Annotated in this window: 213 protein-coding genes, 3 tRNA genes and 2 pseudogenes (2 of these 218 only partly in view); 114 read left to right on the plus strand and 104 right to left on the minus strand. The window is 67.3% G+C overall.

The features are described 5' to 3' along the window. From gatB to TS85_RS11825, 7 genes are all read right to left on the minus strand, one after another. A protein-coding gene (gene gatB, locus TS85_RS11800) for an Asp-tRNA(Asn)/Glu-tRNA(Gln) amidotransferase subunit GatB (protein ID WP_044332349.1) crosses the window boundary here: on the minus strand, positions 1-927 show its 5' portion. 579 nt of this gene lie to the left of the window's left edge; 927 of the gene's 1,506 nt are visible here — the first part of the coding sequence; it begins with the start codon at positions 925-927; its stop codon lies off the left edge, out of view. Further along, positions 920-1,324 carry a PIN domain-containing protein gene (locus tag TS85_RS11805; protein ID WP_162184718.1) on the minus strand — a complete coding sequence of 135 codons (405 nt, stop codon included), beginning with the start codon at positions 1,322-1,324 and terminating at the stop codon, positions 920-922. The genes gatB and TS85_RS11805 overlap by 8 nt, the downstream gene beginning before the upstream one ends. 5 nt (positions 1,325-1,329) lie before the next feature. Beyond that, positions 1,330-1,608 carry an AbrB/MazE/SpoVT family DNA-binding domain-containing protein gene (locus TS85_RS11810; protein WP_044332351.1) on the minus strand — a complete coding sequence of 93 codons (279 nt, stop codon included), beginning with the start codon at positions 1,606-1,608 and terminating at the stop codon, positions 1,330-1,332. 221 nt (positions 1,609-1,829) lie between these two features. Beyond that, positions 1,830-2,027: a hypothetical protein gene (locus tag TS85_RS25420; RefSeq protein ID WP_155006391.1), complete on the minus strand. Its 198-nt coding sequence runs from the start codon at positions 2,025-2,027 to the stop codon at positions 1,830-1,832. A gap of 55 nt (positions 2,028-2,082) precedes the next feature. Beyond that, complete coding sequence (gene gatA / locus TS85_RS11815) at positions 2,083-3,579, minus strand: Asp-tRNA(Asn)/Glu-tRNA(Gln) amidotransferase subunit GatA (RefSeq protein ID WP_044332353.1); 1,497 nt, start codon at positions 3,577-3,579, stop codon at positions 2,083-2,085. 159 nt (positions 3,580-3,738) lie between these two features. Next, entirely contained in the window at positions 3,739-4,026 is a 288-nt protein-coding gene (gene gatC / locus TS85_RS11820) for an Asp-tRNA(Asn)/Glu-tRNA(Gln) amidotransferase subunit GatC (protein WP_044332354.1), read from the minus strand. Positions 4,027-4,067: 41 nt separating this feature from the next. Further along, complete coding sequence (locus TS85_RS11825) at positions 4,068-5,837, minus strand: DUF2339 domain-containing protein (RefSeq protein WP_044332356.1); 1,770 nt, start codon at positions 5,835-5,837, stop codon at positions 4,068-4,070. A 144-nt stretch (positions 5,838-5,981) separates the two neighbouring features. Between TS85_RS11825 and TS85_RS11830 the strand changes: the two genes are divergently transcribed. The 6 genes from TS85_RS11830 (at position 5,982) to TS85_RS11855 (ending at position 10,664) form a co-directional block, all read left to right on the plus strand. Next, entirely contained in the window at positions 5,982-7,085 is a 1,104-nt protein-coding gene (locus TS85_RS11830; RefSeq protein ID WP_044336201.1) for a DUF3089 domain-containing protein, read from the plus strand. Then, the gene (gene ruvX / locus TS85_RS11835) at positions 7,082-7,543 is read left to right on the plus strand and encodes a Holliday junction resolvase RuvX (protein WP_044332359.1); all 462 of its coding nucleotides are present in this window, start codon (positions 7,082-7,084) and stop codon (positions 7,541-7,543) included. Before TS85_RS11830 ends, ruvX begins: the two co-directional genes overlap by 4 nt. Positions 7,544-7,648: 105 nt before the next feature. Further along, positions 7,649-8,098 (plus strand): hypothetical protein, encoded by a 450-nt coding sequence (locus TS85_RS24125; RefSeq protein ID WP_052507873.1) that lies wholly within the window; start codon positions 7,649-7,651, stop codon positions 8,096-8,098. Continuing rightward, positions 8,095-8,400: a winged helix-turn-helix domain-containing protein gene (locus tag TS85_RS11845; protein ID WP_044332362.1), complete on the plus strand. Its 306-nt coding sequence runs from the start codon at positions 8,095-8,097 to the stop codon at positions 8,398-8,400. The genes TS85_RS24125 and TS85_RS11845 overlap by 4 nt, the downstream gene beginning before the upstream one ends. A gap of 57 nt (positions 8,401-8,457) precedes the next feature. Next, on the plus strand, positions 8,458-9,447 hold the full coding sequence (locus TS85_RS11850) for an aspartate carbamoyltransferase catalytic subunit (protein ID WP_044332365.1): 990 nt from the start codon (positions 8,458-8,460) through the stop codon (positions 9,445-9,447). Next, positions 9,444-10,664 (plus strand): dihydroorotase, encoded by a 1,221-nt coding sequence (locus TS85_RS11855; protein ID WP_044332368.1) that lies wholly within the window; start codon positions 9,444-9,446, stop codon positions 10,662-10,664. Before TS85_RS11850 ends, TS85_RS11855 begins: the two co-directional genes overlap by 4 nt. Positions 10,665-10,717: 53 nt before the next feature. Here the strand turns inward: TS85_RS11855 and TS85_RS25425 are convergent, their stop codons facing one another. The 5 genes from TS85_RS25425 to TS85_RS11875 form a co-directional block, all read right to left on the minus strand. Then, positions 10,718-11,104 (minus strand): hypothetical protein, encoded by a 387-nt coding sequence (locus TS85_RS25425; RefSeq protein ID WP_155006392.1) that lies wholly within the window; start codon positions 11,102-11,104, stop codon positions 10,718-10,720. A gap of 133 nt (positions 11,105-11,237) precedes the next feature. Next, the gene (locus TS85_RS11860; RefSeq protein WP_044332371.1) at positions 11,238-12,167 is read right to left on the minus strand and encodes an IS110 family RNA-guided transposase; all 930 of its coding nucleotides are present in this window, start codon (positions 12,165-12,167) and stop codon (positions 11,238-11,240) included. 341 nt (positions 12,168-12,508) lie between these two features. Then, on the minus strand, positions 12,509-13,846 hold the full coding sequence (locus tag TS85_RS11865) for an SPOR domain-containing protein (protein WP_044332374.1): 1,338 nt from the start codon (positions 13,844-13,846) through the stop codon (positions 12,509-12,511). 10 nt (positions 13,847-13,856) lie between these two features. Continuing rightward, a complete protein-coding gene (locus TS85_RS11870) occupies positions 13,857-14,312 on the minus strand; it encodes a hypothetical protein (RefSeq protein WP_044332376.1) in 456 nt (151 codons plus the stop codon). 10 nt (positions 14,313-14,322) lie between these two features. Beyond that, the gene (locus TS85_RS11875) at positions 14,323-15,036 is read right to left on the minus strand and encodes a ParA family protein (RefSeq protein ID WP_044332379.1); all 714 of its coding nucleotides are present in this window, start codon (positions 15,034-15,036) and stop codon (positions 14,323-14,325) included. 214 nt (positions 15,037-15,250) lie between these two features. Between TS85_RS11875 and TS85_RS11880 the strand changes: the two genes are divergently transcribed. Then, positions 15,251-16,147 (plus strand): SPOR domain-containing protein, encoded by an 897-nt coding sequence (locus tag TS85_RS11880; protein WP_320407119.1) that lies wholly within the window; start codon positions 15,251-15,253, stop codon positions 16,145-16,147. Positions 16,148-16,228: 81 nt separating this feature from the next. Next, positions 16,229-17,032, plus strand: a complete 804-nt coding sequence (locus TS85_RS11885; RefSeq protein WP_052507875.1) for a MipA/OmpV family protein — start codon at positions 16,229-16,231, stop codon at positions 17,030-17,032. Between the two features lies 1 nt (position 17,033). Here the strand turns inward: TS85_RS11885 and TS85_RS11890 are convergent, their stop codons facing one another. Both TS85_RS11890 and serB read right to left on the minus strand, forming a co-directional pair. Continuing rightward, a complete protein-coding gene (locus tag TS85_RS11890; RefSeq protein ID WP_044332382.1) occupies positions 17,034-17,423 on the minus strand; it encodes a hypothetical protein in 390 nt (129 codons plus the stop codon). Continuing rightward, positions 17,420-18,295: a phosphoserine phosphatase SerB gene (gene serB / locus TS85_RS11895; protein WP_044332384.1), complete on the minus strand. Its 876-nt coding sequence runs from the start codon at positions 18,293-18,295 to the stop codon at positions 17,420-17,422. Before serB ends, TS85_RS11890 begins: the two co-directional genes overlap by 4 nt. On the opposite strand from serB, the gene miaA reads away from it, so the two are divergent. From miaA to TS85_RS11925, 6 genes are all read left to right on the plus strand, one after another. Continuing rightward, positions 18,294-19,220, plus strand: a complete 927-nt coding sequence (miaA, locus tag TS85_RS11900; protein WP_044332386.1) for a tRNA (adenosine(37)-N6)-dimethylallyltransferase MiaA — start codon at positions 18,294-18,296, stop codon at positions 19,218-19,220. The two genes, serB and miaA, sit on opposite strands and share 2 nt — an antisense overlap. A gap of 81 nt (positions 19,221-19,301) precedes the next feature. Next, complete coding sequence (locus TS85_RS11905; RefSeq protein WP_044336204.1) at positions 19,302-21,047, plus strand: acetolactate synthase 3 large subunit; 1,746 nt, start codon at positions 19,302-19,304, stop codon at positions 21,045-21,047. A 154-nt stretch (positions 21,048-21,201) separates the two neighbouring features. Then, a complete protein-coding gene (gene ilvN, locus TS85_RS11910; protein WP_044332388.1) occupies positions 21,202-21,717 on the plus strand; it encodes an acetolactate synthase small subunit in 516 nt (171 codons plus the stop codon). A 141-nt stretch (positions 21,718-21,858) separates the two neighbouring features. After that, positions 21,859-22,878 (plus strand): ketol-acid reductoisomerase, encoded by a 1,020-nt coding sequence (ilvC, locus tag TS85_RS11915; RefSeq protein ID WP_044332389.1) that lies wholly within the window; start codon positions 21,859-21,861, stop codon positions 22,876-22,878. Positions 22,879-22,972: 94 nt separating this feature from the next. Then, positions 22,973-23,578 carry a YceI family protein gene (locus TS85_RS11920; protein WP_044332391.1) on the plus strand — a complete coding sequence of 202 codons (606 nt, stop codon included), beginning with the start codon at positions 22,973-22,975 and terminating at the stop codon, positions 23,576-23,578. Positions 23,579-23,647: 69 nt separating this feature from the next. After that, complete coding sequence (locus tag TS85_RS11925) at positions 23,648-24,250, plus strand: TMEM175 family protein (RefSeq protein ID WP_044336205.1); 603 nt, start codon at positions 23,648-23,650, stop codon at positions 24,248-24,250. Between the two features lie 33 nt (positions 24,251-24,283). Here TS85_RS11925 and TS85_RS11930 read toward each other — a convergent pair whose 3' ends face one another. Beyond that, positions 24,284-26,914, minus strand: coding sequence for a TonB-dependent receptor (locus TS85_RS11930; protein WP_044332393.1), 2,631 nt, complete (start codon positions 26,912-26,914; stop codon positions 24,284-24,286). A gap of 228 nt (positions 26,915-27,142) precedes the next feature. Between TS85_RS11930 and folE the strand changes: the two genes are divergently transcribed. The 5 genes from folE (at position 27,143) to TS85_RS11955 (ending at position 31,956) form a co-directional block, all read left to right on the plus strand. Further along, positions 27,143-27,763, plus strand: coding sequence for a GTP cyclohydrolase I FolE (gene folE, locus TS85_RS11935; RefSeq protein ID WP_044332395.1), 621 nt, complete (start codon positions 27,143-27,145; stop codon positions 27,761-27,763). A gap of 5 nt (positions 27,764-27,768) precedes the next feature. Then, positions 27,769-28,548: an SDR family oxidoreductase gene (locus TS85_RS11940; RefSeq protein WP_044332397.1), complete on the plus strand. Its 780-nt coding sequence runs from the start codon at positions 27,769-27,771 to the stop codon at positions 28,546-28,548. Next, positions 28,541-28,891 (plus strand): dihydroneopterin aldolase, encoded by a 351-nt coding sequence (locus tag TS85_RS11945; protein ID WP_044332398.1) that lies wholly within the window; start codon positions 28,541-28,543, stop codon positions 28,889-28,891. Before TS85_RS11940 ends, TS85_RS11945 begins: the two co-directional genes overlap by 8 nt. A 38-nt stretch (positions 28,892-28,929) precedes the next feature. Then, complete coding sequence (locus TS85_RS11950; RefSeq protein ID WP_044332399.1) at positions 28,930-30,054, plus strand: zinc-binding dehydrogenase; 1,125 nt, start codon at positions 28,930-28,932, stop codon at positions 30,052-30,054. Positions 30,055-30,192: 138 nt separating this feature from the next. Continuing rightward, complete coding sequence (locus TS85_RS11955) at positions 30,193-31,956, plus strand: methyl-accepting chemotaxis protein (RefSeq protein ID WP_044336206.1); 1,764 nt, start codon at positions 30,193-30,195, stop codon at positions 31,954-31,956. A gap of 16 nt (positions 31,957-31,972) precedes the next feature. Here the strand turns inward: TS85_RS11955 and leuA are convergent, their stop codons facing one another. Next, the gene (gene leuA, locus TS85_RS11960) at positions 31,973-33,634 is read right to left on the minus strand and encodes a 2-isopropylmalate synthase (RefSeq protein ID WP_044332400.1); all 1,662 of its coding nucleotides are present in this window, start codon (positions 33,632-33,634) and stop codon (positions 31,973-31,975) included. Positions 33,635-33,868: 234 nt separating this feature from the next. Between leuA and TS85_RS11965 the strand changes: the two genes are divergently transcribed. Next, complete coding sequence (locus tag TS85_RS11965; protein ID WP_044332402.1) at positions 33,869-34,297, plus strand: BLUF domain-containing protein; 429 nt, start codon at positions 33,869-33,871, stop codon at positions 34,295-34,297. A 16-nt stretch (positions 34,298-34,313) separates the two neighbouring features. Here the strand turns inward: TS85_RS11965 and TS85_RS11970 are convergent, their stop codons facing one another. After that, the gene (locus tag TS85_RS11970; RefSeq protein WP_044332404.1) at positions 34,314-34,535 is read right to left on the minus strand and encodes a hypothetical protein; all 222 of its coding nucleotides are present in this window, start codon (positions 34,533-34,535) and stop codon (positions 34,314-34,316) included. Positions 34,536-34,703: 168 nt separating this feature from the next. On the opposite strand from TS85_RS11970, the gene TS85_RS24695 reads away from it, so the two are divergent. The 3 genes from TS85_RS24695 to TS85_RS11980 all read left to right on the plus strand — a co-directional run bounded on the left by TS85_RS24695 (position 34,704) and on the right by TS85_RS11980 (position 35,714). Continuing rightward, positions 34,704-34,910, plus strand: coding sequence for a hypervirulence associated TUDOR domain-containing protein (locus TS85_RS24695; RefSeq protein ID WP_077228836.1), 207 nt, complete (start codon positions 34,704-34,706; stop codon positions 34,908-34,910). Positions 34,911-34,942: 32 nt separating this feature from the next. Further along, the gene (locus TS85_RS11975; RefSeq protein ID WP_044332406.1) at positions 34,943-35,200 is read left to right on the plus strand and encodes an SWIB/MDM2 domain-containing protein; all 258 of its coding nucleotides are present in this window, start codon (positions 34,943-34,945) and stop codon (positions 35,198-35,200) included. A 334-nt stretch (positions 35,201-35,534) separates the two neighbouring features. Then, positions 35,535-35,714, plus strand: coding sequence for a hypothetical protein (locus TS85_RS11980; protein WP_044336207.1), 180 nt, complete (start codon positions 35,535-35,537; stop codon positions 35,712-35,714). Between the two features lie 134 nt (positions 35,715-35,848). Here TS85_RS11980 and TS85_RS25430 read toward each other — a convergent pair whose 3' ends face one another. Continuing rightward, entirely contained in the window at positions 35,849-36,376 is a 528-nt protein-coding gene (locus tag TS85_RS25430; RefSeq protein WP_155006394.1) for a hypothetical protein, read from the minus strand. A gap of 381 nt (positions 36,377-36,757) precedes the next feature. Between TS85_RS25430 and TS85_RS11985 the strand changes: the two genes are divergently transcribed. The 4 genes from TS85_RS11985 to TS85_RS12000 all read left to right on the plus strand — a co-directional run bounded on the left by TS85_RS11985 (position 36,758) and on the right by TS85_RS12000 (position 41,556). Further along, a complete protein-coding gene (locus tag TS85_RS11985; RefSeq protein ID WP_044332409.1) occupies positions 36,758-37,921 on the plus strand; it encodes a BaiN/RdsA family NAD(P)/FAD-dependent oxidoreductase in 1,164 nt (387 codons plus the stop codon). Between the two features lie 73 nt (positions 37,922-37,994). Continuing rightward, positions 37,995-39,152: an Acg family FMN-binding oxidoreductase gene (locus tag TS85_RS11990; RefSeq protein ID WP_227698460.1), complete on the plus strand. Its 1,158-nt coding sequence runs from the start codon at positions 37,995-37,997 to the stop codon at positions 39,150-39,152. A gap of 131 nt (positions 39,153-39,283) precedes the next feature. Beyond that, positions 39,284-41,098 carry a DEAD/DEAH box helicase gene (locus TS85_RS11995; protein WP_044332413.1) on the plus strand — a complete coding sequence of 605 codons (1,815 nt, stop codon included), beginning with the start codon at positions 39,284-39,286 and terminating at the stop codon, positions 41,096-41,098. Beyond that, positions 41,095-41,556 carry a YaiI/YqxD family protein gene (locus TS85_RS12000; RefSeq protein ID WP_044332414.1) on the plus strand — a complete coding sequence of 154 codons (462 nt, stop codon included), beginning with the start codon at positions 41,095-41,097 and terminating at the stop codon, positions 41,554-41,556. Before TS85_RS11995 ends, TS85_RS12000 begins: the two co-directional genes overlap by 4 nt. Before the next feature lie 131 nt (positions 41,557-41,687). Here TS85_RS12000 and TS85_RS12005 read toward each other — a convergent pair whose 3' ends face one another. After that, positions 41,688-42,419, minus strand: coding sequence for a DUF3800 domain-containing protein (locus TS85_RS12005; RefSeq protein ID WP_044332416.1), 732 nt, complete (start codon positions 42,417-42,419; stop codon positions 41,688-41,690). A 108-nt stretch (positions 42,420-42,527) separates the two neighbouring features. Here TS85_RS12005 and TS85_RS12010 point away from each other — a divergent pair, with 108 nt between their 5' ends. Continuing rightward, a complete protein-coding gene (locus tag TS85_RS12010; protein WP_044332418.1) occupies positions 42,528-43,874 on the plus strand; it encodes a M28 family metallopeptidase in 1,347 nt (448 codons plus the stop codon). 234 nt (positions 43,875-44,108) lie between these two features. Here the strand turns inward: TS85_RS12010 and TS85_RS12015 are convergent, their stop codons facing one another. The 3 genes from TS85_RS12015 to TS85_RS12025 form a co-directional block, all read right to left on the minus strand. Further along, positions 44,109-45,452: an NCS2 family permease gene (locus TS85_RS12015; RefSeq protein WP_173426274.1), complete on the minus strand. Its 1,344-nt coding sequence runs from the start codon at positions 45,450-45,452 to the stop codon at positions 44,109-44,111. 61 nt (positions 45,453-45,513) lie between these two features. Beyond that, complete coding sequence (locus tag TS85_RS12020; RefSeq protein ID WP_044332424.1) at positions 45,514-46,839, minus strand: AtzE family amidohydrolase; 1,326 nt, start codon at positions 46,837-46,839, stop codon at positions 45,514-45,516. Further along, positions 46,836-47,015, minus strand: a complete 180-nt coding sequence (locus TS85_RS12025) for a hypothetical protein (protein WP_044332426.1) — start codon at positions 47,013-47,015, stop codon at positions 46,836-46,838. Before TS85_RS12025 ends, TS85_RS12020 begins: the two co-directional genes overlap by 4 nt. 254 nt (positions 47,016-47,269) lie before the next feature. On the opposite strand from TS85_RS12025, the gene TS85_RS12030 reads away from it, so the two are divergent. Both TS85_RS12030 and TS85_RS24130 read left to right on the plus strand, forming a co-directional pair. Continuing rightward, positions 47,270-48,460: an alpha/beta hydrolase-fold protein gene (locus TS85_RS12030; RefSeq protein ID WP_044332429.1), complete on the plus strand. Its 1,191-nt coding sequence runs from the start codon at positions 47,270-47,272 to the stop codon at positions 48,458-48,460. A gap of 47 nt (positions 48,461-48,507) precedes the next feature. After that, positions 48,508-51,600, plus strand: a complete 3,093-nt coding sequence (locus tag TS85_RS24130; protein WP_227698462.1) for an arabinofuranosidase catalytic domain-containing protein — start codon at positions 48,508-48,510, stop codon at positions 51,598-51,600. A 3-nt stretch (positions 51,601-51,603) separates the two neighbouring features. On the opposite strand, the gene TS85_RS12040 is transcribed toward TS85_RS24130, so the two are convergent. Next, complete coding sequence (locus TS85_RS12040; RefSeq protein WP_077228581.1) at positions 51,604-54,552, minus strand: TIM-barrel domain-containing protein; 2,949 nt, start codon at positions 54,550-54,552, stop codon at positions 51,604-51,606. Between the two features lie 86 nt (positions 54,553-54,638). Continuing rightward, positions 54,639-57,860, minus strand: a complete 3,222-nt coding sequence (locus TS85_RS12045) for a glycoside hydrolase family 2 TIM barrel-domain containing protein (protein WP_052507877.1) — start codon at positions 57,858-57,860, stop codon at positions 54,639-54,641. A gap of 239 nt (positions 57,861-58,099) precedes the next feature. Between TS85_RS12045 and TS85_RS12050 the strand changes: the two genes are divergently transcribed. Next, positions 58,100-60,190, plus strand: coding sequence for a phosphocholine-specific phospholipase C (locus tag TS85_RS12050; protein WP_044332431.1), 2,091 nt, complete (start codon positions 58,100-58,102; stop codon positions 60,188-60,190). A gap of 4 nt (positions 60,191-60,194) precedes the next feature. Here the strand turns inward: TS85_RS12050 and TS85_RS12055 are convergent, their stop codons facing one another. The 3 genes from TS85_RS12055 to TS85_RS12060 are packed head-to-tail and all read right to left on the minus strand — an operon-like array spanning position 60,195 to position 61,509. Then, the gene (locus TS85_RS12055) at positions 60,195-60,365 is read right to left on the minus strand and encodes a hypothetical protein (protein ID WP_155006395.1); all 171 of its coding nucleotides are present in this window, start codon (positions 60,363-60,365) and stop codon (positions 60,195-60,197) included. Further along, the gene (locus TS85_RS25860) at positions 60,362-60,538 is read right to left on the minus strand and encodes a hypothetical protein (RefSeq protein ID WP_173426227.1); all 177 of its coding nucleotides are present in this window, start codon (positions 60,536-60,538) and stop codon (positions 60,362-60,364) included. The genes TS85_RS12055 and TS85_RS25860 overlap by 4 nt, the downstream gene beginning before the upstream one ends. Positions 60,539-60,540: 2 nt before the next feature. Then, the gene (locus TS85_RS12060; RefSeq protein WP_044332433.1) at positions 60,541-61,509 is read right to left on the minus strand and encodes a threonine ammonia-lyase; all 969 of its coding nucleotides are present in this window, start codon (positions 61,507-61,509) and stop codon (positions 60,541-60,543) included. 152 nt (positions 61,510-61,661) lie between these two features. On the opposite strand from TS85_RS12060, the gene TS85_RS12065 reads away from it, so the two are divergent. Continuing rightward, a complete protein-coding gene (locus TS85_RS12065; protein ID WP_077228582.1) occupies positions 61,662-62,888 on the plus strand; it encodes a type III PLP-dependent enzyme in 1,227 nt (408 codons plus the stop codon). A 151-nt stretch (positions 62,889-63,039) separates the two neighbouring features. After that, positions 63,040-64,095 carry a 1,9-bis(guanidino)-5-aza-nonane synthase gene (locus tag TS85_RS12070; protein WP_044332437.1) on the plus strand — a complete coding sequence of 352 codons (1,056 nt, stop codon included), beginning with the start codon at positions 63,040-63,042 and terminating at the stop codon, positions 64,093-64,095. A 162-nt stretch (positions 64,096-64,257) separates the two neighbouring features. Here TS85_RS12070 and TS85_RS12075 read toward each other — a convergent pair whose 3' ends face one another. The 3 genes from TS85_RS12075 to TS85_RS12085 form a co-directional block, all read right to left on the minus strand. After that, positions 64,258-65,232, minus strand: a complete 975-nt coding sequence (locus tag TS85_RS12075; protein WP_044332439.1) for a radical SAM protein — start codon at positions 65,230-65,232, stop codon at positions 64,258-64,260. A gap of 11 nt (positions 65,233-65,243) precedes the next feature. Beyond that, positions 65,244-66,350, minus strand: coding sequence for a hypothetical protein (locus tag TS85_RS12080; protein ID WP_044332442.1), 1,107 nt, complete (start codon positions 66,348-66,350; stop codon positions 65,244-65,246). 147 nt (positions 66,351-66,497) lie between these two features. After that, positions 66,498-67,262, minus strand: a complete 765-nt coding sequence (locus TS85_RS12085; protein WP_044332444.1) for an SDR family oxidoreductase — start codon at positions 67,260-67,262, stop codon at positions 66,498-66,500. A gap of 98 nt (positions 67,263-67,360) precedes the next feature. Here TS85_RS12085 and TS85_RS12090 point away from each other — a divergent pair, with 98 nt between their 5' ends. The 5 genes from TS85_RS12090 to TS85_RS12110 all read left to right on the plus strand — a co-directional run bounded on the left by TS85_RS12090 (position 67,361) and on the right by TS85_RS12110 (position 71,015). Further along, positions 67,361-67,768: a winged helix-turn-helix transcriptional regulator gene (locus TS85_RS12090; protein ID WP_044332447.1), complete on the plus strand. Its 408-nt coding sequence runs from the start codon at positions 67,361-67,363 to the stop codon at positions 67,766-67,768. Continuing rightward, positions 67,765-68,676, plus strand: coding sequence for an alpha/beta hydrolase (locus TS85_RS12095; RefSeq protein WP_044332449.1), 912 nt, complete (start codon positions 67,765-67,767; stop codon positions 68,674-68,676). Before TS85_RS12090 ends, TS85_RS12095 begins: the two co-directional genes overlap by 4 nt. Positions 68,677-68,689: 13 nt before the next feature. Next, positions 68,690-69,562 (plus strand): alpha/beta hydrolase family protein, encoded by an 873-nt coding sequence (locus TS85_RS12100; protein WP_052507878.1) that lies wholly within the window; start codon positions 68,690-68,692, stop codon positions 69,560-69,562. 71 nt (positions 69,563-69,633) lie between these two features. Beyond that, positions 69,634-70,068 carry an MAPEG family protein gene (locus tag TS85_RS12105; protein ID WP_044332450.1) on the plus strand — a complete coding sequence of 145 codons (435 nt, stop codon included), beginning with the start codon at positions 69,634-69,636 and terminating at the stop codon, positions 70,066-70,068. Between the two features lie 53 nt (positions 70,069-70,121). Beyond that, positions 70,122-71,015 (plus strand): tyrosine recombinase XerC, encoded by an 894-nt coding sequence (locus tag TS85_RS12110; RefSeq protein WP_044332451.1) that lies wholly within the window; start codon positions 70,122-70,124, stop codon positions 71,013-71,015. On the opposite strand, the gene TS85_RS12115 is transcribed toward TS85_RS12110, so the two are convergent. The 3 genes from TS85_RS12115 to TS85_RS12125 are packed head-to-tail and all read right to left on the minus strand — an operon-like array spanning position 71,016 to position 72,979. Further along, on the minus strand, positions 71,016-71,606 hold the full coding sequence (locus TS85_RS12115; RefSeq protein ID WP_044332452.1) for a DedA family protein: 591 nt from the start codon (positions 71,604-71,606) through the stop codon (positions 71,016-71,018). Between the two features lie 10 nt (positions 71,607-71,616). Beyond that, positions 71,617-72,573 carry a glutathione synthase gene (gshB, locus tag TS85_RS12120; protein ID WP_044332453.1) on the minus strand — a complete coding sequence of 319 codons (957 nt, stop codon included), beginning with the start codon at positions 72,571-72,573 and terminating at the stop codon, positions 71,617-71,619. Between the two features lie 43 nt (positions 72,574-72,616). Next, entirely contained in the window at positions 72,617-72,979 is a 363-nt protein-coding gene (locus tag TS85_RS12125; protein ID WP_044332455.1) for a YraN family protein, read from the minus strand. A 100-nt stretch (positions 72,980-73,079) separates the two neighbouring features. Between TS85_RS12125 and TS85_RS12130 the strand changes: the two genes are divergently transcribed. Beyond that, on the plus strand, positions 73,080-73,271 hold the full coding sequence (locus TS85_RS12130; protein ID WP_044332457.1) for a hypothetical protein: 192 nt from the start codon (positions 73,080-73,082) through the stop codon (positions 73,269-73,271). A 286-nt stretch (positions 73,272-73,557) separates the two neighbouring features. Here TS85_RS12130 and rsmI read toward each other — a convergent pair whose 3' ends face one another. Beyond that, positions 73,558-74,394 (minus strand): 16S rRNA (cytidine(1402)-2'-O)-methyltransferase, encoded by an 837-nt coding sequence (gene rsmI, locus TS85_RS12135; RefSeq protein ID WP_044332459.1) that lies wholly within the window; start codon positions 74,392-74,394, stop codon positions 73,558-73,560. Between the two features lie 11 nt (positions 74,395-74,405). Here rsmI and TS85_RS12140 point away from each other — a divergent pair, with 11 nt between their 5' ends. Next, complete coding sequence (locus TS85_RS12140) at positions 74,406-75,620, plus strand: penicillin-binding protein activator (protein ID WP_052507879.1); 1,215 nt, start codon at positions 74,406-74,408, stop codon at positions 75,618-75,620. Between the two features lie 170 nt (positions 75,621-75,790). Here TS85_RS12140 and TS85_RS12145 read toward each other — a convergent pair whose 3' ends face one another. The 12 genes from TS85_RS12145 to TS85_RS12200 form a co-directional block, all read right to left on the minus strand. Continuing rightward, positions 75,791-77,683 carry an XrtA/PEP-CTERM system amidotransferase gene (locus tag TS85_RS12145; RefSeq protein WP_044332462.1) on the minus strand — a complete coding sequence of 631 codons (1,893 nt, stop codon included), beginning with the start codon at positions 77,681-77,683 and terminating at the stop codon, positions 75,791-75,793. Further along, positions 77,684-79,228, minus strand: coding sequence for an exosortase A (xrtA, locus tag TS85_RS12150; RefSeq protein WP_077228583.1), 1,545 nt, complete (start codon positions 79,226-79,228; stop codon positions 77,684-77,686). It abuts the gene before it with no gap. After that, positions 79,225-80,478 carry a TIGR03087 family PEP-CTERM/XrtA system glycosyltransferase gene (locus TS85_RS12155; RefSeq protein WP_044332464.1) on the minus strand — a complete coding sequence of 418 codons (1,254 nt, stop codon included), beginning with the start codon at positions 80,476-80,478 and terminating at the stop codon, positions 79,225-79,227. Before TS85_RS12155 ends, xrtA begins: the two co-directional genes overlap by 4 nt. Next, complete coding sequence (locus TS85_RS12160) at positions 80,478-81,551, minus strand: FemAB family XrtA/PEP-CTERM system-associated protein (protein ID WP_044332466.1); 1,074 nt, start codon at positions 81,549-81,551, stop codon at positions 80,478-80,480. Before TS85_RS12160 ends, TS85_RS12155 begins: the two co-directional genes overlap by 1 nt. Next, entirely contained in the window at positions 81,548-82,390 is an 843-nt protein-coding gene (locus TS85_RS12165) for an XrtA system polysaccharide deacetylase (protein ID WP_044332467.1), read from the minus strand. Before TS85_RS12165 ends, TS85_RS12160 begins: the two co-directional genes overlap by 4 nt. A gap of 4 nt (positions 82,391-82,394) precedes the next feature. Further along, complete coding sequence (locus TS85_RS12170) at positions 82,395-83,549, minus strand: AAA family ATPase (RefSeq protein WP_044332468.1); 1,155 nt, start codon at positions 83,547-83,549, stop codon at positions 82,395-82,397. A 16-nt stretch (positions 83,550-83,565) separates the two neighbouring features. Beyond that, positions 83,566-85,158, minus strand: coding sequence for a hypothetical protein (locus TS85_RS12175; protein WP_052507881.1), 1,593 nt, complete (start codon positions 85,156-85,158; stop codon positions 83,566-83,568). Continuing rightward, entirely contained in the window at positions 85,155-86,213 is a 1,059-nt protein-coding gene (locus TS85_RS12180) for an AAA family ATPase (protein ID WP_044332469.1), read from the minus strand. Before TS85_RS12180 ends, TS85_RS12175 begins: the two co-directional genes overlap by 4 nt. A gap of 4 nt (positions 86,214-86,217) precedes the next feature. Beyond that, complete coding sequence (locus TS85_RS12185) at positions 86,218-87,732, minus strand: XrtA system polysaccharide chain length determinant (RefSeq protein WP_044332471.1); 1,515 nt, start codon at positions 87,730-87,732, stop codon at positions 86,218-86,220. A gap of 7 nt (positions 87,733-87,739) precedes the next feature. Continuing rightward, positions 87,740-88,384, minus strand: a complete 645-nt coding sequence (locus TS85_RS12190) for an XrtA/PEP-CTERM system exopolysaccharide export protein (protein WP_044336214.1) — start codon at positions 88,382-88,384, stop codon at positions 87,740-87,742. Between the two features lie 100 nt (positions 88,385-88,484). After that, complete coding sequence (locus TS85_RS12195; RefSeq protein WP_044332472.1) at positions 88,485-89,708, minus strand: pyridoxal-dependent decarboxylase, exosortase A system-associated; 1,224 nt, start codon at positions 89,706-89,708, stop codon at positions 88,485-88,487. Then, entirely contained in the window at positions 89,705-91,192 is a 1,488-nt protein-coding gene (locus TS85_RS12200; protein ID WP_173426228.1) for an acyl-CoA ligase (AMP-forming), exosortase A system-associated, read from the minus strand. Before TS85_RS12200 ends, TS85_RS12195 begins: the two co-directional genes overlap by 4 nt. Before the next feature lie 74 nt (positions 91,193-91,266). Here TS85_RS12200 and TS85_RS12205 point away from each other — a divergent pair, with 74 nt between their 5' ends. Further along, the gene (locus TS85_RS12205) at positions 91,267-91,539 is read left to right on the plus strand and encodes an acyl carrier protein (RefSeq protein ID WP_227698463.1); all 273 of its coding nucleotides are present in this window, start codon (positions 91,267-91,269) and stop codon (positions 91,537-91,539) included. Between the two features lie 188 nt (positions 91,540-91,727). Here TS85_RS12205 and TS85_RS12210 read toward each other — a convergent pair whose 3' ends face one another. Then, positions 91,728-92,660, minus strand: a complete 933-nt coding sequence (locus TS85_RS12210) for an IS110 family RNA-guided transposase (protein WP_044329758.1) — start codon at positions 92,658-92,660, stop codon at positions 91,728-91,730. A gap of 256 nt (positions 92,661-92,916) precedes the next feature. On the opposite strand from TS85_RS12210, the gene TS85_RS12215 reads away from it, so the two are divergent. The 3 genes from TS85_RS12215 to TS85_RS12225 all read left to right on the plus strand — a co-directional run bounded on the left by TS85_RS12215 (position 92,917) and on the right by TS85_RS12225 (position 95,135). Beyond that, a complete protein-coding gene (locus TS85_RS12215; protein WP_044332475.1) occupies positions 92,917-93,555 on the plus strand; it encodes a hypothetical protein in 639 nt (212 codons plus the stop codon). Next, positions 93,543-94,358 carry a hydrolase 1, exosortase A system-associated gene (locus TS85_RS12220; protein ID WP_044332476.1) on the plus strand — a complete coding sequence of 272 codons (816 nt, stop codon included), beginning with the start codon at positions 93,543-93,545 and terminating at the stop codon, positions 94,356-94,358. Before TS85_RS12215 ends, TS85_RS12220 begins: the two co-directional genes overlap by 13 nt. Before the next feature lie 78 nt (positions 94,359-94,436). After that, entirely contained in the window at positions 94,437-95,135 is a 699-nt protein-coding gene (locus TS85_RS12225) for an alpha/beta fold hydrolase (RefSeq protein WP_044332478.1), read from the plus strand. A gap of 89 nt (positions 95,136-95,224) precedes the next feature. On the opposite strand, the gene TS85_RS12230 is transcribed toward TS85_RS12225, so the two are convergent. From TS85_RS12230 to TS85_RS12275, 10 genes are all read right to left on the minus strand, one after another. Next, positions 95,225-95,674: an acyl-CoA thioesterase gene (locus TS85_RS12230; RefSeq protein ID WP_227698464.1), complete on the minus strand. Its 450-nt coding sequence runs from the start codon at positions 95,672-95,674 to the stop codon at positions 95,225-95,227. Further along, entirely contained in the window at positions 95,671-96,417 is a 747-nt protein-coding gene (locus tag TS85_RS12235; protein ID WP_044332482.1) for an SDR family oxidoreductase, read from the minus strand. Before TS85_RS12235 ends, TS85_RS12230 begins: the two co-directional genes overlap by 4 nt. Next, the gene (locus tag TS85_RS12240; protein ID WP_044332484.1) at positions 96,414-98,171 is read right to left on the minus strand and encodes a hydantoinase B/oxoprolinase family protein; all 1,758 of its coding nucleotides are present in this window, start codon (positions 98,169-98,171) and stop codon (positions 96,414-96,416) included. Before TS85_RS12240 ends, TS85_RS12235 begins: the two co-directional genes overlap by 4 nt. Positions 98,172-98,175: 4 nt before the next feature. Next, positions 98,176-100,230 (minus strand): hydantoinase/oxoprolinase family protein, encoded by a 2,055-nt coding sequence (locus tag TS85_RS12245; protein WP_044332486.1) that lies wholly within the window; start codon positions 100,228-100,230, stop codon positions 98,176-98,178. Between the two features lie 4 nt (positions 100,231-100,234). Continuing rightward, positions 100,235-101,167, minus strand: a complete 933-nt coding sequence (locus TS85_RS12250; RefSeq protein WP_044332488.1) for a BKACE family enzyme — start codon at positions 101,165-101,167, stop codon at positions 100,235-100,237. A 19-nt stretch (positions 101,168-101,186) separates the two neighbouring features. Further along, positions 101,187-102,503 carry an MFS transporter gene (locus tag TS85_RS12255; protein ID WP_044332490.1) on the minus strand — a complete coding sequence of 439 codons (1,317 nt, stop codon included), beginning with the start codon at positions 102,501-102,503 and terminating at the stop codon, positions 101,187-101,189. After that, positions 102,503-103,270, minus strand: a complete 768-nt coding sequence (locus tag TS85_RS12260) for an SDR family NAD(P)-dependent oxidoreductase (protein ID WP_044332492.1) — start codon at positions 103,268-103,270, stop codon at positions 102,503-102,505. Before TS85_RS12260 ends, TS85_RS12255 begins: the two co-directional genes overlap by 1 nt. After that, on the minus strand, positions 103,267-104,391 hold the full coding sequence (locus TS85_RS12265; RefSeq protein WP_044332495.1) for an EstA family serine hydrolase: 1,125 nt from the start codon (positions 104,389-104,391) through the stop codon (positions 103,267-103,269). Before TS85_RS12265 ends, TS85_RS12260 begins: the two co-directional genes overlap by 4 nt. 23 nt (positions 104,392-104,414) lie before the next feature. Continuing rightward, positions 104,415-106,529 (minus strand): TonB-dependent receptor, encoded by a 2,115-nt coding sequence (locus TS85_RS12270; protein WP_227698465.1) that lies wholly within the window; start codon positions 106,527-106,529, stop codon positions 104,415-104,417. Positions 106,530-106,683: 154 nt separating this feature from the next. Beyond that, positions 106,684-107,403, minus strand: a complete 720-nt coding sequence (locus TS85_RS12275) for a GntR family transcriptional regulator (protein WP_227698466.1) — start codon at positions 107,401-107,403, stop codon at positions 106,684-106,686. Positions 107,404-107,715: 312 nt separating this feature from the next. Here TS85_RS12275 and TS85_RS24135 point away from each other — a divergent pair, with 312 nt between their 5' ends. The 14 genes from TS85_RS24135 to TS85_RS12345 all read left to right on the plus strand — a co-directional run bounded on the left by TS85_RS24135 (position 107,716) and on the right by TS85_RS12345 (position 127,424). Continuing rightward, positions 107,716-111,264, plus strand: a complete 3,549-nt coding sequence (locus TS85_RS24135; protein ID WP_155006396.1) for a contractile injection system tape measure protein — start codon at positions 107,716-107,718, stop codon at positions 111,262-111,264. Beyond that, complete coding sequence (locus TS85_RS26270; RefSeq protein ID WP_044332498.1) at positions 111,251-112,597, plus strand: ATP-binding protein; 1,347 nt, start codon at positions 111,251-111,253, stop codon at positions 112,595-112,597. Before TS85_RS24135 ends, TS85_RS26270 begins: the two co-directional genes overlap by 14 nt. A 128-nt stretch (positions 112,598-112,725) precedes the next feature. Then, positions 112,726-113,322 carry a DUF4255 domain-containing protein gene (locus TS85_RS12290; RefSeq protein ID WP_044332500.1) on the plus strand — a complete coding sequence of 199 codons (597 nt, stop codon included), beginning with the start codon at positions 112,726-112,728 and terminating at the stop codon, positions 113,320-113,322. Next, positions 113,319-114,608, plus strand: coding sequence for a hypothetical protein (locus TS85_RS12295; RefSeq protein WP_044332502.1), 1,290 nt, complete (start codon positions 113,319-113,321; stop codon positions 114,606-114,608). The genes TS85_RS12290 and TS85_RS12295 overlap by 4 nt, the downstream gene beginning before the upstream one ends. Positions 114,609-114,662: 54 nt before the next feature. Continuing rightward, entirely contained in the window at positions 114,663-116,507 is a 1,845-nt protein-coding gene (locus TS85_RS24140) for a phage tail sheath family protein (RefSeq protein WP_052507883.1), read from the plus strand. 46 nt (positions 116,508-116,553) lie between these two features. Then, a complete protein-coding gene (locus tag TS85_RS12305; protein ID WP_044332504.1) occupies positions 116,554-117,006 on the plus strand; it encodes a phage tail protein in 453 nt (150 codons plus the stop codon). Beyond that, complete coding sequence (locus tag TS85_RS12310) at positions 117,006-117,530, plus strand: phage tail protein (RefSeq protein WP_044332506.1); 525 nt, start codon at positions 117,006-117,008, stop codon at positions 117,528-117,530. Before TS85_RS12305 ends, TS85_RS12310 begins: the two co-directional genes overlap by 1 nt. A gap of 15 nt (positions 117,531-117,545) precedes the next feature. Beyond that, positions 117,546-117,734 carry a DUF5908 family protein gene (locus TS85_RS12315; RefSeq protein WP_044332509.1) on the plus strand — a complete coding sequence of 63 codons (189 nt, stop codon included), beginning with the start codon at positions 117,546-117,548 and terminating at the stop codon, positions 117,732-117,734. 1 nt (position 117,735) lies between these two features. Next, on the plus strand, positions 117,736-118,434 hold the full coding sequence (locus tag TS85_RS12320) for a CIS tube protein (RefSeq protein ID WP_044332512.1): 699 nt from the start codon (positions 117,736-117,738) through the stop codon (positions 118,432-118,434). Then, positions 118,431-120,230 (plus strand): type VI secretion system tip protein VgrG, encoded by a 1,800-nt coding sequence (gene vgrG, locus TS85_RS12325; RefSeq protein WP_044332515.1) that lies wholly within the window; start codon positions 118,431-118,433, stop codon positions 120,228-120,230. The genes TS85_RS12320 and vgrG overlap by 4 nt, the downstream gene beginning before the upstream one ends. 34 nt (positions 120,231-120,264) lie before the next feature. Continuing rightward, a complete protein-coding gene (locus tag TS85_RS12330; protein WP_044332516.1) occupies positions 120,265-120,564 on the plus strand; it encodes a PAAR domain-containing protein in 300 nt (99 codons plus the stop codon). 1 nt (position 120,565) lies between these two features. After that, the gene (locus TS85_RS12335; RefSeq protein WP_044332519.1) at positions 120,566-121,000 is read left to right on the plus strand and encodes a GPW/gp25 family protein; all 435 of its coding nucleotides are present in this window, start codon (positions 120,566-120,568) and stop codon (positions 120,998-121,000) included. A gap of 11 nt (positions 121,001-121,011) precedes the next feature. Then, positions 121,012-125,025, plus strand: coding sequence for a baseplate J/gp47 family protein (locus TS85_RS12340; RefSeq protein ID WP_155006397.1), 4,014 nt, complete (start codon positions 121,012-121,014; stop codon positions 125,023-125,025). Beyond that, positions 125,022-127,424, plus strand: a complete 2,403-nt coding sequence (locus TS85_RS12345; protein ID WP_044332525.1) for a hypothetical protein — start codon at positions 125,022-125,024, stop codon at positions 127,422-127,424. The genes TS85_RS12340 and TS85_RS12345 overlap by 4 nt, the downstream gene beginning before the upstream one ends. Here the strand turns inward: TS85_RS12345 and pelA are convergent. Beyond that, positions 127,418-128,716 (minus strand): pectate lyase, encoded by a 1,299-nt coding sequence (pelA, locus tag TS85_RS12350; protein WP_173426229.1) that lies wholly within the window; start codon positions 128,714-128,716, stop codon positions 127,418-127,420. The two genes, TS85_RS12345 and pelA, sit on opposite strands and share 7 nt — an antisense overlap. A gap of 287 nt (positions 128,717-129,003) precedes the next feature. Between pelA and TS85_RS12355 the strand changes: the two genes are divergently transcribed. Next, positions 129,004-130,602: a family 43 glycosylhydrolase gene (locus TS85_RS12355; protein ID WP_044336220.1), complete on the plus strand. Its 1,599-nt coding sequence runs from the start codon at positions 129,004-129,006 to the stop codon at positions 130,600-130,602. Between the two features lie 42 nt (positions 130,603-130,644). Here the strand turns inward: TS85_RS12355 and phhA are convergent, their stop codons facing one another. After that, positions 130,645-131,514, minus strand: a complete 870-nt coding sequence (gene phhA / locus TS85_RS12360; protein WP_044332527.1) for a phenylalanine 4-monooxygenase — start codon at positions 131,512-131,514, stop codon at positions 130,645-130,647. A gap of 112 nt (positions 131,515-131,626) precedes the next feature. Here phhA and TS85_RS12365 point away from each other — a divergent pair, with 112 nt between their 5' ends. Continuing rightward, positions 131,627-132,082, plus strand: coding sequence for an Lrp/AsnC family transcriptional regulator (locus tag TS85_RS12365; RefSeq protein WP_077228837.1), 456 nt, complete (start codon positions 131,627-131,629; stop codon positions 132,080-132,082). 199 nt (positions 132,083-132,281) lie between these two features. Here the strand turns inward: TS85_RS12365 and TS85_RS12370 are convergent, their stop codons facing one another. From TS85_RS12370 to TS85_RS12380, 3 genes are all read right to left on the minus strand, one after another. Then, entirely contained in the window at positions 132,282-133,112 is an 831-nt protein-coding gene (locus TS85_RS12370; RefSeq protein ID WP_044336221.1) for an alpha/beta fold hydrolase, read from the minus strand. Positions 133,113-133,424: 312 nt separating this feature from the next. Continuing rightward, entirely contained in the window at positions 133,425-135,119 is a 1,695-nt protein-coding gene (locus TS85_RS12375; RefSeq protein ID WP_052507884.1) for an FAD-dependent oxidoreductase, read from the minus strand. 37 nt (positions 135,120-135,156) lie between these two features. Beyond that, positions 135,157-137,145 (minus strand): carbon starvation CstA family protein, encoded by a 1,989-nt coding sequence (locus TS85_RS12380; protein ID WP_227698467.1) that lies wholly within the window; start codon positions 137,143-137,145, stop codon positions 135,157-135,159. Between the two features lie 204 nt (positions 137,146-137,349). Between TS85_RS12380 and TS85_RS12385 the strand changes: the two genes are divergently transcribed. Both TS85_RS12385 and TS85_RS12390 read left to right on the plus strand, forming a co-directional pair. Continuing rightward, positions 137,350-140,736 (plus strand): hybrid sensor histidine kinase/response regulator, encoded by a 3,387-nt coding sequence (locus tag TS85_RS12385; protein WP_044332534.1) that lies wholly within the window; start codon positions 137,350-137,352, stop codon positions 140,734-140,736. Further along, positions 140,733-141,374 carry a response regulator transcription factor gene (locus TS85_RS12390; protein WP_044332536.1) on the plus strand — a complete coding sequence of 214 codons (642 nt, stop codon included), beginning with the start codon at positions 140,733-140,735 and terminating at the stop codon, positions 141,372-141,374. Before TS85_RS12385 ends, TS85_RS12390 begins: the two co-directional genes overlap by 4 nt. 10 nt (positions 141,375-141,384) lie before the next feature. Here the strand turns inward: TS85_RS12390 and TS85_RS12395 are convergent, their stop codons facing one another. After that, positions 141,385-141,597 (minus strand): CstA-like transporter-associated (seleno)protein, encoded by a 213-nt coding sequence (locus TS85_RS12395; protein ID WP_044332537.1) that lies wholly within the window; start codon positions 141,595-141,597, stop codon positions 141,385-141,387. Between the two features lie 145 nt (positions 141,598-141,742). On the opposite strand from TS85_RS12395, the gene TS85_RS12400 reads away from it, so the two are divergent. Continuing rightward, a complete protein-coding gene (locus TS85_RS12400) occupies positions 141,743-144,010 on the plus strand; it encodes a glycoside hydrolase family 3 protein (protein ID WP_044332538.1) in 2,268 nt (755 codons plus the stop codon). Between the two features lie 6 nt (positions 144,011-144,016). Here the strand turns inward: TS85_RS12400 and galA are convergent, their stop codons facing one another. Beyond that, complete coding sequence (gene galA, locus TS85_RS12405) at positions 144,017-146,479, minus strand: beta-galactosidase GalA (RefSeq protein WP_052507885.1); 2,463 nt, start codon at positions 146,477-146,479, stop codon at positions 144,017-144,019. A 363-nt stretch (positions 146,480-146,842) separates the two neighbouring features. On the opposite strand from galA, the gene TS85_RS12410 reads away from it, so the two are divergent. The 3 genes from TS85_RS12410 (at position 146,843) to TS85_RS25435 (ending at position 151,142) form a co-directional block, all read left to right on the plus strand. Then, positions 146,843-149,515 (plus strand): TonB-dependent receptor, encoded by a 2,673-nt coding sequence (locus TS85_RS12410; protein WP_052507886.1) that lies wholly within the window; start codon positions 146,843-146,845, stop codon positions 149,513-149,515. A gap of 224 nt (positions 149,516-149,739) precedes the next feature. Next, positions 149,740-150,582 (plus strand): ParA family protein, encoded by an 843-nt coding sequence (locus TS85_RS12415; protein WP_077228586.1) that lies wholly within the window; start codon positions 149,740-149,742, stop codon positions 150,580-150,582. A gap of 17 nt (positions 150,583-150,599) precedes the next feature. Continuing rightward, positions 150,600-151,142: a hypothetical protein gene (locus TS85_RS25435; protein ID WP_155006398.1), complete on the plus strand. Its 543-nt coding sequence runs from the start codon at positions 150,600-150,602 to the stop codon at positions 151,140-151,142. 37 nt (positions 151,143-151,179) lie between these two features. Here TS85_RS25435 and TS85_RS12420 read toward each other — a convergent pair. Then, positions 151,180-151,254 (minus strand) — tRNA-Gln (locus tag TS85_RS12420). A 23-nt stretch (positions 151,255-151,277) separates the two neighbouring features. Next, positions 151,278-152,375, minus strand: coding sequence for a branched-chain amino acid aminotransferase (locus TS85_RS12425; protein WP_044332540.1), 1,098 nt, complete (start codon positions 152,373-152,375; stop codon positions 151,278-151,280). Between the two features lie 79 nt (positions 152,376-152,454). Here TS85_RS12425 and TS85_RS12430 point away from each other — a divergent pair, with 79 nt between their 5' ends. Both TS85_RS12430 and TS85_RS24700 read left to right on the plus strand, forming a co-directional pair. After that, on the plus strand, positions 152,455-152,940 hold the full coding sequence (locus TS85_RS12430) for a MarR family transcriptional regulator (RefSeq protein WP_044336226.1): 486 nt from the start codon (positions 152,455-152,457) through the stop codon (positions 152,938-152,940). 189 nt (positions 152,941-153,129) lie between these two features. After that, positions 153,130-154,131, plus strand: coding sequence for an IS30 family transposase (locus tag TS85_RS24700; RefSeq protein ID WP_077228505.1), 1,002 nt, complete (start codon positions 153,130-153,132; stop codon positions 154,129-154,131). 53 nt (positions 154,132-154,184) lie between these two features. Here the strand turns inward: TS85_RS24700 and TS85_RS12440 are convergent, their stop codons facing one another. From TS85_RS12440 to TS85_RS12465, 6 genes are all read right to left on the minus strand, one after another. Further along, positions 154,185-154,799 carry a hemerythrin domain-containing protein gene (locus TS85_RS12440; protein WP_044332542.1) on the minus strand — a complete coding sequence of 205 codons (615 nt, stop codon included), beginning with the start codon at positions 154,797-154,799 and terminating at the stop codon, positions 154,185-154,187. Positions 154,800-154,868: 69 nt separating this feature from the next. Continuing rightward, positions 154,869-155,678: a pyrroline-5-carboxylate reductase family protein gene (locus TS85_RS12445; RefSeq protein ID WP_044332544.1), complete on the minus strand. Its 810-nt coding sequence runs from the start codon at positions 155,676-155,678 to the stop codon at positions 154,869-154,871. Then, positions 155,675-156,175, minus strand: coding sequence for a type III secretion system chaperone family protein (locus TS85_RS12450; RefSeq protein ID WP_173426230.1), 501 nt, complete (start codon positions 156,173-156,175; stop codon positions 155,675-155,677). Before TS85_RS12450 ends, TS85_RS12445 begins: the two co-directional genes overlap by 4 nt. A 118-nt stretch (positions 156,176-156,293) precedes the next feature. Further along, positions 156,294-156,569: an accessory factor UbiK family protein gene (locus TS85_RS12455; RefSeq protein ID WP_044332550.1), complete on the minus strand. Its 276-nt coding sequence runs from the start codon at positions 156,567-156,569 to the stop codon at positions 156,294-156,296. Between the two features lie 19 nt (positions 156,570-156,588). Next, complete coding sequence (locus TS85_RS12460; RefSeq protein ID WP_044332551.1) at positions 156,589-157,146, minus strand: TspO/MBR family protein; 558 nt, start codon at positions 157,144-157,146, stop codon at positions 156,589-156,591. A gap of 95 nt (positions 157,147-157,241) precedes the next feature. Further along, complete coding sequence (locus TS85_RS12465; protein ID WP_044332554.1) at positions 157,242-157,994, minus strand: TlyA family RNA methyltransferase; 753 nt, start codon at positions 157,992-157,994, stop codon at positions 157,242-157,244. Positions 157,995-158,136: 142 nt separating this feature from the next. Between TS85_RS12465 and TS85_RS12470 the strand changes: the two genes are divergently transcribed. The 16 genes from TS85_RS12470 (at position 158,137) to TS85_RS12540 (ending at position 174,103) form a co-directional block, all read left to right on the plus strand. Beyond that, positions 158,137-158,814: an RBBP9/YdeN family alpha/beta hydrolase gene (locus TS85_RS12470; RefSeq protein WP_044332556.1), complete on the plus strand. Its 678-nt coding sequence runs from the start codon at positions 158,137-158,139 to the stop codon at positions 158,812-158,814. 250 nt (positions 158,815-159,064) lie between these two features. After that, positions 159,065-159,466, plus strand: coding sequence for a MerC domain-containing protein (locus TS85_RS12475; protein ID WP_077228587.1), 402 nt, complete (start codon positions 159,065-159,067; stop codon positions 159,464-159,466). 44 nt (positions 159,467-159,510) lie between these two features. Further along, positions 159,511-159,987, plus strand: a complete 477-nt coding sequence (locus TS85_RS12480; protein ID WP_044332558.1) for a Fur family transcriptional regulator — start codon at positions 159,511-159,513, stop codon at positions 159,985-159,987. 57 nt (positions 159,988-160,044) lie between these two features. Next, the gene (dxs, locus tag TS85_RS12485) at positions 160,045-161,970 is read left to right on the plus strand and encodes a 1-deoxy-D-xylulose-5-phosphate synthase (protein ID WP_044332559.1); all 1,926 of its coding nucleotides are present in this window, start codon (positions 160,045-160,047) and stop codon (positions 161,968-161,970) included. Between the two features lie 47 nt (positions 161,971-162,017). Next, positions 162,018-162,800, plus strand: a complete 783-nt coding sequence (locus TS85_RS12490) for a hypothetical protein (protein ID WP_155006399.1) — start codon at positions 162,018-162,020, stop codon at positions 162,798-162,800. Continuing rightward, positions 162,769-162,936, plus strand: a complete 168-nt coding sequence (locus tag TS85_RS25440) for a hypothetical protein (RefSeq protein WP_155006400.1) — start codon at positions 162,769-162,771, stop codon at positions 162,934-162,936. Before TS85_RS12490 ends, TS85_RS25440 begins: the two co-directional genes overlap by 32 nt. A 50-nt stretch (positions 162,937-162,986) precedes the next feature. Beyond that, entirely contained in the window at positions 162,987-164,018 is a 1,032-nt protein-coding gene (locus TS85_RS12495; RefSeq protein ID WP_044332561.1) for a COX15/CtaA family protein, read from the plus strand. A 157-nt stretch (positions 164,019-164,175) separates the two neighbouring features. Next, positions 164,176-164,655 carry a 50S ribosomal protein L13 gene (gene rplM, locus TS85_RS12500; protein ID WP_044336228.1) on the plus strand — a complete coding sequence of 160 codons (480 nt, stop codon included), beginning with the start codon at positions 164,176-164,178 and terminating at the stop codon, positions 164,653-164,655. Further along, the gene (rpsI, locus tag TS85_RS12505) at positions 164,655-165,194 is read left to right on the plus strand and encodes a 30S ribosomal protein S9 (RefSeq protein ID WP_044332562.1); all 540 of its coding nucleotides are present in this window, start codon (positions 164,655-164,657) and stop codon (positions 165,192-165,194) included. The genes rplM and rpsI overlap by 1 nt, the downstream gene beginning before the upstream one ends. A gap of 212 nt (positions 165,195-165,406) precedes the next feature. After that, entirely contained in the window at positions 165,407-167,101 is a 1,695-nt protein-coding gene (locus TS85_RS12510; RefSeq protein ID WP_052507888.1) for a DUF1800 domain-containing protein, read from the plus strand. Between the two features lie 11 nt (positions 167,102-167,112). After that, the gene (locus tag TS85_RS24145) at positions 167,113-168,492 is read left to right on the plus strand and encodes a DUF1501 domain-containing protein (RefSeq protein WP_052507889.1); all 1,380 of its coding nucleotides are present in this window, start codon (positions 167,113-167,115) and stop codon (positions 168,490-168,492) included. Between the two features lie 63 nt (positions 168,493-168,555). Beyond that, the gene (locus TS85_RS12520) at positions 168,556-168,942 is read left to right on the plus strand and encodes a bleomycin resistance protein (protein WP_044332563.1); all 387 of its coding nucleotides are present in this window, start codon (positions 168,556-168,558) and stop codon (positions 168,940-168,942) included. A 66-nt stretch (positions 168,943-169,008) separates the two neighbouring features. Further along, on the plus strand, positions 169,009-169,902 hold the full coding sequence (locus TS85_RS12525; protein ID WP_044332565.1) for a hydrogen peroxide-inducible genes activator: 894 nt from the start codon (positions 169,009-169,011) through the stop codon (positions 169,900-169,902). Between the two features lie 85 nt (positions 169,903-169,987). Continuing rightward, positions 169,988-171,670, plus strand: a complete 1,683-nt coding sequence (locus tag TS85_RS12530; RefSeq protein ID WP_044332568.1) for an ABC transporter transmembrane domain-containing protein — start codon at positions 169,988-169,990, stop codon at positions 171,668-171,670. Further along, complete coding sequence (locus TS85_RS12535; protein WP_044332571.1) at positions 171,654-172,715, plus strand: efflux RND transporter periplasmic adaptor subunit; 1,062 nt, start codon at positions 171,654-171,656, stop codon at positions 172,713-172,715. Before TS85_RS12530 ends, TS85_RS12535 begins: the two co-directional genes overlap by 17 nt. Beyond that, a complete protein-coding gene (locus TS85_RS12540) occupies positions 172,712-174,103 on the plus strand; it encodes a TolC family protein (RefSeq protein ID WP_044332573.1) in 1,392 nt (463 codons plus the stop codon). The genes TS85_RS12535 and TS85_RS12540 overlap by 4 nt, the downstream gene beginning before the upstream one ends. 7 nt (positions 174,104-174,110) lie before the next feature. On the opposite strand, the gene TS85_RS12545 is transcribed toward TS85_RS12540, so the two are convergent. From TS85_RS12545 to TS85_RS12555, 3 genes are read right to left on the minus strand one after another with little or no spacing between them, the layout of a single operon-like run. Further along, complete coding sequence (locus TS85_RS12545; protein WP_044332575.1) at positions 174,111-174,857, minus strand: metallophosphoesterase family protein; 747 nt, start codon at positions 174,855-174,857, stop codon at positions 174,111-174,113. Beyond that, positions 174,854-175,693, minus strand: a complete 840-nt coding sequence (locus tag TS85_RS12550; RefSeq protein ID WP_044332577.1) for a diacylglycerol/lipid kinase family protein — start codon at positions 175,691-175,693, stop codon at positions 174,854-174,856. Before TS85_RS12550 ends, TS85_RS12545 begins: the two co-directional genes overlap by 4 nt. A gap of 46 nt (positions 175,694-175,739) precedes the next feature. Then, on the minus strand, positions 175,740-176,615 hold the full coding sequence (locus TS85_RS12555; protein ID WP_044332579.1) for an N-acetylmuramic acid 6-phosphate etherase: 876 nt from the start codon (positions 176,613-176,615) through the stop codon (positions 175,740-175,742). Between the two features lie 90 nt (positions 176,616-176,705). Between TS85_RS12555 and TS85_RS12560 the strand changes: the two genes are divergently transcribed. The 4 genes from TS85_RS12560 to TS85_RS12575 all read left to right on the plus strand — a co-directional run bounded on the left by TS85_RS12560 (position 176,706) and on the right by TS85_RS12575 (position 179,816). Further along, entirely contained in the window at positions 176,706-177,749 is a 1,044-nt protein-coding gene (locus TS85_RS12560) for an SIS domain-containing protein (protein WP_044332580.1), read from the plus strand. Then, positions 177,746-178,897, plus strand: a complete 1,152-nt coding sequence (nagA, locus tag TS85_RS12565) for an N-acetylglucosamine-6-phosphate deacetylase (RefSeq protein ID WP_044332581.1) — start codon at positions 177,746-177,748, stop codon at positions 178,895-178,897. The genes TS85_RS12560 and nagA overlap by 4 nt, the downstream gene beginning before the upstream one ends. Positions 178,898-178,985: 88 nt before the next feature. Further along, positions 178,986-179,381, plus strand: a complete 396-nt coding sequence (locus TS85_RS12570; RefSeq protein ID WP_044332583.1) for a hypothetical protein — start codon at positions 178,986-178,988, stop codon at positions 179,379-179,381. Further along, entirely contained in the window at positions 179,382-179,816 is a 435-nt protein-coding gene (locus TS85_RS12575; RefSeq protein WP_044332587.1) for a hypothetical protein, read from the plus strand. 494 nt (positions 179,817-180,310) lie between these two features. Here TS85_RS12575 and TS85_RS12580 read toward each other — a convergent pair whose 3' ends face one another. Continuing rightward, on the minus strand, positions 180,311-180,577 hold the full coding sequence (locus TS85_RS12580) for a hypothetical protein (RefSeq protein ID WP_044332588.1): 267 nt from the start codon (positions 180,575-180,577) through the stop codon (positions 180,311-180,313). Between the two features lie 120 nt (positions 180,578-180,697). Then, positions 180,698-181,561 carry a BadF/BadG/BcrA/BcrD ATPase family protein gene (locus TS85_RS12585; protein WP_044332591.1) on the minus strand — a complete coding sequence of 288 codons (864 nt, stop codon included), beginning with the start codon at positions 181,559-181,561 and terminating at the stop codon, positions 180,698-180,700. A gap of 154 nt (positions 181,562-181,715) precedes the next feature. Between TS85_RS12585 and trhO the strand changes: the two genes are divergently transcribed. Next, positions 181,716-182,669: an oxygen-dependent tRNA uridine(34) hydroxylase TrhO gene (gene trhO, locus TS85_RS12590; RefSeq protein ID WP_044332593.1), complete on the plus strand. Its 954-nt coding sequence runs from the start codon at positions 181,716-181,718 to the stop codon at positions 182,667-182,669. 8 nt (positions 182,670-182,677) lie between these two features. Here the strand turns inward: trhO and TS85_RS24710 are convergent, their stop codons facing one another. Further along, on the minus strand, positions 182,678-183,643 hold the full coding sequence (locus tag TS85_RS24710) for an asparaginase (protein WP_162184719.1): 966 nt from the start codon (positions 183,641-183,643) through the stop codon (positions 182,678-182,680). 151 nt (positions 183,644-183,794) lie between these two features. Here TS85_RS24710 and TS85_RS12600 point away from each other — a divergent pair, with 151 nt between their 5' ends. The 3 genes from TS85_RS12600 (at position 183,795) to TS85_RS12610 (ending at position 186,350) form a co-directional block, all read left to right on the plus strand. Then, positions 183,795-184,784, plus strand: a complete 990-nt coding sequence (locus TS85_RS12600; protein ID WP_044332594.1) for a bile acid:sodium symporter family protein — start codon at positions 183,795-183,797, stop codon at positions 184,782-184,784. Between the two features lie 64 nt (positions 184,785-184,848). Next, positions 184,849-184,922 (plus strand) — tRNA-Gly (locus TS85_RS12605). A 195-nt stretch (positions 184,923-185,117) separates the two neighbouring features. Further along, positions 185,118-186,350, plus strand: coding sequence for a tyrosine-type recombinase/integrase (locus TS85_RS12610; RefSeq protein WP_044332595.1), 1,233 nt, complete (start codon positions 185,118-185,120; stop codon positions 186,348-186,350). 63 nt (positions 186,351-186,413) lie between these two features. Here the strand turns inward: TS85_RS12610 and TS85_RS12615 are convergent, their stop codons facing one another. The 5 genes from TS85_RS12615 to TS85_RS12635 all read right to left on the minus strand — a co-directional run bounded on the left by TS85_RS12615 (position 186,414) and on the right by TS85_RS12635 (position 190,796). Continuing rightward, complete coding sequence (locus TS85_RS12615; protein ID WP_044332596.1) at positions 186,414-186,836, minus strand: type II toxin-antitoxin system VapC family toxin; 423 nt, start codon at positions 186,834-186,836, stop codon at positions 186,414-186,416. Continuing rightward, positions 186,836-187,099, minus strand: a complete 264-nt coding sequence (locus tag TS85_RS12620) for a type II toxin-antitoxin system Phd/YefM family antitoxin (RefSeq protein WP_044332597.1) — start codon at positions 187,097-187,099, stop codon at positions 186,836-186,838. Before TS85_RS12620 ends, TS85_RS12615 begins: the two co-directional genes overlap by 1 nt. 401 nt (positions 187,100-187,500) lie before the next feature. Then, positions 187,501-188,424 carry a TIR domain-containing protein gene (locus TS85_RS12625; protein ID WP_044332598.1) on the minus strand — a complete coding sequence of 308 codons (924 nt, stop codon included), beginning with the start codon at positions 188,422-188,424 and terminating at the stop codon, positions 187,501-187,503. Between the two features lie 42 nt (positions 188,425-188,466). Continuing rightward, positions 188,467-189,258 (minus strand): E2 domain-associated cysteine-rich protein, encoded by a 792-nt coding sequence (locus TS85_RS12630; protein ID WP_052507893.1) that lies wholly within the window; start codon positions 189,256-189,258, stop codon positions 188,467-188,469. 5 nt (positions 189,259-189,263) lie between these two features. Continuing rightward, a complete protein-coding gene (locus tag TS85_RS12635; RefSeq protein ID WP_044332599.1) occupies positions 189,264-190,796 on the minus strand; it encodes an adenylate/guanylate cyclase domain-containing protein in 1,533 nt (510 codons plus the stop codon). Positions 190,797-191,027: 231 nt separating this feature from the next. On the opposite strand from TS85_RS12635, the gene TS85_RS12640 reads away from it, so the two are divergent. The 3 genes from TS85_RS12640 to TS85_RS24715 are packed head-to-tail and all read left to right on the plus strand — an operon-like array spanning position 191,028 to position 192,702. Then, on the plus strand, positions 191,028-191,546 hold the full coding sequence (locus TS85_RS12640; protein ID WP_044332600.1) for an RNA polymerase sigma factor: 519 nt from the start codon (positions 191,028-191,030) through the stop codon (positions 191,544-191,546). Continuing rightward, positions 191,543-191,920 carry a hypothetical protein gene (locus tag TS85_RS24150; RefSeq protein ID WP_052507894.1) on the plus strand — a complete coding sequence of 126 codons (378 nt, stop codon included), beginning with the start codon at positions 191,543-191,545 and terminating at the stop codon, positions 191,918-191,920. The genes TS85_RS12640 and TS85_RS24150 overlap by 4 nt, the downstream gene beginning before the upstream one ends. Next, entirely contained in the window at positions 191,917-192,702 is a 786-nt protein-coding gene (locus TS85_RS24715) for an ImmA/IrrE family metallo-endopeptidase (protein WP_044332603.1), read from the plus strand. The genes TS85_RS24150 and TS85_RS24715 overlap by 4 nt, the downstream gene beginning before the upstream one ends. Before the next feature lie 219 nt (positions 192,703-192,921). Here the strand turns inward: TS85_RS24715 and TS85_RS12655 are convergent, their stop codons facing one another. Together TS85_RS12655 and TS85_RS12660 are read right to left on the minus strand one after the other, a co-directional pair. Further along, positions 192,922-193,998, minus strand: coding sequence for an IS5 family transposase (locus TS85_RS12655; RefSeq protein ID WP_044332606.1), 1,077 nt, complete (start codon positions 193,996-193,998; stop codon positions 192,922-192,924). 187 nt (positions 193,999-194,185) lie between these two features. After that, positions 194,186-194,395, minus strand: a complete 210-nt coding sequence (locus tag TS85_RS12660; RefSeq protein ID WP_044332608.1) for a helix-turn-helix transcriptional regulator — start codon at positions 194,393-194,395, stop codon at positions 194,186-194,188. Between the two features lie 579 nt (positions 194,396-194,974). Between TS85_RS12660 and TS85_RS12665 the strand changes: the two genes are divergently transcribed. The 4 genes from TS85_RS12665 (at position 194,975) to TS85_RS12680 (ending at position 197,669) form a co-directional block, all read left to right on the plus strand. Further along, on the plus strand, positions 194,975-195,862 hold the full coding sequence (locus TS85_RS12665; protein WP_044332610.1) for an ArdC family protein: 888 nt from the start codon (positions 194,975-194,977) through the stop codon (positions 195,860-195,862). After that, positions 195,859-196,104, plus strand: a complete 246-nt coding sequence (locus TS85_RS12670) for a hypothetical protein (protein WP_044332612.1) — start codon at positions 195,859-195,861, stop codon at positions 196,102-196,104. The genes TS85_RS12665 and TS85_RS12670 overlap by 4 nt, the downstream gene beginning before the upstream one ends. Before the next feature lie 77 nt (positions 196,105-196,181). Then, on the plus strand, positions 196,182-197,111 hold the full coding sequence (locus tag TS85_RS12675; RefSeq protein ID WP_044332613.1) for a HEPN domain-containing protein: 930 nt from the start codon (positions 196,182-196,184) through the stop codon (positions 197,109-197,111). Between the two features lie 3 nt (positions 197,112-197,114). After that, complete coding sequence (locus tag TS85_RS12680) at positions 197,115-197,669, plus strand: AAA family ATPase (RefSeq protein WP_044332615.1); 555 nt, start codon at positions 197,115-197,117, stop codon at positions 197,667-197,669. Positions 197,670-197,682: 13 nt separating this feature from the next. Here the strand turns inward: TS85_RS12680 and TS85_RS26275 are convergent, their stop codons facing one another. Both TS85_RS26275 and TS85_RS24720 read right to left on the minus strand, forming a co-directional pair. Beyond that, the gene (locus TS85_RS26275) at positions 197,683-197,904 is read right to left on the minus strand and encodes a conjugal transfer protein TraD (RefSeq protein ID WP_044336234.1); all 222 of its coding nucleotides are present in this window, start codon (positions 197,902-197,904) and stop codon (positions 197,683-197,685) included. A gap of 16 nt (positions 197,905-197,920) precedes the next feature. Then, positions 197,921-198,244 carry a conjugal transfer protein TraD gene (locus TS85_RS24720; RefSeq protein WP_077228591.1) on the minus strand — a complete coding sequence of 108 codons (324 nt, stop codon included), beginning with the start codon at positions 198,242-198,244 and terminating at the stop codon, positions 197,921-197,923. 171 nt (positions 198,245-198,415) lie between these two features. On the opposite strand from TS85_RS24720, the gene traA reads away from it, so the two are divergent. From traA to TS85_RS12705, 4 genes are all read left to right on the plus strand, one after another. Next, positions 198,416-201,250, plus strand: a complete 2,835-nt coding sequence (gene traA, locus TS85_RS12690) for a Ti-type conjugative transfer relaxase TraA (protein WP_044332616.1) — start codon at positions 198,416-198,418, stop codon at positions 201,248-201,250. Positions 201,251-201,260: 10 nt separating this feature from the next. Further along, positions 201,261-201,836, plus strand: a complete 576-nt coding sequence (locus tag TS85_RS12695) for a DUF6118 family protein (RefSeq protein WP_052507896.1) — start codon at positions 201,261-201,263, stop codon at positions 201,834-201,836. 188 nt (positions 201,837-202,024) lie between these two features. Continuing rightward, positions 202,025-203,077 carry a hypothetical protein gene (locus TS85_RS12700; RefSeq protein WP_044332618.1) on the plus strand — a complete coding sequence of 351 codons (1,053 nt, stop codon included), beginning with the start codon at positions 202,025-202,027 and terminating at the stop codon, positions 203,075-203,077. A 36-nt stretch (positions 203,078-203,113) separates the two neighbouring features. Then, positions 203,114-204,313: an IS256 family transposase gene (locus tag TS85_RS12705; RefSeq protein WP_044332620.1), complete on the plus strand. Its 1,200-nt coding sequence runs from the start codon at positions 203,114-203,116 to the stop codon at positions 204,311-204,313. 305 nt (positions 204,314-204,618) lie between these two features. Here TS85_RS12705 and TS85_RS12710 read toward each other — a convergent pair whose 3' ends face one another. Then, positions 204,619-206,901: a hypothetical protein gene (locus tag TS85_RS12710; protein ID WP_227698469.1), complete on the minus strand. Its 2,283-nt coding sequence runs from the start codon at positions 206,899-206,901 to the stop codon at positions 204,619-204,621. A gap of 107 nt (positions 206,902-207,008) precedes the next feature. On the opposite strand from TS85_RS12710, the gene TS85_RS12715 reads away from it, so the two are divergent. Then, a complete protein-coding gene (locus tag TS85_RS12715; RefSeq protein WP_044329672.1) occupies positions 207,009-208,232 on the plus strand; it encodes an IS256 family transposase in 1,224 nt (407 codons plus the stop codon). Here the strand turns inward: TS85_RS12715 and TS85_RS12720 are convergent. After that, the gene (locus TS85_RS12720) at positions 208,213-209,199 is read right to left on the minus strand and encodes a hypothetical protein (protein WP_044332623.1); all 987 of its coding nucleotides are present in this window, start codon (positions 209,197-209,199) and stop codon (positions 208,213-208,215) included. The two genes, TS85_RS12715 and TS85_RS12720, sit on opposite strands and share 20 nt — an antisense overlap. Next, positions 209,192-209,905 carry a TauD/TfdA family dioxygenase gene (locus TS85_RS26435; RefSeq protein ID WP_077228592.1) on the minus strand — a complete coding sequence of 238 codons (714 nt, stop codon included), beginning with the start codon at positions 209,903-209,905 and terminating at the stop codon, positions 209,192-209,194. Before TS85_RS26435 ends, TS85_RS12720 begins: the two co-directional genes overlap by 8 nt. Before the next feature lie 594 nt (positions 209,906-210,499). On the opposite strand from TS85_RS26435, the gene TS85_RS24730 reads away from it, so the two are divergent. Together TS85_RS24730 and TS85_RS26440 are read left to right on the plus strand one after the other, a co-directional pair. After that, the gene (locus tag TS85_RS24730; RefSeq protein ID WP_227698470.1) at positions 210,500-211,114 is read left to right on the plus strand and encodes a tyrosine-type recombinase/integrase; all 615 of its coding nucleotides are present in this window, start codon (positions 210,500-210,502) and stop codon (positions 211,112-211,114) included. Positions 211,115-211,182: 68 nt separating this feature from the next. Then, positions 211,183-211,287: pseudogene (locus tag TS85_RS26440) on the plus strand (RidA family protein); the annotation flags it as partial. Between the two features lie 212 nt (positions 211,288-211,499). On the opposite strand, the gene TS85_RS12730 reads toward TS85_RS26440, so the two are convergent. The 5 genes from TS85_RS12730 to TS85_RS12750 form a co-directional block, all read right to left on the minus strand. Further along, positions 211,500-211,576 (minus strand) — tRNA-Arg (locus tag TS85_RS12730). A gap of 34 nt (positions 211,577-211,610) precedes the next feature. Next, the gene (locus TS85_RS12735) at positions 211,611-212,072 is read right to left on the minus strand and encodes a DUF1178 family protein (protein ID WP_044332625.1); all 462 of its coding nucleotides are present in this window, start codon (positions 212,070-212,072) and stop codon (positions 211,611-211,613) included. Next, positions 212,069-212,896: a carbon-nitrogen hydrolase family protein gene (locus tag TS85_RS12740; protein WP_044332626.1), complete on the minus strand. Its 828-nt coding sequence runs from the start codon at positions 212,894-212,896 to the stop codon at positions 212,069-212,071. Before TS85_RS12740 ends, TS85_RS12735 begins: the two co-directional genes overlap by 4 nt. After that, positions 212,893-213,150: a glutaredoxin 3 gene (gene grxC, locus TS85_RS12745; RefSeq protein WP_044332627.1), complete on the minus strand. Its 258-nt coding sequence runs from the start codon at positions 213,148-213,150 to the stop codon at positions 212,893-212,895. The genes TS85_RS12740 and grxC overlap by 4 nt, the downstream gene beginning before the upstream one ends. A gap of 35 nt (positions 213,151-213,185) precedes the next feature. Then, positions 213,186-213,917, minus strand: coding sequence for a ComF family protein (locus TS85_RS12750; RefSeq protein WP_044332628.1), 732 nt, complete (start codon positions 213,915-213,917; stop codon positions 213,186-213,188). Positions 213,918-213,958: 41 nt separating this feature from the next. Between TS85_RS12750 and TS85_RS12755 the strand changes: the two genes are divergently transcribed. After that, positions 213,959-214,798 carry a class I SAM-dependent methyltransferase gene (locus tag TS85_RS12755; RefSeq protein WP_077228593.1) on the plus strand — a complete coding sequence of 280 codons (840 nt, stop codon included), beginning with the start codon at positions 213,959-213,961 and terminating at the stop codon, positions 214,796-214,798. Here TS85_RS12755 and TS85_RS12760 read toward each other — a convergent pair. Then, a complete protein-coding gene (locus TS85_RS12760) occupies positions 214,795-215,202 on the minus strand; it encodes a (deoxy)nucleoside triphosphate pyrophosphohydrolase (RefSeq protein ID WP_044336237.1) in 408 nt (135 codons plus the stop codon). The two genes, TS85_RS12755 and TS85_RS12760, sit on opposite strands and share 4 nt — an antisense overlap. A gap of 56 nt (positions 215,203-215,258) precedes the next feature. Between TS85_RS12760 and TS85_RS12765 the strand changes: the two genes are divergently transcribed. Both TS85_RS12765 and TS85_RS12770 read left to right on the plus strand, forming a co-directional pair. Beyond that, on the plus strand, positions 215,259-215,441 hold the full coding sequence (locus TS85_RS12765) for a Flp family type IVb pilin (protein WP_044332631.1): 183 nt from the start codon (positions 215,259-215,261) through the stop codon (positions 215,439-215,441). A gap of 164 nt (positions 215,442-215,605) precedes the next feature. Then, positions 215,606-215,773: a Flp family type IVb pilin gene (locus tag TS85_RS12770; protein ID WP_044332633.1), complete on the plus strand. Its 168-nt coding sequence runs from the start codon at positions 215,606-215,608 to the stop codon at positions 215,771-215,773. Between the two features lie 82 nt (positions 215,774-215,855). Here TS85_RS12770 and TS85_RS12775 read toward each other — a convergent pair whose 3' ends face one another. The 4 genes from TS85_RS12775 to TS85_RS25865 are packed head-to-tail and all read right to left on the minus strand — an operon-like array spanning position 215,856 to position 219,709. Further along, positions 215,856-216,803 carry an acetyl-CoA carboxylase carboxyltransferase subunit alpha gene (locus TS85_RS12775; protein WP_044332637.1) on the minus strand — a complete coding sequence of 316 codons (948 nt, stop codon included), beginning with the start codon at positions 216,801-216,803 and terminating at the stop codon, positions 215,856-215,858. Between the two features lie 11 nt (positions 216,804-216,814). After that, positions 216,815-217,777 carry a tyrosine-type recombinase/integrase gene (locus TS85_RS12780; RefSeq protein WP_077228595.1) on the minus strand — a complete coding sequence of 321 codons (963 nt, stop codon included), beginning with the start codon at positions 217,775-217,777 and terminating at the stop codon, positions 216,815-216,817. Further along, positions 217,774-219,570, minus strand: coding sequence for a hypothetical protein (locus TS85_RS12785; RefSeq protein ID WP_044332640.1), 1,797 nt, complete (start codon positions 219,568-219,570; stop codon positions 217,774-217,776). The genes TS85_RS12780 and TS85_RS12785 overlap by 4 nt, the downstream gene beginning before the upstream one ends. A 1-nt stretch (position 219,571) precedes the next feature. Continuing rightward, complete coding sequence (locus TS85_RS25865; RefSeq protein ID WP_173426231.1) at positions 219,572-219,709, minus strand: hypothetical protein; 138 nt, start codon at positions 219,707-219,709, stop codon at positions 219,572-219,574. Positions 219,710-219,782: 73 nt separating this feature from the next. Here TS85_RS25865 and TS85_RS12790 point away from each other — a divergent pair, with 73 nt between their 5' ends. After that, on the plus strand, positions 219,783-220,322 hold the full coding sequence (locus tag TS85_RS12790) for a shikimate kinase (protein ID WP_044332643.1): 540 nt from the start codon (positions 219,783-219,785) through the stop codon (positions 220,320-220,322). Continuing rightward, positions 220,319-221,410 carry a 3-dehydroquinate synthase gene (aroB, locus tag TS85_RS12795; protein WP_044332645.1) on the plus strand — a complete coding sequence of 364 codons (1,092 nt, stop codon included), beginning with the start codon at positions 220,319-220,321 and terminating at the stop codon, positions 221,408-221,410. The genes TS85_RS12790 and aroB overlap by 4 nt, the downstream gene beginning before the upstream one ends. Before the next feature lie 166 nt (positions 221,411-221,576). On the opposite strand, the gene TS85_RS12800 is transcribed toward aroB, so the two are convergent. The 3 genes from TS85_RS12800 to TS85_RS12810 all read right to left on the minus strand — a co-directional run bounded on the left by TS85_RS12800 (position 221,577) and on the right by TS85_RS12810 (position 225,923). Further along, positions 221,577-223,103, minus strand: a complete 1,527-nt coding sequence (locus TS85_RS12800; RefSeq protein WP_155006403.1) for a DHA2 family efflux MFS transporter permease subunit — start codon at positions 223,101-223,103, stop codon at positions 221,577-221,579. A gap of 197 nt (positions 223,104-223,300) precedes the next feature. Further along, complete coding sequence (locus TS85_RS12805; protein WP_044332649.1) at positions 223,301-224,464, minus strand: HlyD family efflux transporter periplasmic adaptor subunit; 1,164 nt, start codon at positions 224,462-224,464, stop codon at positions 223,301-223,303. Next, complete coding sequence (locus TS85_RS12810) at positions 224,457-225,923, minus strand: efflux transporter outer membrane subunit (RefSeq protein ID WP_052507898.1); 1,467 nt, start codon at positions 225,921-225,923, stop codon at positions 224,457-224,459. Before TS85_RS12810 ends, TS85_RS12805 begins: the two co-directional genes overlap by 8 nt. 96 nt (positions 225,924-226,019) lie before the next feature. On the opposite strand from TS85_RS12810, the pseudogene TS85_RS26445 reads away from it, so the two are divergent. The 3 genes and pseudogenes from TS85_RS26445 to TS85_RS12820 all read left to right on the plus strand — a co-directional run. Next, positions 226,020-226,217: pseudogene (locus TS85_RS26445) on the plus strand (TetR/AcrR family transcriptional regulator); the annotation flags it as partial. Positions 226,218-226,226: 9 nt separating this feature from the next. Next, the gene (locus TS85_RS12815) at positions 226,227-226,679 is read left to right on the plus strand and encodes a TetR/AcrR family transcriptional regulator C-terminal domain-containing protein (protein WP_265102093.1); all 453 of its coding nucleotides are present in this window, start codon (positions 226,227-226,229) and stop codon (positions 226,677-226,679) included. Positions 226,680-226,734: 55 nt separating this feature from the next. Beyond that, the gene (locus TS85_RS12820; RefSeq protein WP_044332654.1) at positions 226,735-228,606 is read left to right on the plus strand and encodes a M1 family metallopeptidase; all 1,872 of its coding nucleotides are present in this window, start codon (positions 226,735-226,737) and stop codon (positions 228,604-228,606) included. A gap of 21 nt (positions 228,607-228,627) precedes the next feature. On the opposite strand, the gene TS85_RS24160 is transcribed toward TS85_RS12820, so the two are convergent. Continuing rightward, positions 228,628-229,136, minus strand: the 3' end of a protein-coding gene (locus tag TS85_RS24160; protein WP_155006404.1) for a GGDEF domain-containing protein. The gene runs 1,378 nt beyond the window's last position; 509 of the gene's 1,887 nt are visible here — the last part of the coding sequence; its start codon lies off the right edge, out of view; it ends in the stop codon at positions 228,628-228,630.

Consider the following 229,136-nt stretch of genomic DNA (forward strand, 5'->3'; position numbering starts at 1 on the left):
CGCCTGGCACGCGTCGAGAAACGCGTCGTCCAGCTCCAGCGGCAACAGGTCGGGATCGGGGAAGTAGCGATAATCATGCGCGTCTTCCTTCGACCGCATAGACCGCGTCTCGCCCTTGTCGGGATCGAACAGCCGCGTTTCCTGAACGATCCGGCCACCGCTTTCCAGCACCTCGACCTGGCGACGCGCCTCATATTCGATCGCGGCCATGACGAAGCGCACCGAATTGACGTTCTTGGTCTCGGTCCGCGTGCCCAGCGGGTCGCCGGGCTTGCGCACGCTGACATTGACGTCGGCGCGCATCGAGCCTTCTTCCATGTTGCCGTCGCACGATCCGACATAGCGCAGGATTGAGCGCAGCTTCTTGACATACGCCCCGGCTTCCGCAGGCGATGCCATGTCGGGGCGGCTGACGATTTCCATCAGCGCCACGCCGGCGCGGTTGAGATCGACATAGGAGCGGCTGGGATGCTGGTCGTGCATCAGCTTGCCGGCATCCTGCTCGACATGGATGCGCTCGACGCCGATCGTCTTGGTAAAGGCCTCGGGGTCCTTCTCGTCCAGGCTGATCTCGATCCGCCCCTCGCCCACGATCGGGTGGTAGAGCTGGCTGATCTGATAGCCCTGCGGCAGATCGGCGTAGAAATAGTTCTTGCGATCGAACCGCGACCATTTGTTGATGACCGCGCCGATCGCCATGCCGGTGCGCACCGCCTGGCGGATGCATTCCTTGTTCGGCGTCGGGAGCATCCCCGGCATCGCCGCGTCGATCAGCGACACCTGGCTGTTCGGCTCTGCGCCGAATTCGGTCGCGGCGCCCGAAAAGAGCTTGGCGTTGGACGTGACCTGGGCATGGACTTCGAGGCCGATCACGACCTCCCAGTCGCCGGTGTCGCCTTTGATGCGGTAGGTGGGTGCTTCAGCCATTTTCGGTCTCTGGTGTAATAAGAGTCAATTCGGGGAAATAGGTGCGATAGGGGTGTGGATCGCGCGTCAACAGCGCCGCACCCGCGACTTCCGCAGCGGCGCCGATCAGGAAATCGGCGAGCAGCTTCTCGCGCTTTCCGCCTGCGACGCGGTACGCCCGTTGCGCGGCGCCAGCGCGATGTGCCGCCTCGGCGCTCAGCGGCGTGGTGCCCATCCCAAGTGCGGCAGTGAACGCCAGCAGTTCCTCCAGCGAGCCCTGGCGCGACCCAAGCTCGCCGATCGTCACCACGCTGGCTGCCACCGGGCCGGCCAGACGGGCATCGGCGACCGCACCCAGCGACCAATCCTGCCAGAGCGGATCGCGCTCGCGAATATCGACCAGAATGTTCGTATCCACCAGGATCACGCGGGCAGCGAGTCGCCGCCGCGAATCTCGCGCATGATCTCATCCGTCGCGCGCCCCTCGCGCAGATGCGCGAAGCGATCGGAAACGGCGCGCATCTCGACGATAAGCCGCTCCCGCTCCGCTGCGGCATCGCGCCGAGGCTTACGGATCACCGCAGCGTCGTCGCCGAGCATCGCGATCTCCACGAGTTCGTTCGGCTTTAGCCCAAGCGAGTCGCGTACGTCCTTGGGGATCGTCACCTGCCCTTTTACGGTCATGCGGCTCTGCTTGCTCATGGTCACAGTATTACCATTTCGAGGTAATACCGTCCACTGCCAAAACTCCGGGGACCCAAAACTCCGGGGACCCCAAGCCCATCAGACACACATCGGCATCGTGCTCGGCGCCGAGTTTGCTTGAGGCGTCCGGGAGAAAGCTTGGCGTGACCCTACGCATTGACTTCCGGGCCAATCGTAACATCCCACTCGCCGGTTTTGGACGGGATGCATCCTGAGCCTCACAGGCTATCGTAGCTCAGCGTGTAAGGTGTATCAACATAAGCAATCTGCCCTAGGCGGCCATCTTTTATGGTGTATTCGACCTTCGAAACCTTCACTAATTTATCTGGAGAAAGTCGGACATTTTCGCCTTCTTTAAGCACCACGTCAGATTCGATAACGATTTCTGCGCCGTCGACGAGGATCGAAATCAGCATTGCGGTATCCTTAAATTGCACGGACCTGTAGTTACTTCCAAAATTGCGATAGCTACTACCACCACACCTCTGGCCGCGCCGTGAACCCGGCCCGCTGCTCGATCGCGAGTCCGGCGTTCAGCACGCCCTGCTCGTCCAGCGGCTTGCCGATGATCTGGAGGCCGAGCGGCAGCCCGGCCTTGTCGATGCCGCCCGGCACGCTCATCGCGGGCAGGCCGGCCAGGCTGGCGGGCACCGTGAAGACGTCGTTCATGTACATCGCCAGCGGGTCCGCATTCTCGCCCAGCGCGAACGCAGCGCTCGGCGCTGTGGGGGTCAGCAGCAGGTCGCAGATCGAGAACGCATTCTCGAAATCCTGCGCGATCAGCGTCCGGACCTTTTGCGCCTGGGTGTAATAGGCGTCGTAGAACCCTGCCGACAGGACATAGGTGCCGATCAGGATGCGGCGCTTCACTTCCTCGCCAAAGCCTGCCGCGCGGGTGGCGGCGTACATGTCCTGAAGGTTCGCACCCTCGGGCAGATCGCGCAGGCCATAGCGGACGCCATCATAGCGCGCGAGGTTCGACGAGGCCTCTGCCGGCGCGATGATGTAATAGGCCGGCAGCGCGTATTTGGTGTGGGGCAGCGACACGTCGATGATCTCGGCGCCCGCGTCCTTCAGCCAGTCGATCCCCTGCTGCCACAGCGCCGCGATTTCGTTCGACATGCCGTCGAGGCGATATTCAGCGGGGATGCCCACTTTCTTGCCGCGCAGATCGCCGCTCAGCGCCGTTTCCCAATCGGGCACGGGCAGTTGGAGCGACGTCGAATCCTTGGGGTCGAAACCCGCCATATTCTCCAGCAGGATCGCGCAATCCTGCACGCTGCGCGCCATCGGCCCGGCCTGGTCGAGCGACGAGGCGAAGGCGACCACGCCCCAGCGCGAGCAGCGGCCATAGGTCGGCTTGATGCCCGAAATGCCAGTGAAGGCCGCGGGCTGGCGGATCGATCCGCCGGTGTCGGTGCCGGTGGCGCCGGGCACGATCCGCGCCGCGATCGCCGCCGAGCTGCCGCCCGACGATCCGCCGGGCGCGAGCGGCGCGTTGTCGCGCGCGCCGATGCCATTGGCGCCCCGCCGCCAGGGCGACACGACATTGCCGAAATAGCTGGTTTCGTTCGACGAACCCATCGCGAACTGATCGAGGTTCAGCTTGCCCAGCATCCCGGCGCCGGCATCCCAGAGCTTGGCCGAGACGGTCGATTCATAGACCGGCTTGAAGCCCTCCAGGATATGGCTGGCGGCGGTGGTCTGGACGCCCTTGGTCGCGAACAGGTCCTTCATGCCGATCGGCACGCCGGCCAGCGGCTTGAGCGTTTCGCCCGCCGCGACCGCTTCGTCGGCGGCCTTGGCGGCTTCCAGCGCGTGCTCGGGGGTTTCGACGATGAAGGCGTTCAGCGCTTTGGCCGCGCTCACCTTGACGATGAACGCATCGGCGACTTCGCGCGCGGAGAAGGTCTTGGCGCGGATGCCGTCGCGCAGGGCGGCAATGCCCAGGTCGGTTAGTTCAGTCACAGGAAATTCCGTTTGTACAGGAGCCAGCCGAACAGAATGCCGGGAAGTGCCCTTCGACAAGCTCAGGGCGAACGGTAGCGGAGGAAGGCGCCAACAAAAGCCCCTTCGTGCTGAGCCTGTCGAAGCACTGCGCACGGCGGAGGATGGCGGGAGCCCGGCTCATTCGACCACCTTCGGGACGGTGAAAAAGCCATGCTCGCCCTGCGGCGCATTGGCGAGGATCGCGTCGCGCTGCTGGCCCTCGGTCACCACATCCTCGCGCAGGCGCAGGATGTTGGGGATCACGGCGGTCATCGGCTCGACCGACGATGTGTCGACCTCCCCCAACTGCTCGATCCAGCCGAGGATGTTGTTCAGCTCCGGCGCCAGTTTCTCGGCGTCGGCGTCGGTGATCGCGATGCGGGCTAGGCTCGCGACCTTTTTCACGGTGGCGGTATCTACGGACATGGGCCGCGACTATCAGCCGCGACCCGCGCCTTCAAGCGTCGTTACTCGAACGCATCGCCGACCGGCTGCCCGCCGACGAACACCTGGCGACGCTCCACCTTGCGGACCTCGATCTGCCCAGCAGCATAAGCCTGCTTCTGCGCAGCGACGCGCGCCTTGGCGGCGTCGTCGGGCGCAACGGATATCCGAAGCTCGCGCGACGCCTCCAAGTTCCACTTTCCATCAGCCTGCCGCAGCGAATCCGTGTCATCGCACAGGCGGCCGAAGCGGCTGCCGAAGCAGGAATCGCGCAACAGCAGCGCAGAGTCGGCGCCCAGCAGGACGACGGTGCATCCCCACTCCTGCGCGACGCCGCATCGCGCCTGCGCGAGATAGTCGAGCAGTGCGTCGGGAATTGGAGGCGACCCGGCGGGCAGCACCCGGATACGCTTCGCCAGATCGGCGCGGGGTGGCATGGACTCGGCAACGCCCCAGCGGTTCGGCGCCTCGGTCGCCTGCATGGCGCGACGGCGGATTTCGGCATTGGCTGAACCGCGGAGCTTTGCGAGCGCTGCCCTGCCCGGCTCCCCAAAATCATAGGCCAGCGCGCGCCAGTCGAATGTCTCGGGCGTCAGCTTGCCCGCCTCCAGCCGCGCGACCTGATCGCGCGTCGAAATCGCATTGAAGCTCACCAGCGGCGTCGCCAGCACCAGCGCGACGCCACAAACCAGAAACGCCAGCGCGAGGTTCAGCGGGCGCACCCGCGCACCCCAGTTCAGCCGCCCCCAGGCCAGCGCGACCCAGTACGCCGCGCCGTACAGGCACGCGATCGCGACGAACACGATCGCCCATAGCCGCTGCGGCGTGAAGCCATATTGCCCAGTCCGCAGCGCAATCGCGATCGTCGCGAGCACCGCCAGCGGCAGGATCGTCGCCGCGAGCGCCATCGCGCCGAAGCGCAGCAGCGGAAAGCGCTTCTCCTGTTCGGGGGCATTGCCGATCACGGCATTCGCCAGGATCAGCGCGCCGATCGCGCAGCTCAGCAGGATCGGCGTGGTCGCGCTCGTCGCGTCCCACAGCGCGTTCAGCCCGGTGAAGGGCAGCGCAAGCAGGAACAGCACCAGCCCCACCGCCAGCACTGGCGCCAAAACGCCCAGCACCGTCGCCACCACGCGCTGGAGCAGCCGTACGACGCCATCATTCTCGCGCAGCACCCCCAGCCCTGCCCCGAACGCCGCGCCGATCAGGGCGCGCCAGAACCAGTTCTTCTCCAGAAGCTCGCGCAGGAACTCGATCTTGATGAGCAGGAACAGCGATGCGAGCAGCCACGTCATCGCGAACACGATTGCGACGAACAGCCAGCACGCGCACCACAGCACGATGTTGGTCCAGGCATGGTCGTGGACCACTGGATAGGGCGTGCGCACCGTGCCTTCGTCGCGCGCCGCCTGGAACAGCGGCGCCGCGATCGCCACTGCCAGCGCCAGGCTGACCATCCGCCACCCCTCGCCCGCGCTCCAGCCGCCGGGCGACCCGTTCCAATAGAGAACCAGCGCGCCGACCACCGCCATGACGAGCGCAAAGACGATCGACGCCCACCAGAGCCGCCGTTCGAGGGTAAAGCCGGTCAGGACCGCGCCCAGAAGCACGCCGGTCAACAGGCTGGCGTCGCGAGCGGACAGCGTGGCGTAGGCCTTGCCCAGGATAAGATGCGCCAAAAGCCCGGCGCCAAGCCCGATCACGGCCAGCAGCACGGGGCGCAGCGGCCAGGGTTTCGCCGGCTCTTCGATCGGCGCAGGCTCCGTGGTTTCGTACCAGACGCTGTCGGTCATGATGGCTTCCCCCCGCTATCTCCGCCGAAGCATCCGCGCATGACATGCCCGCGTCAACGCGGTTGCGCATCCGGCAATCGTGCGCCACGGGAATGCGATTGCCACTCACGCGGTTTATGCTGCATTGCACAATGGAGAATGGGCTTGGCCCGGAAGTTCCTATATGTCGTCGCAGTCCTGATCGTGCTCGCGCTCGCAGCCAGCTTTGCCTATCGCCTGTACGGCGTACAGCTCATGCGCCAGTTCATGGTGCCCGCGGGCGAGGTGGTAGCGCTGCCCCCCGCAGCAGCGGCGGACTATGCCCGCGCCGAACTGTGGATCGCGCGACCGGACAAGCCCGGCAACCCGGCATTGTGGACGCCCCAAGGCTATAGCCCCGCTGCGGACCCCAAGGCGGCGGTGTTCTTCGTCCACCCCACCTCTTTTCTCGATACCAAGATGTGGAACGCGCCGCTCGACAATGCCGATGCAAACGCCCGCGCCGCGCTGTTCCTGCGCGGGCAGGCGAGCGCGTTCAATTCGGTCGGCGCGATCTGGGCCCCGCGCTATCGTCAGGCGACCTTCGGCGCATTCCTGACCAGCAAGAAGCAGGCGCAACAGGCGCTCGACTTCGCGTATCGCGACGTCCTGGCCGCGTTCGACGCGTTTTTGGTCGAGGCCGGCGACCGCCCGATCCTCCTTGCCGGACACAGCCAGGGGGCGCTGCATCTGTCGCGGCTGCTCGTCGACCGAGTCGCGGGCAAGCCGCTCGCGAAGCGGATCGTCGCGGCCTATGTCGTGGGCTGGCCGGTATCGATCACTGCCGATCTGCCGCGCATGGGCCTGTCCGCGTGCGAGCGCCCCGACCAGACCGGCTGCATCCTGTCGTGGCAGAGCTTTGCCGAGCCCGCCGACACCGCGCTCATCATGGATACGTTCGACGCCACCACCGGCTTTACCGGCGCGTCGCGGGCGGGCACCGCGATGATATGCACCAATCCGCTGACCGGCGCGGCGGGCGGCGCTGCTCCCGCAGAGGCCAATCTCGGCGCGCTGATCCCCGACCGCGATTTCCAGGGCGCGTCGCTGGCCGTGGGTCGCGTGCCCGCGCGCTGCGACGGGCGCGGCTTCCTGATGATCGGCAGCAACCCGCCCGAGCTGGGCCAATATGTCCTGCCGGGCAACAATTATCATGTGTTTGACTACAGCCTGTTCTGGGCGAACATCCGCCAGGATGCCGAGCGGCGCATGGCGGCGTTCGGCAAGTGATAACCTCCGCCGCCGCCGATTTCCGCGCCGCCCTGCCCACCGGCGGGCGGTTGATCGGGCTTGATGTCGGGACCAAGACGATCGGCACCGCGCTGTGCGACGCGGGGTGGAGCTTCGCCAGCCCCGCGCTGCTGATCCGCCGGACCAAGTTCACCAAGGACAAGGCCGCGCTGGCCGAGCTGATCGCCGCGCAGCAGGTGGCGGGCATCGTCGTCGGCCTGCCGCTCAACCTCGACGGCACCGACAGCCCCCGCACCCAATCCACCCGCGCCTTTGCCCGCAACCTCGACGATATGGGCTTCCCGATATTGATGTGGGACGAGCGCTGGTCGACCGTCGCGGTCGAGCGCGTGCTGATCGAGCAGGACATGAGCCGCGCCAAACGCGCCGAGGCGATCGACAAGATGGCCGCCGCGCACATCCTGCAAGCCGCGATCGACGCGCTGGTGAATGCGTGAGGCGAGCCCGCCGCGTTTAATTTTCCATATTGGAAAGTTATCACTTGCCGAATCGGAAAATGACCGGCATTCCTTTCCATACTGGAAAGTGAAAGGGACATACCGATGACATTGAACCCCAACGAAGCCGAGGCGGCGCTCAACGCCGTTCGGGATGCGCGGCGCAAGATGGGCCGTAGCGGCAAGCTGGGCTGGATACACCATCTGCTGTACGGCGCCGTCATGGCCGGAATTATCCTGCAACTGGGCTTTGGCGGCTGGCGGCGCGTGTTCATCGTTGGCGCCACGATCGCTCTGGGCGTGCTGCTGTATCGGTGGCAACGCAACGCCACGGGGCGGTGGAATAATGGCTACCGGGCCGGACGCACGCGCTGGGTCGCGGTAGGACTTCTGGCCGCGCTGGTCGCCATCCTGTTCGTAACCGCGCCCGTCGCCGAACCGGCACGACAGTTTCTGACCGTGTGGCAGGCCGCGCTCCTCGCTTTTGTCGTCGCGACGCTGGGCGGCTGGCTGTGGGACAAGGCGTATCGGGCCGATCTGGAGCGCGCGGCATGAGCGCCCCTGCCCTCGATCCTGTGATCCACGCCCCCGCCCGGCTACAGGCGTGCGCCGTCCTGTCCTCCGCCGACGAAGTCGAGTTCGCGCTGCTGCGCGACACGCTCGAGGTCAGCGACTCGGTGCTGTCCAAGCATGTGAAACAGCTTGAGGAGGCGGGCTATGTGAAGGTCCGCAAGGCCGCGATCGGCGGGCGTCAGCGGACCTGGCTCGCGCTCACCCGCGCGGGGAGCAAGGCGTTCGCCGGCCATGTGAAGGCGCTGCAGCAACTCGCGGCCGCCACGGTGCCGAGCGGCGAATGAGATCGGGCGACGGCGCGGGTTGCGCCGTCGCCGATCGGGGATTAGGCCGCGCTTTTAATGCACGCATCCGATCACAGCCCCGCGGCGCAGCTTCCCGGCCGCGCCGCCTTCCCGCACCGGCATCTCACCGGCATTGCGGGCCTCCAGCCGCACGAGATCATTTTCCTCCTCGACGAGGCGGAGCAATGGGTCGAGGTCAACCGCACCCGCGCCAAGAGCGACAAGAGGCTGGAGGGCATCACCCAGATCAATGCCTTTTTCGAGAACAGCACGCGGACTTTGCTGTCGTTCGAAATCGCGGGCAAGCGGCTGGGCGCCGATGTGGTCAACATGCAGGTCGGCCAGTCGAGCGTGAAGAAGGGCGAGACCCTGCTCGATACCGCCGCGACGCTCAATGCGATGCGATCGGACGTGATCGTGATCCGCCATGGCAGCTCGGGCGCCGTCGCGCTGATCGCCGACAAGGTCGATTGCCCGGTCCTCAACGCCGGCGATGGCTGGCACGAACACCCCACCCAGGCGCTGCTCGACGCGCTCACCATCCGCAGGCGCCGGGGCAGCGTGGCGGGGCAGCGCGTGGTGATCTGCGGCGACATCCTGCATAGCCGCGTCGCCCGCTCGAACATGCTCGCGCTCACCGCGCTGGCCGCCGAAGTGCGCGTCGTCGCCCCCTCCACGCTGATGCCCGCCGCGATCGAGCGGATGTACGTCACGCCGTTCACCGATTTCGATGCCGCGCTGGAGGGGGCAGACGTCGTGATGATGCTGCGCGTCCAGAATGAGCGGATGTCGGGCGGGTATATCCCCTCCACTCGCGAGTTTCACATGCGCTACGGCCTCACCCCCGAGCGGTTGTCCCGCGCCGCGCCCGATGCGCTGGTGATGCACCCCGGCCCGATGAATCGCGGCGTGGAGATCGATTCGAGCGTAGCGGACGACCCCGAACGCAGCGCGATCACCGAACAGGTGGAGATGGGCGTCGCCGTCCGCATGGCGTGCCTCGACGTGCTGACCCGCGCCAGCCGCGGCGTGGAGGGCTGGGCATGAAGACCGCGTTCCTCAATGCCGAGCTGGTCTGCCCCAAAAGCGGCGTGTCGCGCGGCGACCTGTTGGTCGAGGGCGACACGATCGCCGCGATCGGCAGCTTCGAAATCCCCAGCGATGCGCAGCGGATCGAACTGGGCGGCAAGACGCTGGCGCCTGCCCTTGTCGATCTGGGCGTGTTCGCAGTCGACAAGGCGGCGTGCCAGGCGGGCGGGATCGCGCGTGTCGGGCTGATGCCCGATCAGTCGCCGGTGCTCGACGATCCCGGTATCGTCCGCCGCGCCGCGCTGAGCGGCAAGCCGGTGCTGTGGGTCCACCCGATCGCAGCGGCGACGCGCGCGCTGGAGGGGCAGGACCTCGCCGAAATGGCGATCAACGCGAGCGCCGGCGCCCGCGCAGTCGCCACCGGGCGCGGCTGGATCGCGTCGTCAGGGATGATGCGCAAGGTGCTGGTCTATGCCCGCGACTGCGACCTGACCGTCGTCGCCCATGCCGAGGATGGCGGGCTGACCGACGGCACCGTCGCGACCGAGGGCGAGACCGCGACTCGCCTCGGCCTGCCCGCCGCCCCCGCCATCGCCGAGGCGCTGGCGATCGCGCGCGACCTGATGCTCGCCGAGGAAACCGGCGCACGGCTCCATTTCCGGCAGGTGACGACGGCAGCAGGCTTCGACCTCATCCGCGCCGCCAAGCGCCGGGGCGTGGCCGTGACCTGTGGCATCACCCCCGCGCACCTGCTGCTCTCCGACATCGCGACCAGCGATTTCCGCACCTATGCCCATCTCTCGCCCCCCTTGCGCGACGAGAGCGACCGGCAGGCGGCGCTGGCGGCGGTGCGCGACGGTACGATCGACGTGATCGCATCGGGCCATGACCCGCGCGGGCCGGAGGCAAAGCGCCTGCCCTTCACCGACTCGCAGCCCGGCATGTCGGGCGCGGGCACGCTGCTCGCGCTGTCGCTGGGGCTGGTGCGCGACGGGCTGATCCCGATCGAGCGTCTGTTCGCGCTGCTCGCGGCGAACCCGGCGCGCATCCTGGGGCTGGAGACCGGGACGCTGGGCGTGGGAATGCCCGCCGACCTGGTGGTGCTCGATCCCGGCGCGCCGTGGCAGATCGATGCGGTGCGGATGGCGGGGCGTGCCGGCAACACCCCGTTCGACCGGCTGCCGGTGCAGGGGAAGGTGCTGGGGCTGTATAAGGGCGGCGCGCCGATCGGGTAGCAGGGCGTGGGGACGGGAAAAGTGGAAGCGGGCGTTTGAGATCGTCAGTAATTCTAAAACTGTAGACAGGTACTAAAATCATGGACGGCCCTGTCATTAGGGCGGCGACCATCGTTGATCACCTCAAGCTCCAATCCAGACAGCACGAACTCCACCGACTTGTGCAGGCGCTCTTTGTCCCAATCTGGATGGCGAGCCTGAATGAGCTTGAGTAGTTGGGAAATCGCTCGTGATCGTCGCGGGCCGCAATAGCGGGTTAATTGCCCGTAATAGACAATCGTAGGCGCAGTCCGATCTGGCATTTGATCAGGGTCAGCGTCCGCGCCACCCTCTGCGCGGATGCAAGAAATATATGCTCCTACATCCCCTCGGCGAAAGCTATCGGGAAAATCAGTCTCAGATATTTGTATGACGGCGATCATCAGCGGCAGAGCAATCATACCCTCTCCTCAAACAACGAGAAGACTGCGCCAGCAAAGTACATGATGTCCAGTATGGTGGAGTTGTCGTTATTTGATCCTCACCCGCCAGGGGGAGGTGGCGCCGAAGGCGACGGAGCGACTATCTGGTTTGTCAAAGGGCATGGGCTATTTGCGCGCGTGCATCGCGGGCTTTTGCGTTGAGCCTGACGAGTAATTTTCGTGCGAGAGCGATGCGGACGACCATCTTCGCCTTGCCCTGTGCGAGCAGCCGGTCGCGGAAGCTGGCGAGATCGTCGTCGTATTTTCTGGCGACGTCGGCGACGAGGTAGAGGATCGATCGGACGGAAGGCCTTCCACCCCGAACGCGGCGCCGGCCATTGCGCTGTCCGCTGTCGTTGGCGAGGGGAGCAAGGCCCGCGAGCTTGGCGATTGCCTTGTTCGAGAGGGTGCCGAGTTCCGGCAGGTCGGCGAGCAGAACGGCAACGGTTCTGTCGGCAAGGCCCTTGATCGAACGAATGGTCTTGTCGAGTTCGGCCCAGAGCGGATCGGCGGTGATCAGCGCCGCGATCTGGGCTGCAAGCGCCTTGGTCTGGCGGTTGAAAAAGGCAATCGCCTCCTTCAGGCTCGCCAATGCGGTGGGCTCACTGGTGCTGTGCAGCCGCTGCTTCTGGACCGAGAGATCGGCGGTAACCTGGCGTAATCTGGCCGTAAGTGCCGTCAGCCGGCGCTGATCCTCAGACGGCGGAGGCGTGGCGACCAGCTGTCTGGCATCGGCATAACCGGCGATCATCTCGGCATCGATGCGATCTGTCTTCTCCAGATTGCCCATCGCGTCGGCGAAGCTGCGGACGGCCCTGGGGTTGGCGATGGCGCAGGGCTGACCCTGCTTCCACAGCGCCAGGAAGGCAGCTTGCTCAACACCTCCCGACGCCTCCATCACGACCAGTTCGACACTGTGTTCGCGGCAGAAGGCGAGCAGTTGCGCGACGCCTTCTGCCGTGTTGGCGAAACGCTGATATCGTCCGGCGGACCAGCTATCGAGCCAGGCTTTGGAAACATCCACTCCACAAAGGTTGCGCATCACGGTAACCTGCCTTGTCTGTGCGATTGAGAATCAACCGACTGTTCGGTCGTGCGTGACAACGGCGATGATCCCAGGCTCCGTCGCGGTGAGCACCTGAGGGGGAACGGGCGACATCGCCGCCACGCCGGTGTGGGTGGCCACCCACACCGGCGCTCAGTCGCTTCCAGCAGAAACGAGCCGTGCTCGTCCAGATACAAGGGGGCGGACGCACGAACGACGCGATGTGCTTCCTCCCCCACCGTCAGGCTGCGCCTGCCACCTCCCCCTGGCGGGGAAGGATCCTAAGACAGGCGCCACTACCGGCGTGATCGCGCAACGTTATCTAGCCCAGCCCCGCCTCAGCGCGAAGCCACCTGCATCCCGCCCTTCGCCCATGCCGCCACCGCGTCCCCTGCCTGGCCGCGCACGAAGCACGCGCCGCCGCGTGCCTTGACCTGACGGCACAGCGCGTCGGCGTCGGCGCGGGCATAGCCGCCCACCGACAGGCGATAGAAATTGCCTGCGCGCGTCGCGATCCGCGCGCCCTGCGGGGTCGAGCCAGACAGCGCGGGTACGCTGCGCAAGTGACGGCTCCAGGCATCGCGTGCAACACCCGCATTGGGATAGGCGCCGAGTTGGACATAATAGCTGCCCTTCGCCGCGACGGGCACCGGCGCCGCTTTCGCCCTGGTGGCGGGCTGTGCCGCAGCGCTGCGCACCGGCGCGGCGCGGATGCCGGGGAGCGGCTGGACGATTTCCTCGCGCGGGCCGAACACGACCTGCGCGCCGGTGCCGGCAACCTGCTGCGGCTCGGGCTGCGGCTCTGCCGACAGCGGCTCGGCAGCGGCGCCCGCATCGGCGGACACCGCCGCGGCGTTTGCGGGCACGCCCGGCATATAGGCATCGACGGCGTCGGCGGCAGGAGCGACCGCGGCCACCGCGACCCCCGGCTGCTGCGTCAGCGCCAGTGCGATCGGCTGGCCCGCATCCTGCACCGGGCGCACGCCGAGCAGCGATGCGATTTGGTCATAGGCGTTGGTCGGGCGCGCGAACGCGGCCCATTCGAGCATCCGCGCCTGGAGCTGGTCCGGCGCCACGTCCATCGCCGCGATCTGGCTCGCCTCGCGCCAGCGTCCGGCGAGCGCGAAGCTCAGCGCGAGGTTCTGGCGCGTCTTCGCGGTCGCGCTCGGGTCGCGCACCGCCGGCGTCAATATCTCGATCGCCGTCACCGGATCGCCGGCGAGCGCGAAGCCGAGCCCGCGGTCGCTCGCGGGGATATGGTCGGCATGCGTCTGCAACGTCTGGCGCGCCCCCGCCCAATCGCCCTGCGCGATCCGGGCCAGCGCGAGGTTGAGCGCCACGCGCCCGTCCTCGGGGTTGAGCGCCAGCGCATCGCTCAGCGCCTGCCCCGCCGAGGCGAACCGGCCCGCGAGGAGATAGGCCTGCCCCAGCAGCGCGCGATAGCCGGCGTTGGTCGGATCGTTCGCCACTGCCGCCTCGGCGTGCTGCACGGCCTGCGCCGCCTTGCGCTTGGCCAGCGCCTTGCGCGCATCCGCGGCCTCCGACGCCGCCTTCTTGGCGCTCGGGCCAGAAGCGGCGACCGCCGAGAGCCCGAAGCCGTTCGTTGAGGCGCCGAGGGTTACCACCCCAAGGGCCAGCGCGGAGAGGGCGATCTTCAATTTGGTACGACTATACATGGTCATTCCTTCAGTCTCGATCCGCCACCGAAGTCGTCTGGCGGGCGAGCGCATCGACTTCGGGGAGCGTATCGAGCAGGGCGTCCAGCGCCCGGATCATGAGGTTTTGCGCCGATTGATTGGTCACTGCCGACGCCAGGCGAAGGCGAAAGTGGCGATCATCGTCCAGCCGCAGCGTGAACGCCGACAGCGGCTTCCTGGCGGCACGGTCCCGCGGAGCCCGTGCGCGGACGGGCGCAGCGACCTCCGCCTCGCCAGAGACCCGGGCGTCGAGCGCCGCGCGCTGGCGCAGGACAACAGGCTTGGGCACCGATGCCTCGGCGCCGGTTTCGTCAAAGCCGATTTCGTCACGCGACTCTGCGGACAGATCGACCAAGCCCTGCGGGCGCATCGCCGGCCTGGCGTGCCCCTTGCGCGCGAGCAGCGCGGAGGAGAGCGAGGCAAAATTCCTGGGGGTTGCGGTCATCGGTGGGTCCTCAGCGCATCACGCGACGGCCAAAGCCCGCCGCCGGGCGCACGCCGCCAAACCCGCCCACAGCGGCCGGTGCCGCGAAAACGGTGCGGCGGAAATTCTTCTCGAGCCGATCGCAGAGATAGGTCCACAGCGCCGCGATCTCGCCCGCCGAACGACCGCCCGGATCGACTTCCATCACGGTGCGTCCGTCGATCATCGACGCCGCGAAGTCGGTGCGATGGTGGATGGTGATCGGCGCGACCGTTCCGTGCTGCGACAGCGCGATCGCCGCCTCGGTCGTGATCCGCGCGCCCGGCGTCGCCGCATTCAATATGAAAATCAATGGTTTACCTGCACGCTCGCACAGGTCAGCCGTCGCGCCGACCGCGCGCAGATCGTGCGGGCTGGGGCGCGTCGGGATCACGACCAGCTCCGCGACCTGGATCACGCTGTGGATCGCCATCGTGATCGTGGGTGGCGTGTCGATCACCGCGAGGCGGAAGCCCTGCTGCCGCAGGATTTCGAGGTCCGCGGCCAACCGTGCAACCGTGGTCTGGGCGAAGGCGGGGAACTCGGTCGAGCGGTCGTTCCACCAATCGGACAGCGAGCCCTGCGGATCGATGTCGATCAGCACCACCGGGCCCTGGCCAGCCAGCTGAGCCTGCACCGCCAGGTGCCCGCTCAGCGTGGTCTTGCCCGACCCGCCTTTCTGCGATGCCAACGCCAGAACCCGCATGAATGCCCTCAAATCCCCCGATTGGTTACGGTGCCGATATGGCATTTCCGTTCATAAGATTGCGTTAATGCGTTCCGCGGCGGGACGCGGAAGCCGGTGGCGGGACTTAAGGGTATCTTTGCCAATCGATGGTTAACTGGCATTTATCCGCATGTGCGGGGCGCAGGAGTTGGATCGGATGAAGTCTGCCGGGTTGGCCATGATTGCGGGGGCCGTGTTGCTTGCCCTCCCTGCCGCCGCGCAGGACGATTCGGTGAAGGCCGGCGTCGATGCCTATGAGCGCGGCGACTATAAGACCGCAGTCGATCGCTGGCGCGCCGCCGCCACCGGGGGCAATGCCGATGCCCAGTTCAATTTGGGCCAGGCCTATAAGCTGGGGCGCGGCGTGCCGATGGACATCCGCCTCGCCGAGGACTGGTATCGCAAGGCGGCGCTGCAGGGGCATGAGCAGGCCGAGGCCAATTACGGGCTCGCGCTGTTCGAGAACGGCAAGCGCGGCGACGCGGTGCAATGGCTCCAGCGGGCAGTGGCGCGCGGCGATGCCCGCGCGCAATATGTGCTGGGCGTCATGCTGTTCAACGGTGACGCGATCGAAAAGGATTGGGTGCGCGCCTATGCGCTGATGGTCCGATCGTCGCAGACCGGGCTCGACGCCGCGGTGAAGGCCCGCGCGCAGATGGACGAGTTCATGCCGCTGGGCGACCGCCAGCAGGGGCTCGCTTTGGCGCGCAAATATGAAGAGGAATATAATCGCGGCGGGCTTCCCGTACCCCCGCTGCGCGTGGCCGACACGCCGGCCGTGAAGCCGCCGGTGCGGGCAGTGGCACAATCCGTGCCGCGCCCGACGCCGCCCCGCCCCGCTGCGGCACCGCCAGCGGTCGCCACCGCAGCGCCGCGCGACGGCGGCTGGCGCGTCCAGCTCGGCGCGTTCGGCGATCCCGGCAATGCGCGCAGGCTGTGGGGTCAGGTCGGCGGGCGCTTCCCGGGCCGCCAGCCCTATTATGTCAAGGCGGGCACCCTCACCAAATTGCTGGTCGGCCCCTTCGCCTCGCGCGCGGAGGCGGCAGGCGCATGCGGCGCGGTGCGCCCGTGCGTGCCCGTCAGCAAATAGGTCGTGATCCCTGCGCGCTTACCGCACCGCAAAATTCTTTTCGCACGCGCAACGAAAATTGCAGTATGGCGTTAGCCGCACATGACTCGATCGTTCCCGCGCCTCGCGCTGCTCGCCCTTCTCGCCTCGAGTGGCGCCGCACACGCCCAGTCCGCCGCGGAGGCGGACCGCGATGCCCCGCGCCGCGTGCGCGTCGCGCTGGGGCCGCAGCTCATCCCCAATTATCCGGGGTCGGACAAGGTCAGCCTGAGCCCGCTGGTCGACGTCGTCGTCGCGCGGGGCAGCGATCCGTTCGAATATGAGGCCGCCGACGAGAGCTTCGGCATCCCGGTGCTCCGCACCGCGCGCTTCGCGGTCGGGCCTGCGTTCAACCTGCAGACCAGTCGCCGGCGCAGCGAAACCGGGCCGGGGATCGATGAAGTCGGCACCACCGTCGAACTCGGCGGGTTCGCCAATATCTGGTTCGCGCGCCCGGTCCGCCTCCATGCCGAACTGCGCCAAGGGGTTAATGGCCATGGCGGGCTGATCGGCGAAGTCGGGCTCGATTACGTCGCGCGCGACCGCGATCGCTGGCTGTTCGCGATCGGGCCGCGCATCGCGCTCTCCGACGGGCGTTATCAGGATGCCTATTTCGGCGTCTCCGCGCGCGAAGCGCTGGCGACCGGGCTCCCCGTCTATGATCCGGGCAGCGGGGTCCATGCGATCGGCGCCAATGCGACCGCGACCTATCAGTTCACGCCGCGATGGGGCGTGTACGGCTTTGCCAAATATGACCGGCTGGTCGGCGATGCCGGCGACTCGCCGATCGTCCGCAGCCTGGGCTCGCGCAACCAGCTCTCGGGCGGCCTTGCCCTGAGCTACACCTTCGGGCGCGGGATCCGCTGAGCTAGCGCCCCGCGCACAGGGTTACGCGGCTGCGGACATAGGGCGACAGCCCGCTCTGCGGTCGGATATGGACCGTAACGACCGCGCCCAGCGGCACGTCGCGGATGCGCACGAGCGCGTGGGTTACCTGGCTCAGCAATACGCGATCATAGGTCACGCCCGCGCCCTCGTCGCGCACCGGGCGTTCCAGGTCGATCAGGTTGACGCGCCGGGTGGGATCGGCGGCGAGGCAATCGCCGATTGCCTTTGCAGGCCGATAGGAATCGACCGTCATCGCGGAGCGAGTCGATTGCTCCGCCTCGCGCGCATACATCCTTGCCGCCTTGGAGCCGCCCTCGCATCCTCCGAGCAGCGTCAGCAACAGCAGCGCCCCGCCGCGCAGGGCGCTCATGCCGCCCAGTCGGCGCGGGCTATTCCCTGCGCGTAGAGCAAGGCGGTCAGGTCGCCATGATCGATCCGCGCCCCTGCCGACGCCGCGACGATCGGCTTGGCGCGATAGGCGACGCCCAGCCCCGCCTTGCGGATCATCGCCAGATCGTTGGCACCGTCGCCCACCGCCAGCGTCTCGCGCAGGTCGAGCCCGCGCTCGCCCGCAGCGCCCAGCAGCGTGGTTTCCTTGGTCGCGCTGTCGACGATGGGCTTGGTCACGGTGCCGGTGAGCTGGCCTTTGCCGACTTCCAGAACATTGGCGATCACGCGTTCGAACCCCAATCGCGCGCCCACCGGCACGGCAAAGCGCGTGAACCCGCCCGACACCAGCACGGTCAGGGCGCCGCGTGCGCGCATCGTCTTGACCAGAGCCTCCGCCCCCGGCGAATTGCGCACCCGCTCCGCCAAACAAAGGTCGATCGCCCCTTCATCAAGCCCGGCAAGCAGCGCCACCCGCGCATCCAGCGCCGATGCGAAGTCCAGTTCGCCGCGCATCGCGCGTTCGGTAACTTCGGCGATCTGCGGCTTGATCCCGGCATAATCGGCCAGTTCGTCGATGCACTCGACGGTGATCATCGTCGAATCCATGTCGGCGATCAGCAGCTTTTTCTCGCGGTTCGCGGCAGGCTGGACGATCACGTCGGTAAAGGAAAATGCGCCTTCCAGCGCGGCGCGTGCTGCGTCCGGATGCGACACGAACAGCAGGTCCGCCGCACGTCCCTCGTCGAGCCAATGCCGCGCGCCGGGGGCGCAATCGACGCCCGCCAGCCGATCCTGCGCATCGGAAAGCTGCCCGGCCGACAGGCCTTCTGCTACAAGCGTCGCGATGAACATGGTTTCTCCTGATCGGCCAACGGTGGCGCTCATCGCAGGGCCGACCGCGAGCGGCAAGTCCGCACTCGCGCTCGCGCTCGCCGAACGGCATCGCGGCACGATCATCAATGCCGATTCGATGCAGGTCTATGCCGATCTGCGCGTCCTCACTGCGCGCCCGAGCATCGAGGAAGAGACGCGCGCGCCGCACCGGCTGTTCGGCCATGTCGACGGCGCCGACGCCTATTCGGCAGCACGCTGGGCGGCGGAGGCGCGCGCGGAGATCGCGCAGGCGCATGCGCAGGAGCGGTTGCCGATCCTGGTCGGGGGCACGGGGCTGTACCTGCGCACCTTGCTCGACGGGATCGCGCCGGTGCCGGAGATCGCGCCCGACATCCGCCGCGCGGTGCGCGCGATGCCCGTGGCGCTGGCGCATGCCGCGCTCGCGCTGGCCGATCCCCCGGCGGCGGCGCGGCTGGCGCCTGCCGACACGCTGCGCGTCGCCCGCGCGCTCGAAGTCGTGCGTTCGACCGGGCGCCCGCTCGCCGAATGGCAGGCGCAGCGGGTGGGCGGGATCGCGGATGCGGTGCGGCTGGTGCCGCTGATCCTGTTGCCCGACCGCGACTGGCTGGGCGCGCGGATCGACCGGCGCTTTGCCGATATGGTCGATTCCGGCCGCGACGAAGCCGCCGCTTTGCTCGCGCGGACCGATATTCCCGCCGACGCCCCGCTGCTCCGCGCGATCGGCGTGCCCGAGCTGCGCGCGCTGATGGCCGGGGAAATCGATACGGGTCAGGCAGTTGCGGCGGGCGCGCTGGCAAGCCGCCAATATGCGAAGCGGCAATATACGTGGTTCCGCCGCCAGCCGCCTCCGGAGTGGGAGCGCACGAGCGAGACAGAAAAACACTCTTTGATCTCTCTCTTTGAAACTAAGTTGCCTCAATAACGCTTGACACGAATTTTTCGTGCGGCTAGCAGCGCGCCTCCAGCGGTGCTATGCGCGCACCGCAGCAAGGGAGTGCGTATCGTGACCGAGAAGAGCGGAGCAGACATTCTGATCGAGGCGCTGAGCGATCTCGGTGTGGAAGTCATCTTCGGTTATCCGGGCGGCGCCGTGCTCCCGATCTATGATGCGATCTTCAAGCAAGACCGGATCAAGCACATCCTCGTCCGCCACGAGCAGGCGGCGACGCACGCCGCGGAGGGCTATGCCCGCTCGACCGGCAAGCCGGGTGTCGTCCTCGTCACCTCGGGCCCCGGCGCGACCAATGCCGTTACCGGGATCACCGATGCGCTGATGGATTCGATCCCGATGGTCGTCATCACGGGGCAGGTCCCCACCGCGCTGATCGGCACCGATGCGTTTCAGGAGGCCGACACGGTCGGCATCACGCGGCACTGCACCAAGCATAATTACCTGGTGAAGGACCCGGCCAAGCTCGGCGCGACGGTGCATGAGGCGTTCCATATCGCGACCTCGGGCCGCCCCGGCCCGGTCGTGATCGACATCCCCAAGGACGTCCAGGTCGCCACCGCACGCTATCAGGCACCCGGCCCGATCCAGCACAAGACCTATCGTCCGCAGACCCAGCCCGACGCGGCGAAGATCCAGGAAGCGGTCGACATGCTCGCCGCCGCCGAACGCCCGGTCTTCTACACCGGCGGCGGGATCATCAATTCGGGGCCGGAGGCATCGCGGCTGCTGCGCGAGCTGGCGGCGATCACCGGCGCGCCGGTCACGTCGACGCTGATGGGGCTCGGCGCCCTGCCCGCCTCGTCCGACCAGTGGCTCGGCATGCTGGGGATGCACGGCACCTACGAAGCCAATTGGGCGATGAACAAGGCCGATCTGATCATCGCATTCGGCGCGCGGTTCGACGATCGCGTGACCGGGCGGCTCGATGCCTTCGCGCCCAACAGCCGCAAGGTGCATATCGACATCGACCGGTCGAGCGTGAACAAGAATGTCCGCGTCGACCTGCCCATCATCGCCGATGTCGGCATCGCGCTGCGCGAGATGATCGATTGCTGGCATGCGCGCAATCATCCCAAGCCCGACCTCACCGAATGGTGGAGCCGGATCAACGGCTGGCGCCAGGCGGGCTGCCTCGATTTCGAGGACCGGCAGGACGTGATCATGCCGCAGCGTGCGATCCGCGCGCTGTGGGAGGCGACGCACGCCCGCTCGCCGATCATCACCACCGAAGTCGGCCAGCACCAGATGTGGGCCGCGCAGCATTTCGGGTTCGAAGAGCCGAACAAATGGCTGACCAGCGGCGGTCTCGGCACGATGGGCTATGGCCTGCCCGCCGCGATCGGCGCGCAGATGGGCAATCCGGACGCGCTGGTGATCGACATCGCCGGCGAGGCGAGCATCCAGATGAACATCCAGGAGCTGGCAACCGCGACGCAATATCGCCTGCCGGTCAAGATATTCATCCTGAACAACGAATATATGGGCATGGTCCGCCAATGGCAGGAATTGACCTATCAGAGCCGCTATTCGGAAAGCTATTCCGACGCGCTGCCCGACTTCGTCAAGCTGGGCGAGGCCTATGGCTGGAAGGGCATCCGCATCGATGCGCGCGGCGATCTGGAGGACGGCATCCAGGCGATGCTCGACCATGACGGCCCGGTGATCGTCGATTGCCGCGTGGCGAAGCTGACCAACTGCTTCCCGATGATCCCGTCGGGCGCGGCGCACACCGAAATGCTCCTCCAGGCGGCCGAAGTCTCGGGCGAGATGGACGACGAAGCCAAGGCGCTGGTGTGATGGGAACGCAATTCGCTCCCCTCCCTTGCAGGGAGGGGCCGGGGGTGGGTCGAGGCCTGGCAGTGCGGCGTCCGCTTGCCAAGACCCGCCCGTATCGCCCCGCCTCCACCCACCCCTCGATCCCCTCCCTTGCAGGGAGGGGAAGGCAGTAGAGATGCACATCAAACCACAATCCGCAGAGCGGCACACGCTCGCCGTCATCGTCGATAACGAGCCGGGCATCCTCGCCCGGATCGCGGGCCTGTTCACGGCGCGCGGCTACAATATCGAATCGCTGACCGTGTCGGAGATCACCGACGACAACCTGATCAGCCGGATCACGATCGTCACCTCAGCCTCGGCGGAGGTGATGGAACAGATCATCGCCCAGCTCGAACGGCTGGTGCCGGTGCACAAGGTCGTCGACCTCACCACGCATGGCGAGCATGTCGAGCGCGAGCTGGCGCTGGTCAAGGTCGCGGGCACCGGCGATCACCGGATCGAGGCGCTGCGGCTGGCCGAAGTGTATCGCGGCCGCGTGGTCGATGCGACGATCGCCAGCTTCGTGTTCGAAGTCACCGGCACGACGGAGAAAATCGACAAGTTCGTCGAGCTGATGCGCGAAGTCGGGCTGGTCGAAGTCGCCCGCACCGGCATCGTCGCGATTTCGCGGGGCGCGCAGGCGGCCTGAGTTTCAACAGGGTAACCACAACCAACCGTCACCCTGAACTTGTTTCAGGGTCCATCTCTCCACCGGCGATGCCGCCGCCTGTTGCACGTTGGATGCTGAAACAAGTTCAGCATGACGCTCTGATAAAAGGGAAATGCTAGAATGCGTGTCTATTATGATCGCGACGCCGATCTGAACCTGATCACCGACAAGAAGATCGCGATCCTCGGCTATGGCTCGCAGGGCCATGCCCATGCGCAGAACCTGCGCGACAGCGGCGTCAAGGACGTGGCGATCGCGCTGCGCGAAGGCTCGGCGACGGCGAAGAAGGCGATCGACGCGGGCTTCGCGGTCAAGTCGAACAAGGAAGCGGCTGCCTGGGCCGATATCCTGATGATCCTGGCGCCCGACGAGCATCAGGCCGCGATCTGGGAAAACGACATCAAGGGCAATATGAAGCCCGGCGCGGCGCTCGCCTTCGCGCACGGCCTGAACGTCCATTTCGGCCTGATCGAGCCGCCCGCGGACATCGACGTCATCATGATCGCGCCCAAGGGCCCCGGCCATACCGTGCGCAGCGAATATGTGCGCGGCGGCGGCGTGCCCTGCCTGATCGCGATCCACCAGGACGCGACCGGCAACGCGCATGACGTGGCGCTCGCCTATGCCAGCGGCGTCGGCGGCGGGCGTTCGGGCGTGATCGAGACCAACTTCAAGGAAGAGTGCGAAACCGACCTGTTCGGCGAGCAGGCCGTGCTGTGCGGCGGCATCACCCACCTGATCCAGGCCGGTTTCGAAACGCTGGTCGAGGCGGGCTATGCCCCCGAAATGGCCTATTTCGAGTGCCTGCACGAGACCAAGCTGATCGTCGACCTGCTCTATGAGGGCGGCATCGCCAACATGCGCTATTCGATCTCGAACACCGCCGAATATGGCGACATCAAAACCGGCCCGCGGATCATTACCGACGAGACCAAGGCCGAGATGAAGCGCGTCCTGGCGGACATCCAGTCGGGCCGCTTCGTCAAGGATTTCGTCCTCGACAACCGCGCCGGTCAGCCCGAGCTGAAGGCATCGCGCAAGGCTGCGGCTGCGCATCCGATCGAGCAGGTCGGCAGCGAGTTGCGCGCCATGATGCCGTGGATCGGCGCGAACAAGCTGGTGGACAAGGCGAAGAACTGACCCTCACGGGAAACACTATGTTGCCGGCTTCGGGGGTAGCTTCCCGAAGCCGGTCGGCGCAAAAGGGGCGGCAATTTACCGCAAGGAGCCCCTGATGCGCGCTTTTCTCACTCTCGCTTTACTCGTCGCCACTCCGGCCTTTGCCCAGACGGCGCCCCAGCTTCCCGGCCAGCCCGAGGCGAGCCGCGTCGTTGCCGGCACCTATCCCGTCGACACCGGCCACACCCAGGTGACCTTCACCGTCAACCATTTCGGCTTCAGCGCCTTCACCGGCCAGGCCGGCGGCGCCACCGGATCGCTGACGATCGACCCTAAGAACCCCGCGGCTGCGAAGCTCGACATCACGATCCCGACCAGCGGCATCGTCACTACGGTCAAGGCGCTCGACACGCACCTCGCGACGCCCGACTTCTTCGATGCGGCAACCTATCCCACGATCCGCTTCGTCTCGACCGGCGTCGTCGCCAGCGGCAACACCGCCAAGATCACCGGCAATCTGACGCTGCACGGCGTCACCAAGCCGGTGGTGCTCGACGCGAAGTTCGTCGGTGCGGGCGATAACCCGATGAGCAAGAAGCTGAACTTCGGCTTCTCCGCCACGACGACGATCCAGCGCTCGGCGTTCGGCATGGACAAGTACGTCCCGTTCGTCTCGGACGAGGTCAAGATCGAGATCAACGCCGCCTTCGCCGCGCAGTAATCTCGCCGCCCTCTTGTGTCGTCGCGCCAAACCACGAAGGATGGGCGCGGCGACCAGCGGGGGATGGACATGGAAGATCAAATCGAAGGCCGGGCGGGCGTGCAGCGCGTCGAGGCCTTTTCGGACGGCGTGATCGCGATCATCATCACGATCATGGTGCTGGAACTCCACGCGCCGGAGGAACCGGGGCTGATTCACCTGCTCCCGCTATGGCCGGTGTTTCTCGCCTATGTACTCAGCTTCGCCTATGTCGCGGTCTATTGGGTGAACCACCACCGCTTGTTCCATCATGCGGCTCGGATCACGAACGCGCTGCTCTGGTCAAATATCGCGCTGCTGTTCGCACTTTCGCTGGTGCCGTTCGCCACGGCCCATCTGGGGGAGCAGGAATTCACGCGCGAGGCGACTTTGCTCTACATGAGCATCATGTTGCTGCCGTCCTTCGCGTACACCTGGCTGCAGCGCGTGATCCGCGCGACCGGGAGCCAGGAGCGCGCGGCGCGCGAATATCACCGCCGCACCATCAGAAAGGGCGTGGCGGCGACGATCGTCTATGTCGCGGGACTCCCGCTGACGCTGGTCTCGCCATGGCTTGGATTGGGCTGCGCGGCAGTGGTCGCCGTGTTCTGGTTCCTGCCGCGCAGCCGGCTCGACGATCTGTTCGCGCGGTGAGGCGGGCGGGCGAGCCGCCCGCCCCGCCTTCCCTCAGAACCCGAAGCGCGCCCGCACGCCGTAGAAGCGCGGATAGCCGGGATAGCCGGCATAATTGCCGGTCTGCTCGGGGACTGCGAATCCGGTGATGTTGTAATATTGGTTGGTCAGGTTTTCGACGAAGAACTCGCCCTTGATGCTGCCGTCGGTGTTCTGGAGCCCGAGCCGGGCGTTGATCAGCGGATAGTCCGAATTGCGCACGATACCGCGCCCCGCGACGCTGCTCAGCCCGACGATCTCGACGGCGCTGTTATACCGCATGTCGACATGCGCCAGCCCCTTGAGCCCGCTCGTCAATTGCGGTTCCCAGGTCACTGCCGAGTTGATCACATGCTTGGGCTGGTTCTGGATCTGCTCGCCCTCCAGCCCGGCCAGCGGCGTGCCGGTGAAGTTGTTCGACTCGTCGTATTTGGCGTCGAGATAGGTATAGCCCAGCCGCACCGTGAACGCCGCGGTCGGGCGGATCACCGCTTCCGCCTCGATCCCGCGCGAGGTCGATTTGTCGATATTCTGCACGACGAAATTGGTGCCGCTGAACACCAGGTTCTGCAGGTCCTTATACTTCGCGTAAAAGCCCGCGAGGTTGAAGGTGAAGGTGCGGTTCGGGCTGTACTTGATGCCCGTCTCGAACGAATCGACGCTTTCCGGCCCAAAGGCGAGGTCGGCGGCCTGCGGCCCGTTTCCGCCCAGCAGCACCGAATCGAACGTCGCCTGGTCGAGATTATACCCGCCGGACTTATAGCCGCGATCGAAGCTGCCATAGACCAGCAGCTTGTCCGAAGCCTTGAACGCCAGCTTGACTGTGCCGGTGACCTTGTTCTCGCTGCGGTCGTGCGCGTAATTGCCGTTGAACTCGGTATTCACCGCCGGGTTGCAGCTCAGCAGGTACAGATTGTTGAACAGCCCCGGAATGTTTTTGAGGATATTGGCATAGGCCACCGCCGCCGCATTCCCGGCGCGCACCTGGTTGAAGAAACCGCAACTTCCAAGATTATTATTGATCGAGGCGTTCAACTTCTTCGTCTCATGATTGTAACGCGCGCCGAGCGTCAGCGACAATCTGTCAGTCACATTGACGATGTTGTGGGTAAACAGCGCCAGGGCGTCGGTCTTGACCTTGAAGAAGTCCGGGCTGTTGCCCTGCCCCGCCACCGCACCCGGCAGCGGCGACAGCGCAAGCGCGGCAAGCCCCGGCACCACCGGAATGCCCGGAATCGGCGCGGTCCCCGCCTGGGCGCGGAGCAGCGTTACCAGCGGCGCCAGCGCGCCATAGGCGGCGGGGGGTGCTGCGGGATTGATCAGCACCTGCCCCAGCGTCGGCACCCCGCTGCCCAGCGATCCGAAGAATTGCACCGGCGTCCCGAACGCGGCGCCGAGCTGGCCCGCGAAGATCGTGTCGACATAGCGATTGCCGTCATTGCCGATCTTCACCGTGTCGCGCAGGCTCAGTTCCTCGTTGAGGTAGAAGCCGCCGATCAGCCAGTCGAGCTTGCCCCCGAATGCCGATCCCTGGAAGCGCACTTCCTGGGTGATGTCGCGCAGCCGGGTTGCATAGTCGCTGCGATACGCACGATCGATGCCGGAGAAATCGACGTCCTGGTTGCGCGTCGCCCGCCAGTTGCGAACCGCGGTGATCGAGGTCATCTGGACGTCGCCCAGATCCCAGTTGATCTCGCTCGACACGCCGTAATCGGTGACTTTTTCGTTGAGGTCGCGATTGCGCGAAATGCCCATGGTGCGGTCGGACGCCGCGCCGGTATACAGCCCGACAATCCCCTGCGCGGCCGCGATCGACTGGATCACCGGCGCCAGCGAACCGCGCGCGACGCTGACGGCGCCGCAACACGCCTCGTCGGTCTTGGAATAATCCGCAATCAGCCGGAACGTGACGTCGCCGGTGTCGACCAGCATCTGCCCGCGCAGATTGTAGCGATCGATATTGTTGACTCGCCGATCGCTGTTGGCGTCGTGGATATAGCCGTCGCGCTTGCGATAGCCGCCGTCGAAGCGCAGCGCGATCTGTTCGCTTACCGGCCCGGTGATGGCGCCTTCGATTTCATAGGCGTTGTAGTTGCCATAGCTGCCCTCGATATAGCCACTCAGCTTGTCGAAGCGCGGCAGCGCGGTGAAGATCGACAGCGCGCCCGCCGAGGTATTGCGCCCGAACAACGTCCCCTGCGGCCCGCGCAGGATTTCGACGCGCTCCAGTTCGGGAAGCTCGGCGAGCGCCACGCCCGCGCGGGGGCGGAATACGCCGTCGATGAAGACGCCCACTGCGGGCTCGAAGCCCGGATTGTCGCCCGCGGTGCCGATGCCGCGGATCGACAGCGATGCGCCCGTCGCGGCGGACTGGCCGGTGGTGGTCTGGAGGCTGGGGGCAAGTTGCTCGAGCCCGCGAATATCCTGCACACCGGCATTTTCGAGCAGCTCGGCGCTCACTGCAGTAATCGCGATCGGCACGTCCTGCACCGTCTCGTTGCGGCGCGTTGCCGTCACTACGATATCATTGGCGTTGTCGTAATCCTGTGGCGCGGAGTCAGTCGGCACCGGCGCGTTCTGCGCATAAGCGGGTATCGACAGAAACAACGCAAGCGCCGTCGCTGCCAGCAAGTCGGGCTTTTTCATGGGATCAGTCCCCTCTCCATCCGCGCGATTTGATCATCGCCGCGGCGTTGCTTTTATTGTGGAGGCAACTAACGCTCCATTTTTCTGGCCGTCAACGGGTAAGAACCGCAGGATTTCGCGGGTTGCGTCCGTATTTTACTCGAGGGTACAGAAAGGCAACACCGGACCACGGGCGCAAAGGCCGGTTGCCGTAACGTCATTGCCGAACGAGAAAGGTTAGTCGCCAAAATGGTGGAAAATGCCCTTGGACCCGAGGATGGCGACATCATCGCGCGCCCCGCCAAGATTCCCGTTCCCGACAATGTCGCCGAGGCGATCCGCACGCTGATCCGCTGGACCGGCGACGATCCCACGCGCGAAGGGCTGCTCGACACGCCGCAGCGCGTGGCGCGCGCGTGGAAGGAATATTGCCAGGGCTATGGCGAGGACCCCGGCGCCCATCTCAGCCGCGTGTTTGAGGAAGTCGGCGGCTATGACGAGATCGTGCTGCTCAACGACATCCCGTTCCAGTCGCATTGCGAGCATCACATGGCGCCGATCATCGGGACCGCATCGATCGCCTATTTGCCGCGCAACCATGTCGTCGGCATATCGAAGATCGCGCGCGTCCTGCACGGCTATGCCCGGCGCCTCCAGGTCCAGGAGCGGCTGACCGCCGAAGTCGCCGACTGTATCTGGACCAAGCTCAAGCCGCTCGGCGTCGCCGTGGTGATCAAGGCGACGCATAGCTGCATGACCGCGCGCGGCGTCCGCACGCCGGGGGTGGGCATGGTCACCAGCCGGATGATGGGCGTGTTCCGCGAAGACGAGCGCAGCCGCAAGGAAGTGCTCGCACTGATGGGCTTTTGACGTCGATGCGCGTCCTCGTCACCGGCGGCGCGCGCCGGATCGGTGCGGCGATCGCGCGCGAGATGGCGGCGCGCGGCCATGCAATCGCGCTGCATCATCACCATTCGCCCGAGGAAGCCGAGGCGCTGGCGACCGAACTGCGCGGATCGGGCGCCGCGTCGGTGTGCGTGCTGTCGGGGGAACTTGCCGATCCGGCGACTCCGGCGGCGCTGATCGCCGCGGCGCGCGCGCAACTGGGCGGTCCGATCGCAGCCGTGGTCAACAACGCGTCGCTCTTCGCCTTCGATCGCCCGCCGATCGCCGACTATGCGCTGCTCGACCGGCATATGCACATCAACCTCGCCGCCCCCGTCGCGCTGGCGATGGCGATGGCGGCGCAGGACGATCTGGACGACGGAGCGGTGGTCAATCTGCTCGACCAGAAGCTTGCCAACCTGAACCCCGATTTCTTCAGCTATACCTGCTCGAAGCTGGCGCTGGAGGGGGCCACGACGATGCTGGCGCAGGCGTTGGCGCCGCGCATCCGCGTCAACGCGGTGTCGCCCGGGCTGACGCTGCCGAGCCTCGACCAGACCGCCGACGAATTTGCCCAGACCGCGCGCCAGAATTTGCTCGAGCGGGCGGTGGACGCAGGCGACATTGCCCGCACCGTCGCGCATCTGATCGAGACGCGGAGCATCACCGGGCAGAATGTCTTCGTCGATTGCGGCCAGCGCTTCGTGCGGCGCGACGGCGACGTGATGTTTTCCACCCGCGCGCGACCGGAGGCCGGCGCCGATGCCTGACTATGACATCTGCCTCGACGGGCTGGAGGTCAGCATCGGCCTTGGCATCCATCCCGCCGAACGCGCAGCGCCGCAGCGGGTGACGCTGGATGTGGCGATGACGTGTCGGTATCCCGCGCGCCCGGAGGACCGGATCGACGCCGTGGTCGATTATGATTTCCTGCGCACCCGCATCCTGACGCTGGCGGCGGCGGGACACATCGAGCTGCAAGAGACGTTGTGCGAGGAAGTCGCGACGCTTGCGCTCGCCGATCCGCGCGTGGTGCACGTGCGGGTTCGCTCGACCAAGCTCGACATCTATCCCGACGCGCGGATCGGCTGCGAGATCACCCGCACCCGCTGACGGCGTCGGACAAACCGAAACGCAGAAGGACTACCCCCATGACCGATCGCTTCTCCGGCCTCGAACTCCGCTCGACGGTGTCCGCCGCAGGCCAGCTCACGCTCAGCCTCGAGACCGTCGACCGCGACGCCCCCGGCCCCGACGAGGTTATCGTCCGGGTCGAGGCCGCACCGATCAACCCGTCGGACCTCGGCCTGCTGCTCGGCCCGGCCGATCTCTCGACGCTTCGCCCCGGCACGGGGGACGACCCCGTGCTGACCGCAGACATTCCCCCTGCCCGGATGGCCGCGATGAAGCCGCGGCTCGATCAGTCGCTGCCGGTCGGCAATGAAGGCGCGGGCACCGTCGTCGCCGCGGGTGCGAACGCGCAGGCTCTACTCGGCAAGCGCGTCGGGATGATGGGCGGCGCGATGTACGCGCAGTATCGCAAGCTTCCGGCACGCGATTGCATCGTACTGCCGGAGGGCGCGAGCGCCGCCGATGGCGCGTCGATGTTCGTCAATCCGCTGACCGCGTTGTCGATGGTCGAGACATTGCGGCGCGAGGGGCACAAGGCGCTGGTCCACACCGCCGCCGCGTCGAACCTGGGCCAGATGCTCAACCGCGTCTGCATCGCCGATGGCGTGCCGCTGGTGAACATCGTCCGCAGCGAGGCGCAGGCCGAGATCCTGCGCGCGATCGGCGCGACGCATATCGTCGACAGCAGCGCCGCCGATTTCCGCGAAAAGCTCACCGATGCGATCGCCGAGACCGGCGCGACGCTCGCCTTCGACGCGATCGGCGGCGGCAAGCTGGCCAACACGATCCTCCATGCGATGGAAGCCGCCGCAAACCGCACCGCGACCGAATATAGCCGCTATGGATCATCGACCTTCAAACAGGTCTATATCTATGGCGCGCTCGACCTGGGGCCGACCGAGCTGGATCGCGGCTATGGCTTTGCCTGGGCGGTCAGCGGCTTCCTGCTCACGCCGTTCCTGATGAAGCTGGGCATGGAGGGCGTGATGCGGTTGCGCGCGCGGGTGGCGGCGGAACTCACCACGACCTTTGCCAGCCGGTACAGCGCGACCATCTCGCTTGCCGACGTCCTCGATCCGGAAATCGTCGCCGCCTATGCCCGCAAGGCGACAGGCGAGAAATATCTGATCGATCCGTCGCGCTAAGCATAACGGGCGCGCCGTGCAGGCGCGCCTACGTATTTTCCCATGCCCGGGCCGCTCCGGATCGCCTCTATAATTGACGGGGCGGTCCAGCACGCAGTGGCGTCGACCGACGCCGTGTGTGTGCTTCAGGAGTATCGAATGTCGATTGGCAGCTTCGTGCGCAACAGCGCGCTCGCGATGATGGCGATATTGCTGGTCGGCGGGCTGTTTGCGATTTCGCGGCTCGACAATATTCGGATGGGGGGCAAGGTTCAGGTCGCGCAGCAGATGAACGCCGATCTGATCGCGGACATCCTGCCCCCGCCCGAATATGTCATCGAGCCCTATCTGGAAGCGACGCTGCTGGCGCGCGATCCCGACACGGTGGCGCAGCGCGCGGCCCGGCTTGCCGAATTGCGCAAACTCTATGACGAGCGGCACGCCTTTTGGATCACCGCGAACGTCGATGCCGATCTGAAGGCGCAGTTGCTGGAGCATTCGCATCCGGCGGCGATGCGCTTCTGGACGATCGCACAGGGTGCGTTCCTGGACGCGGTGTGCCGTCAGGATCGCCCCGCGATCGATGCCGCCTATGGCCAGCTCAGCGCCGCCTATGCCGACCACCGGCGCGAAGTCGACAAGCTCGTTTCGCTTACGCTCGATCGGCAAAAGGCCGTCGCCGCCGAAGGCGCGCGCGAATTCATGGTCGCGATTGGCATCGTGCTGGCGCTGGGCGTCGTCGTCGGGGCACAGGCGCTGCACTTCTACATCACCATGTACCGCCGCGTGCTGGAGCCGATCGGCACGCTGTCGGGGCTTACTGCCCGGCTTGCGAGCGGCGGGGATGCCGACATTCCCTATCGGGAGCGCACCGACGAGATCGGCTCGATCGCCGTCGGGCTCGAACATTATCGCGCCTCCGCCGCCGCCCGGATCGAGGCCGATGCCCGCAACCTGGCCGAACAGCGGCGGATGACCGACCTGCTCGGCGGCGGGCTGCTCGCGCTGCGCGAAGGCGATCTCAGCCACACGATCGACCAGCCCTTCCCCGCCGAATATGAAGTGCTGCGCCAGAACATCAACGAAGCGATCGCGGCGCTGCGCGACAAGGTCCAACTGCTGCGCGACAGCGCGGGCAATATCGGCGTCACCTCGCGCGAACTGGCGCAGGGTTCGGAGGATCTCGCCCGCCGCACCGAAGGCGGCGCGCACAATGTCGCCAAGGCGACGATGGCGCTCGTCCAGATCGAGGAGCGGCTGAAGGACAGCATGCAGGCCGCCGACACCACCGTGAAGCGCGCCGACGGCGCCATCGCGATGGTGGAGGACAGCCGCTCGACCACCGGGCGCGCAGTGCAGGCGATGGAGCGCGCGCGCGGCAGTGCGCTCAACATCGACGGCGTGATCGAGGGGCTCGACAAGATCGCGTTCCAGACGCGGGTGCTCGCGATGAACGCGGCGGTCGAGGCGGGGCGCGCGGGCGAATCGGGGCGCGGCTTCGCGGTGGTTGCCGACCTCGTCTCCGCGCTCGCGATGCGTGCCGAGGATCAGGCCAAGCAGGCGCGCGAAATGCTCACCGAGACCCAGGCCGATATCCTCCAGGCGGCCGATGCCGTGGCCCAGACCCAAAGCGCGCTCGACGCCGTGACCGGCGATTTCGAGGCGGTGCATGCGCTGATCTCGGCGATCGATCGCGACAACCACGCCCAGTCCACTGCCGTGTCCGAAGTGGCGCATGCGATGAAGGGGCTCGACACGATCACCCAGCAGAATGCGGCGATGGTCGAACAGACGTCCGCGGCCCTGGGCAACCTGTCGGGCGAAGTCGGCGCGCTCGCGACCCGCGCCGGGGCGTTCCGGTTCGAGCGCGACGGCGGAGCGCCGCTGGCGGTCCCCGCCGCACCACGCCCGACCGTGCACTGACCGAAAATATCAGCGGCTACCCCGCGCGATTGGCCGCGCTGAGCACTGCGCGCACCGAGGCCGTGGCGATGTCGGCATCGATCCCGACACCGAACACCGTCCGCCCGTCATCGGTGCGGCATTCGACATAGGCCGCCGCCTGCGCATCGGCGCCGTTGCCGATCGCGTGCTCGCTGTAATCGACCACATCGAGCCGCGGCCCGGTCGACCCGCCCAGCGCATCGATCACGCCGGAGATCAGCCCGTTGCCGCGCCCGGAGATCGAGCGCGGTTCGCCGTCGATCGCGATGCGGCCCACGAACACGCGCTTGCCAGTGCCGCCGGTCTCCTCATAATCGACCAGCGCGATCCGGTCGGCATCGCCCGGCAGATAGGTCCGATCGAACAGCGCGCCGATGTCCGCCGCGTTCAGCTCGCGGCTGGTCTCGTCGGCCAGCGCCTGGACGTGGCGGCTGAAATCGGCCTGCATCCGCTTGGGCAGCTTGAGCCCGCGATCCTGCTCGAGCACCCAGGCGACGCCGCCCTTGCCCGATTGTGAATTGACGCGGATCACCGCCTCGTAATCGCGGCCCAGGTCCTTGGGGTCGATCGGCAGATAGGGCACGTCCCACATCTGGTCGTTGCGCGCTTCCTGCGCGGCGAAGCCCTTCTTGATCGCGTCCTGATGGCTGCCCGAAAAGGCCGTGAACACCAGCTCACCCGCATAAGGGTGGCGCGGATGCACGGGCAGCCGGTTGCAATATTCGACCGTCTGGATGACCTCGTCGATGTCCGAGAAATCGAGGCCGGGGTCGACCCCCTGGGTGTACATGTTGAGCGCCAGCGTCACCAGATCGACATTGCCGGTCCGCTCGCCATTGCCGAACAGGCAGCCTTCGACCCGGTCGGCGCCCGCCAGCAGCCCCAGCTCCGACGCCGCGACGCCGGTGCCGCGATCGTTATGCGTGTGCAGGCTGATCACCACCGCCTCGCGGTTGCGGATGTTGCGCCCGAACCATTCGATCTGGTCGGCATAGATATTGGGCGTCGCCGCTTCCACCGTCGCGGGCAGGTTGAGGATGATCGGCTTGTCCGCCGTTGGCTGGAGGATGTCCATCACCGCCTCGCAAACCTCGACCGAGAAATCGAGTTCGGCGGTGGAGAAGGTCTCGGGGCTGTATTCGAAGCGCCAGTCGGTGTCGGGCTGGGCGGCGGCGCAGTCGCGCATTACCTTCGCGCCCTCGATCGCGATCCCGCGGATTTCGTCGCGGCTCATCCCGAACACGATCCGGCGCCATGCCGGCGAAACCGCGTTATAGAGGTGGACGATCGCGGTCTTCGCGCCGCGCAGGCTTTCGAAGCTGGTCTCGATCAGGTCGCGGCGCGACTGGGTCAGCACCTGGATCGTCACGTCGTCGGGCACCTTGCCGTCGCGCACCAGCCCGGAGATGAAATCGAATTCGGTCGCGCCTGCGCTGGGGAAGCCGACTTCGATTTCCTTGATGCCGACGCGGCACAGCAGGTCGAAGAAGCGCTGCTTCTTCTCGCCGTCCATCGGATCGATCAGCGCCTGGTTGCCGTCGCGCATGTCGGTCGACAGCCAGCGCGGCGGCTGGGTTATGGTGCGGCTGGGCCATTGCCGGTCGGGCAAATCGACCTGGGGGAAGGCACGGTATTTGACGCTGGGATCGCGCAGCATGATCAGTCTCTCGGGCTAGGCCCGCAGGCATGCGGGCGCTGAAGATGGTTCGAGTCGAGTTGGCCCTTAGAGGCGCGCGCAGGCAAACGGCACCCCTAAGGGCGCGTAAGTCGGTGTCCGAGGAGCGGGCGCGCAATCTGCATGGGCGCGATGATAGCCGCTCCGGCGCGAATGTCCAGTTCCGGAATCCTCCCGGATTGAGCGGCCACAGGCACCCCAATAGACATATTCCGGATGTTGCAGATACTCTATGTCAGCACCGCCAACCCGGCGTTAGGCCCCGTCGATCCCGGCCCGATCCTCGAGGTGTCGCGCCTGTGGAACGAGGGGGACGGGATTACCGGGCTGCTCTATTCCGATGGCATGCGCTTCCTCCAGGTCCTCGAAGGACCCCAGGCCGAGACCGCCGCATGCATGGCCCGCATCCGCCGCGACCGGCGGCACAAGGCGGTGGTGGAGCTTTCGCGGCGCGCCATCGAGGAACGCCAGTTCGGCGACTGGGCGATGGCGCATCGCGGCCCGGGCGACGAGGCGGAAACGTTCATCGCGCGGGTCGATGCGATGGTCGCCGGCGCGTCGCTGGGCGTGCGCGCGACGTTCGAGGGGTTTGTCCGAGAGCGGATGCGCTCCGGACGGGTGCGCAGACAGGCTGCGCGCGCCTGAACCCGCGAGACGCGCGTCAGTCGGCGGCGTTGTCCAGCATCTCGGCATCTTCGTTGGTGATCGCATAGGCCGGAGTTTCGTCGGGCGGCGCATCTGGGGTGGCGCTGGCGCGCGGCGACGGCGTCGCGACGATCTCGGCCATGGGCGGGGCGTCGGAATAGTTCGTCCCCGTCGTGCCGCCCCCGCCGCATCCGCCCAGCGCCACCAGCACGCCCACCATCAGCAATCGCACGCGCATCGCTCTCTCCCAGCCTGTGCGACCGCGATAGCATGCGCCCGCGGCGCAAACCACGCCCCCCTGGGCGCCGTTTTCGGCCAGAGCGTCGCATCGGTGCGACGAGCCGCGTCGCGGGTGCATCCCTTTGCCGACCCGCTGCGCTTAGGCTGGAGTGGCAGGAGAGGGTTCATGACCGAACGGCTCAAGCAGGGGGACCGGGTATCTTGGAAATCGCACGGCGGCACCGCACACGGCAACGTCGTGGCTAGACAGACGCGTGATACCAAGATCAAAGGGCACCAGGTACGTGCATCCGCGCACGCACCGCAATACATCGTCGAAAGCGGCAAAGGCGGAAGGGCCTCCCACAAGCCCGCCGCGCTGACGAAGGAATAGCCCGGGCACGGGCATAACAGGAGACGAACAACATGGCCGAAACCAAAGCACGCGGCGGCATCGCCAAGCCGGTCACCCCCTCGCCCGAGCTTGCGAAGATCGTCGGCACCGCCGATCTGCCGCGGAGCGAAATCGTGAGCAAGATGTGGGAGTACATCAAGAAGCATGACCTCCAGAACCCTGAAAACAAGCGGGAAATTCTGGCGGACGCCACGCTGGAGCCGATCTTCGGCGCCAAGAAGGTGACGATGTTCGAAATGAACAAGCACATCTCCAAGCACGTCAAGTAAGGCCGCCGCCGGCGGGTCGCCGGCGCGCCCGAGGACGGGTTTGCAAACAGGCGGGGCGGGCTTCGAACGAAGCCCGCCCCGCTTGCGTTTTGGCGGCGGATCGGGGCGCGCGACTCTGCAGGATGCCGCAGCGTCAAACCGCCTGGCGGCGGGGCGATGCGGCGGCTTTCACGCCGCGATGGAAGGCCTTTGCGGGCTCAGAATGCCCCTTTTCGTAACCCGCCCTTGGTTTTCCACAGAAATTTTCACACGCGATGGCGAGGCGCTTCGCGGCATCACGGGGTGGCCATCCCGGCGCGGCGCTGGCATGGCCGCGGACGAACGGAGACCGAACATGGCTGAGAAATTCGAACGGCATCGCCAGCCCTGGCGACAGGACGAAATCCAGAAGCTGCACACGCTGGCCAAAAAGGGAATGCCGCTGCGCGCAATCGCCAAGGCGCTGACCCGCAGCGAGGAATCGGTCAAGGACCGCGCCAAGGCGGACGGGCTGTCGATCGCGAAATTGCATTGAGTGCAATTCCCTCTCCCGGCGGGAGAGGGAGGGAGCGCCGGAGGTACGGAAGCGTGGCGCGGGCGGACTGAAAGCCGCCGAACCGCGCTTTACTACTGAAAGGCGCCTGTCGGCTGCCGCCCCAAAGTCAGACGTTAAGCGCGGTGATAGCGAAGCCCGTTAGCTGCCAAAAACCCCTTGGTATCAAAGCTGCTCCAAACTTCGCCCCACGGAAACAAGCCAGCGCTTATTCCCATCTCGTCAGTAAGCGTGCGGCGAACGAAAGCGATCTCTGCGTCGATCGCGTCTCTTGTCGGCCAATCACCGTCCGTTTCGGCATTCGGCAGCCGCACGCTCCAAGATGCTCGGTCAAGCAAATTATGATGAAAACACAGGGAGAGGTGCGCTGGCTGGCCACCGAACGTCAGTCCGCGCAGGTGTAGCCAATTGAAACCATTACCATGATCTCGCGAGCTATCTGCCAGTGTCGCAACCTGTGGCTCAACGGCGGTTCGCTGCTCGCCAGACTTGAGGACAACAGTGTCGCCAATGCGAATTTCGCCGGTCCGCTGGTCTATCGAAAAAGAGGGTGCCATCGGAAGATGGATGCACGATCCCGGCGTGATTACAACGGCTGCTTTTTCAGTATCGGACTCGTAAGCTGCTGGTCCGCTTTCCACCAATTCCGGGCACTCGCGGCGAGCTTCGCCCGTACCGTCCGACGCAGCAGCCGCCCCCTTGCAATCGCGCCAATGTTCCCCATATGTACCATCGTTGCCGCCTTTCGGCGACCGCTCTTTGATTCCGTAAGATGCCCCCTCACGTGCGCAAGGCGCGCGCTTCGCGGGCTCGACCCATGTTCCGGCTGGCGGTTCCCGCCAACGCTCCACGCGCCTAAACTTCCTAAACTTCGCATCCCCTCGCCTGCCCGTGGCGAGGCCTGCCGAAAAACGCGCGTGCGCCTAAACTTCCTAAACTTCGCGCGGTGGCAGCTAACCACCACTCCACGCCATCCCCAAGCCCCCACCCTTGCCCCCGCCCCCACACCTGCTACCCGCCCAGCCATGTACGACGTGATCATCCTCGGAGCCGGTGCCGCCGGGCTGATGTGTGCGCTCACCGCCGGGCAGCGGGGGCGGCGCGTCCTGCTGGTCGATCATGCCGATCGCGCGGGGAAGAAGATCCTGATTTCGGGCGGCGGGCGGTGCAATTTCACCAATATCGCCACCGCGCCCGATCGCTATCTCTCCGCCAACCCGCATTTCGCCAAGTCGGCACTGGGGCGGTACACGCCGCGCGATTTCCTCGATCTGGTCGAGCGGCACGGCATTAAGTGGCATGAGAAGACGCTGGGCCAGCTTTTCTGCGACGGGTCGGCGGCGCAGATCGTCGAGATGCTGCTGGGCGAATGCGCGATCGGCGGGGTCGAGATCTGGCTGGGCCACGCGGCGACCGTCGAGCATGGCGATGGCCGCTATCGCATCGAGTGCGGCGGGCGCAGCGCCAGCGCTCCGGCGCTCGTGATCGCGACCGGCGGGCCGTCGATCCCCAAGATGGGCGCGACCGGCTTTGCCTATGACCTTGCCCGCCGCTTCGGGCTCAAAGTGGTCGAGCCGCGCCCGGCGCTGGTCCCGCTGACGCTCGCCGCCGACCAGGCGCTGTTCCGCGAGTTGTCGGGCGTGTCGACCGACGTGGTCGCGCGCGCGGGCAAGGCCGCGTTTCGCGAGGCGGCTTTGTTCACGCATCGCGGGCTGTCCGGCCCCGCAATCCTCCAAGCGTCGAGCTATTGGCGGCACGGCGAGCCGGTGGAGATCGACTTGCTCCCCGACGCCCCGCGCGGCTGGCTCCCCGCCGCCAAGCGCGCCCGCCCGCGCGCCACGCTGCGCCGCGTGCTGGCCGAGCGCCTGCCCGATCGGCTGGCGGAGACGCTGGCCGAACAACTCGCGCTGCCGGGCGAACTGGTGGGCGCCACCGACCGCACGCTGGAGGAAGCCGAACGCCGCCTCGCCGCCTGGCGCTTCCTCCCCAACGGGACCGAGGGCTTCGCCAAGGCCGAAGTGACGGTCGGCGGCATCGCCACCGCCGACCTGTCCTCGCAGACGATGGAAGCGCGCAGGGTGCCGGGGCTGTACGCGATCGGCGAGGCGGTGGACGTCACCGGCTGGCTGGGCGGCTATAATTTCCAATGGGCCTGGGCCAGCGGATGGGCGGCGGGGATGGCGGTTTAGGGGGCATCAGGGCGGTGCGCGTGGCGACCCGACGCAATGCGTAGATTCCGATGCTCGTCCATGGCGGCCCCAAATGTCATGGCATTCCCGGCAAGGACGCCGAACAAAATCCCGTGCGGGAAAGGGGTTGCTCTTGAACCGAAGACAAATGCTCGTCGGTGCCGGCGCGACCGTCGCCGTCGCCGGCGCGACGGCATATGCCACGCTGTCGGCAATGGGTTCGCCTTCCGACTATGCGGAGGGCATCGCCTCCCTGCGCGCGCCGCTCGCGCACACGCCATCGGGGCTGGATCTCGTCCGCTATGCGACGCTTGCGCCTAACGGGCACAATACGCAGCCTTGGCGGTTTCGCCTTGGCGCAAAGCGGATCGAAATTCTGCCCGATTTTTCAAGGCGAACGCCCGTCGTCGATCCCGACGACCATCATCTTTTCGTCAGCCTCGGCTGCGCTGCCGAGAATCTGTCGCTGGCCTCTGCCGCGCGCGGTGCACCCGGGGTGGTTGGGTTCGATCCTCGCGGCGGCGTGGTCCGCTTCGACTTCGAACGGGCAGCCGCCATCCCATCCGCGATGTTCGACGCCATTGGACGACGGCAATCGACACGCGGCGTCTATGATGGCCGGGGCGTGGACACCGCCACCCTGACCATGCTCGCAAAGGCCGTCGCGACGGTGCCCGGCGTCGGTCTGGTCCTTATGACCGACCGGACGCAAATCGACCGGTTGAGAGACCTTGTCCTGGCCGGCAACGACGCGCAAATGGCAGATGACGCCTTTGTCCGGGAGTTGAAGTCCTGGCTGCGGTTCAACCCACAACAAGCGCTGCGGACGCGCGACGGCCTCTACAGCGTTGCAAGCGGCAACCCCGCATTGCCCGACTGGCTCGGCCCGCCTGCGTTCGACTGGTTCTCGACGGCGCAGTCTCAAAATGAGCAATATGCACGCCAGATCCGTTCGTCCGCCGGAATAGCCGTTTTCGTCGGGGCGGGAGCGCACCCCGAACATTGGGTGCGGGTCGGGCAGGCCTGTCAGCGTTTCGCGCTCCAGGCAACGGCGCTGGGGATGAAGCACGCCTTCCTCAACCAGCCGGTCGAAGTCCCTCGCCTCCGCCCCGAACTCGCCTCGCTTGTCGGCCTGCCCGGCAGGAGGCCGGATATCGTGATCCGGTTCGGCTATGGCCCGGCAACGCCCTGGTCGGCACGACGACGCGCGGAAAGCGTCATCATCACCTGACACTTGCCGCCCGCATGGCAGCGAACGCCGTCGGGCGTCGCGCCCAGCGCCAACCCACTTTCGCCCACGACACTCGTCTTAACCGCGAATTCACTTGCTCTATTGCCCGCGCGGCCCCATCTGCGCCTTTCATGCCATTTTCATCCCTCCCCGCGCTTCTCGCCGAAGCGCTCGCCGCGCGTGGTTATGCCGCGCCCACGCCTGTCCAGGCCGCTGTCCTTGAACCCGAGGCGCTTGGACGCGATCTCGTCGTCTCCGCCCAGACTGGGTCGGGGAAGACGGTTGCGTTCGGGCTTGCCATGGCCGGGGATTTGCTGGGCGAGGATGGCCGCGTCATCCCCACCCGTGAGCCCCATGCGCTGATCATCGCCCCGACGCGCGAACTCGCGCTTCAGGTCAGCCGCGAGCTGATCTGGCTCTATGGCCCCACCGGCGCGCGCATCGCGACCTGCGTGGGCGGGATGGATGCGTCAAAGGAGCGCCGCCAGCTCAACATGGGCGCGCACATCGTCGTCGGCACGCCAGGCCGCCTGCGCGACCATCTGGAGCGCGGCGCGCTCGACCTGTCGGCGCTCAAGGCCGCGGTGCTCGACGAAGCCGATGAGATGCTCGACATGGGCTTCCGCGAGGATCTGGAGGAGATCCTCGACGCGACGCCCAATACGCGGCGCACCCTGCTGTTCTCGGCAACGATGCCCAAGCCGATCGTGATGCTCGCCAAGCGCTACCAGAAGGATGCGCTGCGCATCACGACGGTAGGCGAGGATCGCGGCCATGGCGACATCAGCTACCAGGCCGTCACCGTCAGCCCGTCCGACATCGAGCATTCGGTGATCAACCTGCTGCGCTTCCACGAGGCGGAGACGGCGATGCTGTTCTGCGCCACGCGCGACAATGTCCGCCACCTCCACGCCACGTTGGTCGAGCGCGGGTTCGCCGCGGTCGCGCTGTCGGGCGAGCATAGCCAGAACGAGCGCAACCAGGCGCTCCAGGCGCTGCGCGATCGCCGCGCGCGCGTCTGCGTCGCCACCGACGTCGCCTCGCGCGGGATCGACTTGCCCAGCCTCAGTCTCGTCGTCCATGTCGAGCTGCCCCGCGATGCCGAGACGCTGCAGCACCGTTCGGGCCGAACCGGCCGCGCGGGCAAGAAGGGCACCGCCGTCCTGATCGTCCCCTATCCGCGCCGCCGCCGGGTCGAGGCGATGCTGCGCGGGGCGCGGATCAACGCCGACTGGATCGACGCGCCGACCGCCGACCAGATTCGCGCGAACGACCGCGAGCGCCTGCTCGCCGCGCTGCTGGCGCCGATCGAAGTCGACGAAGAGGATGCCGCGCTGGCCGAGCGCCTGCTCGCCGAAAAGACGCCGCAGGAAATCGCCGCCGCGCTCGTCCACGCCCACCGCGCCGCGATGCCCCAGCCCGAGGAAATGGCCGAGCAGACCCCCGAGGCGCGCCGCGCCGCACAGGCCGAGCGGCACCGTCCGGGGTTCGAGGATGTGGTGTGGTTCCGCATGGACATTGGTCGTCGCCAGAACGCCGATCCGCGCTGGGTCCTCCCGCTGATCTGCCGTCGCGGGGCGCTAACCAAGAACGATATCGGTGCGATCCGCATCGGCCCGAACGAGACGATGTTCCAGGTGCCGCGCGCGATCGCGTCCAAATTCGCCGCCGCGGTCGCCAAGACTGCGGAAGCGGACGAGGATGTCCGGATCGAAGCAGCGCCCGATGGCCCGCCCCAGCATGACGGCCCGCGCGGCCATGACGGCCCGCGCCCGCAGCGCAACGGCCCCAACCGCTCCGGGCCGCCGCGCTCCGGCCCCGGCGGCCCGCCGCGTGGCCGCCCCGGCGCTGACGGTCCCGGCGGCGGCGGCGGCGCGCCCTATCGCTCCAACGTCGGCGCCCCGCACAAGGCTCGCCCCTTCCGCAAGGGGCCGCCGCGCGGGTGAGCGGGCCGGTTCGCATCCTCGTCGATGCCGATGCCTGCCCGGTCAAGGAAGAGATCTACAAGGTCGCTTTCCGCCACGAAGTGCCGGTGGTGATCGTCAGCAACGCCTGGCTGCGCATCCCCCAGCACCCGCTGCTCAGCCGGCAGGTGGTAAGCGACGCCTTCGACGCCGCCGACGACTGGATCGCGGCGGCGGCGGACGCGGGGTGCGTGGTGATAACCGCCGACATCTTGCTGGCCGACCGCGCGCTGAAGGCCGGCGCGCAGGTCCTGTCCCCCACCGGCAAGCCCTTCACCCCCAGTTCGATCGGCGCCGCCATCGCGACCCGCGCGATCATGGCCGATTTGCGCGCCGGGGGCGAACAGATCGGCGGACCCGCGCCGTTCGCGAAGACCGATCGCTCGCGGTTTCTGGGGGCGCTGGATCAGGTGGTGGTGGGGTTGAAGCGGGGCCGGTGAACAAGAGCCTCGCCCGAGGCTTGCACCCAGACCGAGACGTTACTACATTAATGGCAAGGATTGGGCTTTCCCGGTCGACGTCAGGGCTTCGGACAACCGGAGCCCTTTCGTTTGCAGGCCGCTTCGACATCTCAGGGAAAGACCTTGAAATGGTGGATGCGCTTGGCAACGATGTCGAACGCACGGTTTGGCTGGTCGGGCCTTAATGCCCGCAGCGCAAGAGGGCGGGCAATCAGGTCGCTGAGTTGGTGTCCCGCCATGTTCGCCGCTTTGGGTACAAAAAGCGGTTCCAACGGAGTTCGCATGAAGTCGACGGCGCGCCAACCCCATCGCTTGTCGTTGGACGCGACCCTTCGAAATTCCAGTTCGAGCTGCCGATCTTCCTCGCGTCCCCGCGCCTCAAACAATACATGGGTACGCCGGCCACGCTGTCCATCGGCTACCAACCTATTGCTGAGTTTCTCCATGCAGAACTGCATCGCAATCTCATACGGATTCCAAGGATCGCTATAGCGGGCTTTGTGCTTCAGCTTATCTATAACGGCGCAATAAGCGTGAAAGCGCGCCCCCACCATGATCTTGGTGAGATCCGTCATAAAGCCGTCCCGCAGCGCGACGTCTTGCCTCAAGAATGCGAAGGGCGGCTCCTGTTTACGGATTTCCCGCTCGTGAAGTACGGCGGCATCATGCCCAAAATACTTGAACTTGAGACGGCGAAATGACGGCTCTATTTCATTGATATAATCGGTCTTCTCAAACACACAGAATACAAGCGCGAACACTGGAAATTGCGGGTCAATCGAAATCAACCCATGGTCGCCGCTCTCATCGGCAAAGACAATGTAGTCACTGAACTCCGACATGCACAATTTGTGGATTCAACCGCTTGGAAAGGCAATGGCCCGTTTCGCCCCCCTATCCCGCCCCCACCCGCACCGCTAAACCCGCCCCAACACAGGGGAACACACCACATGCGCCGCACCACCACCGCCGCCTTCGCCGCCCTCCTCGCGGCCACCACCTTCGCCACCCCCGCCACGGCCCAGACGGTCAGCGAGTCCTCGGTGCGCGGCCATGTCTCCTATCTCGCGGGCGATGCCCTGCGCGGTCGGGGTAGCGCCACCCCCGACGAGGCCGCCGCCGCCGCCTATGTCGCCGCAGTGTTTCGCGGCTACGGCCTCCAGACTGCGCCGGGGATGACCGGCTATACCCAGACTGCCGAGATCATCGGCTATCGGCTCGACAGCCCGGCGGTGCTCACCGTCAACGGCACCGCGATCGCCTCGCCGTTGCTCTTCGCGGCGTCGGGCCAGCCGGTGCGGGGGACGCTCAGCCTCTTTGCGGGGACCGATCCGAAGGTAGCGCCCGCCAGCGACGTCGTGATCCTCACTGCGCCGGGCAATCCGCTGCGGCTGGCGGGCGCGCTCGATCCCGCCAAGGTCAGGCTGGTCATCGTGCGCGCCACCGCTGATGTGCGCAGCGCCTATGACCGGGTCGGCGGCAAGCCCCGGATGCCGACCACGCTCAAGGGCCAGCCGCCCCGCCCGCGCCCCAATGTCGTCGCCCTCCCCGATGCCGCGTTCGACGCGCTCGTCGCCCAGCCGGGGGCACAGGTCGCGCTCGACCTGCCGGGGCTGGTGGAGGAAGTGCGGACCACCACCAACGCGATCGGCTATCTCCCCGGCACCGATCCCAAGGCGGGGGTGCTGCTGCTCAGCGCGCATCTCGACCATCTCGGGCCGCGCCCCGATGGCAAGGTGATGCATGGCGCCAATGACGACGCATCGGGCACGACCGCGGTGCTCGAATTGGCGCAGGCGCTGGCGGGGAAGAAGCATCGCCGGGGGCTGCTCTTCGTCGCTTATGGCAGCGAGGAGATTGGCGGCTTCGGATCGCGCTATTTCGCCGCCAATCCGCCGGTGCCGCTGGACAGGATCGTCGCGAATATCGAATTCGAGATGATCGGCGCGCAGGACCCCAAGCTGCCCGCGGGCGACATGATGATGACGGGGTATGAACGCTCGAACCTCGGCGCCGCGCTCAAGGACCATGGCGGGCGCGTCGCCGCGGACCCATATCCGGAGCAGAACTTCTTCCAGCGATCGGACAATTACAGCCTCGCGCTGAAGGGCATCGTCGCGCACACGATTTCGGGATGGGCGGTGGTGCCGACCTATCACACGCCCGAGGACACGCTCGCGAACCTCGACATCCCGTTCATGGCGCGCGCGATCCAGTCGCTGATCGCGCCGGTGCGCTGGATGGCGGACAGCCGCTTCACGCCGCAATGGGCACCGGGCGGGCGGCCCCGCGAGTAAGCGACGGGCGTTCTGGCGGGCGCCCGGACCAGGGTGAATTTCACGCGAAGGCGCCAAGATTTGCGCGCTTCTTCTTCGCGGCGGAACAGAAACATTGCACCGCGCCGGTTTGCCGGAGGCTCCAACGCCTGAATTGGTGGAGCCTGTATGTGCAAGACAATGAACAAGTTTTCGCTGGAAGTGCGCGATGAGCGAGTGCTCCGCCCCCTCCCCGGCGCATTTCCAAACGCCCTCTTAACCGCCGGCCATCCATGCGAAGCGCGCGACGAACAGCGCGGCCAGCACCAGCAACAGCCAGTCGCTCTTCGATATTCTCCCGCGGACCAGCTTGAGCAGCGCATGCGCGGTGATCCCGAACGCCAGCCCGTTGGCGATCGAGAAGGTCAGCGGGATCATCACCAGCGTCAGGAAGGCGGGGAGTGCCACCTCGGGTTCGTCCCACGGCACCTCGGCGAGCGGCGCCATCATCAGCGCTCCGACCAGCACAAGCGCGGGCGCCGTCGCGGCGAGCGGGATCAGTTGTGCATAGGGTGCGGCGAGCATCGCGACGAGGAACAGGGCGCCGGTGACGATCGCCGTCAATCCGGTGCGACCGCCCGCCTGCACCCCCGCCGCGCTCTCGACATAGGACGTGACGGTGCTCGTCCCCATCAGCGCGCCGAACATCGTAGCGAACGAATCGGCGACGAGGATGCGATTGAGCCGCGGGATGCGGCCATCGGCGCCGATCAGCCCGGCGCGGCGGGTGACGCCCACCAGGGTTCCGATATTGTCGAACAAGTCGACGAACAGGAACACGAACAATATCTCGAACAGCGCCAGCCCATGCCCCGAAAAGCCGAACACCCCGCCCAGGTCGAGCTGGAACGCCGTCTGCGCGATGGCGCCCAGGTCATAAGGCTGGGGCGTGAACGCGACGAGACCCGTTGCCCAGCCGAGCGCCGTGGTGGCGAGGATCGCGATCAGTATCGCCCCGCGTACCTGCCATGCCGAAAGCGCCGCGACGAGCACCAGCCCGACCAGCGCCAGCACCGCGCCGGGCGCGCGCAAGTCGCCCAGCGCAACCGCGGTTGCCGGGTTCGACACGACGATCCCCGCGTTCCGCAGCCCGATAAACGCTATGAACAGCCCGATGCCGCCGGCCACCGCCGCGAACAGATGCTGCGGGATCGACGCAATGATCATCTGCCGGATGCCCGCAACCGTCAGCACCAGGAACGCCACGCCGGAGACGAACACGCACCCCAGCGCCACTTGCCACGGCACGCCCATCGCCTGGACGACGGTGAAGCTGAAATAGGCGTTGAGCCCCATGCCCGGCGCCAGCGCGAGCGGCATGTTGGCAAGGCTGCCCATCAGGATGCTGGCCACGCCCGCGGCAAGGCACGTCGCCGCCGCCACTGCCGCAACCGGCATTCCCGCCTGGCCGAGGATCGCCGGGTTGACCAGGATGATATAAGCCATGGTGAGGAACGTGGTGGCCCCCGCCAGCACTTCGGTGCGGACATTGGTGCCCGCGGCGGCGAGCCCGAACCGCCGCTCCAGCACCCCTGCCCGTTCTTCGACCGGCTCGCCCATCATCTGCGCCCCCGCATCACACTGCACCGCAGCATAGCCCGTGCTTCGCGCAACGGAAGCGTCATGTCGCGGGCGACGTGACTCCGATCAGCCCATCGGCCTCCAGCCGCGCGGCAAAGGCGAAAAGCGTCGCTTCCGCGCCGGGCTTGCCGACCAGCTGAAACCCCAAGGGCAGCTTGCCCGGACGCAGCAGGGGCGCGGCGATGACGGGCAGCCCGATGAAGCTCAGCGGCTGGGTATAGATGCCCAGATGCGCGCGCGCCGGCACGCGCATCCCGTCGACTACGACCATGGGGTCCTCGACCAGGGGCGCCTCGACACCGGCTGCGGGCGCGATCAGCACGTCCTGTGCCTCGAACAGCCGTGCAGCCTCGGCGCGGAACCATTCGCGAAAACGCTCGGCGGCCCGATAGGCGGAGCCGGGCATCAGCGCACCCGCGATCAGCCGGTCGCGCGTCTGCGGATCGAATTCCGCGGCGCGGCGGCGCAGTTCGGGCAGGTGCAGCGATCCTCCCTCCACCGCAGTCATCAGGAAGGCCGCCGATCGCGCCGCCTCGACCTCGGGCAGTTCCACCATGGGGATGCCGCCAAGATGGGCGCCGATCGCGTCGATTCCCTGCAAAAGTTCGGGTGCGACGTTGCGTTCGAACCAGCCGCCGAGCCGCGCCACCCGCGGCGCGGCCACGCCCTGCTCCGCCGCTCCGCCGAGCACGCCCCACACCAGTTGCAGATCGGCGACCGACGTGGCGAAGGGCCCGATATCGTCGAAGCTGTCGACGAACGGGAACACGCCCGCCATCGGCAACCCGCCATGCGTCGGCTTGAGCCCATAGACGCCGCACAGCGCCGCGGGCACGCGGATCGATCCATTGGTGTCCGAACCCAGCGTCAGCGGCAGCATCCCCGCCGCCACCGCCGCCGCCGAACCGCCGGACGATCCGCCCGCCAGCCGGGCGCGATCATGGGGATTACGGGTGGTGCCGAAAGCCGCGTTGATCGTCGCGAAGCCATAGGCAAACTCGTCCATGTTGAGCGTCGCGACAAGCACCGCGCCAGCGTCCTTGAGCCGCCGCACGGCTTCGGCGTCGCAAGGCGCCGGCGAAGCATCGCGCCGCATCCCGGCGCCCGCCGTGGTCGCCAGCCCGGCGACGTCGAACAGGTCCTTCACGCCGAAGGGGACCCCGGCCAGAGGACCGGGGTCCTCGCCCCGGGCCACCGCAGCATCGATCGCCGCGGCTGCATCGAGCGCCTCGGCGGCAAGAATGCGCGTGGCTGCGACCAGTTCGCCATTATCCCGGTCGAGCGCGGCCAGTGCCGAACAGGCAATCGCAACCGCGCTTCTCCGCCCAGAACGGACATCCGCCGCAATCCCGGCGAGCATGCTCATGCCATGGCGTCCCCGGGCGACCGCCCGCAATTGCTGGCCTCGACTTTCTCGGCATGGCCCTTGAGCGTACGAAGAATGTCCGCAACACCCGCCAGACTATCCCCCTCGAGGATTATTCCGCGATACTCGGCAAGCGAGCGGGCGAGAGCGACATAGTTTACGGACGTGTCGGGCATATCCCCGGTAGAGGACGCAGCCGCCGGATTGTCAAAGCCGATCTGTCCGACCTATGCGGCGAGGTGGATGGCGCGACCTGTCTTGTGCGCGTTGCGTAACCATTCGAGACCGACGCCCGGGTGCAAAGATCGAGCGGCTCGCGACTGCGACGATTCATAGCCTCGCGACCGCTTGCAGCGCGCCCGGACTCCTGCAATAGTCCGAGTAATCATTGCGATCCACAACGGACGCAACTTAAGGGAGGGGACGTCGGATGAAACCATTCGTTGCTGCACTTTTCGCGACTATGTGCCTGGCAAGCATCGGCTCAGCATCGGCGCAGACCGCCGCGCCGGCGCCGGCTCCAGCTAGCGTTACCGAGGATTTCAAACCCTCCTCGGTCAACCAGCCGGGCCAGCAATATCCGCAAGTCAATTCGCAGGGCATTGCCCGGTTCAAGGTCGTCGCCCCCGATGCGCAGAGCGTGAAGGTCAGCCTCGGGCTGGGCGGGCGCGGCGGGACGGTGCTGACCAAGGGCGCCGATGGCACCTGGACCGGCACGACCGAGGGGCCGCTCGACGAGGGGTTTCATTATTACCACCTGACCGTCGACGGCGGCACGTTCAACGATCCGGGCGCGATGAACTTCTATGGCTCGACCCGCTGGGAAAGCGGCATCGAGATCCCCGCGCATGACGCCGATTTCTATGCGCTCAAGAACGTGCCCCATGGCCGGGTGGAACAGGTGCTGTTCCATTCCCCAAGCACCAACACCGAGCGCCGGGCCTTCGTCTACACCCCGCCCGGCTATGACAAGAATGCCCGCGAACGCTATCCGGTGCTCTATCTCCAGCATGGCTGGGGCGAGGATGAGACTGCCTGGTCGAACCAGGGGCACGCCAATCTGATCCTCGACAATCTGATCGCATCGGGCAAGGCGCGGCCGTTCCTGATCGTGATGACCTATGGCATGACCAACGACGTCCGGCCCGGCGGGATGGCGAGTTTCGACATCAAGCCGTTCAAGACCGTTCTGGTCGACGAACTGATCCCCTATGTCGACGCCAATTTCCGCACGCTCGCGGATGCCAATCACCGCGCCATGGCGGGGCTGTCGATGGGCGGGTTCGAGACCAAGCTGATCGCACCGGCCAACCTCGACAAGTTCGCCTATATCGCGCTGCTGAGCGGCGGGACCTTCACGGTCGACGACGTCAACAAGACCCCGGGATTCAAGGAAAAGGTCAAGCTCGCCTTTGTCAGCTTCGGCAGCCGCGAGCTGGAAGGCCGCGGCATGGGCGGCCCTCCGGGCGGCGGCCCGCGTGTCGATCCGCGGGTGAGTGCGGAGGCTGTCAAACAGGCCGGGGTGAACAGCGTGTTCTATGTCTCGCCCAACACCGGGCATGAGTTCCTGACCTGGCGGCGGAGCCTGCGCGAGCTTGCGCCTTTGCTGTTCAAGGACTGAGCCGGGGACGGACGCCAAATCACGACGGACGGATGGGAGACGCGGTGTTGTTAGGTCAAAGTGCAGTCATCGCGTTTCTCACCAGTCTCGCCGGCGCCGCACCTGGCCCGCAGGCGGCACCGGAGGGGCCGTGCGACCTCTACGCTGCCAAAGGGACGCCCTGCGTCACCGCGCACAGCACGACGCGCGTGCTGTTCTCCCGCTATGACGGCCCGCTCTATCAGGTCCAGCGCCACTCCGACGATCGCGTGCTCGACATCGGCATCGTCCGCGCGGGCTATGCCGATGCCGGGGCGCAGGACCGCTTCTGCGCCGACACACTCTGTGTCATCACGCGGATCTATGACCAGTCGGGCAAGGGCAATCATCTCTATCAGGCGCCGCCCGGCCCGCTCTATCCGGGCCCGGCCAAGGGCGCGTTCGATGCCCAGCCGATCGCCGACATGGCGCCGATCACGCTGGGCGGGCACAAGGTCTATGGCGTGTACATCATGCCGGGCATGGGCTTTCGCAACAACAATGCCCGCGACCTGCCGATCAACGACGAGGCGGCGGGAATCCACACGGTCGTCGACGGCACGCATTACAGCAATGGCTGCTGCTTCAACTATGGCAATGCGTCGACCAACGGGCTGGCAGTGGGCACCGGCACGATGGAGAGCGTCTATTTCGGCACGTCGAGCGGATGGGGCAGCGGCTCCGGCAAGGGGCCGTGGATCATGTCCGACATGGAGGCGGGGCTGTTCTCGGGCTATGATGCCGGAGTAAATGCGGCGGACCCGTCGATCGACTGGCGCTTCGTCACCGGCGTGTTCGGCGGCGGCGGGCGCAATTTCTGGAGCCTGCGAGGCGGCGATGCCCAGAGCGGCCCGCTCCAGACCTTCTACGCCGGCGCGCGGCCCGGCTCGCGCGAGAACAATGCCTATTTCCCGATGCGCAAGAAGGGCGCGATCCAGATGGGCAATGGCGGCGACAACGGCAACGGATCGGCGGGCACCTTCTACGAAGGCGTGATGACCGCCGGCCAGCCCGCCGATGCCGTCACCGACGCGGTCCAGGCCAATATCGTCGCGGCACGCTATGGCCTGCCGCTGCTCACCCAATCGCGGCTGGTCAGCTTCCGCCCCGCCAATACTGCCGAGATGACGGCGACTTTCACCAACAGCAGCCGCGAACCCGCAACCGACGTGGCGCTGGCCGTGGCACTGCCCGCAGGCTGGACCGCAAGCGCTGCTACCCCCGCGCGCTTCGCCGAAGTCGCACCGGGGGCCAGCGTGCACGTGCGGTTCGAAGTCACCTCGCCCGGTGCCGATGCCAGCGCCGGTTTCCTCACCACCCGCGCGGACTGGCGCACGGGGACCGAGCGGCGCTCCGACACCAGCGTCCAGCGCGTGCGCAGCGCACGGCCCGTCAAGATCAACGAAGTCCGCTTCGCGAGCGGCGGCAACGCGACCAACCAGTTCGTCGAACTGTACAACGCCGCGCCGACTCCGGTCGATATTTCAGGCTGGAAGCTCGTCAACACCCGGACCTTCTTCGCGCCCGTGCCGCTGGCGACGCTCCCGGCGGGGACGCGGCTGGCGCCCGGGAGCCATTATCTGCTCGGCCTCGCCACCTCGGGGCTGGTCGCTCCGGCAGCGGCAGGGGCCACCACGCTCGTTCTGCGCAGCGTCGAGGGCTTCGCCACCGGCCAGCGTATCGCGCTCGACGGCGAGCATGCGACGGTCAAGACGCTCGGCACCGCGGCGAGCGCGCCCACGACGATCTTCATCCCGGTCTCCACCGGCCCCTGGCTCACCGTCCCCGCCGGATCGACCACCCTCCCCGTCGCGCAGGCAACGGGCTTCGCGGTCGGCGAGAAAATGGCGATCGACACGGGCGCGGCGCAGGAGATCGTCACCGTCACTGCGGTCGGCAAGGCCGGGACACAGACCACGCTCGCCACCGCCGTGACCGCGGGGACGCGCGTCATCAAGGTCGCTGACGTCGCCAACCTCCTGCCCGGCGACCGGCTCACGCTAGGGACCGGCCAGCGGATGGATCATATCCAGGTCGCTGCGATCGGCACCCCCGGCGCGACCGGGACCGGCGTTACCCTCACGGCGCCGCTGAAGTTCGACAATATCGAGGGCGTCGACGTCGCGGGCCCCGGCACCGGCATCACCTTCACCCCCGCGACGCGCCTTGCGCACAAGAGCGGCGACGCGGTGCAGGCGCTGGGCAGCGGCATCACGCTCGCCCAGCCGCTCAAGCGCCGCCATGCCGATGGCGCGCCCGTGGTCAATGCCCAAGTGCGCAGCGCCGGCTATCAGGGCCCCACCCCGCATCACTGGTTCGGCGGCCCGCTCTCGATCCGCGGCGGCGCGATCAGCTTGACCGACCCCAGCGGCACGGTGCTGGTCGACGCGATCGTCTATGGATCGCAGCAGAGCAATTCCAGCGCCAGCGGCGCGGTCACCGCGCCGGAGATCGCGACGCTGGAGGGCGTGCAGCGTCAGGGCGGCTGCATCGCGGTCATCCCCGGCGCAGGCTCGGGGCCCAGCGCCCCCGCGACTGCGCTCGCCGCATCGGCGCCCGGCGCACCCGACCGCAGCATCGGGCGCTTTCCCGACGGCGCCGACAGCGACAGCCTGTGCCGGGATTTCGTGGTCCAGCCCGCCACGCTCCTGCCCCAGGGCGCAAAGGCGGGCGCCGCCGCAGTGATGGTCGCCAACGTCACCGATTTCATGCCCGGCCAGTCGATCACGATCGGCGCGGCAGACGCGCAGGAACGCGCCGTCGTCGCCAGCGTCGGCAGCGCGGGCGCGACGACGGTCCGCACCGGCAGCGAGCAGGGCGGCACCGTCCTCCAGGTCGCCAGCACGATGGGCTTCACCCCCGGTCAGGCAATCACGATCGGCGAGGGTGCCGGCGCAGAGACCGCCACCGTCAAGGCGGCGCAGGGCGGGCGCGGCGGTGGCCGGATCACCGTCACCGCACCGCTGGGCCGGGCCTATGCTGCGGGGACGCAGGTGGCGGGCAGCGGCATCGCGCTCACCGCGCCGCTGACGCGCAGCCATGCTGCCGGAGCGCCGGTCACTGCGGAGCTACCCACGCCGGGCGCCGCGAACGCCTATGCGCGGCCAGCGCGACGCGAATAGGCGTCAGAACCGGAGGGTGACGGCCTTGCCGGTGTAGGAAACGCGCCGGGTGGCGGGCAACGCCGCCATCCCGCCCTTCGTCCCCGCGCCGACCAGCACGAGGTCCAGCGCGCGCTGGCGCGTCATGCCGGGAAAGCTGCCCCGGCGCGCGCCGATGGTCAGCGTCCGGGCGGCGTCGTTCCACACCAGGTCATAGGTCGCCCGCGCGCCCTTTTCATAGGCGTAGGTTTCGTTGTCGTCCTCATACAGCGTGAACCGCGCATCGGCGCCGGGATAGATGCGGACTTCATAGGCGGCACCGGGGTCCTGCGTCGCATATTGGACGTTCGGCCCCATCGGCACGATCGATCCGGCGCGGACATAGAGCGGAACGAGGTCCAGCGGCACCTGCCGCGTAACCCGGCGACCACCCTCGAACCGGTCGTTGCTCCAGAAATCATACCAGCCCGCGCCCTGCGGCAGATAGGTCTCGACGCTCTCGTCGAGCGCCGCCTTCGGTCCGCCCAGCGCCCGCCGCTCGCTCGGCCGGCGCCACGCGAGGCGCAGCACGCGATTGCCGTCGATCTGGTAATACTCGATCTCGACGCCGACAGCCTGTCCCTTGCGCAGCGAGACCGTCGCGCCCTTGTACCGCGCGGCACCCGCCGCCCAATCCTCGGCCACGGTCTTGCCGTCCAGCTTGAGCCGGAACCCGTCATTGCCCTCGACGCCGATCTCATACTCGCCGTCCTCGGGCGCGGTGATCGTCCCCTGCCAGCGCGCCGAGAAATGCGACAGGCTGGACAGCCCGGCGGGCAGTTCGGCCAGCGGCGGATCGGGCCAGTTGTGATCGACCTTCGCATCGACGAAGCGGCTGACGGGCTTCTCGAAATTCTCGCCCTCGAAATATTGCCCCGCCAGCCCGGGCTGGCCATCGGGCGTGCGCAGATACTCGCCGGGGATCGTCGCGGCGGGCGGCGGCAGGATATGGTACATCGCCCGCGTCACCGGATGGACCAGCAGCGACGGCCCGAACATAAAGCTGTCGTCGATCGTGTCGGTCGCCCGATCGTCGGGAAAGTCCATCATCAACGGCCGCATCAGCGTGTAGCCGTTCGCCGTAACCTGCCAGCCAAGTGAATAGATATAGGGCAGCATCCGGTAGCGAAGCTGCGTCGTCTTGAGCAAAGAGGCATAGACCGCCGGATCGAGCGACTTGAACAGATACGGCTCACGCTCGACATTGGTGCCGTGGATGCGCATGATCGGATTGAACGCCGAGAATTGCAGCCAGCGCGCGTACAGCTCGCGCCACGCCGGATTCTTCTCGCCGCCGGGGAAGTCCGCGACGAAAAAGCCGCCGGTATCCTGCGTCCAATAGGGGTTGCCGGTCACCGTGACGTTGACCCCGTCCGCCACCTGTTGCTTCAGCGTCTTCCAGCTCGCGAAGATGTCGCCGCTCCACGATGCCGCGCCCGTCCGCTGCGCTCCTGCCCAGCCCGACCGGGTGAGCGTAAAGACGCGCTTGTCGCTGGTCGCGCGCTGCCCGTCATAGGTGCCCTGCGTCGTCAGCAGCGAATAGGGGTTCAGATAGCGGGTGAAGTCGCCCAGCGCGTTGTTGCCCAGCGCCTTGGTATCGCGGATATTATCCTGCGCGTTCCACATCGCGCTGCTGACTTCGATCTCGGTGCCGTCCATCCACAGCGCGTCGACGCCCTTGTCGAGCAGCCCGGACTTGATGTGCTTGAAATAGATCTGGCGGCCCAGCGGACTATAGGCGTCATAGATGCGCGCGTGCTTCGAGATCCAGTGCAGCGGCGCGAACCGCAGGCCGTGCGAGTCCAGTTCGCGGGCGAGCGCGGTGTCGTTGCCGATCGACGGCCAGATCGACACCATCAGCTTCAGGTTCAGGTCGTGGACCTGCCGCACCATCCCCGCGGGATCAGGATAGCGGGTCGGGTCCCACGTCATCCCGCTCCAGCTGCCGTCCTTGTCCGAACCCCAATATTGCCAGTCCTGGACGATATAATCGAGCGGGAAGCCATCGGCGCGGAACGCGCGCGCGACGTCGACGAGCTGCTGCTGGGTCTTGTACCGCTCCTTGCTCATGAACAGCCCGAACGCCTGTTTGGGGACCATCGGCGCCTGCCCGGTCAGCGCGCGATATTCACCCACCACCGCGTCCGGCGTGTCCCCGGCCATGAAATAGTAATCGACACCGCCGGGCGCGCTCTCCGCCCACATCGATGCGCCCTCGGCATCGTCCTTGAACCGCATCTGCGAGTACGTATCCCACAGCACGCCGTATCGCCGCGAGGACATCAGCACCGGGATGATGATTCCGACATTGGTCTGGACGAGCAACAGGTCGCTGCCCCGGCGGTTGCTCGTGTCGGTGCCGTTGAAGCCCAGCCCATAGATCGCCTCGTCGGGGCGCAGCGTGAAGCGGTTGCTCGCCTCCAGCGTCGGCGCGCCCGAAATGGTGAGGGGTTTCAACGTCTGCGGCGCGGCGGCATTCTCTTCGGTATAGAGCTTCCCCGCCGCATCGAAGAAGCGCAGCGCGCCCGTCGCCTTGCGCACTTCGATGCGCAGCCGGGCGCTAGCGATCGTCAGGGTGTCGGCGGTCTCGGCGACCGTGAACTTCACCGCCACGGGCTTGCCGATCACCGCCAGGCTGGGCGCGGTCCAGTAATTCTCGCCCAGAGTGGCGTTCACCCGCACAATGCCGGCGCCATAGAAGATCAGGTTCTTGGTCACTCCGGCGACCTGAAGCTGGACGCCGTTTTCCAGTCGGACAAATGCGAACCCCGCATCGCCCGGCTGCCCCACCCGGATCAGGTGGCCGCGGTTATCGAGCCCGGTCTGTGCGGCGAGCGGGACCGTGCCCGAAGGCGGCGCGACCGGCACCGCGTGCACCGCAGTAGAGACCATCAGCGCCACCAGCACCGCGCCCATTTTCCGACCGACCGCCATCCGCTCCACTCCTGCGTTCTCGCATGTTTCGTGAAACGTCTAACCTATTACTCCGACATGAAAAGCCCGGAACCGGTCGCGGCGGGTCAGAATCCGATCGGCGTGCCCGTCGCGCTGGCGGGCATCGCGCCGCGCGCGGGCCGGTCGGGCGGCGTGATCGCCAGCGTGAAGCCATAGTCGAGCGGCGCGACGGGCACGCGATAGCGTTCGAGCGGACGCCCGAGCGGGCTCCAGCTATCGGTGCCTCCCACTCCGCTCTGCACGGCGTCGATCATCACGCTGACCTGGCCGTGCGGCACGATATCGCTGCTGCGTCGCGTGCCCGGCGGGCGCCGCGACAGGTCCTCATAGGGAAAGGCGAGGACGTTGGCGGAGAGCGGCTGGTCGCCGCGCACCGTCACCGTCGGCAGGTTGGCGCCGCGCACTGCGAACCAGCGCACGCCGACTTTGTTGCCCGTCTCCTGCGGGCGCATATAGTCATGGTTCTGGTCGGCGATCGCCCCCGCCCAGCGCCCGAGCGCGGCACCCGCCTGGCGATCCCAATAGCTTTCGTGCGGCCCCTTGCCGTACCATTCCAGATCGGTGAAGCCGCTGGGCATGGTGAACGCCATCCCGACCCGGAGCGGATCGGACAGCCCCGTCGCGACCGGCGCGAATTTGGCGTCGACCGAAACGGTGCCGTCGCCGCGCATCCGGTAGCGGCTCTCGAACCGCGCCGTCCCGTCGCCAACCGTGAACCGCACCCGCACCAAGGCGGCAGCGTCGCCTGCCCGCTCGACGTCGATCCCGTCGACGCGACGCGTGGTCGACGCCGCCTTCCACACCGCATGGGTACGCTCCACGCGCGTGCCGAGGTCATTGTCGGTGAGCGCGCGGTAGAAATTGGGGGTGCCGCCCGACAGCAACGTGCGGCTGCCCTGGCGATATTCCACCAGCCCGGTGGCGCGATCGACCTGCAGCGCATTCCCCGCCGCCGACAGCGTGACCGCATCCCCACGTTCACGCACCTCCAACGATGCGGCGGGTTCAGCGCTTGTCCCGGCCTCGCCGGAAAGCACGAACTGGTCCCATGCGAGCAGATGCCCCGCCGGGATCAATGCGGATGCACCGCGCGCCCGCGCCGTGAGCGTCACCACATATTCATGCCCGGCCCGCCGCTGCGCCGGGAGCGCGACCGAAAGCGCCGCCTCGCCACGCGCCGCGACGTCCAGCGCGGGCAGGTCGCCCCGTGCGACGGCCACCCCGTCCTCGAGCAATATCCAGCCCAGGTCGAACTCGGCAAGGTTGCGGAAATCGTGATGGTTGATCACCGAAAACCGCCCGGCGCCTGCATCCACCGCGCGGAATGCGATCGGCTGATAGACTTTGTGCATTTCGAACAGATGCGGGTTGGGGGTGCGGTCGGGCTGGATCAGCCCGTCGCCGAACTCGATATCCCCGCCCGGATTGGGGCCATAGATCCCGCCGGTGCCCCAATAGGGTTCGCCCTTCTCGTCGCGCGCATACATCGACTGGTCGACCCAGTCCCAGATGAAGCCGCCCTGCAGCTTGGGATTGGCATAGATCGCCTCCCAATAATCGGCCATGTTTCCCCCGCTATTGCCCTGCATATGCGCATATTCGCATTGGATCAGCGGCTGGGTGAAGCGCGGGTCGCGGGCATATTCGATCGTCTGGGCGACGCTGTAATACATCGGCGCGAAGATATCGGCATAGGCATTGGGCTTCGGCTCAGACAGCGTCCCCCAGCCGAGATAGTTGATCAGCCGCGTCGGATCGCGGCGCCGCGCCTCTGCGGCGGCCTTTTCGAACGCAGGCCCGATCCCGGCTTCGTTGCCCAGCGACCAGAAAATGATCGAGGGATGGTTCTTGTCGCGCTCGACCATGTTCGCGACGCGCGAGATATGCGCGTCGTCCCACGCCTTGTCATAGCCGAGCTGGTATAGTTCGCGCTCGGCATCGCCCTTCCAGCCCATTTCCATATAGGCGTGCGATTCGATGTTGGCCTCGTCCATGACATAGAGGCCATATTCGTCCGCCAGATCATACCAGCGCGGGTCGTTGGGATAATGCGAGGTGCGCACCGCGTTGACATTGTTGCGCTTCATCATCTCGATGTCGCGGCGCATCGACTCCATCGAGATGAGGTGGAAGGTGTCGGGGTCATGCTCGTGGCGATTGACGCCGCGGATATAGACCGGGCGCCCGTTGACCTGGAGCTGGCCGTCGCGGATCGCCACGTCGCGAAAGCCCACGCGCTGCCGGGTCGCCTGGACGACCGCGCCCTTCTCGTCGAGCAGCTCGATCAGCAGCGTGTAGAGGTTGGGCACTTCCGCTGACCAGCTCCGCACCCCGGCCAGCCGGCCACCAAGCTGCACCGTCTGCTCGGTCGTGCCGGCGCGCACCGTCGCGACTCGCTCCGACACCGTCTGCGCGCCGTCCAGCAGCGTCGCCCGCACGCGCATCGCCTTGGCGCCGGGCAGCACCTTAGCGGTCACGTCCAGCGTCCCGTCGCGCCAGTTGTTGGTCAGCCCCGCGCGCACCGCAAAGTCGCGAATCCGCGTCTTGGGCGCCGCCATCAGGAACACTTCGCGCTCGATGCCGGAGACGCGCCAGAAGTCCTGGTCCTCCAGATACGAGCCGTCGGACCAGCGATAGATACGCATCGCAACCGTGTTGCGCCCGGGCCGCAGGAAGCGCGTCACGTCGAACTCGGACGGCAGCTTGCTGTCCTCGCTATACCCGACCTGCTGGCCGTTTACCCAGACATAATAAGCCGATCCCGCCGCGCCGATATGCAGGATCACGTCCTGTCCGGCCCAGCCCGCCGGCACGTCGACATCGCGGCGGTACGAACCGACAGGGTTGCGATCGTGCGGGATCAGCGGGCGGTTGGCCGGGAACGGATGGGTGATGTTGTTGTAGCGCGCCTGGTCATAGCCCTCCGCCTGCCAGTCGGCGGGAACGCGGATCTGCTTCCAGCCCGAGACGTCGAAATCGTCGCGGAAGAAATTGGCGGGCGCCCCGTCGACATTGGGCGAGAAGAAGAATTGCCACTGGCCGTTCAGCGACAGGAAGCGCGTCGACGCGCTGCGATCGTCCTCGAGCGCGAGTTCGCGGCTCTCGAACGGAAATCCGGTCGCGCGCGCGGGCTCCTTGCCGCGATCGAACACGGCGGGATTCTCCCAGTCGGGGCGGCTCGAATCGATCTGGGGGGAGAGCGGGACGACCGGGCGGTTCTGCCCCTGCGTTCCGGGAACGAGGACCAGCAGCGACAACATCGCCAATGCAGCAGCAGCCAGTTTCATGATGCCCCTCTCGCCCGGATTCGCGCGTTTTCTTTGTCTGGCGCGTGTTTGCACGATTGTCGCGCCGCGCGCGAGGTGGATTGGCGCGCTTCGCAAGCGCTGGCCGATGACATTTCGCAGCCAAAACCGGCACGCGCGAAATTTTCGTTGCAACACCCCCTTGATCCAGTCGAGTGTCATCGCGACGCCGCATCACGGGTCCACGCGCCTTCGAGTCAAAGGATTTTCTGGAGCAGGGCATGACGACACAGGATCGTCGCAGTTTCATTCGCACGATGATGGCGACCGCGGGTGCCGCGGCCAGTCTCACGCCCTCGATCGCGCGCGCGCTGGAGATTCCCGCCGATCGCCGCACCGGCACGCTGAAGGACGTCGACCATGTCGTGATCCTCACCCAGGAGAATCGCGCCTTCGACCATTATTTCGGCACGATGCGCGGCGTCCACGGCTTTGGCGACCGCTTCGCCCTCCCCGCGCCGCCGCTGCCCGGCGCGCCCGACCGCACCGTCCTGCTCCAGCCGAACGAGCATAGCGGCGTCGAGCCGGCGTTCGTCGCGCCCTTCCGGCTCGATACCGCCACCGATTTCCGGCTCTACCGCCCGCTGGGGACCCCGCATGGCTTCACCGACAGCCAGGCGGCATGGGACAATGGCCGGATGGGCGCGTGGACTCGTGCCAAGCACAACCACGCGATGGCGCATTTCACCCGCGAGGACCTGCCCTTCCAATATGCCCTCGCCGAGGCGTTCACGCTGTGCGACGCCTATCATTGCGCGCTGCACCTGAGCACCAATCCCAACCGGCTCTATATCTGGACGGGCACGCATGATCCCATGGCGCGCGCTAATGGTCCGGCGATCGACAATGGCTATGACAGCCTTAAGGCCGATCCGCGCGGGCATGGCGGCTATCTGTGGACGACCTATCCCGAACGGCTGATGGCCGCGGGCATCGGCTTCCAGATCTATCAGGACATGGCCGATAATTTCGACGACAACCCGCTCGTCGGCTTCCGCCGCTATCGCGAGGCGCAGCGCAGTCGCACGGGCGCCGCAGCGCTGCTCGCGCAGCGGACGATGGCGACGCGCTCGCTCGACGACCTGCGGCAGGATGTCCGCGACCGGAAGCTGCCAGCGGTGTCGTGGATCGTCGCGCCCGCCGCGCTGTCCGAACACCCCAGCGTCTCCACCCCGCTCCAGGGCGGCGACTATACCGCACGGGTGCTCGACGCGCTCACCGCCAATCCCGAAGTCTGGGCGCGGACCGTGCTGCTGATCAATTTCGACGAGAATGACGGGCTGTTCGACCATGTCCCCCCGCCGGCACCCCCGGCGATCGTCTCCGGGCGCAGCATCGGCGCGACCAGCATCGCGGCGGACGACGAATATCATCGCCATTCGCAGGCGCCCACCGACGCGGTGTACCTCAACCGCCCCTATGGGCTCGGCCCCCGTGTCCCGCTCTATGTGATCTCGCCGTGGAGCAAGGGCGGGCATGTCGCGTCGGAGGTGTTCGACCACACCAGCGTGCTGCGCTTCCTCGAGGCCCGGTTCGGCGTCCGCGAGCCCAATATCAGCGCCTGGCGCCGCGCAGTGTGCGGCGACCTCACCTCCTGCTTCGATTTCCGCGCGCCCGACACCGTCGATTTCATGGCGACGCTCCCCGCCACCGCCGCGCTGTCCGCGCGCGCGGCGAGCCTGAAGGGCATCCAGCCGCCGCTTCCCGATGCACTGAAGGCTCCCGTGCAGGAAACCGGGCTGCGCAGGCGACGCGCGACGCCCTACGCCCTCGACGCCCGGCTGCGCGGTGCGGCGCTGGCGTTCGCGAACCACTCGGCCGAGCGGGCAGCGGTGTTCCACGTCTATGACGTCGCACGCCTGGAAGCGGAGCCCGCGCGCTACACCGTGGGCGCCGGCAAGGAACTGGCCCACCCGCTTGCCCCGTCGGACACGCCGATCGATTTGTTCGTGCTCGGCCCCAATGGCTTCCACCGCCGCCTGACCGGGCGGAGCGACCGCTTCTCGGTGGGGATTACGAGCGGGAAAGCTGTCGCCGCCACGCTCCACGTCGCGAACCGCACCTCGGCTCCGCTGACGCTGGCGATGACCGACTGCGCCTATGGCGGATCGCCCGAGACGATCACCCTGGCCGCCGGGGCGACGCGCCGCATCACGCTGGACCTGACGAAGAGCCATGGCTGGTACGACCGGCAATTCGCGGGCGCCGGGCAGGTCTGGCGGATGGCGGGGCATGTCGAGGACGGCAAGCCCTCCTATTCGGACCCCGCCGCGGGCGGCAGCGGCCCCCTGCGGCTGGGCGCGCCCGCCTGACGTCTCACACCGTCCAGATCAGCAGATTCCCCAGGATCACCAGCGCACAGGCGAACATCAGCCCACCCTTCTGCCGGTCTCCCCCGCGCCAGGTGCGGACCGCGCCCCAGACCAGCACGGCGATCGCCGCGACGACGAGGCTCAGCATCAGCGGGTTGAGCGATGCATCGATCATCGCACCGCGACCCAAACGAGCGCGACGATCGCCACGCCCACGCCCGCGAAGCCCGCCACCACCTTGGGCTCGCCGCGATAGATCAGCCGCAGGAAATACCAGAGGAACAGCCCCACCCCGCGCGTCGCGACGCTCAATATGTTGGCCAGCACGGCGCCTGCGCGGTTCGCCATTTTCAGTCCTTCGATCCCAGGACGCGGGCATAGGCGTCCGGGTCCGCATTGCCCCCCGACAGGATCACGAGCAACCCCGGCTCGACCGCAACCTTGCCCGCGAGCAACGCCGCCAGCGCGACGGCGCCCCCCGGTTCGACCACCAGCCGCAGCTTCGCCGCGGCCCAGCGCTGCGCCTCGCGCACCTCGGCCTCGCTCACTGCCACGCCCAATGCGCCCCGCCGCGACAGCACGTCGAAGGTGAGCGGCGAGACCAATTTGGTCTGGAGCGCGTCGCACGCGGTCGGCGGCGGGTTGTCGCCCACCGGCTCGATCCATCCGGCCTCCAGGCTGCGGCGCATATCGTCCCAGCCCTCGGGCTCGACCACGACCATCTCCGCCTCGGGCAGCGCGATCGCGAGCCCGGCGGCCAGCCCGCCGCCGCCGCACGGCACGATCACCCGCGCCGGATCGGGCAGCTTCGCCTCGATCATCTGCGACATCGCCTCGATCCCGGCAGTGCCCTGCCCCTCGATCACCCAGGGATCGTCGAAGCTGGGGACCAGCACGGCGCCGCGCGCATGCGCCAGATGCGCGGCGATCTTCTCCCGGCTCTCGGTCGCGCGGTCGTATCGGACGACCTCGGCGCCCATCGCCAGCGTCGCCTCCAGCTTCGTGCGCGGCGCGTCGGACGGCATCACGATCACCGCGGGAATGCCCAGCCGCCGCGCCGCCCATGCGACTCCCTGCGCATGATTGCCCGACGAGAAGGCGACCACCCCCCGTTCGCGCGCGGCATCGTCGAGCGCGGTCAGCCGGTGCCATGCGCCGCGAATCTTGAACGCGCCGACGGGCTGCAGCGATTCCGCCTTGAACACCACCGGAATCCCGCGAAATTCTGTAATGAAAATAGGAGTTTGCGGCAGGATCGCTGCAATCTTCGCGGCCGCGTCGCGAACTCCGGCCCGCGTAGGTTGTCGCACAATCGTCACATATCGCCCCTGCTGTAGTTTTCCGGGTCTCGAATCGCTTTACACAGGGGAACCTCGCCCTTATGTGCCGCCTTCCGCTGCCCCATGGGACTTCCAACCGCAAGGCAGCTTTTGTCAACGACTCGCCGTCAGGCACTTGGAGGTCCCTTGAGTTGCACAAGCATCATCGCGCGCTGGGGTTAGCTGGTCCCCTTTCGAACGCCGTTCGCGGCATCGACATCGCCAATCAGCGTCCGGTTCAGCCGGTTACGTTGACGCGTCCGCATGCGGCATCCCGCGCCGCCCGGTTCTTCGCAGAGAAGTTCCCGGGTCGCTCGATGTATGCTGTTAAAGCCAATCCCTCGCCGGATCTGCTTCAGATCCTGTGGGAGAGCGGAATCACGCATTACGACGTTGCATCGATCGCCGAGGTTCGGCTGGTCGCGACGACGCTTCCCGACGCGACCCTGTGCTTCATGCACCCGGTCAAGGCCGAGGAAGCGATCGCCGAGGCTTATTTCGATCACGGCGTCCGCGTGTTCAGCCTGGATTCGCTGGAAGAGCTGGAAAAGATCGTCGCCGCCACCAACGGCGCGACCGATCTGACGCTGTGCGTCCGGCTGCGGGTCTCGTCCGATCATTCGAAGCTCAGCCTCGCGTCGAAATTCGGCGTCGGCCCCGGCGAATCGAAGGAATTGCTGATCGCAGCGCGACAGGTCGCCGATGCCCTCGGCATCTGCTTCCATGTCGGCAGCCAGGCGATGTCGCCCGAAGCCTATGCGAACGCGATGGAGCGCGTGCGTGCGGCGATCGTCGACGCGGGCGTTACCGTGGACGTGATCGACGTCGGCGGCGGCTTCCCGTCGAGCTATCCCGGCATGGAGCCCCCGCCGCTCGAGCGCTATTTCGCGACGATCCACCGCGCGTTCGAAAGCCTGCCGGTCAGCTATTCGTCCGAACTCTGGTGCGAGCCCGGTCGCGCGCTGTGCGCCGAGTACAGCTCGATCGTAGTGCGCGTCGAGCGTCGCCGCGGGTCCGAACTGTACATCAACGACGGCGCCTATGGCGCGCTTTTCGATGCGGCGCATATCGGCTGGCGTTTCCCGGTCGAGCTGCTGCGCGAGCCCGATTCGAACGCGAAGGACATGGAGTTCAGCTTCTATGGCCCGACCTGCGACGATATGGACCATATGGCAGGCCCGTTCCTGCTCCCGGCGGACATCCGCGCGGGGGACTATATCGAAATCGGGATGCTCGGCGCCTATGGCTCGGCGATGCGCACTGCGTTCAACGGCTTCGGGTCGGACCGGACGGTGATCGTCGGCGACGAACCGATGGTCTCGCTCTATGTCGCGGACGATACGGAACAGGCCCGGCCCTCGAACGTCGTCAAGCTGTAACGCTAACCCGTCATCCCGGCGGAAGCCGGGACCTCAGGCCGCAGAGACCTTCTCGCGGCACGAGGTCCCGGCCTTCGCCGGGATGACGGCGTTATACGGGTTTCCGCGTCCCCAATCGAATGACGGCGGCTAAGTGAAGATGGGGAACCCCATGACCGACACTCTCGTACCCAATGACACCCGCAAGGCGGAGCTGCTCTCGAAGCAGGTCAAGCATATCGACATCACCAGCTTCGACGCGCGCCCGATCGTCGATGCGATGAGCGACATGAGCTTCACCAGCCGCGACCTCGGCCGCGCGACCAAGATCTATAACGACATGCTGGCCGACAAGGACTGCACGGTCGTGCTGGTCATCGCCGGCTCGACCTCGGCGGGCGGCTGCATGGACCTGTATGCGGAGCTGATCCGCAACAACATGGTCGACGTCGTCGTCGCCACCGGCGCGACCATCGTCGACATGGATTTCTTCGAAGGGCTCGGCCACAAACATTATCAGGCGCTCGAAGTGCCCGATGACGACACGCTGCGCTCGCTGCTGATCGACCGCATCTATGACACGTACATCGACGAGGAAGAGCTTCAGCACGTCGACCACACGATCTTCGAGATCGCCGAGACGCTGGAGCCCAAGGCTTATTCGAGCCGCGCATTCATCCGCGAAATGGGCAAATATCTGGTCGAGCACGGCAAGAAGGACAACAGCCTGGTCAAGCTCGCCTATGAGCATGACGTGCCGATCTTCTGCCCGGCATTCGTCGACAGCTCGGCGGGTTTCGGGCTCGTCAAGCACCAGGTCGATTCGGTGAAGGCCGGCAAGCCGTACATGGTGCTCGACGCGATCGCCGACTTCCGCGAACTGACCGACATCAAGATCAAGGCGGGCACCACCGGCCTGCTGATGATCGGCGGCGGCGTACCGAAGAACTTCATCCAGGACACCGTCGTCTGCGCCGAAATCCTCGGCCATGACGATGTCGAAGTGCACAAGTACGCGGTCCAGATCACCGTCGCCGACGTCCGCGACGGCGCCTGCTCGTCCTCGACGCTCCAGGAAGCGGCGAGCTGGGGCAAGGTCAACACCGGCATCGAGCAGATGGTGTTCGCCGAAGCCGGCTCGGTGATGCCGCTGCTGGCATCCGACGCCTATCATCGCGGCCACTGGAAGGACCGTGCCAAGCGCGGCTGGGCGAAGCTCTTCGCCTGAGCCGCACAGGGCGAGCCACGCTCGCCCTGAGACGGCGAAGGCCGGCCGGCGCGGCAACGCCGCGTCCGACGTCGCGGGATTAACTCCCGCGACGGCCTATCCGGAAAAACGAAACGGCCGAGGAGCAATCCCCGGCCGTTTTGTTGTGTCGAAGGGCGCGCGTCAGATCCCGTCGCGGAAATGCCCTGCCGGGCGCGTCGGCCCCGGCAATGCCTTGCTCGCGCAGAGTCGCTCAGATCCGCCCAGACAGATCTGGCAGCCACGGCTGGTGGCGATCCCGTTGGAAAGCTGGGCGAACATTTGCAGCGCCTGCGGACTGGTCAGTGCATCGTGCAGGTTGCCGCCGAAATCGGCCAGCGAACCAAAGGTCGCCGTGCCGTTGAGGTCGAGGCAGCATATGCCTAGCCGCCCGGTCGCGAAGACCGCGAGCGAAGGTGCGGCGGTGAACCCACAGCTCTGGCTCGTCACCAGCTTGCGCTCGACCGCCCAGCGCGGATCATATTCGAGCAGAAGATTGGCATAGGTGCCGACCGGACGCGCCGACATGAATGCCATCTGGGTAACGCCCATGGTGTCGCGCCAGGTGAGAATGGGCATGGGCGTGCTGTCCCCCTGCACCGATTCGGCAAAGGCGGCGAATATGGCTGCATCGCTGTTGCGGTGCGATTGCGCGCAGGCCTCGGGCGGGGCGCTTGCCGCGATGGTCGCGGCAATGGCCTCCCATTTGCGGATATGGGCGAGCATCCGTTCGGGCCGGTCGGGAAAGGCCCGGCGGGTGACGGCATCGACCCGCTGGTCCTCGGCGCCGTTCGAGACCATCTGATACAGCCGAAGATGCGAGGGCGCACGCTCGTTTACCATCTGGTGTAACAGCGCCGACACCCGCGTCACCAGCGTTTCGTAATCACCGATCTTGTGGCTGCGGGTGGCCTCATAGGATTCCTGGCTGTCATTGTGCAGCGATATGGCGATACCCGAAGGATAGTTGTTCGAAAGCTGTTTCAGCTTCTTGTCGACCAGCGTCATGCCATGCGTCGTGAAGAAGGTGGGGAATGGCAGCTTGCGCTCGCGGATATAGGCAAGGATTTCGGCGATGTTCGGGTGCAGCAGCGGCTCGCCATAGGCATTGAGCTGCATTGATCCGACATTCAGCGTGTCCGCAGTTGGTCGATCAGGTCCTTGATCTGCGGGAGCGGCAGCCAGGTGCGCGCGTCCTCGCGGAACATGTCGGGGCAGAAGGTGCATTTCTGGTTGCAGTGATTGGTGATCTCCAGCCACACGATGTCGACATGCGGCTTGCCGCCGCGCATCGGATATCCGGTGACGGCGCGCGCGGCGGCAGGGGCGCCAAGGCTCCGCAAATACGCCACCGCAGCATCGGCCTCCGCCGGGTCCAGAAACGGCAGACTGCCCTCGATCGTCCGCGCCGCGAGGGCATCGGCCGCCGCCGCAGTAACGCCGGGTGCAGCCGCAAATGCCCACCGCATCCGATCGGTGCGCAGGGCTCCCAATGTGCCCCGCGCCGCATGAACGGCGACCAGCAGCGCCAGATCGGGTGCCAGATCGCTCTTGTCGCCATCGGACGATGGCAGGGACAATGCAGCGCCCGCCGCTCTGCCCGCCGCCGCGATGTCGCCGGCGTCGAGCGCGAAACGGAGCCGGGCGCGGTGGGCGGAGATGTCGAGCGGAGCGGCGTCGATGCCGGCGACCGCCGCATCGGCATCCGCAAATCCCAGCACGGCAGGCGCAAGATGCGCGCCCATTGCCGGCACACAGCCCGCCCAGCGGCACCGCGCCACCCAGGCGGCATGATCCAGCGCCGGGCTGGTCCCGATCGTGCGCGCCTGGCTGAGCAGCAACGCTGCCTGTTCATGGCTGCCCGCCGCAGAAAGCAGCCCGAGCAGCGACAACAGCCCGATTTCGTTGATCACGCTCACGTCGCGGGGTCCGTCGCCAAAGGCGCCCTCCAGCGTCAGATCGAACATCACTGCGGCGAGTTCGCGAGGCAGAGTGGCGAGGGCCGCATAGGCCGCAGTCGATCGCGCATCGGCACGAAACGCAGACAGCAACGTGCCGACACAGCGCGCGAGAAGCGGCGTGATCTGCGCAATCTGCTCGGGCGTGCAGGACTCGAACGGGGCAAGCACGGTGCCCACCGCCCCGATACCTTCCGCCTGAAGCACCTCCTGCGCCAACGCGATCGCTTCGGCCAGATCGACAGGACCCGCTAGCGGGAATAAGGTGTTCTCGCGCATAGGTTTTTCTCGCTGGACCATGGCGCAGCAAGCGCCAGGGTTTTGCCAGCGCACCGTGCCCTGGCTCTGACCATTATGGCGCCGACCCGGCAAAGCGCGGGGCCTTGCCGGGTTTTGGCGATCCAAGGATCCGCAGCGAACCTGTGCTCAGCCCTCCCGCGTTGCCTTCGCAAACGCATTCAACTGCCCCAATGTCTCGTCGAACCGCCCCTCGCGCTCGGCATTGCGCAGGAACTTGACCCCCTCGACCAGAACCTCGCCCGGCGTCGGCGACTGGCCAAACAGCCCCAGCACCTCATCCGCGAAGGAATCGAGCGGCTGGTATCCCTCGCGCTGGCTCTGCCCCGGCGTGAGTTCGGTCTGCACCGCAGGCGGCGCAAGCTCGATCACTTCGACGCGCCCTTCCAGCGCGGTCCGCAGCGCGATGGTGTAGCTGTGCATCGCCGCCTTGGTCGCGTTATAGGTCGGCGTCACCACCAGCGGCACGAACGCCAGCCCCGAGGTGACATTGACGATCGCCGCATCGGCGGTCGCCACCAGATGATCGACCAGCGCGTCGGTCAGCCGGATCGGCCCGAGCAAATTGGTGGTGATGATCGCCTCGGCATCGCCCAGGTCGCGCTTCGTATCCAGCGGCTCGAAGCGCATGATCCCCGCGTTGTTGACCAGCACATTCAGCCCCGGATGCGCGTCCAGCAGCCGCGCGGCAAAATCCGCCACGCCGCTCGCGCTTTCCACGTCGAGCGTCATCGCATGCATATTCTGCCGCCCCGCGCACGCCGCCTCCAGCGCCTCGATCCGCCGCCCCGCGACGATCACGCTGTTCCCCGCATCGTGCCAGCGCTGCGCGAGCGCCGCGCCGATCCCCGATCCGCCGCCGGTGATCAGGATGGTGTTGCCCTTGGTCTTCATACGCGTCTCCGTCGGTTTGATGATGGCGACGATTTAATCCGACGGTCTCCTGGCGTAAGAAGGCACCGGAAAGATTTATACGCACCCGAAAGAGAGTGATGGCGACCCAGACCCCCCACCCGCCCTGGCCGACCGAACCCGATCCGCGCGTCGACGCGCTGGTGACCGAAGTCATCGGGCGCATCGCCGACAAGTGGACGATGCTGATCCTCGACCTGCTCGCCGAACAGGGCGAGATGCGCTTCACCCGGATCGGCCGCGAAGTCGAAGGGATCAGCCAGAAAATGCTGACCCAGACGCTGCGCCAGATGGAGCGCGACGGGCTGGTCATCCGCACCATTCATCCGGTGATTCCGCCCCGCGTCGAATATCGGCTGACCGATCTGGGGTTCACGCTGGGCGAGGCGTTTTGCGGCGTGTGGCATTGGGCGAAGGACAATCTGGAGCGGATCGACACCGCGCGCGTTGCGTTCGACGCCCGCACCACCAGGAACACGCCCGAATGACTCCCGAAACGCTCCCGCTCGATCGCCGAACATTGCTGGGCGGCGCGATCGGGGCCGCGATGATACCCCTCGCCGCCCGCGCTGCGGCATGGCCCCCCGCCGAGCAGTTCGCGCTCTGGCCGGGCACGCCCCCCGGCGGCGCGACGGCCCCTGCCACTGCGCGCGCGCCGATCGTCGGCGTATACCGCGCCACCCGCCCCGATGGTCGCGCGGTTCTGTCGATCCCCGGCGGCGGCTATGGCTTTGTCTCGGTCGGCAATGAGGGGAGCGATGTCGCGGCGGCGCTCAACCCGCTCGGGATTACGGTGTTCGTGCTCAACTACCGGTTGCCGGGCGAAGGCTGGGCGCGGCGCTGGGACGTGCCGTTGCAGGATGCCCAGCGCGCGATGCGGCTGATCCGCGCCCGCGCGGCGACCTGGGCGATCGATCCGGCGCGGCTCGGCATCCTTGGCTTCTCGTCGGGCGGGCACCTCGGGGCGGATCTTGCAGTGGCGCATGACGATCGCGTCTACGATCCCGTCGATGCTGCCGACGCGCTCCCCGCCCGCCCCTTTTATGCCGGGCTGGTGTATCCCGTCGTCGATTTCGCCACGGCAGGCCCCAACAGCCGCTCGGCAAGCGGGCTGCTGGGCGAGCATCGCGATCCCGCGATCATCGCCCGCCACACCCCGCTGGCGCGCGTGACCGCGGCCACGCCGCCCGTGTTCCTGCTCCATGCGATGGACGACGGCACGGTGCCGGTGACGCAGAGCCTCGCGATGATCGATGCCTGCCGCCGGGCGCAGGTGCCGGTCGAGGCGCATCTGATCGAGCGCGGCGGGCACGGCTTCGGCGCGGCGCAGCTTCCCGTCGACGCGCCCGGACGGAACTGGCTCGATGTCTTCGCGCGCTGGACCGCAACTCGCTGAAGGAACGCCCGCGATGCTCAAGCCCCTGCTCTGCCTGCTCGCGCTCTCAGTCGCCGCGCCCGCGCTGGCGCAGGGCGCATCCGATCGCGCACCGGGCGAGGCGCGAAAGACCGTCTCCGCCCCCGCGCTGGTCGCGCGCTATGGCCCCGACTCGCTCCAGCATGGCGAGTTGCGCCTCCCCGCGGGCAAGGGCCCCTTCCCCGTCGCGGTGGTGATCCATGGCCGCTGCTGGCTGTCGACGATGGGGAATGCCAGCGGCACCGCAGCGCTCGCCGATGCGCTCACCGCCCGCGGGATCGCGACGTGGAACCTCGAATATCGCCGGCTGGGCGATGCCGGGGGCGGCTATCCGGGCAGCTTCGACGACATCGCCGCCGGGATCGACCATCTCCGCACGCTCGCCGACACCCAGCCGCTCGACCTCAAGCGCATGGTCCTCGTCGGCCACGCATCGGGCGCGCACCTTGCGCTCTGGGCGGCGTCGCGGCCCCGGCTGGGGGGTGCGGTGGGCGCCGATCCGCTGATCCCGCGCTCGGTCGTCGCGATCGACGGACCGGGCGCGCTCGCCCCGCTGATCGGCCCCGATGCCGAGCGTTGCGGACAGCCGGTGATCGTCCGCTTCATGGGCGGCACCCCCGCCGAGCGACCCGAGGCCTATGCCTTTGCGACGCCGCAGGACCATCTGCCGCTGGGCGTACCGCAGTTTATGATAGTCGGTGACCGCGGCGCCCTGATCGAACGCTATGTAGCGGCGGCGCGCGCGGCGGGGGACGCCGTGACGGTGCTCACGCCCGGCGGCGGCGACCATTTCAACGTCATCGCCCCCGCTACGCCACAGGGCCGCGACGTGATCGACTTCATCGTGCGCCAGGCCCTGCCCCGCTAAGCGCAGCCGCGAAACCCGTTGCGTTTGCGCACCGATCGCCGCAGGCTCTCCGAAACTGGGGAGGAACGACGATGCACAGCGCAATACTGGCTCCGGTAGTGGCGCTCGTCGCCTGGTCGCTGGTCATGCTGCTCTGGATGATGGCGATCCGCTTGCCCGCGCTCAAAAAGGCCGGGATCGACATGTCCAAGGCCCGCGGCGGTCGCCCCGGCATCCTCGACACGATGCTCGACGAACGCGCCCAATGGCCCGCGCATAATTACATCCACCTGATGGAGCAGCCGACGCTGTTCTACGCCATTGCCCTGACGCTGGCGCTGCTCGGCGCCGGAAACGGCATCAATGCGTGGATCGCCTGGGCCTATGTCGCGCTGCGGATCGCGCACAGCCTCTGCCAGGCGACCTTCAACCGGGTTGCAGTGCGCTTCCCACTGTTCGTGCTCTCCACCTTCGCGCTGATGGCGCTGACGCTGCACGCGGGGCTCACCTTGCTGCACCACGCCTAGCAGGGTCGGACACGCGGCGCTGTCCCCCGACCCCGCGGGTGCTACAAGGCCGCATGACCGAACCCGCGCTGCCGCTGCTCTATGCCCAACATCTCGCGCGCGACCGGCGGCGTTCGGCGCATACCGTGCGCGCCTATGAAGCGACCGCGGTGCGGCTGGTCGCCTTCCTCCAGGCGCATTGGGGCGCGCCCGCCACCCCCGCGACGCTGGCGGCGATCTCCACCGCGGATCTGCGCGCCTTCCTTGCGCATCGCCGGAACGAAGGGCTGGGGAATGCTTCGGCGGCGCGCGAGCTGTCGGCGGTGCGCGGCTTCCTGAAGTTCGCCGCGGGCGATGCCGCGGAACTGCCCCGGCTGCGCGGCCCCCGCGTCAAACGGGGCGTGCCGCGCCCAATCTCCCCCGCCGAGGCCGTCGCGCTGGCGGAGACCGTGGCGGAGGAGGCCAGCGAGCCCTGGATCGCCGCGCGCGACTGGGCGGTTCTGCTGCTGCTCTACGGTGCCGGGCTCCGCATCGGAGAGGCTGCGGGGCTGACCGGCGCGGTGCTGCCGCTCGGCGACACGCTGCGCGTCACCGGGAAGCGCGACAAGACCCGCAACGTGCCGCTGCTGCCGCAGGTCCGCGCCGCGATCGAAGCCTATGTCTCCGCCAGCCCCTGGGGCGTGGCGCGCGATGCGCCGCTGTTCCGCGGGGCGAAGGGTGGGCCGATGCCACCGGGCGCGATCCGCAAGGCAGTGCGCGCGGCCCGCACTGCGCTGGGGCTGTCCGACCGGACGACGCCGCACGCGCTCCGCCACAGTTTCGCGACGCATCTGCTCGGGCGCGGCGCCGATCTGCGCGCGCTCCAGGAGTTACTCGGCCATGCCAGCCTCAGCTCGACGCAGATCTATACCGCGGTCGATGCCGCGCATCTGCTCGACGTCTATCGCAACGCGCACCCGCGCGCCTGATCACCGCTGGTTGCGCGGTTTCCAGGTCAGGATGCGCCAGATATAGCCCGCCACTGCCAGCACCACGAACCCGATCACCAGCGGCGCGATCCAATGCTCGATCGTCTCGAACGTCGTGCCCAGATAATATCCGACCGCCACGAGGATGAAGTTCCACAGCGCGCTGCCCAGCGCGGTATAGGTGATGAAACGCCACAGCGGCATGTGCATCAGCCCGGCCGGAATCGAGATGACCGTGCGCCCGATCGGCATGAAGCGGAACACCAGCACCGTCACCCCGCCCCAGCGATCGAAATAGCGCCGCAGCCGCTCGATATCCTCCCACTCGATCGTCAGCCACCGGCCCCAGCGATCAACAGCGGGCTTGAGCCGGTGATAGCCCATCCGCCGCCCGACTTCCCACCAGAACAAATTGCCGACCACGCACCCCAGCGTGCCGACCAGCACGAGCAACGCAAAGTCCATCTTGCCCTGTGCGACGGCGATCCCGGCGATCCCCATGATCGCCTCGGACGGCACCGGGGGAATGACGTTTTCGAGCACCATCAGGAGGAAAATCCCCCAATAGCCCCAGTCGAGCCAATCGATCATGCCGCGACGATCAGGCGCGCGCGGCGATACGGGCCTCGATCGCGTCCCAGATGCGGGCGGCGGTGTCGGTGCCATTGAATGCATCGATTGCGACGATGCCGGTGGGGGAAGTCACATTGATCTCCGTCAGCCATTCACCGCCGATAACGTCGATCCCCACGAAAAGGAGCCCGCGCCGCTTCAATTCCGGTCCGAGCACCGCGCAAATCTCTGCCTCGCGCGCGGTCAGCTCGGTCTTGGCCGCCGATCCGCCCACCGCGAGGTTCGACCGGATCTCGCCTTCGCCGGGAATGCGGTTGATCGCGCCGCCGACTTCGCCGTCGATCAGCACGATCCGCTTGTCGCCCTGCGCGACCGAGGGGAGGAACGCCTGCACCATATGCGGCTCGCGATAGGCGGTGTTGAACACCTCGATCAGCGACGACAGGTTGGCGCCGTCGCTGCCGACCTTGAAGATCGCCTTGCCGCCATTGCCGTGGAGCGGCTTGACCACGATCTCGCCATGCTGCGCCAGGAACGCGCGCGCCTCGTCGATGCTGCGGGTGACGAGCGTCGGGGGCATGAACTGCGGATAATCGAGGACGAAGATTTTCTCCGGCGCGTTGCGGACGCTGGCGGGGTCGTTGACGACCAAAGTACGGTCGGCGATCCGCTCCAGCAGATGCGTCGCGGTGATATAGCCGAGGTCGAAGGGCGGGTCCTGCCGCATCAGCACGACATCGGCCTCTTCACCCAGATCGAGGCTGACCGGCGCCGCAAAGTCGAAATGATTGCCCGCCTCACGCCGCACCGTGACCGGATGCGCGCGCGCCCAGACACGGCCCGCGCTATAGTTCAGGTCCTCGGGCGCATAATGGAACAGCCGGTGCCCGCGCGCCTGTGCGGCGAGCATCAGCGCAAAGCTCGAATCGCCCGCTATGTTGATCTGGTCGAGCGGGTCCATCTGCACGGCGACGTTGAGCGACATTCGGCCTCCTGAGAAATGCCCTTAGGTGACTTATTCGAGTAAGTCACCCCATCCAGGCGTTCTCGATATGGCGAGGCGGCGTGCCCGGGGCAATGAGGATCACGTCGACCCGGATATCGTCGCCCGGCCCGGCATAGGTCGGCATCAAAACTTCGGCGGCAGCAGCCACCCGCGCGAGCCGCCGCTCATCGATCGCAAAGTCGAGCGCGCGCGCCGACGCCCGTGTCTTGACCTCGACAAACGCGACGATCGTGCCGCGCCGCACCACCAGATCGACTTCGCCCGCAGGGGTGCGGACCCGCCGGTCGAGGATTTTCCAGCCATTCAGCCACAACCACCACGCTGCCCGCCGCTCCCCATCGCGGCCACGCGTTTCCGCAGCGCGGCGGTCTGCTGATTTACGCATAAAGCCCTACTCGCGCCTGTGGATAACTATGGTTAGCATGGCGGTGCCGAGCTTTACGAGTCGGCTGTTTTGTTGCTGCCAGGGGGCTGGGGCATTTTCGATGGAATCGAACGAACGTTATTATCGGCGGCGAGCCGCACAGGAACTGGCAGCAGCGCGGCGCGCCGTGACCGCGCCGGCGATGCAGCGCCGTACCGCCATGGCCGAAAGCTTCCTGCGGCGGCTGTCCGAGCTGACGGGTGCGGATGAAACCCACCGCCTGGATAGCGAGACGGTTCAGGAATTCGCCTAGCCAGGCCAACATTCAGCGGTAGGGGCAGCGCCACCGCATTTGGACGAAAGCGCTCAATATTACTTCGTCATGCTGAACTTGTTTCAGCATCCACCGCGCCCCACGCACTGCACTCGCTTGTGGCGCGTTGGACCCTGAAACGAGTTCAGGGTGACGGGAAGTAAAGGAAGCAACGTCCAATTCATATTCAACACCCCTTCCCTCAGGGTGAGATTTTCAGCCCCACCCCTAAATGTCGATCCGCGCCAGGCCTGGTCTGGGCAACGTTCGCCACGTTCGCCCGCCGCTACTCCGCCTTCATCGCCATCGCGCGCGCATAAAGCGCCTTGCGGTCCAGCCCCAGCTTCTTCGCGACCTCTCCCGCCGCCTTGGCCGGGGGCAATCGGGTCAGCGCCTCGGCCAGCGCGGTATCGCCGTCCTCCGCCGTCGCGGGCGCGGCCTCGCCCGGCGGGGCTACGATGATAACGATCTCGCCCCTGGGCGGCGCATCGGCATAGCGCGCGGCAAGCTCGGTCAGCGTGCCGGTCACGCATTCCTCGAACTTCTTGGTGATCTCGCGCGCCACCGCCGCCTCACGGTCGCCCAGCCCCTCGGCCAGCGCCGCCAGCGCCGCGCCCAGCCGGGGGCCGGACTCATACAGGATCAGCGTCGCGCGGATCGCCGCGACCTCCGCAATCGCCTCGGCGCGGGCGTGGAGCTTCGACGGCAGGAAGCCGAGGAAAAAGAACCGATCGGTCGGCAACCCCGCCAGCGTCAGCGCGGCGACGGCGGCGCACGGGCCGGGGATCGTCGTCACGGTGTGCCCCGCCGCCCGCGCATCGCGCACCAGCTTGAACCCCGGATCGGAAATCAGCGGCGTCCCCGCATCGGACACCAAAGCCACCGCCTCGCTCGCCATCCGCGCGATCAGCCCGGGGCGCACGGCATCGGCATTATGGTCATGATAGGGCGTCATCCGCCCCTTCGCCCCCAGGTGGCGGAACAGCCCGGCTGTCACACGCGAGTCCTCAACCGCAACAATATCGGCGCTCAGCAGTATTTGCGAAGCGCGCGGGCTCAGATCACCGAGATTGCCGATCGGGGTGGCGACGATATAGAGGCCGGGCGCGAGAATATTGGTCATCGGGGAGAGTCATGGCAGACGGTGCAGTGCAACGGCAACGGGGACTGAAAAACATAGTCCGTTCCGCCGTCCTCGGAGCGACGCTTTTCCTGGCGGCGTGCGCCAGCGGCCCGCGCGTAATCCCCGAATCGCAACGCCCCGCGCCGGACACGCGTCCCGCGGCGCGTCCGCCGGTGCGCCCGATCTCGCCGGGCCTGCCCCAGGATGTCCAGCGCCACCGCATCGCGCTGCTGGTGCCGCTCACCGGCCCCAACGCCGGGGTCGGCCGCTCGCTCCAGAACGCCACGCAGCTCGCGATCCTCGATACCAAGAGCGATGCGATCCGCATCACCACCTATGACACCGGCGCCCCCGGTGGCGCGGCGGCGGCGGCGCAGCAGGCGATTGCCGAGGGCAACCGGCTGATCCTCGGGCCGCTGCTCGCCGAGGAAGCACGCGACGTCGCCCCGATCGCGAAGCGCTCGCGGGTGCCGGTCCTCAGCTTCTCGAACGACGTGACCGCGGCGGGCGGCGGCACCTTCGTCCTCGGCTATTCGCCTGCCCAGTCGATCGAGCGCGTAGTCAATTACGCCGCGCGCAGCGGGATCACCGATTTCGTCGGGCTGATGCCCGCGGGCGTCTATGGCGAGCGCGCCTCGACTCCGTTCCTGCGCGCGGTCGAGGAAGCGGGCGGCAAGGTGCTGACGCTCGAGACGTTCGACGGGCGCCCCGGCTCGCTGACCGCCGCAATCGCCAAGCTGGGGCGCTCGCCCTATCAGGCGATCCTGATCGCGGGCAGCGCCGAAAGCGCCGTGACCGCAGTCCCGCTCGTCCGCCGCTCGGCCAGCGGCAAGGGCGCGCGGCTGCTCGGCACCGAATTGTGGAACACCGATTCGGGGCTGGGCGCGAAAGCGGTGCTCAACGGCGCCTGGTTCGCCAGCGTGCCCGACAATTACTACCGCCAATATGCCGTAAAATACCGCGCCCGCTTCGGCGCCGCGCCCTATCGCCTGTCGACCCTGGGCTATGACGCCGTTCTGCTGACGGTGCGGATCGCCCGCGACTGGCGCCCCGGCGAAGAATTCCCCGCCGCCCGCCTGACCGACCGCGACGGTTTCGCCGGGCTCGACGGCGCCTTCCGCTTCGGCCGCGACGGCATCGCCGAACGCGCGCTGGAGGTGCAGGAGGTCAAGGGCGGCACCGTCGTGACGGTCTCCCCCGCCCCGGCGAATTTCGCGGGGAACTGAGGCAGGATGCCGATACCTAACCCCGTTCGTGCTGAGCCTGTCGAAGCACAGTGAGTCTCACTCCCCCCATCGACGCCGCCTGCGGCGTCGCTCTGGACAGGCTTCGACAAGCTCAGGGCGAACGGTAATGGTGGTTCGGCGGAATGACTGGAAAAGGCTAGACCTGCGGCCTATCCGAACAGCCGCGCCAGGCTCCGCTCCAGCATCAGCATCTGCCACAAGGTCCGGCCATGCTCGGCCTTCCCCGCCTTGTGGTCCGCCGCCAGCCGCTCGACAACGCCCAGGTCGAACCACCCCGTCGACGCCAGCAGCTTAGACCGCCCCAGCGCCGCCGCTTCCCCGGCCAGCGCGGCGCGGAACCACGCGCTCACCGGCGTCACGAACCCCATTTTCGGGCGATAGAGGATCTCCTTGGGCAGCCAGGGCTCCAGCGCCTTTTTCACCAGCCACTTGCCCTCGCCGCCATGGATGCGCAGCGCGGGCGGCAGCGTCGCGGCGAACTCGACCAGCCGATGGTCGAGCAATGGCTCGCGCGCCTCCAGCCCCACCGCCATGCTGGTGCGATCGACCTTGGTCAGGATGTCGCCGGGCAGCCAATGCTGGATGTCGGCATATTGCGCGCGATCCAGCGCGTCACGCGCCGGGGCGGTGCGCATCGCATCGACATAGCGCTGCTCGGCGCGGTGCCCGCCCAGCACGCGCCGCGCCTCGCTGCTGTACAGCCGCTGGCGCAGGTCCGGGCCGGTGACCCCGACTGCCTTGGGATAGGCGAACTCGCCATTCTCGGCGAGCGCGAGCAAAGTCGTCTTCGCGCGGAACGGGCGCGGCGCCCAATCGGCCTTGGGGTAATAGCGCCCCAGCGTGCCGAACACCGAGCGGCGAAATCCCTCCGGCAACAGCCCGCGCACCCGCTCCTCGGCAGCGAAGAACTTGTATCGGCGATACCCCGCAAACGCCTCGTCCGCGCCATCGCCCGACAGCGCCACGGTCACGCTCTCGCGCGCCAGCTCGCACACGCGATAGGTCGGCAGCGCCGAGGCATCGGCAAAGGGTTCGTCGAACGCCGCGACCAGCGTGTCGATCAGCGCGAAGTCCTCCGCCGCAACCCGCCGGACGCTGTGCGCAGTGGCGAAGCGCGTCGCCACCACCTGCGCGTGCGCGGTCTCGTCATGGCCAGCGTCGTCGAACCCGATCGTGCAGGTCTTGACCGCCGCCTTGCTCGCCTCGGCCATCAGCGCGACGACGGCGCTGCTATCCACCCCGCCCGACAGGAACGCTCCCAGCGGCACGTCCGCCACCATCCGCGACCGCACTGCGACGCGCAGATGCTCGACCAGCTCGGCCTGCAAATCCTTCGGCTTGCCCGCCGCGCGCTTCGAAAAGTCGATGTCCCACCACCGCGCCGGCTCGGGCACCGGATGGCCGCGCCGCAGCAGCAGGAAATGCCCGGCGGGCAGCTTCTTCACCCCCGCCAGCAGCGAGGCGTCGTCGGGGACATAGCCCAGCCCCAGATAATCCTCGACCGCGCGGAAATCGGGGGTGCGGCGGAACAGCGGGTGCGCCATCAGCCCCTTCAGCTCGGACGCGAACGCCACTGCGCCGTCCGACAGCTCGGCATAATGGAGCGGCTTCACCCCGAACCGGTCGCGCGCCAGGAACAGGCTGCGCGCAGTCTCGTCGTACAGCGCAAAGGCGAACATCCCGTTGAGCCGCGACAGCATCCCCGGCCCCCAGGCGCGCCAGCCATGGAGCAGCACTTCGGTATCGCTGTCGGTCGCGAACCGCGCGCCCAGCGCCTCCAGCTCGGCGCGGACCTCGCGGAAATTATAGATTTCGCCGTTGAACACCACGACGACGCCCTGATCGGGAGTCGCCATCGGCTGCACCCCGCCCTCCAGGTCGATGATCGCCAGCCGCCTATGGCCGAGCCCGACCCCGGGCGCGGTCCACACCCCCGCGCCGTCCGGCCCGCGATGCGCGATCGCGTCGGTCATCTGGACGATGCGGTGCGGCTCGACCGGCTTGGGCGTGGCGGGGTAATAGAGCCCCGCGATGCCGCACACCTAGCGGGTGCCCGCCATGCGGTCGGCCAGCGCGTCGACCGGGCCGATCGCCGCCAGGAAATCGCGGATCGCGCCCCCGGCATCGCCGTCCTGCTCCGCCGACAGCAGCACCGCGACGGCAGCCTGGTTGCCGCCCAGCAGCTTGGTCTTGAGGGTCGCCAGTTTCACGCGTTTGTCGCTCCCGGTCAGCGTTTCGCCGACCCGGTACCAGCTCACCGTCTGCCGTTCCACCCGCGCGGGACCAACCATGCGCAGCGCATGCCCGCCCGCGACCGGCGGCAGGTCCTCGATCCGCACCCATCGATCATTCTCGCGGATCGCCCCGATACCGAAGCCGACCAGCTCCTTGCCCTCGTGCTGGCTGCCATAGACTGCGATCGCCAGGTCGACTGCCCGCCCCTGCGCATCGGCATAGCGTCCGATCAGGAAATGGTCGGCGCCGGGGAAATTGGGCGACCAGGGCGCGACGCTGCTCATCGCCACGCGCTGCCACCCCGCCACCTGCGGCAGATCGATCCGGGGCGGCAGCGGCGCTGCCCGCGCGGCGATCAGGCTGCTCCAGCCGAGGAACAGGCTGGCGATCAGCGGCACCAGCAGCGCGGCGAGCGGTGCGTCGATCTGGCGCAGGGGCGGCGATTGCAGCGTGGCGGGATCGAACCAGCGCGCATCGGGATCGCGGTCAAACCCTTTCCACCCGATCGCCAGCACCGCCGCCATCACCAGCGCGAAGAACACCCAGCCATAGACGATATGGTCCATCCCCGTCGCCCGCTCGACCGAGGTCCACCACGCGGCATAGATCGTCCCGAACGCGCGCAGCCCGTTGGCGATCACCGGCACCACCAGCGCCGCGACCAGAAACGCCGCGCGCCGCCGCCAGGAGACATAACATACATTGGCGACGAGCACCCCGAACGCGATCATCGCGATCACGAACTTCGCGCCCGAACACGCCTCGGCAATCTCGAAAAAGCCATTGGGGGTCGTGATCAGCACCCCGTCCATCTCGGCGGGGACCCCGAACAGATGGAGCAGGGGCATCACCATGTGGCTTGTGATCGTCTGGAGCGGCGCCTCGAGGAAATCGCCGAACGGCACGAGGAACGCCATATAGGCCAGCGGGAACAGCAGCGCCCGCGCCACGTTCGGCCCAAGCACGGCCACCGCCGCACCCTGCAGCATCAGCACCAGCCCGGCATGGCGGAACAGCGCCACCCCCGCCGCGTCGCCCAGCACCCAGCCAAAGCCGCCCGCCGCGACCAACGCGAGTCCCGGCCACCATCCCTGCGGCGCGACCTGCGCCAGCTCGCGCCGCCGCTGCCACACCAGCCACCCGATCACCGGCGCGATGAACAGGCAATGCCCGAAGGTGGTGTTGGTCCAATAGATTGTCGCCAGATCGGCGGTGTCGCCGCGAAACAGCAGCAGCAGCGCTGCCCAGGCGGCGGCGAGCAACGCGGCATGGCGCTTCCACGCTGCGTCGAAGCGCGTACGCACGGGCTCCAGCCCGTCCGCCGGCACCGAACCCGACAATGCAGCGGTCATGCCGCAGTCTTGCGCGGCGGCTTCGCCACATCGGCGGCGCGCGCGACCAGCGACTCCTTGGCGGGGCGCAACGGCAGCCCGAGCACCTCGTCGAGCGGGGCCAGCCGCGCCGCCCAGCTATACCGCTCGATCACCTGCCGTCGCGCGCTCTCGCCCAGTTCGGCGGCGTGGCGTGGGCTGGCGAGCAAATCGGTTATCGCCTCGGCAATCTCGCCCACGGTCGATCCGACGCGGATCGTGCCGCCATGGTCGATCCCCTCCGCCGCCGCGGCGGACGCGACCACGGGCCGCGCCATCGCCATCCCCTCCAGCACCTTGTTCTGGATGCCGCGCGCCAGCTTGAGCGGCGCCACGACCACCGCCGCCGCCGCCAGCCAGCCGCGCACATCGGCGACTTCGCCGGTCACCATCACTCCGGGCAGCCTGGCCAGCGCGCGCACCGCCTCGATAGGGTTGCGCCCGACGATCATGAACCGCGCGTCGGGATGGACCAGCCGGATATGCGGCAGGATCGTCTCGGCGAACCAGGTCACGCCTTCGACATTGGGGCGATAGTCCATCTGCCCGGTGAACACGATCAGCGATCCCATCGCGTCGATCCGCTTGAAGGTCGCGGCGGGATCGAAGAACTCGGTGTCGATGCCGTTCTCGATCACATGCAGCCGGTCGGCGCCAGTGCGCGCGCGGAACAGGTCGACTTCGGCCTGGCTGACGAACAGATTGGCATCGGCGCGCGCCGCGATGGCCTTTTCATGCTGCATCAGCAACCGCGCCTCGCGCGCGAACATCCACGCCATCGGCCCCTTGCTGCTCTTGGCATAGGCGGCGAACTTCGCCGAATCCATGTCGACGAAATCCATGATCACGCGCTGGCGCGGGCGCGGCGGCAGATATTGCGCCATCTGGCTGGAAAAGACGAAGATCGTGTCGATCCGGTGCCGCGCGAGGATGTTCTCGACCGCCTCGCGCAGCGCCTCGTTGTCGAACGCCGTCAGCGACACCGGGCGGTGCGAGGACAGCGCATGCACCGCCGCCATCAGCCGCGACTTGGACCGCCACACGATCGAACGATTGCCGGTATAGCGCGCCAGCCCGCCCTTGTGCTTCATGTCCTTGGGATCGTCGGCGAACGCGATCAGGTGGACGCGCTTCTTCGTCGACAGATATTTGAGGATGTGGAACCCGCGGATCTTGTCGCCGCGATCGGGGGGATAGGGCACGCGGTGCGCAAGGAACAATATGTCCCCCATCAGCCCAGCCCCCGCGAAATCCACGGCCCCACGCGGCTGGCGAGCCATAGCGGCATCCGCTTCCACGCGCGCACCTGGAGGCTGAACTTCGGGTCGAGCGGGTTGATCGATCGCGGCGCCGAACCGTCGGTGGTGCGCGTGAAATAGGTCAGCGGCTGCGCCTCGAACCCCCAATTCTTCTTGAACGCCGCGGCGCCGGTCCCGGCCTTGGACCGCCCGAAATCGAACCGGTTGCACCCGCGTTCGCGGGCGTGGCGCATCAGTGCGAAATACATCGCGTCGTTCGCGCGCAGCGCGCGCGCGGCGGCGGTGCCTCCCCCCCAATAGGGATAGACCATGCCCTTCCAATAGAGACTTAGGACGCTTGCCACCGCCACCCCGCTGCACCGCACTATAAGTACGTCCGCCGAATTGCCAAACTCCGAACACACCTCGGCGAACAGCGCCGGCGGGAAGACCGGTGTGCCCAGGTTCCGGACCGATTCGGCATAGACCGCATAGTGCGCGCGCAGGTCGTCGGCGTGACAGCCGGTGTGGATGGCCAGCCCGTTGCCCAGCGCGCGGCGGACCTCGGCGCGCTGCTTGCGCGGGATCGCGAGCAGCTCGGCCTCGTCATCGGCGGCAAGCGGGCGGACGAACCCCAGATAACGGCTGGCGTCGGCGTCCCACCCCGCGCCCGGCGCCGCACCGCCGCGCAGCTCGATCGTGCCGCAGCTCAGCCGCGCAGCAAGCGCCAGCGCCGCCTCTGCCAGCTGCTCCGCGATCGCCGGGCTATCCGCCAATATCCCGCCGCCGACGCCGAACCCGGCGGAGACGAGCGCCCGCCCGAACAGCGGCGAATGCATCTCGGTCAGCGGCAACGCCCCCGCAATCTCGCCATTGCCACGCTCGACCAGCAGATAATGGCTCCGCTGGCGGCACCCGCGCGCAACCGCGACGCTCCAGTTTGCCAGATGGAACGGCGTGCCCAGCGGATGCTCGTGGACATAGCCGCCGATCCGCCCACGCTCGATCGAATCGCCCAGATCGGCGACGCGCAGCGTCAGCGCGCGGCTGCGCATCGGTGCGGTCATGGCAGCCGCGCCGCCGCCTGCGCGACGACGGCGTCCATCCGCCCCCAGTCGTGCGCGGCGATCAGCCGCTCGACCTTGCCCGCCATCGCCCCCAGCCGGGCATAATGCCGCAGCCGCGATTTGAGCGGCGCCGCAGTCACCCGCGGCTGCTCGGGATCGATCTCCCAGGGGTGGAAATAGAAGATCGCCGGCGCGCCTTCACGGTTAGCGGCGCGCACCGCCCGCGCGGTCACTGCGCCGGGCAACAGCCGGAAAAACCCGCCGCCGGTCGTCACCTGCCGCCCGAATATCTCGGCCAGCGTGATCGGCATCTCGATCAGCGCGGCGCCCTCGACCGGGCGATAGGCGCGGCGCGGCGCATCGGGCCAGCCATAATGGTCATGCCGCACCGGCGCGACGCTGGAGGAATAGGAATACCCCGCCTCGGCCAGGATCGCGTGCGCCCAGGGCGTGCGGCGATCGATCGAGAAGCTCGGCGCGCGATAGCCGATGACGCGCGTGCCGCTGGCGTCCTCCAGCGCGGTGCGCGCCGCCGCCAGATCGGCGCGAAACTGCTCGGGCCCCATCGTGAACACCCGCTGATGGTCCCAGCCATGGCTGGCGACTTCGTGCCCGGCCTCGGCGATCCGCCGGATCAGCGCGGGGTAACGCTCGGCGACCCAGCCCAGCGTGAAGAACGTCGCCTTCACCCCCGCCCGGTCGAACAGCGCCAGCACCTTGTCGGTATTGGCCTCGACGCGATGCTCCAGCCCGTCCCAGTCGGTGCGCCGGATACTATGCTCGAACGCACCGACCTGGAACCAGTCCTCGACATCGACCGAGAGCGCGTTGAGCACCATCGGGTCAGGCCGCGGTTCCGCGCACTGCCGAGATGTCCGGGCGGCGCTGCTCGCCGCTCTCGACCCAGTCGACCAGCAGCGTCAGCACGCGGCGCAACGCCTCGTCCTGCTGCTGCATCTGCCGCTCCAGATTGGCGATGCGTTCGTCGATCGCGGCATCGGGCACCGCCGCCGGGGCGGGCGCGGGCGGAACTGCGGGCGTCGGCGTCCCCATCGGCAACGGCGCGCGATCGCTCAGTTCATAGGGATCGACCGTGCGCATCGCGTCGGGCCAGGGCGCCCGCGCCGGTGCCGGCGTCGCCGCGCGCGCCGCTGCAGAGGGCCCCGCGGCGCTCGCCGCCGACGGCATCGTGTCATTGTCGAGGTCGGCGATCACCACCGCCAGCTCGGCATGCCCAAACGTCTCGATCTGCTCGATCGCACCGAACAGCAGCACCCGGCTCGCGAGCTGGTTGAGCCGCCGCGGCGACCCGCCCGACCAGCGATACATCGCCGCCACCGCATCGTTGGTGAAGCGCGGCTTGCCCCGCCACCCGACACAGCTCAGCCGGTGGATCAGGTACGGCTCGGCCTCGTCGGCATTCATCGGCTCCAGATGGTGCGTCGCGATCACCCGCTGGCGCAACTGCTCGAGCTTGGCGTCACCCAGCGTCGCGCGGAACTCGGGCTGGCCGAGCAGGAATATCTGGAGCAGCGCATAGCCGCTCGCCTGGAAATTGGAGAGCATCCGCAGCTCCTCCAGGCTCTCCAGCGCCAATGCCTGCGCCTCGTCGACGATCAGCAGCGTCCGCCGCCCGCTGCGCGCGACTTCGTGCAGCGCGCGCTCGATCGACGCGAGCATCGTCGCCTTGGTCGCGCCCGTCGCATCGAGGTTCAGCCCCGCGCACACCAGCCGCAACAGGTCGTCGGGGCCGAGCTGGCTCGACACGATCTTGAGGACGTTCAGCCGCTCGCTGTCGATCTCGCCCAGCAAATGGCCCATCAGCGTGGTCTTGCCCGCGCCGGGATCGCCGGTGATGACGACAAAGCCCTCGCCCTGGCTCAGCCCATAGCCGAGATACGCCATCGCCTTGCGGTGCGACGCGGTTTCGAACCAGAAACGCGGATCGGGGGTCAGCTGGAACGGCCGCCCGCTCAATCCATAATGGTCGTCGTACATCGTCTTCTCTCGACTCTCAGAACCCATAACGCAGGCCCAGCAATGCCTGCGCCGCCGCGCTGGTATCGCCATCCTTTTCGAACCCGAAAATGCCCAGCGACGCCGTCGCCCCCAGCGGGCCGAAGCGATGCGTATAGGCGGTATTGGCGCCCCAGCCGAGCACCGCGTCGCTCGCCAGGTCGGTGGTATAATAGCTGGCATAGACGCTGCTGCTCAACGCGCCGTTACGCCCGATATCGGTCGAGCCGAAGCCCTGGAGGTAATAGCTCTCGTCCGACGTGCCATTGATCGCCGCACCCGCGCTGTTCGACGGCGCGATGAACGTCCGCCGCGCATAACCGCCGCCGATCCCCAGCCGCGTGCTGCCGCGGTTGAGCACTGCGACGCCGGTAATCCCGCGCGAGCGATAGGCCGAGGTCGCAGCCGATGCGAAGACATTGTTCAGGCACCCGCCCGCCGCCGCGCCGGTGGTGCCATAGATGCAGCCGCCGAATTCATTGCCGAACGGGTCGGTGGTCGTCACGAAGCTGGTCGGCAGCGTCGACAGCGCACTGCCCACCTGCTGGCCGAACGTCTGGACATTGTCGTACACCCCGATCTGCACCCCGCTGCCGCGCCCGATCTGGTAGCTGGCCGATCCGGTATAGCTCATCGATCCATAGCGCCGTCCAACCCGCGCCTCCAGGAAGGTACGCCGACCGGGGCGCCAGATCACGCCCCCGTCCCAGAACGCCGCGTCGAGGTCGTAGGCCAGCCGCCGCGGCGAGGCGGGGTCGGTGACATAGCGGCCATTGGCGTCGGTCACTGCGTTGCCCGCGGTATCGCGCAGCGCGTCGCGCTGGCTGACCTGGATCTTGTCATAGCCAACCCCCGCGGTCAGCGCGAGCGTGGGCAGCACCGGCACGACCAGGTCGCCGCGGACATATTTGCCCTCGAACCTTTGGTCGAGCTGCCCGGCGTCCTCGCGCGTGTACGACCCGCTCACGGTGACGCCCACCGGCAGCACGACGCCCGATTTCACGCCGACGCTGGCGGTGGCGACATGCACCTTCGAATCGTCGAACCGGTCGAGCTGCGCCGCGCTTGCGTCAACCCCCGTCGCGCCCGGCGCCTCGACCTTGGTATAGCCGAAACGATAGGCGGCATTGGCAAAGACCGGGCCGACATGCGTCTGAAGATTGGGGCCGACATAGCCCGAATAGAGCTGGCTGCTGTTGCGGATATTGCCCTGCGTCGTCCCCGCTGCATCGCCGCGGATATCCGCCCGCGTGCGCGTCGCGATCGCGCCGCCCTCGATCGTCAGCCCCGGCGCCACCCGCGCCCGCGCGCGCGCCAGCCCGCTATGCGTCTGGTCGTTGGCCAGACTGCCGTCATAGGCGAAGCGCCGCTCATATTTGTAACTCACCTGCACTTCGACGCGGCGCGTCTGCACGCTCGCATCGACCCCCGCGGCGACCGTCGAATAGGTCAGCACGTCGCCCCCGCCCGACAGATCCGCGCTCAGCACCTGGCTCGCCTCGATATAGGGCGATACGCGCGTCCGCTGCGCCAGCGCGGGCTGCACCCCGCACGCCGCGATCACGGCGGCGGCGCAGATCAGGCGGGTCACTTGCCCGTCTCCCCATAATAGGTCCCGAAACGACGCCCGCCCGGCTGAAACGACACCGAATTGAGCACGAGCTGGATATGCTCGCACCCGTCGAGCGTGCTCACCGCCTCGCGCAGGTCGCTCTCGCTGGTCCGGTCGGCGCGCACCACCAGCAGCACCTGCCCGACATGCAGCGCGAGCACCGCTGCCGGCGATGCCGCGAGCGCAGGCGGCGAATCGAAGATCACGATGCGGCGCGGATTGGCCTGCGCCAGCCCGTCCAGAATCGCCCGCGCGCGGTCGCTGGCCAGCAATTCGGTGTCGCTGGTCGTCTTGGTCCCCGCGGGCAGCACCGAAAGCTGGGGCACATCGGTATCGACGATGCATGCCTCGACATCGTCCACGGCCCCCGCCAGCGCATCGAGCAGCCCCGGCCCCTGCGGCAGCCCCAGCCGTTCGAGCACATCGGGCTTGGCGAAATCGGCGTCGACCAGCAGGATTTCGACATCCTTCTCCGCCGCCATCGACAGCGCCAGGTTGATCGCGCAGAAGGTCTTTCCCTCGTTCGGCTGTGCCGAGCAGACCAGGATCATCCGCGCGCGATCGGCGGCCTTCACCGTGTCCGCGGCGGCGACCGCCCGCGCAGTGAGCAGCAATTGCCGCTTCACCATCCGGAATTCCTCGGCAAGCGAGGTGATCGTGCCGCCGGGCACCAGCATCCCGCCCTCGACCAGCGCCTGCCGATCGATCGGCGCGAAGCGACGGCCGCTGCCGGGCTCGGGCGCATAATCGGGATGCGGCGGCGCGGGCGGCACCGGGTCGGCGGCGGTCCCGCGGCGAAGCACCGGGGCGTCGGGCTCGACGAGCGGCGGCGTGCGCTCCGGCTCGACCTGAAGCGGCGGCAGCGGCTCGCGCTGGTCCTGCACCAGCGGCGGCGCCAGGGGCTCGGCCCGCGACACAGGCAATGGCGGAACTGGTTGATCCGTCGGCGGCGTCGGCGCCGGGGCAAACTGGTTCGCGGCGGCGGCGCGCTCGATCAGCGAACCGCGATAGCGCCGGGGAGTCTGGTCGTTCATCGCTTCAGGCCCCCATGCCGCGCTGGACGAATTCGACGCCGACCAGCCCCAGCCAGGCCAGCCCCAGCGCCGCGACGCCCCCCGCGAACAGCGTCAACATCTTGCGCCGCATCGCGGTCTGCGCGGCGGTCACGACTTCGCCGATCGATCCGATCACCGGCATCCCGCTCGCCTTTTCCAGCCGCGACGCCGTCGAGAAGGTCGTCCGCAGCTGCGCCAGCACGAACGCCGCCGCCACCCCGGCGCCCAGCCCCGCGACCAATACCCCGGTCAGCAGCAGCGGACGGTTGGGCGCGGTCGGGGTGCGCGGCTGGGTCGGCGGGTCGATCACGCTGAACTTGACGGCGTCGGTCGCGCTCTGCGCCTGCCCTTGCAGCTTCACTTGCTCGCGATCGGTCAGCAGCTTGTCATATTGATCCTTCAGCACCTGATATTCGCGGTCGATCTGCCCCTGTTCGGCGGCGACGCCGGGCTCCTCGGCGATCTTCGACTGGAGCTGCGCCAGGTCGCCCTGGATCTGGCTGCGGCGCTGGTTGAGCGCGGCGACGGTTGCGGCCTTGTCGGCCTGCATCGATTTCAGGCTGAGGAACAGCGGGTTGGTGGCACCGCCGCCCCCGCCGCCGCCCACCGGCTCGCTGCGCGCGGCGGCCTGGGCGGCGCTCAGCTGGCTGCGCAGCGCGATCATGTCGGGATGGCTGTCGGTCCATCCGCGCGAGCGCCCTTCGGCGATCTGGCCCTGGATCGCCTGGAGCCGCGCCCGCGCCGGCCCGGCGACGGCACCGCCGCCTGCCCCGGCCACCGTCGCGGGCGTTCCCGCCATCTGCGCGTTGACCGCGCCCAGGCTGCTCTGCGCCGCGGCGAGATCGGACTGGATCTGTGCAAGCTGGGTGCGCGCGGCGGCGATGCGGTCGTTGAGCGATCCGGTGCCCGGCATCGATCCCAGATAGCGTGCCTGGAAATCGGCCTTCTTGGCCTCGGCCTCCTGCAACGCCTTTTGCCTTGTATCGAGCTGTTCGTCGAGGAACGACAGCGACTGGCTCGTCTCGGTGCGATTGTCGGCCAGATTGCCCTCGACGAAGATGTCGATCATCTTCTGGGCGATCTGCCTGGCCAGCTTGCCGTTCGACGCCGTCACGGTGATCTCGAACAGATTGTCCTGCTGCGCGGTCAGCTTGATCATCTGCTGGAGCGAGGCGATCCGGTCGGCGACGTCGCGGTCACTGGCGACGGTCCGCGCCAGATCGGTGCCGCGCACCACTTTCTCCAGGTTGATCGCCGACGTCAGCGTCTGGCGCAGCCGGTCGATATCCTTTTGCTGGTCCGCCGCCGTCGTGCCGTCGGTCGGCAGGATCTGGCGAAGCTGGACGAACACGCGCGCATGCGATTCATATTTGTTCGGCATCTGCGACACGATCATCCAGCCCGCGAGGCACACGCCCCACGCCACCGCCAGCGCGATCCAGCGGCGCATCCAGACCGCGTGCAATGCCGCGCGAAGATCTTCGTACAGGCTGCCCATCAGCGGATCAGAACATGCTCTCGGGAATGATGATGACGTCGCCCGGCTCGAGCCGGACATTGGCGGAAATGTCGCCGTTCTTGAGCAGGTCGCCCAGCCGGATACGATATTCGCGCTGGCGCCCGGTCGCCTTGTCGGCGCGGACCAGCCGGGCGCGGTTGCCCGCGGCATATTCGGACAGCCCGCCGACCGAGATCATCGCGTCGAGCACGGTCATGTTGGCGCGGTACGGGATCGACGCCGGCTTCTCGGTCGCGCCGACGACGCGGACCTGCTGGCTGAACGTGCCCGAGAAATTCTCGACGATCACCGATACGATCGGGTCCTTGATATACTCGCCCAGCGCGTATTTCAGGTCGTCGGCGAGCATCGCGGGGGTCTTGCCCACTGCGGGCATGTCGCTGATCAGCGGGGTGGTGATCCGGCCATCGGGGCGCACCTGCACCTTCGCCGACAATTCGGGGTTGCGCCATACGAAGACGTTGAGTTGGTCGAGCGGGCCGATGATATATTCGTCGCTGGGGACTTCGCGCGCCGATGCGGCGCCTGCGGGCGGCAATTCGGGCCGTCCGCCGCCGCCGGCGCATCCCGATAGCAGGAGCGCGCCCGCCAATGGCGCTGCAAAAACCCTGCCGAACAACGTGGTACGCATCATCAAGCTCCCTCCCGCGCGGGCACAGGCACGGCCGACGTCTCGACCGCATCCCCGCTTGGATCGGGCTCCGCTATGCGCGGTAAAGGTAAAGATAGACTTAGGCGTTAGGCGCCGGGACAAGCACTTCCCGAACCGGGACATGTCCCAGGAACGCCGCCGGGCTCGCGCTCGGGCCATAGGCGCCCGATGCGAAGATCGCGACGAGGTCGCCGACCTCGGCGCGCGGCAACGCCACCCGGTCGGCCAGCCGGTCGAGCGGCGTGCAGAGCGGCCCGACGATCGTCACGGTCTCCTCTGGGGCTGCCCCGATCCGCTCGGCCAGCGCGACCGGATAATTGCGCCGCACCACGGTCCCGAAATTGCCCGTCGCGGCCAGATGATGGTTGAGCCCGCCATCGACCACCAGGAAAATCTCCCCCTGGCTGACCTTGCGGTCGACGATCCGCGTCACGTAAACCCCTGCCTCACCGACCAGCCAGCGGCCCAGCTCGACGGCGAAGTCCACGCCCGAAACCTGCCCCAGCACCTCGCCCAGCGCCGCGCCGACCGCCTCGACCTCCAGCGGCCTGTCGCCGGGGAAATAGGGGATGCCGAACCCGCCGCCCAGATTGACCAGCGGCGGCACCGCCCCCGCTTCCTCCGCCAGCCGCGCCGCCAGCGCCACCGTCGCCGCCTGCGTCTCGATCACCGCGTCGGTATCCAGCGACTGCGACCCCGCAAAGATGTGGAACCCGCGCCAGTCCGCCCCTTCCGCGATCAGCCGCCGCACCAGCGCGGGCACCCGCGCCGCATCGACCCCGAACGGCGACGCGCGCCCGCCCATCTTCATCCCCGATCCGCGCAACTCGAAATCGGGGTTCACCCGCACCGCCAGCCGGGGCGCCACCCCCAGCCCCGCGCCGATCGCCAGCGCCCGCGCAGCCTCGCCCTCGGACTCCAGATTGATCGTCGCCCCTGCCCGGATCGCCGCCTCGAGCTCGAAATCGCGCTTCCCCGGCCCGGCAAAGCTGATCGCCGACGCAGGCTTATGCACCATCGCCTTGTCCAGCTCGCCCGCCGACGCGACGTCGAGCCCGTCGACCAATGGCGCAATCGCCGCGAGCAGCGGCGCGAACGGATTGGCCTTGATCGCATAATGCACGCCGACCTGCGCCGGCAGCGCCGCGCGCAACCGCGCCACCCGCGCCGCAATCGCCGCGCCGTCGTACAGATAGACCGGCGTCCCCGCCTCGGCGAGCGCCGCCACGCCTTGCCCGCCCAAGGTCAAAGCCGCCTGTCCGGCATAGTCGGCGGGAATCGGCCCGACCGGTTTTGGAGTCATCGCAATTCCGCCCTCAACGCCGTCCGGTCCAGCTTGCCGTTCGCATTGCGCGGCAACTCGGTGCGCCAGTCATAGCGCGACGGCTGCATGAAGCTGGGCAATTCGCGGCGCAACCTGTCCCGCAACGCGCCCTCAAGCGCCGGATCGCCGCGCACCACCACCAAAATCGCCTGGCCCAGCCGTTCGTCGGGCACCCCGAACGCCGCCGCCTCCGCCGCTTCGCCGCCGCTGAGCACGGCGTCCTCGATCTCGGTCGGACTGATCCGGTTGCCCGCCGACTTGATCATCTCGTCATCGCGCCCGACGAAGCGCAACAGCCCGTCCGCCCCCTCCGCCACGGTGTCGCCCGACCACACCGCGAGTCCATCGCTCACCGCGAAGTCCGGCGCCGGGCGGAAGCGTTCGGCGGTCCGCTCGGGATCGCGCCAATAGCCTTGCGCGACCAGCGGCCCGGCATGGACCAGCTCGCCCTGCGCCGCCCGCGCCCCGTCCGGCCCGACCACCAGCACCTCGGCAAAGGGAATCGCCCGCCCGATCGACTCGGGATGGCTGTCGACCAGCGCCGGATCGAGATAGGTCGACCGAAACGCCTCGGTCAGCCCATACATCGGATAGAGGTCCGCCTGCGGAAACCGCGCGCGCAGCCCCCGCACCAGCCGGGGCGTAAGCGCGCCCCCCGAATTGGTCAGCCGCGTCAGGCTGGCCACCACCTCGGCGGGCCACTCGGCCTCCAGCAATTGCACCCACAACGGCGGCACCCCCGCCAGCGTCGTCGCGCCATAGCGCGCAACGGCCTTCACCACGTCGCGCGCGGTGAGGTAATCCAGCGGCACCACCCGCGCCCCCGCCGCCCAGCTCGAGAATAACTGGTTCTGCCCATAGTCGAAGCTGAGCGGCAGCACCGCGAGCACCCGATCCTCGGGCACGATCTTCAGATACTGCGCGACGCTGATCGCCCCCAGCCACAGGTTCGCGTGGCTCAGCATCACTCCCTTGGGCCGCCCGGTCGACCCCGAAGTGTAGAGGATCGCCGCCAGCGCCCCCGGATCGGCGCGCGACGGCGGCAGCGCGTCGGCGGAGGCGAGGTCCTCCTCGATCAGCACCCGGCACTCGCCCGGCACGTCCCCCGCCGCCAGCGCCGCCAGCCGCGCGCCCTGCGTCACCAGCAACCGCGCGCCGCTACCGCTCAGGATATGCGCCACCTGCGCGCGCTTGAGCACCGGGTTGACCGGCACATGGACCAGCCCGGCACGCACCGCCGCCAGCGGCATCAGGCACGCCGCCCGCGTCTTGGGCAGCCACGTCGCCACGCGTTCGCCCGGCGCCAGCCCGTGCCGCGCCAGCGCCTGCGCCATCGCCCCCACCGCCGCCTCCAGCTCGGCAAAGCTCAGCGTGCCGCCCTTGTCCTCCAATGCCACGGCATCGCCGCGCCCGCGCAGCGGCAGCGTGTCGATCGGGTATGGCGTGGGATCGAGCGCGATCATCGCGCCACCCTTACCCTTGGCAGCGCCCCCGCCAACCCTTAGGGCAGCGAAAAATGGGTCGCAGGGGACAATCGTTGCAGCGTGAAGGGTTCGCCGAAGTCGAGGATAGCGTCCGCGCCGTGCTGCGCGACATACTCGGGCTGAGCGAGGAACGCGCCGCCGCGTTCGCTGAGGATACGCCGCTGTTCGGCGCGCTCCCCGAACTCGATTCGCTCGCGGTGGCGGGCGTGCTGACCGAACTCGAGGACCGGCTCGGCATCCTGATCGAGGATGACGAGGTGGACGGCGAGATGCTGGAAAGCTTCGGCGCGCTCACCCGCTTCGCCGCCGACAAGGCGCTGGGGTGACGCCGGGGGCGGCCCCAAGCACGCCCCTCCCTGAAAGCGAGGGGCCGGGCCCGGGTGCGCGTGCCCACGCGCCCTTCACCTTTGCCAACCGTCATGCTGAACTTGTTTCAGCATCCATCGTGCAACAAGCTGCGGTTCCGCAAGTTGAGGGTTGGATGCTGAAACAAGTTCAGCGACTGTCTTTGGCGTCAAGCGGCGAGCCATGGGGATTTGCTCCTCAGGATGGCGTTTGCGAAGGTGAGCAGGCGGCGGGCGAGGGCGATCAGGGCGACCTTTTTGGGTTTTCCGCTGGCGATGAGGCGCTGATAGAGCGCCTGGAGCACGGGATTGTAGCGACTGGCGACGAGTGCGGCCATGAAGAGGGCCGAGCGGACGGTGGGGCGTCCTCCGCCGATCATGGCCTTTCCGCGCCATTGGCCGGACTGGCGGGTCCAGGGCGCGACGCCGGCGAGCGCGCTGATCTGGCGGCGTCCGAGCTGGCCGAGTTCGGGCAGTTCGGCAAGCAGCGTGCGGGCGGTGGTCGGGCCGACGCCTGGGATCGAGGTCAGCAGCGCCTCCTGATCGCGCCACAAGGGCGAGCCCCGCACGGCCTCGTCGATCGTCCGTTCAAGGTCGGACAGTTCCTTTTGCAGCGCAGCCAGCAGGCGCTCGATGCTTTTGCGCAGCGGCAGAAGCGTTGCGCGCCGCAGCCGCTGGCGCTCGCTCACCATCATCGCGATGATCTGCCGGCGCCGCGCCACCAGGTCGGCCAGCGCGCGCGTCTCGGTATCCGCCAGTGCGCGCGGCGGCGGGCGCGTTGCCTCGACAAAGCGCGCAATCACCGCGGCATCGATCGGGTCGGTCTTGGCGCGCTTGCCCAATGCGCGCGCAAAATGGCGGATCTGCGCGGGATTGATCACCGCCACCGGCAAGCCTGCTGCCCCCAGCGCGGCAGCCACCACCGTCTCATAGCCCCCGGTCGCCTCCAGCCCGATGCACAACGGGGCCGATACGCCCAGTCGCGCGACCAGCGCCTCCAGACCCTCGGCATCGCGCCCGACCGTCCAGGCCTCGCCCGCGGGCGAGACATGGACGTCCAGGCGATCCTTCGAAACATCGATACCCACATACGTCATGGTCATCGTCTCCCGGGCTTGCGCAATCGGGCTTGCCTTGCAGAGGCCCAAGCGACTGTTCGGGTTCAATGACCTTACAGCGGGCTGTTCACGCTGAACTACGGGCTCTGCAACCCTTGCATGATTCGAACTTCCCGCCGAAGCCGCACCGCATTCTTCATGCAATGCTGCAGTTGGCAAGTTACAAGCATGACGGCGTAGAGACAGGGCGCACGCCCCGCTTTCCACGCCCCCCCGCCCCCTCCCACCCGCGACCCCGCTTATGATCGCCCATTACGACTGGCCCGGCGGCCGCGAGGCGATGCTCCGCTTCGGCCCTGCCACCGGCCCGGTCGTAATCGCCGCGCTCCCGCTGTTCGAGGAAGCCAGTCGCACCCGCGCCTTCGTCGTCACGATCCTGCGCGCGCTGGCCGAGCGCGGCATCGCCGGCGCGCTCCCCGATCTGCCGGGACAAGGCGAGAGCCCGCTCCCGACCGAGGCGATCCGCCTCGCCAATCTCCGTGTCGCCTATGCCCATGCCACCGCGCGCACCGGCGCACGCGCCTATGCGCTGGCGATCCGCAGCGGCGCGCTGCTCGACGGCGCCGCCCAGCTTGCGGGCCGCTGGCATTTCGCGCCGCAATCGGGGCCGGAACTGCTCCGCGAACTGCACCGGCTGCGCAGCGCGAGCGAGGGCGACGATTTCGGCGGCAACCGCCTCTCCCCCGCCTTCCTCGCCGAGCTCGACAATGCCCATCCCGATCCCGCGCGCGTGATCCGGCTCGACGGCAATCCACGCGATGCCGCTGCCCGCGTCCCCGGCGCCCCGCTCTGGCGCCGGGCCGAGCCCCACAACGACCCCGCGCTCGCCGCGCGCCTCGCCGACGACATCGCCGACTGGGTCCGATCATGCGAAGGTTGATCGCCTTCCCGCTCGCCGGCGAAACGCTGCTCGGCACGTTCGACGAGGCGCCCGGCGGCACCGGGCTGCTCCTCGTCTCGGGCGGCAACGAGATCCGCATCGGCGCGCATCGCGGCATGGCGCTGCTGGCCCAGCGCGTCGCGGCGGCGGGGCATCCGGTGTTCCGCTTCGACCGGCGCGGGATCGGCGATTCGACCGGCGAGAATCGCGGCTATGCAAGCAGCGCGGACGACATCGCCGCCGCCGCCGCCGCCTTCCGCGCGGAGAGCGGCGTTTCGCGCATCATCGCCTATGGCAATTGCGATGCCGCGACTGCGCTCGCCTTCTACCACCGAGAGGCGGGCATCGACGGGCTGATCCTCGCCAATCCCTGGGCGGTCGAGCCGACCGACGCGCTTCCCCCCGCCGCCGCGATCCGTGCGCGCTATGCGGAAAAGCTCCGCGACCCGAACACCTGGCTCCGCGCGCTGCGCGGCGGTCTCGATTTCGGACAATTTGCCAAAGGCTTACGGAAAGCAGCGCGAAGGCCGTCGCAGGCCCCGGAGGACCTCGCGATCCGCCTCGCCGCCGCGCTCGCCGCGACCGAAGCCCCGGTAACGGTCCTCCTCGCCGCCCGCGACAACACCGCGCTCGCCTTTGCCGATGCCTGGAAGCGCCCCGCCTTCGACACTGCCCGCACCCGCGCCACGCTCCACACGCTCGACAGCGCCAGCCACAGCTTCGCCTCGGCGGCGGACAAGGACTGGCTGTTCGCCCGCGTCACCGAAGCGCTCGCCGCCGATCCGGCTATCCCTTTGGATTAAAACCGACCCCGGTCGCATGATTGCCGGCCACCGGCCCTCGCCCGACACTCGCTCCACACCCGCACAGGAGCATAGAAGATGGATAGCGCCACCACCCCCATTGTCGTCCTCGTCCACGGCGCCTGGGCCGACGGATCGAGCTGGCGCCGCGTCATCCCGCTGTTGCTGGCGCGCGGCATCGCCGTCGTCGCGGTCCAGAACCCCACCACTTCGCTCGCCGACGACGTCGCCGCCACCCGCCGCGCGCTCGCCGCGATCGACGGCCCGGTCGTGCTGGTCGGGCATAGCTGGGGCGGCGCAGTGATTACCGAGGCGGGCAATGACCCGAAGGTCAAGGCTTTGGTCTATGTCGCCGCCTTCGCGCCGGATGCGGGCGAAACCCTCGGCGCGCTGGTCGGCGCCTATCCCCCGCCCCCCGCGCTCGCGCACATCGTCGACGACGGCACCGGCTTCCTCAAGCTCGCCGAACAGGGCTGGATCGAGGATGTCGCCCCCGACCTGCCCGAAATCGAAGCCCGCACCCTGGCCGCCCTCCAGCCCCCGCTCGCCGCCAGCACCTTCGGCGACACCGTCACCCGCCCCGCCTGGGCGTCGCGCCCCAACTGGTACATCGTCTCGGCACAGGACCGGGTGGTGAGCGTGGAGTTGGAGCGCGCATTCGCCGCGAACATGAAGGCAAAGGTGACGGAGCTGCCCGCCGGCCACTTGTCGCTGCTGTCGATGCCCGACGACGTGGCGGGGGTGATTGCTGAGGCGGTGGAGGCGGTAGCGGGCTGATCCTGTCCCTTTTGGAGGAGAGACCGCCAAAGGCGCGGAAGGGTGACGGCGACTACGGTGCAAACGCGATAGCCCTGCCCGAACGAGCGTCACGCGCTGCGGGGCATGACCCCGAATTGCTTGGCTGCTTGCGCGATGATTTCGGGCGGCAACGGTCGCGCACCCCGCGCGGCAAGGTCGAAGCACACCGTCTTCGCCACCAGCATAGCGGCTGGGGTCGGCGCCGCGCGGTCGAACAGCCGGTACGCGCACTGGATCGACGACCGCCCGAGCGCCGTCACCCGGCCATCCACACGCACCACCGCCCCGGCGCGCAGTTCAGCGCGATAGTCGATCTCGTGCCGGACATCGGCCCAGCCCCAATGCTCGGCCTCTGCCGCAGCGGCGTCATAGCCGAGCAGCGCGAAGAGCTGGTACGCCGCGTCGTCGAACATCCCCAGATAGTTGCGCGTCGTCAGATGCCCCATCGCGTCGCACAGCCAGGGATGGACCACCGCGAGCCCGCATTCGATCGCCCGGGCCTCGGCTGCCATGGTCATCCTTCCCACTCCGCATTGCCGTCGACGCCGACGATCTGGCCGGTGACGCTCCGCGCTGCGTCGGAAGCGAGGAAATGCGCCATCTCGCCGATCTCGCGCGGCTGCACCTTGGCGCGCAGCGAGATATAGCCGAGGGCCTCGGCCTCCACCTGCTCCACCGGAAGCCCGCGCTCGCCCGCGATCCGCGCCATGATCCCGCGCATTCGGTCGGTGTCCATGAAGCCGGGGCGGATCGCATTGACGCGGATTCCCGCCGGGCCAAGCTCGCGCGCGCAATTCTTCGTCATTCCCTCCAGTGCATATTTGGAGGCGATATAGGCGGTGCGGTTGGGGAGCCCGGTGACCACCGACGCCGTCGAGATGTTGACGATCACGCCCCGCCCCGCTGCGCGCATCGCGGGGGTCACGGCGCGGATGGTATGGAATGCGCCATGGACATTGACTGCGAAGCAGCGCGCCCACGCCTCGGGATCGTTGCTCTCGATCCCGCCGACCGGCCCTGCGAGCCCGGCATTGTTCACCAGTATCTCGACCGGCGGGAGCCCCGCGACCAGCGCATCGACCGCTCCAGCATCGGAAACATCGGCGTGATGCGCATCCAGCCCCGCCGCAGCCGCGCGCGCCAGCGCTTCGGGATCGACATCGCACACCGCCACCCGGTCGCCGCGTTCGTGAAACAGCAATGCAATCGCCAGCCCGATATTGGCAGCACCTGCGGTCACCAGCACGCTGCGCCCGCTCATGCCGCCACGCCCCGCAGCGCGGTCGTCGCCGCAGCGTCGTCCGCTCCGTCCATGATCGCCACGCCATAGACCGCGCGCGCCCGCTCGACGCTGAGCAGCCCTGCCGCGACATCGGCGACCACCGCTGCCACAGGCCTATCGCCCGGCGCGCCATAGCCGCCGCCGCCGCAGGAGATGGCGACGATCCGCTGCCCCTCGGCCACGCTGATCTGCGCCGCCGCCGGGAGCGGCGATCGGGTGCCGTCGGGCTCGATCATATACTGGTCTGCCGCGCCCCCGGCGGTCCCCCCGCGCACCCCGGTCGCCGCGTTGACGTGGCCATCGGACAGATAGCCGATGTCGAAGCCGCCACCGACCGGGCCGAACTCGACAATGGTCGAGGGCGCGCCGGTATGCCGCCCCGCCCCTTCGGTATCGGGCAGGAAGCCACGGCCATGGACGACGATCGGCTGCGACAATTCGGTCAACTCGATGCCGTCGATGCAGCAGAGCCCGGCATTGCCGACATGCCCGATCGTCCACCATGCATCGCTATGCGGGCTCGCCGCGCCGCCGCTCATCGCCAGGAATATCTGGTTGACGAAGGGCTTGCCGGTGCGCGGGTCGGTGCCCGACACCACGCCTGCCGAGGGCGCGATCACCGATCCGACCTCCGCCATCCCGATCCCCTCGCCCAGTTGGGCCAGCCCGGTCTGGACGCTGTTCGCGACGCGATCGGCGATGTTGGTCGTCGCCGCCGAGCAGCTGAACGGATGGACCGGGATGCCCGCGATGCAGCCGACGCGCAGCTTCACGTCGATCCGGCGAAACGATCCCGCATTCTTGGGTACGCTATGGTCGATGCTGTTGAACACCCCGATCATCGCGGCGGTGCGTGCGCAAGCCTCGGACAGGTTCATTCCCGATGCGATGCAATCGGGATTGTCGGTCAGGTCGACAGTCACCCGCCCCGCGTCGGGCATCACCGCGATCTTCGCGCTGATCCGGACACCCTCTGCGGGCAGGCCGGGGAAGCCGTCATGCGTGCTCGTGCCCGTCACAATGCCTGCGGGCAGCCTCGCCAGCGCATCGGCCATGCGGCTTTCCGAATAGTCGAACCACTGCTCGGCAAAGGCATCGAGCCGGTCCCAGCCGACATCCTCGGCGAGCGCGACCAGCGCCTTCTCCCCGATCCGCGCCGCGCCGATCGTCGAGAGGTAGTCGCCCTTCCACTGGTGCGGCACGCGGATGCGGACCTCGCACATGCGGATGATGTCGGCGATGTCCTGCCAATCGCGCTGCACCTGCACCGCGGGAAAGATCAGCGCGCCTTCCTCATATACGTCGCGCGCGGTCGCCATGTACGTCGTCGGCTGCGAGTTGCCGATATCGGCCTGGTGCGCCTTGGCCAGCACCGTGAAGCGATGCCGCCCCGTGCTGTCCATGACCGGCGCGATCACCGACAGATCGGCGGGGTGCGAACAGCCATGATAGGGCGAATTGTGCAGGAACGCATCGCCCGCGCGCAGCTCCGGGTGGAACGCCAGCATCGATCGTGCCATCAAATCGGGGCCGGACAGGACATGGATCGGCAGGCTGTCCGCGGCGGTGAGCAACTCGCCCTCTGCCGTGAGCAGGCAACACGAGAAATCGCGCGCACGATTGAGCACGCCCGATCGCCCGGTGCGCAGCAGCGTGTTCGCCATCTTGCGCGCCACGCCGTCCAGCCGGCTGCGCAATACCGCCATCTCGGCGCCGTTCAGGGGAGTGGCCATGCGATCAAGCCTCGATAAGGAGCGCGCCGTCACCCGAGCGGCGGAACCGCGCCGGAGGGTCGACGACGACAGTGGTGAAGCTCGATTCGATCAGCGCGGGACCGGGAATGTCCCGGTCCGCCGGGATCGAGTCCCAGCGCAGGACCGGCGTATCGGTCCAGCCGCGGCCCGCGAAATAGACCGGGCGATGGCGCGATTGCGCAGCCGCCTCCGGATCGGTTCGCAGGCGGAAGTCGCTTTCGGGGCGCGCGGTGCAACTCACCCGCGCGCGGAGCCCGACCAGCTCGACCGCCGAGGCGGCGTCGCGGATCGTAAAGATCTGCTCGTGCATCGCGTCGAATGCGTCGCGGAATGCCGCGACATCGGCCTCGCTCGCAAAGGCCGCATCGGGCAGCGGGACGTCGATGTCCCACACCTGCCCGGCATAGCGCGCCTCCGCGACGAACGCGATCCGACCCGGCAACCCGGCGCGGTCTGCAAAACCCTGCGCCTGCGCCCGCAGCCGGTCGAGCACTGCATTGACGCGCGCGGTGTCGAACGCCTCGGTGCTGCTGTGGACGGTGGCGGCATATTCGGTCGACAGGTCGGACATCATCGCCCCCGCCGCGCTCATCGCCGCGCCCGTCTCCGGGATCAGCAGCCGCCGGCACCCCAGCCGCCGCGCGATGAAGGTCGAGTTCAGCCCCGCCGCCCCGCCGCCGCCGATCAGCACTGCCTCGGCGGGGTCGATCCCCTGGTTGACCGTCAGTTCCTGGATCGCCTGGACCATGTTCTCTGTGGCAAGGTCTAGGATGCTCCATGCCGCCGCCTCGATTCCGCAGCCCAGCCGATCGGCGACGTCGGCGGCGACCACCGCGCGCGCTGCGGCGGCATCGAGCTTCATCTTGCCGCCCAGGAAGAAGTCGGGATCGACATAGCCGAGCACGACGCACGCATCGGTCACCGTCGCGCGCGTGCCACCGCGTCCGTAACAGGCGGGGCCGGGAGTCGATCCGGCGCTGTCCGGGCCGACATGGAGCAGTCCGGCATCGTCGACGCGCGCGATGCTGCCCCCGCCCGCACCGACGCTTTTGACGTCGACCGAGGGATAGCCCGCCAGATGCCCGCGATAGGGCTGGCCGATCCAAAGGTCGCGGGTCATCGGGATGCGCCCGTCGCTGACCAGGCTGATGTCATAGGTCGTGCCGCCGGTATCGGCGACGATCGCGGTGCGCCACGCCCCCTCCCGCGCGGCATAATAGCGCCCCGCCACCGGCGCCATCGACGGGCCGGAATTGATGACACGGATCGGCGCCGCAGCCACTTCGGCGGCATCGACCATCCCGCCCGCGCTGGTCAGCACCATCACATTGCCGCCGAACCCCGCCTCGGCCAGCCGGCTGGTGAGTCCGCCCAGATAGCGCGTCATCAGCGGCTTGAGCGAGGCGTCGATCGCCGCCGACGATGCCCGGCGAAACTCGCGCAGCGTCGCGTTGACCGCGTGCGACAGGCTGTACGGCACGCCGGGCAGATGCTGCTCGATCAGTTGCCCGACGCGAAGCTCGTGCGCCGGGTATAGCGTGGACCACAACAGCGCGACCGCCACCGCCTCGACGCCCGCCTCGCGCAGATCGCCCAGCACCGCGACCACTGCATCCTCATCGAGCGCCAGCGTGACGCTGCCGTCGGCCAGCACGCGCTCGGGCACCTCGAAGGTCAGCCCGCGCGGGATATAGGGCTGGGGATAGGCGATGGTGTGGTTGAACGGCTCGGTACGCCCGCCTTCGCGGAACAACAGCATGTCGCGATGCCCCTGCGTCACCAGCAGCGCGGTCTTTGCCGCACGGCCCGTGATGATCGCGTTGATCGCGTGCGTCGTGCCGTGGATGAAGCTATCGGCCTTCGCCAGCAACCCCGCCAGCGTCAGCCCGCGCGCCTCCGCCGCGACGGTCAGCGCGTCGAGCACCCCCGCCACCGGATCGGACGGCACGGTGGGTGCCTTGTGCAGCGTGATCGACCCGTCATCGTCCTCGACGACGAGATCGGTGAAGGTGCCGCCGGTATCGGTTGCGAAGCGCATGACCCTAGAACGCCACCTGGTCGCCGCCCTTGAGGCCGAGCATCGCGCGCGCCTCCGCGGGCGTGGCGACGTCGATGTCGAGTGCTTCCAGGATCGTGCGGATCTTGCGCACCTGCTGGGCATTGCTGGTCGCCAGTTCGCCCTTGCCGATGAACAGGCTGTCCTCCAGCCCGACGCGGACGCTGCCGCCGACCAGCGCGCTCTGCGCCAGGAACTTCATCTGCGGGCGCCCGACGGCGAAGCAGGAGAGCAGATAGTCCTCGCCGAACAGCCGGTCGGCGGTCTGTTTGAAGACCATGAAATTCTCGAGATCGGCGCCGATCCCGCCCAAAATCCCGAAAATGCCCTGGATCAGGAACGGCGGCTTGATCAGGCCCGCATCGGCGAAATGCTTGACGGTGTAGAGATGGCCGATGTCGTAGCATTCATATTCGAAGCGGGTGCCATGCCCCTGCCCCAGCTCGATCATGATGCGTTCGATCAGCGCGAAATTATGGTTGGCGGGGAAGCGCTTGCTCCCCTCCATCAGCGCGCGTTCCCAGTCATGCTGCCAGTCGAAGCGGTCGGCGAGCCCGAAAAAGCCGAAGTTCATCGACCCCATGTTGAGCGAGGTCATCTCGGGGCTGGCAGCCAGCGGCCCGGCCAGCCGGTCCTCCTCGCTGAACCCCGGCGCGCCGCCGGTGGTGATGTTGATCACGGCATCGACCGACTGTTTGATGCGCGGCAAGAACTCCAGGTACAGCGCCGGATCGGGCGAGGGGCGTCCGTCCTTGGGATCGCGGGCGTGGAGGTGCAGGATCGCCGCACCCGCTTCCGCCGCCTCGATCGATTGCTGCGCGATCTGCTCCGGCGTCACGGGCAGATAGGGCGACATGCTGGGGGTATGGATCGACCCCGTCACGGCGCAGGTGATGATCGCCTTGCCAGTCTTTCTCACGCAATCCACTCCTGAAAAATCATCGCGCCGCTGCTGCGGTCGCGGGAAAATATTTGCGGCTCATCAGCGCCAGCGCCGCGCCCGCCAGCGCGAACAAGGGCACCGCGAGCAGCAGCGAATGGCCGAGCCCGAGCGGCCCGCCAAAGACATGGTCGCTCAGCAACCCGATCAGCGGCGGGCCGAAGCCGATGCCGGTGAGCGTGGTGGTGGCCAGGAACATCGACGTCACGACCCCGCGCAGCCGATCGGGGGTGAGCATCTGCACCCCCGCCAGCGTCGCGGGCGACGCCAGCGTCAGGCAGAAGGTCATCGCGCCATAGGCCGCCAGCGACAGCGGCAGGCTGCGCGCCGTGGCGAAGACGATGGCGCCCGGAATCGCCGCGAGCAGCCCGAGCGCGATCACGGGCGCGGCGGGCGAACGCGCCCCCCGCGCCTGAAACCAGTCGGTCAGCGCCCCGCCGCTCAGATGCCCCAGCGGCGCTGCGATCAGCGTCACGGTGCCGACGGCATAGCCCGCCTGCGACGGCGTCAGATGGAGGAAGCGGACATAGAAGGAGGGCGCCCAGGCCGCGATCGACTGGATCAGCAGCACGACGATCGACCCCGCCGCGACATGCGTGGCGAACACCGCGCGATGTTCACGGACATAGGCGAAGGCGCGGGCGATGCTCGGCTGGGCGATGCCCGGCGCGCGCGGGGGCTCGCGCACCGTAAGCAACAGCGCGGCGAGCGCGAGGCCCGGCAGGCCCATCATGACGAACGTTGCCTGCCACGGCTCGAGCATACCGACCCCCGGCAATGCCATCCCCCCGGCCAGCGTCACCGCCGCCAGGATCGCGCCGCCGCCGATCAGCGCCGCGCTCTTGCCCAGCGACGCGCCGGTGGTGAACCAAGATACCGCCCGGCCAAGCTGGCGGCGGGGGAAATAGGCGGCGAGGATCGACATCGCGGCGGGGACCAGCGCCGCCTCGCCGAACCCCACGCCGATCCGCGCGAGGAACAGCGACCCGAACGAATTGGCGAGCCCGCACAGCATCGTCGCGATGCTCCACAGCACCATGCCGGCGATGATCAGGTTGCGCCGGTTGAGGCTATCCGCCATCCGCCCCAGCGGCACGGCGGCGACGGTGTAGAGGATCACGAAGCCCGTGCCCTGGAGCAGGCCCAGTTGCGTGTCGCTCACCCCCAGATCGGCCTTGAGCGGCTCCATCACCAGGCTCATCACGAAGCGGTCGACGAACGACAGCAAATGCGCGGTCGCCATCAGCAGCGCGACATACCAGGCATAGCCGGTCGCGCTGGGCGCCGCGCTGTCTGTCGAGGCCGCGCGTGGCATCAGCCAATCGCCGCCGAAATGCCTTCGTCCGCCAGCCAGGTCGCACCATGGACCGGGGCGGCGGCGTCGGAGAGCAGGAACAGGACGATCCCGGCAATGTCGGCGGCGTCGCTGAACGCCTTGCCGCTCGGGGTGATGCTGCGCATCCCCTCCGATGCGGCGGCGTCGGCGCGGACGCTGGCGTTCATCGGGGTGGCAGTGTTGCCCGGCGCGACGGCGTTGATCGCGATCCCCTGCGGCGCGAGGTCGGCGGCGAGCGAGCGTGTCAGCATCGCCACCGCTGCCTTGCTCGCGCAATAGAGCGCGAAGCCGCGCACTCCTACGAACGCCGTCACCGAGGCGAGGCTGACGATCCGCCCGCCGCCGCGCCGCCGCAGCGCGGGCACCACGGCGTTGACGGCGTTCCAAACGCCGGTGACGTTGATGTCGATCAGCCGCGCGCTGTCCTCCGGCGGGGTTTCGCCGGGGACGGTGGGGTAGAATACCCCCGCCGCGTTCACCAACAGGTCCACGCCGCCAAACGCCGCCTCGACGTCGGCCACCAGCCGCGCAAACGCATCGGCGTCGCGCACGTCGACGGCATAGGGCCGGGCGACCCCGCCGCTTGCTACGATCCCGTCCGCGACCGCCGCGGCCTTCTCGACGCTGCTGCTCGCGACCACCGCGACGCTGGCCCCCGCGCGCGCCAGCGCCTCGGCCACGGTCTGGCCGATGCCCGAGCTGCCGCCGGTGACGATCGCCACCTTGTTCGTGAAATCATGCGTCATGCGTACACCGATGCGGTTAGCGCCGCGCACCGTTCGCCCAGGCCGCCGCCCGAACACATCAGCGCCGGGCTGTAGGAAAAGGAGATGCGGTTCTCAGGGTCGGCAAAGCCGATCGCCCCGCCCGCGCCGGGATGGCCGAAGGTGCGCGGATTGGCGCCCATCGGCGACATTGCGGGATCGTTGAGGAAGAAGCCCCGCGCATAGCGGAAGATGCGGTCGGTCATCTCGCAATGCCCGAACCAGCTCTCCGTGCGCATCCGGTCGATCGTCTCGGGCGACACCAGCCGGACCCCGTCAAGCGTCCCGCCACAGGCCAGCGCGGCATAGATGTGCGCCACCGCACGGGCATTGCCATGCCCATTGGTGCTGGGCATCACCCCCTCGCGCAGCCTTATGTCATTGTAATTATCCGGAGATTCCGGGCGCATCCGCCACGCCCGGCCCATCTTGGTGGTCGGGTCGCGCGACTGGACGAAGGTGTGGCTTTCGGGGTTGGGCAGGATGTCCGCGACCAGCGCCGGATCGGTGCCGCGGGTGCCATAGCCATAGTTCACCCCCAGCGGCGCCGAGACTTCCTGCTCGAGGAAATCCTCCAGCCGCCGACCGTCCACGCGCCGCACCAGCTCGCCGATCAGATAGCCATAGCTCGCCGAGTGATAGGCGTGGAGCGTCCCCGGCTCCCATTCGGGCGCCTGCATCGCATAGGCGCGGACCATCGTCTCCCAATCGAACCCGGCGCCATCGGGCGCGTGATCGGCATAGAGCAGCCCGGCCCGCCCGGTGACGAGCGTGTCGACGCTGATCGCTCCCTTCCCCGCCTGCGCGAATTCGGGCCAGTAGCGTGCGACGGGCGCGTCCATGTCGATCAGCCCGCGATCGACGAGCATCCATAGGCACAGCGCCGCCATGCCCTTGCCCACCGACATCATGCAGATGATCGTGTCCTCGACCCAGGGGCGCGTCTGCGCGGCATCCGCCCATCCGCCCCACAGGTCGACGCGCTTCACCCCGCCCTTGTACAGGCAGATCGCCGCGCCGGTTTCCCCCCGCTCGCGGAAATTGGCCGCGAAGGTGTCACCCAAAGCCGCGAATTCGGGGTCGCATTGGCCATCGATCCGCATGTCCCGCACCCCCGCGCCCACCGTCAGAACTTGCCGACCAGCCGCACGCCATACACGCGCGGCTCGCCGACCCGGCCGACGATCCCCGACGCGAAGCTCGCGGTGCTCGTCACATATTGCCGGTTGGTCAGGTTGCGCCCGAAGACCATCACGTCATAGCGCCCGCCCGGCAGCGTATAGCCGAGCGTCGCGCCGAGCAGGCCATAGGGCGCCTGCTGGTCGAGCCCGGTATTCGCTGCGGTGAAATATTGCCGACTGCGATAGCTCCACTCGGTCCGCGCGATCACCGATCCGCCCGCCAGCGGCACGTCGCCCTGCGCATAGACGGTGTACGACCAGCGCGGCGAGAGGTTGAGCCGGTTGCCCGACGCATCGAAGGTGACGTTGCCCGCCCCCAGCGCGCCGGGGTAATTCTTGTACCGCGCATCGAGATAGGCGAGGTTCGCGCCCAGTTGCGCCCAGCGTGCGGGCTGGAACACCGTCTCCACCTCGACGCCGTCGACGCGCGCGTCGGATGCGTTGGTGATGTCGGTCACGCCGGGCGTGATAAACGCCTGCACCTGAAGATTCTGATAGTCATAATGGAACGCCGCCAGGTTCACGCGCAGCGTGCGGTCGAGCAGGTCGAGCTTGGCACCCGCCTCATAGCTCCACAGCGTCTCGGGCGCGAAGCCCTGCGCCGGGTTGACGCTCGCCATGTTGAACCCGCCGGATTTGAAGCCCTTGGTCGCGCTGGCATAGACGAGCACGCCGCCCGCGGGGCGGAACTCGATGCCAAATTTGGGCGTCCATGCCTGATAGTTGCCGCGCCGCGCATAGCTGCGCGGATAGGTCGCGACCTGGGCGCCCGTGGTCGCGTTGGTCTGGTTGGCGAACTGGTCGAAATCCTTGCGCTCGTCGGTGTAGCGGATACCGGCGGTGAGCGTCACCTTGTCGCCCAGTGCGTAGGAAAGCTGGCCGAACCCCGCCAGCGCCTCGGTCTCGACGAGCGGCTGGTATGCCACGCGGTTCGCCGCGAAGGTCGTCACCGCCGAGCGTACCTTGATCCACTCGCTGAAATAATAGGCGCCGACGATATAGCCGAGCGGCCCCAGCTCGCCCGACAGCGTCAGCTCCTCGGAGAATTGGCGCTGCGCCTCGAACTGGTCGGTGCGGCGGGTGTTGAGCGTGGTCGCGTCGGTATCGGTGACGCCGATCAGCTGGTTCTCGCGATAGCCGGTAAGCGATTTGAGCGCGACGCCGCCCAGATCATAGTTGATCTCGCCCGCGACGCCCTGTTGCCGGCGGCGCGACAGCGGCGAAATGTTGGCCGCGATCTTGCGATAGTCGCCGAGCACCGAATTGGCGACCGGATCGGTCGTGCGCTGGAGCAGCTTCACATAGCCCGCGAGCCGGTCGTTCGAATTGAGATAATCGCCGCGCACGATCACTTCGAGCGGCGCGCTGGGGGTGAAGCGCAGCTGACCGCGAATGCCGAAGGTGCGCTCATTATCCGCATCCGGCTGGCCCGCCGCGATATTCTGAATATAGCCGTCGCGGCGGGTGCCGATGATCGACACCGACGCTGCCAGCACGTCGCGAACGATCGGCCCGCTGACATAGCCTTCGCCGCGCAGCATCTCGTAATTGCCATAGGTCAGTTGCGCCCGGGCCTCATACTCGTTCGTCGGCTTGCGGCTGACGATGCTGATCGTCCCGCCCACCGAGTTGCGGCCATAGAGCGTGCCCTGCGGCCCCCGCAGGACTTCGATCCGCTCGACGTCGAGGAAATTGCCGAAATAGCTGGCCGGACGCGCGAGATAGATACCGTCGAGGTGGATCGTCGACGAAGGGTCCGATCCGCCGAACACGTTGTTCGACCCGACGCCACGAATATAGACCTGCGCAAAGGCGCCGTTCTGCGTCACCTGCAGATTGGGCGTCATCGTCGTCAGGTCACGAATGTCTTTCAGGCCGGTGCGCTCCAGCGCCGCAGCGTCGAACGCCGTCACTGCCAGCGGCGTGTCCTGGAGCCGGGTTTCGCCGGTGCGCGTGGCGGTTACGACGATGTCGTCGATGCCGGCGCGCGGCGTGTCGTCACTGCTTGCCGTCTGTGCCTGCGCCATCGCGGGCGCGCACGCCGCGGTTGCCAGAAGCATTGCCTGTAGAACCCGCCGCATTCCCGTGCCTCCCGCTGTTCGCCGAGAGGAAGGAAACATGATTCGGAGGGGCAGGCAAGCATATTGTCGACACTATCTGCCTAATGTGACGCTTTATCGGCCCGTATGCGCTATTTTTGTCGACAATTTGAACTCAGCCCTCCGAGCTCAGCAACGATGCGCACCATTCGACATGCGAGAGCATCACCGCCTCCGCCGCACGCCCGTCCCCCGCGAGCACCGCATCGGTCAGCCGGGCATAGTTGCGCACATAGCGATCGGCATGGACCTTCAGGTCGATCGCCTGCGCCAGCAGCCGGTTCCAATATTCGATGTTGATCGCGCGCAGCACCATGTCGACCGAAGGCTTCTCGGCGATCTCGTTGATCAGATAGTGGAAATCATTGAGCACCAGGTAGAATTCGACGCCCGCCGCGAATTGCCGGGCAACGCGGATGCGATCCATCGCCGCTTCGACGCGCGCGGCGTTATTGCCCTCGCCGATCCGCGCGGCGGCGGCGCGCACGCCCACCGCCGCCACCGGCCCGCTGATCTCATAGACTCCGGCCAGGTCGCGCCGGCTCATCGGGCGCAGCCGCGCGCCGCGATCGGCGAGCAGTTCGACCAGCCCCTGCCCCGCCAGCACCGCCAGCGCCTCGCGCACCGGCGCGCGGCTGACGCCCAGCCGCGAGGCGAGTTCGGAGGCGACGATGCGGCTCCCGCCCTGCAGGGCGCCGCTGTCCAGCGACTCCATGATCACCGTATAGACCTGTTGCACCAGCGAGGTTTTGACGCCGCCTTCGGACAGTTGCTTGGGTGTCCCAAAGGCAGGATTGGCACCCGTTGCTGCGCAATCGGGCGTTATGCGGATCATGGTCTTCTGCACGCTTGCTCTACTCTCGTGATCCCGGCGCTCCTGCACGATGTGGTGCAAGGCGGGGCTTGGGTTGGTGCCTTTATAGCGAACGAACCGCGCTGCAAAGGGGTCCCGCGCAAACCCGAACGCGACGATCGCGATCAGATTTCATACAGAAACATTCGAATACGCTAAAGTTTTAACCCCAAGCCCTTTCCGATAACTATCTTGCCCGAAATGGATATTTATATGTCACAAATCGAGTCAGTGCGAAGTTGACTTGGGAAAGTGGCGGGCATCTGTTCACAAATGTAGCTGGGAGTCTGCTCGATGCCCGTTCGCGTTGCCGACCATCGACCGACAATGCTCCCCGTAATGCCCGGCCCGCACCATGTGGGTCGGCTGACGCTCGCGGTCAGACTTCCCACGCTCGACGCCGCGATTGCGGTGCGCGCGCGGATCGAGGCGCTGGCCGAGGCGGCGCTGCCCGATGCGATCGGGCGCGTGCTCGATCGGCTCGCGCCCGACGATCTCGACCTGGAGATCGACGCGCTGGACCTCGATCTGGGCAGGATCGCCGCCGATGCAATCGAGTCCGATATGGCGAGCGCGCTGGAGGCTGCGCTGGAGGAACAGCTTGCGCCGCTGGTCACGCAGGCGCGACGGGGCGGCCGGCCGGGGGTCCGCGCCCGCACCCCCGTGGCAGCGGCGATCGATGCCTTCGAGGCCTATCTCCTCCACGGCGACCCGGGAGCGCCGGGTCCGCCCTATGATCCCCCCGAGCGCTTTCGCGCCCTGCTGGCGCAGCCCGCGGCGCTGGTCGCCCTGTTGCGACGCCATGCGGCGGACCCGCACGCGATCGAGCGGCTCGTGCTCCAGCTGGACGACGCCGCGCTGCGATCGCTGCTCGCGCTGCTCGCGCCCGCCGATGCCGCGCTGATCCTGCGCTACCATGCCGATCTCCACGGACTGGTACGCCACAGCGCGGGCGGCATGTCCGAGCCCGCGCTGCGCCATGCAACCTGGCGGCTGTCGGTCGAGTATCTGCTGCGCGACGCGGGCAGCCAGTTCAATCGCCGCAGTTTCGTCGCGCACCTGCTCCAGGGCATCGCCGCCGCGCATGGTCTCGCCTACCCGGCGCTGCTCGCGCTGATCGCGGAGGCGCTGGGCGAGACCCGGCGGCGGCAGCCGCTCAGCGCGTCGCTGCCCGCCGTGCTCGACGCGCTGATCGCCGAGGCCGCCCCGCCCGCGGGCCCCGTCGCATCGCACGCCGCCGACGCCATCGAGCAGCGCGCCCGCGCCGCCGCAGCCAATCCCGCGACGCTCGCCGCGCTGGTGCACCTGCTCGGCGCAGAGGAATTCGCGGCGCTGATCCACCGGCTCGACCCGCGCCACGCCGCGCTGATCCTGCGGCATCTCGACACATTGGGGGCGGCGCACCGCACCGCCGCGCTGATGCTGCTGTCGGACGCGCAGCTCGATTACTGGCTGCGGCTGCTCAGCCTCCGCCATCTGCTCCGCGACGGGGGATCGCGCTTCAACCGGCGCAGCTGGATGGAGCGGCTGTTGCGGCGGCTGGCCGCGGTCGGGGGCATTTCCTATGCGGTGCTGCTGGAGGCGCTGGCGGCGTCGCTCGCGCTGCTGCGGCGTGCAGCCCCCCTGGGCGGTGCGCTGACGATCGCCATCGCCGACCTGACCCAGGACCTGCCCGCGCCCGCTGCGGCCCCGAGAGAAGCCCCCGACGATCTCGCCGCGCTCGCCGCCCGGCTGCGCCGCATCCGCGCCGACGAGGCCGCGTTCGCCACGCTTGCCGCCGCACTGTCCCCTGCGCGCTTCGCGGCATTGGTCGAGCATCTCGACCCGCGCGAGGGGCGGGCGCGGCTTGCGCTGCTTGCCGCGCTTGGCGACGCTGGTGCGGGCCAGCCGCCCGGGCCGTGGTCGCACCACGCCTGGACCTGCCGCCTGCGCCACGAGACGCTGCGCGTGCTGCTGGCCGACGGCCCGGTGGGGATGGCTGCGTGGCGAGCCGCGCTGGCGCACGCGCTCGCGGCGGCGCCGGGGGCCGATCGCCCAAGGATCGCATCGCTGTTCGACCAGCCCCGGCTTGCAAATGCGCCCATCACCCCCGCACCCGACCCGATCGCCGCGCTGTTCGCCGAGCGCGCTGCCGCAGTGCGCGCGGACCTGTCGCTACTTCGGGCGGCGCATGGCGTGGCGCCGCTCGCCGCGCTGGATGGCGACGCTTTTGCGGCGCTGCTCGACACGCTGGCACAGACGGCGCTGGCGCGCGCCACCGAATGGGACCGCGCGGGGTTCCGCCGCGCGCTCCTGACGGGACTCGCGGTGCATGCGGGAGTCGCGCCGCGGGCGCTGGGCGAATGGTCCGCGCTGGCGCGGGTCGCCGACGAAGCCGTGGCGCTCCACGGGCCCGCGCTGCTTGCCGCCGCCGAGCGCTATCTGCGCACCGGCACCCCGCCCGCCGACGGCGCGCTGCTCGTGCGCGCCGCCGCCGCCGATCCACGCGGGTTCGCCGCGTTGCTGCGCCGGCTGGTCGCGGCGCATTCGGGGGGCACCGCGACGCTGCGCGAGCGGCTGCTCGACTGGATGTTGCCGCAAGAGATCGTCGCGGCATTGCTCGGCGACGACAGCGCGCGCGCCGCGGCCTGTGCCGAAGCGCTGGCCGACGCGCCGGGGGGCTCGCTGGCGGCGGGCTGGGCGGTGGTGCTCGACGCGGTGCTGCGTGGCGAGGCGCTGCCGGTTGCTGCGGCGGGTAATACCGACGCTCCCGCGCCGCCGCCCGCCGCCGGGGAGGATGCACGGCTCTTCGCATGGCTGGCAGGGGACGCGCCCGGTGCCGCGATCGGCGCGCGCGGGATGCAGCGGATCGCCGCGCTCGCCGATGCCGCCGCTCCGGCGCTCGATGCGGCGTTGCGGCGCGGGCTGGCGCGGGCGGAGACGCGCGCGCGCTGGGCCGAGGCGTTGCCCGAGGAAGTCGTCGCGCGTATCCTCCACCGCATCGCCCCCGCCCGCGCGCGCATGCTGTTCGACGCGCGGGCGCTGCTGATCCCGGCATGGCGCCGCACGCTGCCCAGCGAGGCACATGCCGCCGCTGCGACCGTGACGTCTCAGCTCTTCGCGCTGCTTGCCGGCGATCTGGCGGCGCCCCCCCGCACGGCGCTCGCGACGCTGGTCGAAACGATCGCGGCCGGGCACCCGGCGCGGACCGCCGCGCTGGCGGCCCACGCGACCACGCTCGCCGGACAGTCCGGGCACGCGCATCTGCGCGCCGCGATCCCCAAGCCCGTGCCATCGCCCTCCCCACCGCCTGCGCTGCCCGCCCGGCGGCTGCCCGATACCGCGAGCGGATCGCGGCGCTATGTCGACAATGCCGGCCTCGTGCTGTTCAACCCGTTCCTGCCGCGACTGTTCGACCAACTCGGGGTGCTCAGCACCGGCGCGGACGGCAAGCGGCGCATCGACGGGGTCGAGGCCGCTTCGCGCGCGGTGCATCTGCTGCAATATCTGGTCGACCAACGATGCGACGCGCCCGAACCCGCGCTGCTCCTCAACAAGCTGCTGTGCGGACTGCCGCTTGCGACGCCGGTCGCGGCGTCGATCGACATGTCGGACGCGGATCGCGCGCTGTGCGAGTCGCTTACCGCCGCGGTCCTCGCCAATTGGCCGATCCTTCGCAACACGTCCCCCGCCGGGCTGCGCGAGACGTTTTTGCAGCGCCAGGCACGGCTGGAGCGCGGCGAGGCGCGCTGGACGCTCACCGTCGAGCGCAAGACCGTCGACGTGCTGGTCGACCAGATCCCGTGGAGCATCGGGACGATCCTCCACGGATGGATGCCGGAGCCGCTCTATGTCCAATGGTAAGCGCATTTCCGGCCTCGACGCCGAACTCGACTGGCTCGACGCCATGCTCCGCTTCCGCTTTGCCGCCTATGGCGCGGCACCGGACGCCGCGCCGCACGCCCCGCCCCTGCCGCCGCAGCACGATGCGCGCACCGACGATCCGTATGCACGCGGAGTCGCCGGTCTGGACGGTGAGGAACGGCTGGCGCTGATCCTCGCGCTCGCGCCGCATGTCGCGCCGGAGATGCTCGATCCCTTCCTGCTCCAGAACCAGGCGACCGGACGGCGCTTCACCGAATTCGGCGGCATGCTGGGCCAGTCGCATGCCGGTTTCCTGCCCAGCGTCGAGACCGCGCTGTTCCTGATCGCGGGCGGCGATCGCGCCGCGCGGATCGCAGCCCGCCGGTTGTTCGAGCCTTCGGCGCGGCTGCTCGCGTCGCGGCTCCTGATGCTCGACCAGCGCCATGCCGACGAGCCCGCGGGCGCCGCGCTCCTGCGGCTGGGCCCCGACATGCTCGACCGACTGCTGACCGGCGCGCCCCCTGCCGCGCCGTCAGGTGTGCATTTCCCCGCCGAGCGCATCACCTCGCCGCTCGAATGGGAGGACCTCATCCTCGACGAAGAGACCGCGGAGCATGTAGCGGAGATCAGCGCGTGGATCGCGCATGCCCGGACCCTGCTCGAGGACTGGGGCCTCGCGCGCCGGATCAAGGCGGGCTATCGCTGCCTGTTCCACGGCCCGCCCGGCACCGGCAAGACACTCACCGCCGCGCTGATCGGCAAGCACCACGGGCTGCCCGTCTATCGTATCGACTTGTCGCGTGTCGTTTCCAAATGGATCGGCGAGACCGAGAAGAACCTCGCCGGGCTGTTCGACCAGGCGCAGGACCGCGACTGGATATTGTTCTTCGACGAAGCCGACGCGCTGTTCGGCAAGCGCACCGACGCCAACACCGCCAATGATCGCGCCGCGAACCAGCAGATCGGCTATCTGCTCCAGCGGGTCGAGGCGTTTCCCGGGCTGGTGATCCTCGCCACCAATGCCCGCGCGCAGTTGGACGAGGCATTCACGCGCCGCTTCCAGTCGATGATCTTCTTCCCCATGCCCGATGCCGCCGCGCGGCAGCGGCTGTGGCACGCGATGTTCGCGCAACGCCCGTTCGCGCTCCACGCCGATGTCGATCTCGACGCGCTGGCGCAGGAGCATGCGCTGGCCGGGGGTGCGATCCTCAACGTGCTGCGCCATGCCTGTCTCCGCGCCGTCGCGCGCGACAAGGATTGCGTGCGCAAAGCGGACATTATGAGCGGCATCCGGCAAGAGCTTCGCAAGGAGGGGCGCTACGCCTTTTCTTGAAATATTGCCGCCAACAGCCTGTCCTTGACGAACCCTGTAAATAAAGGTGCAACATCGGACCCAATTCCATCTGATACCGTCGCGATAATGGTCTTGCGCGACTCAGACTGTGCGCTCAGTCTCTCGCCATGCCCAGCATCCGCCATGTCCTGGAAGTGATCCGACACATGGCGAACAACTATATGCAGAATATCGATCGGCGGGCGGATGATTGGGTTGTGCTGACCAGCACGGCGTATCACGACGGTTCGATCAACGAACATGCGAAGGACCGCGTGGTGATGACTTTGTTCAACATCACGCGCGAAACCATCGTCAGCAGCTTCACCCCCGCGCGGGCGGGCGAAGGCGGCTTCGCGATTGTAAGCCCGCCGCTCCACATCGATCTTCATATCGCCTTCATGGCGAATTTTGCGTCGAACAACTATGCCGATGGGCTCGCCGCGATCTCGCATATCCTGTCATTCTTCCAGCAGGTGCCGAACTTCAACCAGGCGAATGCGCCACAACTGGGGCCGGACGTCGAAAAGGTCACGCTGGAGATGGAGAGCTTCGACCCGGTCGAAGTCAATTATGTGATGAGCATGCTGGGGACCAAATATCTGCCCAGCGTCTTCTACAAGCTGCGGCTGCTGACCTTCGCGTCGCCGGCGATGCAGGCGCGGACCTTTCCGGTGCGCGGCGGAGGCGTTTCGGAAGCGCCCAGCGACCCGGCGGCGGCATGACCAGCGGGCACGAAAAGGCGCTGAGCTTTGCATCGCCGCGCGCGGCGGGACGCTATCGCAGGCTGTTCCAGGTCGCGATCACGCATAATTTCTACGCGCGCACCGGGGGAAAGTGCCGCGATTTCCGTGTCGTCCCCACCGATGCCACGGCGCGGCTGATGGCGTCGCTGGGGCTGGCGATGAACGACGAGGGCGCCGGATTCAGCGTGTTCTTTCAGGAGGGCGAACTCGACAACATCCTGTCCTATGTCCGTCGCTCCGCCAGCGGGCCGGAGGGACAGAGCGGCTTCTGGAGCCGGTTGACCTTCCTGCTCGAACTCACGCGCGCCGATTTCATCGGGATCACCGCGCTGCCGATCGGGATGCGCCAGTCGCAACAGAATCTGTTCGGCACCAATATCGACGCGCATCTACCCGATGCCGGGGCCGACGCCGCGACAGCGGAGACCCCGGCGGGCCCCGCGGCGGTACTGAGCGCGGGGCGCTTCCTCGATAGTGCGGCATTGCGGCCCACGGTCAGTGCAAGTGTCGAGTTGCTCGTACCGGGCACGACGGCGCGCGTGACCGTCCAGGATCTGTCGGGCGCGGTGGTGCTGGCGTGGCCGACGCCCGAAGAGGCGGCCGAGGACGCTGCCGGGGAAGCCGCGGAGGCGGCGGGGACATCCTCGCCCCTGCGCGCGCCCAAACGCATCGCGCTCGATTTCAGCGGGCTCGCGCACGACCTCTACACGATCACCGCCTTTGACGATTCGGGCGATATCCAGCCGGGCACCCCGCGCGAAGTGCTGTTCGTGCCCCCGGAATCGGACTCGCTCGTCCTGCTCGACATGTTGTTCACCCAGCCGACCCCGGACAGCGGCGGCATCTACCCGCTTCCATCGCTGTTCGGCACGGTCGATCGCGACGCCAGCGTGGCGGACACGCAATACCGCCTGCCCTTCGACGCGCGGCAGACCTATTGGCGCTATTATGTGGCGCCGCACGTCCGCGGGGCGCAGCTCGATGCGCTGGCGATCGTCGGGCCCGGCGCCGCGTTCGAGGCCGATCCGGTGCCGGTGCTGCTGCCCGACGGGTCGTTCGCGACGCTGTTCACGACGCAGACTCCGCTCGCGCTGCGCCAGCAGTCGCTCGAGCGGTTCGCGCTGCGCGGCGTGCGCCGCGACCCTTCCGGGCGGGAGAATGCGATCCGCGTCGCGCCGCTCCCGGTCGCCCCACCCGCCCCGGTCTGGCCCGCAGCCAACGACCAGCCGATCGCGGGCACTTCGGAGATGTTCATCTACGTCTGACGACCGTCCGCCCCCGGCGACTTCGCCGCACTCCAGCCGCAAAGGATCAATGCGATGGCCACGACCCTTACCAAGGACCGCAAGACACCCGGCGTCTTTGTTACCGAATTCTCGGCATTCCCGCCCTCGGTCGTGGGGGTCGAGACCGCCGTCCCGATCTTTGTCGGCTACACGCAGACGGCGCTCGATCCGTCGAGCAGGAAGCAGATGTATCTCCAGGCCGTCGCGATCACGTCCATGGCCGATTATTACAGCTTTTTCGGCTATGGCTATGACGCGCAGGGCGTCGTCCAGCCGCAGGGCAACGCGGACGATTATGATTTTGAAGCGGCATCGGCGGACGGCACGACCGTCGACGGCGCCTTCACGACGACCGCGTCTAATTACATCGTCGGCACCGCCTACACCGACGCGACCGGCCCGACCTTCGTGGCGCAGTTCAATCTGTTTGCGGCGATGCAGCTGTTCTACGCCAATGGCGGCGGCAATTGTTTCGTCATCTCGGTCGATAATTACTGGGGCACCCGCACCGTCACCCCGCCTGCCGGCGCCACCGTAACCTCGGTCGACAAGCAGGCGCTGCTCGACGGGCTCGCGGTCGCGAACGATACGCGCGGGGGCACGATGCTGGTGGTGCCCGACGCCTGCCTGCTCGTGACGGTCAACCCAGCCACCGCCACGACGCCATTCGACTATTCGGCCTATCAGCCGGTCGCAGTCGAGATGCTCCGCCAGTCCGCCGCGCTGCAGGACCGCGTGGCGATCCTCGACATGCCCGGCGCGCTGGTCCCGGCGAACTGGAATGCGGCGGCGATGAAGGTCCAGGCCGACCAGTTCTACGCGCTGATCGCGCCCGCCTCGGCCTATTTCAGCTATGGCACCTGCTACGGCCCCGCGCTGGAATCGTCGCTGCTCGACAAATCGGACGTCGATTATACCAATTTGTCCGGGACCGAAGACAGCGTCACCTTGACCAACAATCTGCTCACCACGCAGGCGCTGTCGCTCTATCCGCCGACGATCGACGCGACCGGCGCCACGCCGGTCACCAATTTGTCGACCACCTTCCAGCAAGTCGCCGCGCACATCGCGGTCGCGTTCCCCGCCACCGGCGCCACCCCGGTGACCGACACCGTCCCCCCGGGCGTGGTCGGGATCGTCGCAGCGACGGCCACTACGCCTGCGATGCTGGTCAGCCTGCCCAACACGGCACTCGCCACCGCGCCCATCGACGAAGCCGGCATCACCTCGCTCGACCAATATCTGCTCAACGCCGTGCCGATGATGGGCGACATCCAGCAGATCCTGGCCAACAAGCTCAACGTCGTGCCCCCCAGCGGGCCGATGGCGGGTATCTGGACCCAGAACGACAATAATCGCGGCGTATGGAACGCCCCCGCCAACTTCGCAGTGAACGAAGTCGTCGCGCCGAAAGTCCTGCTGAGCGACGCCGAGCAGGGCAATTATAACGTGCCGCTGAACGGCAACGCGATCGACATATTACGCGCGATGGTCAACCGCGGCACCATCGTCTGGGGCGCGCGCACGCTCGACGGCAACAGCCTGGACTATCGCTATATCCAGGTGCGGCGGACGCTCATCTATATCGAACAGTCGATCAAGAACACGCTCCAGCAGTTCGTGTTCGCGGCGAATGACGGCGTGACCTGGGCGACGGTGACGTCGACCATCTCCAACTTCCTCACCCAATTGTGGCAGGCTGGGGGCCTTATGGGCGACAAGGCGAGCGACGCCTTCACCGTCAAGTGCGGCGTACCCACCACGATGAGCGGGCTCGACGTGCTCAACGGCTATATGATCGTCAACGTCACGGTCCAGATGATCCATCCCGCCGAGTTCATCGAGCTGACCTTCACCCAGACGATGCAGGGCGTCTGATCGCGGGCGCCCCCTCATACTCTCTTGTCGATGAAAGGATTTTCCGATGGCAGGTGAAGTCGAAGACGCAGTATGGCCGCTACCCAAATTCTATTTCTCGGTGGCGGGTTTCCCCTCGGGGACGGTCAGCTTTCAGGAAGTCACCGGGCTCAGCACCGAGAACACCCCGATCGAATATCGCCATGGCGACAGCCCCAGTTTCTATCCGATCAAGATGCCGGGGCTCGGCAAGGTCGGCAACGTCACGCTGCGCAAGGGCATCTTCATCAACGACACCGCGCTATGGGCATGGTTCGACCAGATCAAGCTCAACACGATCGCGCGCCAGACGGTGGTGGTGAGCCTGCTCGACGAGACCGCGGCGCCCAAGATGGTGTGGACGCTCAACAACGCCTTTCCGATCAAGGTCACGGGCACCGACCTGAAGTCCGAAGGCAATGAGGTCGCCGTCGAGAGCGTCGATATCGCGTTCGAGACGATGACCATCGCGGCGCCGTAATGGTCGCCAACGGCTATGTCCCGCCGCCCGCCTTCTCCTTCACCGTCACGGTCGCGGGCAGCGGGGCGTCGCTCCAGCAATCGAGCGGCGCCGATGCCAGCTTCCAGGAAGTATCCGGGCTCGAAGCCAAGTTCGAAACCGAGACGGTGCGGGAGGGCGGCGAGAACCGCTATGTCCTGACGCTCCCGGTCAGCACCAAATCGCCCAATCTGGTGCTGAAGCGCGGCTATCTGACCAAGGCGTCGTTCCTGTCCGAATGGACCGCGCAAACGGTGGGGTCGACGCTCAACGCGCCGATCCTGACCCAGACTTTGGTGGTGATGCTGATCGGGGCGGACCGCGTCCCGCTGGTCGCGTGGAATTTCGATCGCGCCTGGCCGGTGCGCTGGGTCACCGGGCCGTTCGATGCCCTGAAGAACGAGGTACTGACCGAAGTGCTCGAATTCGCCTATGCCGGCGTCACCCGCATGCCGCTGACCGATGCCACGGGCATGATCTCCTCGGTCTCCGATCTGATCGGGTAGCGAGGGGGATCGCGCATGACGGTACATATCAGCGAAATCGGGGTGCAGTTGGCGATCGGCAGCCCCGGCGAAGCCCCGCCCGACACCGAAAGCGGCGGGCCCGCAGGCGGCGACGCACGCCTGTCGCCTGCGCAGACCGAGGCGGTCGTCCAGGAATGCACGCGCCGCGTCCTCGCGGCGCTGCGCGCGCAGCAGGACCGCTGACATGGCGTCGGGCAGCCTCGAGCGGATGGTCATCACCGCCTTTTCCGATGCGCAATATAACAGCCAGACCGGCGACCCCTTCACGGTGTGGATCAACCCGGAAAGCTATACCCACGACTTCACGATCCGCTATTCCGATCGCCAGGCGCAGGGCAGCAACGGCCCCTCCCCCGAATATAACCGCGTGGGGCAGGAATCCATCAGCTTCGACCTGATATTCGACGCGACCGGGGTGGTGCCGCCGCCGATCCCCGGCGTATCGCTCCCCGCCGATGGCGTGGCCGGGCTGGTCGACGGCTTCGTCAAGCTCACCGCGACGGTGAACGGCGTGATCCACCGCCCCAATTACCTGAAACTGTCCTGGGCGCAGCTCCAGTTCCAGTGCGTGCTGAGCAAGCTCAAGATCGCCTATACGCTGTTCAAGCCCAACGGCACGCCGATCCGCGCCAAGGTGTCGACGACCTTCCTGTCCTTCGCCAGCGAGAAACAGCTCGCCGCAGAGGCGAACATGGCCTCGCCCGACATGAGCCACCTCATCACGGTGAAGGCCGGGGATACGCTGCCCGATCTGTGCCACCGCATCTATGGCTCCAGCACCTATTATCTGCGCGTCGCCGCGTTCAACGACCTGGCCGGATTCCGCCGCCTGGTGCCGGGCACCACGCTGGTATTCCCGCCGCTTCAGGGCCCCACCGCATGACCGCGCCCTCCCCCGCCCAGATCGCCGGCGCGCTGGTCGCGATCCGCGTGGTTGCCGGCGGGGGCGAGCTGGACAGCGGCATCCAGATCGCCTCGATCGACATCTGGACCGGCGTCAACAAGCTGCCCAAGGCGCGGCTGGTGATCGCCGATGGCGAGCCTGCCGCCGCGACCTTTCCGGTCAGCGAGACCGACGCACTGATCCCCGGCAAGCCGCTTACCATCTCCCTGGGATATGACAGCCAGGAGACGCAGATTTTCAGCGGCATCATCTACCGCCAGGGGCTCGAGGTCAGCCAGGACGGCCCGTCGCGGCTGGTGGTCGAGGCGACCGACAAGGCGATGGCGATGACGCTGGCGCGCCGCAACGCGGTGTTCGAGAAGATCACTGATTCGGACCTCATCAAGAAACTGATCGCGCAATCCGGCCTGAGCGCCACGGTCGCGACGACGTCGCCGATCCAACCGTCGATCGTCCAATATTATGCGAGCGACTGGGACCTGATGCTGATCCGCGCCCAGTTGAACGGCATGGTCGCGATCGTCGATGCCGCCAGCGTGACCGTCGCCCCGCCGGACACGTCGAAGGCGCCGGTGCTCACGCTCGCCTATGGCGAATCGATCCTCGATTTCCGCGCGGCGATGGACGCCTCGACTCAATATGCCGCGAGCGCGATCCACAGCTATGCGTGGGACCCGGCGGCACAGGCAGTGGTCCAGTCGGGCCAGGCGAGCGCGAGCGTCAACGAGCTTGGCAATTTGTCTTCGGAGGACCTTGCCAGGGTCTTCGGCATCACCGCCTTTCCGCAACAGACGGCGGGGACGCTCCAGACGGCCGATCTGACCGACTGGTCTTCCGCCGAATTGCTCAAGGCGCGGCTGGCCAAGATCCGCGGCACGGTGCGGTTCCAGGGCAGTGCGCTGGCCGCAACCGGGGTGATGGTTACGCTGGCGGGGCTGGGCGACCGGTTCAACGGCGATGGCTATGTCTCTGCGGTGCATCATTCGGTCACCGACGGGCTGTGGCTGACCGAGGTCGAGATCGGGATGTCGCCCGACTGGTTCGCCGCCGCCGCGCCCGATATCGCCGCACCCGGTGCCGCCGGGCTACTCCCGCCGGTAGCCGAACTCCAGACGGGGATCGTGCTCAAGATCGACGGCGATCCCGATGGCGAATATCGGGTGCAGGTCCAGTTGCCGCTGCTCCAGGCGGGTAGCCTGGGGGTGTGGGCGCGGCTGGGCAGCTTCTATGCCTCGAACGCAGTCGGCGCCGAATTCTACCCCGAGATCGGCGACGAGGTGGTCGTCGCCTTCATGAACGCCGACCCGCGCTTCCCGGTGATCCTGGGCAGCCTGTACAGCAAGAAGAACCCGCCCCCGGTGCCGCCCGATTCCAAGAACAGCCAGAAGACGATCGTCACTCGCTCGAAGCTGCGGATCGATTTCTACGAAGACCTGCCCGCCGTCGAGATCACGACCCCCGCCAAGCAGAGCGTGCGAATGGACGACAAGGCGAAGCAGGTCACGATCAAGGACGCCAACGGCAACAGCATCACGATGGCGGCGGGCGGCATCACGATCGACAGCGCGGCGAAGCTTACGCTCAACGCCAAGACCGACATCGCCATGACCGCGCAGGGCAAGGTTTCGCTCAAGGGCACCGCCGGCGTGGACATCGCCGGGCTGACGATCAACGCCAAGGCCGATACCAGCTTCGCCGCACAGGGCGCCGCAGAGGCAAAGCTGACCGCCAGCGGGATGGTGACGATCCAGGGCGGCATGGTGAAGATCAATTGAGCGCGCTCCGCCCCCGGATCGAAGGAGCGGCGCCATGCCCCCCGCCGCGCGCGTGACCGACATGCACGCCTGCCCGATGGTGACGCCCGGCGTGCCGCCCATCCCGCATGTCGGCGGGCCGATCACCGGGCCGGGGATGCCCAATGTGCTGATCGGCGGGATGCCCGCGGCGTGCCTGGGCGACCTGTGCGTCTGCGTCGGCCCGCCCGATTCGATCGTGAAGGGATCGGCGACGGTCCAGATCGGCGGGCGCCCCGCCGCGCGGATGGGCGACAGCACCGCGCATGGCGGCAGCATCGTGCTGGGGATGCCTACCGTGATGATCGGGGGATAAAGTGGCCGAGCGGGCGGACCCATCGCGCAGCTTCCTCGGCATCGGCTGGACCTTCCCGCCGACCTTCGATCGCACGATCGCCGCCGTCCTGATGTCGCGCGGCGACGATAATATCCGCGAATGCCTGTGGGTGCTGTTCTCGACCAGCCTGGGCGAGCGGATCATGGCCGCGACCTATGGCACCGGGTTGCGGCTGAAGGTGTTCGACGCGCTGACCGAGACGCTGGCGAATGACATCGGCTCGCTGGTGCGCAAGGCCGTGCTCGACTGGGAGCCGCGGATCGACGTAACGCGCGTCTCGGTGACGTCGACCGACCCGACCGGAGGCGTGATCGCGATCTCGGTCGATTACGTCGTCCGCCAGACCAATGCGCGCAGCAACCTCGTCTATCCCTTTTACCTGACCGAAGCGACGCTCGCCGCGCCGCAGATGTGAAGGGGGATGGCGTGGCGGCACCGGACGATATCCTCGCGCTCAACCCGGCGATCAGCCAGGCCGATCGCGCGCTCGCTGCGCCGTCGCCCGCCCGCGTGCAGGTCGATGGCCGCAGCCTTGCGGCGCTGCTGGCGTTCGCGGTCGATTATGGCACGCTGATCACCTTCTACGACCTGTACGATCGCCCGAACGGCGACTGGTCGATATTCTTCCGCAAGGACCCGAGCATCGCGCTGGCGGTGCAACTGGGGCTCGACCTTGACGACATCCAGGCGGGATTCGATCGCACGCTCGCCGATCTGGATGCCGCGACCTCCGGCGAAGGCGCCACCCGCCACGCCACGCGCGCGCTCGCGGCGATCGAGCGGCTTGCCGAGGTGGCGACGGGGGGAGAGAGCCGGGGCCACGGAATCGACCACGCGCTGTCGGCGCTGGTGCGATCCGACCGGCGCGACCTGCTCGCTGTCCCGGCGCGCGCGCTTCAGCTTCATCTGGGCGGCAACGACCTGGCCCATGCGATCGCGCGCGACCGGGGCGACTGGCTCCCGCGCTTCGCCGACCATGCGGGCACGCTTGCGGCGATGCTCGTCACCGCGCTGGGCCAGGGCCGCGCCGCGACACTGGCGGCGTTCGAGGACTCGCTCGCCGATGCGCGGCATCCCCCGCAATCGGGGCTGTACGACGCCTTCGCCACGCTGTTCGGCCACGCCCAGGCGACGATCAACCGCTTCCCCGCGCGGCTCGCCGAATTCTATCGCAAGGACGTGCTGCGTCAGGTCCGCCGCACCGGCGAGCCCGACCGCGTCTGCCTGTGCTTCACGCCGGGAAAGGGCATCGCGCGTGTCGAATTGCCGCGCGGCACCCGGTTCGATGCGGGCAAGGACGCCGATGGCGAAAGCATCGCCTATTCGCTCGAAACCGCGCTGTCGGTCGATGCCGCGTCGGTCGCGGCGCTGCGCACGCTGCGCGTGACCGAAACCGCGGCGGCGGGCGCGCTCCCGGCACTCCCCGCGCAGGTGCTCAGCGGCATCGTGACCCTGGCCGACACCGCACCGCGCATCGCCACGCCCTTCCCGCTGTTCGGCGCCGACTCGCCTGGCAGCGACGGCACGCTCACCACCACCCCCGCCTCGCTCGGCTTCGCGATTGCCAGCCCGACCCTGTTGCTGGCGGGCGGCACGCGGACGATCACGTTCGGGCTGACGCTCACCCCGGCGAGCCACGCGGCGGCATGGGAGCGCTGCGTCGCGATCGGCGACACCGTCGACATGGACCCGGAGGCGGTTTTCACGGCGCTGACCCAGGCCGCGTTCGGCTTGCGCTATTCGAGCGCGGGCGACTGGGCGTCGGTCGAGAGCGGCTATCAGGTCACGCCGATCACCGCCGGGGATACGCGGTTCGCGCTCGCCTTCACGCTCAGCCCGGATGCGGCACCGCTCACGGCATCGGCGCCGGAGGATATGCCGGGCGAAATGCCTGTGCTGGTCGCCCGCCTGCTCCAGGACGCCGTGGCGCTGGGCACGGCGCCCGATGCGGCGATCGTCTATCCCTATGCGATCGTCACCGCGATGGTGCTGGAGGCGCTTTCAGTCGACGTCGTTGTCACCGGGCTTGCCGACGTGACCGCCGCCAGCCCGAACGGGGCAGTGGACCCCAGCCAGCCCTTCGCGCCGTTCGGCTCACCCCCGGTCCAGGGCGCCACGTTCAGCATCGCCGCACCCGAATTGTTCGTGAAGCCGGTGAGCGCCTTCACCCTGTCGTTCGACTGGGTCGGGCTGCCCGTCACCACCACCGGCTTTCGCGGCTATTACCAGGCCTATGTCGTCGACGCCGATGGACGCACCGTGCCCCCCGGCAGCCAATATGACGATGCCAGCTTCCGCGCCGGACTGACGCTCGCCAACCCCGGCTGGTGGAGCATCGCCCCGTCCTCCGATCCCTATAAGCTGTTCACCAGCACGCGCCAAGGCACGCTGCAACCCGCGATACAGTTCACCGCGACCGTGGCGCCGCAGGTGCCCCCGACCTATTATGATCCCGCGCTCAGCACGATCGACCTGGTGCTGTCGGAGCCCGATACCGCGTTCGGCGACGTGCTCTACGCGCCCAATGTCATGGCGGCATCGCTACGTCTCACCGCCACCGCGTCGGCCTGTGCCCAGCAATGCGGCACGGAAGATTCGGGCGCGTCCGACCCGCCCCTGGCGGAGGTGAACGCCGCCGCGCGCCGCCCGCTCGGCCATGGCTGGCGCCGCCGGGTCGCGCGCGCTGCACGGCGTAGCGGCGCCACGCTCGACGATGCCGCTGCGGCGGCGATCGAACAGGCGCTGGCGGCGCATGGCGGCAGCACCGCTGACCTGCGCGCCAGCCTGACCGCAGCGCAGGAAGCGGCAGCATATGCGCCGCCGCGGCTGCTCGGGCTGATCCAGGGCACGCCCGATCCCGCCGCGCGCAATGCCGCCTTGCGCGGCTGGCTGGCCGAGCATGGCGGCGCGATCTCGGCAGAAGGCGCCGCCGCTGTTACCCGCGCCCACGCCTTCGCCGACGCAGGCGCCGCAATCCGCAGCGCTGCCGACGCCGCCACCGCCGAGGGCAGCGCCGCCGCGCGCGACGCGATGATCGGCACGGTCGATCGCGCCGCCGCCACGATCGCCGCCGCGACCGGATCGGATACCAGCGCCTGCGTGCGCAAATGCCTGGAGAAGGCGAACATCCTCGGCTTCCCCAACCAGCCCTGGCAACCCCAGGCGACCCGGCTGGCGATCGACTATACCGCCCGCGCCGCCGCGCCGGTGGCGGACGGGGCGCCGGTCGAGGCGGTACTGTTCCACCTCCTGCCGTTCGACGCGGTCGAGGCTGCGCGCTGGACCGCCGGCGCCTGCCCGCTGCTCGCGCCGATCCCATTGGCGGGATCGCTGTTCATCCAGCTCTCCGATCCTGCGGAGGACCTGACCCTGCTCTTCCGCCTCGCCCCGCCGGTGCAGGGCTGGCCCGAGGACACGCCGCGCGTGGGCTGGGCGCAGGCGCGGGGCGCCGGGGGCTGGGCACCGCTCACGCCGCTGCGCGATACAACCAACGACCTGCGCAATTCGGGGATCGTCACGCTGCACATCGATCCCGGCAGCGACGAGGACGGCGACGCCCCCTGGCTACGCGCCGATGTGGCGGGCGCCGTCGCCGCGTTCCCCGATCTCGCCACGCTCGTCACCAATGCCGCGATGGCGGAGTGGGTCGGGCCGGGGGGCGGCGCCGAGCTGGGTACGCCGCTGACGCCCGGCAGGATCACCCGGCCAGTGTCGCCGATCGCCGGTCTCGGCTCGGTCGACCAGCCCTTGCCCTCGACGGGCGGCGCGCCGTTGCTCGCGGGCAAGGCCTTTGCCGGGTGGCTTGCCGAACGGCTGCGGCACAAGGATCGCGGTATCCAGGATTGGGACTATGCCACGCTGACGCTCGCGGCGTTCCCATCGCTGTGGCAGGTCGCGGTCGTTCCCGCGAGCCGTGGCGGGGTGGCACCCGCCCCCGGCCATGTCTGGATCGTCCCGGTCCCCGGCCCGGAGACGCCCGCAATCGTCGATCCGACGATCCCGTCGAGCGACGCGCAGATGCTCGACGCGATCCATGCCTATCTGGTGGCGCGGATCAGCCCCTTCATCCGCCTCCACGTCACCAACCCGCCCTATTTGCGGCTGCGCGTCGCCGCCGAGCTGATCTTCGCCGATGCCGATTCCGCCGAGGCCTATGCCGCGCGGCTGGAGGACGAGTTGATCCGGTTTCTCTCGCCCTGGCCGACGCCCACGCTGGGGCCGCGCCCGCCGGATTATTACACGACGCGCGAAATCGCGCATTTCATCCGCAACCGCCCCTATGTCCGCGCGATCCTGAAGCTCCAGGTGACGCCTGCGGAGGGAATCGTGCCGCAGGGCTGGCATTATTGCACCTCGGCGACCGCGCATGACATCCGCGGCAAGACACAACAGGCCGCCCGCGCTCGCCCGCTCACGCCCGCCATCGGCCACGCACCGTGATCGCCGACGCAGCGGCGCTGCCCGCGACCGATCCGATCGCCGACGATTATGCCGCGCTGCTCGCGCAGGGAACGGCGCTCGTCCAGCGGCTGTCGGGGCTGGTCTGGACCAACTATAACTGGTCCGATCCGGGCGTCACCATCCTTCAGCAGCTTTGCTATGCGCTGACCGAGCTGTCTTATCGCGCCGGATTTCCGGTCGCCGACATCTTGGGCGATCCCACAACCGGGCGGGTCCAGTTGCGCCGGCAGGGGCTGTACCCGGCGCGCGCGATCCTGCCGGTGAACCCGGTGACGATCGGCGATATACGGCGGCTTATCGTCGATCGCGTGCCGGAAATCGGCAATGCCTGGGTCGACACCCTTGCTCCCGAGGAAGCGGACGGCGTCGCCGGGCTGTACCGCATCGCCGTGCTCGTCCCCGGCTTCGATCCGGGATGCGAGGATCACGGCCCCGATCCGGACCATGTCCGGTGCGCCGTCGAGCGATGCTATGCCGCGCATCGGGCATATTGCGAGGATCTGCGCCACGTCACGGTACTGCGCCCGATCCGCACGCGCATTTTTGCCGAGGTCCAGCTCGACGACCATGCCGACCCCGACGTGGTGCTCGCCGACATCCTGTTCCGGATCGGCCTCGCGCTCGCTCCCGAACCGCGGCGGACGTCGCTGGATGCGTTGCGCGCGCGCGGGCAGACCACTGCCGAGATATTCGAGGGCCCGTTTATGCTCCGCGGGTTCATCGCTGACGATCAGCTCACGCGCTTCCCCGCCGCGATCCCGGTCGAATATCTGCTGGTAGTGATGGCGGAAGTTCCCGGCGTGCTGGCGGTGACGCGGCTGGAGGTCGCGGCGGGCGCGCAGTGCTATGGCCCCGGCGACACGATCCACGTTCCCGCCGGGCATGTACTGTGGCTCGACGCCGAGGCTGCGAGCGCAGGCGACACCGTCCAGCTGCGCCACGGCGCCGCGCGCTGCCCCGAACGCCCGGCGCAAGTCCGGCGGCTGCTGGCGCGCGCCTGGGCGGAGCAGCGCCGGACCTACGACCTGTGGAAGGACTATGCCCGCGACTATCCCCCGCCGGTCGGGCGGCGCATCGACCTGGCCGCCTATCAGTCGGTCCAGCAGCAATTTCCGGCGGTGTACGGCATTGGCAGCTATGGCCTGCCCGGCGGCGCCTCCGTCGAGCGGGTGGCGCAGGCGCGCCAGCTCAAGGGCTATCTGATGGTGTTCGACCAGCTCATGGCCGATTTCTTCGCGCAACTCGCCTTCGTCCGCGACCTGTTTTCGCAAGGGGTGGGCGGCGACAAGACCTATGCGGTCCAGTCGCTGCGCGGGATCGTGCCCGACGTCGCGCCCCTGATCGATCCGGACTATGAGCAGCGGCTCGAGGCATTGGTCGCCGCGCACGATCCCGTGATCGCGCGGCAGAACGCCGTGCTCGACCTGCTGCTGTCGCTCTATGCCGAGCGCATCCTGCCGCCCGCCGACGCCGCATGCGGCGAGAGCATCGCCCCGCCCGGCGCGGCGCTGGTCGCAGCCAAGCGCGCGCTGCTCGCGAAGATGGTGCCCGCGACGCGCGATCGCGGACGCGGGTTCGACACGCACCGCCGCTACGACGAGCACCGGCTCGCCATACGCTGCCGCATCGAACTGGCATTGCTCACCGCCAACCGCCGTCGCGACGGCGCACAGGCAGTCGCCGACCCGGCTGAGGCGAGCTTCGGGCGGCTGCTGCCCCCCGAACTGAGTGCCGCCGCCGCGCAGACTTTCCTGCCCGTCCACACTGAGGCACCGGGTGCGTCACCCGACGAACACCCCTCCCCGCTGGCCGGGCACCGAGTCGCGGCGGCGCTGCTGCCTGCGCTGGCCGATCGCACGCGCTATCGCATGGGGGCGCTCGCGGGCGGCGGGCCGGTCATCCTGCTATGCCAGGATCTGGAGGAGCGCTGCTGGGTGATCGGCGAACTGGCCGATGCGGCACAGGCGGTGGCGCTGACCCGGCGGCTGCTCCACGCCGCCGGGGGCATTTCGCGGCTAACGCTCGTCGAATGGGTCTTGCTCCGCTATGCCGATGCGCATCCGCCGCGCGACGGTGAGGCCACGCCCGCCGGGCATCGCTTCAGCTTCCGGATCAGCGCGGTCCTGCCCGCAGGCGAGAAGGACGGCGACACGGGCTGGCGCCAGCAGACGCGCGCGATCGTCCGCGCCAATATGCCCGCGCATGTCATGGTCGACATGGTGTTCCTGCATCCGCGCGCGATGCGGCACTTCGACGTGCTGCACGGGGCATGGGTCGAGGCATTGCGCGACGCCGCCCCGGCCCGGCGCGCCAAGACCAGCGCGCTGCTCGCCGCGTTTCTGGACCGGCATTGCCCGACCGAAGGGGCGCCTCATTGAGGCGATGCGTGCTTCGCGCTCCATTTGGCATAGGCCTCGATCGCCTTGCGCGGCTCGGTCACGAACCAGGCATAGCCGTTGCGGCGCTCTTCGCTGATCTCGTCGACGCTATCATGGATGCTGCGGTCGCGATCGCCGAAGATCGCCCGCGCCGTCGGTATCTCGTAATAGCGCGGCCATAGCGGCGCGGCGCCCGGCTGCGCCACCAGCCGCCGCCCGCCGCGTGCCGGATCGACCACCCATGCCACATCGTGCAGCGCATGCGCGTCGAGCCATGCGACGCCATCGCGCACGGCCGCCACAACACCGGGCGACGGGTCCTTCAGCCGCATCAGGAAGAGCAACAGCCCGGCGCTCTCCCCGCTCGACACCGCGATCGGCTCGAAATTGCGCGCGCCCGCCGGGGCGAGCGTCAGCGCATCATGCTGCTGCCCCCAGATCGTCGGCTTGCCGCCGATACGCACCTGCGTCTGCACGATCACTGCGCAGGCACGCTCGGCGGAGACGCGCGCCGCCTCGGCCAGCGCGGCCGCGACGAAGCCATAATCGCCCGCGCGCGCCGCCACCGACAGCATCAGCGTCGCGACATCGGCGACCGCGCCGTCGTTGAAGGTCAACGCGTCGTGATAGCCGCCCTGCAACGGATAGACTTGCGGCCAGCCGCCATTGGGGAATTGCGCGGCGAGCAGATAGCGCACGCCTTTCTCGAACGCCGCGCGATAGCCGTCGCCCGCCGCGCCCGGAAACTGCGCCTGCACCCGCGCGAGGAAGCGCAATTCGGTGGTGGTCGCGTCATTGTCGATCGTCCCGACATAGCTCCACCCGTCATCGTCGATCGCGCGCGGCCCGCCCGCCTTGCCCGATGGGTCCAGCCCGGCGACATAGCCTTCGCCGGGCGCGCGCGGGGGCGCGTCGCGGTTGACATTCTTGCCCCAACCGCCTGCGGGCGTCTGGAAACTGACGATGTTGCGCGCCACGCGCAGCGCGGCTTCGCTGGCATACCATTCGGGTGCGCGGTCCAGCGGCATCCCCGCAGTCTTCCCGTCATGGGCGCGCTCCGGCACAGGCCCGGTCAGCGCAGCGCGTTCCGCACGCAACGCGGCCTTGTCGGCGCGCATCGCCGCCTGGGATCGCTCCAGATAAGCGCGCCACGCCGCGCGCTGGCCCTCGGGCAGGCGGGCGATCCGCGCCTCGGTGATCGGTTCGGCGGGGGTCATGTGGCCAATGACTTCGCCCGCATCCGGCGCGGCAGGCGCGGCGAGCATCAGCCCCAACGCAGCAATGAAATACATCCTACACTCTCCTCACCCCCGGCTGTCCCGCCGGTTCATCAGCCCGAATCGAAAGCAAACACGCAGATGAAGTTTCGAATTGCTTCGATTCTTCAGCGCACCCGCTTGCGAGCCTCCAGACGATACGATAGGCTTATGCAACCGGTGTCAATGGCTCCGGCGACGCCGCAAACCGGCGCGGTACAACGTGCAGAAGGGAGGGAAGGATGACTGGTTGTTGCGCGTCCACTGCCCGCCTTTGTCCCGCGCGGCCCTGACCCGCCCCCCCAATGACAGGCAGCAAGCATATGGACATAACCCGTCGCGACGCATTCGGAGCCGCGCTTGCAGGCACGGCGGCGGCGATGCTCCGCCCCGGCGACGCCGCCGCGGCTCCCGCGCAGGCGAAGCCCGTGCCGCAGTGGAAGCGCGGGCTCGACAACCAGCGCATCGCCGATCTGGGCGATGGCCGCTTCCTCAACCCGCTGCTCGCCGGCGACCGCCCCGATCCCGCCATCCTGAAGGACGGCAACGATTATTACATGACCTTCTCCAGCTTCGAATCCTATCCCGGCCTGACCATCTGGCATTCGAAGGATCTGGTGAACTGGCAACCGCGCAAGGCTGCGCTGACGAAGAATATCGGCTCGGTCTGGGCCGTCAGCCTGGAGAAGCACAAGGGCCGCTATTTCCTCTACATCCCCGTCAAGGCGAGCCCCAATTCGATCTTCGTCATCTGGTCCGATCACATCGATGGGCCGTGGAGCGAGCCGATCGACCTCAAGCTGCCCAACCATATCGATCCGTGCCATGCGGTGGGCGAGGACGGTTCACGCTGCCTGTTCCTTTCGGGGGGCAATCGCGTCCGGCTGTCCGACGACGGACTGTCGCTGGCGGGGACGGTCGAGCATGTCTATGATCCCTGGCATTATCCCGAGGATTGGGACGTGGAGGGCTTCGCCCCCGAAGGCCCCAAGATCCATCGCCATGGCGGCTGGTTCTACATGATCACGGCAGTAGGCGGCACCGCCGGCCCGCCCACCGGCCATATGGTGATCGCCGCCCGATCGCGATCGATCCATGGACCCTGGGAGAATTGCCCCGCCAATCCGCTGGTCCGCACCGTCAGCAACGACGAGAAATGGTGGTCGCGCGGCCATGCCTCGCTGGTCGAGGCCCCCGACGGCAGCTGGTGGGCGATCTATCACGGCTATGAGAACGGGTTCTGGACGCTGGGCCGCCAGGCGCTGATGGACCCGATCGAATGGACCGCCGACGGGTGGCTGCGGATGAAGGGCGGCGACCTGTCACAGCCGATCGCCAAGCCCCGCGGCGGCGTCGCGCTGCCGCATGGACAGGCGCTGTCGGACGATTTCCGCACGCTGGAACTGGGCAGCAAGTGGAATTTCTTCCGCCCCGCCCCCGACGAGACCAGCCGCGCCGCCGTCCGCGACGGCGCATTGGTGCTCCAGGCGCGGGGCACCGCGCCCAGCAGTTCGTCGCCGCTGCTGCTGATCGCGGGCGACCCTGCCTATCAGTTCGAATGCGATATCGAGATCGACGCGGGCGGCACCGCCGGGCTGCTGCTGTTCTACGACGACAAGCTCTATTGCGGGCTGGGCTTCGACAAGGACCGCTTCGTCACACACCAATATGGCATCGAACGCGGTCGCCCTGCGAACCCGCATGGCACGCGGATGAAGATGCGCGTGACCAACAACCGCCACATCGTCTCCTATCACACCAGCGGTGACGGCGGCGCGACGTGGAAGCGGTTCGATCGTGGGATGGAGGTGTCGGGCTACCACCATAATGTCCGCGGCGGCTTCCTGATGCTCCGTCCCGGCCTGTATTCGGCGGGAAGCGGCGCCGCGCGCTTCCGCAACTTCCGGTTCCGGGCGCTTTAGCCCGAGCGACAAGCTCCGTGCCATTCCGTGGCACGGAGTGTGTCAGATCGCCTGCGCCTCCTTGGCCCGCGCGTACGCCTGGGTGCCGCTTGTATAGACGGTGTCGCTGGGCAGGATCGTCTCGATCTCGATCTCGGGCAGCGCCTGGATTTTGTCGTAGAGCGGTCCGAAATCGGTATCGAGCGTCTGGCGGAGCAGTTGGTCGAAGCTGTCGATCACGAAGTAGTTCTGCTGGTAATCGTCGATCCGGTATTTGGTGCGCATCAGCCGCTGTAGGTCGAAGCCCAGCCGGTTGGGCGAGGGGTCGTCGAGCGCGAACACCGACTCGCCATAGGAGGACACGATCCCCGCGCCATAGATGCGCAGGCCCGCATCGCTGCGGATCAGCCCGAATTCGACGGTGTACCAATAGAGCCGCGCCAGATTGTCGATCGCGCCCAGCCCCGCCGCGCGCTGTCCGCCCTGGCCATAGGCCTGCATATAGTCGGCGAATACCGGGTTCGCGAGCAGCGGAACATGGCCGAACACGTCGTGGAAGATATCGGGCTCCTCCAGATAATCGAGCTGGTCGGGCGTGCGGATGAAGCGCCCCGCGACGAAGCGGCGATTGGCGAGGTGATCGAAGAACACCGCCTCAGGCACCAACCCAGGCACCGCCACGACTTGCCAGCCGGTCGCCTGCATCAGCCGTTCGGACAGTTCGTCGAAATTGGGGATGCCCGGGCGCGACATGCGCAGCATCTCGAGCCCCTCGAGATATTCGGGCGCGGCGCGACCGGGGAGCATCTTGGCCTGACGCGCGAACAGCCGGTCCCACATCGCGTGTTCGTCCGGGGTGTAGCGCGCCCAGTCCTGCGGAATCGTCCAGTCTGGTGCGGCCCCGGCAGGGGGAAGGATATCGGGGTTTTCCATGGGACGTTTATCGCACGAACGCCGCGCGATTGCTTTTCAGAGCTCGCGCGTATAGGCGTTTCTGTGAAACGTTTGCTTCGTCATATTGCAAAGGAAGAAGCATTTGCACCGGATCGATGCCATCGACCGCCGTATCCTCGCCGAGCTTCAGATCGATGGCGGACTCAGCCATGCCGACCTGGCCGAGCGCGTCGGCGCTTCGGCCGCTTCCTGCTGGCGCCGGGTCAAGGCACTGGAGGCGGCGGGGGTGCTGCAAGCCACGGTGCGGCTGGTCGATCCGGCGGCGGTCGGACGCGGCGTCAATGTGTTGTGCAACCTGCGCGTGCGCAGCCACACCCGCGAGGTCCGCGCCAGCTTCGAGGCATTTGTGCGCTCGCGCCCCGAAATCCTCGATTGCTATTCGATGTCGGGGGACTGGGACTATCTGCTCCGCGTCGTCGCCGCCGACGTCGCCGATTATGAGCGCTTCCTGATGGGGACGCTGCTCGAACACCCCTCGGTCGGGGCGGCATCGTCGCATTTCGCGCTCGCGCAGGTGAAGCACACCACGGCGATCCCGATCGGCTGAGGCGGCTCCCCCTTAGGGGCAGGGCAATCGCTTTTGAAATCGCGTCACCCTCACCCTTCCGCGCCTTTGGCGCTCCCTCCCTCTCCCGTTGGGAGAGGGAAGGGGCCCGCCGCCGAAGGCGGTGGGAAGGGTGAGGGTGACGACAGTGTATTCGCGATAGCCCTCCCCCCCGAGAGGGAACCGCCCGAAAAGGCCGCGATCAGGCGCGGATGAACGCCAGCAGATCGGGGTTCAGCACATCGGCATGCGTGGTCAGCATCCCATGCGGATAGCCCTTGTAGATCTTGAGCTCGGCGCCCTTGACCAGCTTGGCCGACAGGACACCGGCATCCTGATAGGGCACGATCTGGTCGTCGTCGCCGTGCATCACCAGCGTCGGCACCTTGATCTGCTTGAGGTCCTCGGTGAAGTCGGTCTGCGCGAACGCGGCGACGCAATCATAATGCGCCTTCGCGCCGCCCATCATCCCCTGGCGCCACCAATTCTGGATCACGCCGGGCAGCACCTTCGCGCCGTCGCGGTTGAAGCCGTAAAACGGGCCGGTCGGCAGGTCGAGGAAGAATTGCGCGCGGTTGGTCGCGACCTGGGTGCGGATGCCGTCGAACACCTCCATCGGCAGTCCGCCGGGGTTGCTGGCGGTCTTGACCATGATCGGCGGCACCGCAGCGACGAGGACAGCCTTGGCGACGCGACCCGGCTTGGCGCGGGCGACATAGCGTGCGACTTCACCGCCGCCGGTCGAATGGCCGATATGCACGGCGCCCTTGAGGTCGAGATGGTCGGTCAGCGCCGCGACGTCGGCGGCATAGGTATCCATCTCGTTGCCGGTGTCGGTCTGGGTCGAGCGGCCATGCCCGCGGCGGTCATGCGCGATCACGCGAAAGCCGTTGGCGAGGAAGAACATCATCTGCGTGTCCCAATCGTCGGCGGTCAGCGGCCAGCCATGGTGGAACACGATCGGCTGGGCGGTCTTGGGGCCCCAGTCCTTGTAGAAAATCTCGGTGCCGTCGCTCGTCTTGATGGTCGCCATGCGCTTGTCTCCGTGCGGGGGGTTCTGGAAGCCGGCGGCGCGCGCCGTTCCGGCCAGGGGGATCAACGCGCCAGCGGCGGCAAAGCCCGCCATCAGCTCGCGTCGATTGAGGTCGGGGAATGCAGCACCCGTTCGGGCGATATCGGTCATGTTCGCGTGCCTCCCAGTCGTCTGGCTGGCCGGCACGCCCCAACCGGGCGCCGCCAATCCTGACGCGGGGATTGCACCGCCGCCGACGCCGCGACCATCAGCCGCTAGGATGGGCAACCTATCGCATGGTATTAGAGGGCCTAGCCCTCAGCGACGCTCGCGCTAATTGTCCATCCGCCGCTCCAGCGCGCGCGCCGGCTTTTCGAGCGTCTGGCCATGCGCGAGCAGATCCTTGCGCAGCGCCGCATAGTCGACGTCCTGCACCGCCACGCGCGCGTCGATCGCGAGCGCGGCGGCAGTCGCGGCGGACTGGCCGAGGATCATGAACACCGGCTCCATCCGGATCGAGCCATAGGCGATGTGCGACGCCGACAATGCCACCGGCACGAGCAGGTTGGATGCCTCCGCCCGCTTCGGCACGATCGCGCGATAGCTGATCGGATAGGCGTCGCCCGGGTTCACTTCGATATTGCCTTCGTTGCGGGCAAAGCCGCGCGCATCGACGATGCGCTGCACATTGTGCGAGTCCATGTTGTACGATCCCATCCCGACCGGCTCCGGCGTCGGGCTCTTGCCGCGCAGATGGGGCTCGGCCATCACGAAATCGGACGCCATCCGGCGCCCTTCGCGAACATAGATTTCGCGCGGCCAGTTGCCGTTGCGGACGAATTCGTCCTTGCACAGCCCCCAGCGCGACATTTCGGTGCGCACCGCTGCGGGCACCTGTGGATCATGGCCCAGGAACCACAACAGACCCTGCTGATAGCGGACATGCTTCGCCAATATCGCATCGCGTTCGGCATAGCTCGCCTCGGGATAGGCATGGTTCAGCCCGATCCCGTCGAACGAGAACGCCCCCCAGTTATTGACGTCGGTCTTGCCGTTGGGGACGCGGTCGAACTTGCGGAACACTTCGTTGAAGCCCTTGGCGAGATAGCGCGCCAGCAGCTGATAGTCGCCCGCGTCATAATCGGCAGGGCGCGGGAGCGGCGCGCGGTTCGCGGCGACGTCGGTCAGGCACAGGCGATAGGTATAGGCCTGGATCTTGTCATCGCCGGTGCCGTCGGGCTGGGGTCGCTCGCCCGAGACATAGGGCAGCAGCCCGCTCTCGGGCCGTCCGGGAATCCGATAGGGATCGACATCCGCCTCGAACTGGTGGCTCGTGGTCTTGGCGAGCTGGACCCCGTTCAGCGTCTCGCCATAGGTCTGGTTGGACTCGCGGCCCGTGGTGTAGCCCACCCCCGCCGCCGCCATCAGGTCGCCCTCATAGGTCGCGTCGATGAACATGCGTCCGGCATAGCGCTTGCCGCCCATGGTGCGGATCGAGACGATCCGGTCGCCCGCCTTTTCGACGCCGCCGGGGCCGCGATCGATCAGGCTGTCGAAGACCGGCGTCACGCCCGCGCTGGCGAGCCATGAATCATACACCGCCTCGGCGGCGCTGGGCTCGAAGATCCACTGCGCCCCATCGGCGACGAAGCCGGGCTGCTGCGCGGCGCGATCGGCGCCGTGCTTCCACGCCGCGGGCTGGTCATAATGCTGCTTGAGCCGCTTGTAGAATTCCAGCGAGAGCCCGCCGATGACGCCGTGATTGCCGGTATCGGAATAGCCGAGCCCGTTGGTCGTCATCCCGCCGACATAGTCGCGCTGGCACAGCAAAGTGACCGACTTGCCATGCTCGCGCGCGGTGATCGCGGCGATCACCCCCGCCGAGGTGCAGCCATAGATTACGAGGTCGCTTCCCGCCGCGGCCACGCGCTGCGGCGGGGTGCTGCCTGCGGTGCAGGACGCGGCCGCAAGCGCGACGATCGCGGCGATGGGGAGGAGGCGGTTCCGGCGACGGGCTGGAGTCTTCATGAAATACTATCCTCCACGCAGGGAAAGCCAGGACGCCTCAAGCGGTCGCCGGCCCGAATTCGAGAGTGGACGCGCGTCCGATCGCGCGCCAGACCGCAAGCGCCGACGCGCCCGCCGCGACCAGCACGACTGCGATCAGCACCGCCGTCAGCGTCGCATTGGTATAGTCGCTGCGGATCAGCTGCCGGGTCGCCGCGGTCGCGGGGGCGCCTGCCAGCGAATGCGCATGCGCCAGGAAGCCGACGCGGGGATCGCTCGCGAACAGCTTCGTCGCACCAGCGACCAACGTGATGACGGTCAGCGCCAGCGCGGGGACGCCCGTCACCCACCAATAAGCGCGGCGGGCGGAACGCACGAGCGCGACGGTGCAGGTCAGCAGCGCGATCGCCGCCAGCATCTGGTTGGCAATGCCGAACAACGGCCACAGCGAATTGATCCCGCCGAGCGGGTCGATCGATCCCTGATACAGCAAATAGCCCCAGGCCCCCGCCGCGATCCCCGTCGCCAGCGCGCTGGGGGCGAAGCGGTTGGTCTCGCCGAACCACGGCGCAATCGTGCCCCCGAAATCCTGGATCATGAAGCGCGCGACGCGGGTGCCGGCATCGACCGTCGTCAGGATGAACAGCGCCTCGAACAGGATCGCGAAATGATACCAGAACGCCTTCATCGATTCGGGGCCGCCCATCGACGACAGGATTTCGGACATGCCGACCGCCAGCGTCGGCGCGCCGCCGGTGCGCGACAGCAGAGTATGCTCGCCCACCGCCTTTGCCGCCTGGACCAGCGCATCGGCATCGATCGCATAGCCCCATTGCGTGATCGTCGCGGCGGCGGTCGCCGCGTCGCTGCCGATCAGCGCGGCGGGGCTGTTGATCGCGAAATACAGTCCCGGCTGGAGGATCGTCGCGGCGATCAGCGCCATCATCGCGACGAAGGATTCAGCCAGCATCCCGCCAAAGCCGACCAGCGGGATATCGGCCTCGCTCGCGATGATCTTGGGCGTCGTGCCCGACGCGATCAGCGCGTGGAAGCCCGACACCGCGCCGCACGCGATGGTGATGAACAGGAAGGGGAAGACATTGCCCGCGAACACCGGCCCGGTGCCGTCGATGAAGCGGCTGACCGGCGGCATCTGGAGCAGCGGCGCGGTGACGATCAGCCCGATCGCCAGCAGCCCGATCGTGCCGAGCTTCAGGAAGCTCGACAGATAATCGCGCGGCGCGAGCAGCAGCCACACCGGCAGCAGCGAGGCGATGATGCCATAGCCGATCAGCAGCAGCGCCAGCGTCGGCGCGTCGAAGGTGAACCACGCCGCCAGCGCGGCGTCCTGCGCGATATGGCCCCCGCCAATCACCGAGAGGATCAGCAGCGCCGCGCCCAGCAGCGCGATCTCCAGCGGGCGCCCGGGGCGGAAATAGCGGCCATATAGCCCCATCAGCACCGCGATCGGCATCGTCGCGAACACGGTGAACGTGCCCCAGGGGCTCTCCGCCAGCGCCTTGACCACGACCAGCGCCAGCACCGCCAGCAGGATGATCATGATCAGCAGCAGGCCGAGCGAGATGACGGTTCCCGCGGTCGCGCCCAATTCGTCGCGCGCGATCCGCCCGAGCGACAATCCGTCGCGGCGCGTCGACAGGAACAGCACGACCATGTCCTGCACCGCCCCCGCGACGACGACGCCGACGAGAATCCACAACGCGCCGGGCAGATAGCCGAGCTGCGCCGCCAGCACTGGCCCGACCAGCGGCCCGGCACCCGCAATCGCCGCGAAATGATGGCCGAAGGTCATGAAGCGGTCGGTGGGCACGTAATCCAGCCCATCGGCATGGCGCACCGCCGGGGTGGGCCGCGACGCATCGATCCGGAGCACGCGGCGTGCGATGAACCGGCCATAGAAGCGATAGGCGAGGATGTAGACGCAACTCGCCGCGGTCAGCAGCCACAGCGCATTGACGCGCTCGCCGCCGGCAGTCGCGACGACGCCGAATGCCAGCGCAACCGCGCCCGCGAGGACGACGATCATCGCGGCACTATACCCTTTTCGCGCAGCTACGCCCCGCATCTTCTCTCCCGGCTTCAATCTCGATCGGCTGCCCGTCGCGCCTCATGGCAAAGCGCGTGCAGGGGTGGAACCCCCTACTTAAGGTCCGTCGACGTTGCTTCTGCAACCGCCTATCCTATTGACGACAGAGCGGTAAAGCCGCCGATTGGGGGGAGCGAAACCAGGTTGACTGCGATCACCGTCATCAGCGTCACGTTGCTGTACGTCACGCTGTTGTTCGTCATTGCGTGGCTTGGGGACGTGCGTTCGGGCACGATCGACCGGCTATGGCGTTCGCGCTGGTTTGCGACTCCGGTCTATTGCCTGACGCTCACCGTCTATAACACCAGCTGGAGCTTCTACGGATCGGTCGGCCGCGCCACGTCGGCGGGGTGGACCTTCCTGCCGATCTATATCGGCCCGGTGCTCGTGCTGGTATTCTGCCAGCCCCTGCTGCGCCGGCTGGTCGCGATCGCCAAGGCGCAGAACGCGACGTCGCTCTCCGACCTTCTCGCCGCCCGCTATGGCAAGAGCCAGTTGCTCGCCGCGGTCGTTACGCTGTGCAGCCTCGCCGCGGTGCTGCCCTATATCGCGCTCCAGCTAAAGGCGCTGGCGGTCACGTTCGACATCGTGACCGGGCTGAAAACGCCTGCCGATGCGCCGATCTGGCGCGATACGTCGTTCGCCTCGGCGATATTGATGGCGATCTTCGTGGTGACGTTCGGGGTGCGCTACAGCCATTCCAGCGAACGCCATCGCGGGCTGATGCTCGCCGTCGCGATGGAAGGCGTGATCAAGCTGCTCGCGTTCGTCATCGTCGGCATGTTCATCGTCTTCGGCTTTTTCGATGGGCCGGGCGACATATTGGGCCAGGCGATCGCGCGCATCCCCGACGACGCGACGCGCATCCTCGCCCCCAATTTTGCGCTTCCCGGATGGTATGGCCAGACGCTGATTGCCGGGCTGGCGCTGATCTGCATGCCCCATCTTTTCCAGGTGGTGGTGGTCGAGAGCGAGCGATCGAGCGACCTCAATGCCGCGCGTATCTTCTTTCCCGCCTATCTCGGCATCCTCAGCCTGTTCATGGTGCCGATCGCGCTGGCCGGGCTGCTGACGTTCGGCGACGGGGTGGCGCCGGACAGCTTCGTCATTGCGCTGCCCATCGCGTTCGACTCGCCGACGATCGCCGCGCTGGCCTTTTTCGGCGGGCTGTCGGCCGCGACGGGGATGACGATCGTGGCGACGCTGTCGCTCGCAACGATGCTGTGCAACGACGTCATCATGCCCGTCATCCTGCGCCGCAGGAAAGACGATCTGGGCGGCGAGGACGTGTCCGCCACCTTGTTGCGGGTGCGGCGCGTCGCCGTGGCGATCATCATGCTGCTCGCCTTCGCGATGCACCGGCTGGTGGTCAGCGGCTATCCGCTTACCGAGATCGGGCTGGTGTCGTTCGTGGCGACCGCGCAGTTCGGGCCCGCGGTGATCGTGGGCATCTATTCCTCGCGCCCGCACATGCCCGCCGCGGTCGCCGGGATCGTCGGCGGGCTGACGATCTGGGCCTGGATGCTCCTGCTTCCGCGCACGATCAGCACCAGTTTGCTGCCGCCGCTGCTCCCGGGGCTCGGCGAAAGCGACCCGATCACTGCGGCGACAGTGCTCAGCCTCGCCGCCAACCTCGCGCTGCTCTACGCCTTTTCGCGGCACCGGAGCGCAAGGCAGGCCGACGGCTTTGCCAGCCCGGCGCCGGCAGTCGAGACGCTCGCCGACCTAAAGGCGCTTGCGGTACGGTTCATCGGCGCGGACGCAACGGAGCGCGGCTTCCGCCAGCTTGCCGCACAGAATGGCAATCGCGCGCTCGACCATCCGGTGGACAGCCGGGCGATCGACTTCACGGAAAATCTGCTCGCCGGCGCGATCGGCACGCCCTCGGCACGCGTGGTCATGACGGCGGCGCTGCGCCGCGACCAGCCGTTCGACGAGGGCGCCCGCCGCGCGCTGGAGACCGCCTCGGAGGTGCTCCGGCTGAACTACCAGCTGTTGCAAGGTACGCTCGACGGGGTGCGCCAGGGGATTTGTGCGTTCGACAATGAGTTGCGGATCACCGCGTGGAACCGCCGCTTCTGCGAAGTGCTGGCATTTCCGTCCGACCTCCTGCGGGTAGGGATGCCACTGGCCGAGGTTATTTCGTTCAACCTGTCGCGCGAGGAATATTCCGGACACGATATTCCTGCATTGGTGATCAACCGCGACCTCGCGCGGCAGCGTTGGCCCTATATCTACGAGCGCAAGCGTCCGGACGGAACCGTGCTGGAAATCACCTATGACCGCATCGGCGACCAGGGCTATGTCTCCACCTACACCGACGTGACCGAGCGGCACCGCGCGGCGGAGCGGCTGCGTGCGGCGAACGAGGGGCTCGAGGAGCGCGTCGCGCAGCGCACGCGGCAGCTGCAGGCGGCAAAGAGCGAGGCCGAGCGCGCCAATGCCGGCAAGAGCCAGTTCATCGCCGCGGCGAGCCACGACCTGTTGCAACCGCTCAACGCCGCCCGGCTGTTCGTGTCGGCGATCGCGGAAGAGCTTCGCCCGGCGCGCAGCGGCACTGCGCGCGAGACCGCCGAACTCGCCGCCAATGCCGGCGACGCGCTGAGCGCCGCCGAGGCGCTGATCGAGGCGCTGATGGACATTTCGGCATTCGACGGCGGCGCGATCCATCCCAAGGTGCGCCCGTTCCGCCTGTCCGACATCCTCGAACCGCTGGAGAATGAATTCCGGATGCTGGCGAGCGACAAGGGCCTCGCCTTCCGCGCGCGCGCATGCCCGCTGGTCGTCGAAAGCGATCCGCAATTGCTGCGCCGGCTGTTGCAGAACCTGCTGTCCAATGCGGTGCGCCATACCGAGCGCGGCGGCGTGCTGCTCGGCTGGCGGCGGCGGGGGGACAGCGTCCGGATCGAGATATGGGATACCGGCACGGGCATCCCCGCCGACCAGCATGACGCGATCTTTCGCGAATTCTACCGGATACGTCCCCCCGGCGGCGGCGCCACGCCGGGGCTGGGCCTGGGGCTCGCGATCGTCGAGCGCACCGCGCGCCTGCTCGGGCACCCGATCGGCCTGCGGTCGCAGCCCGGACGCGGATCGCTGTTCCACATCACTGTCGCGCTGGCGCGGGAGCAGCGCGTCCCGTCCCCAGAGCGCGCCTCACGCCCCGGCGAGACGACGCGGACGCTCGACATCCTCGTAGTCGACGACGACGCACGGATTCGCAGCGGCATGGTCGCGCTGATCGAGCGATGGGGCCACCGCGTGACCGTTTCGGACGGCACCACTCTCCCCGATGCGCCGCCCGACCTGCTGCTGGTCGACTATCATCTCGACGACGACCGGACCGGGTTTGATTTCGTGGCGCAGGCGAATGCGCGCTGGGGACGCACGCTGCGCATCGCGTTCCTGACTGCCGACCGCAGCGCCGCGATTGCCGAGCGGGTCCGCGCGGCCCACGCGCTGCTGTTGTACAAGCCGGTCAAGCCCGCGGCGTTGCGGCGCGTGATCCTCGATGCGGAGCGTGCCGAATGACTCGCATCCTCATCGCAGACGATCACCCGATGGTCCGCAGCGCGGTCAAGCACGCGCTGGAGGCGTCGATCGGCGGGCTCCATTTGACCGAATGCGAAACCATCGCCGGGGCGGCCGCCGCGCTGGCCGGCGACCCCGAAATCGACCTGGTCCTGCTCGACCTCGATCTGCCCGACTCCTCCGGGCTGTCGGGCGCGATCCGGCTGCTGAGCGACTATCCGACGACGCCGTTCGTGATCCTGAGCGCGGAGACCGATCCCGGCGTGATCCGCCGCGCGATTGCCGTCGGCGTCGCGGGCTATATCCCCAAAATGTCGAGCATGGCCGAACTGGTGCGGATCATCGGGCTGGTGCTCGACGGCGAGCGCTGGTGGCCCGAGCTTGGCGAGACCGATGCCGAGGAGGAGCGGCTGCTCGCCGGGCTCGCCCAGCTGACCGGCCAGCAGTTGCGCATCCTCGCGCTGGTGATGGCGGGCAAGCTCAACAAGCAGATCGCCAATGACCTGGCGATTTCAGAGCAGACCGTGAAGGTCCATGTCTCCACCATATTGCGCAAGCTCAACGTCGTGTCGCGGACACAGGCGGCGATGCTGGCGGGACAGGCGATCGCGCGCGGCCATTGGTCCCCGCCCGAATGACCGGGTGCGCTCAGCAGCAGCGATGCGCGGAGCGGGCATAGCGGCGCTCGAACCGCCGCGCCTGAAATGCCTGCCGGCTCAAGGGCGTACATCCATGAGCCGCGGCGTGGCGCAGATGCGCGTCATAATCCCCCGCGCCGAGGATGATCGCGAACCCCCGCGCGATCCGCGCGACGCCGCCCCGCAAACGACTGCGAGGCTTGGTGGGGTGGTTCTCCGACATGCCGGGGATATTGCCCCGGTTTCAGCGGCCTGCGCAACCCGCGATACAAAAGTAGGGGTGGGCAGCGCCCCCCGATTTGCCATCGGGGGCGCCACAAGGCCGCGCGTCGCCCGACGCGCAGGCTAGATACGAGGATGTCGCCACGATGAAGTTTACCCGCCCTTCTGCCGTGCGCGCCAGCCTCGTAGCAATCGCGGGTCTTGCGGCCCTCACCACCGGCTGCACCGCGCCCGCCGCCCGCTCCGTCAGCACGACCGCGCAGCCGCAGCGCTGGCCCTGGAGCGACCCTGCCCTGCCCGCCGCCGAGCGTGCCGAGCGCGCGCTGTCCGCGATGACGCGCGACGAGAAGCTCACGCTGATCTTCGGCTATTTCCCCTCGCGCGGTAACGAGGCGCCCGACGATCCCGTCGCGGCGGGCGGGCGGCCTGGATCGGCGGGCTATGTCCCCGGCATCGCGCGGCTGGGCATCCCGGCGCAGTGGCAGACCAATGCCGGGCTCGGCGTCGGCTCGGTCGGCGGCGCTACCCAATTGATGGAGCGCACCGCCCTCCCCTCCGGGCTGGCCCAGGCGGCGAGCTGGGACCTCGGGCTTTCCTATGCCGGCGGCGCGATGATCGCCGACGAGGCGCGCCGGTCGGGGTTCAACATCCTCCTCGCCGGGGGCATCAACCTGGTCCGCGATCCGCGCGGCGGGCGCAATTTCGAATATGCGAGCGAGGACCCGCTGCTCTCCGGCGTGCTGGTCGGCGAACAGATTCGCGGCGTCCAGTCGCAATCGGTGCTCTCGACGATCAAGCATTACGCCATCAACGCGCAGGAAAGCGGGCGCGAAATCGTCAGCTCGAACATCGCCAAGGGCGCCGCCCGCATGTCCGACCTGCTCGCGTTCCAGATCGCGATCGAGCGCGGCCAGCCGGGCGCCGTGATGTGCGCCTATAATCGCTTCAACGGCACCCCGTCGTGCGAGAACGCATGGCTGCTGACCGACGTGCTGCGCCGCGACTGGGGGTATCGCGGCTTTGTACTGTCCGACTGGGGAGCGGTGCATTCCACGGTGCAGTCGATCGCGGCGGGGCTCGACCAGCAATCCGCGCACAGCTTCGATCGCGCGCCGTTCTTCGGGGCACCACTCCGGGCGGCGCTAGCAAGCGGGCAGCTTCCTGAAGCGGCGCTCGACACGATGGTACGCCGCATCCTGACCGCGATGTTCGCCACCGGGCTGTTCGACCGCCCCGTTGCGGTGGAACCCGCGACCATCGACTTCGCGGCGCATGCCGAGGTCAGCCGCGTGGCGGCGGAGCGCGGCGCGGTGCTGCTGACCAATGACGGACTGCTGCCGATCGCACCGGCGACGAAGCGCATCCTGATGATCGGCGGCCATGCCGACAGGGCGGTGCTGTCGGGCGGGGGATCGTCGCGCGTCTTTCCGATCGGCGGCAACGCGGTGCCGAACCTCGAGCCCAGGGGCTGGCCTGGGCCGGTGATCTATTTCCCCTCCTCGCCGCTTGCCGAGCTGCGCCGCGCGATGCCGTCCGCGACGATCCGCTATCTCGACGGAAGCGACCCGGCCGCAGCCGTAGCCGCCGCGCGCGAAAGCGACATCGTCATCGTCGTCGCGACCCAATGGGCCACCGAATCGCGCGACGTTCCGCTCGCGCTCGACGGCGATCAGGATGCGCTGATCGCGGCGGTCGCGTCCGCCAATCCGCGGACCGCCGTGGTCCTCCAGACCGGCGGGCCGATCCTGATGCCGTGGCAGGGCAAGGTCGCGGCGATCCTGGAGGCCTGGTATCCCGGCACCTCGGGCGGGCAGGCGATCGCGCGGCTGCTGACCGGCGCGGCCAATCCCTCGGGCCGCCTCCCGATCAGCTTCCCCGCCAGCGTCGCGCAACTGCCGCGACCGGCGCTGGACGTGCCCCCCGAGCGCGACGGCAAGCAGCTGCCCTTCGACGTCGACTATCGCGAAGGCGCGGCGGTGGGCTATCGCTGGTTCGAAGCGACGGGGGCCAAGCCGCTCTTCGCCTTCGGCCATGGCCTCAGCTACACGCGCTTCGCGTTCGACCGCCTCGACCTGCGCGTGGCGCAGGGCACCGTCACCGCGCGCGTCACCGTGCGCAATACCGGCGCCCGCGCCGGCGTGGCGGTGCCGCAGCTCTATGCCGGCCCCGTTTCGGGCGGCTGGGAGGCACCGCGGCGTCTGGCGGGATGGACAACTGTCGCGCTGGCGCCGGGACAGTCGCGGACGGTCACGATCACCGTCGATCCGCGCCTCCTCGCCATGGCGGACGATGACGGCAAGTGGCGCATCGCGGCGGGCGGTTATCGCTTCCAGCTTGCCGCTTCGGCGGGCGCGGCGCCCGCGCAGGAGCGGATCGTGACGCTCGCCGCGCGGGAACTGCCCGCCCGCCGCTGAGGCGGCTCAGACCAGCCGGATCGCGGTGTTGCCATCGGCGAGCCCGGAGGCGCTGGCAGTCAGGACAAGCCGCTTGCCCCCAGGACCGGCCCGCACCAGCGCCTGGGCAAGCCCGTTGAACAACGAGCGCCGGTCGCCCTGCGCCGGCTCGTGGCTGTTGGGGTCGCCATTGCCCAAGCCGGCGATCGCGCCCCCCGCGATCCGCAGCGTCACGGCATGCTGCGCAATCGGCACATGCCGCCCGGCGGCGTCGACGGCGTGGATCGTGACGGGGATCAGGTCCTCGCCGTCCGCCCGCATCACCATGCGCGCGGGCAACAGCCGCAGCGCCACCGGCGGCCCGGCGGTGCGATGCGCGGTGCGGACCACTTCGCTGCCGCCGCGCAGCCCGATCGCGGTAATCTCGCCGGGCGCATAGGCAAGCTTGAACGCACAGCCGCGCACCCGATCACACGCCTGCTCGCCCACCAGCGTCCCGTTGAGCATCAGCCGCACCCGTTCGACGTTCGACGTCACGAGGATGTCGAGCATTTCCCCGTTGCGTCCCGGCCAGGTCCAGTGCGGCGCGATACCGATCACCGGACGGTGATCGATCCATTGCGCGCGGCGGATGTCATAGGCGGTCTTGGCGAAGCCGCAGAGATCGAGGATTCCGAAAAAGCTCGAGATCGTCGGCCATTCGAACGGCGTCGGCTCGCCATGATAATCGAACCCGGTCCACACGAACCCGCCCGCCAGATAGGGCCGCTCGGCAATCATCGCCCATGCGTTGCGGTGCGTCGCGCCCCAGTCGGCGGCCTCGTCGTCCATCGAACTCATCACATGCGCCGCGCGATCGGTGCGATAGGCGCCGCGGGTCATGAAGGCGCTGGTATCTTCCGAACTCGTGCTGGGCAGCCGCGGATTGCTGGCGTGGAACTTGTCATATTCGCCGGTCTGGTAATTGAACCCCATCACGTCGATCGCCTGCGACACATTTTCCGGCGCGTAGAGCCCGCCGTTCATCGCAGCGGTAATCGGACGGCTGTCGTCGAGCATCCGGACAGCCGCAGCCATCCGCCGCACCATCTCCCGCCCCGCCCGCGTCCCCTGCATCGGTTCTTCGTTGAACACCGACCACAGGATGATGCTCGGATGGTTGCGATGCGCGCGCACCAGCCATTCCAGCTCGGCAAGGTGGTCGGGCGCCGGATTGAACTGCCGGTTCTCGTCCATCACGAGAAAGCCCATCCGGTCGCAGAGCGCGTAGAAGGCGTCGGCCTGCGCATTATGCGTACAGCGGATCGCGTTGACCCCGACATCCTTCATCCGGCGCAACCGCCATTCGAGCAGCGAATCCGGCACCGCCGTCCCGACCCCGGCATGATCCTGGTGCAGGCACACGCCCTTCAGCTTGACCGGCTGCTCGTTGAGGAAGAACCCTCGTTCCGCGTCGAACCGGATCGTGCGGAATCCGATTGCGATCCGCCGCGTATCGACCCCGGCGCTGCTCGTGGCGGTCACCTCCAGCCGGTACAGCGTCGGGTGCTCGGGCGACCAGCGGGCGGGCGCGCGCAGTGAGAGCGTCAGTGCCAGTTCGGCGCGCGCCAGCGGCCCGATCGCGCCCGATCGCTCGCCGCGGGCGACTTCGCGCCCCTCCGGATCGCGCAGCACCGCCGCCACGGTTACGCGCTGCGAAGCGTCGCCGATATTCTCCAGCGTCGCGGTGACGGGCACGCGCCAGCGGTCATCGCCGTCGTGGCGCGGGTCGCAATGCACGCCGTCGGTGAGGATCGACACCGCCGGGCGCTTCGCCAGCGTGACGTGGCGATAGAGGCCGGCGCCTTCGTACCACCACCCCTCCATCGCCTCGGCATCGACGCGCACCGCGACGATATTGGGCTCATCGGGGCCGAACCGCGCGAACGGCGTGATATCGACGGCGATCGCATTATAGCCCGACCAGTTCCGCGCCACGACGCTGCCGTTGACCCAGATCGTGGCGTGCGTCGCGATCCCACCGAAGCGCAGTTCCAGCTTCCTGCCCCGGTCGCCGTCGTCGAGCGTGAAGCTCCGCCGATACCAGCCGATCCCGCGGGGCTTATACCCCTGATCGACATTAGCGTTGCGGTCGAACGGCTGGCGGATCGCCCAGTCGTGGGGCAGGTCGACGACCGGCCATGCGCTGTCGTCATAGTCGATTGCCGCCGCGCCCCGCGCCGCGCCCGCCTTTGCCGCGAGATAGGTCTCGTCGTGCGTGCGCAGCGACGCCATCGCACTGTCGCCCTCGTGAAAGCGCCAGCCCGTGCCGACGCGGATGCAACCGGGCTCTTCCACCTCGAGCGGATCGGGAAGCGCGTCCAGCGGCATCAATCCGTCGAGCAGCGGCTCTTCGCTGCGCGCGGCGCTTGCGCCTTGCCACGATGCCATTGCCGGCGACGCGACAGCGCCTGCGGCACCGGCCATCAACGTGCGTCGCGTCACATCCATTCGCCTCTCCTGTTCTTGTCCCCTGCGCCGATCGTCGCGCGGATGTTCGATCCGCGCGCGATCGAAGGCGGCGTTGGTACACGAGATTCGGGTTCCGCCGCAGATAGTTGTCGGTCGTAGTACGAAAGTAGGGGCTCTTCAGCGGGGGTGCATCTGGCATTGCCGCACCCGACCCGCCGAAAGAGCAGGGAGACATTGGGGATGGAGGTAAGGGCCACTTCACGCTTGGACAGTCGACTTCGCCGCGAGAGCGTTCGCGCCGCTTGGCTCCCTGTCCGCATGCAGTCCCGCCACACACGATCCCGGATACCGTCCCTTGCGGGACCCTATGGCGATCAAAGAATAATGGGGAGGTTACAACACATGAATATTCGTTTTCGCGCGCACCTGTCGAGCACGGCGGCACTTGCCGCGCTGACCATTTTGCTCGCTCCCGCCGCCTTCGCGCAGACCGCGGAACCCGATCCGGCTGCAACGCCCGGCGAAGCTTCGGCCCAGGATGACAGCGCTGACGCAATCGTCGTCACCGGCATCCGCCGCTCGCTCCAGGACGCGATCAACGCGAAGCGCGCCGCGGGCAACATCGTCGACGTCATCTCGGCGCAGGACATCGGCAAGCTGCCCGACCAGAATGTCGCCGAATCGATGAGCCGCATCACCGGCGTCCAGATCACGCGCAGCGAAGGCGACGGCTCGAACTTCACCGTGCGCGGCATTTCGCAGAACCGGCTCGAGATCAACGGCCGCTCGTTCCTCGGCCCGAGCAGCGGCGGCGGCGCCTCGCTGGAATCGCTGAGCCCCGAGATCATCTCGACCATCGTCGTGAGCAAGACTCCGACCGCCGACATGCCCGAAGGCGCGCTCGGCGCCACCGTCAACCTCAAGACGAAGCGCCCGCTGGAACTCGGCGATTTCGTCGCGAGCGGTCGCCTCCAGGGCGTCTATACCGATCAGGCCGACAAAATGGGCTATCGCGGATCGGCGCTGATCTCGAAGACCTTCAGCGACAGTTTCGGCATCCTCGGCACCGTCGCCTATTCCGACATCAAGACCCAGGCCTATGCATTCGATACCGGCGGCTGGACGCGGACGAACGGGATCGACGGCAATGGCGATGGGACCGCCGACACCGGACTCTACCGGCCTAACCGCCTGATGCAGAAGGTCGACAAGCGCGAGCAGCGTCGCCTGACCGCACAGGGGTCGGCACAGTTCCGCCCCGACGATCGCTGGGAAATTATCCTCGACGGCACCTATTCGCGCCTCGACATCGAACGCGTCGGGATCAACAACCAGATCCTGCTCAACGACAACGATGTCGGCGCGGTCATCGACAGCAGCGGCAGCATGGTCAAGGGGACGCTGAACAACGTCACCGTGCGCCCGCTCATCTACGACGCGCCGACGCTGCTCGAATCCACCAACCTCGGCTTCTCGACGTCGTACAAGAGCGAGATCGTCGAAGTCGCGGTCGATGCGTCGTACAGCAAGGCCAGTTCGGAGCCCGCCAATGGCAGCTCGATGACCTATGTCGTGGTGCAGAAGAATGGCAATGTCGCGGACGCCAGCTTCGACTTCCTGACCGGCAACGCGGTGCCGGACATCTCGCTGGCGACCAACTTCAACACGCTGGACCCGTCGCAATATCGGCTGACCTCGATCTTCGACGGCGCGATCATGACCGACAATGACGGCTATGACGCGCGCATGGATTTCAAGATCCACACCAATTTCGGCCCGCTGTCGTCGGTCGAAGTCGGGTCGCGCTTCGAGCATCTGAGCCTGTATTCGGAAGCGCCCCAGAACATTCCCGGCGTCGCCGGGCTGCTGGCGCTGGGCGACAAGAATGGCGATGGCATCATCACCATCAACGAGCTTCCGGGAGTGAACTACTCGGGCACCATCTCCTATTTTCCCGGCCAGGACGGCAATTTCCAGCGCGAGTTGCTGGACGGCTCGCTCAATTCGGGGGTCGCACGCGACGCCTTCAACCTGCCGACGCCCGCCGCCGACACCATCCCGCTGGGGCGAGTGTCGATCAAGGACGTGACGCAGGACACGCTGGCCTTCTACATCAAGGGCAATATCGACACGACGATCGGGTCGATGCCGCTGACCGGCAATGCCGGCGTGCGCTATGTCAGCCAGGAGCGGCTGTCGGCGGGCTATCTCTCGGATACCCAGCCGACCGCGACCAAGCCGACCTTCGACTATTGGCTGCCCAGCGCCAACCTGTCGCTCGCGATCCGCGACGACCTGACCTTCCGCGCCGCCGCCGCCAAGGTCGTGGCGCGACCCAGCCTCGCCGATGTCGCGGTCAGCTTCGTCCCGCTGCTCGTCTCGCGCACCGGCAACCGCGGCAACCCCAACCTGCGTCCCTATGAGGCGACGCAGTTCGACGCGACGCTCGAATGGTATTTCGCCCCCGCCAGCGCGCTGACCGGTGCGGTGTTCTACAAGAACGTCGATTCGTTCACGATCAACCTGACGCAGGAGGAGTTCATCCCCGGCGTCTCCGAAACCTATGGCACCTTCCAGATCACCCAGCCGGTCAATGGCCGTGCCGGCAAGATCAAGGGGTTCGAAGTCGCCTTCCAGCAATCGCTGCGCTTCCTGCCGGCGCCGTTCGACAATCTCGGGGTCCAGGCGAACTACACCTATGTCGACAGCGAAACCCCGCTGATCGACGAGGAGACCCAGAAGAGGCTGCCGCTGCCGGGGCTGTCGAAGCACAGCTACAACCTGATCGGCTATTACGAGGACAAGCTGATGTCGCTGCGCCTCGCCTATATCCACCGCAATTCCTACCTCCAGGGCCAGGGCAGCGCTGCGGCGGGCGGCAGTTCGTACATGGCGGGACGCGGCCAGCTCGACTTCTCGGCACAGGTCAACCTGTCCAAGAACCTGCGGATGACGCTCGAGGCGATCAACCTGACCAAGGAGGGCGAGCTGCAATATCTCCAGAACCGCAACCGCCTGCTGTACAGCGCGCGCGAGGACCGCAGGATCTTCGCCGGCGTCGCGGTCACCTTCTGAACGACGGGGCTCCGGCCCCGGCTACCAACGCAAAACGCCGGTCGGTCCCACGGGATCGGCCGGCGTTGTGGTATTCGGCGAATTGCGGTCGGGCGAGTTGATATTTTGCTTCTCGAAGACAACGCTACTTCATCCGTTGTGATCCAAGGCCGCACTAGACAGCACGGTCGCCACTGCAATAGTCAGGAGCCAGCGCCAGCTCAGGCGCAAATGGGGAGGGCACCTTGGCTACCAAGATAGCGATTATCAACATGAAGGGTGGCGTCGGCAAAAGTACCCTATGCGCCAATCTCGCCTGGCATTTCGCTGGCATGCGAAATTGGACTCGCCGTGTCCTTGTTATTGATCTCGACCCACAGTTCAACGCGAGCCAGTACATTTTGGGTGTTAGCCGTTATCAGACCGACGTTATGGCGGCGTGCGCCCCTACGGTATGGGACATTTTCGAGCAGCAGTCGCGTGCACCCGGCTTGCGTGCAGCAAATCGTAGCCTCACGGATTCAGTCCAGCGCATCATTAATTTTAACGGTGGCGGATATGTCGACATGATTCCGTCTCAACTCGAATTGAGCTTCACGCTTAAAAATCCCAGCCAGAAGGAGCATCTGCTTTCAAACTTTGTGGCTGACATCGAGGACAGCTACGATCTAATCCTCGTCGATTGTGCGCCTACGGAATCGGTTCTCACCACGGCAGCTTATCTGACGGCCGACAATATACTAATCCCGGTCAAGCCGGAGTTCCTATCAACCATCGGCTTGCCCCTGATCCGCCAATCCCTCACCGATTTCGAGCGGTCCTATCGAAAGGCGGTCGGGGTTTCGGGCATTTGCTTCAACATGTGTGCCGACTATGCACCTGAGGAGAATCAGTCGAAGACCGAGGTTCGTGCTTTGTCAGCCGCGTTTGGTTGGCACGTTTTTGACGAGGAGATGCCTTTCTCCCGGTCGTTCCCCAAGGGCGCGCGTGAGGGCAAGCCAATTTTCTGGACATCATACGCGCGATCGAATGTGTCTGCTAAGGTCAGCGCCTTCTGTAATGCCTTCGGAGGGCAAATTGGATTATGACCTCTAAAGCCGAGAAATTGGCCCGCGAACTCATTGCGCTGAGCGAGCGATACAGCGATCGAGAATTTGATCGAGCAAGCGAATTGCTGATGTCAGGCGAGCTGTTTGCCAACGCTATGGGTGCGGCCCGAACGGCGCGCATCTTGGCAGGAAAAGGCGCAGCGCAAAAAGCCGGGCCACGGCGTCTTCCCCCGCCTCCCGCCTCGAACCAACCTCCCAAGGCTAGAAACGCTTCTGAGCCGCTTCCGCACCTCGAAATTGACGATCTACTCGGCGACCTTGAAGGAGAAGAGAGGGAAGCGTTAAGTTCGTTTGCTATGCGTTTTCAAAGCCGGGAGATACTTGAAAGCGGATCATCCGCTCGCATGTTCGCGCAGCAGATGGGAGTTCAGCTTTCGAAATCGATTCCCGCGCGTCAAACGCTGTTGAGGACGCTCCTGAGGCACCTGCTCGATGTACCACGCGATTCGCGAGCAAATCTGCTCAGGGAGGCCGATCGAAGCGGCAATGGCGAATCGTCCTTGCAGCGCTGGAGCGATCTGATCGTTAAACCGGACTGATGGGCAACGCGCGTTCGCTGAAATAGGCCCATGTCCCTGGCTGGGGCGGCAGGATTCGAACCTGCGAATGGCGGCATCAAAAGCCGCTGCCTTACCACTTGGCGACGCCCCAACGGGAAGCGGGCTTATACGGCCTTAGAAGAGCCGTTCAACCCACCCGTGCGGATCGGGTGCAACACCGCGCTGTATCTCGGTTAGCTGCTGGCGGAGGCGTTCGGTCAGCATCCCCGGCCCGCCATTCCCGATCGAAAAATCGAAGCCGCGCCCGCGCACCCGGCCGATCGGCGTGACCACCGCCGCGGTGCCGCACGCGAACGCCTCGCGCAGCCGGCCGCTGGCGGCGTCGGCCTGCCACTGGTCGATGCCGTAGGGCTCCTCGCGCACCGTCACCCCTGCGTCGCGCGCCAGCCGGATCAGCGATTCGCGGGTGATGCCGGGCAGGATCGTGCCGCCCAGCGGCGGGGTCTGGAGGCTGCCGTCTTCGAATGCGAAGAAGACGTTCATGCCGCCCAGTTCCTCGACATAGCGATTCTCGACCGCGTCGAGGAACACCACCTGGTCGCATCCTTCGCGGATCGCCTCGGCCTGCGCGATCAGGCTGGCGGCATAGTTGCCGCCGCACTTCGCCGCGCCCGTCCCGCCGCGCGCGGCGCGAGTGTAATGTTCCGACGTCCACAACGTCACCGACGGTGCGCCGCCCTTGAAATAGGCGCCGGCGGGCGATGCGATCACCATGTACAGATATTCCTGCGCGGGCCGCACCCCCAGGAACGTCTCGCTCGCGAACATGAACGGGCGCAGGTACAGCGACGAACCCTCGCCGTCGGGAATCCAGTCGCGATCGGCGCGCACCAGCGCGCGGATCGATTCGAGGAACAGCGCGTCCGGGATCGGCGGCATCGCCATGCGTTCAGCCGACTCGGCGAAGCGGCGGGCATTGGCCTCAGCGCGGAACAGCGCGGCGCCGCCATCGGGCAGGCGATAGGCCTTCAGCCCCTCGAAAATCTCCTGCGCATAGTGCAGCACCGCACAGGCCGGATCGAGCTGGATCGGGCCGCGCGGCTGGACGCGCGCATCGTGCCAGCCGCGATCGGCGGTATAGCGTATCACCACCATATGATCGGTAAACACCTTGCCGAAGCCAAGATCGGCGAGGAGCGCGGTGCGATCGGCGGCGCCGACCGGGTTGGGATGCGCTTCGAACTCGAAATCCAGGATCGTGGTGTCTTCCATCTCTCGCCTTCCGCCTTCCCCGGCGGATGCGTACCGACCGGGTTGCGACGGACTAGGGCGCATGGCAAAGATGGTCAACATGGCTGCCCCAATTCCTGCTTCTCCGCTCTTCCTTCGCGAGCCAGAGATTCGCCGCGGCGTCGAATTGCTGTATTTCGGCTATTCGAACCTGACACGCTCGATCGATGCGGGGTTGGCGGCGCAGGGGCTGGGGCGCGCGCACCACCGCGCGCTGTATTTCGTCGCGCGCAAGCCGGACCTCACCGTCAGCGACTTGCTCGCGCTGCTGGCGATCACCAAACAATCGCTGGGCCGGGTGCTGGGCGACCTGACCGAGCGCGAACTGGTCGAGACCCGGACCGGCGACCGTGATCGCCGCCAGCGCCTGCTCCGCCTGACCCCCGCCGGGGCAGCGCTCGAGGCCAAGCTGTTCGAGGCACTGCGCGAGAAGATGTCGGCGGCCTATTCGAGCGCCGATCCGGGCGCGGTCGGGGGCTTCTGGGCGGTGCTGGAGGGACTGGTGCCCGAGGAAGAGCGCGCGCGGATCGCCGCACTCGGGCGCTGACCGGCCCCACCCGGGGCCGGCCGGCGCGCCGAGGATCAGGCGGTAGAACCGCGTTTAGGAAACCGCGTCATCCTGACGAAAGTCAGGATCCATTCGGTGCTCGGTGGCGGCTTTTGGGTCGAGCGGAGTGGCTGAATGGATCCCCCGGACTCACGGAACAAGTGCACCACCTGCTAAGGTGATTGCGCGATGGGACGACATTACAGGCAACTCAGCCTCGACGAGCGGATCGAGATATACCGCCTTCATGAAGGCGGTATATCTTGCCGACAGATTGCCACCGCGATCGGGCGTGATCACACGACGGTCGGTCGGGAACTCAGGCGCAATAGCAAGCCGACCAAGGTCTGGCCCGGCGGCTATGCGCCCGGGCGTGCCCATAGGCTCGCGATCAGACGACGACGATGGGACTGCCGTTTCAAGCTGGCGCGCCAGCCGGACCTGCGAGATATCGTGAAGAACGGCCTTGCGATGGGATGCTCTCCCGAACAGATCGCCGGCCGACTGGCGCTTGAGCACGGTCGCACCATGGTCAGCCACGAGTCAATCTATCGATACGTCTATCATCGCTCGGCCCAGAAGGACTACTGGCACCGCCTTCTGCCCCGCTGCAAGGCAAGGCGCGGCCGCTATGGCCGCCAGGGCGGAAGCCCGGCCAGCTTCATCAAACAGCGCAGGCCGATCGGCGAACGCCCCCTCGAAGCCCGGGATCGCGCACAGCCGGGCCATTGGGAAGCCGACTATATGCTGTTCGCCCGATATGGGCACAATGTCCTCGTCCTGCACGAGCGCCACACACGCTACACCATCCTCGACAAGCCACCCCACCGCAGAGCCGAGCTGACCGCACGCCGGATCACCCGCAGACTGCGCCATATCCCCCAGGATCTGCGCAGGACCATCAGCTTCGACAACGGCACCGAGTTCGCCGAACATCACCGCCTTCACGACAGCCTCGGCATCCAGACCTTCTTCTGCGATGTCCGAGCCCCATGGCAAAAGGGCGGTGTCGAAAACACCATCGGCCGACTGCGCCGAAGCCTGCCTCGCAAAACCGACCTCGACACCGTCAGCCACAGACAACTCCGTGCCTGTGCCGACCGGCTCAACAACATCCCCAGAAAATGCCTTGGCTTCCTCACACCCGCCGAGGCATTCTCCAAAATCTCAACCGGTGCACTTCAACCGTGAGTCCACATCCCAGCCTTCGCTGGGATGACCCCGTTTTGTGGTTGTCCGCCGCTTCACGCGACCTTGAAGCCTTCCTTGTTCATGGTCATCGTCAGCGCCTTGTTCTTCTCGTCGCTCAGCTGCGAGCGGAGCATCGGGAAGAGCGTCAGCTCTTCCTCCTGCATATGCGCCTCGATGTCGGTGCGGAATTTGCGCACCTTGGCGATCCATTCGGGCGATGCGGTGGGCATGTTCTCCAACTCGTAGAGATACTGCTTCACATAGCCATGGTCCTTGTTGAGCGAATCGGCTGCGTCCTGCTGGCCGATTTCGCGGAGCGCGGGGTAGATGACATTCTCTTCCTCGACCGCGTGCTTCATCAGCGCGTGCTTGAGGTGGGAGAGCAGGAGGTTGCGGCGGATCGTGGCGGACTCGTCGGTCGCCTCGATCGCGTCGAATACCTTCAGCGTCGCCTGATGCTCGACGACCAGCGCCTCGTCCCAATTGCCCGCAAAGGCAGTGGGCGCCTGCACGGCAGCCTTGCGCCCCAGCAGCGCGAGCAGCCCGAGCGCCGCGCCGCCTGCCGCCGCGCCGGCGATTACACCGAAGCCGCCGCCGCTCTTGCCGGACTCGCCGGTGGTTGCCTTGAACCGTCCCTTATTGTCGCGCGTCGCCGTGCTGCTTGCCATGTCCGCCTCCGATGGTTGCGAGTGTTTCCTGCACAACCCATTGGAAACGGTGGCGTTCCGAGCGCCGGATTATTTGCGGGCTTCGGCTGCCATCTCGGCGTTGCGCCGTGCCGATGCCGCCAGCGTATCGCGCATCAGCCGCACCAGCGCGTCGTCACGATCGAGGACGTTGAGCCCCTCGCGCGTAGACCCTCCCGGACTTGCGACACGGTCCGCCAGCACTGCGGGGGGCGCATCGGCCTGTGCCGCGAGCAGCCCCGATCCCTCGACCGTCGCCAGCGCCAGCCGCCGCGCCTGGTCGATCGGCAGTCCGAGCGCCGCGCCCGCCTCTGCCATCGCGTCGATGAAGCGATAGACGAAGCCGGGGCCACAGCCGGACAGCGCCGTCACTGCGTCGAACAGCGGCTCGTCGGCGATCCATTCGACCAGCCCCAGCGGCGCCATCAGCCGCTCGGCGGCGTCGCGCAATGCTGCGTCGGGCGTGTCGCTGTGGAGCGCAACCACGCCCTTGCCGATCGCCACCGAAAGATTGGGCATCGCGCGGACCACTGCCCGCGGCGCGAAGCGCTCGGCCAACACTGCTTCCTCGACTCCGGCCAGGATCGACACGAGCAGCGGCACGCCCGCCAATCGGTCGCCGACCGCATCGGCGAATGCGCCAAGCTGCTGCGGCTTGATCGCCAGCACCACGATCCCGGGCAGTTCGCCCGGCGGCGGCGATGCCATCACGCGGACGCCCGCAGGTACGCTGGGCGTCCCCGGATCGAGCACCACGACCCGCGCGGGGTCGACGCCGCTTTCGGTCCAGCGGCGCAGCATCGCCCCGCCCATATTGCCGCATCCGACCAGCCAGATGCCGGCCGCTATCGCTTCGCTCATGCCTCGCCCTGCGTTTCGATCAGCGAGGACGCAATCGCGTCCGCGGGCGTCTTGCCGCCCCACAGCACGAACTGAAACACCGGGTAGAAGCGCTCGCACTCGTCGATCGCGCTTTCGACCAGCAGTTCGGCTTGCGCCAGCGTCAGCGTGCCCTCGCCGCCGTCGATCATCGCGGCGTGGCGGAACAACAGAATGCCGCTGGCCGACCACAGTTCGAAATGGCCGATCCACAGCTGTTCGTTGACCAGCCCGATCGTCTCGTACAGCGCCGCGCGGCGCTCGTCGGGGACGCGGATGTCGGGGAAGCCCAGGAACTGGAGCACCCCGTCATCCTCGCGCCAGATCGCGCGCAGCTCATATTCGGTCCAGCTGCCCTTCACCTTTGCGACAATTTCGTCATCTTCGCGCTCATGGGTCCAGCCATGCGCCGCGAAATAGGTTTCGAGCATGTCGATGGGGGCGGCGTCGTCGCGGTCGAATTCCGCTTCGTCGAGCATCGTCACCTCCGAAGGTTGCCGGGATTGGCTGGCCCGAATCCTGCCAATCGGGTCCGCGGGGCACAAGCCACCGGCTCGCAACCCTGTCGAAAACCTGTGGACAAGCCGTTTACGGTGCTCAAGCGTCGCCCTGCTGCGTCGTCGCCGTCGCTGCAAGCTGCGCCTCGATCGCGGCGAGCCGCGCCTTGAGCGCGTCCGCTTCATCCCGCGCGGCGGCGGCCATGGCCTTGACGGCCTCGAACTCATCGCGCGCCACGAAATCGAGCCCGCCGATCCATTCGCGCGCCCGCTCGCGCGCCGAAGCCTCGGTCTCACGCGCCATGCCGGCGACGGTGCCTGCGGCGCCGTTCACGAACTTCACGAAATCGTCGAACAGGCGGTTATCGGTCTGCATTTTGAAATTCCCAATCGAATCAACGGATCTGAATTTGGTCAACCGAGCGCGCCGGTACAAGGCTTCCAGCATCGGGATTTAGGACGTCGACCTGATACAACAAATAGCCGGCAAAGCCGATCCAGGCCAGATAGGGAAGCAACAGCACCGCCGCGCCGGTGCGCACGCGCGCGAACATCGCGATCGTCGCGATCGTCAGCACGGCCATCGCGGCGATGATGGCCAGCGCCGGCCGCACCTGATGCAGCCCGAAGAACACCGGCGACCAGGCGAGGTTCGCTACCATCTGCAACGCGAACACGATCAGCGCCGGCGCGCGCAGCCGCGATCCGCGTGCGTTGATGACCATCGCCAGCGCCAGCCCCATCAGCACATAGAGCACGCTCCAAGCGACCGGGAACGCCCAGTTGGGTGGCATGATCGCCGGTTTGGCGAGTGCCATGTACCAGGCATTTTCGGACCCGCTCGGCGCCAGCCGCGCGGATGTGAACCCCAGCAGCAGGATGAACGGGACGGTAACCACGGCCCAGCGCAGATAGGCGAGCCGCAACTGGCCCCTGGATGCGATTTCCCTCAACCCCATTCCTCCTTGTTCGGCCTGCTACGCTAGCCTGCTACCCCGAATGTTACGCTACTCTAATATAAACAATTCGCAGACGGAAACAGCGACGCTCACGCCGATTCCGATCCACCCCCGCGCACAGCCGCCAACAGGAACTCGATATTGCCCTCGGGCCCGGTGATCGGGCTCGGGGTAATGCCGAGCACGGGCCAGCCGCGCCCCTCGGCCCAATTCGCGACTTCGGCGCACACCCGCGCATGGACTTCGGGGTCGCGCACCACCCCGCCCTTGCCGACTTCGTCGCGCCCCGCCTCGAACTGCGGCTTGATCAGCGCCGCCAGCCGCGCGCCGGGCCGCGCAAAGCCCAGCGGCACGTCGAGCACCTTGGCCAGCCCGATGAAGCTGGCGTCGCATACGATCAGGTCGATGGGCTCGGGGATATGCGCGTCGGTCAGGATGCGCGCGCTGGTCTGTTCGTGGACGATGACGCGCGGGTCCTGGCGCAGCTTCCACGCGAGCTGGTTGGTGCCGCTGTCCACCGCATAGACGCGCGCCGCGCCCCGGCTGAGCAGCACGTCGGTAAAGCCCCCCGTCGACGACCCCACGTCGATCGCGACCGCGCCGCCCACGTCCCAGCCGAAATGGTCGAGCGCATGCGCCAGCTTGATACCCCCGCGCGATACCCAGGGATGGTCGCGCCCGCGCACGTCGAGTGGGGTCGCATCGGCAAGCAATTGCCCCGCCTTGTCGATCTTGCGGTCCCCGGCGAACACCAGCCCCGCCATGATCAGCGCCTGCGCGCGCGTCCGGCTCTCGGCGAGCCCGCGTTCGACGAGCATCTGATCGGCGCGCTGCTTGGCCATGGCGCCCCTTACGGTGCCTTGCCCGCCGAGTGCAACCGCCCCGCCGCACCCGGCTCACGCTCCGTCGCAGGCCTATTGCATACTAGATCAGTGGGAATTACTTCAGGGGTCCGGCCACCCCTCCGCAAAAGGAGCGGAAGACATGACGATCTTTTCGCCACTCGACGATACTTCGCCTCTCATCCTGACGGTTCCCGGCCTGGGCGGCTCCGGCCCGTCGCACTGGCAGACGCTGTGGGAACAGGGACGCCCCGACACCCATCGCGTCGAACTGGGCATGTGGAACACCCCGCATCGCAACAGCTGGGTGACCAAGCTCGACCAGGCGATCCGCGCCGCGCAGGCGCCGGTGGTGTTGGTCGCGCACAGCCTGGGCTGCCTCGCGGTCGCGTGGTGGGCCGAACTTGCCGGCCAGCCCTTTGGCGCGCCGGTCGCGGGCGCGCTGCTCGTCGCCCCCGCCGATGTCGATCGCCCCGGCGTTCGCGCGGAGCTGAACGGGTTCAGCCCGACGCCGTCCAAGCCCCTGCCCTTCCCCTCGATCGTCGTCGCCAGCAGCGACGATCCGTGGATCGCGACCGAGAAGGCGCAGGCAATGGCCGCGTCCTGGGGCAGCGTCTTCGTCGATGCCGGCGCGCAGGGGCATCTGAACGCCGCCAGCGGGATCGGCTGGTGGGAGGACGGCCAGGCGCTGCTCGATCGCGTGCTCGACACGGCATCGGACCGCAACGGGCGCACGCGGACCGTAGCGGAAACCCGCTCGCTGCTGGCGATCAACGCCACCGATGCGGCACAGGCCCATTATCTCGGCGCGCGGGCATGATTCGCGCTCCAATTGCCGCAGCGCGCGTCCGCACTGGCGCAACCCGGATGCATAATCCGGCGATTGCGCCTATATAGGGCGTAGCGGGCATGGCCGGGCGGCGTCCCCTAGAGCGACGCCCGGCCTACCCGCGCCCAGCAAATGGCCAACGCACGCTCGAAATCGCCTCCACCGCAGCCAAGCCGAACCCTGCTTGCGATTTTGCCGATGATATGTTGTACCTTCACTTACACACGCCTATATGGCGGCCATGTCAGTGAGTCTCTCGTTCAGCCGCGTTTGGGCCAGTCGCTTCTGGGCGAGCGTCGACGCAAGCTTTGATCGGATCGCGATCGCCGTCAGCGGACTGTGCCTCGTCCATTGCATCGCGACGACGGTTCTCCTGACCGTGATCTCCTCGGCCGGCGGGCTGCTCAACCCTGCGATCCACGAAGTCGGGCTGGCACTGGCGATCGGCTTCGGCATTTTCGCGCTGGGTCGCGGCATCCTGTTGCACGGGTCGATGGCGCCCGCCATCGTCGGATCGTTCGGACTGGGGATCATGGCGGGCGCGCTGTCGCTGCCGCATGGCGAGTTCGAGATTTTCTGGACGCTGGTCGGCGTGAGCCTCGTCGCGCTCGGCCACGAACTCAACCGCCGCGCCGCGCTCTGAGTGCCCGACTTGCCGTGGGCGCCCCGGCACCCTAGATTCGTTTCATGCATGCGCACGACCATCATGAGCATCACGGCTCCGAACTGACCCGCGTCGCGCAGGCCACGCTGGAGAAATCGGGCGAGCAATGGACCGCGATGCGCGAACATGTGTTCGAAGCGTTGTCGGGCTTTGCCAAGCCGGCCTCAGCCTATGATATCGCCGACGCGGTGTCGAAGGCGCAGGGGCGCCGAGTCGCCGCGAACAGCGTGTACCGCATTCTCGACCTGTTCGTCGGTGCTAATCTGGCGCGCCGGGTGGAAAGCGCCAACGCCTATGTCGCCAACGCGCATCCCGATTGCCTCCACGACTGCATCTTCCTGGTGTGCGACCGCTGCGGGCAGACCACGCATATCGACGACGACTCGATCACCCGCTCCGTGCGCACCGCCGCGCGCGATGCGGGCTTCGTGCCGGTGCGTCCGGTGATCGAGGTTCGCGGCACCTGCAGCACCTGCGCGCAAGACACTGCCGTAGCGTAAAATCCCGCCGCAATCGAAGGGTTCGACTTGCGCGTCCGGCTGAGGTAACACGCAGCGATGGCTGAACTACCTCAGACGCCGCTGCTCGACACCGTCGACACGCCCGCCGCGCTTCGCACGCTGAAACCCACCCAGCTCCGACAGCTCGCCGATGAGCTGCGCGCCGAGACGATCTCCGCGGTCGGCACGACCGGCGGGCATCTCGGCTCGGGGCTCGGCGTGGTCGAGCTGACCGTGGCGATCCATTATGTGTTCGACACCCCCGCCGACCGGCTGATCTGGGACGTCGGGCATCAATGCTATCCGCACAAGATCCTGACCGGGCGACGGAATCGCATCCGCACGCTGCGCAGCGGCGGCGGGCTTTCGGGTTTCACCAAGCGCAGCGAGAGCGAGTACGACCCGTTCGGCGCGGCGCATTCGTCGACGTCGATCTCCGCCGCTTTGGGCTTCGCCATCGCCAACAAGCTGTCGGACAATGCCGGCAAGGCGATCGCCGTGATCGGCGACGGCGCGATGAGCGCGGGCATGGCCTATGAGGCGATGAACAATGCCGAGGCGGCGGGCAACCGGCTCGTCGTGATCCTCAACGACAACGACATGTCGATCGCGCCGCCGGTGGGCGGGCTGTCGGCCTATCTGGCGCGCGTCGTGTCCTCGTCCGAATATCTCGGGCTGCGCAGCCTCGCCAAGCGGGCGATCCGCAAGCTGTCGAAGCGCGCGCACAACGCCGCCGAGCGCGCCGAGGAATTCGCGCGCGGCATGGCGACCGGCGGGACATTGTTCGAGGAGCTGGGCTTTTATTATGTCGGCCCGATCGACGGGCATAATCTCGAGCATCTGATCCCGGTGCTCGAGAATGTCCGCGACAGCGAACATGGCCCGATCCTGGTCCATGTCGTGACCAAGAAGGGCAAGGGCTATGCCCCTGCCGAGGCCGCGTCCGACAAATATCACGGCGTCCAGAAATTCGACGTCATCACCGGCACGCAGGACAAGGCGCCGCCGGGACCGCCCGCCTATCAGAACGTGTTCGGCGACCAGCTTGTCGAGGAGGCCCGGCGCGACCCGACGATCGTCGCGATCACCGCCGCCATGCCCTCCGGCACTGGCATCGATCGCTTTGCCAAGGCATTCCCCGATCGCGCGTTCGACGTCGGGATCGCCGAACAGCATGCCGTGACCTTCGCCGCGGGCCTCGCGGCACAGGGGATGCGCCCGTTCTGCGCGATCTACTCCACCTTCCTCCAGCGTGCCTATGACCAGGTCGTCCACGACGTCGCGATCCAGAACCTGCCGGTGCGCTTCGCGATCGACCGTGCGGGGCTCGTCGGGGCGGACGGCGCGACGCATGCGGGCAGCTTCGACGTCACCTATCTGGCGACGCTCCCCAATTTCGTCGTGATGGCGGCGGCGGATGAGGCCGAGCTGGTCCATATGACCCACACCGCCGCGATGCACGACAGCGGCCCGATCGCGCTGCGCTATCCGCGCGGCAACGGCACCGGCGTCGCGCTGCCCAAGGTCCCGCAGCGGCTGGAGATCGGCAAGGGCCGCATCGTGCGCGAGGGCAAGTCGGTCGCGATCCTGTCGCTCGGCACGCGGCTGGGCGAGGCGCTCAAGGCCGCCGATGTGCTGGAGGCCAAGGGGCTGTCGACCACCGTCGCCGATCTGCGCTTCGCCAAGCCGCTCGACGAGGATCTGATCCGCCGCCTGCTCACCAGCCACGAAGTCGCCGTGACGATCGAGGAGAATGCGGTCGGCGGGCTCGGCGCGCATGTGCTGACCATGGCGAGCGACCAGGGGCTGATCGACGGCGGGCTCAAGCTGCGCACGCTGCGGCTGCCCGACATCTTCCAGGACCAGGACAAGCCCGAGAAGCAATATGCCGATGCCGGGCTCGACGCCGACGCGATCGTCGCGACGGTGCTGAAGGCGCTGCGCTATAACGAGAGCGCGGTCGTGGACGGGGCGCGGGCTTGAATTAAGCCGCGCATTAGCAGAGGCTCCCGCTTGGGGGAGTTCTGTTCATGCCGGCATTGGTTCCGTTGATCGTCATATGGACGTTCGTCTTGAGCTTCGTGCTGTGCGCGATCGGCGGGCTGCTCGTCATCTTCGAACGCTGGACGCCGCGAAACCCCGCGGTCGGCAAATGGCTGGTGCGCGGCGTGATCGTGTCGATGGTCGGCGCGGTCGTCGGGTTCGGAGTGAAACAATTTCCGGGGGATAGCGGCAATGTGACGGGGCCCATCGGTGCCGAGGCAGCCCCGGCCACACCCGCTTCGCCCCGCGTTGCCGAACCGCCGGAACCCGCGCCAACGGACACAGCGGCAACCCCCACGCCCGCGCCGGCTCTCCCCGTCACGCCCCCCGTCACGCCCGATGTGCCCCCCGACTCGGGGCCCCCGGCGGAGGTCGCCGATTGGGCCACGGCAACGCTCGGGCCGCGCCCGACGCTGGCCGAGATCGACGCCCATCCCTACCCGACCTGTGTCGAGGATATGCAGGCGGCCGCCGACACTGCGCTTCCGGAGGACAGCGCCGCCTGCGTCCGCGCGCTCGACCGCTATCACCTCAAATATGTGCTCGGCTATTACACCCGCAAACAGCCCTATGCCGTCCAGCTCGACCTCCAGGAACAACGGATGCGCGCGGCGGGCGCCGGCGGGGATGCCGCGCCGCGTTATGCCTATGTCGTCGCGGAGATCGCGCGGCTGAACGGCGCCGAATGGGATCGCGTCCAGGCGCTCGACCAGCGCCTGCGCGGCGACAGGACCGCCTGTGCGCGGCGCGGGTGTCGGCCGGCGGCTTGAGGCGGCGCGGGCAGTCGCCAGCGACTTCGACGAGGACCGGTATCGCGCGCAGGTGCGCGAGGCGTTGCTCGTTGACGACGCGATCGACTGGGACGCGCTGGCGTCGGCGCTGCCGGGCGCGAGCAGCGGCAACTGAGGGTCAGGACAAGACTCGCCATCGCCCCGGCCCGCGCCTAAAAGACGCGCGTGCTCCAGATAACCCCCCTCCCCGCCTCTGCCCGCCCGCGCCAGATCGCGTGGTGGCTGTTCGCAGTCGCCGCGCTGATCGTGCTGATGGTCGTCGTCGGGGGCGTGACCCGGCTCACCGAATCGGGGCTGTCGATTACCGAGTGGAAGCCGATCAGCGGCACCCTGCCCCCGCTCAGCGACGCGGCGTGGCAGGCCGAGTTCGACGCCTATAAGCGCATCCCCGAATATCAGCAGCTCAACCAGGGCATGACGCTGGCGGGGTTCAAGGCGATCTTCTTCTGGGAGTATTTCCACCGGCTGCTCGGGCGGCTGATCGGCCTCGCCTTTGCCGTGCCGCTGGTCTGGTTCGCAGTGCGTCGGGCGATCCCGCGCGGCTATGGCTGGCGGCTGGTCGCGCTGCTTGCGCTGGGCGGGATGCAGGGCGCGGTCGGCTGGTGGATGGTCAAGTCGGGGCTCAGCGTGCGCACCGATGTCAGCCATGTCCGACTCGCCGCGCACCTGCTCGTCGCGCTGTTCACGCTGGGCGGGATCGTGTGGACCGCGCTCGACCTGCTCGCGCTGTCGCGCAATCCGATGGCGCGCCCCGCGCGGCTGCGCGGGCTCGCGGTGGCGGTGCTGGCGGCGCTGGGCGTCCAATTGCTGTACGGCGCGCTCGTTGCCGGGCTCAATGCCGGGCTGGTCACCGACCAGTGGCCGCTGATGAACGGCAGCGTCTTCCCCGGCGCGACGGTCCCCGGTCGCCCGCTGCTCGATGCGCTGGTCAACGATCCGGCGATCGTCCACTTCGTCCATCGCTGGTGGGCCTGGGTCGCGGTCGCTGCGCTGGTGGTGCTGGCGCGCGCCGTGCGGGGCATCGATCGCCGCGCCTCGATCGCGATCCACAGCACGTTCGGAGTACAAATCCTGCTCGGCATCGCCACGGTGATGAGCGGCGTGTGGCTCCCCCTCGCCGCGCTCCACCAGCTTACCGGCGCGCTGCTGGTGATCGCAACCGTGTGGGGCGCGCACGCGATCGGGCGCGCGCGATGAGGGCCGAAATCGCGCCCGAACGCTGACGGGTATCATTTTACCCGTCAGCAAACCCGCCGATTTGCTTGACTTTCGCACCCCCCTGCGTCAGATGGCCGCCAACCGCGCCGCCCCCTGGGGTGGCGCGTTCGCGTTCAATCTCGAAAGGTCACAGGCCATGAAGGCTCTGATGAAGACCACCAAGTCGGTAAAGCCGCACGAAGTGGAAAAGAAATGGCATATCGTCGATGCCGAAGGCCTGGTGGTCGGTCGCGCTGCGTCGATCATCGCCAACGTCCTGCGCGGCAAGCACAAGACGAGCTTCACGCCCCATGTCGATTGCGGCGATAACGTCGTCGTGATCAATGCGGACAAGATCCGCTTCACGGGCAAGAAGCTGGCGAACAAGGTCTATTACAAGCACACCGGCTATGCCGGCGGCATCAAGGAAATCACCGCAGCCAAGGTGCTGGAGGGTCGTTTCCCGGAGCGCGTGCTTGAAAAGGCCGTCGAGCGCATGATCCCGCGCGGCCCGCTGGGTCGCCAGCAGATGCGCAACCTGCGCATCTTCGCCGGCACGGAGCATCCGCACGCTGCGCAGAACCCCGAAGTCCTCGACATCGCGTCGATGAACCGCAAGAACAAGGTGGGCGCATAATGTCCGACAACCGCCAGTCCCTTTCCGATCTCGGCGCGATTGCCGCCGGTGAAGCGCCTGCGGGCGTCCCTGCCAGCGCCGACGATTACGTCGCCGCCCCCGCCGCGCCGGTCGTGTCGACCATGCCGCTGCGCCAGCAGGAGCTGGACCAATATGGCCGCGCCTATGCGACCGGCCGCCGCAAGGACGCCGTCGCACGCGTCTGGATCAAGCCCGGCTCGGGCAAGATCACGATCAACGGTCGCGACCAGGAAGTCTATTTCGCGCGTCCGACGCTGCGTCTCGTCATCAACCAGCCGTTCGGCGTCGCCGAGCGTACCGGCCAGTATGACGTGATCTGCACCGTCAAGGGCGGCGGGCTTTCGGGCCAGGCCGGCGCCGTCAAGCACGGCATCAGCCAGGCGCTGACCAAGTTCGAACCGATCCTGCGCGCGCCCGTCAAGGCAGCCGGGTTCCTGACCCGCGACAGCCGCACGGTCGAGCGTAAGAAGTACGGCAAGGCGAAGGCCCGTCGTAGCTTCCAGTTCTCGAAGCGCTAAACGGCTTCACGGCAACACGATTTTGGGGCGGTCCGGCAACGGGCCGCCCCTTTTCGTTGGCTTGCAGGATTCGCCCCCGACCGTTATCCTAGCCGAGGCAGATTATTTACCAATTTCCTTAAGCATTTCCATGACTTGTGCGCAAAACACCGCCCAAGTACCCCCGTCATATGGCGCGTCCGGGGGGATGCGCGGTGCGGGGAAATTGGACGATGCGCACTTCGGTGCGAGCAACGCTGTGCGCAGCGTTGCTCCTGGCTATCACGGCATGTGGCGGCGGCGGCAGCAGCGGCGGCGCATCAGGCACCGCGTCGGGCGGCGGCGTGGTATCGCCCGCGCCGACCACGCCCGTCGTGGTCGGGCTCACCGATGCCGAAGCCGCGCGGCTCGCCAAACAGGCCAGCTTCGGCCCCACCCCGGCGCTGGTCGCCCGGATCAAGGAACTGGGGGTCGAAGGCTGGCTGAACGAGCAATTCGCCGCGACCGGCAGCACCTATGCCGACATCGCCGCCGGCGAGGTCCGCCGCGACATATGCCCCACCGGCGACACGATCTGCGCCCGCCTGCATTTCTCGCGCGCGCCGCCGGCGATGCGTTTCTACGCCGATGCGATCGGCGCACCCGACCAGCTTCGCCAGCGCGTCGCCTTCGCGCTGGGCCAGATGATCGTGGCGTCCGAGCAGGAACTGAACACTGCCGCCGGCATCGCGGCATTCAACCAGATTTTCCTCGACAACGCCTTCGGCAATTTCCGCGATGTCCTCCAGCGCGCGACGATGAGCGGCTATATGGGCAATTATCTCGACATGGCGGACAGCAACAAGTCCGCGCCGTCGGAGAATTTCGCGCGCGAATTGCTCCAGCTCTTCTCGATGGGGCCGGACCAGCTCAACATGGACGGCACGCCGCGGCTCGACACGACCGGCGCGCGCATTCCGAACTACACCCCCGACGACGTCCGCGGCGTGGCACGCGCGCTCACCGGCTGGACCTATGCCCGGCTGGGCGGGGCGCCGATCACCGATAGCAATGCCCGCGACTATTCGCAGCCGATGATCGTGGTGTCCGCGCGTTACGACAGCAGCGCCAAGAGCTTCCTGGGCACCAGCGTCGCCGCCGGCGCCACCCCCGAAGCCAGCGTCGCGGCGGTGATCGACGCGGCGTTCAACAATGCCTCGACCGCGCCGCGCGTCGCCCGGTTCCTGATCGCGCATCTCGTGACGCCCAACCCCAGCCCCGCCTATGTCGGGCGCGTCGCGGCGGTGTTCGCGAACAATGGCAGCGGCGTGCGCGGCGACCTGAAGGCGGTGGTCCGCACCATCCTGACCGATAGCGAGGCGCGCACCGCGCCATCGGGCGACGCGGGCAAGGTCAAGGAACCGATCCTGCTCATGACCGCACTCGCCCGCGCGATCGGCTTTTCGACCGACGGCTTTGTGTTCGTGACGCGCGACACCAGCCTGGGCCAGCCGGTGATGCGGGCGCCGTCGGTGTTCAACTTCTACCCGCCCGATTACCCGCTGCCCGGGTCGGTGACGCTGAAGAGCCCCGCGTCGAAGCTGCTCAGCACCGCGAACCTGCTGCGCTGGCACAACCTGATCTATGACTGGACGATCGCCGGCGATGCCACGCGGTCCGAATTCGCGCTCGATTCGGGGCTGCCGCTGTCCTCGCTCACCCAGCCCTTATGGTCGGGATGGGAGGCGTTCGGCACCGATCTGGACGCGATGGTCGCGCGAATCGACCTGTTGCTGTTCGCCAACGCGCTGAGCCCTGCGCAGCGGGCCGCACTGAAGGCCGCGGCGACGCCGATCACCAACGCCGATCCGGTGATCCAGGCGCGCAAGCGGGCACAGATGATGCTGTATGTCGCGGCATCGAGCCCGCTGTTTCTCGTCGACCGGTAAGGAACCGCACGATGCCGATCTCCCGCCGCGATCTCCTCCGCCTGACCGCCGGCAGCGGGGCGATGGCCGCGCTTGGCCAGCTTGGCCGCACCACCGCGATGGCGGCGCCCAGTGGCAGCTACCGGGCGATGGTCGGAATCTTCCTGTACGGCGGCAATGACGGCTGGAACATGGTGATCCCCACCGACGCCCGGCACGCAGCCTATCTCGCCGCGCGGGGCAGCGTGGGGATAAAGGCATCGCAGCTCACGACGCTCACCGGGGCGAGCTACGCGTTGCATCCCGCAATGGCGGCGCTGCGCCCGCTTTGGGACGAGGGCAGCCTCGCGCTGGTGCTCAATGCCGGCACGCTGTTCGCGCCGCTGACCAAGGCGACCTATCAGTCGCGCCCCGATCTTCAGCCGAGCAACCTGATGAGCCATGCCGACGAGCAGGCGCATTGGCAGGGGCTGCGCGCGCGCGACATCAGTGTCGACGGGTTCATGGGACGGATCGCCGATCGCCTGCCGAGCGGGTCGACCCCGCCGCTGATCTCGCTGGCGGGATCGACGCTGGCGACGATCGGGCGCACGAGTTCGGCGCTGGTCCTGCCCTCCACGGGGACGCTGACGCGCACAGGCTACACCTCCGGAAGCAGCGCCGCGAACCAGGCCAAGAACGCCGCGATCGATGTGTTTGCGAATGGCGCCGGCTATGGCGCGATCGTCGAGGCGACTGCGCGCGACTCAACCGCCGCCTATGGCCAGGCAAACACGGCGAACGCCATCGTCACCGCCACCAGCGCGGTCGACAATTATTTCACCCATCCGACCACCGGCGCGCTGCTCACCAGCGACGTCGCGCGCCAGTTGATGCGCGTCGCCCGGATGATCGAGGCGCGCGGAACGCTCGGCCATGCGCGCCAGACCTTTTTCGCCAGCCAGGGCGGCTACGACACCCATTCCGGGCAGACGGGGGGCGGCAACAACGATACCGGCACCCACGCCAATCTGCTCGGCGAGCTCGCAATGGCGATGGCGGGTTTCCATCGCGCGATGCAGTCGATCGGGATGGCGGAGAATGTCACTGCCTTCACGATGAGCGATTTCGGGCGCACCTATCGCGGCAATGCCCAGAGCGGCACCGATCACGCCTGGGGCAGCAACCATCTGGTGGTCGGCGGCAATGTCGCGCCGGGCGGGATTTTCGGCGCCTATCCCGATCCGGTGCTGGGCGGCGCCAGCGATATTGCGAGCGATGGCCGCTTCGTCCCGGCGCTGGCGCAAGAGGAGTATATCGGCGCGATCGCGCGGTGGCATGGCGTCGCCGACGCGGACATGCCCTATGTCCTGCCGAACTGGTCGACGTGGAGCAATGGCGGGCGCGGGCCGATAGGGTTATTCAGAGGGTAAGCGTGCCCCTTGTCTTGGTCTTCATCCGCGCGCACTATCCGCGCGGGCCAAGAGGGGAACTCCATGGCTAATATCTACCGCGTGACGCCGTTCATGCATGTTCCGGACTTCGAATCCGCGTTGCAATTCTTCACGGATATTCTGGGCTTTACCTGTCATTTCCGAACGGCGGACTATGCCTATATCAGGCGCGAGGCCGCCGTTTTCCGCCTCCGCCAGAATTTCGGCGACGACGGGGCGCCGCCGGGCAACCGTCGGTTCTGCTATTATATCGACGTCAACGATGTCGACGCGATCGCGCGGGAACTGGAACCGCACATCCCCCATCTCAACGACGGCGACGTCCACGGCCCGGTCGACCAGATTTATGGCCAGCGCGAATTGATGGTGGTGGCGCCCGACGGCAATCTGATCGTGTTCGGGCAGGACATCGCCGTCGCGCGGGATTGACCTGCCCATGCGCGCGCGGAATACGAGCGTCCCGATCACACCCCGGCCGGGCAGGAAACGGGCAGGATGCAACCCACGCTTCGCCAGCTCCGCTACCTGATCGCACTGGGCGACCATGCGAGCTTCACGCGCGGCGCTGCTGCGGTGGGCGTGTCGCAGCCTTCGTTTTCGCAACAGATCCAGCTTGTCGAGCGGCTGCTCGGCGGGCGCGTCGTCGAACGCGGCGGGGGCAAGGCGGTGCTCACCCCGCTGGGGCGCGACGCCGTCGCGGGGGCGCGGCGCGTCCTCGCCGAAGTCGCGGCGTTCGAGGCGCTCGCCGAGCGGCGCGACGACGCGCTGTCGGGGACGATCCGGCTTGGCGTCTCCCCCACGCTGGGGCCCTATATCCTGCCGCAGCTCGTCGCGCGGCTGCATTCGACCAGCCCGGACCTGCGCGTCCATGTCCGCGAGGGGCTGCCCAACATGCTCGTCGAACTGCTTGCGGACGGCACGCACGACGTGATCCTCGTCCAGCTGCCGATCGAGGACCGCGGACTGCATGTCGAGCGGCTGTTCCGTGAGCCGCTCTACGTCGCGATGGCAGCCGACGATCCGCTCGGCGCGCGCGCGATGATCGTCGAGGGCGATCTGGCGGGGCGCGGGCTGCTGACGCTCCAGCCGCAATACCGGATGAGCGATCAGGTCGCGGTGCTCGCCGAACAGGCGGGCGCACATGTCCTGCGCGACTATGAGGGCACCAGCCTCGACGCGATCCGCCAGATGGCGGGAATGGGCATGGGCCTCGCGCTGCTCCCGCACCTCTATGTCCGGCAGGAGGTGCGCGGCGGCGCCGACGTGATGGTCCGCCCCTTTGCCGGGGGACGCCATTATCGCGAGATCGGGCTGGTGTGGCGCGCGGGCGCCGGCCGTGCCCCGGCATTCGGGACGCTCGCGGCGTTGCTGCGCGAGGTCGCGGAATAGGAAAAACCTATCGAAACTATAGCAGACGCCCGGTTGTGCCGATGAAGCGGGACACGCAGATTGTCCCCGTTCAAGGAGACGCGTGATGGCTGAAACCCGCCCGGGCATCCGGGCCTTTGCAGGTTGGATCGGATTGGTGCTGGCGCCCGACGCCGCCTTTGTGCGGCTGGCGGTGATTTATGGCGTTGCGATCTCGCTCCTGTCGCTGGCGACGCCGATCTCGGTCCAGCTGCTCATCAATTCGGTCGCGAACACCGCATTGCCGACGCCGCTGTTCACGCTGGCGGGGCTGCTGTTCCTGCTGCTGCTCCTCGCGGGGGTGCTGGCGGCGTTCCGCGTCCACCTGCTCGCGCTGTTCGAGCAGCGGCTGTTCGCGCGGATCGTCGCGGAGATCACGCTGCGCGCGGTCCATGCGCAGAACCCCTTCTTCGCCGATGCCCGCCGCGGCGACCTGTTCAATCGCTATTTCGACCTGATGACGGTGCAAAAGGCGATGCCGAGCCTGTTGCTCGGCGGTTTCACGATCGTGCTTCAGGGCGCAGTGGGGCTGGTCGTCACCAGCTTTTACCACCCGTTCTTCCTCGCGTTCAACGTGGTGCTCGTCCTCGCGCTGTTCGTCATCTGGCAGCTCTGGGCCTCGGGCGCGATCCGCACCGCCGTCGCCAAGAGCCATGCCAAGCACGCCGCCGCCCACTGGCTGGAGAGCGTCGGTGGATCGAACGGCTTCTACAAGTCGAGCCGCCATCTCGACTATGCGATGGACCGGTCGGAGGCGATCACCGCCAATTATGTCGGCGCGTACCGGCGGCATTTCCGCTACACCTTCGCGCAGACGCTGGCGCTGCTGCTCGTCTATGCGACCGCCAGCGCGGCGCTGCTCGCGCTCGGCGGCTGGCTCATCATCCAGGGGCAGCTCTCAATCGGCCAGCTCGTCGCCGCCGAACTGATCCTGTCGGGCGTCTTCTACGGCATCGCCCAGTTCGGCCCCTATCTCGAGGCGCTCTACGATCTCGCCGCAGGGCTGGAGGAGCTGTCGCTGTTCTGGGACGTGCCGCAGGAATCGGGCAGCGCGGAGGGCGAAGGCCCCGTCGACGGCGCGATCCGCCTCCGCCGCGTCGAGCATCAGGGCCATGGTTTCGACTTCGAGGTCGCGGCGGGCGAACAGCTTGCCGTCGTCGCGGCGCCGGGCGTCGAGCGCGCGCTGACGATGCTGCTCAAGCGGCACCAGTCGCCCGCGCGCGGCCTCGCGCTGATCGGCGGGCGCGACATTGCCGGGCTCGACATGTACCGCCTGCGCGCCGAGGTGATGGTGCTCGACCGCCCCAGCTTCGTCGAAATGTCGATCCGCGACTATCTGTCGCTCGCCGCCTCGGGCGACGCGGCGCGGATGGTCGATGTCCTCGAAACCGTTGGGCTGGCCGAGCGGCTGGGCGGCCTTCCCGACGGGCTCGACACGATCGTCTCGACCTCGGGATGGCCGCTGTCGGTCGGCGAGCTGATGGCGCTGAAGCTCGCCGCGGCGCTGCTCGCCCGGCCCAGGCTGCTCGTGCTCTCGCCGCTGTACGACCTGCTGCCCCCCGAGCGCGTCGATGCGGTGCTCGCGGCGCTGCGCGGCGCGACGACCGTGCTCCAGTTCACTCGCCGGCCCCAGGGGCTGGCACGCGACGGCGCGCTGTGGCTCGGCGCACGCGAACAGCGGCGCTGCGCCGACCTCGACGAACTCGTCGCCTGCGCGCGCGAAGGAGGCTCCGATGCCCTTTCAGCCTGAACATATCGCCCATTTCCCGACGCTCGCCAGCATCCGCCCGCCGCGTGCCACCCGCGTGCTCGCCTGGCTGATCGCCATCGGCATCGGCGTCGTTGCGGCGATCCTGTTCCTCGTCCCCTGGGTCCAGACCTCGTCCGGCGCGGGGCAGGTCACCGCGCTCGACCCCGAGGATCGCGTCCAGGACGTGACGGCGCTGGTGCCCGGCTTGGTCGAGCAATGGTATGTCCGCGACGGCGACCGGGTGCGCCGCGGCGACCCGATCGCGCGCATCGTCGACAACGACCCCAACCTGCTCGCCCGCCTCGCCGCCGAGCGTGCGCAGGTCGTGGCCGAGATCGCGGCGGCGCAACAGGCGATGGCAGTGGCCCAGATCGATGTCGGCAGATCGGGCCAGTTGCTCACCGAGGGGCTGATCGCCCGGCGCGACTATGAAGCGTCGCAGATCAAGGTCGCCGATCACCGCGCCAAGCTGGCCGAGGCGCGCGCCAAGCTCAGCCGCGTCGACGTGGCGCTCAACCGCCAGTCGGCGCAGACGGTGCGCGCGCCGCGCGACGGGCGCATCCAGTCGATCAACGCCGCTGCCGGCGCAACGCTCGTCTCGGCGGGCGATCGGCTCGCGGCGCTGGCGCCCGAGACGCCGGTGCGCGTCGTCGAGTTGATGGTCGATGGCCGCGACATCGCCATGATCCGCCCCGGGCGCCCCGTCCGGCTCGCCTTCGAAGGCTGGCCCGCGATCCAGTTCAGCGGCTGGCCTTCGATTGCACAGGGCATGTTCGACGGTCGGGTGCGCTCGGTCGATCCTTCGGCACAGCCGACGGGGCTGTTCCGCGTGCTCGTCGAGCCGATGCCGGGCAAGCCCGTCTGGCCGAACGCCGATTATGTGCGGCTGGGCGCCAAGGTGCGCGGCTGGATCCAGATGGAGACCGTCAGCGTCGGCTATGAGCTGTGGCGCACGCTCAACGATTTCCCGCTCGAATTCCGCCGCCCGTCGATCGAGGCCGCGCCCAAGGCGTCCGCGCCTGCCCCGGCGGAGAAGGGCAAATGATCCGCCTTCTCGCGCTGCTCGTCGCGCTGGTCGCGGCGGCGCCGGTCGCGGCGCAACCGCTGGCGCTCGACGAGGTCCTGCGCTCCTCGGCGACGCACGCGCCCGCGATCCTGGAGGCGATCACCCGCGAGCGACAGGCCGATGGCCGCCGCCTGTCCGCCGAGGGGGCGTTCGACCTGTTGTTCGAAGGCGAGGCGCAGTCGCGGGCCCTCGGCTATTATGACGGCACCGTGGTCGAGGGCCGCGCGACGCGCCCGCTCGCGACCAATGGCGGCGCGCTCTATGGCGGCTACCGCGTCTCGCGCGGCGACTTCCCGACCTATGAGGACAAGGCGTTCACCAACCGGCTGGGCGAAGTGAAGGTCGGCGGGGTCTTCTCGCTGATGCGCGACCGGCTGATCGACGAGCGGCGCGGGCGGATCGGGCTGGCGGGGGGCGATACCGTGCTCGCCCGGCTCGACCGCGAAATGGTCGCGATCGGCGTCCAGCGGCGCGCGATCGACGCGTATCAGGCATGGGTAGCCGCCGGGGTGCGGACCAGCGTCTATCGCGACCTCCTCTCGCTCGCCACGGCGCGCCAGGCGTCGATCGAGCGCCAGATCGCGCTCGGTGCCCGCCCGCAGATCCTGGGCATCGAGAACCGCCAGAACATCCTCCGTCGCCAGACCTTGCTGGTGCGCGCCGAGCAGGAGCTGGCGGCGGCGGCCAACGCACTCTCCTTCTACCTTCGCGATGCCGAGGGCGAGCGCGTCGTCCCGTCTGCGGACCGCCTGCCCCCTGCCTTTCCAACGCTGCGCCTGCCCGCGCTCGGCCCCGACCTCGCGCGCCGGATCGAACGCCCCGATCTGGCGGCGATCCTCGTCCGGCTCGATCAGGTCGAAGTGAAGCGCCTGCTCGCCGAGAACGAGATGCGCCCGCGGCTCGACGTCCGCGCCGAGCTTGCCAAGGACGTCGGCGATGTCGGGCTGGGCGGCGCATCGCGGACGCCGGCAGAGGGGATAGTCGGCCTGCGCTTCTCGCTGCCGCTCGAACGCCGCCAGGCGCGCGGCAAGATTGCCGAAGCGGCGGCGGAGGCGGATGGGCTAAGGCTGCGGCGCAGGCTGATCGAGGACCAGATCCTCGTCGAGGTGAACGGCCTCGCGATCCAGGCGACGGCGGCCGACCAGCTGGTGGCGCTCGCCGCGGACGAGACGGCGCTGGCGGATCGCATGGCCGAGGCCGAACGCCGCCGGTTCCAGCTGGGCGCGAGCGACTTCATCGTCGTCAACCTGCGCGAGGAAAGCGCCGCCGATGCGCGCCTGCGCCAGATCGACGCCGAGTATCGCCGCGCGTCTGCCCGCGCCGAATTGGTGGCGGCGACCGTCGACCGCGGGCAACTCGGCCTGTAAGCGCGCGCTAAAGCGCCACGTCAGGCTCGCCCATGAAGCGCGCGATGGTTTGGAACGTCGCGCCGTCGATCCGGATTTCGTTGAACGAAGGCGGCTGGCTGCGGACGCGTTCGGACAGCGTGCCCGCGCCGATCAGCCGCACCGTCCTGCCGCCCACGTCGTGCGCGATGTCGAACGGATCGTGGACATGGCCCGTCAGCACCGCATGCGCCCCCGCCGTCGCCAGCGCCGCCAGCGCCTCGCGCCCGCGCCGCGTCCGCGAACTGGCCTGCGTTCCCGCCTCGATCAGCGGATGGTGCGCGGCGACGAACACCAGGTCGCCTTTCGGCACCGCCTCGACCAGCGCCAGCGACTTGCGCAGCGCGCGGATGCTGACATTGCCCTTCGACCAGTTGAGCCGGAACTGGGCGCGCGCCGTGGTCTTCAGCGGCACCACGCCGACACCCTTGAGGTCGAGCGGCTTCTCGATCATCCGCTCGATCGTCTTGTACCGGCGGTAGGGCGCCACCAGCCGCGCCAGCGGATTGAAATAGGGCAGGTCGTGGTTGCCGACCTCGACCGTCACCGGGCGCCCGAGGCTTTCCAGCCACTTGCCCGCCGCCGCGAACTCGCTGGCGCGCGCGCGCATCGTCAGGTCGCCGGTCATCACGATCGCATCGGGCTGTTCCTCCGCGACCCGGCGCCCGAACCATTCGATCGCGGCAACATCCTCGCGCCCGAAATGCACGTCGCTGACATGGAACAGCCGAGTCACGTCGCCGCCTCCTCACGGGTCTTGATGAAGGTCTCCAGGCTCTTGCCCGCCCGGATCGCGACGCGCGGCGGCAACGTCACCGGCTCGCCGTCGAACAGCGCCGTCGAGGGACGCTTGCCGCGCACCCGCAGCGTCTCGGTGCGCGTCTCGCTAACGGCGCGCGCGGCGATCCAGTCGCCGGTCACCCATTCCCAGCCAAGCTGGACGATCGATCCCCAATCGCGCGCATCGACCGCGGCGACGTGCAGGCTGTCCAGATCGGGGGTGACGAACACCGCCTGATACTGGTCGCGTAAGCCAGGCGCGCCGTCCAGCCGGATGCCGCTCCGGCCAAAGGTCTTGCGCCATGCCGCCCGCGCCGCGCCGATCAGCCGGCTCACCCGCCCCTTGCGTGCGGCCTCGCGCGCCCGCGCCCAGGCGGCAGCGGGTCCAAGGATCAGCCCGACGAACGCGCGGTGCTCCCCCGCCTCGACGAAGGGCAGCGCGACGCGGCGGTCGCATGCGCGCGCGGCATGGACGATCCTGTGCGGGTCGGTCTCGCTGTGGAGCCCCTTGGCCAGCAGGTTCATCGTGCCCCCGGGCAGGATCAGGAACGCCCCGTCCCACTCGGCCAGCGCCGACAGCGCGGCGTTGATCGTCCCGTCGCCGCCGAACAGCACGACGGTGTCGACCTTCGCTGCGTCCAGCTCGGCGCCGGTCGGCAGGTCATGCGCGGGAAATTCGGTTCGCCCGGCAAGCTCGAGCCCGCTCTCGGAAAACACCGCCTCCAAAGCCTCGCATTTGGGGCGGGAGGTCGTTCCCGAATTGGGGTTGGTGATGAACCACAGGTTTTGCATGGAGCGGCAACGCGCCAGTCGCAAATTGGTGGCCGGGGCGTAACGATTATCCCGCTATCGCCGCGCGCAGACTGCCGCCACTCGCCGCCAGCAGCGCGCGCGCCGCCGCCACGTCCATCCCGCGCGCGACCAGCACTGCCGCCTTGATGTCGCGCCCCGCCGCCTCCAGCGCCGCGAGCGCCGCCGCATCATCGACTCCCGCCAGGTCGCGCACCATCGCCGCGCCGCGCCGCACCAGCTTGGCGTTGGAGATGCGCATATCGACCATCAGCCCGCCATGGACGCGCCCCATCCGCAGCATCGTCGCGGTCGAAAACAGGTTGAGCACTGCCTTTTGCGCAGTCCCCGCCTTCATCCGCGTCGATCCAGCCACTGCCTCGCTGCCGGTATCGGCGAGCAGCGCATGCTCCGCCGCTGCGAGCAGCGGGGTGCCCGGATTGTTCGCGACCGCAACGCTCAGCGCCCCCGCCGCACGCCCGGCCTCCACCGCCGCGATCGTGTACGGCGTCCGCCCGCTCGCCGCGACGCCGATCACGACATCGTCCGGCCCGACGCCGGCGGCGGCGATCTCCGCCCGTGCCGCATCGCCATCATCCTCGGCGCCCTCGACCGCATGGAGAAACGCCCCCGGCCCGCCCGCCATCAGATACACCAGCCGGTCCTCGCCCCAGCCAAAGGTCGGCCCCAGCTCGACGCCGTCCTGCACCGCGATCCGCCCCGACGTCCCCGCCCCGGCATAGACCAGCCGCCCGCCCCGCCCGAGCCGAATAGCGGCGGCATCGGCGGCGGCGGCGATCGCGCCCTCCTGCCCCGTCAGCGCGGCGACCGCGGCAATCTGCCCCTCCAGCATTGCCGCAACGGCGGTTTCGGTGGGCCAGCGATCGATATCGACATAGCGCGGATCGACGGTTTCGGTGGACATCCATTCCTCTTGTGCAAACCCCACCCCCATTAATCGCTTTGGCCGCGCGCGCGCTATCGCTTAGGCGCAACCGGGCAATAACAAGGAGCTATGGTGGCCAGCGAAAGCCTGATGATCCGCGAGGCTGCCGAAGCCGCTGCGGTATGCGAGCGCCAGATCGCCGCGAACCGGGACGCCGTCCGCGACGCCGCCCAGCGGCTCCGCGCGCTCGATCCCCCCTTCGCCGCCACGCTGGCGCGGGGGAGTTCGGATCAGGCAGCGGGCTTCGCCAAGGTGCTGTTCGAGACCCGCCTCCGCCTGCCGGTGCTCAGCCACGCCCCCTCGATCGGCGCGCTGTACGACGCGACATCGCCCAAGTTCCGCGGCATCCCCCTGTTCGCGATCTCGCAATCGGGCCGCAGCCCCGATCTGCTCGCCGCCGCCGAGCGCGCCAAGGCACAGGGCGCGGTGCTGGTCGTGCTCGTCAACGACGCCGCCTCGCCGCTCGCCGCGATGGCCGACATTCTGATCCCGCTCCACGCCGGGCCGGAAACCAGCGTCGCCGCGACCAAGAGCTTCATCGCCACGCTCGCCGCGCTCGCGCACCTGACCGCCGAATGGAGCGGCGATGCGGCAGTGCTGGGCGCGCTCGACGGCATCGGCGACGTGCTGCGCAGCGGCTGGCCGCTCGACTGGAGCGAAGCACTGCCCCCGTTGGTCGGCGCATCGAGCCTGCTCGTGCTCGGGCGCGGGCTGACCTTCCCGATTGCGGGCGAGGCGGCGCTCAAGTTCAAGGAAACCTGCGCCATCCATGCCGAGGCGTTCAGCAGCGCCGAAGTCGCGCACGGCCCGATGACTTTGGTCGAGGCCGCCGACCCGGTCTTCGTGTTCGGCCCCGCCGACGCCGCGCGCACTGGCCTGCGCGACCGCATCGCCAGCTTTGCCGAGCGCGGCGCCACCGTCATCGCGGCGGGCGATCCCGACGACATCGCCCCCGCCGCGATCCGCCTGCCCAGCGTCACCGGCGCGCACCCGATCATCGGCGCCATTGCGATGATCCAGAGCTTCTATCGCTTCGCCAACGCGCTCTCGCTCGCGCGCGGCCGCGACCCTGATCGCCCGCCCTATCTGGCCAAGGTCACGCGGACGCTATGACCCGGACCGCGCTCACTGGCGCCGCGATCGTCGCGGAGGGGCGGGAACTCCACGGCCACGCGCTGCTGCTCGACGGCGCGTGGATCGCCGCGATCGTGCCCGAAGCCGCGATCCCCGCCGATGCCGGGCGGGTGGCACTGGGCGGCGGCTGGCTGCTGCCGGGCTTCATCGATACCCAGGTCAATGGCGGCGGCGACGTTCTGTTCAACGACGCGCCGACCGTCGAGGGCATCCGCGCCATCGCCGCCGCGCATCGCCGCTTCGGCACGACCGGCATCCTCCCCACGCTGATCAGCGACGATTTGTCGGTGGTCGAGGCCGCGATCGACGCGGTGGACGCCGCGATCCAGGGCGGCGTGCCCGGCGTGCTGGGCATCCATGTCGAGGGGCCGTTCCTCAACCAGGCCAAGCGCGGCATCCACGATGCCACCAAGTTCCGCACGATCGATGACAGCGTGATCGCGCTGCTCACCCGCCCCGGCCCCGGCGTGCGGCTGGTCACGCTCGCCCCCGAACTCGCCCCACCCGGCGCGATCCGCGCGCTGGTGGCGGGCGGCGTGATCGTCGCAGCCGGCCACAGCATGGCCGACTATGCCCAGACCCGCGCCGCGTTCGACGAAGGGCTGCACGGCTTCACCCATTTGTTCAACGCGATGACCCAGCTCGGCAGCCGCGAGCCCGGCATGGTCGGCGCCGCGATCGAGGATCGCGCGAGCCATTTCGGGCTGATCGTCGACGGCCACCACGTCCACCCCGCCGCGCTCAAGATCGCCATCGCCGCGCGCGGGATCGACGGCGCCATGCTCGTCACCGACGCCATGCCCCCGGTCGGCGGCACGCGCGGCGCCTTCACGCTGATGGGCACCGAGGTAAAGCTGGAGGACGGCACGTTGCGCGGCCCCGACGGCACGCTGGCGGGATCGGCACTGACGATGGCGGCGGCGGTGCGCAACGCAATGGACCTGCTCGGGCACACGCTGGCCGAGGCATCGGCAATGGCGAGCGCGAACCCGGCGGCGTTCCTGCGGCTGGGCGAGCGGACCGGCGCGATCGCGCCGGGGCTGGCGGCGGACCTGGTGCATGTGGATGCGGCGCGGCGCGTCACGCGGACTTGGATCGGTGGCGTGGTGTCAGTGGTGGGGGAGTGAGGATCGGATGATAGCTTCGGCGCGCAACCGGATCGCTCCATCGCATCTATAATTGCGCATATGAATCAATGCACTAGGATCAAATCCTATGAAAGCGATTATGCTTTTGGCGGCGATCCTCGCGCCAGCATCGGTGTCGGCGACACCGACCGATCAGTTCATCGCGCGTTGGGAGGCGGCGTCCCGCGCTCCAAAGCAACCGGGTGTCACCGCGGAGCAAGCGTTGGCGACACCGGAGCTAAAGGCGTTGGTGGAGGAATTTTTCGCGGTAGCCAATGAGTATCGCCGCCAGATACTGGAGGCCCGCGCGGCGGGGACGCCACCGCGCGCATGCCCGCCGAAAAGTCTGGACCTGTCGATCGACACGGTGCTGGCCGATATTCGCTCGCTACCAACTACATGGCAATCGCGGGATTTTGCTGACAGTTTCGGTGCGGCGCTGGACAAGCGCTATCCCTGCTCTGCCAACGCGCAAAACACCTGAATGCGGTTCGCCGTCCCAATCGCGGCGGCGGTGTTGCTTTCCGGGTGCAATCAGGGGCCGGAGACCGTCGAGCAATGCTATTCGCGACTTTCGCGACTTGCCGATACGCTGCCGAGCGCAGCCAGCCCAGTCCATGCGGTATACACGTTCGATCTGTCCAAGATCGATAGCGATCGCCGTAACCAGATAGCGGCCAGCGGCATCGATGGCCGTGGACCGCCGACAATCATCGCGGCGAACCAGCCGGCAGGCGTAGCGGGTGCCGCGTTCGAGAACACGCAGCCCGGACCGAATGGCGTGCTCCTCTCCGCGCAAGCCCCGGCCCTCCTGCGGGTCGCTGGCGGGGCGCACGCATCGGCGGGGGACGCAATTCGGGACGGTTGCCGGATGCTGCCCGGCGCCCGGCTCAAGGCCGTTGCGTTGACTGCCGGTTAGCCGGCGCGATCACACCGGGGCTGGCCGTGGATCTGGTACTTCTGGAAGCGGCGCGGGGGGTGACGCGGACTTGGATTGGGGGCGTGGTGTCGGGGTTGGAAAGGTGGGCTGAGGGGGGATGCGGTAGCGAGATGGCGTAGTCTGGTGGAGAACCACCGCGCCGGGGTGGTGGCCACCGAGCGAAGTTTAGGAAGTTTAGGCGTATGCGCGTTTTTCGGCAGGCCTCGCCACGAGCCGGCGGGGGGATGCGAAGTTTAGGAAGTTTAGGCTCGTGGACAGTTGGCGGGAACCGCCAGCCGGAACATGGGTCGAGCCCGCGAAGCGCGCCGCTTCGTGCACGTGAGGGGGGTATCTTACGGAATCAAAGAGCGGTCGCCGGAAGGCAAGTTCGGTACATATGGGGAACATCGCCGCGATTGCAAGGGGGCGGCTGCTGCGCCGGACGGCACGGGCGAAGCTCGCTGCGAGTGCCCGGAATTGGCGGCTAGCTGCCGTTAGAGGATCACACCTTGGCGATATGCCAATTTCGCCGATCCGCGCACTTTCTCCCCGCGCCTTGTCACTTCCAGGCTAATCTGCGCGCGATCGATACGGGTGAGCAGTACTCCAAGACAGTCATACTTCCGCATGTCAGTTTCCGCGTCAGTCTCGACGTGGATCTCTAAACGATTCGGGTCAGGGCCGAAATTACGAATGACGGCATCTGCGCCATAGAAGCGCTGCACCGTATCCTTGATGAACTCGATTTCGCCTTGTGACATAGGCGCTGGAGTTCTTGGAGGGACTGGGGGTGATGCGACCGGCATATTGCTTGGTAGCATACAAGCGAATGTCCGCTAGTGGGGGCGGAACCCGCCCTTCCCATCACGCAGCACCCCAACCTACTCCCGCACAAACCCCGCCAGCAACAACGCCCCATCCAGCGGGTCCCCCATCGGCTCGCTCAGCCGCGCCACCGTCCGCGCGCGCAGCCATGGCCGCATCCGCAGCGACAGCCCGCCGGCCAGCGCACACGCCGGCGCCCCCTTTGCGAACACCGTCTCGATGAAGCGCTCGACGTGCAGCGCGGCGTCCTCGACGATCGATCGCGCGATCGAATCATCGGCCTCGGCATGGTCCATCACGATCGGGGCGAGCTGGGCGTAATCCTTGGGCGTCGCTTCATCCATCCAGGCGATGGCACGCGCCGTGTCATGCCCGAAGCGCTCGCTCACCGCAGTGCTGAGCGGCGTCCGCGTCGTCCGTCCGTCGAGCGCGCGCAGCGCGTGGCGCATCGCGCTGAGCCCCAGCGCGGCGCCGCTGCCTTCGTCGGAGATCGGGAAGCCATAGCCGCCGATCGCGAAATCGCGCCCGTTCACGCGCACCTGCGCGATGCTGCCGGTGCCGATCACCAATGTCGCGCCGTCCCTGCCGCCATGCGCGCCGATATTGGCGATCGCCGCATCGGTTTCATAGGCGACCGACGCGAAGGGAAAGGCCAGGCTTTCCAGCCGCTCGCGCACGCCGGGGCGCGAGATGCCGGCGATCCCCATCCCCGCGCGGATCGTCGCGACCGAAGCCGGGTCGAGCCCGGCCTCGGCAATCGCCTGTCCGATCGCGTCGAGCAAGGTCGCGTGGAGGATCTCCAGCCCGACCCGCGCATTGGCCGGGCCGGTCTTGCCGCTGCCGATCACGGTGCCGCTCGCGTCGATCAACCGGCTGCGGCAATGGCTGCCCCCGGCATCGATCCCGAGATAATAGACCATGCCGCACTCCTTGACGCTTGACCCTTTGCGCCACCCTCTAGGACCCCCGCCGGGCCGCCGCAACGCCGGGATTGCCCTGCCCGGATGACGCGCGCGCGTGGCTCTGCTAGGGGCTCGATCCTCCCCCGCCACGCCATCAGGAACCCGTCGCACAGTGCAGAATCCCGCCGATCCCATCCGCGTCGTCGCGCTATACCGGTTCACGCCGTTCGCAGAGTGCGCCGCGATCCGCGCGCCGCTCGCCGCCGCCTGCGATGCCGTCGGGGTCAAGGGCACGCTGCTGCTGGCGCGCGAAGGGATCAACGGCACGATCGCGGGCGCCGATGCCGCGATCGACCATGTCCTGGCGCACATCCGCGCGCTGCCGGGCTGCGCCGATCTCGACGTCAAGGAATCGCGCGCGCCGACAATGCCTTTCCTGCGCATGAAGGTGCGGATCAAGCGCGAGATCGTGACGATGGGCGAACCCGATATCGATCCGCTCGACGCCGGCCATTATGTCGCACCGCACGAGTGGAACGCGCTGATCGAGCGGCCCGACACGATCCTGATCGACACCCGCAACGACTATGAAGTCGCGATCGGCAGCTTCGACGGCGCGATCGATCCCCGGACCCACAGCTTCCGCGATTTCCCCGCCTGGTTCCGCGCGCACCGGGCGGAATTCGAGGCCGAGGGCCGGATGCCGCAGGTCGCGATGTTCTGCACCGGCGGCATCCGCTGCGAAAAGGCGACCGCGTTCGTGAAGGCCGAGGGCATCGATTCGGTCTTCCACCTGAAGGGCGGCATCCTCGCCTATCTCGAGGCCGTCCCGCCCGAGGCGAGCCGCTGGCACGGCGAGTGTTTCGTGTTCGACGAGCGCGTCAGCGTCGGCCATGGGCTGGTCCCCGGCGACTATGGCCTGTGCCGCGCGTGCCGGATGCCGGTGGGCGCCGAGGACCGCGCGTCGCCGCTCTATGTCGAGGGGGTGAGCTGCCCCGCCTGCCACGCGACCCGCACCGACGAACAGCGCACCCGCTACGCCGAGCGCCACCGCCAGGCGATGCTGGCCGAGGCGCGCGGCGAGCGCCATGTCGGCGCGGTGTTCCCGGCGCCCGACCAAGGCTAGCCCGCCCCTTAGGCCGCGAGCCACTCGCGCGCCAGCCGCTCCGCCGTCGCCGCATCGCGCCCGCCGCCCAGCGCGACTGCGAACAGCAGCCGCAGCTTGCGCGCGCTCAGGTCCTCGGCGCCGACCGCCCCCAAAGCCGCGAGCCGCGCGCCCGACTGATAGGTTGGGGCGGTGCCGCCGCCGATGCAACTGGTGGCTATCCCCACCAGCACGCCCGCCGCGCGCGCGCGCTCGATCGCTGGCACGACGTCCATCGGCACATTGCCGCGCCCGAACCCCTCGACCACCAGCCCGCGCACGCCCCCGGCGACCAGCGCGTCGACCAGCGCAGGCCCGCTCCCCAGACCCAGCGCCGCGATTTCGACGCGCGGCTCGGGATCGACGATCGCAAAGGGCGCGGGGCGGCGCGGCGTCGCGGTGAAGCGCACTCCGTGATCGTCGACGCGCCCGATCGCGCTGCCATGCGGGCCGAACGCCTCGGGGCCGCTGCTGTCGAGCTTGCGCGCGCTGCGGGCGGGCAGGATACGCCCGCCAAAGACGATCGCGCAGCCGATGCCCCGCGCGCCAGGATCGCGCGCCACCGTGACGGCGTCGTGCAGATTGGCGGGGCCATCGCACCCCGGCGCCGAGGCCGCACGCTGGGCGCCGGTGAACAGCACCGGCCCCTGCCCGGCGTGAAACAGGTCGACCAGGAAGGCGACGTCCTCCATCGTATCGGTGCCATGCGCGACTAACACACCCCCGACGCCCTCAGCCTCTGCCTGGGCAACGATCGTCACGATCCGCATCGCATCGGCAAGGCCCATATCCTCGCTGAGCCCGGCATAGGCCTGGCGCTCGACCACGCCTTCGCGCGCATCCGCCGACAGCACGTCGCGCAATCGCGCGGAGCCGGCGCGCCCGACCAGCACCCCTTGCGCATCGGGCAGCGATGCAATCGTGCCCCCCGCATCGATCAACACCAGGCTGGACATCGCACCTCCGATCGCACGCACTTCGTTCCGTGGCGGCGCCGATAGCGCAAAGCCCGCCGCCGCGACACACTCGTGCGCGACGACGTACGAAAATCGGCTGCTCCCGCGGCGAAAGCGCGCTAAGCGGCGCGCCATCAGCCTGGAGTGTCCGATGCTACGCCGCGTGATCGCCATTTTCGAACCGTTCGTCCTCGCGCTGCTGGCGACCGTGCTGCTCGCCACGCTGCTGCCCGCGCGCGGCGCCGGGGTGCCATGGTTCGAAGCGATTACCGATGCCGCGATCGTGCTGCTGTTCTTCCTCCACGGCGCAAAGCTGTCGCGCGAGGCGATATTGGACGGCGCGCGCAACTGGCGGCTGCATCTGGCGGTGTTCGCGGTCACCTTCGGGCTGTTTCCGCTGCTCGGGCTTGGGATCGCCTCGATCCCGCGGCTCGACCCCGGCCTTGCCGCCGGGATGCTGTTCCTCACGCTGCTGCCCTCCACCGTCCAGTCATCGATCGCCTTCACGGCGATCGCGCGCGGCAATGTCGCCGCGGCGGTGTGCAGCGCGTCCTTCTCGAACCTGATCGGCATCCTGCTCACTCCGGCGCTGGTCGCGCTGCTGATGGCCGGGGCCGGCGATGGTCCGGGAATTTCGCTGAAGTCGGTGGAGTCGATCGCGCTCCAGCTGCTGCTGCCGTTCGTCGCGGGGCATCTGGCGCGCCCGCTGATCGGTGGCTTTGTCGGGCGGCACAAGAAGATGGTCGGCATCGTCGATCGCAGCTCGATCCTGCTCGTGGTCTATACCGCGTTCAGCGCGGCGGTGGTCGAGGGGCTGTGGAGCCGCGTCTCGGGGATGACGCTGCTGCTCGTGCTGCTGCTGTGCTGCGCGCTGCTCGCGGTCATCCTGTGCGCGACCTGGGGGCTGGGCCGGGCGCTGGGCTTTGCGCGCGCCGACGCGATCGTGCTGCTGTTCTGCGGATCGAAGAAGAGCCTCGCCTCGGGCGTGCCGATGGCAGGCGTGCTGTTTCCGCCAGCGCAGATCGGCGGCATCCTGCTGCCGCTGATGCTGTTCCACCAGATCCAGCTGATCGCCTGCGCCATCATCGCCCGCCGCTACGCCGCGCAGCCCGACGAGGCGACGGTCGCGCCCGCAAACTAGCCCATTGCCAGACGCCCGGCGCACAGCTATCCGGGGCGCCGCATCGTCCACCGGGCGACGCCGCGCGGGTGTAGCTCAATGGCAGAGCAGAAGCTTCCCAAGCTTACGACGAGGGTTCGATTCCCTTCACCCGCTCCATTTTTCGATCTCACGAAATCTCACAGAGCTTTGTAAACCGCGGAAATCTGCGGTATTTTTCGGGTCATCCGGCTCGTGATTGCTCGTCCCGTCCCATTAAAGCGCAAGCGCAGGTGGGGCCTTTTTTCGAGAATTTCGGGCCTAAATTTGGCATGAGGCCCACCGGGGTGGGCCTCGCGACGAAAGGCCCGCACTATGGCTTTGACCGACATCGCAATTCGCCGGGCGAGGACCCGCGACAAGGCCTACAAGCTGTATGACGAGCTGGGCCTCTTCCTCATCGTGGCGCCATCCGGCTCCCGCCTTTGGCGCATGAGATTCAAGCGTCACGGCATCGAGAAGAAGCTCAGTTTCGGCTCCTACCCAGACATAAGTCTGCGTGATGCGCGCAAGCTGCGCGACGACGCGCGCGATCTCCTCGCAGAGGGGAAAGACCCGGTTCTGGAGCGGCAGCGCGAGAAACTCAGAGGCGAGGCGCTGGCGGAAAACACCTTTACCCGAGTCGCCCAGGAATATTGCTCGAAGCGGCGGCGCGACGGCGACAGGGCCTGGGCGCCCTCGACCGCTGCACGGTGTGAATATCTTCTCAGCCTGCTCGATACCTCCATCGGCAAAATGCCGATCCATGAGATCGAGCCGATCGACGCCTTGGCCGCAATCCGGAAGATCGAGAAGCGCGGCAAGCTGGAAAGCGCGCGCCGTACCCTGCAGCTGGCCGGCGCCGTATTCCGCTATGCCGTCGCCACCGCCCGATTGAAGTCAGACCCGACGAGAGACCTCCGTGGCGCGCTGCTGACGCCAACCGTCACGCACTATGGCGCGGTCACCGAAGCGAAGGATGTCGGCAAGCTGCTGCGGGCAATCGACGCCTATGAAGGTCAGGGCATGACCAAATGGGCGCTGCAACTGGCGCCGCACGTGTTTGTCCGCCCTGGAGAGTTGCGCCACGCACGATGGGAGGAGATCGATCTGGACATCGCCGTGTGGACCATCCCCGCGGAGAAGATGAAGATGCGCAAGCCGCACCACGTTCCGCTCTCGACCCAGTCGATCGACATTCTGCTGGAGATCCGGTCGATCACCGGATCCAACGGCTATGTCTTCCCGTCGATGCGCTCGCGCACGCGGCCGATGTCGGACAATACCCTCAACGCCGCACTCCGCCGCTTGGGCTATGCCAGCAATGAAATGACCGCGCATGGCTTCCGGGCCATGGCGAGCACCCTGCTCAACGAGTCGGGCCAATGGTCCTACGACGCAATCGAACGCGCGTTGGCGCATGGCGATACCGACAAGGTTCGTGCGGCCTATCATCGCGGTACCCATTGGAAAGAGCGGGTAGCGATGGCGCAGTGGTGGTCGAACCTGCTCGACAGCCTGCGCAGCGGCGCCACGATCTTGCCCTTCCCGGGAGTGCGGGTCGGCTGAACGCCTTCGGTCACGCCGTACCCGATCGCGCGCCGGTAGGTGTCGGTACGCGACGCCGCACGCTTATTGGGCGGGATCTTCCCAGGGATTGAGCAGCGGAACGCCGGTTGCAATGAAGTCGGCGGTGTTGCGGGTGACGACGGTGAGGCCGTGGACAAGCGCGGTGGCGGCGATCATCGCGTCACGTTCCGAGCGGGGATCAGGAACGTGGAGCGCTGCGCAGCGACGGGCCACCGCCGCGTCGAAATCGAGAATGTGATCTGCAAATCCAGGCATCACGGTCTTGTCCATCCAGCGACGAAGCGACTCTGCCTGTGTTCCATCCCGACGTTGCAGCCGAAGGATGCCGATTTCGAGCTCCATGATCGTCACAGCCGACACGAACGGGCGAGCACCGACGGCCATCTTTGTCCAAGCCTCGAACACAGGGCCGCCGCGTTCCGGCTTTCGAAGTGCCGAAACGACGTTGGTGTCGAACAGGAACATCAATCCCCGCCGAACTCGGCCGGGCGGAAGCTGATGTTCAGCTTGGGCGGGTCGAAATCGAAGTCGCCGCCGTCATCCTTGTCCGCAAACATATCCCATAGCGTCGGCCCCTTGCCGATCAGCCGCTGATATTCCTCGATCGAGAGCAGGACATGCGCGGGGCGTCCGCGATCGGTGATGAACACGGGGCCATGCAGCGCTGCCTTCTTGGCGCGCGCGGCGTCCTGATTGAACTCTCGGCTGGTAAGGCTGGTGATGCCCATGACGCCCTCCTGGCGCTTGACGATATGTTGCTACATTGTCAGCGGGGCCGCGAAAGTCAAGCCGCGTGGGTACCCTGCAATGGGTCCCAAAAATTCTAGCTGCTTTAGCGGCATTATATGATGCGGCTTGAGTGATCCCCCACCTAGGAGAGTTGCCCGCTCGGCTTTTCAAATGGGTGCCGCTTGGAAAGCCATCATTCCTGAGGTCGATCCATGATTGCGAGATCGACCGGCCATGGGACATCACTGCCGTTCCAGCACGGCGGTTCTAACGGCCACTCTTGCCAGAAGCCGACATCCAGCGTTTGCCTGACCGGGGGGGCTTCAAAAAGTGGGCCAATTACGGTTTCGATCAGTCGATAGCGCAATGGCAGAGTTTAGAGCGGCGCGGCCGGACGTCCTCAACACGCCTTCCGATCCCGACGGACGCCGATGAACTCGATGCGTTCGCGCGCGACATCACATGCCTTCGCGACTGACCGCTTCAATTTGTCCTTGTCGCCACCCTGATATCGTAGAGTCGTCAGGCCAGCGAGATCGGAGGCCAGCTTGACCTTTGTATCGGCTTGAACAAGCAGGAAGGAACGATCGCGTCCCAAACGTCCAATGGAAATGCCATATTCGAAATGAACGTTGTCCCGAGGCACCTTGTGGGTCTCCTCGCGGGTGATCAGCACGTCGTCAGCCTGGGCGACCGCGATCGTGAAGTCACAGCGCTCGATCGCATCCTCGAGCGCGCTGATCGGGTAATCCGAGATCATGAAGGTGTCTTGATCCCAGAGATAAACTTGGATCTCGTCACTATCGAGATTTTTACGCAATTCGCGGGCGACCTCAATGCCTTCCTTCGAAGAGATGACGAACACCCTTGGCGTCTCGTTGACGGCACCAATCTCACGGTTTCTATGGTCGAGCTGATCCGCAACGGCATCCGCCGCAGCCTTCCAGAACTCGACGTCCGATCCAACGATCTCCTGGAGCTCGGAGTAACCGATGGCTAGCACAAAGCTCGGCTTCGTTGCCTTCAGCGTCGCCGTTCGCGGACGAGAGGGGCTCAGCCCCGCGAGCTCACCGACAGCCTCGCCGGCGACCCGCGTCTGCTTGACCTGCCCATGAACGATCGCGTCGAACTCGCCCGCCAGCACGAAATACAGGTCCTTCGCCCAGTCTCCCTGCTCCACCAGAACCTCGCTCGGGGCGAGTTCCCTCGGACGTCCGATGTCCGCGAACTTCCCGGCCAGCTCCTTGTCTCTTCTGATCAGCGGCTGCCGCAGCAGCGCATCGATGATGGCAGCCCTGTCGAAGCGCTCACTCAGTCCCGTCATTGTTGAAAACTCCATGATAGTCTCTCGAAGATGCCGGCGCCCTCATGCGGAAGCTCCAGCCAGCGGGCAGTCGGCCATCGTCCCGCAGCAGGGAGATCCCTTCATCGACTGCCAGAACTCCCGCTCAGCCGCCGCCATCTCGTTCAGTTCAATCGCGAGATCCGCAGCAGCAGCGGCATGACTGCCGCACGATCTAAGAATGACAGGACGGCTGCCCGACCCAGCGGGGCAGAGGCACGGCTGCCGCAGATTCACGACCCGCCGGCTGCGCTCCCAGACGGAGAACAGCCTGCGCCCCTCCTTCATCACCCTGATCGCGGTGCCCTCGGCACTGCCACCCTTCCGCTTCGTGCCAAGACGCCCCTCCACTATGTCGGTGGCGAAGGGCTCGCCCAGACGTGCCGCCGCGGCTTCGGCGCGGTGCTGGTAGAACGCGGCTGCGCCGTGGGATCGGCCACGCCCGTCGGGCCAGCGCCGCAGCCGGGCCGCACGCAGTTGCAACTGTAGGAACCGCACCAGCGTCTCCAGCCAGTCGCGCGCGGTCTCCGGATTGACGACCTCAATGCCGTCAACCGCGCGCCAGAACAGGCAGAAGGTGCCGTCGTGGTTGATGTGCCGATCCGGACAGAAGGAAGGCAGGTGCGCCGGCACGGTCTCGCGGACGGATATCGCGCCGCCCGAGGTGCCCACGTCCAAGATGAATACCGGCTGCCTGCCATCGCTCAGGGGAACAGGCAGCGAGATCCGGATGATTCCTGTGCCCCGATGCAGCTCCGAGGCACCGAAATCGGGAAGAAGGGCCGCTATCGGGCCGATCGGATCATACGCCGCCACGCCTGTCACAAACCTTCAGCGTAGGGACGGACGGTGCGGTCGGAGGCCGCGGCGATCGCGGGAGCGGAGGCGGCAAACGCAGCCTTCTTGACGGCCTTCGCGGTGTCGTCGCCCTTCTCGGCAAGGGCCTCGACGGCTTCGTTGTAGTCGAGCCCGCTCACCTTCCTCTTAGACCCGAAAAGATCGCGGACCGCCTGCGTCGCGGCATCGTATGCGGAAGCACCGATGGCGGTCTCAGTGCCAGTGCACCGCGCCTGCTCCTGCTCGGACGCTAGGACTCCCCGGCTGACCGAACAGCGCACACGATCGCCCTGCATGCCCAGCCGCGTGACGGTCATCGTGCCAAACTCGAAGCCGATGGCCAACCCCAATCCCGCAGCGTCGATGTCGACGGCCTCCAGCTTCTCTAGGCACAACTCGAAACTGGAGCGCAGTGCCCCCGCGCACAGCGTGGCGGTGCTGACCGTCTCGGGATCGTCGGTGGTTTGGACAGTACCATCGCATAGAAGCCCGTGCAGACAGTCCCCGATGAAACGGATGCGCCGACCGTCGAAATCACAGGTCAGTACCCTGTCGAGCTCGGCGCGGATCACATGGAAGACCCTGACGACATCCTCGGCAGCGTCATCGATGTGCTTCGCGACATAGGCGGTGAAGCCGTCGATGTCCGCGTATACCGAGGCCGCCTCCTGGCGTCGCGAATTAGCCGGCGTCAGCGTCGTGATGTCCAGATTGCGCAGCGGCGGGGTGTGGCGTGAAAAACTGAAAGCGCCGATCGGGCTTCTCTCCAGATCATCCTCCCACTCCTTCACGATCTTGTCTTTTGAGACACCCAGCGCAGCCTTCTGCTGACAGTCCTCAATCTCGGTGGTGGAGAGCGCAGTCGAGACGGGCTTGTCCACCGCATCGAGGCCGATCGCCTTGCGAGCCTCGTTGGTCAGGAAGATTCCGGCCTTGGTGCCACCGCTCGACATCTTCGCCGCATGGTTGGCCGGAGCACCGAGGAACAGCGGCTCGCGACCACCGCGCCGACCGTTGTTAACGGCCAGCGCCTTCCCCGTGTCGATCCCTACGCGCACTTCAGCACTCGGGATCTTCTCGTCAGCATCACCGGTCTCCCTCAGCACATCGATGATGAGCTGGGCCACCGCCACCGCCCGACGGACGCGCTTGGCTTCCGCGTCAGTCTCGGAATTGTAGGGCTTCGTCACGATCGCATGGAGACGCTGGTTATGGAAATCCACCCGTCTAACATCGCATCGATCGAGGATGCGGTGGACAGCGCGGTAGTGGAGGTTGAGGAAGCGCAGCGTGCGGCGATGGCAGGTCTCGCCCTCGACCGTCGTGACGTTCAGCATGTCGGACAGGTTCAAAATGTCGGCATAGAGATGCACTCCATCGACGCGATACGCCTTGTTGCTCGGGATGGACTCGAGCGACATGTCCCGCCGGTAGTCGAAGATTGTCACGTTCTCGACGTCATCCAGCTTCTTGGCGATGTGATCAGCAGCCCGATCGTGCTTCCAGCTTTTGGCCATGACTTTTCTCCATTTCGTGCCGCCTCAAGCTTTTTTCCGCTTGCAAGCGCGATCTCGTCTTCCAAAAAATGAATGCGGGGCTCGTCGCGAACTCGGACACGGAAATTTTCGTGTCCGAAAATTCGGGCAAGACCGCATATGCTCTGGAGGGGACTGAGCCGAGTGCAGAGAACTACAGCCACAACTGAGGGTGAGGAACCAGACTATCTTTCGGGGGAGGAGGTTCGGACCATGATCGGCCAGCTCTCTTCGGGCGATGCGACCGCCATCATGCGCGCGGCCAAGTGGTTCGCGGGACGGTGCGGCATGCACGAAGACGATCTCCGCCAGGAGACGTTCGTGCGTCTTCTGGCCGGCAAGCGGCACGTCCGCCGCAACTTCGACTTCGCGCGCGAAGTAGGCGGCATAATCCAGAGCATCGCTTGGGAAGAGATCAAATTGGTCAGGGCCGGACGGCGCGAGGTGCGGCCGACACCGGACGGGATATCGGCTCCCGCCCTCGCGGATCCCTCGCCCTCGCCAGAGGCATTGGCAGCATCATCCCGGGACGACGCCGCCATGCTCTCCGAGATCGGGCGCCTAATCGATGGAGACGAGCAGCTCCAACTTCTGGTGGAGGGTATCTGTGACAAGATGCGGGGCGAAGAATTGCAGAAGTTGCTCGACGTTGACGTCAAGGGCCTCGACACGGTGCGCAAACGGCTAAGACGGCGGCTGCAGGGCGCATTTCCGAAAGGACTGGGACAATGAATGTTAAAGACACCGATCCCATGTCGCTAATCGACGAATTCATGCTCGATGAGATCTTCTCGGACGATTCCGGCGAGATCGAAGAAGGTGCACTCGAGGCCTTGAGGAAAAGTCTCGAAGGAGCAGAACTCGCGATCCGCAAGCGCCGCATGACGGAACTCAGGATGCAGATGAATAATGAACGTCGGATCTCGACCGTGATCGAGGTCGACGCGGTGCGCATGCGGGCGAAGCTAAAAGCTGCGGCCAACGATCCCGATATGAAAATGACCCTTGCGGCCCGGAATGCGGTGGGCGGGGGCGACGATGAAGAGGAAGGTCTGCTCGAAGATCTAGCCGAGCTGGAACGTGACGAGGCAGCGAAGAAGGAATGAGCGCGCCATTGACGGCAGCAGAGCAGGCGCTCCAGGCCTTGGGAGTAACCGAACCAGCCGAAATCGACCTCGAGGTGGTCGCGCTCTCGTTGGGAGCCAAGGTCAAGTATCGCTCGCTGAAATCTTGCGAAGCGAGGATAGTCGGCCAGAATGGGCGGGCCATCATAACGATCGATTCCGCCGCTACTCCCCAACGTCGACGATTCTCAATTGGACATGAACTCGGACATTGGCACCGCCACCGCGGTCTCTGTCTGAAGTGCAGAAGCGCTGACATCGGACGAACGTTGAGCGACGGGCGCCGCACTCCGCTCACGGCGGAGCTTCAGGCGGACGCCTATGCTTCTGACCTTCTTCTGCCGGGCTATATCTTTAGGCCACTCGCTGGAGACATCGACCGTCTCACGCTTGCCTCGGTGAAATCGTTGGCCAGCCAATTCAAGACGAGCCTCACCGCGACGACCATCCGGGCGCTATCGACCAATCGATTTCCCGCTCTCTTGATCTGCCACTCGCATGAAGGCATGCGATGGTTCCGCCGGCCTCCGCTCATCCCTGATCGCTGGTTTCCGAGGTCAGACCTTCTGCCAGAGAGCCCGACCTTCCGAATGCTGTTTAACGGTGGATCGGAGCCCAGCCGACCGACGGTGGTGAAAGCGTCGTGCTGGTTCGATACCCCGATCGCCGAGCGCTTCACGGTAACGGAGCAGGCCTTCGGTCTGCCAAACAATCGCATCGCGACCATTGTCGAACTTACTGATCCGAAGATGCTGGAGATGTAGCGCTACGGTCTTAGCAATGACGGATTAACCCTGCACACTCGCGCTGGCCCACTGCGACCAAACGCTCGGTCTGGAGTGCAGGAAGATCGGCAGCTGGGCGCCTCCATTTACCCGCTGATGCGATCGTATTGAGGATTCGAGGTGGCGCTTTGGGTGGCCCTGGGGTTTGGCGCTGGGTTTGCCGGGATTTTCAAGGTTTTCCGTAGAGCGCGGACGCAATTATCCCATTGCGGCGCGACGCTCGTGGAAGATCAGGCGGTGGATGTTGAAGGCCAGGTTGGCGAGCGTGATCTTGGCCTTGGCCCGTTCGATGCCGATGGTGCGGATGAACAGGCCCATGACGGCCTTCTGATGCGCGAACACATGCTCGACGCGGGCCCGGATCTTCGACTTGGTGGCGTTGCCGCGGCGGACATGGGCGGGCATCGGCTTGCCCTTGGGCTTTCTGCGGTGGATGCGGCTGACCCGGCCCTGTGCCTTCAGCCAGCGCTCGTTGCTCTGGCTGCGATAGGCGGTATCGGCCCAGACATCCGAGGCGGTGTTGTCGCTGGTCACGACGTCGCGCAGCATGCGTCCGTCGTAGCGCGCGCCATCGGTGACCTTGCCCTTGCGGATGAAGCCGAAGGCCCGGCAGATCGAAATACTGCTTTTGTACCCGAAACTCGGGATCGCGATATCCGGCTGCGGTTTGCCATCGGCGGTGGGTCGCGCCTTGGCGAACTTCAGCGTCCAGCGAGCATCCGTGTCCTTCTGACGCGCCTTGGCGGGTTCGTCCGGCCAGATCTCGGCAGCGCTCCGGCCGGCCTTCACCGCCGCTTTCTCAGCCTCGGTGTTGCGCTGTTTGGGCGCGGCGACCAGCGTCGCGTCGACGATCTGACCCCCCATCGGCAGATAGCCCCGCGCCTTCAACTGGCGGTCGAAATCGGCAAACAGCGTATCGAGCGCGCCGACTGCAGTCAGCCGCTCGCGGAACATGCGGATCGTGTTCGCATCCGGCGTCGCTGCGCCAAGGTCGAAGCCCAGGAAGCGCAGCCAGCTCAACCGATCCCGGATCAGCCATTCCATCCGCCCGTCGGCCACGTTGTTCTGCGCCGCCAGCACCAGTACCTTCAGCATCACCACCGGATCGTAGGGCGGACGACCACCCTTGGTACCGTCGGAATAGCCCAGTGCGGCTAGCAGCGTCGGCCGAAACGCTTCAAAGTCCACGATCCGCGCCAGCACCTCCAGCGGATCGCCGTCCGCTGAAAGGCGCTTCATGTGGTCCGATAATCCGAAAAGCCCAGCCTGCCGCATCGTCCGCTCCCGCTGACCGCCGACAATGAATCATCACTGCGTCAATTTGGCGAGAGGTAAATGGAGGTGCCCAGCTTCCGTCGGGACTGGACGTTCGCTGGAGCAGAATTGAACGACCGGGTCTGGTCGACGGCCGCCGGCCCCATCTCACCCAGCCTCACCTCGCGTCAGATTCGCACGGCCTCCGTCAGCAGACATCGTCCACATGGTAGAAGATGGGATTGTGCATCCACGCATTGACGGCGGACTCCCGCCAGCCCGCACAGCGGGTGGCGATACGCACCTGCTTGGGGAAGGTCCCTTTCTGGATTTTCCGGTAGAGCGTCGCGCGTGACAGGCTGGTGCGGTTGAGCACCTCCTTGAGGCGAAGAAAGCGGTCGGGTTGGTGCTGGGTCATGGGTCAGTCTCCTGTGTTTTGTGGGGTCCTTTTGTGCTTGTCGGAGACAGAGTTGGGGCGACGATCGCTGGCGTCAACCGCATGAGAATTGGCGGTTTTACGCTAGGATGTCCGTAGACTTTCCCGTTTGTCCGCCACCGTTCCAAATGTACGCCAAATAATTTTTGCGGGCGTGTGACGTGGCGTCTCAGGCTGTTCCAGCCTGACCGCGCTCTACTTCCGCGTGGCCGCTCCAGCCGAGTCGCCGTGAGGCGTCTCGGCGGCTTCGCCGTGACGATCGCATGACGTGGGGCCGGACCGCGTCGCGGGCCGGTCGGCATGGGGACCATGCCTCTGGCGGTCGCCGCGCCGGTGGCGCGGCGGCGTGGTGCCTTCGGCGTCATGGTGGCGGGGGGCGTCACGGCCCTGTAGCCCCGCCTCGGCGCGGCGCAACCCGGCAGCCTTGCTGCCGGGTCATCCACGTTCGTTCCTGCCCTTCGGGTGCGCCCCGCCTGTGTCCGGCGGGGCTGTCGGTCCGCTCCTGCCGCCCCCCGCCACCCCGGCGCCGGTCGATGGCGGTTTGAGGAAGGAGCAGAGGAGATGCAGAGCAACGAGCGTCAGAGCCTCTATGGCGAGGTGACGGCCCGGATCATCGCGGAGCTGGAGCAAGGCCGGTTGCCCTGGGTGCAGCCTTGGGATGCGGCGCGCTGCCCGTGTACGATGCCGAAGAACGCAGTGTCGGCCCGAGCCTATTCGGGGATTAATGTGCTGATCCTGTGGGCGGCGGCGATCGAAGGCGGATACGGTGCCCAGCGCTGGCTGACCTATCGGCAGGCCGAGGCGGCAGGCGGCCATGTCCGGCGCGGCGAAAAGGGTACGGTGGTTTGCTACGCGGACCGCTTTACCCCGAAGGACGAGGCGGAGAAAGCACAGGGCGAAGACCGGGCGGCGCGGACCATTGCGTTTCTGAAGCGCTTCACCGTGTTCAATATCGACCAGTGCGACGGCCTGCCTGCGGCGATGACCAGCATTCCGGCTTTGCCCGATCCCGTACTGGCGATTGCCGAAGTTGATCGGGTGATCGCGGCCAGCGGCGCGGATTTCCGGATCGGCGGGAGCGAGGCCTATTATTCGCCGGTGCAGGATTTTGTGCAGGTACCGCCACAGGCCGCCTTTCATGACCCGGTGAATTGGTACCGGACGGCGCTGCACGAGCTTGGCCATTTCACCGGCCATCGCAGCCGGTTGGACCGCGACCAGTCCGGCGCCTTCGGATCGGCATCGTACGCAAAGGAAGAACTCGTCGCGGAAATGTCGGCGGCGTTCACCTGCGCGTCGCTCGGCATTGTGCCCACCGTCCGACACAGCGACTATATCGGCTCCTGGCTCGCAGTGCTGCGCGGTGACGAGAAGGCGATCTTTCGGGCTGCCAGTGCGGCGAGCAAGGCGGCGGACTTCCTCCTTTCCGGTGGGGAGGTGCGGTCATGACCGAGCGGCTTCCACCCCATGTCTTCCGGCGCCGGGGCTTCCGTGCCCTGCGTCGGATGACCGAACGGCAGCGCGCGATCTTCTGGGCGATGCGGTTCGAGGAGATCGACTATCCGACGCTTGGTGAACGGCACGGCATCAGCGCTGAAATGGTGGAGGCGGAATTTGCCGCCGCCCTCACCCTCTTCATGCGCATCGTGCGCGAGCCCGAACCGTGGTGGCGACGGCTTTGGCCGTGGTGATCGCCGGCATTCGAACAGACTGCTTGCCGTCCAGTGGCTTGCCATTGGACGGCAAGCCCGACAGGGTAGCGTCCGCCATGCGCAGCAATCTCGATCATCTTCCGCCTGCCAAGCAGCGCGAGCTGGAGCGCGTAGTGCAGATCGTCTTCGAGGAGTTCGACGACGCCTTCGCGCTCGCCAGCCACGAGTGGAAGAAGAAGGGCCGCATCCTCAAGGTCATCCTGTACGGCAGCTATGCCCGTGGCAACTGGATCGATGAGCCGCATACCGCCAAGGGCTACAAGTCCGACTATGACCTGCTGATCATCGTCAACGACAAGCGCCTGACCGACCGCATCAAATATTGGGCGAATGTCGATGACCGGCTGATGCGCGAATTCGGCATCACCGGCAGCATCAAGACCCCGGTCAATTTCATCGTGCATACCTTTGCCGAGGTGAACGACGGCCTCGCCCATGGACGCTATTTCTTCATGGACGTCGCCCGCGATGGTATCGCGCTGTACCAGAGCGAAGATAGTGAATTGCACCAACCCAAGCCGAAGACACCGCACGCGGCGCTCTCCATGGCCAGGGAGTATTTCGAGGAGTGGATGCCGAGCGCGGCCGAGTTTCTCGTTGGGTACAAATTCTACATGGAACGTGGGAGCTGGAAGAAGGCAGCCTTCCTGCTGCACCAAGCGACCGAAAGCCTCCTGCACTGCGCGCTTCTCGTGGTGGAATTCTACACACCACACGTTCACAATTTGGGGTTCCTGCGCGCACAGGCTGAGCGGCTTGATGCGCGCCTGACGTACATCTGGCCTAGCGACAACCGCAAGCAGCGCGGCATGTTCGAGAAGCTGAAGGAAGCCTATGTGAAGGCGCGATATTCGAAGCACTACCGGATCAGCGAGGAAGAGCTGGTCTGGCTCGGCGAGCGGGTCGAGGAGCTGGGCCGCGTCGTGCACGAAATTTGCTCGGAGCGCATTACCCAGTTGGAGGCGACGGCGCGGCAGGCCGGATAGCCGATGGATACCGATCCCGCCGCGCGGTTCGTCGTCATTTCCGGATGCTCGGGCGGCGGCAAATCAACGCTGATCGATGAGTTGGCAAAGCGCGGACACGCTGTCGTGGAAGAGCCCGGGCGGCGCATTATCGCCGACGAAATCGTGCGCGGCGGCGCGGCGCTTCCGTGGGTCGACCTCGCCGCATTCGCCCAGCGCGCGATCGAGGTGGCCTTACAGGATCGCAAACACGCCGCGCGACGTTCTGGCTGGGTGTTCTTCGACCGTAGTCTGGTCGATGCCGTCGTAGCCCTGGACCATGTCAGCGGCGAACGGCACGCCGAGCCAGTGTGTCACGCGCATCGCTATCACACCCGTGTTTTTCTGACCCCGCCCTGGCCGGAGCTATTCGATAACGACGCCGATCGTCGCCACGACGTCGGCGCGGCGATCGAGGAATATGACCGCCTGCGCGACGCCTATCCGCGCCTCGGCTATGAGGTCGTGCTTCTCCCTAAAATACCCGTCCCGGCTCGTGCCGATTTCGTCCTCGATTTTCTGGGCGCGCACGCCAACTGAACAGCGCCGTCGTCTATTCGCGATCCTGCGCTTCGGCCTGTGCGAACGCCCGTCGGCCGCGCCGTCGCCAGAGCGTCAGCATCTGCTCGCGATCCCCATCACGCAGCCGAGCCGCTGCCTCCGTCAGCAGGCCCAAGATCACGGCGCGGTCATCCTCCGTCAGCTCGACCAGCCCTGCTTTCGCGACGAGGCCGCCCAGTTCGATCAGCTGCCTCGTGCGCTCGCGCCGTTTCACCTGCCAGTCGCGGTGATCATGCCGCGCCCGCTTCGCCTGGAGCCGGTTCCGCCCCTCTGTCGCCCGCCGCAGTGCCGCCCGGCTCGCGACCAGCGCGGCGGCCAGCGCCTTGCCGCTCACCTCGAAAGAAAGCGGCGCCCCGGTTGCGCCACGCCTCCCGCGTCGCTGCGTCGGTGCCGGCCGCATGCAACAAGGCGCCGGCCAGTTCCTCCACGCCCAGCGCATCGGCGCCAGTCACCATCACCAGTTCGCCGAGCTGGCTCTGCTTGCGCGTCTTCAGGTGGCGCGCCTTGTCGGCGAGCGCCTTCAGGTCTGCATCATAGTCTCGGGGTTTTCGCATGCTCCTGCCCTTCCTTGTGTCGGTCGGACAGACCAGATATCGTCATGGGCAATCCGCGCCAATAGCCTGAAACTTCGTGAGATTTCGCGGTCCCGAGAGCGATGAAATCGTTCGAGGGCGCGCTTATACGTCGTGCCGACGTGCGCTTTTAGGCGTATCTGGTGCGTCGCCATGGCGATCTACCACTTCTCGGCCAAAGTCATTTCCCGCGCGGCTGGGTCGAGCGCGGTGGCGGCTGCCGCCTATCGCTCGGCATCGCGGCTGCACGATCAGCGGCTCGGCCGGGACCATGACTTTTCCAACAAGGCAGGCGTCGTGCACAGCGAAGTGCTGCTGCCCGAAAACGCGCCCGAAGCGTGGCGCGACCGCGAGCGGCTCTGGAATGATGTCGAGGCCGCCGAGCTGCGCAAGGACGCGCAGCTGGCCCGCGAAATCGAGTTCGCGATCCCGCGCGAAATGCAGCAGGCCGATGGCATCGAACTGGCGCGGTCGTTCGTCCAACGGGAATTCGTCGATCGCGGCATGGTTGCCGATCTCAATGTCCATTGGGATATTGGCCTCGATGGGCTGGCGAAGCCCCACGCCCATGTGATGCTTGGACTTCGCGGTGTCAGCGAAGACGGGTTAGGCGCAAAGGTGCGCGACTGGAACCGGACCGAGCTGCTGACCCACTGGCGCGAGGCCTGGGCGGAGCACGTCAATCAGCGCCTCGCCGAACTCGATATCGACGCGCGGGTCGATCACCGCAGCCTGGAAGCGCAGGGCATCGATCTGGAGCCGCAGCACAAGATCGGTCCCGCCGCGTCGCGCATGGTGACGCAGGGGCGTGACAGCGAACGGCTCGAAGAACACCACGCCATCGCCCGCGCCAATGGCGAGAATATCCTCGCCAACCCCAGCATCGCGCTCGACGCGATCACCCACAGCCAGGCGACCTTCACTACCCGCGACCTGGCGATGTTCGTGCATAGCCACAGCGAAGGAAAGGACCAGTTCGATCAGGTGATAGCGGCGGTGCGCGCGTCGCCCGAACTGGTGAAGCTGGGCAAGGATGGGCGCGGCGACGATCGCTTCACGTCGCGCGCGATGCTGGAGACCGAGAAGCGCCTCGAACGCGCCACCGTGACGCTCGACGCGCGCCGGCACCATGCTGTTGCCGATCGGCATCTGGAACGGGCGATCGGCGTCGCCGAACAGCGCGGGCTTCGGCTTTCGCCCGAGCAGCGCGGGGCGCTGGAGCATGTAGCCGGCGCGCGGGGCATCAGCAGCGTCATCGGCTATGCCGGCACCGGCAAGAGTGCGATGCTCGGCGTCGCGCGCGAGGTGTGGGAAGCGGCGGGCTACACCGTCCACGGCGCGGCGCTGTCGGGCATCGCTGCGGAGAATCTGGAAAGTGGCTCGGGCATCGCGTCGCGCACCATCGCCAGCCTGGAGCATCAATGGGGCCAGGACCGCGAATTGCTGACCGACAAATCCGTCCTCGTCATCGACGAGGCCGGGATGATCGGCACGCGGCAGATGGAGCGCGTTATCCGCGAAGCGGAGAAGCGCGGCGCGAAGGTGGTGCTCGTGGGTGACCCGCAACAGCTCCAGGCGATCGAAGCAGGTGCGGCGTTCCGCTCGATTGCCGAGCGACGCGGCGCAGTGGAAATCACCACCATCCGCCGCCAGTCCGAAGTCTGGCAGCGCGACGCCACGCGACAGCTAGCTACCGGCCGCACCGGCGAAGCACTGGCCGCCTATACGGAGGCTGGCCATGTCCATGCCGCCGAGACGCGCGAAGCAGCCCGCGACGCGCTGATCGACCGCTGGGACAAGGACCGGCAGGCCACACCACAGGCGAGCCGCATCATCCTCACCCATACCAATGATGAAGTGCGCGAACTGAACACCGCAGCGCGCGACCGAATGCGGGCGGCACAGATGCTGGGCGACGACGTCGACCTCGTCGTCGAACGCGGAAGCCGATCGTTCGCGGCGGGCGACCGCGTCATGTTCCTCAAGAACGAGCGCAGCCTGGAGGTAAAGAACGGCACGCTCGGCACGATTGAGCAGGTCAGCGGAGTCGCGATGCGCGTGCGCACCGATGACGGGCGAAGTATCGCCTTCGACCTGAAGGACTATGTCCATGTCGATCACGGCTATGCCGCCACCATCCACAAGGCACAGGGCATGACCGTCGACCGCGTCCATGTGCTGGCAACGCCGGGGCTGGACCGTCACGCTGCCTATGTTGCGCTGTCGCGCCATCGGGACCGCGTCGATCTGCATTATGGCGGCGACGACTTTGCCGATGCCGGGCGGCTGGCCCGAACACTGGCGCGCGAGCGCGGCAAGGACATGGCGTCGGACTACACCCGCGCACCCGACGTGCAACCAGCGCTATCGCCAACGCCGACGCCGCCCCGTCGCGGGATGTTCGACGGGCTGAAGCTCAGCAGCGCGCCGACCCACATGCCGAATCAGCCCAGTCCGCTCGAACAGGCGGTGCAGCGATTTGGCCGCGCGGCGCAAGACATCGTCGGTATGAAACAGCAGGGCTTCGAGCCCCTACCCCACCAGTGGGAAGCGTTGGGCAGTGCCCGCGACGAAATCGATGCGCTACGTCCCGGCGGCGGCGAAGACATGCGCGTGGCGATGAACAAGGACCCCGCCCTCATCAGCGAAACCGCGAATGGTCGCACCAGCCGCGCTATCCAAGCGATGGTCGCAGGGGGAGAAATCCGCCTCGATGCCGCGAACCGCGCCGACCGCTTCATCGCAGATTGGCAGAACAAGGCTCAGCAACTGGAAACCCTGGAGAGGAAAAGGGATTACGGTGCCGCGAGGTCCACCAGGGATGGCATGACCGCCATGGCGAAGGCCCTGCACCGCGACCCGCAACTCGAGTCGCTGATGCGCAATCGCGCGCTGGAGCTGGGTTTGAAGTCTCAGGGCAGCGCGTCGATATCTCACGACCTCCAGGAATGGCTCGGCCGCTCGCGCGGGCTCGGCATCGGGATGTAGGCTCGCGCCCATGACCGACATTCCCCGCCACCATGGCATTGCCGATGATCCCACCCAGGCCTTCGAAAACCTGCGGCAGGAGATTTCCCTCCTTCACACAGCCATTCAGGGGCTGACCGCTGCGCGCGAGAAAATGCCGGATTACAGCCCGACGCTGGGCGCGATCAGCCGACAACTCGCCGCGATGATGGAGGGCATCGCCCGCATCGAGCAGGCGCCGGCCGTGAAATTGACACCGGCCCTGATGGTCCAACACCTGGCGAAGGCGGCGGCAGATGCGCGAGCTGACGACAAACGCCAGATGGACGAAGCGCGTGTCGACCTGCATCAGGTGATTGGGCGCATCGACGGGATCGTCGTTCGGGCGCGGTCAACGGATCACCAGCGAAAGCGCGAGCTATGGATGATGCTCTGCGCATTTGTCGCGGGAATTCTGCTTTGGTCCTTCTTGCCGGGAATGATCGCGCGCTCCCTCCCCGAGAGCTGGCATGTCCCGCAATGGATGGCAGCGAGGACATTGGGAAAGGAACAGGCCACTTCTAACGGGCCCTTCGTCGAAAATGACCATACACGTGAGCAAAATTGACTGACTCTGCGACTTACCGGTCATTCACTCGCGCCCTGCTCAACCGCAGCTCTCGCCAAAACCCGACACCCAGGTTTCCCACAGCCGGCTTCGCAACGCGGCTGCAACTGGGCCGGTTCCGGACTGGCAGCTTTAAAATTCGCGGGTAGCTATAGCAGTCGTTGAACGCTAACGGACAGATCAATCCAATGATCACCGATCTTCCAACGTCCGACGATCTCAATGGCTCGGCACGAGCGCTGCTGAACATGGCTTGGGAGACCGCGCTCGGAGTGTTCCGGCTGCTTGAGCGGACCCAGGTTGAGACTTGGGACGATGACGGCAGTGTCCGCGAGGAATACCATGCCTCTCGCCAGCCGGCGCTGCGCCACGCTCTGGTCATGGTCCACCAAGCGCAGGAACTGGGGCTAAAGGCGCGCGTAGCAGCCGTCAGCCCCTATCTGCTGCTCGTCGGCGAACCGCGGCTATGGCCCTCCGGCGCTGATCGGCGACCGACCTCGTTCGAGGAGTTCCGCACCCTCGATGCCGCCGATCTGGTGCGCGTCCACAATACGGTTTGCGACACACCGCTCGATGCCAATTTCACAAGGCTTTTCGAGGAGGGCCGGCGCGCGCGTAACAAAATCGTCCACCTTGGCGGTCATCGGATCGTATCGGACGCACGCGACATCCTGATACTGATCCTCGATACCCATGCTGCGCTGTTTCCCGAGGTGAGATGGGCCGCGGCGCGCATGGATCACGAACTCAACGACGGCTATGCGATCGCGGGCGGCGCCGATGTCGAGACCGGGCTCCTTAACGATTTTGAGCTTCTGCAGAAGGTGGTCGCGCCGCGTTATATCCGCCAGCATTTCGGGTTCGACAAGCGGCGACGGGCGTTCATGTGCCTGAGTTGCTCGAGCGATCAGCTCGACTGGGAAGCCGGCTCGCGCTTCGCCCAGCTTCTCGACGGAAGGGAGGATCAGCTGTTCTGCGCGGTGTGCGCCGTTACCAGAACCGTCCTGCGCGAGTCCTGCGGGGTCGATGGCTGCCGCTGCGATGTGCTGGCCGAGGACGATTACAAATGGGGCACTTGCCTGCATTGCAATCAGGTCAATGATGCCCGCGAACCTATCCGCCGGTCGTGTCCCTGGTGGTGGTGTAGGTCGACGGTAGCGAAGCTGACCGGCCGCGCGCTTCCAACTAGCGCCGTAGCGGCCGGTCAGCTTCGCGGGTGGTCATCGGAGATCTTCGGATAAGGTTGGGTTGCGAAGCTCAAGCTTACGGAGATTCCGATGACCGATGACAGCATGAACGTTCAGGCGCTTCTCGGGAAGAGCGCCGATGCCGACTTCCTGCGCGAGATGATCGGCTTTGCGGCCGAGCGGCTGATGGACCTTGAGGTCGGCAGCATGACCGGCGCCGCCTACGGCGAGAAGAACCCGGAGCGGCTCGCCCAGCGCAACGGATATCGCGAGCGCGACTGGGAGACGCGTGCCGGCACTGTCGAGCTGCGCATTCCCAAGCTGCGCAAGGGCAGCTATTTTCCCTGCTTCCTCGAACCGCGGCGCCTCGCCGAGAAGGCGCTCACCGCTGTCGTCCAGGAGGCCTACATCCAAGGCATCTCGACGCGTTCGGTCGATGACCTCGTGAAAGCCATGGGGATGAGCGGTATCTCCAAGAGCCAGGTCAGCCGGCTGTGCGAAGAGATCGACGTCCGCGTCAAAGCCTTCCTCGAGCGCCCGATCGAGGGCGACTGGCCCTATGTCTGGATCGACGCGACCTACCTCAAGGTGCGCCAGGCCGGCCGCATCGTCTCGGTCGCCGTCACGATCGCCGTCGGCGTCAACAGCGACGGCCGGCGCGAGGTGCTCGGCATGGCGATCGGCGCGTCGGAAGCCGAGACCTTCTGGACCGACTTCCTGCGAGGCCTCGCGCGGCGCGGCCTGCGCGGCGTCAAGCTGGTCATCTCCGACGCGCACGAAGGCATCAAGGCCTCGGTATCGCGCGTGTTCAGCGCTACCTGGCAGCGCTGCCGGGTGCACTTCTCCCGCAACGCCCTCGCCCATGCCGGCAGGAGTGGCCGCCGCGTTGTCTCGGCGTTTATCGCCACCGCGTTCGCGCAGGAAACCGCCGGTGATGCCAAGACCCAGTGGCGCAAGGTCGCCGATCAGCTCAGGCCCAACGTCCCAAAGCTGGCAAAGCTCATGGATACCGCCGAAGAGGACGTGCTCGCCTACATGTCATTCCCAGCGCAGCACCGCACCAAGCTGCATTCGACCAACCCGCTGGAGCGCCTGAACGGCGAGATCAAACGGCGCACCGATGTCGTCGGCATCTTCCCCAACGAGGACGCTATCACCCGCCTCGTCGGCGCGATATTGCTCGAACAGAACGACGAATGGGCCGTCCAGCGCGCCCGCTACATCACACTGGAAAGTGTCGCTCAGTTGAGCGATGATCCGCTCGTCACGCTGCCAGATATGGCAGCATGATCAGCCCCGCCCACACCGGGGATCGCCGTTACCGCGCCGGCGAAGCTACACCACCTGGTGGGACACGATCTATCCGCCGCGCGCGCCACAAGGCCGCGATGGATGCGCGCATCGCCGCGGAGCGCAGACAGATTGAGGGACCGCTGGACCCTGACGGCGAGTCGGGCAGCGCATAGGAAATGGGCCGACTGCAGCCAGCTTTTTGACATGTTCTGGAAGAAGCTGACTTGCTGACTTGGGCACCATCACAGGGCGCAATCGCGGGTTCAATTCTGGCTTTGTACTGCTTTCCGAGATTCGCCCTATCAGCGCCCGCTGCGCAAATCGATCTTCAGTTTCTGCTGGTAGACCGCGATCCGCTTCTTCGCGCGCGCGACGACATCGTCATAGTAAAGCATCTCGGAGTAGATCTCGCCAAGCGGTGCGCGGGTTACCGGATCGAGCATTGTGCTCGCTTGGAAATACCCCTTCCCGTCCGGAAACGGAATCCAGTTGTTGAGCCTGAGCGGATTGACCGTGTCGCCGATCAGATAGCAATAGAATTTGCGCAGCTTGCCATGCGACTTGGCGGCTAGAAGATGCGCATATTCGAAAAGATCGCCGATATGATCATCGAGCGACACATCGGGTGCTTTGAACTCGACGATGATCGCCGATCCCTCCTTGTTAAAAAGCGCGATATCGGGCCGCTTACCGGCATTGTCATCGGCGCGCTTCTGCAGGAGCTTTCGAAACTCCGCGTCGATATCGCTGTCAAAGATTTTCTCCGTTTCTGACCAAGGTATCTGCGCGAGCGGCTTATCCGACGCGATATGGTCGAAATACTGATACTCCTCGCTAAGCAGCCAAATGTCATGGTCGGCGAATTCAGTGCTGTCCTTGCGCATCGGAAAGAAGATGCTGTGAATGATGCGCTCGTCGCGGCGCTTGCCGGTCGCCGTGCTCGCCTGCATTGCGAGTTGCTTGCGGCACGCGAGATCAAGGATCTCGACGATCGCAGCGCGCCGGACGATCAGCTGCGATAGGTTCGCCATGTCGAAATCCTTGAGCGATGCGGTATATTTCCACGACAGCTCATTGATCTTCGTCCGGAATTCGTCGGTATCCGGCTGGGTGTTGATGATGTCCTCCTTGAGGTCGAAGATCTCCGCCGTCGCGTTGATCACGCGCTCCTGATATTTGCGTAGCACCCGCTCGACGACCTGCTGCGCGCTGTCGCCATGTCGGATTCGCGTTTCGGTATCGGCGAGCATGCCCACACCGACACCGAACTGTTCGAGGATATCCTTGAGGACATCCTCCTTCTTCCAGTCCGCAGGCGCGACCATCTCCTCGATCACCGGGTCGATCGCCTCGTGAATAGCCGCGTAAGAGAGCTTCTCACCCCCGAAGAGGCCGCCTGTGCCGACCTCTTCGGGAATGTCGTCGAAATCGTCGCGTTGCTCGTTCACATGGCCGTCAAGATATTCGCCTTCGATCAGCACGATGTGATGGAAGCCGCCGACCGGACTGCGCTGCTCGGTTTTGGTCCGCAGATAGTAAGCCGTGATGTCTTTGACCGGTGATGATTTCGCGCAGAACGCGATAGCGTTGCGCGGCAGATCATAGTCTGACGCGTCGAGTTGGTAGTGCGACAGCGTGAAAAGCTGGTGCGATCCGAGCCCTTCTCCGCTCCGAGGATCGTGCTCCTCGACCTGGACCGGAACTTCGCGCGTGATCGCCGGCAGATCCGCGCGGCGCAGCCACTCGATCTTCTCCCCCTGCGTCCAGTGGTGCGTACGGAACCGCATCTCGAAATCGCCCAGCTCATCGGCAAGTCCGACGAGGCGCTGCAGGAAGGCAACGAGTGTGACGCGGCGGAGGGTCGGCGCGGCGAAAATCTCGCTCAGCCGCTCATTCTGGAAAACGCGCTCGCGCACGAGATCCTTGAGCTGCTCAAGGCGGATTGTCGTGCCGAGATCGGCGCCCGGCGCCGCGACCGTAGTGAAATCATCGAACTCGATCTGTTTGCGCGGCTCGGCGAAATGCATCGTGCGGCGGCAGACATCGTCGCCATCGCGATAGCGGGTGTCGATCGCCATCTCGGCGAAATGGTGGAAGAACTGGATGCGCCCTGCACCCTTGCACTTGCCGATGCCGACGATGCCGAGGTCATCTTTGTAGGAGGTGTCCTTGGTAAGGAAGGCTTTCAGCTGTTCGTCGCCGAGCCCGCAGCCATTGTCCGCGCACGCGACCGCCATCGCTTCGCGCTCGCCGAGCAGGTCGGCCGCCGTGAAATCGACGTCGATCAGGATCGATAGCGGCGCCACCGCTCCTTCGGCCTTCTTGCGGATAAGGAAGGAGTCGATCGCGTTCGAGATCAGCTCTTCGAACACGACATAGCGGTTCTTGCTGAGCCTCGTATTTTTGATGCTGCCCCGGATATCGAGTGTCATGTTCGTGTGCTGTTCACCAAGGGGGCGTATTCTGCAGCCGTTTTGACCGGCGCCTACGAACCGGTCAAGCGGCGTGGCTGCCCAAATGGCGGCCTTTGGAATGGACGCTGTCAGCACCGAACGACCGAATGTCGGAGGCAAATCTGACGTCAAAAAGAGGCGATTTGGTTAAATCGGTCCGCCGCTAATCGTTTCCATAGTCTGGCAGTGTCAGGAATTTCGTGTGCGGGCGGGCATAGTGGGTAAGAAGGAGACCCGATATGGCCCGACGCAAAGAACCAACGATACCAGATGAAGTGCTGGACCAATTGCTGGCCGGCGGGGATGCGGCAGCGGCGCTGCAACACGGCGGCTTGCTGGATGCGCTGAAGAAGGCGCTGGCCGAGCGCGCGTTGAACGCGGAGATGGATCACCACCTCGCCGGCGAGGACGGTGCCGGCAACACGCGCAACGGCTATGGCCGCAAGACCGTGATAACCGACACCGGCAGCCTTTCGATTGCGGTGCCGCGCGACCGTCAGTCGAGCTTCGATCCGCAGTTGATCGCCAAGTACCAGCGCCGGTTTCCCGGCTTCGATGAGAAGATCGTGTCGATGTATGCGCGGGGCATGAGCACGCGGGAAATCGCCGGCCATCTCCAGGAGTTGTACGGCATCGACGCTTCGCCGGACCTGATCAGCACGGTGACCGACGCGGTGCTCGACGAGGTCGCCAGCTGGCAGCAGCGGCCGCTGGATCCGGTCTATCCGCTTGTCTTTTTCGACGCGATCCGGGTGAAGATCCGCGATGAAGGCATGGTGCGCAACAAGGCGATCCACATCGCGCTGGGCGTCCGCGCCGATGGCGCGAAGGAAGTGCTCGGCCTGTGGCTGGAGCAGAATGAAGGTGCCAAATTCTGGCTGCGGGTGATGAACGAGCTCAGGAACCGCGGCACCGAAGATATCCTGCTGGCCGTGGTCGATGGGCTGAAAGGCTTTCCCGAGGCGATCACCGCCGTATTCCCCGACGCGGTCGTGCAGACGTGCATCGTCCATCTGCTGCGAAACTCGATGGATTTCGTCTCCTGGAAGGACCGCAAGGGCCTGGCGACGGCGCTCAAGGAAATCTACCGCGCCCCCAGCGCCGAGGCCGCCGAACAGGCGCTGACGGCGTTCGAGGCAGGGCCTTGGGGCACCCGCTATCCCGCCATCGGCCAAAGCTGGCGGCGCGCATGGGCCGAGGTGATCCCATTCTTCGCCTTCCCCGACGAGGTCCGCCGGATCGTCTATACGACCAATGCGATCGAGGCCTTGAACTCGAAGCTGAGACGGGCCGTCCGCGCCAGGGGGCACTTCCCCAGCGACGAGGCCGCCACCAAGCTGCTCTACCTGATCTTGAACCGGTCGGAAAAAGAGTGGAAAATGCCACCACGGGAATGGTCCATGGCCAAGGCACAGTTCGCCGTTATCTTCGGTGAGCGGTTCATCAGAGCCATGGCGGCATAATGTTCAATCCGCCCACCCGCACACGAAATTCCTGACACTGCCCATAGTCTGGCTCGTATTCCATCTCGCGCTCGACCTCGTCGGTGTGGATATAGTCTATGCCCGCTGAATCGAGTTCATCGCCGCCTAGAAGGACGAGTTTGCAGGTCGGGCACCTAAATTCGTCGCCGACGAACTCACGCTCCACGATCTCCCACATCGCGTATTCGTCGTTCTCCTGTTTGATGTCCTCGCCCGTCTGGTCGCCGGCCAAGAAGGCGCGACAACCGCATCCAGGGCAGGTCTCGATCCATATCTCGTCGAAGGCAACTGCGAAGCTGGCGACCTGATCGATAGGCATCATACTGTCCGCCTCTTGTGCGAGCGTTTCCCGCTCCGCCTTTTTCAACCCGGCGAACCAAGCTTTTGCCGTTTCCACCCTGAGCTTCACGGCGGCATCACTCGCTGCGGCCGCCTCTGCAACGATCTGCCTCGGTGCTTCCGCATCAGCGCCCAGCCAATCCTCAAGCGACGACTCGATGGCACGGAGTATCGCATCGCAGGCATGCCAGTATCTTGCCTCCCACGCCTCAAGGCGCATGGCGCGAAACGGAATGTCGGCAGAGTGCAGCTCAGCATTTCGCCGTTCCGAGATATCCATGCAAAACTTGTGCATCAACGGATCGAACCTCGGTACGAGATGTGCCAACCGTTCAAACAAGGTCTTGGCAGTGATCGTCTTCACGTCGGTGGTCACGTTAACGCCTGCCGCCACGAACAGTGACTTCCAGTTCGTCGGGTCCACTACTAGGCTGGGATGTCGGTAAGCCAGCGCTGCCTTGCCAAGCAGTTCCAGCGCCAGCGACGCCCACAACTGGTATTCGTCGAGATCCTCAGCCGCCTTTCGTGCCATTGCGCGACCGATGTAGACCTTGGACTTGGCATGAAGCGCCTCTCCGCTGATCGCGATGAAAACGTCGTCAGGCATCCACCAGTCTCCTCGTAAGCCTTCGTCCGCTGTGTTCGGCGACAACTTCACGCCCGTGCAGCATCCGCCAGTTGTCGATTACCAAAACCTCACCTCGCTGCAGGCAGTGCGCAGTGGGTGTCACCGACGAGAGACGAGCTCGGATCGCCTCAAGGGCAGCGTGGCCCCTCGCATCGACCGCTTCTACGCATTCGCGATCGTAGCGAAGGAAGCGTCCATCACGGGGGAGGGCCGTTGAGTAGAATGACCTTCGCCCGTTCCTGATTAGCAGCGGTGCGCCCTTCAGCAGAGCGATCTCATCAGCCGTAAATCCAAGTGTCCGCCATTCCAAAGTCGTCGTAGCGCTGCCGGGGTGCCCGGGATCCGCACAGCCCAGAACAACGTATCTGCAAGGCACCGACCTGTGACTCAGCTCGACGTGGAGCGGAAGCGCGTCAAGACCATGCGTGGCGCTTTGAGAGCGGGGATGCGCTTCTGTCCGAACGCGGGGAACAATCGCCTCTTGAGTTGCGCCAGCTCGCCCGGAGGTGGGGCGGCCTAGAAGCTCGGCTGCTCGGTCGGCGGCGACAGCGATCTCCGCCTCACACTCCAAGCTTGTAGCAAACCGGCACCAGCCATAGCGCTCCAAATCCGTTAGGAGTGAGTCCACACGATCTCCATAGGCGGGCGGTGCGTTCAGTGTCTCTTCGCATATCCGCAGCTGCATATCGACACCCAGTCTCGATTCTGTCCGGCGTGATCGAATGTCCGCTTTCGGCGTCTTCGTTGCTGCAGCTAGACGACTGTAATTAGGGCGCACAGCCGACTGGGTGGTTTCCGCGACCCGAATGGCGGGTTTCAGCAAGAAAGACGTTCGGGATTACGCCCGGCCGGTTCCCTGCCTAACCTCGCCCGGCAGAGTGTGTCGGCGGCGCCGTTGTAGTGGTTGATTCTCTGAGCACATAGGATAGCCATAGATGCCCAACCTGCTCGCATTTGTGCTTCGAACCCGATTTACGAAAAGGGAGTGGGGCCTGATGGGTGGGGCCCAATTTTTGCTGCAGTGCGGTAAGTAATTGATACAGAGAACATATTTCTGCACGTTGGTTTCCCTTCACCCGCTCCATTTTCCGATCTCACGAAATCCCACAGAGCTTTGTAAACCGCGGAAATCTGCGGTATTTTTCGGGTCATCCGGCTCGTGATCGCTCGTCCCGTCCCATGAAAGCGCAAGCGCAGGTGGGGCCTTTTTTCGAGAATTTCGGGCCTAAATTTGGCATGAGGCCCACCGGGTTGGGCCTCGCGACGAAAGGCCCGCACCATGGCTTTGACCGACATCGCAATTCGCCGGGCGAGGACCCGCGACAAGGCCTACAAGCTGTATGACGAGCTGGGCCTCTTCCTCATCGTGGCGCCATCCGGCTCCCGCCTTTGGCGCATGAGATTCAAGCGTCACGGCATCGAGAAGAAGCTCAGTTTCGGCTCCTACCCAGACGTAAGTCTGCGTGATGCGCGCAAGCTGCGCGACGACGCGCGCGATCTCCTCGCAGAGGGGAAAGACCCGGTTCTGGAGCGGCAGCGCGAGAAACTCAGAAGCGAGGCGCTGGCGGAAAACACCTTCACTCGCATCGCCAACGAATATTGCTCGGCGCGACGGCGACCGGGCCAGGGCATGACCAAATGGGCGCTGCAGCTGGCACCGCATGTGTTCGTGCGCCCTGGAGAACTGCGCCATGCGCGATGGGATGAGATCGACTTCGACGCAGCCGTGTGGACCATCCCCGCCGAGAAGATGAAGATGCGCAAGCCGCACCACGCCCCGCTCTCGACCCGGTCGATCGCCATCTGCTGGAGATCCGGTCGGTCACCGGGTCCAACGGCTATGGCTTGCACCCTGCAACGCCGCACTCCGCAGATTGGGCTATTCCACCAATGAAATGACCGCGCAACGCTTCAAGCCGCAGCGCCAGCACGCCAGAACCGGATTTCGAGGCACAGGTCCGCTTGACCTTCGCCAATCTGAAAGCGCCGCTGAAAGCGGGAGGGTGCGGCTTCGACGACATCGTCGATGTCACGACCTTTAATTCCGATCCCGAAAACCAGTTCGCTACGGTGGTGACCGTGAAAGGCGGAGACGTTTCCAGCAGGAGACTGCGCCAGTCCCGCTCGAAAGCGGACGCAGCCCCTCTAAAATCGGACCGTCCGCATCCGAGCAGCCATATCGTCAGCGCAAAAGCCGCGCAAAACTGTGGGACGAAAGTGGCAACGACTTTGGGCAGATCGCCTGGAACGGCGCAGTTTTGCCGTTTTTCGTCTGACGATGGTGACCCGGAGAGGATTCGAACCTCCGACCTCTCGATTAGGAATCGCTTGCTCTATCCTGCTGAGCTACCGGGCCACGCCGCCGCTGGTAGTCAGCCGCGCGCCGCAAATCAATTGCGCGTCTCGGGCGGGACGACGGGGACGAGCAACGGCGCGATCGGTACGCCTTCCTCGATCAGTTCCTGCGCCTGTTCGCGCGTCGCCTGGCCGTGGATCGGCGCGGGGGCCTCTTCGCCCAGATGCATCGAGCGCGCCTTGTCCGCAAAGCCGGTGCCGACCCATTGCGAGGTTTCGAGCATCTTCGCCTGGATCGCCGCCACTGCCGCCAGCGCGGCCTTGACCGCCTCGGGGCCCGGCGCCTCGCCGGTCGGGGCGGCTGATGCGGGCAGGCTGGGCGCGCGGTTTCCCTTGGCGGCGATGTTGGGGGCCATCACGGCCTTCATCACTCCGCCGTCGCCGCACAGCGGGCACGTCACCAGCCCCGCCGCGCGCTGCTCCTCATAGGCGATACTCGATCCGAACCACGCCTCGAACACATGGCCGGTGCCGCATTTGAGGTCGAAGACGATCACAGCGCGGTTACCGGCGGGATCGCGCGGCGGTGGCGGAGGACGGGGACGCGCCCGCGTGCCGCCGCGACCCGGGCCTGATCGATCTCGGCGAACGCCAGCCCCGCCGGCTCGCCCATGTCGAGCAGCACTTCGCCCCACGGATCGACGACGAGCGAATGGCCATAGGTCGCGCGGCCATCGGCGTGGAGGCCGGTCTGCGCGGCGGAGATCACGAACGCCGCCGCCTCGATCGCCCGCGCGCGCTGGAGGATGTGCCAATGCGCCGCGCCGGTGGGCCGGGTGAACGCGGCGGGGATCGCCAGGATCGTCGCGCCCGCATCGCTCAGGCTGCGGAACAGGTCGGGGAAGCGCAGGTCGTAGCAGATCGCCAGCCCCAGCACCCCCAGCGGGGTCTCCACCGTCACCGCCTGTTCGCCCGGCGCATAGCTGTTCGATTCGCGCCAGCTCTCTCCGGTCGGCAAATCGACGTCGAACAAATGCATCTTGTCGTATCGCGCCCGGATCTCGCCGGTGCCGTCGATCACATAGGCGCGATTGGCGAGCTTGCCGCCATCGTCGCGCCGCACCGCCAGGCTGCCCAGATGCACCCATATCCCGTGCTTCGCCGCCGCATCGCGCACCGCGGCCAGCACGCGGTCCTCGCCCTCGCTGGTCAGCGATGCCGCGGCGCGGGCGCGGTCGCTGTCGACCAGCCCCGACATTTCCGGTGTGAACAGCATCGCCGCGCCCCCCGATGCCGCATCGGCGACGCCCTGCACCAGCGTCGCGGCGTTGGCGGCGGGATCGATCCCGCTGGTCATCTGGAGGAGCGCGGCGCGGCTCATGCCGCCAACAGGGGGTCCAGCCCGCCCGCGCGGTCCAGCGCGGCCAGGTCGTCCGATCCGCCGATATGCTTGCCGTCGATAAAGACCTGCGGGACGGTCGATCGCCCATCGGCGCGGTCGATCATCTCGGCGCGCTTGGGGCCGCCCATCGTGATGTCGACCTCCTCATATTCCGCCTGTTTGGAATCGAGCAGCGCCTTCGCCCGCGAGCAATAAGGACAGAATGCCTTGGTGTAGATTTCGATTTTCGCCATGATGGTTCCCGAACTGTGGTGCGCAGCCCCGCTTGTCAATCCAGGGCTGTCTCGTCCAGAACGCGCGCCCAGCACAATAGGATCACGCGCGCCGCCCCGCCCCGTTTCAGCACGCGGGCACAGGCGCTTGCGGTGGCGCCGCTGGTGTGGACATCGTCGACCAGTATGATCGTCTTGCCCGCGATCCGCGCCTCGGTCCCCGGCGCCAGCGCGAACGCCCCCGCCACGGCGCTTCGGCGCCCGTCCCAGCCCAGCCCGCGCAGCACCGGCGTCGCCTTCACCCGGCGTACGGCGTCCAGATCGACTGCCACCCCGCACCGCCGCGACAGGCCCTGCGCGATCAGCGCCGCCTGGTTGAACCCGCGCGACCATATCCGCCATCGGTGCAGCGGCACGGGGACGAGCAACCCCGCATCCTCGGGCATCAGCCGCGCCATCGCCCGCGCCATCGTCTCCGCGCACGCCAGCCGCCCGCCATATTTGAGCTTGAGCGCCACCCCGCGCGCGACATCGCCGTAAGCCACCGCCGCGCGGGCCCCGTCATAGGCGGGCCGCCGCGCCTCGCATTTTTCGCACAGCGCTCCCGGCCCGCGATCGAACACGAACGGGCGCTGGCACCCCGCGCACCAGGGCGGGCCCAGAAATTCGAGCCGCCCCCAGCACGCCGCGCAGAAGCGATGATCGGCCTCGGTCACCGCGCCGCATCCGGGGCAGCGCGGGGGCAGCGCCAGCGCGGCGATGCGGGCAAGGGGAGCGAGAAGCGCCACGCTCCCTTGTCGCGGGGCACGCGCCGCTGCACAAGCGCGCCGTGTCCGACTCCGAAATCTTCGACCGCGCCCGCCGCCGCAAGCGCCGCGACCGCGCCCTGCCCCGCTATGGCGACCACAGCTTCCTGCGCGATCACATGGTGGAGGGGCTGCTGGAGCGGCTCGAAGGCGTCAAGCGCAGCTTCGCCGATGTGCTCGACCTGGGCAGCTTCGATGCGACGATCGACATCCCCGGCGCCCGGATCGCGCGGATCGATGCGGGCTTCGGCTTTGCGAAGTCGGGCGGCGGGGTACAGGCGGACGAGGACCGGCTGCCCTTCGCCGATGCCTCTTTCGATCTGGTAGTGTCGGCGGGGGTGCTCGATTCGGTCAACGACGTGCCGGGCGCGCTGGCGCTCGCACGGCGGGTGCTGCGGCCCGACGGGCTGTTCCTCGCCGCTTTTCTGGGTGCGGGCACGCTGTCGACATTGCGCGCGTCGTTCCTCGCGGCCGAAGGCGATCGCCCCGCGGCGCGCTTCCACCCCCAGATCGACGTGCGCTCGGCGGGCGACCTGCTCAGCCGCGCGGGCTTCGCGCTTCCGGTCGCCGACATCGAGACGCTGACGGTGCGCTACGGCTCGATCGGCGGGCTGCTCGACGATGTGCGTGGCATGGGCGCGGGCAATTTGCTCCCCGGCGCCGCGCCGCTGAGCCGCGAGACGCTGATGCGCGCCGCCGCCGCCTTTGCCGACCGCGCCGACCCCGATGGCCGCACGGCGGAACGCTTCGAGATCGTCACGCTCACCGGCTGGGCGCCCGATCCCTCGCAGCCCAAGCCCGCGCGGCGGGGCAGCGGCACCACGTCGCTGGCGGCGGCGCTCAAGGCGACACGGCCCGACTAGACCAGCCGCTCCAGCAATCCAATCAACGGCAGGTCGGCGGGCGGCATCGCCAGTCCGCGCATCTCGGCGGGGCGTAGCCAGTCGATCGCCGTCGCATGCCGCGACTCGGGCACGCCCTCCCACGCGCGCAGCGTGTAGAGCAGCAGCAGCAAATGCCGCTCGCCCAGCGCTTCGCTCGCAAAGGCGGCAGGCACCAGTGCGGCGGGCGACACCGTGACCCCCAGTTCCTCGCGCAGTTCGCGCGCCAGCGCCGCCTCGGGCAACTCGCCCGGCTCCACCTTGCCGCCGGGAAATTCCCACAAATCGGCCATCGGCTTCCCCGGCGGGCGCCGCTGCACCAGCACGTGCCCGTTCGGATCCACCAGTGCCGCCGCGACGACGAGAAGGAGGGGAGCACTGCTAATCACTTTGTAACACGTCCCTTCTAAACCTATTGAACCACAGGGAAAGAATTGCCCCGATGCGCGCATTCGTCCGTATTACCACCGCGCTGCTTCGCGACCGTAAGGCCGCGACTGCGGTGGAATATGGCTTCATCGTCGCGCTGATCATATTGGCGATGATGGTTAGCCTGAACGCGCTCGGCGACGTGACCACGGCCATGTGGAACAATGTCAGCACGAAGGTTCAGGCGGCGCACTGATCCGGGCGCACCCGCAGAAGCGGCGCGATTCCGTGCGTTGCACGAAACGCCGGAAAGTTCCCCCTTAGCCGTTTATTTACTCCCCCGGGTCTAGGTTGCCCCTGCCGCCACGGTCCACCGGGGCGGCCGGGTGAATGAAGCATATTGAACCTACGGAGACCGGCATGACGAAGATTCGCAATTTCCTCAAGAATTCCAAGGGCGCCACGGCAATCGAATATGGTCTGATCGCCGCGCTCATCGCCGTCGCCGCGATCGCCGCGATGCAGGGTCTGGGCAACCAGCTCAAGACCACCTTCGGCAACGTCGAGAGCAGCATGAAGAACTCGTAATCTTCTTTCTGTCTGACCAAGAAAAGGGCGGCGAAACAACGGTTTCGCCGCCCTTTTTCTGCCGACGTAAAACCGCCTGCGCTTAAACCCGTCCCATCGCCAGGAACTTCGCGCGCCGCGCCTGGCGCAGCGACTGCGGCGAAAGCCCGCTCAGATCGGCCAGTCCCGCTTCGATCGCATCGCCCAGTGCGATGATCGCCGCCTGCGGATCGCGATGCGCGCCGCCCATCGGCTCGGGGACGATGCCGTCGATCACGCCCAGCTCCTTCAGGTGCTGCGCGGTGACCTTCATCGCCTCGGCGGCGTCGGCGGCCTTGTCGGCGGTGCGCCACAGGATCGACGCGCAGCCCTCGGGCGAGATCACCGAATAGATCGCATGCTCCAGCATCAGCACCTGGTTCCCCGCCGCCAGCGCCACTGCACCGCCCGAACCGCCCTCGCCGAGGATCGACGCGATCAGTGGGACGCCCAGGTTGAGGCACTGCTCGGTCGAACGCGCGATCGCTTCGGCCTGGCCGCGTTCCTCGGCCTGCACGCCCGGAAACGCGCCCGACGTATCGACCAATGTCAGCACCGGGATGCCGAACCGGTCGGCAAGCTGCATCAGCCGGATCGCCTTGCGATAGCCCTCGGGCTTGCCCATCCCGAAATTGTGGCGGAGCCGGCTGGCGGTATCGTCGCCCTTTTCATGGCCGATCACCATCACCCGGCGTCCGCGAAACCGGCCCAGCCCGCCGATGATCGCGGCATCGTCGGCAAAGGCGCGGTCGCCGCCCAGCGGCGTGAAGTCTTCGATCAGCGCCGCGACATAATGGTTGAAATGCGGGCGCTCGGGGTGCCGCGCGACCTGGGCCTTTTGCCACGGGGTCAGCCGGGCATAGGTGTCCTGCAACAGCCGGTCGGATTTCGCCTGGAGCGGTCCGATTTCGGCGGCGATGTCCACATCGCCACCCTCGGCGGTGCGGCGGAGTTCGTCGATCCGGCTTTGCAGCTCGGCGATCGGTTTCTCGAAGTCGAGGAAGGTTGCCATGGTCGTTGCGGCTACGCGGAGCCGCGCGTCGCGTCAACGCGGCGCGCACGGGCCGCCTGTCCCAAAGCGTCGTCCAGCGCCTCCCCGAGTGGATGCCGCGCGTTGACCATCTCGACCAGCCGGCGGCTGTCGACATGCGTATAGATCTCGGTCGTCGCGATATCGGCATGCCCCAGCATCGCCTGGAGCGCGCGCAGGTCCGCCCCGCCCTCCAGCAGATGCGTGGCAAAGGCGTGGCGCAGCACGTGCGGGCTCACCCGGTCGGGCGGGATGCCCGCCTCCCCGGCCAGCGCCTGGACGATCTGATACAGCCGCACCCGCGACAAATGCCCCTTGCCCGACGGGAACAGCCACGCGCAGTCGAGCGGCACCTGCCCCCGCCACGCCGCCACCGCCGCGCGCGCGCGGTCGGAAATCGGCACCAGCCGCTCGCGCCCGCCCTTGCCCTTCAGGATCAGATAGGGGCGGTCGGGCGCGACGGCGTTGCGCGCCAGGCTCACCAGCTCGGTCGCGCGCAGCCCCGATCCGTAGAGCAGCTCGATCAGCGCGGCGAGGCGCAGGTCGAGCGGATCGGCGGGCACCCGCGCGATCCGTGCCGCGATCGCCGCGAACAGCGCATCGACATCGCCAATGCTCAGTATCTTGGGCAGCGGGCGCACCGCCGCCGGGCGGGGCAGCGCCGCGCCCGGATCGTCGGCGCGCAGCCCCTCCTCCGCCAGGAACGCGAAGAATCGCCGCAACGCCGCCGATTTGCGCGCCACCGTCGCGCGCGCCAGCGGCTGCCACTCGGTCCCCAGCCGCTCCAGCGCGGCACGGTCGGCAGAGCCCAGCCCGCCCGCCAGCGCCTCCGACGCCAGCCGCAAATCGGTGGCATAAGCGGCAAGCGTGTTCGCCGCCGCCCCGGCTTCGGCGCGCAGCATTTCGAGGAAGCGCTCGATCAGCGCGCGGTCGTCGCCGGGACGGATCGCGTTCAAGCCCGGGTGATCGCCTCGACGGCGATCATCCGCGCGTAACTGCCCATCCCCGCCGCGCGCATCGCCGCGACGATGTGGAACAGCGCCTCGGGGCTGACATAGTCCCAGCTCCGCGACTGCATCCCCACCCCGGCGAGCAGCGCTACCAACGATGCGTCGCCGCGCTGACCCGCCGCATCGATCGCGCGCGTCCAGCTGTTGGTGCCGCCGATCTGGACATCGACTGCCTGCGCGCCCCGCTGTGCCTCCGCCGCATCGAAGCGCCCGAGGCCGGCCAGCCCCGCGAGCAGCAACTGCGCCTTGCGCGGCCCCGCGGCGTCACGATAGGTCGTGAAGTCGCCATAGGATGCGCGCGCATCCGGCGCGGGATCGGCGAGCGCGAGCAACGCCCAGCCTTCGCTGCCGCGCTTGACGCTGGTCCGCCATTCCATCGCCGGCCCTTCGAGCCCCGCCGACAGCATCGATGCGATCAACTGCTCGGGCGCCTCGATCTTCGCATTCGCGGGCACCCAGGATGCGGCGCGCGCCGTCAGGATCAGCCGGGCATAGCGCGTGCGCGGAGTCTCGGCGGCATCCCACAGCGTCTGCATCGCCTTCATCCGGTCGGCGACGTCACTATCGGTGTAGGCGATGCGCAGGTCGCGCGCGACTGCTGCCGCGGCGCTCCCGGTATCGCCCTCCTGCTCGATCTCCGAATAGAGGTCGACCAGGCCGGCATTGGAAAATACGCCCGCCGTCGCCGCCAGCTCGGCGGCGGCGACGCGCGCGGCGGGATCGATATTGGGCGCCAGCGCCTGCCAATAGCGCACCTGCGGCCCCGCAGTGGCGTAGAGCGAGGCGGGCACCTCGACTCCGGTCGCAGTCGCCAGCCCCCAACGCCACGCGGTAAGCTGCGTCACGCCATTCCACTCGATCGTCACGGCACGGCGCCCCTGCGCGCCGGCGCCCAGCACCTTTTCGGACAGCAGGTTGTCGATGTCCGAAGCGCTGGTGCCCTGCCGCGCCTGCGTAATCAATTGCCCGGCCTCGTTGGGCTTGCCGGCAAGGCCCGCGCACATCGCCTTCGCCAGCGCCCAGCCGCGCTGGTGGATCGCCTGCCCCCCGCCGCTCGCCATCGGGCACATCCCCGCCGGATCACCGCTCGCCAGCGCGCTCTGCATCGCGACCTGGAACATCCGCGTGGTGTAATTGTCGGTATCGACATCGTTCACCACCGCGCGTGCCGCCATCGCCTCGCCCATGCGCAGCAACAGCCAGGCGCGTTCGGCGGCGAAATCGGCGCCGTCGATGTTGCGCGGCGTGTTGGCGGGGGACATCAGCGCGCGGCGCAGCGCGATCGATGCCCAGCGCGACGCGATCGGCGCCGCGGTCCGCTGCATCAGCGCGCGCAGGTAGCGGCCATCGGCGGCGCCGAAGCCGGTTGCCGGAAATGCCTCGTTCCCCGCGGCGAAGACACCGATCCGCGCCAGCGAATGCCGGGCGAATTCGGGCAGCTCATATTGGGTCAGGTCGACGGCGACTTCGGGCTCGACCGCCTCGCTGGCATTGCCGAAATCGAGGTTCGACAGGTCCAGCCCCGCGTCGGGCACGACCCCGACCGGCTCGCCCGGCTCGCCCGGCGCGAGCGGCTGCTGCGGCGCGCGCGTTGCGGCGGGCGCCGGGGCGGGTGCCGGCGCCGGATCGTCGAAGCCGGGGGGCAACAGCGATTCGGGCGTGTCCTGCCCCGGCGCGGGGACCGCGATCCCCGCGAGCAGCACGATCGCCAGCCCGGCCCGCACCGTCCGGCCCTGCACCCTAGTTGGTAAGGTTATCAAGCGGGACTACCTTTTCCATGCGCACCGGTTCCTTCTCGGTGGTGCGGGTGCCAAGGAAGATCAGCCCCGCTATCAGCAGGACGACGACGGCGATAAGCGCAACAAGCGAGCGGGGCATGAAAAAACAGTCCGTAAAAATGAATGCGCGCGCCTTTTGCCCGAGACCCGCCCTCGCTGTATAGCCCCCAACGATGTTGCACGCGCCAGCCCCCGAAACCGCCTGGAAGGGTAAGCCCGTCGTCCTTGTCGGACTGATGGGTGCCGGCAAGACGACGGTGGGGCGGCGGCTTGCCCAGCGTCTGCACCTCCCGTTCGTCGATGCCGATCACGAAATCGAGGCGGCGGCGGGGATGACGGTGTCCGACATTTTCGAACGTTTCGGCGAAGCGCATTTCCGCGACGGCGAGCGCCGCGTGATCGCCCGGCTGATCGACGGCACGCCCAAGGTGATCGCGACCGGCGGCGGCGCCTTTGTCCAGGAGGAGACCCGCGCGCTGATCCTGCGCGAGGCGATTACGGTGTGGCTCGACGCCGAGCCCGCGGTGCTCGCCGATCGCGTCCGTCGCCGCGACACCCGCCCGCTGCTGCGCGGGCGCGACCCCGAAATCACGCTGGCCGAGCTCGCCAAGGTGCGAAATCCGTTTTACGCGCTTGCGCCGATCCGCGTGCAGAGCGTAGCCGCGCCGCACGATACCACCGTCGATGAAATCCTGAAGGCGCTCAAACCGTGACTCTCGTTCCCGTGGCGCTCGGCGCGCGCAGCTACCCCGTCCATATCGAGGCCGGGCTGCTCGCCCGCGCGGGCGAACTGCTCGATCCGCTCGCCAAGGGGCGTCCGATGCACATCGTCACCGACGCGCATCTCGCCCCCCATCTCGCCACGCTCACCGCCGCGCTCGCGCATCCGGGCGAGGCGATCGTGCTGCCGCCGGGCGAATCGACCAAGAGCTGGCGCCAGCTCGAAGCGCTGCTCGACCGGCTGCTCGACCTCGGCGTCGAGCGCGGCGACCATGTCATCGCGCTGGGCGGCGGCGTGATCGGCGACCTTGTCGGCTTCGCGACGAGCATCCTCAAGCGCGGCTGCAAGTTCGTCCAGGTCCCGACGACGCTGCTGGCCCAGGTCGACAGCTCGGTCGGTGGCAAGACCGCGATCAACACCGCAGCGGGCAAGAACCTCGTCGGCGCCTTCCACCAGCCCGCCTTGGTGCTGATCGACCCGCAGGTGCTCGACACCCTACCGTTGCGCGAAGTCCGCGCCGGCTATGCCGAAGTCGTCAAATACGGGCTGATCGACGATTTCGCGTTCTTCGAATGGTGCGAGGGCAATGCCGCCGCGCTGATGGCGGGCGACCCGCAGGCGCGCGAAACCGCGATCGCGCATTCGGTCGGCGCCAAGGCGCGGATCGTCGCGGAGGACGAGCGCGAGACGACGGGCAAGCGCGCGCTGCTCAACCTCGGCCACACCTTCGGCCACGCGCTGGAGGCGGAGACCGGCTTTTCGGACCGGCTGCTCCATGGCGAGGGCGTCGCCGCGGGCATGGCGCTCGCCTTCGCCTATTCGGCGCGGCTCGGGCTGTGCAGCGGGCAGGAGGCGGCGCGCGTCGGCGCGCATCTCCGCGCGATCGGGCTACCCGACGGGTTGAAGGCTGCGGGGATCAGCGCGTCGGGCGCGCGGCTGGTCGACCACATGCTCCACGACAAGAAGATGGCGTCGGGCACCCTCCCCTTCCTGCTCGCGCGCGGCATCGGCCAGACCTATCTGGACAAGACCGTCGACCTCGCCGACGTCGCCGCGTTCCTCGACGCGCAGGAACGGTAAGCGGCTGTTTGGAAATGCGCCATGGCGCATTTCGCGGTGCCTGCCCGCTCCCCCACCCGGCCACCCAACGGCAGTATTCTATGGGTGGCCGGGTGGGGGAGCGGGCAGGCACCGTCTTGAAATTCGCTCTTTCGCGAATTTCCAAACGGTCTCTAAGCGCCGCGCGTCAGTGCGCGGCGCCTGCCTCCACCGTCCGGGTCGGACGCGGTGCCAGCCAGATGATCGACGCGGCGGCGACGAAGATGATCGCCGTCAGCAGGAACACATGGTTGATCGACAGCGCATAGCTTTCCGGCGTCACGGTCTGCTCGATCGTCCCGCGCACCTGCGCCAGCGAGAATCCGGTTCCCTGGAGCATCGTGCTCGTCGAATCGCTGTTCAGCTTCGACACGATCTCGCTGCGCGCGACGGTGGCGTTGTTGTAATAGATCGTGTTGGACACCGACGTCCCGATCGCCCCCGCCATGGTGCGCAGGAAGCTCATCACGCCGGCCGCGGAGGCGGTCTCCTCCGGGTCGACCGCGCCCAGCCCGATCGTCGTCAGCGGGATGAAGAAGAACGGCAACCCGATGCCCTGCACAATCTGCGGAATCGACAGCGCCCAGAAGTCGGACCCGCTGCTCCAGTACACCCGCAGGTACGAGCCGAACCCCATCCACACGATACCGAAGAACACCAGTCCGCGCGGATCGACTTTCTCCCCCAGCTTCGCGACGATCGGGGACATGATCACCGCGCCCACGCCGGTAAAGGCCGTGACATAGCCGGCGTCGGTCGCGGTATAGCCCATGCTGGACTGGAGCCACTGGGGAATCAGCACGGCGGAGGCGAAGAAGCATGCAAAGGCGAATGACAGACTGATCACCGAGACCGTGAAGCCGCGATGGCGGAACACCCGCAGGTCGACGATCGGCTGTCGTTCGGTGACTTCCCAGGCGATGAAGACCAGCAGCCCTACCGCGGCGGTGATCGCCAGCGAAACGATGAAGCCGTCCTCGAACCAGTCATGCTCGCGACCAAGGTCGAGCATGACCTGGAACGCGCCGATCCAGATCACGAGCAGCGCAAGACCGATCCGGTCGATGCCCATTTTCTCGGTGCGCGTCTCCGCCTGGCGGAGCAGCATATGGGCGCCATAGGCGCACAGCGCGGCAACCGGGATGTTGATGTAGAAAATCCAGTGCCACGACATGTTGTCGCTGATCGCGCCGCCCAGGATAGGGCCGACGATCGGCGCGATAACCGTCGTCATCGCCCACAGCCCCATGGCCTGGCCGTGCTGCTTCTTGGGGAAGATGCGCAGCATCAGCGTCTGGCTGAGCGGCATCAGCGGCCCGCCGCAGAATCCCTGCCCGATACGGCAGACGACCAGCATCGTCAGGCTGGTCGACATCCCGCACAGCACGGAGAAGATGCCGAAGCCGATAATGCCCAGCGTAAAGGTGCGTACGGCGCCGAAGCGGCCGGCCAGCCACCCGGTCAGCGGCACGCAAATCGCCTCGGCCACCGCATAGGAGGTGATGACCCACGTCCCCTGGCTCGACGAGATTCCGAGCGACCCGGAGATATGCGCGACCGAGACATTGGCGATCGTGGTGTCGAGCACCACCATGAAATTGGTGAAGGCCAGGATCGCGCCGGCCAGGAGCAGCGTGACGCCCGTGAGCGGCTTGAATTCGTCGGTATCGGCCATGGCGGCCATACTCCTGCTGGCGTAGGTCACGCCGGGTGTTGGTTAGGCGGGTGAGATCGCAGGGGGCGAACTCACCCGCCCTCGTCGAACCTGTCCCGCGCCAGCTTCAGAGGGTGGGAAGCTGGGCGCCTGGTCTTGGGGACAGAGACAGGCCGACAAGCACGTCCGGGATGCGCGATCCCGGCAATGGCAATGCCCTAGCGCGTCGAGGTGTCGATCTCCGCGCGCATCGACAGCCCGACCCGCAGCGGGTGTTCGGCCAGTTCGCGCGGGTTGAGCGCCACTCGCACCGGCAACCGCTGGACCACCTTGATCCAGTTGCCCGTCGCGTTCTGCGCGGGGATCAGCGCGAATGCCGCGCCGGTGCCGCCGGAAAATCCGACCACCCGGCCATGATATTCGACGCCGCTGCCATATAGGTCGGAGCTGAGCGTGACGCTCTGGCCCGGCTTGACCTTGGCGAGTTGCCCCTCCTTGAAATTGGCATCCACATAAACCTGGCCGACCGGCACGATCTGCATGATCGTGGCCCCCGGCGCGACGCGCTGGCCGACCTGGATCGTGCGGCTGGCCACGACGCCGTCCACCGGTGCGCGAATGACGGTGCGCTCGAGATCCAGCTTGGCCTGGCGCAGCCTTGCCTCGGCGGACAGGATGTCGGGGGCGTTGGTGACGTTGGTGCCCTGGATCAGCGCCTGGTTGGCGGCCAGATTGCCCGCCGCCGCGCCGCGCTGCGAATTCGCCTGCGCCACCGCGGCCCGCGCCTGCGCCACCGAAGCACGGGCAGAGGTGAGCGAGTTGGTTGCAGAGGTCAGTTCGTCGCCGGATACTGCACCATTGGGCGCCAGCTTCTGGCGGCGGTTGAAATCGACCTGCGCCTTGGCCAGCGCCGCCTCTGCCGAAACCAGTTGCGCACGCGCGCTGGCGATGTCGGCGGCACGTGCCTGGACCTGTGCGGACAGCGCGTCGCTCGTCGCCTCGCTCTGCCCGAACTGGCGCCGCGCCTTGGCCAGATCGGCCTCTGCGGTCGCCAGTGCGATCTGCGCGTCGCGATCGTCGAGCCGCACCAGCACGTCGCCGCGCTTCACGCTCTGCGTATCGGATACCAGGACCGCGATCGCCTGTCCCGATACCATCGGCGTCACCTGGGCGGTGTCGGCGCCGACATAGGCGTTTTCGGTCTCGACATAATGGCTGCCGACCAATGCGTACCAGCCGCCATAGCCGGCGCCCGCCACCAGCACTGCCGCCGCGATTCCGGTCAGCAGCGTCTTGCGCAATTTCGTGGGCGCCTTGGAGTCAGTCGGGGCATCGCTCGCGCTTGCGTTGAACGCGCGGTTCGTGGGGTCGGCATCAGCCATGATTCTTGTCCTTCGTAGCTTGGGGGGCGGTCGCCGCGCGCGGCGCCGAAAAGCCTCCGCCGAGTGCCCGCACAAGGGCGACATCGAGCGTGAAAGCGCGTGCCTCCAGATCGGCGACGGTCCGCTGCGACTGAAGCGCGCGGTCCTGTGCCGTGAGCACATCGGTAAATCGCGATAGCCCGCCTTCGTAGCGCTGCCGCGCAACGTCATAGGCGGCCTGCGCATCGGCCAGCGCCAGCCGCGATTCGGCAAGGCGCACGGCCAGCGCGCGCTGGCTCGTCACGGCATCGGCGACGGCGTGATAGGCGTCGGTGACGGTGCGGTCGTAACTGGCGACCGCTTCGTCATAATTGGCGCGCGCCTGGCGATAGGCGCCCTGCAACGCGCCGCCGCGAAAGATCGGCAGGCTCACCGCCGGCGTGGCGTTGCCGAAGCTCGATCCGCTCTTGAACAAATTGTCGATCCCCAGCGACTGGAAGCCGAACACCGCAGAGAGGCTGACCGAGGGATAGAAGTCGGCGCGCGCGACCTTGATCAGGCTCGCCTCCGCCTCGACGCGGGTCCGGGCGGCGACGACATCGGGGCGGCGACCGATCAGGTCGGTCGTCACGTCCGCGGGCACCCCGCGCGCCGGGATCACCGCGGTGGGCGCGACGATCGCCAGCCCCCGGTCCGGCCCTTTGCCGAGCAGCGCGGCGATCCGGTTGCGAGTCAGCGCGATCCGCTCGTCGGTCGCGGCCAGATCGGCCCGCGCGGACGGCACCGCGGACTGCGCCTGTTTCAACTCCGCCTGGGTGTCCAGCCCGGCGGCGACGCGGTCTGCGGTGAGCTGTTGCGTCTGCTGGCGGATGCTGAGCGCGGTCTCCTGCACCGCCCGCTCGGCATAGAGCTGGGCAAGGTCGGCATAGGCGTCGGCGACGTTGGTCGACAGCGTCAGCGTCGACTGGGCGAGGTCGAGCCGCGCCGCCTCTGCCTGCGATCGCGCCGCGGCATAGGACGCCTTGTTCTTGCCCCACAGATCGAGGTCGAAGCCCAGGTCGGCTTCCACGCGACCGGTGTCGTTCCATCCCTTGGGGACGAACGCGGCGGGGATGCCGTTATTGTAGCTTTGCTTGGCAACGCCGCTACTGGCCGTGGCGTCCAGCGTCGGCAGCCGCGCCGCGCCCGCCTGTTGCGCATAGGCCTCGGCCTGGCGCACCCGCGCCGTCGCAGCGGCAAGGTCGGGGGCGCCGTCCAGCGCCTCGGCGATCAGCGCGTCGAGCTGCGGATCGCCATAGGCGTGCCACCAATCCATCGCCGGCCATTCCGCCTGCGGCATTCCCGCAAGACTGGTGCCGGAGGCATAGGCAGAGGGTGGCGCGACAACCGGCGCCGGCCCCATTTTGGGCACCGTTGCACATGCCGAGAGCAGCAATATCGCCAGCGGGGCGGCGGGGCGGATTGCGCGGTGTAGGACCATGGGTGTCATCTGAAAACCTGTACTAGCGGGTACATTTTCGTTAATGGTGCGGCGCAACAAGCTTGTCAAGAGAAAAATGTACCCTATAGTACGGTTATGGAGTCAGATATCGAAAGCCCGCCTTTAGGGAAGCGTGAGGCCAACAAGCTGGATCGGCGCCAGGCTATTATAGACGCCGCGCGACACTCCTTTCTGGAGGACGGCTATGCCGCCACGTCGATGTCGGGGCTGCTCAAGACGCTCGGCGGATCAAAGGCGACCTTGTGGAGCTATTTCCGGTCGAAGGAGGAGCTTTTCGCCGCTGTGATCGAAGACCTCACCGCGGCCTTTCGCGAGGAACTGGAGGGCAGCCTGCTGGGGTCTTCCGGGATCGAAGCGACGCTTTGGAATTTTTGCAGCAGCTTCATGCGCAAGATGGAGCATCCGGACACCGCCGCGCTCCGCCGCCTGATCATAGGAGAAAGCGCGCGCTTTCCGGAGTTGGGGCAGATTTTCTACGACCGGGCCGTGATCCATGTCGAACACGCCATGACTGCCTATGTCGCGTCCCAGATCGCGGCGGGCCGGCTGCACGACGAGGACCCGAAAAAAATGGCGCAGTTCCTGCTCGGCCTTTGCGCGGCCCGGCATAATCAGCGCCTGTGGGGTGTCGTTGCGGAACAGGATGCCGAGGTGGAAGCCGATTCCCAGCGGTTCGTCGGCTATTTCCTTCGCCTTTTCCGCACGAGCGAGCCGCCGGCGCCCCTCGCCGAGTGACCCCCTGCGCGTCCCGTCAGTTGCCGTTCACGCGCAATCGGCATAGCACCGCGCGATGCGTATCCTGCTTGCTTCCGCCGCCGCCGCGCTGATGGCGACCACCTCCGCCCTCGCCCAACAGGCGCCCGCCCCGATCCTGACGACGCCCGAAGCGCGTGACGTCTGGACCCATGCCGAACCGGAGGTCGCACGCGTCACCCATGTCGATCTCGATCTGCGCGCCGATTTCGCCGCGAAGACGCTGTCGGGTACCGCAGCGCTCGACGTACTGGCGGCGAAGGGCGCGAAGCAGATCGTGCTCGATGTCGACGATCTCGCCATCACCGCCGTCACCGATGGCGCGGGCAAGCCCCTGCCCTTCGCGGTCGGCGCTGACTCGCCCGATCTCGGCGCCGCGCTCACGATCCAGCTCAAGGGCGCGCGCCGCATCGTCATCGCCTACGCCACCCGCCCCGATGCCAGCGCGCTGCAATGGCTCGCGCCCGAACTGACGGCGGGCAAGGCCAAACCCTATCTGTTCAGCCAGGGCCAGCCGATCAACAACCGGAGCTGGATTCCGACCCAGGACAGCCCCGGCATCCGCCAGACCTGGACCGCGAAGCTCACCGTCCCCGCCGGGCTCGTCGCGGTGATGAGCGGCGAGCGGATCGACGGCGCGCAGGGTCAGCCCGCCGCGAATGGCGAACGCAGCTATCGCTTCCGCATGGACAAGCCGGTGCCGCCCTATCTGATCGCGCTGGCGGTCGGCGATCTCGCGTTCAAGGCCACCGGCCCGCGCTCAGGCGTATGGACCGAACCGTCGCAGCTCGATGCCGCCGCGTCCGAAGTCGCCGATGTCGAAAAGATGATCGACGCGGCGGAGGCGCTGTACGGCCCGTATCGCTGGGGGCGCTACGACATGCTCGTCCTGCCGCCCAGCTTCCCCTATGGCGGGATGGAGAACCCGACGCTCACCTTCCTGACCCCGACGATCATCACCGGCGATCGCTCGAACACCGATGTCGTCGCGCACGAGCTGGCGCATAGCTGGTCGGGGAACCTCGTCACCAACGCGACCTGGTCCGACAATTGGCTCAATGAGGGCTTCACCACCTATTTCGAGAACCGCATCATGGAGGCGGTGTACGGTGCCGAGCGCGCCGCGATGTACGCCGATCTCGACTGGGACGGGCTGGTATCGGACATCAAGGACGCCGGCGGCGACGCCGCGCCGACGACCCGGCTGCACGGCGAACCCGGCGAAACCGCGGGCCAGCTCGATTATTTCAAGGGATCGACCTTCCTCCGCACGATCGAGGCGGCGGTGGGCCGCGCGAGATGGGACGCCTATCTCCGCGCCTATTTCGATCGCCACGCCTTCCAGCCGCAGACCACGGCGGGCTTCCTCGCCGATCTGCGCAAGAATCTGATCCGCGGCGATGCTGCGCTCGAGGCGAAGCTCCAGCTCGATCGCTGGGCGTACCAGCCCGGGCTTCCCGACAACGCCGTCCATGTCACCTCGGCGACGCTGGCACAGGTCGATGCGAAGCTCGCGGCGGTCAAGGCGGGCGGCCCGGTGTCTGCGGTTCAGCCCCAGGGCTGGAGCACGCAGCAATGGCTGCGCTTCCTCAACGGCCTGCCGCGCGCGCAAAGCCCGGCGCGGCTCAGGGAACTCGACGAGACGCTGGGGCTGTCCGCTTCGAGCAACGCCTATGTCCGCTCGGCGTGGGCCGAACTCGCCATCGCCAACCGCTACGATCCCGCGCTGCCGTCGATCCGCGGGCTCGTCACCAGCGTCGGGCGCGGGCTGCTGATCCGCCCGGTCTATGAGGGGCTGATGAAGCAGGGCGACTGGGGCCAGCCGATCGCCCGCGCCTATTTCGAGGCAGCGCGCGGCGGCTATCACCCCAATACGGCGGCGCAGGTGGCGAAGATCGTCCAACAATAACCACCGTCACGCCGGCGGGCGTCAGGCTGGCGCGCCCGCCTCCTGCGGCGCGCCCTCGGGCTCGCCGCGCCGGTCCGGCGATGGGCTGGCGTCGGCGGCGATCACAGTGCGGCTGCGGCCACTGCGCTTGGCTTCGTACAGCGCCGCGTCCGCCCGCGCGACGACCGCCTCCAGATCGCGCTCGCCCGCCGCCGCCGCGGCGATCCCCGCGCTGAACCGCAGCGGGCGTTCCAGCCGCAATGCTTCTGCCCGAATACGGCCCAGCACCTCGGCGGTCTCCGCCGCGCTCAGTCCGGGCAGCATCAACAGGAACTCCTCGCCCCCCCAACGGCCGATCACGTCAGAGCGCCGAACCGCTGACTTCAGGATCGCGGAGAGGTCGCGCAACGCCGCATCGCCGGCGGCATGGCCTTCGGCATCGTTGATCCGCTTGAAATAATCGATGTCGATCAACCCGAGCGACAGCGGCGAGCGCGCATCCGCCGCGCGCGCCAGCGCCACGCTGCCCTGCTCGGTGGCATGGCGCCGGT

Origin of the sequence: Sphingomonas hengshuiensis (genome assembly GCF_000935025.1) — a bacterium.
GTDB classification, from domain to species: domain Bacteria; phylum Pseudomonadota; class Alphaproteobacteria; order Sphingomonadales; family Sphingomonadaceae; genus Sphingomonas; species Sphingomonas hengshuiensis.

Coding starts and splice junctions, on each gene's coding strand:
- TS85_RS11810 (WP_044332351.1), bottom strand. CDS start 1,608: ATGAGCAAGCAGAGCCGCATGACCGTAAAAGGGCAGGTGACGATCCCC.
- TS85_RS25420 (WP_155006391.1), bottom strand. CDS start 2,027: ATGCTGATTTCGATCCTCGTCGACGGCGCAGAAATCGTTATCGAATCT.
- gatC (WP_044332354.1), bottom strand. CDS start 4,026: ATGTCCGTAGATACCGCCACCGTGAAAAAGGTCGCGAGCCTAGCCCGC.
- TS85_RS11825 (WP_044332356.1), bottom strand. CDS start 5,837: ATGACCGACAGCGTCTGGTACGAAACCACGGAGCCTGCGCCGATCGAA.
- TS85_RS24125 (WP_052507873.1), top strand. CDS start 7,649: ATGACATTGAACCCCAACGAAGCCGAGGCGGCGCTCAACGCCGTTCGG.
- TS85_RS11845 (WP_044332362.1), top strand. CDS start 8,095: ATGAGCGCCCCTGCCCTCGATCCTGTGATCCACGCCCCCGCCCGGCTA.
- TS85_RS11850 (WP_044332365.1), top strand. CDS start 8,458: ATGCACGCATCCGATCACAGCCCCGCGGCGCAGCTTCCCGGCCGCGCC.
- TS85_RS11855 (WP_044332368.1), top strand. CDS start 9,444: ATGAAGACCGCGTTCCTCAATGCCGAGCTGGTCTGCCCCAAAAGCGGC.
- TS85_RS25425 (WP_155006392.1), bottom strand. CDS start 11,104: ATGATTGCTCTGCCGCTGATGATCGCCGTCATACAAATATCTGAGACT.
- TS85_RS11860 (WP_044332371.1), bottom strand. CDS start 12,167: ATGCGCAACCTTTGTGGAGTGGATGTTTCCAAAGCCTGGCTCGATAGC.
- TS85_RS11865 (WP_044332374.1), bottom strand. CDS start 13,846: ATGTATAGTCGTACCAAATTGAAGATCGCCCTCTCCGCGCTGGCCCTT.
- TS85_RS11870 (WP_044332376.1), bottom strand. CDS start 14,312: ATGACCGCAACCCCCAGGAATTTTGCCTCGCTCTCCTCCGCGCTGCTC.
- TS85_RS11875 (WP_044332379.1), bottom strand. CDS start 15,036: ATGCGGGTTCTGGCGTTGGCATCGCAGAAAGGCGGGTCGGGCAAGACC.
- TS85_RS11885 (WP_052507875.1), top strand. CDS start 16,229: ATGACTCGATCGTTCCCGCGCCTCGCGCTGCTCGCCCTTCTCGCCTCG.
- TS85_RS11890 (WP_044332382.1), bottom strand. CDS start 17,423: ATGAGCGCCCTGCGCGGCGGGGCGCTGCTGTTGCTGACGCTGCTCGGA.
- miaA (WP_044332386.1), top strand. CDS start 18,294: ATGGTTTCTCCTGATCGGCCAACGGTGGCGCTCATCGCAGGGCCGACC.
- serB (WP_044332384.1), bottom strand. CDS start 18,295: ATGTTCATCGCGACGCTTGTAGCAGAAGGCCTGTCGGCCGGGCAGCTT.
- ilvN (WP_044332388.1), top strand. CDS start 21,202: ATGCACATCAAACCACAATCCGCAGAGCGGCACACGCTCGCCGTCATC.
- ilvC (WP_044332389.1), top strand. CDS start 21,859: ATGCGTGTCTATTATGATCGCGACGCCGATCTGAACCTGATCACCGAC.
- TS85_RS11920 (WP_044332391.1), top strand. CDS start 22,973: ATGCGCGCTTTTCTCACTCTCGCTTTACTCGTCGCCACTCCGGCCTTT.
- TS85_RS11925 (WP_044336205.1), top strand. CDS start 23,648: ATGGAAGATCAAATCGAAGGCCGGGCGGGCGTGCAGCGCGTCGAGGCC.
- TS85_RS11930 (WP_044332393.1), bottom strand. CDS start 26,914: ATGAAAAAGCCCGACTTGCTGGCAGCGACGGCGCTTGCGTTGTTTCTG.
- folE (WP_044332395.1), top strand. CDS start 27,143: ATGGTGGAAAATGCCCTTGGACCCGAGGATGGCGACATCATCGCGCGC.
- TS85_RS11940 (WP_044332397.1), top strand. CDS start 27,769: ATGCGCGTCCTCGTCACCGGCGGCGCGCGCCGGATCGGTGCGGCGATC.
- TS85_RS11945 (WP_044332398.1), top strand. CDS start 28,541: ATGCCTGACTATGACATCTGCCTCGACGGGCTGGAGGTCAGCATCGGC.
- TS85_RS11950 (WP_044332399.1), top strand. CDS start 28,930: ATGACCGATCGCTTCTCCGGCCTCGAACTCCGCTCGACGGTGTCCGCC.
- TS85_RS11955 (WP_044336206.1), top strand. CDS start 30,193: ATGTCGATTGGCAGCTTCGTGCGCAACAGCGCGCTCGCGATGATGGCG.
- leuA (WP_044332400.1), bottom strand. CDS start 33,634: ATGCTGCGCGATCCCAGCGTCAAATACCGTGCCTTCCCCCAGGTCGAT.
- TS85_RS11965 (WP_044332402.1), top strand. CDS start 33,869: ATGTTGCAGATACTCTATGTCAGCACCGCCAACCCGGCGTTAGGCCCC.
- TS85_RS11970 (WP_044332404.1), bottom strand. CDS start 34,535: ATGCGCGTGCGATTGCTGATGGTGGGCGTGCTGGTGGCGCTGGGCGGA.
- TS85_RS24695 (WP_077228836.1), top strand. CDS start 34,704: ATGACCGAACGGCTCAAGCAGGGGGACCGGGTATCTTGGAAATCGCAC.
- TS85_RS11975 (WP_044332406.1), top strand. CDS start 34,943: ATGGCCGAAACCAAAGCACGCGGCGGCATCGCCAAGCCGGTCACCCCC.
- TS85_RS11980 (WP_044336207.1), top strand. CDS start 35,535: ATGGCTGAGAAATTCGAACGGCATCGCCAGCCCTGGCGACAGGACGAA.
- TS85_RS11985 (WP_044332409.1), top strand. CDS start 36,758: ATGTACGACGTGATCATCCTCGGAGCCGGTGCCGCCGGGCTGATGTGT.
- TS85_RS11990 (WP_227698460.1), top strand. CDS start 37,995: ATGTCATGGCATTCCCGGCAAGGACGCCGAACAAAATCCCGTGCGGGA.
- TS85_RS11995 (WP_044332413.1), top strand. CDS start 39,284: ATGCCATTTTCATCCCTCCCCGCGCTTCTCGCCGAAGCGCTCGCCGCG.
- TS85_RS12005 (WP_044332416.1), bottom strand. CDS start 42,419: ATGTCGGAGTTCAGTGACTACATTGTCTTTGCCGATGAGAGCGGCGAC.
- TS85_RS12010 (WP_044332418.1), top strand. CDS start 42,528: ATGCGCCGCACCACCACCGCCGCCTTCGCCGCCCTCCTCGCGGCCACC.
- TS85_RS12015 (WP_173426274.1), bottom strand. CDS start 45,452: ATGGGCGAGCCGGTCGAAGAACGGGCAGGGGTGCTGGAGCGGCGGTTC.
- TS85_RS12020 (WP_044332424.1), bottom strand. CDS start 46,839: ATGAGCATGCTCGCCGGGATTGCGGCGGATGTCCGTTCTGGGCGGAGA.
- TS85_RS12025 (WP_044332426.1), bottom strand. CDS start 47,015: ATGCCCGACACGTCCGTAAACTATGTCGCTCTCGCCCGCTCGCTTGCC.
- TS85_RS12030 (WP_044332429.1), top strand. CDS start 47,270: ATGAAACCATTCGTTGCTGCACTTTTCGCGACTATGTGCCTGGCAAGC.
- TS85_RS12040 (WP_077228581.1), bottom strand. CDS start 54,552: ATGGCGGTCGGTCGGAAAATGGGCGCGGTGCTGGTGGCGCTGATGGTC.
- TS85_RS12045 (WP_052507877.1), bottom strand. CDS start 57,860: ATGAAACTGGCTGCTGCTGCATTGGCGATGTTGTCGCTGCTGGTCCTC.
- TS85_RS12050 (WP_044332431.1), top strand. CDS start 58,100: ATGACGACACAGGATCGTCGCAGTTTCATTCGCACGATGATGGCGACC.
- TS85_RS12055 (WP_155006395.1), bottom strand. CDS start 60,365: ATGATCGATGCATCGCTCAACCCGCTGATGCTGAGCCTCGTCGTCGCG.
- TS85_RS25860 (WP_173426227.1), bottom strand. CDS start 60,538: ATGGCGAACCGCGCAGGCGCCGTGCTGGCCAACATATTGAGCGTCGCG.
- TS85_RS12070 (WP_044332437.1), top strand. CDS start 63,040: ATGACCGACACTCTCGTACCCAATGACACCCGCAAGGCGGAGCTGCTC.
- TS85_RS12075 (WP_044332439.1), bottom strand. CDS start 65,232: ATGCAGCTCAATGCCTATGGCGAGCCGCTGCTGCACCCGAACATCGCC.
- TS85_RS12080 (WP_044332442.1), bottom strand. CDS start 66,350: ATGCGCGAGAACACCTTATTCCCGCTAGCGGGTCCTGTCGATCTGGCC.
- TS85_RS12085 (WP_044332444.1), bottom strand. CDS start 67,262: ATGAAGACCAAGGGCAACACCATCCTGATCACCGGCGGCGGATCGGGG.
- TS85_RS12090 (WP_044332447.1), top strand. CDS start 67,361: ATGGCGACCCAGACCCCCCACCCGCCCTGGCCGACCGAACCCGATCCG.
- TS85_RS12095 (WP_044332449.1), top strand. CDS start 67,765: ATGACTCCCGAAACGCTCCCGCTCGATCGCCGAACATTGCTGGGCGGC.
- TS85_RS12100 (WP_052507878.1), top strand. CDS start 68,690: ATGCTCAAGCCCCTGCTCTGCCTGCTCGCGCTCTCAGTCGCCGCGCCC.
- TS85_RS12105 (WP_044332450.1), top strand. CDS start 69,634: ATGCACAGCGCAATACTGGCTCCGGTAGTGGCGCTCGTCGCCTGGTCG.
- TS85_RS12110 (WP_044332451.1), top strand. CDS start 70,122: ATGACCGAACCCGCGCTGCCGCTGCTCTATGCCCAACATCTCGCGCGC.
- TS85_RS12115 (WP_044332452.1), bottom strand. CDS start 71,606: ATGATCGATTGGCTCGACTGGGGCTATTGGGGGATTTTCCTCCTGATG.
- gshB (WP_044332453.1), bottom strand. CDS start 72,573: ATGTCGCTCAACGTCGCCGTGCAGATGGACCCGCTCGACCAGATCAAC.
- TS85_RS12125 (WP_044332455.1), bottom strand. CDS start 72,979: ATGCGTAAATCAGCAGACCGCCGCGCTGCGGAAACGCGTGGCCGCGAT.
- TS85_RS12130 (WP_044332457.1), top strand. CDS start 73,080: ATGGAATCGAACGAACGTTATTATCGGCGGCGAGCCGCACAGGAACTG.
- rsmI (WP_044332459.1), bottom strand. CDS start 74,394: ATGACCAATATTCTCGCGCCCGGCCTCTATATCGTCGCCACCCCGATC.
- TS85_RS12140 (WP_052507879.1), top strand. CDS start 74,406: ATGGCAGACGGTGCAGTGCAACGGCAACGGGGACTGAAAAACATAGTC.
- xrtA (WP_077228583.1), bottom strand. CDS start 79,228: ATGACCGCTGCATTGTCGGGTTCGGTGCCGGCGGACGGGCTGGAGCCC.
- TS85_RS12155 (WP_044332464.1), bottom strand. CDS start 80,478: ATGGGGGACATATTGTTCCTTGCGCACCGCGTGCCCTATCCCCCCGAT.
- TS85_RS12160 (WP_044332466.1), bottom strand. CDS start 81,551: ATGACCGCACCGATGCGCAGCCGCGCGCTGACGCTGCGCGTCGCCGAT.
- TS85_RS12165 (WP_044332467.1), bottom strand. CDS start 82,390: ATGGTGCTCAACGCGCTCTCGGTCGATGTCGAGGACTGGTTCCAGGTC.
- TS85_RS12170 (WP_044332468.1), bottom strand. CDS start 83,549: ATGTACGACGACCATTATGGATTGAGCGGGCGGCCGTTCCAGCTGACC.
- TS85_RS12180 (WP_044332469.1), bottom strand. CDS start 86,213: ATGAACGACCAGACTCCCCGGCGCTATCGCGGTTCGCTGATCGAGCGC.
- TS85_RS12185 (WP_044332471.1), bottom strand. CDS start 87,732: ATGGGCAGCCTGTACGAAGATCTTCGCGCGGCATTGCACGCGGTCTGG.
- TS85_RS12190 (WP_044336214.1), bottom strand. CDS start 88,384: ATGCGTACCACGTTGTTCGGCAGGGTTTTTGCAGCGCCATTGGCGGGC.
- TS85_RS12195 (WP_044332472.1), bottom strand. CDS start 89,708: ATGACTCCAAAACCGGTCGGGCCGATTCCCGCCGACTATGCCGGACAG.
- TS85_RS12200 (WP_173426228.1), bottom strand. CDS start 91,192: ATGATCGCGCTCGATCCCACGCCATACCCGATCGACACGCTGCCGCTG.
- TS85_RS12210 (WP_044329758.1), bottom strand. CDS start 92,660: ATGACCATGACGTATGTGGGTATCGATGTTTCGAAGGATCGCCTGGAC.
- TS85_RS12215 (WP_044332475.1), top strand. CDS start 92,917: ATGATCGCCCATTACGACTGGCCCGGCGGCCGCGAGGCGATGCTCCGC.
- TS85_RS12220 (WP_044332476.1), top strand. CDS start 93,543: ATGCGAAGGTTGATCGCCTTCCCGCTCGCCGGCGAAACGCTGCTCGGC.
- TS85_RS12225 (WP_044332478.1), top strand. CDS start 94,437: ATGGATAGCGCCACCACCCCCATTGTCGTCCTCGTCCACGGCGCCTGG.
- TS85_RS12230 (WP_227698464.1), bottom strand. CDS start 95,674: ATGACCATGGCAGCCGAGGCCCGGGCGATCGAATGCGGGCTCGCGGTG.
- TS85_RS12235 (WP_044332482.1), bottom strand. CDS start 96,417: ATGAGCGGGCGCAGCGTGCTGGTGACCGCAGGTGCTGCCAATATCGGG.
- TS85_RS12240 (WP_044332484.1), bottom strand. CDS start 98,171: ATGGCCACTCCCCTGAACGGCGCCGAGATGGCGGTATTGCGCAGCCGG.
- TS85_RS12245 (WP_044332486.1), bottom strand. CDS start 100,230: ATGCGCTTCGCAACCGATACCGGCGGCACCTTCACCGATCTCGTCGTC.
- TS85_RS12255 (WP_044332490.1), bottom strand. CDS start 102,503: ATGCCACGCGCGGCCTCGACAGACAGCGCGGCGCCCAGCGCGACCGGC.
- TS85_RS12260 (WP_044332492.1), bottom strand. CDS start 103,270: ATGACGCATGATTTCACGAACAAGGTGGCGATCGTCACCGGCGGCAGC.
- TS85_RS12265 (WP_044332495.1), bottom strand. CDS start 104,391: ATGCGGATCGATGGCCAATGCGACCCCGAATTCGCGGCTTTGGGTGAC.
- TS85_RS12270 (WP_227698465.1), bottom strand. CDS start 106,529: ATGCTTCTGGCAACCGCGGCGTGCGCGCCCGCGATGGCGCAGGCACAG.
- TS85_RS12275 (WP_227698466.1), bottom strand. CDS start 107,403: ATGATCCGCATAACGCCCGATTGCGCAGCAACGGGTGCCAATCCTGCC.
- TS85_RS24135 (WP_155006396.1), top strand. CDS start 107,716: ATGCCCGTTCGCGTTGCCGACCATCGACCGACAATGCTCCCCGTAATG.
- TS85_RS26270 (WP_044332498.1), top strand. CDS start 111,251: ATGTCCAATGGTAAGCGCATTTCCGGCCTCGACGCCGAACTCGACTGG.
- TS85_RS12290 (WP_044332500.1), top strand. CDS start 112,726: ATGCCCAGCATCCGCCATGTCCTGGAAGTGATCCGACACATGGCGAAC.
- TS85_RS12295 (WP_044332502.1), top strand. CDS start 113,319: ATGACCAGCGGGCACGAAAAGGCGCTGAGCTTTGCATCGCCGCGCGCG.
- TS85_RS24140 (WP_052507883.1), top strand. CDS start 114,663: ATGGCCACGACCCTTACCAAGGACCGCAAGACACCCGGCGTCTTTGTT.
- TS85_RS12305 (WP_044332504.1), top strand. CDS start 116,554: ATGGCAGGTGAAGTCGAAGACGCAGTATGGCCGCTACCCAAATTCTAT.
- TS85_RS12310 (WP_044332506.1), top strand. CDS start 117,006: ATGGTCGCCAACGGCTATGTCCCGCCGCCCGCCTTCTCCTTCACCGTC.
- TS85_RS12315 (WP_044332509.1), top strand. CDS start 117,546: ATGACGGTACATATCAGCGAAATCGGGGTGCAGTTGGCGATCGGCAGC.
- TS85_RS12320 (WP_044332512.1), top strand. CDS start 117,736: ATGGCGTCGGGCAGCCTCGAGCGGATGGTCATCACCGCCTTTTCCGAT.
- vgrG (WP_044332515.1), top strand. CDS start 118,431: ATGACCGCGCCCTCCCCCGCCCAGATCGCCGGCGCGCTGGTCGCGATC.
- TS85_RS12330 (WP_044332516.1), top strand. CDS start 120,265: ATGCCCCCCGCCGCGCGCGTGACCGACATGCACGCCTGCCCGATGGTG.
- pelA (WP_173426229.1), bottom strand. CDS start 128,716: ATGTATTTCATTGCTGCGTTGGGGCTGATGCTCGCCGCGCCTGCCGCG.
- TS85_RS12355 (WP_044336220.1), top strand. CDS start 129,004: ATGGACATAACCCGTCGCGACGCATTCGGAGCCGCGCTTGCAGGCACG.
- phhA (WP_044332527.1), bottom strand. CDS start 131,514: ATGGAAAACCCCGATATCCTTCCCCCTGCCGGGGCCGCACCAGACTGG.
- TS85_RS12370 (WP_044336221.1), bottom strand. CDS start 133,112: ATGGCGACCATCAAGACGAGCGACGGCACCGAGATTTTCTACAAGGAC.
- TS85_RS12375 (WP_052507884.1), bottom strand. CDS start 135,119: ATGAAGACTCCAGCCCGTCGCCGGAACCGCCTCCTCCCCATCGCCGCG.
- TS85_RS12380 (WP_227698467.1), bottom strand. CDS start 137,145: ATGATCGTCGTCCTCGCGGGCGCGGTTGCGCTGGCATTCGGCGTCGTC.
- TS85_RS12390 (WP_044332536.1), top strand. CDS start 140,733: ATGACTCGCATCCTCATCGCAGACGATCACCCGATGGTCCGCAGCGCG.
- TS85_RS12395 (WP_044332537.1), bottom strand. CDS start 141,597: ATGTCGGAGAACCACCCCACCAAGCCTCGCAGTCGTTTGCGGGGCGGC.
- TS85_RS12400 (WP_044332538.1), top strand. CDS start 141,743: ATGAAGTTTACCCGCCCTTCTGCCGTGCGCGCCAGCCTCGTAGCAATC.
- galA (WP_052507885.1), bottom strand. CDS start 146,479: ATGGATGTGACGCGACGCACGTTGATGGCCGGTGCCGCAGGCGCTGTC.
- TS85_RS12410 (WP_052507886.1), top strand. CDS start 146,843: ATGAATATTCGTTTTCGCGCGCACCTGTCGAGCACGGCGGCACTTGCC.
- TS85_RS12425 (WP_044332540.1), bottom strand. CDS start 152,375: ATGGAAGACACCACGATCCTGGATTTCGAGTTCGAAGCGCATCCCAAC.
- TS85_RS12430 (WP_044336226.1), top strand. CDS start 152,455: ATGGCTGCCCCAATTCCTGCTTCTCCGCTCTTCCTTCGCGAGCCAGAG.
- TS85_RS24700 (WP_077228505.1), top strand. CDS start 153,130: ATGGGACGACATTACAGGCAACTCAGCCTCGACGAGCGGATCGAGATA.
- TS85_RS12440 (WP_044332542.1), bottom strand. CDS start 154,799: ATGGCAAGCAGCACGGCGACGCGCGACAATAAGGGACGGTTCAAGGCA.
- TS85_RS12445 (WP_044332544.1), bottom strand. CDS start 155,678: ATGAGCGAAGCGATAGCGGCCGGCATCTGGCTGGTCGGATGCGGCAAT.
- TS85_RS12450 (WP_173426230.1), bottom strand. CDS start 156,175: ATGCTCGACGAAGCGGAATTCGACCGCGACGACGCCGCCCCCATCGAC.
- TS85_RS12455 (WP_044332550.1), bottom strand. CDS start 156,569: ATGCAGACCGATAACCGCCTGTTCGACGATTTCGTGAAGTTCGTGAAC.
- TS85_RS12465 (WP_044332554.1), bottom strand. CDS start 157,994: ATGGCCAAGCAGCGCGCCGATCAGATGCTCGTCGAACGCGGGCTCGCC.
- TS85_RS12470 (WP_044332556.1), top strand. CDS start 158,137: ATGACGATCTTTTCGCCACTCGACGATACTTCGCCTCTCATCCTGACG.
- TS85_RS12475 (WP_077228587.1), top strand. CDS start 159,065: ATGTCAGTGAGTCTCTCGTTCAGCCGCGTTTGGGCCAGTCGCTTCTGG.
- TS85_RS12480 (WP_044332558.1), top strand. CDS start 159,511: ATGCATGCGCACGACCATCATGAGCATCACGGCTCCGAACTGACCCGC.
- dxs (WP_044332559.1), top strand. CDS start 160,045: ATGGCTGAACTACCTCAGACGCCGCTGCTCGACACCGTCGACACGCCC.
- TS85_RS12490 (WP_155006399.1), top strand. CDS start 162,018: ATGCCGGCATTGGTTCCGTTGATCGTCATATGGACGTTCGTCTTGAGC.
- rplM (WP_044336228.1), top strand. CDS start 164,176: ATGAAGGCTCTGATGAAGACCACCAAGTCGGTAAAGCCGCACGAAGTG.
- rpsI (WP_044332562.1), top strand. CDS start 164,655: ATGTCCGACAACCGCCAGTCCCTTTCCGATCTCGGCGCGATTGCCGCC.
- TS85_RS12510 (WP_052507888.1), top strand. CDS start 165,407: ATGCGCACTTCGGTGCGAGCAACGCTGTGCGCAGCGTTGCTCCTGGCT.
- TS85_RS24145 (WP_052507889.1), top strand. CDS start 167,113: ATGCCGATCTCCCGCCGCGATCTCCTCCGCCTGACCGCCGGCAGCGGG.
- TS85_RS12520 (WP_044332563.1), top strand. CDS start 168,556: ATGGCTAATATCTACCGCGTGACGCCGTTCATGCATGTTCCGGACTTC.
- TS85_RS12525 (WP_044332565.1), top strand. CDS start 169,009: ATGCAACCCACGCTTCGCCAGCTCCGCTACCTGATCGCACTGGGCGAC.
- TS85_RS12530 (WP_044332568.1), top strand. CDS start 169,988: ATGGCTGAAACCCGCCCGGGCATCCGGGCCTTTGCAGGTTGGATCGGA.
- TS85_RS12535 (WP_044332571.1), top strand. CDS start 171,654: ATGCCCTTTCAGCCTGAACATATCGCCCATTTCCCGACGCTCGCCAGC.
- TS85_RS12540 (WP_044332573.1), top strand. CDS start 172,712: ATGATCCGCCTTCTCGCGCTGCTCGTCGCGCTGGTCGCGGCGGCGCCG.
- TS85_RS12550 (WP_044332577.1), bottom strand. CDS start 175,693: ATGCAAAACCTGTGGTTCATCACCAACCCCAATTCGGGAACGACCTCC.
- TS85_RS12555 (WP_044332579.1), bottom strand. CDS start 176,615: ATGTCCACCGAAACCGTCGATCCGCGCTATGTCGATATCGATCGCTGG.
- TS85_RS12560 (WP_044332580.1), top strand. CDS start 176,706: ATGGTGGCCAGCGAAAGCCTGATGATCCGCGAGGCTGCCGAAGCCGCT.
- nagA (WP_044332581.1), top strand. CDS start 177,746: ATGACCCGGACCGCGCTCACTGGCGCCGCGATCGTCGCGGAGGGGCGG.
- TS85_RS12570 (WP_044332583.1), top strand. CDS start 178,986: ATGAAAGCGATTATGCTTTTGGCGGCGATCCTCGCGCCAGCATCGGTG.
- TS85_RS12575 (WP_044332587.1), top strand. CDS start 179,382: ATGCGGTTCGCCGTCCCAATCGCGGCGGCGGTGTTGCTTTCCGGGTGC.
- TS85_RS12580 (WP_044332588.1), bottom strand. CDS start 180,577: ATGTCACAAGGCGAAATCGAGTTCATCAAGGATACGGTGCAGCGCTTC.
- TS85_RS12585 (WP_044332591.1), bottom strand. CDS start 181,561: ATGGTCTATTATCTCGGGATCGATGCCGGGGGCAGCCATTGCCGCAGC.
- TS85_RS24710 (WP_162184719.1), bottom strand. CDS start 183,643: ATGTCCAGCCTGGTGTTGATCGATGCGGGGGGCACGATTGCATCGCTG.
- TS85_RS12600 (WP_044332594.1), top strand. CDS start 183,795: ATGCTACGCCGCGTGATCGCCATTTTCGAACCGTTCGTCCTCGCGCTG.
- TS85_RS12610 (WP_044332595.1), top strand. CDS start 185,118: ATGGCTTTGACCGACATCGCAATTCGCCGGGCGAGGACCCGCGACAAG.
- TS85_RS12615 (WP_044332596.1), bottom strand. CDS start 186,836: ATGTTCCTGTTCGACACCAACGTCGTTTCGGCACTTCGAAAGCCGGAA.
- TS85_RS12620 (WP_044332597.1), bottom strand. CDS start 187,099: ATGGGCATCACCAGCCTTACCAGCCGAGAGTTCAATCAGGACGCCGCG.
- TS85_RS12625 (WP_044332598.1), bottom strand. CDS start 188,424: ATGACGGGACTGAGTGAGCGCTTCGACAGGGCTGCCATCATCGATGCG.
- TS85_RS12635 (WP_044332599.1), bottom strand. CDS start 190,796: ATGGCCAAAAGCTGGAAGCACGATCGGGCTGCTGATCACATCGCCAAG.
- TS85_RS12640 (WP_044332600.1), top strand. CDS start 191,028: ATGATCGGCCAGCTCTCTTCGGGCGATGCGACCGCCATCATGCGCGCG.
- TS85_RS24150 (WP_052507894.1), top strand. CDS start 191,543: ATGAATGTTAAAGACACCGATCCCATGTCGCTAATCGACGAATTCATG.
- TS85_RS24715 (WP_044332603.1), top strand. CDS start 191,917: ATGAGCGCGCCATTGACGGCAGCAGAGCAGGCGCTCCAGGCCTTGGGA.
- TS85_RS12655 (WP_044332606.1), bottom strand. CDS start 193,998: ATGCGGCAGGCTGGGCTTTTCGGATTATCGGACCACATGAAGCGCCTT.
- TS85_RS12660 (WP_044332608.1), bottom strand. CDS start 194,395: ATGACCCAGCACCAACCCGACCGCTTTCTTCGCCTCAAGGAGGTGCTC.
- TS85_RS12665 (WP_044332610.1), top strand. CDS start 194,975: ATGCAGAGCAACGAGCGTCAGAGCCTCTATGGCGAGGTGACGGCCCGG.
- TS85_RS12670 (WP_044332612.1), top strand. CDS start 195,859: ATGACCGAGCGGCTTCCACCCCATGTCTTCCGGCGCCGGGGCTTCCGT.
- TS85_RS12675 (WP_044332613.1), top strand. CDS start 196,182: ATGCGCAGCAATCTCGATCATCTTCCGCCTGCCAAGCAGCGCGAGCTG.
- TS85_RS12680 (WP_044332615.1), top strand. CDS start 197,115: ATGGATACCGATCCCGCCGCGCGGTTCGTCGTCATTTCCGGATGCTCG.
- TS85_RS24720 (WP_077228591.1), bottom strand. CDS start 198,244: ATGCGAAAACCCCGAGACTATGATGCAGACCTGAAGGCGCTCGCCGAC.
- traA (WP_044332616.1), top strand. CDS start 198,416: ATGGCGATCTACCACTTCTCGGCCAAAGTCATTTCCCGCGCGGCTGGG.
- TS85_RS12695 (WP_052507896.1), top strand. CDS start 201,261: ATGACCGACATTCCCCGCCACCATGGCATTGCCGATGATCCCACCCAG.
- TS85_RS12700 (WP_044332618.1), top strand. CDS start 202,025: ATGATCACCGATCTTCCAACGTCCGACGATCTCAATGGCTCGGCACGA.
- TS85_RS12705 (WP_044332620.1), top strand. CDS start 203,114: ATGACCGATGACAGCATGAACGTTCAGGCGCTTCTCGGGAAGAGCGCC.
- TS85_RS12715 (WP_044329672.1), top strand. CDS start 207,009: ATGGCCCGACGCAAAGAACCAACGATACCAGATGAAGTGCTGGACCAA.
- TS85_RS12720 (WP_044332623.1), bottom strand. CDS start 209,199: ATGCCTGACGACGTTTTCATCGCGATCAGCGGAGAGGCGCTTCATGCC.
- TS85_RS26435 (WP_077228592.1), bottom strand. CDS start 209,905: ATGCAGCTGCGGATATGCGAAGAGACACTGAACGCACCGCCCGCCTAT.
- TS85_RS24730 (WP_227698470.1), top strand. CDS start 210,500: ATGGCTTTGACCGACATCGCAATTCGCCGGGCGAGGACCCGCGACAAG.
- TS85_RS12740 (WP_044332626.1), bottom strand. CDS start 212,896: ATGAGCCGCGCCGCGCTCCTCCAGATGACCAGCGGGATCGATCCCGCC.
- grxC (WP_044332627.1), bottom strand. CDS start 213,150: ATGGCGAAAATCGAAATCTACACCAAGGCATTCTGTCCTTATTGCTCG.
- TS85_RS12765 (WP_044332631.1), top strand. CDS start 215,259: ATGCGCGCATTCGTCCGTATTACCACCGCGCTGCTTCGCGACCGTAAG.
- TS85_RS12770 (WP_044332633.1), top strand. CDS start 215,606: ATGACGAAGATTCGCAATTTCCTCAAGAATTCCAAGGGCGCCACGGCA.
- TS85_RS12775 (WP_044332637.1), bottom strand. CDS start 216,803: ATGGCAACCTTCCTCGACTTCGAGAAACCGATCGCCGAGCTGCAAAGC.
- TS85_RS25865 (WP_173426231.1), bottom strand. CDS start 219,709: ATGCCCCGCTCGCTTGTTGCGCTTATCGCCGTCGTCGTCCTGCTGATA.
- TS85_RS12790 (WP_044332643.1), top strand. CDS start 219,783: ATGTTGCACGCGCCAGCCCCCGAAACCGCCTGGAAGGGTAAGCCCGTC.
- TS85_RS12800 (WP_155006403.1), bottom strand. CDS start 223,103: ATGGCCGATACCGACGAATTCAAGCCGCTCACGGGCGTCACGCTGCTC.
- TS85_RS12805 (WP_044332649.1), bottom strand. CDS start 224,464: ATGGCTGATGCCGACCCCACGAACCGCGCGTTCAACGCAAGCGCGAGC.
- TS85_RS12810 (WP_052507898.1), bottom strand. CDS start 225,923: ATGGTCCTACACCGCGCAATCCGCCCCGCCGCCCCGCTGGCGATATTG.
- TS85_RS12820 (WP_044332654.1), top strand. CDS start 226,735: ATGCGTATCCTGCTTGCTTCCGCCGCCGCCGCGCTGATGGCGACCACC.